We start from the raw sequence: 230,686 nt of genomic DNA, 5'->3' as shown, positions 1-230,686 counted from the left end.
TGCCGGTGCCGAACAACCCGACGGTGCTAGCGTCCGCGCGGGCGAGCTTCTTGGTCGCGACTCCGGTCGCGGCCCCGGTGCGAAACTGACCTAACAAATCCGCTTCGATGACCGCACTGATTCCGCCGTGCTTGGGGTCGAATAGCGTGACTTGGAACTTCGCTTCACCGCTCTTCGCAACCGTGTACGCTTTGAACCCGAGTGCGCCGAGCGTTTTTGCGGCTGCCGGTAGCACGTGCAGCATCACGTGATCGGTCTGGCACCGCTGCCGCGGGTTGTTCACCGCCTCTTCGAGCGCGAGCTTGCGGAACGCCGCGCCCACGGCGTCGAGCGCCAGCTCCATCGTGAGCACGCGGCCGACGTCCGCTTCGGTCAGATAAAGGATGGGCATGACACACTTCGTGTGAGATTCTCACCGCAACGGCAGGAAGGCGGGCGCGAAAGGGCACAAAGAAAGAGATGGGACGCCCCCGCTCAGGTGCACTCCCTTGGTCTTCTCTCATGTCTGCCTTCGTGCCGTTGCAGTAAGCGGCGTTACTTCGCGGTTGCGAGCCACTGCTTCAGCTTGCTGAGGCCGGCCTCAATCGTCTCGCGATTCGTCGCGAACGACATCCGCACGAACCCCTCGGCGCCGAACGCGCTGCCGGGCACCAAGTTCACGTGTGCCTGCTCCAACAGGGTTGCGCAGAACGAGAGCGAGTCAGCAACGGCCGTGCCGCTAAACGTTTTCTTGAAATACGCCGACACGTCGAAGAAGGCGTAGAACGCGCCCTCCGGGGCGGGGAGTTTCACGTCGGGAATCTGCTTCAGCAGCCCGAGGGTAAGTTCGCGTCGGGCTGCGAACTCCGTCCGCATCTCCGTCACGCAGTCCTGCGGCCCCGTGAGCGCCGCGACCAGTGCCGCCTGCGACACGCTCGACGGGCAACTCGTCTCCTGGCTCTGGATCGTGTCCATTGCCTTTACCACCGCAACCGGGGCAACGGCCCAGCCCATGCGCCACCCCGTCATGGCGTAGCTCTTGCTCGCGCCGCTGATGGTGATGGTGCGGTCCTTCAGCCACGGCCGCAGGGTCGCCACGCAAGTCGGCTTGGCGTCGCCGTAAGTCAGTTGCTCGTAGATCTCGTCGCTGAGGATGGCGGCGTCGGTGTTGCTCAGCGCGTCCACCAGCGCTTCGAGTTCCGCACGGGAGTACACAGTGCCGGTCGGGTTGCACGGCGAGTTCAGCATGAGCATCCGGGTGCGCGGGGTGGTGTGCGCCCGCAACTGCTCCGGCGACATCTTGAACCCGCTCTCAGGGGTGCTGTTGACCAGCACCGGGGTCGCGCCGGTCATGCTCACGAGGTCCGAATAGCTCACCCAGTACGGCGTCGGGATGATGACCTCGTCGCCCGGACCCACGGTCGCGGCGAGGGCGTTGTGGATCGAGTGCTTGGCCCCGTTCGAGACGATCACGTTCTCTGGCGCACACTCCAGGCCGTGGAACGACTTGTACCACTTGCAGATGGCGGCTTTCACCTCGGCGGTGCCGGCGGTGGGGGTGTAGTGGGTGTTCCCACCGGCGGCGGCCTTCTCCGCGGCGGCGCAGATGTGTTCGGGGGTGTTGAAGTCCGGCTCCCCGAGGCTGAAGTCGAGCACTTTGATGCCGGCGGCCTTCAGTTGACGGGCCTTCGTGCCCGCGGCTATCGTGGCGGACGGCTTGACAGAGTTGGCCAGTTGCGAAATGCGGATCATTGGTCGCGCCATCATGAAACGGGGAGGAACGGCCGTTGACGGGCCGTACAAGAGCATCGTACCGGATTCGCCATTCACTGGAATCCCCAATCGCTCGACCAAGCAGGCGCTGCACGTCGCGCAGTTCGTGCAACGGTTTCCACCTGCATTAGGTGGATCAGAGACGTACACGGCCCGGTTGTGCGCGTACCTCGCCGCACAGGGCGATCGCGTGGACGTGTGGACCAGCACCGCCATCGAGCTGAGAGAGATGTGGGGAAGATCTACCTCCCCCGGCCCCAGCTTCCTTTCAGGCAGGGGGGAGCCTTCGCCGTTGACGTTCAACGTGCCCAATGTGCCATCTGATTCCGAAGCGTCTCTCTCCCCCCTTGCCGTCCGGGAGGGGGGACTGGGAGGGGTAGGGCTTCACCGCTATACGCCCCTCCACTTCCCTGCTCGCCGGTACTTACTTAAAGCCCTCTCACTGCTTCCTCACCGTCGCTGGCAGTGCCTGACTGTACCGTGCAACCCGGTGTGCCCGCAAATGTGGCGCGACGCCTGGACCTACAACGGCCCCCTCGACGCGGTTCACGCCACGGCGTTCCCGTATGGGTTCCCGATCGCGTGTGGGTTGCGGCTCGCGCGACGACGCGGGGTGCCGTTCCTGCTCACACCATTCCTTCACCTTGGCGACCCGCACGACCCGTACGACCGGACCCGTCGCCAGTACACGAAACCGTACCTCCGCTGGCTTCTGAATCAGGCGGACCGTGTGTTCGTGCAGACCCACACCGAATGCGACGCCGCCGTGGCGCTCGGCGTCGCGCATGAACGACTGGTTCTTCAGGGGTTGGGTGTTAATCCGGCCGAGTGTACCGGCGGGAACCGTGAAACCGTCCGGTACGAGTGGGGTGTAGATCCGACGGAAGTAGTCGTCGGTCACCTGGCGAACAATAGCGCCGAGAAGGGAACGGTTGACCTGCTCCGCGCAGCCGAACGGCTCTGGGCGCGAGGGGAGCGGTTCCGAGTGGTACTCGCCGGACCCGAGATGCCGAACTTTAGGTCGTTCTGGGACACGTTCGGACCGAAGGCACACGTAACTCGACTGGGGCGGCTGAGCGAAACTCAAAAGCTCGACTTCTTCGCCGGCATCGACTGTTTCGCGCTGCCGTCTCGCTCGGATTCGTTCGGCCTGGTGCTGCTCGAAGCCTGGGCCAACGCGAAGCCCAACCTTGTTTACCGCGCCGGCGGTCCGGCGGAACTTATCCGCGACGGCACCGACGGGCTTCATGCCGCGTGCGGCGACGTGAACGAGCTTGCGGCGCAACTCGGCCGGCTCGTGGCCGATGTCGAGTTGCGTCGCCGACTCGGTGAGAGCGGGCGCTCACGGGTTACGCGTGAATTCCGCTGGGACGACAAACTGGAGCTGGTACGAAACACAATTCGCTCCGCAATTGCGGAGCGAACCGATACCGGATAGCAGCCGCTACGCGGAATCAGAAATCGTTACCGAGCACTTCGCCGTTGGATCGGGTCGAGAGCGCGGCGAAGGTCGCGACGGAGACCGACGAGCGAACGAACCGAACCGAACCGTCGCCGAACAGCGCCTGCACCCCACCGGTGTGGAACGAGTACGGCTGGCCCGTGCCCTCGGTCCCGTAGGGCGCCCCGTTGTACGTCGGGTAATCGAACCCGTTCGTCGCACCCACCGCGACCGTGCCGGCGGTGTACGTGGTGCCGTCGGCGGTCGCCGGAGCGAACTCGATGTCCGACGCCGGCCGGCACCAGCCACCGCCGTTCACCTTCTGAGTCGGTACTGTCCCCACCGCTTTACCGAGGCGGAAGATCTGCGGGCGCCCCGCCGACTCCACTACCGTGATGGTATTCGAGAGCCCGTCCGTCACCCCGTTGATCTTCACCGTGAAGTTCTTCTGGAGGATGCCCGGCTGCCCCGCGCCCGGGGCGTTCGCGTACGCCGCCACACCGGTCACTGCGGCGTAATCCGTCACCGCCACGATGTTCCACACGCTCGTCTGGGGGTCCCCGTCCAGGCGTTCGGCGTTGGCAGCCGACGGGCACTGGAAAACCTTGATCTTCTGCGCCGTAACCGCCAGATTCGTGGTCGTGCTCCACGTCTGGTTGGTGTCGTAGTTCTTTCGAAGGTTGTCCTGCTCGATGTACGCCAGCGCCGGAATGGTCCAGCTTACCCGCGGCAAAGTCGTGCTGCCGGCTGGGCGGACGCTGGAGGGAAACGTACCCAGTGCGCTTTCGTGGTTGTGCAGCGCCAGCCCCACTTGCTTGAGGTTGTTCGAGCAGCTCATGCGTGCGGCGGCCTCGCGCACCTTCTGGACGGCGGGCAGCAAGAGGCCGATCAGGATCGCAATAATCGCGATCACCACCAGCAACTCGATCAGAGTGAAACCGCGGCGGGAGAGGCTCTCGGTCTCGGTCCGGTTCACAGGCAAACTCCTTGTCGGCAGGTTGGAGACGGTCGGCAGTGATGAAATTCGGGAGGAAGGCGCAAGCGGAAGGTCAACAAAGACACTCCGGCATTTCGGAGACGACGGCTCCGACCGCATCGTCGGTTTGGTCTGCGATCACGCCATATTCCGCGGCAGGCAACTGGCCTGCGAGGAGGCGGAAGTAGCGATCGAATAAGCCCTCAATCATGGCCCGTCTCCGAATCACGACATCAAACATCATTGTTGTCGTGTGGAGTAATGTAGCCGCCAATTCATTACTTAACAAGTGCGAAATATCATGTTTCCGGGATCTAAGCATATAAATGCAGAAACGGCTTGCAGTTAACTCTGCAAGCCGCGCGGAAATCTGCGAATGATCACTGACTAGATCGAGTAATCCCCTTCGAAAATGCGAGCTGACTTGGGAGTCACGTAAACGAGTTCGTTCTGTTTCAGAGCCAGAGTCCTGTGTCGCTCCGGGGTAATGTCAACGTTAATCATCAGCCCGAAATCTTCAGCGAGCAGCCGCACTTTAACAACCGACCCCGCGGGGTTGACGTGAACAACTTTGCCGAGCATACAGTTGCCACCGTCTGCGGTCCGCGAAATGTCGAGTTCGTGCGGACGAATGTAAGCATCGGTCCGGCCGTTCTCGTTGGACCCGAACAGTTTGGCCGGTAGCTCGACGGAACCGGTCTCGCCCAGCAGCGCCCGCCCGCCCTCCACGCGAACCGGCAGCTTGTTCACGTTTCCGAGGAAGTCCATCACGAACTCGTTCTTCGGGTGCTCGAACACCTCGATCGGCGTACCCTCTTGCTCGATGCGCCCCTGGTTGAGCACGACCACGCGGTCGGACACATCGAACGCCTCTTCTTGGTCGTGCGTCACGAATATGCTGGTCACGCCGACCTCGTCGTGAAACCGCCGGAGCCAGTCGCGGAGCTCGGCGCGCACCTTCGCGTCGAGCGCCCCGAACGGCTCGTCGAGTAGGAGCACCTTCGGCTCCGGGGCCAGCGCGCGGATTAGAGCGATCCGCTGCTTCTGCCCGCCGGATAGGTTCGCGGGGTACTGTTGGGCTTTCTCCTCGAGGCGCACCAACTGGAGCAGTTCGCGCACCCGCTCGCGAACCTGTTGCTCCGGCCACTTCCGCACTCGTAGCCCGAACGCGACGTTTTCGAACACCGTCATATGCCGGAACAGCGCGTAATGCTGGAACACGAACCCGACGTTGCGGTCGCCGGCCGAGCGCCGGGTAATGTCGTCGTCGCGAAACAGAACCGTGCCGGCGTCGGGCACCTCCAACCCCGCGATGACGCGCAACAGGGTCGTCTTCCCGGACCCAGACGGCCCGAGCAGGGCGACCAGTTCCCCGGCGGGACATTCGACACTGACGTTGTCGAGCGCGACGAAATCCCCGAACCGTTTGGTCACGTTCTGAGCGGAAATGGACATAGCAACCAGAGGTCAGAGGACAGAGTTCAGATGACAGGTACCTGCTGCAACCGGTCCTCAGGATGGAGGCTTCTCCTCGTTCGGCTCTCTCTCTTCTGTCTTCTGACCTCGGACCCGTCCCTCAACCCATACTTTGAGCAAGAGGGTGACAACGGCGAGGAGCGTCAGGACGGACGCGAGCGCGAACGCAGCGGGGCTGTTAAAGTCCTGGAACAGAACCTCTACCTGAAGCGGCATCGTGCAGGTCTCGCCGGCGATGCGCCCCGACACCACGTACACGGCGCCGAACTCGCCCATCGCGCGGGCGTTGCACAGGATCACGCCGTACAGCAGGCCCCACTTGATGTTGGGAAGCGTGATGCGCCAGAAGATTTGCCGCCCGCTCGCGCCGAGGCTGAGGGCCGCCAGTTCCTCGTCCGGGCCGATAGCCTCCATCACCGGAATCAACTCGCGGGCTACAAAGGGTAGCGTCACGAATGTGGTCGCGATCACGAGCCCCGGAACCGTGAACAGCACCTGAAGCCCGTTCGTACGGAGCCAAGGACCAAGCAGCCCTTGGAGACCGAAGAGCAGCACAAACATCAAGCCCGCGACCACCGGCGAGACGCTGAACGGTACATCAATGAGCGTAACCAGGAGCGTGCGCCCACGGAACCGGAACCGCGTGATCGCCCACGCCGCGGCTACCCCGAAGACGAGGTTCAGCAGCACCGCGATCGGGGCAACCGTCAGGGTGAGCAGTACTGAGTGCCGCGTGTCGGCGTCGGCGGTCAGGTTCCGCCAGTAGGCGCCGACGCCGTCCGCCAGTGCTTCAACGAACACGCTGATCACGGGGACCACAACCAGAACGGTCATCGCCAGCAGCGCCAGGACGGTGAGCGTAACGCGCAGCCACACCGGCTCGGTACGCCGGTGCGCTCGTGTGGGGGGGGGAAGAGCCATACGTCACCCGCTCCATTTCCGCGACCGGGCTTCGAGCCGGTTGATGAACACCAGCATCAGGAACGACGCGCACAACAACACGGTCGCGATCGCGGTCGCCTCGCGGTAAGAGTTCGGGCCACCCTCTTCGAGCCGGCTCACGATGAGGAACGCCGCGATCTCCGTTTTGAACGGCATGTTCCCGGAGACGAACACGACGCTCCCGTACTCACCCAGGCCACGGGCGAACGCCAGTGCGAAGCCCGTGAGCAACCCGGGAAGCAGCGTAGGGAATGTGACCCGCCGGAACGTCTGCCAGCGCGACGCGCCGAGCAGCGCAGCCGCTTCCTCGGCCTCGCCGTCCAGGGCCGCCAGTACCGGCTGAAGGGTTCGCACGACGAACGGGAACCCGATGAACACCAACACCAGCACCACCGCGAGCCGCGAGTACGCTCCCTCAACGCCTAGGGGCACGAGGAACCGTCCGAGCCAACCGTTCGCCACATACAGGTTCGAGAACACCAGTCCTGCAACGGCCGTCGGTAGCGCGAAGGGTAGATCCACCAGCGCGTCCACGATCCGCCGTCCGGGGAACTCGTAACGCACTAGTACCCACGCGATGAGCAATCCCAGTACCGCACTGATACACGCCGCTGCGAGCGACGCGCCGAACGTGAGCGCGTAAGCCGCTCTGGCCCGTTCGGTCCACACCGCGGCTCGAAACTGATCCCAACTGAGTTGCGTCGCGGTCACCACGCACACGCCTAGCGGTATAATCACCAGCACGCTCAAATAGAGGAGCGTGAAGCTGATACTCAGCCGGTAGCCGGGGAGGACTCGCGGGTTAGCCTGTGACATTCCTTCTCGTTTTCGCCGGATCAGCATCTGTTGGCAAGTTCAGCGATGAACTTTGTCACGTTAATGCTACTGCGCGAGCTGTTTTATGGGAAAGCCCGATCCGCGACCGGCCGTCTCAGCGCTTCGAACACGTCGCGGCAACGTGATCTGGCTTGTGCCACTACTCTTGGTTGCTGGCTTGATTATCGTCGTTCTGGCGATCGGTTGGGGCGGTGAGTTCGACCCTGCATCCGACTCGGACGCCACGCCGGCTGAGACAGTTCGCATTCCCGGGGGCACGTTTTGGATGGGGCGCGCGAGCGGCGCAGAGGACGAACAACCGCTTCACGAAGTCGTGATCGCTGCCTTCGAGATGGACGCGACCGAAGTAACCGTCGGGCAGTTCGCCGCGTTCGTAAAGGCAACTGGCTACGTGACCACGGCCGAGCAAGCGCCGGACCCACGCCGCTACCCCTCCTCAGACCCCGCATACCTCAAACCAGGATCAGCGGTGTTCGTCCCGATGGACGTGCCCCTCGATATACCGGTGTGGTGGCGGTACGTCGGCGGTGCGAACTGGCGCTATCCTGAGGGGCCGCAGAGTTCCGTTAAGGGCAAAAAGAACTATCCGGTCGTGCAGATCACCTGGGACGACGCAACTGCCTATGCCAAGTGGGCCGGGAAACGGCTACCGACTGAGGCTGAATGGGAATTCGCGGCGCGGGGCGGCCTGGACCGCAAGACTTATGTGTGGGGCGATCATAAAAACGGGGCCGATGGGAAGTGGTACGCGAACGTCTACCAGGGTCAGTTTCCGGCTCGCGACGCCGGCTCCGATGGCTTCGCAGGATTATCGCCGGTGAAGAGCTTCCAGCCCAACGGGTACGGGCTCTACGACATGAGCGGCAACGCGTGGGAGTGGTGCGCCGACTGGTACGACCCGGGGTACTACGCGCGTTCGCCGAAAGAGAACCCGCGGGGGCCGGACACCGGGCCGCTCGTGGGCGGCGAACGGCAGCCCCAAAAAGTGCGGCGTGGCGGCTCGTTCCTGTGCGACGATTCTTACTGCTCGCGGTACGTGCCCGGTGCGCGCGACAAGAACCCGACCGACAGCAGCGCCAACCACACCGGGTTCCGCTGCGTGCGAGATGTAAAGTAACAGGCGCTCGCCGCCATCAGAGAGCCTCCAGGTCCGGATTCGTTTCGGCGGCGTGCATCTGTGCAGGCCTCGGTTCAGCCCGGTAGCTTGTGGAGCAGGTTGACCATTTCGATCGCGCACACGGCCGCCTCGAAACCCTTGTTCCCGGCCTTCGCCCCGGCGCGGTGGATCGCCTGCTCCAGCGTGTCGCACGTCAGCACACCGAAGATCACCGGCACGCCGCTGTTGAGCCCGGCTTGGGCGATACCACTCGTGGTGGCACCGGCGACGTGGTCGTAGTGGTCGGTGTCGCCGCGGATCACGCAGCCGAGGCAGATCACGGCCGCGTACTCACCGCTCCGGCCGAGTTTCTGTGCGACGAGCGGGATCTCGTAAGAACCCGGAACGCGCACGAGGTCGATGCGATCGGGGCCGACGCCGTGACGGTGCAGCGCGTCACTCGCGCCGGAAACGAGTTGATCGACAATGAAGCCGTTAAACCGGGCCGCGACCAGCACGAACCGTCCGGGAGGGGAAGAGAAGTCGCCTTCGTACAGCATGAGTGTTGCGCGTGAGTTTAGGGTGTTCTCTCACAGTAGCCGCTCGCCATGCGAACGTCACCGCGAGGCATTGGGCAGTGGCGTGAAACCGAGTTACTCGTCATTGTGGCTGGATGCAGAGGCTCCACTTCGGGAGGCTTTGGGACCGACTCAACCGCTGTGCGAACGGGCGGAACGCTGCCTTCGTCAAGCGCATGCCGCGTTCGTACGTCGCGGTGATCTCGCGGATCAACGGGTGGAACTTCCGCCGGGTCATGCTCCCCGCCCACTGCGAAGGGTTCCGTTCCAGTGTTGTTCCAAGACGCCCCAGCACCGCTCGACCGGGTTGTACTTGCTGTGGTGCGGTGGCAGGTACACCCGTTCGACCTCCACACGGTGGCGGTCCACGGATTCCACCAACCGACTCATGAACTGCGTCCGCGAGCTGGCGACCTCCGGACCGTTGTCCAACTCGATCTGGAATCTTGCGGCCCACGAAGCCCCACTTCTCGTCGAACAGGACCTCACGGCCCTCGGGGGAAAAGGCCACGCGCTCGTCGTGGAGGTCGCGGGTGTGCGACCCGGCCCGGCGGATGTATCGGGTCACGGTATTCGCGTGCCCCCGGTGAGCCGCGCCGTCTTGCGGGGGCCGACGCCTTTGGCCTCATGGACCAGAACCGCAACCACTTGGTTGGCCGGGAGCCGGGCGTCAGACAGGGGCGTGCCCTTACGTTCGGAAAACCGGACCTTGCACATGCGGTCGCGCAGTACCCGCGTCCGGTTCGGCCCGTGATGGGCCGGCACGGTCCGGTTACCATAGTTCCACTTCCCGTGGTCCGGGCAATCCGTGTTGAGCCAACAGAACCAAATCAGGTCGTCCATGACCGATCCAATTCGACCGCGGAAGGGAAATCACAACCGGAGATAGAATCTCTTGCCATGCCTCCAGAAATCCGTTAGTGACAATGATATTTTGTCTGAATTGTTTATCGATTGAATTTGTATCTTTTCGTTGTGCCGCTGCTTGTCGTGTAAGGTTTAGTAGCTGTGAATTGCCCATACGATCCAGAGTGTAAGGCCGAACAGTAACCGCAGGCCGATCTGCACCGCGACCCACCACAGTGAGGCGTTGAGCGTGGTGCGGTAGCCCTCAAGGCTCTTTTTCACCTCTTCGTCGACCATCTTGTACGGGTCGACGAAGCCCAGGGTGACCGCCCGGACTAGCGGACCTTTCCAGCCGAGCCACGTTTCGGCCTGGTCCAGGTACTTGACCGTCTCATCGTGATCAAATTTGCTCACCCGCACTACGAAGTAGATGTCCACCGCCAGCATCGGCAGGAGCGGGACGAGGACGACCGGCACCCACCACCACTCCCGTTGGAGCTGCGGGCCGGTGAGCACCGCCAAGGGGAAAATGAGCCGCGAGAAGAGGAGCTGAACGAGGGTTAGCACCAGGGCCAAGAGGGCGGGCCGGAAGAAGGACCAGTTCAAGATGAGGCTGCTGTGCTCGGACAGCCGCGCGATGAGTTTGGGCCACCGGCCCTGCACGCCGATCAGGATGCGGACCGCGTTGAGGTACACGTCCCAGCGGCGCACGAGGCTGATGACGAACATCAGCGTGACGTAGAAGTCGAACACGCGAATCAGGTTGATCGGCGGCTGCTCGGGCGGCACGGTTTCGGTTCTCGCGGTGGCGCTAACGCAGGTCTATCGACTCCACGGCGATAGCAACTTGACCCGGCCTCACCGGGCGTTTACGCTCTTCGCAGGGCCTTTCCTTATTTCACCTTGCTTACACGAGGGAACGTGGCTATGTGGGGCGCCTTCTCGCAGCCAGGAAGGTACCCATGTCTCCTTGCACCCTGGTCGATGCCCTGGCGGCGGTTCCCGATCCCCGCAGCAAGCACGGCCTTATCCACCCACTCGCCCCCTTCCTCGGACTCGTCGCCCTCGCCATGCTCATGGGGCGCACCAGCCTCAATGGCATCGCTCGCTTCGGGCGACAGCACGGACCCGCCCTCGCCCATGCCCTCGGCTTCCGACGCGGCAAGACCCCGGCCGTTTCCACGCTCTCCCGCACCCTGCGACGCTTCGACGCCGACCAACTGGAGCACGTCCTCTCGTACTGGATCGCCAGCCGCGTCGACCCGGCCGCCTTCACACACATCTCCATCGACGGCAAGACCCTTCGAGGCTCTCGCAACGGCGCGATCCCCGGTCAGCACCTGCTGGCCGCATACGCCCCCACCGTCGGTGCCGTACTCGCCCAGGTCAAGGTCGATGCGAGCACCAACGGGCACAAGGCCGCCTTGACGCTCCTCGGCATTCTGCCGCTGCGAGGGAAGGTCGTGGTCGGCGACGCCATGTTCTGCCAGCGAGACCTGGCCGAGGAGGTGGTCGGGGCCGGCGGCGACTACGTGCTCACGGTGAAGGACAACCAACCCGGATTGGGGATCGACATCCGAGCCGGGTTCGCCTTCGAGACCGCCGCCCGATCGATCGCGGCGGCCACTTCCCCCTGGGGATCGGCCTCCGCCCGCCCCGAGCCGCATCGCCACGACCGTCGATAAGGGTCACGGCCGCATCGAGAAGCGGACGCTGCAAACGACCTCGATTCTGACGTGCTCGCCGACGTGGGCGGGGGTGAAGCAGGGCTTCCAGTTGACGCGTGAGCGGACGGTCCGAGGCCAAACGACGGTCGAAGTGCATTTCGGCATCACGAGCCTGTCGGCCGAGAAGGCGGATGCGGCCACACTCCTGAACCATGTGCGGACGCACTGGCGCATCGAGAACGAACTGCATTACGTGCGTGACGTGACACTGGGCGAGGACGTGTGTCGTGTGCGCATGGGGCACGCACCACAGGTGCTGGCGGCGTTGCGGAACGCCGTGGTGCACCTGTGGCGTGAGGTCAAGGCGGTGAGTTGCCCGGAGGCGATCGAGCGGCTCCAGATGGACCCGGCAATGGCCAAGGGACTTATCGGAGTTACGTAGAGTGAATCAAGGAAAGGCCCTGACGCTCTTCGCACCCTCTCCCTGGAAACCCGATGGCGCGTGTTCACCTCTATCTCCTGCTGGCGGCCGTGCTTCCGATCGCGTCCGGCTGCGCCCGGCGGGGGGAGGAGTACACGATCGTCGTGATCCCGAAGGGCCTGTCGCACGAACACTGGCAGTCGGTGCGACGGGGCGCCGAACGCTGCGCCGCCGACCTGGAAGCCGAGGACGGCACGCGGGTCCGCGTGATCTTCGACGGCCCGCTGCGCGAGCGCGACGCCCTCGAACAGATCCGGATCGTGGACCGCCGCGTGGCGACGGGGGCGAGCGCGCTGGTGCTCGCCCCGCAGCACAGCGCGACCATGACCGCGTGTGTGAAGCGGGCGGCGGACGCCGGCGTCCCGGTGGTCATCATCGATTCGGGGCTGGACGACCCGAACCACTTTGTCAAGTACGTCGCCACCGACAACTACAACGGCGGCCGACTGGCGGGCCGGCACCTGATCCGCGAGCTCCAGCGGCGCCGTAAGGATAAGCCGAAACTCATCCTCTTCCGGTACGCGGTCGGATCACAGGCCACGGAAGACCGTGAGCGGGGCTTCGAGGACGAGGTGAAGGAGCGTTGCCCCGGGGCGGAGTGGCTCTCCACCGACAAGTACGCCGGTGCCACTCGCGACTCCGCGATGCGCGAGGCCGGGCCATTGATCCTCCAGTTCGGGAACCAAGTGGACGGCATCTTCGCGCCGAACGAATCGTCGGCGTCGGGCACCGCCGATGTTCTACGGGCACAGGGGCTGAACCAGAAGGTGGCACTGATGGCGTTCGACGGGAGCAAACCGCTGCTCCAGTCGATCCAGCAGGGCGACGTTATCGGCAGCATTCTTCAAGACCCGTACCGAATGGGGTATCTGTCGGCGTGGTACTGTGTGCGGCACTTGCGCGGCGAGGACATGAACAACGGGCGCCGGGAAATGAGCGAGGGGACCGGAGAGTATCTGATCACGGCGGAGAACGTGACCTCAGCGTTCACGCTCGGGCTGTACGACCCGGAGGCCCAGGCACGCCGGACGACGGAAGAACTGCGGAAGGGGCCGAAGAAATAAGGGGGGGGAAGAACTGTTCCTCGTACCCGCTCCGGTTAGTCGTGTTTGTTATCTTGTGGCACAGACATTCCTGTCTGTGCGGTGCTGGTGGCGGCACAGACAGGGCTGCTGTGCCAAAAACAACAGCCATGGTTGCTGTGCTGTCGCGTTCCCAGAGATCGCGCCGGACTCGCCCTTGGTTTCAAGTTCCTCCCCGCCAGGGGGCGGGGAAGAGGGGTTCTTCGCATGGCGCCGCGCTTCCGGCTCACCGGCATCCGCAAGAGCTATGGCCCCACCGCCGCGCTCCGCGGGGTGGACCTCGAACTGCTGCCGGGTGAGGTTCACGCGCTCGTCGGTGAGAACGGGGCCGGTAAGTCGACCCTCATGAAGGTGCTCAGCGGGGCCGAACGGCCCGACGCCGGCACGATGGAACTGGACGGCACGGCATACCTTCCCACCGGGCCGCACGCCGCGCGCCAGCGCGGCGTCGTGATGATCTACCAGGAACTCGCGATCTGCCCGGACCTGACAGTCGAGGCCAACGTCACGCTCGGGCAGGAGCGAAACGTTTTCGGCTTCCTGACGGGCGAGGCGAACCGCACGCGGGTCGTCGCCGCCCTCGCGCAACTCGGTCACCCCGAGATCAGCCCGGACACGCCCGTCGCAACGCTTTCACCCGCCGGACGCCAGGTGGTCGAGATAGCCCGTGCCCTGTTGTCGGATGTCAAGGTTCTCGTCCTCGACGAACCGACCAGCGCTCTCAGTCAGGAAGACGCCAAACACCTGTTCGAACTGATCCGGGCGCTGAAGGCGAAGGGGGTAACGGTCGTTTACATCAGCCACTTCCTCGAAGAGGTCGAGGCGGTTGCGGACCGGTTCACGGTGCTTCGCGACGGCGAGGCCGTCGGCAGCGGCCGGGTGGGCGAAGTCACGCGCGAGCGGATCGTGGAACTGATGGTCGGGCGAGCGGTTGCGGAGCAGTACCCGCGCACCGCGCACGACATCGGTGGCCCCGTGCTGGCGCTCACCGATCTGGCGGGCGAGCAACTGCCCGCCGGCGTTTCGCTCCACCTGCGTCGCGGTGAGATTCTTGGTGTGGCCGGGATCATCGGATCGGGCCGCACGGAACTCCTTCGGGCGGTGTACGGGCTCGATCCGGTTCGCTCCGGGCGCGTCAGAATTGGTGCCTTCGGCGGAGGGCAGGCGACGCCGCGCGATCGTATTCGGCAGGGGCTCGGGTTCGTCAGCGAGGACCGCAAGACGGAGGGCCTGGCGCTGGAGCTACCGATCGCGGACAACGTCGCTCTCAGTCGGCTCGACGAAGGCGCCCGCGCCGGCTTCCTGTCGCGGTCGCGTCTGAGTGCGGCGGTCGGTGAGGTACTGAACCGGTTCGGGGTGAAGTTCCGCGATGCGGGGCAGCCGGTCGGTGAATTGAGCGGCGGGAACCAGCAGAAGGTCGCGCTGGCTCGGCTGTTCCACCAGCGTGCCGACGTACTGCTGCTCGACGAGCCAACGAAGGGCGTGGATGTCGGCAGCAAGTCCGACATTTACCGCCTCATCGGCGAGGCCGCGGCGAGTGGCAAGGCGGTTCTGGTGGTGAGCAGCTACCTGCCGGAACTGTTCGGCGTGTGTGACACCCTCGCGGTGATGACCCGCGGCCGGCTCTCGGCCGTGCGCCCCGTTTCCGAATGGACACCGGAAGCGGTCATCGCGACCGCGACCGGGAACCCGTAACGCGTTCTCTCAAACGAAGTACAGTAGTTTCAAGTTGGGCGATTTATGAGTAGCGGGCCGCATGGGTTTACCGGTCAATGGTGGTTACCACGCCTCCACTGTCGGAGCCCCCATGCGACCCAAACGTCAGTCTATCCGAGCCACCCCGGCCCACGCCACCCGGCACCTCCGTCCGGTCCTGACCGACTGGCTCGGCCGTGCGGTCCAACTGCCCAAGCGTCGCCGCACCTGTACACCCGAGGTGGTGTGGCGGGTGGTGCTGTTCGCCGCGGCGTTCGCCCGCTCGGTGGCCGCGGCCTGTGCCGCGATCGCCGACGCCCCGTCCGGGCAGGCCATCTGGGATTGCTTGTACCTCACGCTGCCCAAGCGGCGCCGCACCCTCGAGCGGCGGTTGCGGCCGGCCCTCCACGCCCCGCTCGGCAAGCGGAAGCGGGCGGCTCGGGTCGCGATCGACTACCACCGGATCGGGTACTTCGGGACGCCGAACCGGGACACCACCCGGTCCAAGGGGGCCGGCGGCACCCACACGTTCCACACGTACGCCACCGCGTGCCTCGTCGGGGGACCGGACCGGTACACGCTCGGGTTGACGGCCGTGGGCGAGAAGGAGCCGATGACCGCGGTGCTCACCCGGCTGTTGGATCAGGTGACGGCGGCACGGGTTACGGTCCGGGTCGCGCTGCTGGACAAGGCGTTCTTCTCGATCGCGGTGATGCGGTTGCTCCAGGCGCGGGGTGTGCCGTTCGTGATCCCGGCCGTGGTCCGGGGCCGCAAGCCCCGGCCCGGGGTGAAGGGGGTCGGGTTGCGGGCCGTGCGGCGGCGGGGCGCGGGTCGATATGCGTACACCCACGCGGATCGGGGCACCTCGGTGCGGGTGCACGTGGTGATCGCTCACAAGAGCTACCGGTACCGGCGGACCGGGGGCCGGCGGAGCAAGAAGTTACTGTACGCGGCGTGGCGGGTGAGCGGGAGCCCGGTGGCGATTCGGGACCTGTACCGGACCCGATTCGGGATCGAGAGCAGCTACCGCCAGTTGGGGCAGGTTCGGCCCCGGACCTCGACCACCGATGGGGTCGTGCGACTCCTGTGGGTCGCCGTCGGGCTGATCCTGCGTAACGCCTGGTTGTGGTCCCGCTCAGCCCGCGGCCTCGGGTGGACACTGGCGGCGGTATGCCTGATACTGTTGGCCGATGGGCTGGCACCTACAGATGGCGAAAATAAGTCCATTACTACTGCACGATCGGCCAACAAAACCAAGCCGCCAACTTGAAACTACTGAAGTACCGATGGCAACCTCTCCTGCGCCTGCTTCCACCGCGTTCAAGCTCCCGGCGGGACCGTGGATCGGCTTCGCCGCTGTGCTGGCGCTGTTCACCGCGCTCATCGGCATCAAGGGCGACCTGGGCACGTTCCTGAGCCTCGGGAACCTGCGCGTGCTGCTGCATGAGGGGACGATACCGGCGGTTGTCGCGCTGGGGATGCTGCTCGTACTCATCAGCGGCGGCATCGACCTGTCCGTCGGTGCTACCGTCGCCCTTGTGACGGTTGTTACGATGCGCGTCTACACTGCGATGTACACCGCGTCCGACCCGTCACCCACGAGTTCGGTTGTGGCGTGCGTGTGCGGGGTGCTCGCCGGCGGGCTCGTGGGTTTCGTAAACGGGTTGCTCGTGACGAAACTCCAGCTACCGCCGTTCGTCGCCACGCTGGGGATGCTCGGAATCGCACGTGGGGCCGCCGTGTGGCTCGCCGGACGCGCTACCCTCCCGTTCCCGCTCAACGGCACTCCCGAATGGGTGAACACCGTCGGCCGTGTGTCGCTCACCAACCCGGGGCTGTGGTCACTTGTTGCACTCGCACTCCTGACGGTCGTGCTGTTGCGGCTCACGGTATTCGGGCGCCACCTGTACGCCGTCGGGTCGAACGAGGCGACGGCACGGCTGTGCGGGGTGAACGTCACCCGTACCAAGGTGCTCGTATACACCCTCGCAGGGCTGCTCACCGGCTGGGCCGGGGTGATCATGTTCGCCCACAGCAACAGCGGCAACCCGACGCTCGGCGAGCAACTCGAACTCGACGTGATTACCGCGGTTGTGATCGGCGGGGCGAGCCTGTCGGGCGGGAAGGGCGGGGTGGTCGGGGCGATGCTCGGGGTCGCGATCCTCATCCTTATCAAGAACGGCGTGAGCCTGTTCAACGTTCCGGTCGAAATGCAGTATGTGCTCATCGGGGCGCTGCTGGTCGCGAACGTGAGCCTGAACCGGTGGCGTGAGCGCAAGAACCGGGCGTGAGAGCCGCGGTCAGGGCACTTTGAGTACCACACGGAAGCCCGTGAACGGGCTCGGACGGTTCGCGGGCGCTGTCAGGGGCTGGATGTTTCGTTCCGCTTCCAGCATTTTGAACGTGAGCGGCCGATCCAGTGCGAAGTTGCGGCCGCGTAGTACCACCTTTTCGGTGCCCGTTGGGGATGCCACGTCGCGCACGTCGTTTCCGCTTCCGTCGTTGAGAATTGTGCGCGTCCATTCACGTCCGTTACCCGACATATCTAGCAACTCGAAGTAGCTGATGTCCGCTCCGCCCGGGCGTCGGACGGGACCGGCCGCCGCCCGGTTGACCCACGGGGTCCCCGACCGTCGGCTCGGTCCTTCCTGCCCCTGCTGGTCGTGGAAGCCGGCCGCGTGGTCCCACTCCTCGGCGGTCGGTAGCGAGCCGTTGTAGGCGGACCGCGCGAACGCCTGCGCGTCGGTCGCGGTGACGTTCACGACTGGAGCATCGTCGCCACCGGCCCGGTACTCGGCGTTCGTCACCTTCGTTTCGGAGATGTAAAACGCGACCGACGGCCCTGGCGGTCCGCTGATGAGTCGGAACCGTACCGCTTTGCCGTTGTGCTGGGCGGTGACCCACTCCGGGACCATTTTCCCGACGAGCGCAATTTCTTTCGCTCCGGCCTCTGGCGTTGTGCCCACCGGGAACACCCATTTCGGACCTGGCGGTTCTGGCGGGCGCGGATCGACCCGCCGGGGGGGCGGTGCGAGGGTGTCATCCTTGGGTGTGTGTGGGGGGGGGGCGGTGGGGCTTCTGTGACGGATGTTGGCACACCACCGGGGCGGTTGAACAGTGCCCAGGCACCGACCGCTACCAGCGTGACCAGCGCCAGAGTGGCGGCCACGACCAGCGGTCCGAACCGGCGGGTAGCGGCATCCGGTTCCGGCTCTCCGAAGAGTTCGGGCTCCGGAGGCTCCGGTTCCACGGGATCGGGAACGGCCTTGGGGCGCGGCTTCTTTGGCAGCGAATCGATGACGACCGTACCGCCCGCTGTGGCCGTGTCGATGGCGGGCCGGCTGCCGCTGGCGAACGCGGCTACCGAACCGCCGTTGAGCGGCGGGGGCGGGAGCGGCGGTGTGGTGGCGGAGTGCCGCCCCGTAGCGGCGAACGGTATTCCGAGTGCGACCGACAGCGCCGCGACGAAGTCCGTGCAGCACCGGTAGCGCTCGTGCGGTTTTGCCGCCAGCGCTTGACGCAACACCGCGCGCTCGGGTTCGGTCACAACCTCGCTGAACTCGTACCGGCCCTCGTAGTGCGCGAGCATCAACTCGCCGAACGGACACGGCTTGAGCGGCGAGTGCCCCTGTCGCAGTTCGACGTAGGCAAAGGCGAGGCTGTAAAGGTCGCTGGCCGCGCCGCCCTCGCCGCCCCAGATTTCCGGGGCCATGTACGCGGGCGTCCCCGCGAGGCTCATGGACTCGACCCCTTGCGCCTGCGCGCGGGCTAAACCGAAGTCCGCGACCTTCGCGTGGCCGTGCAGAATGAGGATGTTGTCCGGCTTGACGTCGCGGTGAACGATGTGTTGCTCGTGCAGGAAGTCCAGCCCCTCGGCGGCCTCAGCGATGTACCGGAACAGTTCCCCAGCGGGCACCCCGGGGTGGCCCTCGGTGAGGCACTGCTTCAGCCGCCCGCGGAGCGTGCCCTCGGCCAGCTCCATGACGATGTGGAGCCGGTTCTCCGTCACCCAGAAGTCTTCGGTCGCCAGGATGTACGGGTGCCGCAGGTTCTTGATCAGTTCGAGCGACACCAGCTCGCGCTGCCCGGCCTCGCGGTCCGCGGCCTGGTGGAGGATCTTGATCGCGCGCTCGATGCCGCTCGGCTTCTTCCGCGCGAGCCACACCTCGCCGAACATCCCGCGGCCCAGCTCGCGGATCAGTTCGTACTGCTGCGCCACCTCCACCATCCCGCGGGCGGTCGGGGGCAGGTGCGGCGCCGACGCCGCTTTCACCGTGCCCGACGCCGTCACCGCGTCGAAGTCCGCCTGGACGGCGGCGAACTGGTCCGGGAACCGGTCACGGAACTGGAGCGGGTCGGGGGGCTCGCCGGCCTGAATTCGACAGCGGTACTCTTCAATGATCAGCGCAGGCGGCGCCGCCCCGCCGGGCGCGAGTTCGGGAAACCGGGCGAGGTACTCCTCGATCCGCGGCCGTTCTCCGCCGGCCCAGCGGTGCCGTAGCTCGCGCGCGACCAGTTCGGTCAGCAACTTCAACCGCTCCCCGCCGACCAATCCGTCCAGAAATTCCGCGAAGTCGGTCACACCGCCGTTTACAAGCGCGTGCTGGAACCGGTCGGCGCGGGCCGTGAGTCGGTTCCGGTCGTCGTTGGGTAGCGTGTCGGACATCGGCCCGGTCCCGGTCAGGAATGGTTCCGCCAGTGTACACGAATCTCACCCCGCCCGTCCGTGTATGGTATCCTGGTCCCGCCTGTGGCTCCGGGGGCTCTATGGCCAACCTTCTTACCACACTGGTCGGTTTCGCTCTCGTCCTGACGGCGCCCGATGCGGGCGGGCAGCAGTTCGACCGCCGGTCCCGCGAAGAGCCCGAGATCGTGGTCGAGGCGGGCGGGCGGTTCGGCGCCTGTGACGTTCTGCGGTTCTCGGGCGACGGGCGGTTACTGTTCGCCGCGGGTGACGACAAGGTGGTGCGGGTCTGGCCGTACACCAGCAGCGGCCTGGAAACGGAGCGCGCGAAGGCGCAGGTCTTGCGCTGGCGGGCGTGGCGCGAGCAGCGCGGCGGCATCCAGGCCCTCGACATTTCCTCCGACGGCAAGAACGTCGTGGTGGGCGGGTACGGAATGAAACCCAGCACGGTCGCGGTGCTCGACCGGGCGACCGGCGAAACGGTCGCACTCACGTGGCCGCTCGTGCGCAAAGGGGACGCGAACTTTAACATCGTCACGGCGGTCGCGTTTCACGCGGACGGTCGGGTCGGGTTCGGCACCGCGGACGGCAGCCTCTGGCTCTGGAACCCGAAGCCGCTTCCCGAGCCGGACCAGGACGGGCGCACCGCGGCGCCGCCGGTTCGCGTCGGCAAGCACGACTTACCGAAACGAACGGTCGGGTCGGAGCCGTTCAACCGGCCGCGGCTGATCTGGTTCTCCGAGAACGGCACCCTGGTTTCAGTCGCTCAAAGCGGTCAGGTGTATGCCTGCGCGTTCGACGACACCGCTGCCGATACCCCGGAACGGCCGCCGCCGGGGAAAGAACTGTTCAACGTGAACGCCGCCGAACCCGTGGACGCGCGGGTGTATCGCGTCGAGCGGATCGACGGCGGGCGGTGGATCGCGGTCGCCAGTGCGGACTCCAAGGTGCTGCTGTGCCGCGCCGACGGCAAACAGACGGTGCGCCTCGAACTCGGCAAGGACCGGTTCCCGCGCAGCCTCGCCTGGCACCCGAAGACGCGCGCGCTGGCGGTGGGGGTCGGTCGCGCCCTCGCGCCGGAGGGGGAGGGGCCGCGCTTCTTCGCCGAGGGGAACGACGAGGTTCGGATCTACGCCGACCCGCTCGCGAAGCCCGGTGCGGAACCGGACGTCATCACCCACACCGGGCGGGCCGAGGCGCTCGCTTTTCACCCGACAGACGCGCGCCTCGCGATTGCAGGTGGCGATGCCGATGAGATCACGGTGCGAAAACTCGACAAACCCGACGAGAAGCCGCAGGTGGTGCGCGGCGGCGGGCGGCGCCCGTGGGCGGTTAATCTGTCCGAAAACGGAAAGATGGTCGGCATTCAAACCGCGCGGGACGCCCGCTCGCTCGACCCCAATAAGCGGGGCAGCGGCCCGTGGAGCCGGTTCGATCTGTCGCGCCTGAAGGAGAGTTCCGACGAGGGCCAAAAGTGGGTCGGACCGGTCCGGAGTGCCGACGGGTGGGAAGTGGTGCCGAACTCGGATAACCGGTACGAGTGGTTCGTCGAACGCACCCAGATGGGCGAGAGGCAGAGGTTCCGACTCGAACTCGACCGGTTCCGCGATCTGGCCCCGACTTGCTACACGTTCCTCCCCGCGTCCGAGAAGCGGCCCACCCGCGTGATCGTGGGGCACTATTACGGCTGCACGCTGTTCGAACTGGTTCCCGAGCGCGCGGTCCGTGGCGGGTTCGTCGGAACGAAGGTGTACACCGGCCACGCGGGCGAGGTGACATCGGTCGTGGCGGCGAGGAGTCAGACCTGGTTCGTCACCGGGGGGACCGACCAGACGGTCGCGGCGTGGTCCCTGGAAGATTGGAAGGACGCGCCGAACCTCGGCGCGACGTTCGAGGAGCACAACGGGGCGGTGCGGGTTGTGACCCTCGAAACCGGCTCGCCCGCGTGGGAGGCCGGCCTGCGGAAGGGTGACGTGCTCGACCTCCTGGCCGTGGACCGGGTCACAGTGTTCGACCGGACGGTGAAGCTGAAGGCGGTCGGCACCCCGCAAGACGCCCTCGCGGCGCTCAAGGCCCCGAAACCCAGAATCGAGCTGTATTTCGGAATTGCGGCCGGAGAGAAGACGCCGCGCCGCGAGACGCTCACCACCGTCCGGCAGCGCCCGACCTGGAAGTGGTTTCCGGCGTTCGACAGCGCCGGCCGCATGAACGACTGGGTCGTATGGATGTGGCACGGGTCGTACTACCACACCAAAACGGTCAACGGGGACCGGCTCGTAGGGTGGCACGTCAACGCCCCGGACCCGGGCGGGCGCCCGGAGTTCTACCAACTCCAGCAGTTTGAACGGCTGTTCCATCGGCCCGACGTGATGGAGACCCTGGTGGACGCCGGTGTGGCGGCGGCGCTCCTAACCGCCCGCAATGAGCACCCGACCCGCGACCTGTTCAACAAGTCCGAGCCCGCGCCGGTGCGATTGGGCCTGGGGCACCACGAGGTCACGAACGCCGGGCTGCCCGTCACGATCACCGTCCGGGCGCGCGGCACCAACCCCGACCTATTGCCCGAGCGCGTCGAGCTGTGGCTCAACGACTTCCTCATCGAAGAATGGCCCCGTGCGGGGCGGCAACTGGACCCGCGGAAGCCATTCGAGGAGCGATACCCGATTCCGGCGAACCGGTTCCGTGCCGGCCCGAATCGTTTGACGGTGGTTGCGGTCAACTCGGCAGGCGGCCGGGTCGAAGAGGTGCAGTGGGTGCCCAACCCCCGGTCTTCGCCGGCGGCGCGACTGTTCGCGGTGCTCGTCGGTGTGAACGACTACTCCGGCACCCGCCAGATGAACGCGGGCGCGCGGAACTTCGGCGACCTTCTTCACGCCCGCAACGACGCGACCGAACTCGGCAAGCTGCTGAAGCAATGCGCCGGCGGTAACCTCCTTTACGAAACGGCCAGCGCCGACACGCACCTGGACCCCAAACGGGGCAAACTCCTCGACGCCCTGCGCGCGGTCGCCGATCAGGTTCAGCCGGACGACACGCTGGTGGTGTTCTTCGCGGGCCACGGTGACGTACTTATGCCGAACGACGGGCCGGTTCCCACAGTGGGACCGGGGTTGCCGGGCGACAAGGGCGCGTTCGTGTTGTGCACGCCGAACTACTCGCCCGCGAAACCGACAGAAACGGCGGTCGCGGCGGACGAGTTGTTCGCGGCGCTGGCCAAGGTTAACTGTCGGAAGGTGGTGCTTCTTGACGCCTGCCACTCGGGCCGACTCGCGACCACAAACATGCTCCGCCGGTGCGTGCCCAACGGGCAGGGGCCGCTCATTATCGCCGCGTGCGACGAGGGTCAGCGGTCCTACGAACACGCGAAGTACCAGCACGGGCTGTTCACGCGGGCTGTACTCAACGCGCTCGACAAGGACAGGGACTACCGCAAAGCGGACTTCGACAACAACGGGGTCGTGTCGGCCGACGAACTGTTCGATTACGTCTCCGCGGAACTCCCCGCGCTGCTCCGGGGCGCGGGACTGAGCGGGCCGCAAACGCCCGCGTCGTTCCCGCGCGACCTGCCGAAAGACCCGCTCATCAAGCGCTGAACCTGGCGAGGTGATCCGATGCGCTCGATTGCTGGTGCCGTCGCGTTAGTGCTTCTCGCTTCCGCGGGCGCGCGCGGGGCCGAACCGCTTGACCACCGGGGGCGCGGCGATCTCGCGATCAAAGCGCGGGACATCCTCAAGCGGCATTGCGCCGAGTGCCACACCGGCAGCGCAGCCCCCGGGAAGAGCCGCACGAATCTGCTCGACCACGCGCAGGTGGTCGGCGAGAAGAAGAAGCCGATCCCGCTCGCTGCTGCGGGGGAACGCTCGCTCCTCCTCGAGTTACTCGCGGACGGCTCGATGCCGCCCGGCAACCGGGCGGCGCCCACCCCGGCTGAGGTTGCGGTCCTCAAGAAATGGATCGACGCGAGCGCGCCGGGGTACCCGCTCGCGTTCGACGAGGATTACGTCCTCGGCACCATCGCCGACCAGTTCAAAAACAACCCCGACCTGTCGAAGACGAAGCAGTACGTCTCGTTCGCGCACCTCGTGCGGGACGGAGAGCCCCACCCGGACCTCGGCGCGGCGGAGCGCGATCTCCGTATCGCGCTGGCGCTCAGTTCGTCTGCACGAACCGGCGCCGCGCTCGAACCGGTTGACGAGGCGGGCACCGTGTTCCGGTTCGATCTCGTCGAACAGCAATGGCGGGGCGGTTACGTGTTCGAGTTGATGGAAGGGCGCAGGCCGACCCGGAACGCCGCCCCGACCCATCTCGACGTGTTGATCGAACGAGAGAACCCACACGCCACCGCGCTTCGGCCGGACGAACTGCCGGCGGCGCGGTTAAAGGAACTCCCAGGCCTTCGGGGGGCGGTGGTCCCGGTCCCGTACCTGCGGGGCGACTGGCTCTCGTCGTCGCTGCTGGCGCCGGCTTGGGCGCCGAAAGCCGTGTTCGGGTGGGGGCCGCGCTCGCCGCTCGCCGCAGATCTGTTTGCGTTGAGCGCGTTGCAGCGCTTAGAACCCACTGACATGGCACCGGACGGGCCAGTGGCACGGCCGTTTGCCGGGTTGAAGCCGGTTTCTGTTCCGAGTGCGGGCCCGGGGCGCATGCCGATCCCGCCTCTGTCGGCTTGGTACGCGGGTGACGTGGTGCCCCGAGAATCGCCGCTCAAGCTCAAGGTCGATCTCATCGTCGGCGCGAAGCCGGTCACGCAGGTCAAGGTCGACGAGCCGTTTACGCTGGAGGTGCGGTGCGAGCAGAAGGTGTATTTCACGCTGCTCATGGTACAGGCCGACGGCGAAGTGCGCGTTCAGGAGGTGCTGGGCGGGAATGTCCTTAAACCCGGACAGGCGCAGAGGCTGTTGCCACCCAATGGAAAGTCCTTCGTCATTGGGGGGATCAACGGTGGCGGTAAGACGGCGGTTGAACACTTCGTTCTTTTCGTTTCGGAAACGGAACTCCCTGCTCCGACGATCGTACGCAGTAAGCACGGGTCTCGCTACGTCTGGCGTTTCAGTATGGAGCCGACCGAGCGGTTCCCGTTCGAGCCGAACAAGGTCGTTCGAAAGGTGGTCCCGATCCACGTCGCGCGGGAATAGGAAGGGACCGGCGTATTCGCAGACGCGAGAAGGAACGATTGAACCGGGAATATGTGTCGTGCCGATAAAGCAGGCGCGTCGCGTTCTCGGGGTTCCATCGTCCCTCGGTCACGGAGCGTTCCCATGCGCCGGGTGCTTCTCTCCGCTCTTGCCGGGATCGGGGTTGCGACCGCATCGTCGCTCGCCCAGGAGCGCGTCGTCCCTTCGGTGATCGCGGCCGGCGGTCCGTTCAAACACTCGCGCCCGGCGACGGTGCCGTGCCCGCCTCTGGGCGTCGGGCCGCTGACGCCCGGGGCCCCGAGTATCCCGACCGCACCGTCCGAGCCGGTGCCGCAGATGGACCCGCCGGTCGCACCGCCCGGGGGGATGCCGAGCCTGCCACCAGACCGCCCTCCGGTGATGCCGTACCCGTCGCCGCCGAACCCGCTGGAACGGCGGCTCGTGGACCCGTTCGCGCAGGCGACCGAGGCGGGGGGGCTCGCGCCGCGCACGTTTAACGAGAACTTCGACGGCGACTTCGGCGGTGTGTACTACTCGCGCCGTATCACTACCGGGTTCACCACCGTTCCCCGGGTCGTTGGGTTCACCCAGCGGGTCACCGGGTTCACGCCGACGACAACAAGCACCACCACCACGGGAACCACAACCGACCCCCAGGGCGGGCGCACGACAACGACCACCATCACGAACACCACGACACTCACCCCGGTGATCGTGAACGACCCGGTGATCGTCAGTGATCGTGTGGCGCAGACACGCCTCGTGCGGCTGACGCTGGCCTCACGCTACAGCGGCGTCCTGATCACGGACAATGACAACCCGCGTCCGCAGGACCGGTTCTACGGCGGGTTCAACTTCTACGACGACATCGGCGGAAAGCTGAACCCCGGGCTGGGGCAGGTCGACCTGCAGCGCCAACTCGTGGGGTTCGAAAAGGTGTTCCTGGGAGGGGACGCTTCGTTCGGTATGCGGCTCCCGTTCCAGCAGCAGTACGGCCCGTCTGAGTTAGGCAGTTCACACACCATTGGGGACCTGACGCTCCTCTTCAAGTACGCGTTCGTGAACGACGCGCAGACCGGGAACGTGGTGTCGGCCGGGCTGGCGCTGACGGTTCCGACCGGGAGCGGCGACGTGATCCTGGCAGACGGATCGCAGGCCCCGCACTCGGTGCTGTTCCAACCCTGGCTCGGGTTCGTGCGGGTGATGGACCGCGCGTTCTTCCAGGGGATCACGAGCCTCGTTGTGCCGACGGACGGACGCGACCCGACGCTTTTCAACAACAGCGTCGGTATGGGGTACTACCTCTACCGCGCGCCGGACGCGTGGCTGACGAGCATCGCGCCGATGGTCGAGTTCCACGTCCGAACGCCGCTGTCGGGCCGCAACCCGGCCGGCCTGGTGTACCTCCAGGACCAGGTGAACATTACCAGCGGGCTGCACTTCCGCTTCAACCGGGCGACGCTCAGCGCGTCCATGTGCATCCCGGTGGCTGGCCCGCGCCCATGGGCGTTTGAAGCGATGACGTTCTTCAACTACAACTTCTGATCGGGGAACCGAGGCCAATTTACCTCGTCGAGAACGCCACGCGACTGGTTATGGGGATCGGCATCCATGTTAATAAGCCGAACCCCTACAGTCGCGTAGTTCCACACAATCCGTCACTTCCGAAAATTCATCACGCGATTGCGTGGAACATTGCAGCCACTTTCTGCAGAACAGGCGGGTATTCGGCACGGAACTTGTTACGAATTGCGATCGGCTACTGGAGTCAAGGCGGGCGCATAAATCGCCTCGTTTCGCGCCGCGTGCTAATCCTCAAAAGCTGCCGCAGTAAATGTTGCCCGATTTTGGTTGGTATGTGAATTCCGGTTGACACATCCCATCCGTCGGGTAGGTTTAGAAACACCCGTTCATCCCCGAGGATCGCGATAAACGCGATTGGCCAGGACGGCCGCGGATGCTTGGCTCCAGCCGCCCCCCACTATTGGCTGTGAGGCACCGCAGATGTCGAACCCAGTAAACGCCCCGCAACCCGCGGCCGTTGAACCTACAAACGGTTCCAAGTCCGGAACTACGCCCTTTCCCGCCGACCGCCGCAAGCGCAACATTCCCGTTGCGACGGACCGTCGTCGCGCGGAGAACGCCGCTGCCAAGCGGAAGAGTAGTGAGCGGCGCAGGCTGATCGACCCGACCACCTGTGAGCGCGACTACTCCGACGACGAGACCGAGTTCATGAAGGCAATGGACCGGTACAAGCGCGAGAACCGGCGCCCGTTCCCGACGTGGAGCGAAGTGCTTGAAGTTCTTCGCTCGCTCGGGTACCGTCGTGTCGCCGAGACGACCGAACTGCCTGGTCGCGGGGCCGGGAATGGCGTTGCAGGCGTGGACGCTTCCGCGCTGACTCCGCCTCCCGCCAAGGGGTGAGGTCGCGCCCCTCGGGTCAACTGCTTGCTGGCAAGGATGCCGCATCATGAAGGTTTTCGTCAGCGCCGGTGAGCCGAGCGGGGATCTGCACGGCGCGAATCTCGTTCGCGCTCTTCGCGCTCATTCTCCTGACACGCACGTCACCGCCTTCGGCGGCGATGGGATGCGAGCCGCCGGCGCGGACATTCTGTTCCCGCTCCCCAAGTTCGCCGTGATGGGGCTGCGCGGTGTTGTCCAGGCGCTGCCCGCACTATTTCGCATCGGCAACCTTGCGATTCATCACATCCGCACGCAGCGGCCCGATGCGGTGGTCATGATCGACTACCCGGGCTTCCACCTCGAACTCGCCAAACGCATCCGCGACTTCGGCGTACCCACATACTTCTTCGTTCCCCCGCAGATTTGGGCGTGGCGATCCGGGCGCGTCCGCACCGTGCGGAAGTGCTTCACGGGCGTACTCACGGCGCTGCCGTTCGAGGACGAATGGTATCGGAAGCGCGGGGTGCAGACGCACTACATCGGCCACCCGTATTTCGACGAACTCGCGCGGCAGCGCCTCGACCCCGATTTCTTGGTGCAAGAGCGGGCGAAGCCGGGCGTGCGGGTGACACTGCTGCCGGGTTCGCGCAACAGCGAGATTGCCGCCAACGCGCGCACAATGCTCGCAACCGCGCAGAAGATCCATGTGGCCCGACCGGACGTGCGGTTCTTAATCGGGGCGTTCAACGCGACCCAAGCCGAAGCGGTCCGCGCGCTCCTGCCCACTGGGTTGCCGGTCGAGATCCACGTCGGGCGCACGCCAGAAGTGATTGAACTCGCCGACGCGTGCCTCTCCGTATCTGGTTCGGTCAGCTTGGAGTTGATGTACCGGGCGAAGCCGACCGTTGTGATGTACTGCGTCGGACGGGTCGAGGGATGGGTGCTGAAACAGCTCATCAACGTTAAGTACATGTCCCTCGTCAACTTGCTGCTCAACGAGCCGCTGTACCCTGAGTACCCCACCTGGCACGACCGCTCGGCCGAAATGGCGGGCGAAATCGTGGGCTGGCTCAATGACCCCGCTCGGCGTCAGGCAGTTGTCGATCGCCTGATCGCACTACGGTCCCGGGCCGCGGTTCCGGGCGCGTGCGACCGCGCTGCCGCGTTCCTCATCGGGAAAACGGCACCGGCCGCGGTTCGCGCTGCGTGAACCGGCCCGATTCACGAACTCATCACCGCCTTTCCTTGTCCGTTCGTTATGATAAGTGGTGGCACACCTCACGGATTCGGAGTCCCCGGCATGGCCGAACAATTGTCGCCAGCCGTTCAAGACTATCTGAAAGCTATTCACATGCTCGGTGGCGCCGATGAGGGCGTGCCGTCCGGGAAGATTGCCAGCGCGCTGGGGGTGAAGGCACCCTCCGTCACCGGAATGTTGAAGCGGCTCGCGGACGCCGGCTGGATCGAATATTCCGCCGGCGAGGGCGCGAAACTGTCGCCGGGCGGGCGGACCGAGGCGCTCCGGGTGATCCGGCGGCACCGGCTCGTGGAGCTGTTTCTCACCAAGGCCCTGAAGCTCGACTGGAGCGAGGTGGACGCCGAAGCGGAAGCGCTGGAGCACGCCATCTCGCCGCGGCTCGAGCAGGCGATCGCCGATTACCTTGGCGAGCCGCACGAGGACCCGCACGGGCACCTGATTCCGTCCAGCTCCGGGGTGCTCCAGGCGCGGAACTTGAAGCGACTGTCCGAGTTCCGGGCGGGAGACATGGTAGTCGTGCGCGAGGCCCAGGACGACAACCCCGACCGGCTCCGCCGCTGGCAGCAGCAGGGGCTCACGCCCGGGGCCAGCGTTCACGTGCTCTCGTACCAGGAACTCGACGACCTGTTCGAGGTCGAAGTGGGCGGACGCCTCATCCGCCTCGGGAGCGAGGGGTTGGACGGGCTGCGAGGCGAGGTAATTGCGGCCCCGTCTGAAGCTCCCTAGCACGCCGTCAACTTCCCTGAACACCCGACCGATCCGGCGATGCCGGTTTCAGCGGTCGCGTTAACAGTGCAGAAAAACCCTTCACTTCCGGGCTTTTCACGCATCGGTTTTTCCCCCCGCGCCGGTTGCCCCGGTCGGCAAGTGACCTACGGTTCTGGCACCTCCGGGCCGCTCGCCCGCGAACGCCCCGAACCTTAAAGTCGCTTTCCGTTCGATTGGGGAGACCACCCGTGTTCCAGTTACTCGCGTGCAACATCGCCTGCCTGACCATCGCCTGTCTGTATTACGGGTACCGCGACGTTTACCTCCAGCACCGCAAGCGCCAGCAGCTCAACGACCGCGTCGCCTACATGCTCTGGGTCGCCGCCAACCGGATCGACTGACCGGCCCCGCCGCGGGCCGCCCGCCCCGGTTCGTGTTGCGGTGTGCGCGGGGGCCGATTGACCGCACGGGCGCCGCCCGGTACGATCACATCAGACTCTTCTCAACCCGCCCACGCGACGAAACCAAAGGTTCGATGTTCACCAAGCGCATCATTCCGTGCCTCGATGTGGATCGCGGGCGCGTGGTGAAGGGTACGAATTTCGTCGGACTCCGCGACGCCGGCGACCCGGTCGAGGTGGCCCGGCGGTACGACGAACAGGGCGCCGACGAACTCGTGTTCCTCGACATCTCGGCCAGCCACGAGGGTCGGGCGATCATGCTGGAGATGGTGCGCCGCGTCGCGGAGCAGATCTTCATGCCCTTCACCGTCGGCGGCGGCATCCGCACCATCGGCGACGCGACCCAACTCATCCAGGCCGGCGCGGAAAAGGTGAGCCTGAACTCCGCGGCCGTGCGCACCCCCGAACTGATCGAGCAGGTGAGCCGAAAGTTCGGCAACTGCGCCACGGTGGTGAACATCGATCCGAAGCGCGTCCCGCGCGGGGAGTTCCTCGCGCGGAATGAGAAGCTCGGAGCGGCGTTTACTCCGGTGGCCGCGGACGCGTCCGAAGAATCGGTCTGGGAGGTTCACGTCAACGGCGGTCGGGTCCCCACGGGCTTAGAGGCCGTGTGGTGGGCGCGGCGGGTGGTCGAACTGGGGGCCGGCGAAATCGTCCTCACGTCGATGGACGCCGACGGCACCAAGAGCGGGTACGACCTCCCGATGCTGGCGGCGGTGAGCCGTGCTGTGAACGTGCCGGTGGTCGCGAGCGGCGGGGCCGGGAGCCCCGAGCACCTGCGCCTCGCGTTCGAGGCCGGTGCGGACGCGGCGCTGGCCGCCAGCATCTTCCACTACAACGAGTACTCGATTCCGGACACCAAAGCGTACCTCGCCTCGAAGGGCGTGCCCGTGCGCGTGTAGCCCGCCGCGCGGCCGCGGAACTGATCGCGTCATCTCATTCTCGTTCGCCGAGGAGCCACCGATGCCCCCCGCTTCGCCGCCCCCGCCCCCCGCGCCCTACGTACCGATCCCGATCAACTCCCCGGAGCCGGGGCTGAAAGTCGCCACCAGCGTGCCCGGCGAGCCGCAGATCAACCAACTGTTCCGCACGGTGATGCTGCACAAAGGCTCGGACCTGCACCTGAAGGCTGGGCTGCCCGGGATGATGCGGCTCCGCGGCGTCATCCAGAAGATGAACACGCCGGTGCTGACGCAGGAAACGCTGGAAAAGCTGATCTACCCGATCCTGCGCGAGAAAGACAAGAAGATCCTCGACGAGACCGGCGGCGCGGACTTCGCGCACGTCATCGGGAACGACGAGGCCCGTTACCGCGTGAACCTGCTCAAGCAGCGCGGCAAGTTCGCGATGGTGGCGCGGCTGGTGAACCAGTCGATCCCGTCGTTCGAGAAGCTCGGCCTTCCGGCGACCATCGAGAAGTTGTGCCACTTCGAGCAGGGGATGGTGCTGCTGGCGGGTGTGACCGGGTCCGGCAAGTCGACGACGATCGCGTCGATGCTGGACTACATGAACATGAACGAGGCGCTGCACATCCTCACCATTGAGGACCCGATCGAGTTCGTGTTCACGGACAAGATGAGCGTGGTGAACCAGCGCGAGGTGTACCTGGACGTGTGCGACTGGCACACGGCGCTGAAGCACGCGGTGCGCGAAGACCCGGACGTGATCCTCGTGGGCGAAATGCGCGACTCGGAGACGTTTGAGGCCGCGGTTCACGCCGCAGAAACCGGGCACGTCGTGTTCGGGACGATCCACGCCTCGAACGCGTACAGCACCGTCGACCGCATCCTGGGGCTGTTCCCGCCCAGCCAGCACGGGGCGGTCCGTCAGTCGCTGGTGTTCAACCTCCGCGCCGTGGTGGCGCAGAAACTGGTGCCGTCGTGCATCCCGGGCGTGCAGCGGGTGCCGACGAACGAGATCATGATCGTCAACCCGACGATCCGGGACATCATCCTGAAGGGCCAGGACGCGAAGCTGCTGGACGCGATCCGGGCATTTTACAACGAAGGGATGATGGACTTCAACAAGAACCTGGAAGACTTGTGCCTCGGCGGGCGTATCGATAAGGCGACCGCGCTGGAGTTCTCGCCGAACCCCGAACAACTCCGGATGGCCCTGAAGGGCATCAAGGTCGCGGCCAGCGGTCTCGTGTGATGTCGTTCGCATGTGGCGGCGGGATCGCCGATCGGCCCGCCGCCACGCGGCTCACTTCGCAAACGGGTCCTTCATTTCCCCTGCACGCGGCCGCGGCAGCCGGTTTGAAGGCGGACCAGCCGCCGTTGTATCGGTCCAGTAAAAGGTAACCACTTCGTTTGGTGCAGTCCTCACAGTGTCGGTCCTCACGCCCAGTTCATAATGGAGACGCACACTGTGCGTGCCGTTGTTGTTGGATTCGGACTCAAATCGTTTCTGAAGTTGTGGGGCGGCGCGGGGTGGTGAGGCACCACTTGCCGCAGCGGTAACCTTTTGCACCGAGCCGGGAAACGCGCTCTAGGGTTCGGCTGAACCCCCGGAGGCGCGCGCATGACAGACAGACAGGTTACCATGGCTGCCGTCTTCATGGCGTGTCTGCTTGTCGGCGGGGCGTTCCTTGTCACTCGGTTTGAAGCCGAGTTTCAAGCGCTGCTGGGCGGGGGCGGGCAGAGCCGCGGCGGCGAACGTGACTACCCGGACGCGCCGGAGAAACCGGGCGGAGGGGGGAAGTCGGACGGTGAAGCCGGCTCGGGCAAAGGAGGCAGCGCTGGCGGTGTAAGCAGTAGTGGTGGCAGTGGTGCGGCCGCGGCCGCCACTCCTGCTCCGGCCGCGGTTTCCGGTGAAACTCGCAAAGACGCGAAATCCGATCCGAGTGTGAAGGCGAAGGCCGACAAGCCGCGCGACGCGAAAGTCGATGCGCCCGCCGTGCGCAAAGGCCCTCTGCTCGCCCTGTGGGGGGTGCGCGTGTCAGCCGACGCGAGCGCAGAGCGGACCGGAGATTTGCCCGAGAGCGTTGCGGTCGACAACGCGGGCTTCCGGGTTCTGGTGCAGACCGCGGGTGCGGTTAATGTGTGGACACTGGGGGACCCGGCGGTCGTGCGGGTTCGGCCGAAGGACTCGCGCGCAGCGTTGGTCGCTCCGAACGGAGCGCGGATGTACTTTGTTCACGAGGGGAAGCCCGGGTGGAGCCTGGAGACCTGTGACGCAACCGGCAAGCGCGTCGGCGTGTGGGAGCCGGGCGCCGAACGGGCGCGGGGGTTTGGCCCCGTCGGGTTTCACTCCACAACACACGAGCTGACGGTTGGCATCGGGGCGGAGGGCGGCTGCTCGTTCGACACCATTTCACCCACGACCGGCCAGCCCGAACCGACCCGGCGCCTCGTCCAGGGGGCGGACGTACTCCGTGCAGATCTCCTGTTCCCGCGCAAGAATAAAATGTTGCTCCACTTCCCGACCACGGCAGGGAGCGACCGTCCGCCGGGGCTGTACTCGCTGCTCACGGACGGCACCCTGAAACCAGTCGCGGCGGCTCCGGTGGACTCGGTCACGCCCCCGGCACCGTCGCGACCGGTCGTTTCCAACGACGGTCACCGGGCGGCGGTGCTGGACGGGGCTTCCGTAAAAGTCTGGGACATCGAGAGCGGTCGGCAGTTGTTCTCCTGGGAACTGCATTCTCACCGACCGAAGGCATGCTGGCTCGTCGGCGGGCGGCTCGTGGTCGCGGCTACCGGTGGGCTCGACGGTGCTGCGCCGCCGAGGACGATACTCCAGATGTACGACCTCAGCTCGTTCAAACTGGTGGGGCAGTTCCAGCCCAGCGACTACGCTCTGCCCGAAGCGGTCTTCGCGTTCAGCCCGGACGGCAGCAAGCTCGCACTCGCCGGCCGGGACGAGGCGGCCCTGGTGGACGCAGGCGTTGCGTTCGGTCCGTCGCGGTGACGGGCCGAACTGCCGCGGGCTCACCGTATGCTACTCTTTCGCGAGCGAGTAGCAGATCAGCTCCTTGTCGTTGCGCACGAACACGCACTTGTTGGCGAACGCAGGGTGCATCCACACCACCAGCCGGCCGCGGCCTGCCATCGTGTTGGTCGGGTCGATGAGGTGCGCCCGGTCCAACTCTTCGTACCCCTTCGGAGTGAGTTTCGCAATGATGAGGTCGCCCTGCTCGTTGAACAGGAAGTAGCGGTCCCCCTGCGGGATCAGGAACGCGAGCCCCCAGCGCTCCTTGTCGCTCGGTTCGTCGTTTTCGGCGATCGCTTTCGGGGTGCGGGCGCCGCGCGTGGCCCGCATGGACTCCCACACCCGCTTGCCGGTGCCAGTCTCGATGCACCGGAGCTGCCCGTAGCTGCACACGCCGTAAATGTGCTCGCCCACCACGACGGGCGTCGCCATGATCGAACTCAGGTCGGTGGTGAGGTCCGGGGTTTCGCCGCGGGCCTTGCTCTTCCACACCACGCTGGCCTTGTCCGCACCGACCTTGAGAAGCAGCGAGCCGTTGTAGAACGAGGTTACGAACAGCTTGTCCTCGCCCACCTTGCGCGGCGTCGGGGCGGTCAGCGCGTACTTCACCTCGAACGGCACGCGCCACAGGAGCTTACCGGTGTCGGGCTCCAACCCGACCACCGCCCGGGTGTGCCAGACGATGAGCTGGCGCTTGCCGCCGAACTCGTAAATCATCGGCGGGCTGTAGCCGAAATCGCCCTGGCAGTTCTGTGAGGTCCAGAGTTCCTTTCCGGTCTTCTTGTCGAACGCGATCACCAGGCGGTCATTCGTCCCGCCGACGAGGCAGATCAGCTTGTCCCCATCGACGAGCGGGTGCGACGAGAAGCCCCACACCGGGAGGCCGGCGTCGTAGTCCTTCATGAAGTTCTTCGACCAGGCCACTTTGCCGTCGGCGACCGTGACGGCTTTCAGGTCCCCCATCGCGCCGAGCGTGTACACCATGTCCCCGTCAACGGTGGGGGTGCAGCGCGGCCCGGCGGCGTAGCTGATCGTGTAATCGACCGGGTAATCCGTGGACCACACCGGCTTGCCGGTGGCGGCATCAAGGCACTGCACGCGCTCCTTGCCCGGCACCCGGGCACCCTTCGCGAACCCGTCGCTGGGCACTTTCGCCTTTTCGGCCGGCACGAGGTCGATGACGAACACCTTGCCGCTCGCGACCGCCGGCCCGGCGTACCCGACGCCGATGTCGGCTTTCCACGCGATCTTGGGACCGCTGGCCGGGAACTTCTCGACCAGCCCGTCCTCGCGCCAGGTGCCGTCGCGCTTCGGCCCGAGCCACTGCGGCCAGTCCTCGGCGCCCACCGCCCCGGCACACACACCGAACGCGACAACGGTCAGCAACACACGCATAACGTCTCCGGTGCGAAAGCGGGATACCGGCGGCCACGGGCGAACGTGGAAGGCACGGACCAGTGACCGCTCACGTTCGACCGGAGCGGTCCCGTGTCGGTCCTGGTCCGGACGCGAACCGTTTCGGTTCTGATCTGCGTTTTCTGTAACAACCTGTGGCCGCGTTCGAGTCTTTATACCCGCGAGAACGGCCCGGCTTTCGGTCCCGTTGAAGCCGACTCGGCGTTGTCTTAAAGTAAGCTGTCGGCCCCGCGGCCGCCAGCACACTTACGAGCCCCGTCAGGCAGAACCACATGTTCGAAGGCATCACCAAATCGCTCGGCGACGCGCTCAAGAAGCTCCGCGGGCGCGGGCGGTTGACCGCCGAGAACGTGAAGGACGGCCTCCGCGAGGTCCGCCGCGCGTTCCTCGAGGCGGACGTCAACTTTACCGTCGCGACCGACTTCATCGCGCGCGTGGAGGCGAAGTCGCTGGGGCAGGACGTGCTGGCCCGGGTGGACCCGTCCGAGCAGATCGTCAAGAACGTTTACGAAGAACTCGTCGCCCTCATGGGGCCGGTGGACCACAAGATCCCCCAGCGCGCCGACCGGCCCGTCGTGCTGATGCTCTGCGGGCTCCAGGGGGCCGGTAAGACCACCACCGCGGCCAAATTGGCGCTCACACTCAAGGGCCAGAACCGCAAGCCGATGCTGGCGGCGGCCGACCTCCAGCGGCCCGGGGCGGTCGAGCAGCTCCGCACCCTGGGCGAGCAGATCGGCGTGCCCGTTTACAGCGAGGCGACCAACCCGGTCGACGTGTGCCGCAACGCCGTGGCCCAGGCGAAGAAGACGCTGTGCGACTGCGTCATCCTCGACACCGCGGGGCGGCTGCAGATCGACGACGCTCTGATGGACGAGCTGAAGCGCATCGACAAGCTCGTGAAGCCCGACGAGTGCTACCTCGTCGTGGACGCGATGATCGGGCAGGAAGCGGCCAACGTCGCCAAGACGTTCAACGACGCCCTGGAGCTGAACGCCTGCATCCTGACCAAGCTCGACGGCGACGCCCGCGGCGGCGCGGCGCTGTCGATCAAGGGCGTCACCGGGGTGCCGATCAAGTTCGTCGGGATGGGGGAAAAGGTCGACAAACTCGAGGACTTCGTCCCCGAACGCATGGCGGGGCGCATCCTCGGCCAGGGCGACATGATGGGCGTGGTCGAAAAGATCGCGAGCATCCAGCAGCAGATGTCGCAGGAGGAGCTCGCCGCCCAGCAGGAGAAGATCAAAAAGGGCGAGTTCACGATCGACGACTTCCGCAAGCAGTTCGAGCAGATCGCCAAGATGGGCATGAAGGACATGATCTCCCGGATGCCGGGGATGTCCGAGATGATCCCCGAGGGCGAGGACCCCGAGGTCGCGCTGAAACGCGTCCAGGGGATGATCGACTCGATGACCAAGAAGGAGCGCGCCGACCCCGACATCATCGACACCCCGCGGCGGCGCCGCATCGCGAAGGGGGCCGGCGTCGAGCCGCACGAGGTGAACCAGTTCCTCAAGCAGTTCGGACAGGTCCGGGTACTGATGAAGCAGATGGCGTCGATGTCGCTCTGGCAGCGGCTGAAGATGGTCACCGGGATGGGTAAAATGGGGGCCTTCCTGCCCGGCGGGATGGACCAGATCAAGACCAAGGGCGACACCGGGCATCGCAAGAGCGCCAAGGAGCGGGCCGAAGACCGGAAGAAGAAAAAGAAGCGAAAATAGCTCACAGCACCGAAAGCCGTCCGTCCCAAGTCGTAAAGTCGATCCCAGGGGCCGCTCCGGCCTTCGACTTTACGACTTGGGACTTTACGACTTTCGACGACTTACTAAGATTCCTGTTCTGGGCAGAATGACGGCATCGTAGGGGATATCGACAGTGGCAGTTCGCATCCGGATGAAACAGATGGGCCGTACCCACCGGCACTACTACCGCATCGTGGCCATCGACCACCGCCAGCCGCGCGACGGCAAGGTGATCGAGGAGCTGGGCACCTACGACCCGCACGTCAAGGAGAAGGGCGACCGCGTGACGCTGAAGCCCGCCCGCATCAAGTACTGGCAGAGCGTGGGCGCGCAGGCGTCCGAGCACTGCGCCGCGATCTTCAAGAACTTCATGAAGAAGTGGGAAGAGATCGAGGCATCGGCTGCCGCCAAGGCGGCGGAAGACGCCGCCAAGAAGGCCGCGGAAGCCAGCACGCCGACCGGCTGAGCTGAGTCCCGATGAACCGCACCATCAGGTTTGACGTTCTGACGTTGTTTCCCGGCATATTTGACGGGTACGTGCGTCAGAGCCTCCTTGAGGATGCGATTCAGGCCGGGATCGTTCAGGTCCATGCCTGGAACATCCGCGACTGGACCCAGAACAAGCACCAGCGTGTGGACGACCGGCCGTTCGGCGGCGGCCCCGGGATGGTGCTGAGCGTGCAACCGGTCGTGGACTGTGTGGCGGCCGTGCGGGCCAAGGCGGAGCCGCCCGGCAAAGTGGTGATGCTCACCCCCGCGGGCGAACGCCTCACGCAGCGGGTGGTCGAGCGGTTGGCCGGAGAGCCGCGGTTGCTGTTGCTGTGCGGGCGCTACGAAGGGTTCGACGACCGCATCCGACAGTTGTTGAACCCGACCGAAATTTCGGTCGGCGACTTCGTGTGCAACGGCGGCGAAGTCCCCGCGATGGTCCTGATCGACACCGTCATCAGGCTGATGCCCGGGGTGCTGGGCGATGAACAGAGCGCCGCGGATGAGTCGCACAGCGAAGACGGAAGGTTGGAGTACCCGCAATACACGCGACCGCGGGTGTACGAAGGATTGGCCGTTCCCGACATCCTACTGAGCGGGAACCATCAAGCGGTCGCAAAGTGGCGGCGCGAGCAGAGCGAACTGCGGAGCCGCGAGCGAAACAAACCGGGCGACGCCATTGCGCCGCCCGGGTCCGACAGCTAAGTTCAATGTGACGCGCGGCCGGCACGCGCCGCGGAAAGGGAAAGGTGGGGTATGATCTCGCCCCTCATGCAACTGATCGAAACCGGGACCGTTAAAAACGACATCCCGACGTTCCAGGTCGGCGACCGCATCGAAGTTCACCAGAAGATCCTGGATGGCGCCAAAGAACGCGTCCAGGTGTTCGAGGGGGACGTGATCGGTCTGAACCACGGCGGCGCGCGGGAGAGCGTGACCGTTCGCCGGTTGGTCCAGGGCGAGGGCGTGGAGCGTATCTTCCCGATCCACTCGCCGCGCATCGCCAAGATCGTGGTCATCAAGGCCGGCTTGGTCCGTCGCGCCAAGCTGTACTACCTCCGCGACCGCGTGGGCAAGGCGACCAAGATCCGCGACGACGTCAAGCGGCAGGCGAAGATCGACCAGGATCTGAAGGTCGCGGCGGAAGTTGCGGCGAAGGCGGCCCGCGAGGCGGCCGAGGCCCAGAAGGCCACCGGCGGCGAGAGCAAGTCGGCCGCGAAGAAGCGCGCCCGCAAGGAAGCCGAGGCCGCCAAGAAGAAGTAAGCCGTGCCCGGCACCGCATCTGCACCTGCCGACGACGAAAAGCCGCCCCCGGGCGGCTTTTCCCGCTGGCGGTGGTGGAAACGGTGGTTCGGCCGCCGCAGCGAGCGTGCCGCCGCGAACTACCTCCGCGGGCTCCGTTACCGCTTGCTGGCGGCGAACGTGAACGATCGGGACGGTGAACTCGACTTACTGGCGATTGATGGCGAAACGCTCGTCATCGTTGAGGTCCGCTCAACTTCCAGTGCCCGCCCCGACGCGATCGAACAAACCGCCGCCTCGGTGGACCTCCGCAAGCAGCGGAAGATCACCGAGGCGACGTCGCGTTTCCTGGGCCGCCGACGCCTGCTGGGTCGGATCGCCGTTCGGTACGACGTGCTTGTGATCGCTTGGCCGGAGCACGCCCGCGAACCCGCCGTCCGGCACATCCGTCATGCTTTCGAGTCCACCGGCCGCTTCCAATTCTTTACTTAAACAAACCGATTTCACCGCAGAGGGCACGAGAGAACGCAGAGAAGAAGAGAAGAGAGAGTATTGCTCATTCTTTCTCTCTGTGCCATCTCGTGCCCTCGGTGGTGAAATCGGTTTTGCGGAGCCAGTGATGTCGTTCCCCCCGGTTGACGAGCAACTCGCAGTTCTGACGCGCGGCGCGGCGCAGTTCGATGGGTCGATGCGCGAGGAACTGAAGAAGAAGCTCGAAAAGAGCTTCACCAGCGGCAAGCCGCTCCGGGTGAAGTACGGCATCGACCCGACCGGGTTCGACGTTCACCTCGGGCACACGGTGCCGCTCCGCAAGTTGCGCCAATTTCAGGAGTTCGGTCACACCGCCGTTCTCATCATCGGCACCGCGACCGCGGCGGTGGGCGACCCATCCGGGCGCGACGCGAGCCGGCAGGGCTTAACAACCGAGCAGATCGACAAAAACGCTCAGACGTACCTTACGCAGATCGCGAAGGTGGTCGATGTCAGCAAGGCCGAGGTGCGGCCCAACGGCGAATGGTTCTCGAAGTTCACCTTCGCCGACATGCTGAAACTGCTCGGGCACACGACGATGCAGCGGATGATCGAGCGCGACGACTTCACGAAGCGCATCAAGGCCGGGGCCGCGATCTACCTGCACGAGTGCCTGTACCCGCTGATGCAGGGGCACGACTCCGTCGAGATCCGCGCGGACGTGGAACTCGGCGGCACCGAACAGCTTTACAACCTGATGGTGGGCCGCGACCTTCAGCGGGCCGCCGGCCAAGAGCCGCAGATTTGCCTCACGATGCCGATCCTTCGCGGCACGGACGGCGAGAAGAAGATGGGCAAGAGCGTCGGGAACTACATCGGGCTGAACGAACCTGCCAAGGACATGTTCGGCAAGACGATGCGGATTCACGATGAACTGCTCACCGAGTGGTACGCCTTACTTACGGACCGGTCGCACGAGGACGTAACCCGACTCCTCACGACACCGCTGGAAGCCAAGAAAACGCTGGCGGCAGACATCGTGCGCTTCTACCACGGTGAAGAGGTTGCGTCCGCGACGCGCGCCGACTGGGATAACGCGGCGAAGAACATTGACCCCGTTAACATTGACGACATCAGCATACCTGCCGACAAGATTAAAGACGGCGCGATGCTGGCCGTCGACCTGATCGCCGAAACGAAGCTGACAGCAAGTAAAAGTGAGGCGCGGCGGAAGATCGAGGAGGGGGCGTTCAACTACGGTCCCGGCCGCACCAAGCCCGCCGACGTGAAGGCGACGGTCCCGGTCACTGACGGACTAGTCATACGCCTCGGGCGGAAGATCCTGCGGGTGCGGCTCGGCTGAGTCGCACGCGGGCAGTTCGACCGTATCCCGTTACTTCTCTTTCGGCAGCAACTTCATGGCAGCGAGGCTCATCGTCCGTACACCCGTGCGGATGCTGGGCTCCGGGACCGGAGCGTAAGCATCGGTGTGCATTCCCGGTAGGCGCGGCGCTTCGGGCTTTTGGGCCGCGTCGTACTTCTCCTTTGAAATAGTGCCGATGAAGTAAATGAAGATCGGCGTTTTGCCCTCCGAATAACGGCTGAAGTCTTCCGCCCCCATCACCGGCTTGCGGTTGCCGCGAACGCTCTCTGCGCCCAGAATCTCGCGGAACAGACCGCCGCACTTCTTCGCCAAATCGATGTCGTTGTAAGTCGCGGGCGTGAACTCATCGAGGCTCACCTTCACTTCCGGGGCGGGCGCGTTCGCGCCGAGAGCGGCGGCTTTGGCGATGCGGTCGATGGCCTTCAACACGCGGTCCCGCGTGGCGGTGGTCGTGGTCCGCACGGTAAGCTGGAGCTTCACCTCGTTGGGGATGATGTTGTGCTTGGTGCCGCCGTGGATCGAACCCACGGTCACTACAACGGGGTCGAGCGGATCCGTCTCACGACTTACAATCGTCTGTAAATCCAAAACAATCCGCGCGGCAAGAACAATTGGATCAATCGTCACGTGCGGGGACGCACCGTGCCCTCCCTTCCCTTTCACCAAAATGTCGACGGTATCGGAGTTGGCCATTGCGAGTCCCTCGGAGTAACCAAGGGTGCCCACCGGATAAAGCGGGTCGGAGTGTAGCGCGAGGGCATAATCGGGTTTCGGAAACTTGGTGTAGAGCCCGGCGTCGAGCATCTGCTTCGCGCCGGCGACGATCTCCTCAGCCGGTTGGCCGATGAACACCACGGTGCCGCTCCACTGGTCTTTCAACGCCGCAAGGACGCGAGCCGTTCCGATCCAGCTCGCCATGTGAATGTCGTGCCCGCAAGCGTGCATCACCCCCACCTCGACGCCGTCGCGGTTTTTCACGCGAACCTTGCTGGCGTAGGGCAGTCCCGTTTGTTCTGTGATCGGTAACGCGTCCATGTCCGTGCGAATCAGTACGACCGGCCCGGGGCCATTCTTCAGCACCGCGACCACGCCGTTTCCTCCTACCTTTTCGGTAACATCACAGCCGGTTTTCCGCATCTCGTCTGCGAGACGCTTTGCGGTATTCACTTCCATGAGCGATAGTTCGGGATGCGTGTGAATGTGCTGGTAAAGGGCCACGAGCTGCCTGATCTCGCCGTCCAGTTTCTTGTCCACGGCGGCGAGCCGGGCTTGGACCCACTCCGGTGCTGCGGGGGGTGATTTCGGAACCGGTTGCGCCGGTTGTGGGGTGGAGGTCGGTTGTGGTTCGAGGCCGGAAACGGTCAGCACCGAGAGGAGTGCGGCGAGCGTGGCGAGCGGACGGTGGGGCATGGTGGGGCCTTTCGGGTCGGGAGTGAGTCGCACGGTCGCTGGCGCGCGAAACGGGTGGATTTCGGGGTTCAAGGCCACTTGGCGAACGTAAAGTGGATGAGACACTCTGTGTTTCGGGTCACAAGGAGAGGAGCGCCATGATGTCCGCCAAAACTCTAACAGTCCAGCAGCGCAAATCGATTTTCCACGCCCTCGTCGAGGTACAGGACTCCAAGACCTTGACGATCGCGGAGTCCAAAAAGCAGGTGGCGTCGCAGTACCACATCACGAAGGAACAACTGGAACTGATCGAGCGGGAAGGGGTTGCGAAGGATTGGCCGCCGCTGGCATGAGTTCGCCTGCGTATGGAATCCAGAGGGCCGAGGGCCGCGGAAGCACCAGTCGCTTCCGCGGCCCTCGGCCCTCTGGATTCCATACGCAGGCCGCGTGCGTCAGCTACTGAAGCGGTGCGGGAACAGGCTCATTTCGGCGCCGAACACGAGTGACATGTTGATCGGCGTAAGAACTTCTCCCGGCGGTCCCTGGCACTGAATCGCGCCGCCCCGCAAGCACAGCACGTCGTGCGCATGTGCTTGAACCATGTTCAGGTCGTGCGACACGAGCAGCACAGTAACGCCGGTCTCGCGGTTAATGGTCGCGATCAGGTCGTAGAACTTTTTCAGCCCGCCGAAGTCGATGCCCGCCGCCGGTTCGTCCAGGAGCAGCAACTCGGGTTGCGGTTCCAGCGCCAGCGCCAGAAGGACGCGCTGGAGTTGCCCGCCCGACAGCCCCTCGACCGGTCGGTTCAGGCAGTTGTCCACATCGACGCGTTTCAGCATCTCCAGGCTTTTGGCCGCGGTCCGCTTCGAGATGCCGAAGAACAGCGGGCGCCGCGACAGCGTCAGCGCCAGGAAGTCCCCGACGGTTAGCGGGAGCCGGGCGTCGAGTGTGAGGCGCTGGGGCACGTACCCGATCGCCTCCGGGTACGGCTTGGAGTGGTCGTGCCCGCAGTGGAACTTGATCTCGCCCTTGTGCGGGTACTCGTTGACCAGCGCACGCAGGAGAGTCGTCTTGCCGGACCCGTTCAGTCCGATCAGTGCCGTGATCGTGCCGCGCTTGATGTCCGCGGTCACGTTCCGGAGGATCGGCCGCCCGCCCAACTCGACGCTCAGGTTGCGGAGCGACACCAGCGGCGGCGCCGGCGCTTCGGGCTTGATCATTTCATCTTCTCGGCGAGCCGGTCGATGTTGTCGCGCATCTTCTTTTCGTACCAGTCCGGGGTCAGTTCGTCGGGGCGAACCGTTTCGAGCGTGTCGAACTCGACGAGCACCGGGTCCGTGACTCCGCTGTTTACGAGTTCTTTTCGCAGAATCTCACCCTGAGAACTGGTCGAATACTGCGGTTCGGTCAGGATCACCCGAACCGGAGAGGTTTTCTTGGTGCAGATCCGGATCAGCTCCGTCATTTCCTTGTTGCTCACGTCCTGGCCGGGCTTCTTCGTCAGCACCCCGCGGACGTTGAGCTGGAAGCACTCCTCGAAGTAGGCCAGCGAGTCGTGGAACGAAACCAGCTTCTTGTCCTGCTTGTCTTTGAACTTCTCGGTGCCGTACGCCTTCACCGCGTTGAGCTTCTCAATGTACGCCGCCGCGCGGGCGTCGTAACCGGCGGCGTGCGCCGGGTCCTTGGATTTCAGCTCGTCGCGGATGAACCCGACCAGCTTCGCCGCGTGCGTCGGGCTGAGCCAGACGTGCGGGTCCGTGTCGTGCTTGTGGTCCGCGCCGTGATCGGCGTGCGTGCAAAACCCTTCGCACAGGTCCTTCTTGTCGAGCTGCTCGCCCAGCTCGATGATCTTCATGTTCTTGTTGCCGGACCTGGTTCGCATCACCTCCGCCTTCTTCTCGTCGAGCCCCAGGCCCACGACGAAGAAGAGGTCGGCCTGGGTCACGAGCGCGATGTCGTCGGCCGTCGGGTCGAAATCGTGCGGCCCTTTCGAGGTCATCACGTTCTTGACGATCGCGTCGTCCCCCGCGACGCTCGCCGCGAAGCTGTACAGGGGCGCGAACGACACCACCACCTTCGGCCCGGCGTGGTCGGCGGGCCAGTCGTTTTGCCGCTTTCCGTCCGGCGTGCCCGAGCACCCGGGCACGAGCAGCGTGATCGCTGCGATCGCCGTCACCAGGCCGGTCGCCTTCAGCAGGAGCACGCGGTTCATTGCGAGCCTCCGTCGAGAGGGATAACGTCGTAATACCGAGATGATTTTACCGCGGACGAGGTTTGAAGACAAGGTACACGAGATCAGGAAAGGCCAGCGGACCGGCTGCGACGGGGCAGGGCGGATGATGCGGGATGTATGGGTTGTCCCGGTACGAGACGGGGCTTCGCGCTCGCTGCGCAAATTTGGTTTGAGTTCGGCTGCGGCTACGGCCGATGTTGCTCCGGTGCGAAGTACCGCGCGGAGGACGGTCGCGTGACGCAGGAGCTCAACGTGCTGGCCTTGATCAAAGGGACCGAGCGGTTCATATTCGTTTACGACGATTACAGCAAAGACGAGCTGATCGACGACATCCGCGACAAGGCGGCCGACCCGGCCGTGGCGCTGAACTGGTTCGACGCTTCGGTGCTCACCGAGCGCGTGCGCAACCCCGCCGCCGAACCCGACCCCGCGGACCTGCTGGACGAATGATATTGGCGTTTGCTGTTGGAGCACGGCGGCCCCGACCGGACAATCGCGCTGCGGCTCGCGTTGGAATCACACGCGCCGCGGCACCCCGGAGGCCCGACCGATGACGCTCGAACAGGGGCTCGCAGACTTTCTCACACACCTCGGGCTGGAAAAGAACTCCTCCGACAAAACGGTCAAGTCTTACCGCGAGGACCTCACCCAGGCGCTGGGGTTCGTGCGCGACCGGACCAAGAAGGGGCACGTCGCGGTGGGCGACTGGACCACGCGGACCGTGCGCTCGTTCGTTTCCTGGCTGCACGAGCAGGGGTACGCCAAGAGTACGATCGCCCGGCGCCTCGCCGCGGTGCGGTCGTTCAGCAAGTACCTGTGCCGCGCGGGCGTGCTTGATGTGAACCCGGCGCTGGCCCTCCGCGGCCCGAAGCAGGACAAGAAGCTCCCCCACTTTTTGACGCTGGCGGATGTGCAGAAACTGCTGACGGCGCCCCCGGCGACCGATTGGGCGGGGCGGCGCGATCGCGCCGTTCTGGAGACGCTCTACGCGTCCGGCATTCGGGTTTCTGAGCTGGTCGGGCTGGACCTTCTGGCCGTTGACTTGAACGATGGTGTTATCACGGTTCGCGGCAAGGGAAAGAAGGAGCGGCTCGCGTTGCTCGGTCCGGACGCGGTGAAGGCGATCACCCTCTGGTACGAGGACCGCTCCGCGCTGCTGGCGCGAACCGGCCAAGAAACTGAGGCTGTGTTTTTGAACAACAAGGGCGGCCGGCTGACGACTCGCAGCGTCGGCCGCCTGTTGTCGCACCACCTGAAGGTCGCGGGCCTCGACCCGCGGACCAGCCCGCACACGTTGAGGCACAGCTTCGCAACACATATGCTCGATGCCGGGGCCGACATCCGCGGGGTGCAAGAACTCCTCGGCCATAAGAGTTTGGCGACGACACAAGTTTACACGCACGTGACCACTCAGCGCCTCCAGCAGAGTTACCAGAAGGCCCACCCGCGCGCATGAACGCGGGTGGGAGGACGCCCTTCCGGTTGAATGAGCCGCGCCCGCACCAGCCCGGCGGTCGGCGGTGGAGCGTTTGTGCAGTGCCGTTACGCACCAGGGGTTCGCTTCATGTATTGTCCCGACACGCGCATGCGCGTCCTGTTCCCGCTCGTGACCGCCGCGGCGCTGTGGCCCGCACTTCCGGCGGTCGCGCAGCCGGCCAGGCCCGCCGCGCAGCCTCAAATTACGTGGTGGACGGATTACAACACCGCCCGCAAGGAGGCGCAGGACAAGGGACTGCCGCTGCTCATCGTCTTCGGAACGGAGAACTGTTTCTACTGCCGCAAGCTCGAGTCCGGGCCGCTCAAGGACCCGGCCCTCGCGCCGCTGCTCGCGTCCGGCTTCGTTCCGCTGAAACTCGACGCCGCCAAATCGCCCGAACTCGCGAAAGCCCTGAAAGTTCAGCTTTACCCCACGACCGTGTTGGCCGCACCCGACGGCAAAATCCACGCCTTTATTGAAGGTTACATTGAGACCGCGCGGCTCGCCGAGCAGATGAAACGCACGCTGACCGCGGTGAGTACGACGGACTGGGCGGCGCGGGACTTCAACGAGGCGTCGAAGGCGCTTGCGGCCAGCGACTACCCCCGGGCGGTGACGCTCCTGAAGGGCATCACAAAGGACGCTGGCGATAAGCCGGTGGGGGTGAAGGCGAAGCAACTGCTGACCGAGGTGGAGCGGGTCGCCGCCGGTAAGTTGGCGGGCGCGAAGCAACTCGAACAACTCGGGCAGACCGCCGAGGCGATGGACGCCCTGGCCGAGGCCGTTCGCACCTACGCCGGCACGCAGACCGCTGCGGACGCGGCGGTGGCACTGGCGGACCTCGCCGATAAGCCCGGTGTCGTTCAACAGCGTCGGCTCCGGATCGCGCGGGACATACTCGCTGTGGCCCGGGACGACTTCCGCGCCGGGCGCCTCTACGACTGTATGCAGAAGTGCGAGCAGCTTGCGCTGGCGTACCCAGAGTTGCCGGAGGCGAAGGACGCGGACCGTCTGCTGGGCGAGGTCAAGAGTAACCCCGAGCGGTTGGCGCGGGCGTGCGAGCAAATGAACGACCGCACCGCGGCGATGTACTTCGCGCTGGCCGAGTCGTGGTCCCAGAAGGGGCAGAGCGCCGAGGCCGCGACGTGCTTGAAGAAGGTGATGGCGCTGTGCCCGAACACACGCCACGCCGATCTCGCACAGACCGAACTGACGAAACTCCAAGGGCGAACTGCCCCCGCGGTTCCGGCGGGCTTGGTGAGACCGTAAAGATCGTAAACAGTACGGCAATCGCATTGTTAACGATCCGGTTGGTCGCGATTGTTTCTTGTTGCACAGGCACTCCTGTCTGCGCGGCGTGAGAAGGTCGCACAGACAGGAATGTCTGTGCCGCAAAGACGGAGGCCAAAAAGATATCCGCAATCGGATAGATAATCGATTGGTAGCCTAATCTATCCAGGCTCAAATTTTGCGAGGCGCCATTGCGGCTAGAAACGTAGCGGAAACAAAAAGCGGGCGGGATGTGGTCTTCCGCAAACTGTCGCCCATTCAGTTCGCGTTAGTCATCCCGCCCGCACACTTAAAATGCACTCGGCGTGCCAGTCGAAACCAATCACGCGGTTCCAGATCGCTTCGCTTCGAGTTCCTGCCAACGGGTGTACAACTTCTCCACCGCAGCTTGTGCCTCTTCCAGCGCCTTGCACGCGGCGGTCAGAGCGACGTGGCTATTGCCCGCCGCGCTCACTTCCGCCTCACGCCCCGCAACACGCTCTTCGGCCGCCAGAATCGCCGCTTCGATTCCGTCAAACTCTTGCTGCTCCTTAAAGCTCAACTTCTTCGGTTTCGACGGAGCGGGAGTGCTGGCCTTCTTCGTTGTGGCAGCCGCGGGCGCTTTTGCGGCCCCGGTCGCGCGCTCGTAATCCGAGAGCCACTGCCCGACACTCCCGTAACTCTTGGCCCTGCCGAACCCATCGAGTCCGATCACCTCGGTACACAAACGGTCCATCAGGTCTCGGTCGTGGGTGACCAGCACCACCGCGCCGGGGAACTCGTCGAGGCTGTCCTCAAGCGCTTCGAGCGAGGGGATGTCGAGGTCGTTGGTCGGTTCGTCCAGCAGCAGCAGGTCCGCGGGCTTGAGCATCAGTTGCGCGATGCGCACGCGTGCCCGCTCGCCGCCGGACAGCGCGCTGATTTCGACATCGAGTTGCTCGGGGCGGAACAGGAACCGTTGCGCCCACCCGCCGACGTGTAGTTGTCGCCCGTTGAACGTCACCTGGTCGCTGTTGGGACTGAGTGCGACGCGCAGCGGTTGCGAAAGGTCGAGCGTCGAGCGCCCCTGCTCGAACATCACCGCGCGGAGCCCTTCGGCGCGTGTCACGCTGCCGGCGTCCGGCGCGAGTTCGCCGGCGAGCACCTTCATCAGGGTGCTTTTCCCGCTACCGTTCGGGCCGAGCAACCCGAGCCGGGTTCCGGGGCTGAGGATCAGGTCGATGCCGCCGAACAGCGACCGCCCGCCGAGCGCTTTGCCGATGCCTGTCGCGGTGATGAGCTTCTTGGTTTGCCGGCCGGTGCCGGCGAAATCGATCGCGGCCTGACCGGCCGCGGCGGTGCGGTAGTTCAGTTCCGCGAGTTCGTCGCGCCGGGCCGCCGCCTCGCCGATGCGCGACCGCGACTTCCGCCGCTGTGCCGACTCCTTACGCCCGAGCCATTCGGTCTCGCGGCGCACCTGGTTCGCAACCGCGTCGCGCAGTTTCGCCTGGGCTTCTAGGAAGGCGTCGCGCTTGTCGGCGAAGTCGTCAAAGCTCCCGGCGGTCCGGAACGACCCACCCGGGTACACGCGGCTCACCTCCAAAATCTCGTCGCTGACGGCGCGGAGGAACGCCCGGTCGTGGGTGGCGACGAGGTACCCAAATGGAGCGGCCCGCAGCAGCTTTTCCAGCCACACGACACCGGGCAAATCGAGGTGGTTGGTCGGCTCGTCCATCAGAAGCAGGTCCGGCTCGCGAACCAACTCCCGAGCGAGCGCGAGCCGCTTCCGCCACCCGCCGGAGAGCGTGTCGGCGCGAACCTCGAAGTCCTCGAACCCAACCTGCGTGAGTGTGATCGCGGTACGAGTTTCTCGCTCGTGGTCTTCGAGGTTTTCCTTCGCGAGAGCCTTCATCAGAACTGAATGTACGGTGTCGCCGGGCTCGAACGTGTCATCTTGTGCCAGGTAACCGACCCGCACGCCGCGCCGGAGGGTGCGGGTGCCGCCGTCAGGTGTTTCGATGCCCGCAAGGATCTTCAGAAGGGTCGATTTGCCGGCCCCGTTCGGCCCGATGAGCCCGACCCGCTCGCCGGCGCGCAACTCGACACTGAGGCCGTCGAACAGCGGGCGCGGGCCGTAACTCTTGCTCAGTTCCTGGGCGGACAGCAGCAACGACATGATCCGTTCCGTAAAGTCGGGGCGCGGGTTTCGGCCCCGCGGACATGCGTTATCATACAAGTCCGAACCCGTTCCCGGGGGCGCCGGCGTGGCCGAAGACGAACCGTTTATTCGCGCCCTGTTGGCCGCGCCGGACGACCGAACCGCCCGGCTCGTTTACGCCGACTGGCTCGACGACCGTAGCGACCCGCGGGCCGAATACCTGCGTCTCAGCGCGCGACTCACGGAGTTGCCGCTTGGGTCCGACGAGCGGCAAACTGCACGGGAACGAATGTTGACGCTCCAGCACGAGTTCCCGTCGTGGTGGCTGGCGGTTGTCGGCTATCGAGCGGTGCCCCAAGCTTCAGACCGGGAACGGATCGCGAAGGCGGCGAGCGTGCTCGGACGTTTGGTCGAGCGCACGGTGAACGGACGCACGGTGATGACCGAGGCAGCCGCGGTCAGTGGACTGACGGGCGCGGGGGCGGTTCTTGAATCCTGGTCGTCGTGGAATAACGACGACATCGAATACTGCTTCCAACTGAATGACCGGGATGGACGGGAGGCGTCTTGCGAATTACAGATTTACGACCCGGACTTTCCCTGCGGCCCAGAGTTTCTTGAGTGGTATGGTGATACGGCGTTATTAATTTACAGAGGAGTGCGGCACGGCCTGTATGCATGCCGGCTCGGGTTCGACGGGGCGGCGGCTCACCGCGAGCTGGCACTCGGTTACTCTCCGTGGGTGATCAACGGCCGCGAACTCGGCATCCGACGCAGTCACGGCGACCACATCTACCGGCTGTCGGTTCCGGACCTCGCCGAATTACACCCGCTGTCGCTCGTGCAAGCCGTCGCGCGGGGCCTACTCCCACCATCTTAGCGCGTCAGCCATGCAATGTGATCTCCCGGCAGACGTTGTGGGCACCGCTCGGCTGTGCGGCGCCCACAACGTCTTTAGCGGTGGCACATCACCGCCGGGACTCAACCGTTACGGAGCCGCGACGTAGACGCCGGCGTTGTACCGGAACGCCGAATTGCTCGTGTCGCGGTAGTAGAACTGACCGGCGATCGACCAGATGTCGATTACGCCGCTCGCGACCGACACCGCGAAACTACCGGTGAAGCCGTTGTACCGGTGCAGCGCCCCAGCCGTGCTCCGGTAGAAGACCTGATCCTGCCCGACCGCGAGATCGGCCGTCCCGCTCGCGACGACATCGAACGCGCCGGTAAAGGCGTTGTACCGCAGCACATCCCCATTACTGCGGCGGATGAAAGCGATGCCCTGCCCCATTACGAGATGGGTGGCGCTGCTCGTGACGACGTCGAACCCGCCGGTGAAACCGTTGTACCGCAGCACGTTCCCGTTACGCGACAGGATGAAGCCTTGCACGCCCGCGAGTTGCGCAATGCCCGTGGCAACGTTGTCATAACCGCCAGTAGAACCGTTGTACCGTAATACCGCTCCGTCGTTGCGCAGGATGAAGAACTGGCCCGCGCCCGAAGCGATCTGAGAGACCCCGGTCAAGGTTACTAGGCTGAACGCACTCGTTCCGTTGTACCGCAGCAGTGCCCCGTCGTTACGACGAGCGTGGAGTTGCCCCCCACCCGACGCGATCTGGGTGATGCCGGTGGCGAGGGCCGACCCGAACCCGCTCCCGTCGTACCGGAACACCGCACCGTCGTTGCGCAGGATGAACAGCTGACCCGAGCCCGACGCGATCTGCGTGATGCCGGTGGTGAGGGTCAGCCCGAACCCGCTCCCGTCGTACCGGAACACCGCACCGTCGTTGCGCAGGATGAACAGCTGACCCGAGCCCGACGCGATCTGCGTGATGCCGGTGGTGAGGGTCAGCCCGAACCCGCTCCCGTCGTACCGGAACACCGCACCGTCGTTGCGCAGGATGAACAGCTGGCCCGAGCCCGACGCGATCTGGGTGATGCCGGTGGTGAGGGTCAGCCCGAACCCGCCCGCGTCGTACCGGAACACCGCACCGTCGTTGCGCAGGATGAACAACTGACCCGAGCCCGACGCGATCTGGGTGATGCCGGTGGTGAGGGTCAGCCCGAACCCGCCCGCGTCGTACCGGAACACCGCACCGTCGTTGCGCAGGATGAACAACTGACCCGAGCCCGACGCGATCTGCATGACCTGCGACGTCAAGAAGGTGCGCGACCCGTTGGCTTCCTGGCGGTACACGTCCCCCTGTACGTCGAGCACGAGTGTCACGGATCCATTGGAAACCGTATCCGCGGTCCCGGGCGACACAGGTGCCGGGGGCGGAACCAATCCCCACCCAAGGTCGAGCAAGCCCGCGGCGTCCAGCAAGGACCAGCCCACCCGGCTGCCCGCGTCGAACGTCGGGTCCAGGTTCGCCCCCAGACCGCCAACCTTGATCCCATCCGCCCAGTGCCCGCCGTCCGGGGCCAGCGGGACGGGGGCACCATAGACCGCAACGGCATAGGCTCCGGTGAACGTGCCACTACTAACCAGACCGCTCCACTGAGATGTAGTCCCGATCCCGAGCACGTGCCCCAGTTCGTGCAGCGCGACCGAGTAGAAGTCGACTTCGTTCGCGTCCAGCCCGACCGTGGTTTGACCGAAGTGCCAGGCCTCCGAGCTGTCGAACGTGATGCTCCCGCCCCACGGCGCGAACCCGCTGTGGCCGCGTGTGGTCACGGCGTTGTCCCACCCGGGAAGGAACGGACCCACAAGGAGCGGGATGGTGCTCTGGCCCGGCCCGGCGAGCGCGAGGGTGTCCGCGGGACCATCCAGCGCGCGGCCCCCGACGTACACCCGGATCGTGTTCGCGTCGACGACCAAGTTTGACACGCTCGCGGTGTAGCCGGTCGCCGGGTCCAGGAACGACGCCACCCACGACTGCCCGGGGTAGTTGGCGGCGTTGATGGCGCCGAGGCTCGCGTTCAGGCTGTTACCCAACTCGGTCGCCACCTCGCTCATCACCGCCCGGGCTTCCGGGTTGTTGAACAGCCCACCCGCGTCGCGCGAGTAGTCCAACACGACCGCCACCGCCGGCACCTCGCGGGCCTCAAGGGCCTCCATGTTCAGGCGCAGGAACTTTTCGCGCGGGTTCGCGGGCGGGCGCTTCGAGACGGCGCGCGCGCGGCGCGCCGGGTGAGACCGCAAACCAAAGAGCGACAGCATGCAACACCTCATGTCTGACCAACGTGCCACCGGCCATGCACATGCCGGGGTCGGTAAGGATGATATCGCGGCGCACACTGTTCTCAGAGCTGAGTTGCGAGAATTTTCGAATTGTGGTTGCACAAAAAAACCGGCACGCAGAAGTTATATCAAAATAAAAATACACGTTAATAATATTAAACTGAATTTATTATTAAATTAACAATAATATAATAATCAAACTTATTGAGAATTTATACCCTATTCGATCTCGTAAGGAAAATGGTAGTTCGGGAGGCTCCATTGCCCGCGCAGTGCGTGGTTTTAAAGTGGAGCGCGAAGGCGCGCTCATTTCGAACGGTAGGGAGTGTTCCGCCACGCCTTCGTTGTAACAGCTCAGACACCGGCGGGCGTGCCGAGGCGCCCGCCGCGAGCCCTTCAACTGATATTGATTCGACCGGGCGAGTAGCAGTCGGTTTCGCTTGGCCTTTTCGGGCCATGGGTACTGCTCGGCGCGGCGCCCCGTCGGTCGGGGCGCCGCGCCGAGCGCAGCAGTTCCGATCGACGGGTATGACTCGGTCCGGGTCTCGTAGGCATCAGGTGCAACGGCTCAACTTGTACCGCAAGTTGGTCTGGATTTTATGTCGTACGCGATCATGGGCCGGAGCTTCCGAAGGCCGCGCCAGAGGGTCTGCGACCCCGGCACGCCGTCGCTGGGGCGGTTCATGTGCCCGCCCAGTCGCCCCAACGCCCACACGAACCCCCGAACCCGCCAGTGCGGTTGCGGCCCCCCGGACCGCTAGGTGCTCAGCACCCGCACCGCGCGCCCCCCGACCGCGCCCGCGGCCGGGTCGTCCTGACGCCCCGGGTCCCGGGCCAGGTCCCGTAGTTCCAACAGGGCCACGGCCAGCACCGACGTGATTCCCACGGCTGTCGCCAGGACGGCCCGGGTGCGGTGTGGAAGGTTCTCGACCCCGCACCCGGTCTTGAGCGCCTTATGGTACTCCTCGATGATCGGGCGCCGTTGGTAAATGCTCACCACCTGCCGCATGCTGGCGATGTCCCCCACCGCCCGGTCCGTCCGCAGGAACCACTCGACGCCGGTATCCCCGGCCGGGATCTCGACCTCCCACACGCGGACCACCGGCACGGTCACCGTGCCCCGGCCCCGCGGGGCCGGGACCGTGCCGGTAGCCCAACACCCCTGCAACTTCACGGGCCGGGACCGCCCCGCCCCCTCGCGTGCCTGGCCCCACCAGCCGGCCCGGGCCGGGAACGTCCGCAGGTGGTCATGCAACTTCGCGCCTGCCCCCTCGCCCCCCACGCGTCGGCGGTTCGACTTGGACCGGATCACGAACGACCGGCCCGCACCCACGAGTTGCTCCAGGAACTCGAACGTGTCGGCGCCCCGGTCGCACACGTGCACCCAGGTGCGGCCCGCCGGCGCGTCCCCCCGTGCCCCCCCGTGCCCCCCCGTGCCCCCCCGTGCCCCCCCGTGCCCCCCCCGTGCTGGCTCTCTCGGTCTCGCCTCCCGGCCATGCCCTCGGCGGCCGTCACCGCGGGCTCGACGCGCCGGTGCCGGATCTGGTTCGCCAGACCGAGGATGGCACCGGTCCGCGCCACCGCGGCCCGCGCGTTGTGGCACTCCCACCCGCGCCCGTGACTGTTACCGATGGGACCCAGACCCCGGATCGCGCGCCCGGAGTAGTCCAACTCGGTGGTGTCGTGGAGCACCAAGACCACGTCCTCGGTCCGAGCCATGCGGTCGAGCGTCACGCGGGTGTGCGTGGCCCGAACGGATGCGTGCGTGGCCTGGGGCCGGTTCACGATCCTCTGGAGCGCGCGGGCGTCGGCCGGGTCGGCGAACGCGGCGGACCACGACTCGGCCTCGCGGGCGACGAGGATGTCGGCCAAGTCGATGATCCGCCGGTTCACCCGCGCGTCACCCAAATCGAGGCCCGAGAAGTGGGTCTGGCCGAAGCTCGGCGCGGCGGTGGGAGTCAGGACCGGACCCTCCGAAGGAATGAGAGGGACCGCACAACCGCGCATCTACCTCGTGTCAACCCCAAAATGTGGTACAAGTTGAGGGGTTACAGTCCGATCCCGTGCCGGGGGGGGAGCCGACGGGGCGAGGACTGGACACTCGCTACCGCCCAACTGGCAATTCGCTGCTACTTTGCTGGGGCATCGCTACCCATGAATCACGTCCTCGAAACCGGTGTGCAGTCCTTGCGCAAAAGCAAAAACGGTTCCAACGGTGTTCGATCGCCATGCGGTAATGTGCGTTGGTGGTAGTACTACTCCGTTACCTCGCCACAACTGCTTATTTTACAACGTGTTATGCACACGCCTCCGGAATGAACCTTGACGGAACATCTTGTAGGATCTGGACTTGAGTCAAATGGAATGCTCACTGCCAAGGCGGAATGTTTGCTGCTCTCGTGAACGGACTAGCCAGAATTGCTGGGATTTGAACCCGTTGCGGGGGCACGGACCTGTAGGTGTAGCTCGCCATAAATCGCGACAATTTAATTAGTTGTGGCGAAGTAACGGAGTAGTAGTAGAACTTGTAACAAATTCGGCTCGCACGTGCGGTTCGCTCCTGCGAACAAAAATCGGTGCCGAAGACGTTGTTGGGTAGTGGCTGCGATTCCCAGAAGTGCCCGGATGACGGAAATGCTTCGAAACAATACCTCCTGCGCCGACGGTTCGGCACGGTAGCGGTCCGCGAACGGGACGGGACGCCCCCGCCCGGGGCTGACTCGGGCGTCTCCCCTTGACCTTAAACGAAACCCGACCTGTGCAGTCCGAAAAAGCGCTTGCGGTCGTCACCCGTGGCACCGAATGGAGCGAGACATGCCGTGGCTGACCGCCGGATGGTGAACGTGGATACCTTGGCCAATCCGTCGGGAGCGGCCCGGAGCACCCGGCGCAAGGGCGCCAGGGACCACACCGCCGCGCCATCGGCCTCGGGGCTTGTGGTGCGGGTCACCTCACGCACGATCCGATCCCGAGTGGTCGCGCCGTACGTCGGCGTGCGGCCGCCCCCGTGCCGCGGGTCCAGAGTCGCCAACTTCCCGGTTGAACCGCGCCACCAGGTGGGACACCGCATCCCCACTTCGGCGGCCGACGGCCCGGACCGCATTCTGGTACTCGGAACCATTTGCGACTACCAGAATCATGACCGCGCGGGCCACTCGCACCGTCGGGGCCGTACGCGGGCCGCTCACCGCCGTCAGCTTCTGTCGCTCGGCATCGGTCGGCGCGCGGAGTGGGTCCTTCTTACGGCGTGAAATGATGACATCCGGATGCAGGTGCATCCGAGATGTGGCTCAGTGGGCAATTTATGGCTACGGGCGTGGCAAATGACCACCAGTCGCTACTCAGCGACTGACTACTTCGGATACCAGCCGCGCGGCGCTCGACGCCCGGCTCATGTGCGCCGACACCTGCTCACAGCAGTTGCCTCCGCACGGCTGAAGTGTGCCATCTTCGAAACCGGTGGCACACGGCGCGTAACGGCGCGGGTTGGGAGTAACTGAACAGATTTGTTTCGCAGCCGGAGAACGGAACGGGTTTGAGAGAACGGCGGCTCACGCCGACTGGCGGTCGAGGAATTCGAGCGTAACGGAGCGGGGAACGGTGACCACGAACCGGGTCGGACCGGTGCCCGACTCGTATCGCACATCGCCACCGTTCTGCTTCGCGAACTGCCAGGCGGTCGGCAACCCCAGCCCGCGCCCGCGCCCGGCGGAGCGCCCGCAGTAGAAAGGATCGAAGGCGTGTTCGAGGGCAGCCGCGCCCAGCCCGGGGCCGCTATCTTCAACGACGAAGGCAACGAACTCGTCGTCACGTTCCGTACACGAAAGACGGACCCAACCGCCGCTCCCGGCGGCCTCAATACCGTTGCGAGCGACGGCGGCGAGGGCGTGCTTGATCTGAGCGCGATCGGCCCGAACGAACGAGTCGCCGGACACGGCCGCGAGTTCCATGCGGACGTTCTTCTCGGTCGCGAGCGGGGCGAGTTCGTCCCGCACCAGCCCGAGCAGGTCACCGGCGGCGAGCCGGTGCGGATGGGGCTGGGGCGGCCGCGCGAACTGCATGAGATCGCGCACGATTCCCGTGATCCGTTGCGTCTGGCGTATGACGGACTGAAGGGCCTCGCCGCGGTCCGGATCGGGCTCGGTGCGGTACAGGCGCTGTGCGTGCCCCGAGATGACCGCGAGTGGGTTGTTGATCTCGTGCCCCGCGCCCGCGGCGAGTTCGGCCAGCGCCCGGAGCTTCGCGTCCCGGGCACGGGCGTCGGCCTCGCCCCCGACCTGGGCAACAGCGCGGTGCAGATCGTCGAGCCGCTCTTCGAGGCGGGCGACGAGCGCCGCCCCGTTCCGCCGGCGGCTCTCGCTGGCCATTTTGAGCAGGTTAACGACCAGCGGCACCTTGTGCGGGTTCGGGTCCAGCACAGGCGCGGGCGCCTCGGCCGGTGGGGCCGCCGGCCACAACTCTTCGACAACGGCGTCGGTGAGTTTGAGTTCCGCGAGAAGTTCCGCCCGCCCGGCGCCCTCGGTCAACCCGAGCGAACCGAGCCGGCGTTCCGTTTCGAGCGCCGCGAACTGCGCGAGCAGAAACAAGCCGAGATCGGGAACCAGCGCCCGGGCGGCGGCGATCGGCAGGTTGAAGTTCCCGAGTACGCTCGCGACCCAATCGGGGAGCCGCCAGCGGTTCGCGAGCCGCCGGGTGACGGCTCCTTGGTCGAGCCCCCAGATGGCGGCTTGTGTCGCTGACGCGGCCGGCGCATCGGGATCGTGCAGCGGTTCGCGGGCCGCCCCGGGATCAACGGCCGCAACGGCGACCCAGCCCAGCGGGGCCAGCGCCGCGAGCGCGGCTGCGCGCTCCGCACATGCGCGGCGGGTGTGTTCGGCAAGGCGACGCGCGAAAGCGGCGGCGGCGCGGGCGAAGGCCCGACACCGTTTGGCAACTTCGCACTCCGGATCGACCCACGCCCCGGGAACCGCTTGCAGGTGGGCGGACGCGGTTGACGGCAGCGACGCCGCAGACAGTGCGGATGGGCAGAACAGGCTCTCGGCCGGCGCGACCGATGGCGGCACGAACCGAAGGAGGAACAGCACCAAGGCCACGTCAGCGGCCACGGGATCAGCCGAAAACGGTCGCGCGAGGCCGGCGGGCGCCTCCGCGAGCCGGATCAGACCGTCCGTGTTCGGGCACAGCCACGGCAACGCTGCCGCGGCCCGGCCCACCGCCTTCCCTGGCACTGGAAGTCCTCCACACACAAAACGCAGAGTTCGGAAGTCGGAACGAACGGCAACAAACCGGAGGGGCGTGTTGCGTTTTGAATTCCGAACCCCCGCGCCGCTTTCCGAATTAAGCCAACACCCCGGTCTCGATGTCCAGTTGAGCGCACATCTTCTCGATCAGATGGTCCACGTCGAACGGCTTCGGCAGGAAGTCGTCGGCCCCGGCGAGTTTCAGCTCTTGCACCTTGTCCTCTTCGATCATGCCGGAGATGCAGATGATGCGCACGTCCTCCATTGAGGCGTCGGCGCGGACCCGGTGGCACACTTCTTTGCCGTTGATGTCGGGCAGCATCACGTCCAGGATGATGAGGTCCGGGCGGTAGTCCTTCACCATCATCCCGGCGTCGAACCCGTTGGACGCGATCCGCACCTCGAACCGGCCGTCGGCCTGGAGCGCGTCGTTGACGACCTGGACCAGTTCCGGCTCGTCGTCCACCAGCAGCACCTTGCGCTTGCCGCTCTCCAGGGCGTCCGTCGGGATGCCGTTGTCCTTCATGAACTTGTACAGCGCCTCGCGGGGGATGCGCCGGAACTTGCTACCCGGAACGCGGAACCCCTTGAGCTGGCCGTTGTCGAAGCAGCGGATGATGGTCTGCTGGGAGACCTTGCAAATCTTGGCCGCTTCGCCGGTCGTGAACACCGTCTTCATACGCGCATCCACCTGGCCGGCTCAGCCGGCTCGCATGGGGGAGATCCGCGCACGGCCGAAACGACCGAGCCGAGCGGCGGACCGAAACAATTCGTCCGTGACTCACGCAGGACACATCCGGCACCGCGCGGCGCCTCAACAAGAGGCGAGTGCTGCGGCGGAGAGGCAAAACAGCGGACCAGTCCGGGGTGAAGCGACAGTGGCGGTGGCATAGATCGGAGCGGCCTCAACTGCCTCACCCCATCATACCCCGGCCCCCTGTCCGATCAACGGTGCGAACTTCACGACGACCAGGCGATTTGCCCAGCCGGCCCGAATCCCGCCCGCGTCACCGACACAAGGCGCCCAGAGCGCGCCGCCCAAGCTCCACCCGCGCGAACCGCGCCGCAAACTTCTTCCAGCCCCGGGCTCCTGCCGACTCGGTCGCGGAACTCATCGTCTCCGTAGCTACCGTAGCCCGACCGCTTTACCCGCTTTCTCCCACAGGAGGGCGGGAACTCGTCCGGCTGTGACGGACGCCCAGAGCGTGCCTCCGCGACCGACCCCGCGGGTTTCACCGGTTACCCGGCTTCTCCCCAACGGGCAAGCGGCCCATAACGGCTCAATCCAGATAAAGCAACAGCATTGCGAGGTCGGCCGGGGTGATGCCGCTGATGCGGCTCGCCTGGCCCAAGCTGACGGGCCGAATGCGACTCAGCTTCTCACGGGCCTCGTGCCGGAGCTGTCCGACCCGGGCGTAGTCGAACGCGTCCGGAATGCGCCGGTTCTCCAGCCGCTGGAACCGCTCCACCTCTGCGGCTTGCCGGTCGATGTACCCGCTGTACTTGGCTTCCAGAACCACCTGCTCGACCACGTCCGGGCGGGCGTCCCACTCTGCCAGGGCCGGGCACCGGGCGACCACCTCGCTCCACTCCACCTCGGTGCGGCGCACCCAGGTCGCCAGCGAGTCGCCGCCGCTCTTAGTGGACCTTAGCACGCCCTGCAGATCGGAAATGCCCTTCTCCTTCCGCTCGAACCGCGCCCAGTCGGCGACGCCCACGGACCCGACCTTCCGGCCGAGCGGGGTGAGGCGCCGGTCGGCGTTGTCGTGCCGCAACAGCAGCCGGTACTCGGCCCGGGAGGTGAACATCCGGTACGGCTCGTCCACCCCTTTCGTCACGAGGTCGTCGATGAGCACGCCGATGTACGCGGCGCTGCGGTCCAGGACCAGCGCCGGCTCGCCCTTGAGCTTGAGGGCGGCGTTCAGACCCGCCACGAGCCCCTGCGCCGCCGCCTCCTCGTAACCGGTGGTGCCGTTGATCTGGCCGGCGAAGTACAGCCCCGCGACCGGCTTCGTTTCGAGCGTCGGGTGGAGCTGCGTGGGCGGGGCGTAATCGTACTCGACCGCGTACCCCCAACGCATCACTTCTGCGTTCTCCAAGCCGGGGATCAGTTTCAGCATCGCGGCCTGCACGTCCTTGGGCAGGCTGGTGCTGATCCCGTTGCAGTAGTACTCGCGGGTGTTCAGGCCCTCGGGCTCCAGAAAGAGGAGGTGTGAGTCCTTGTCCGCGAACCGCACCACCTTGTCCTCTATCGAGGGGCAGTAGCGCGGCCCGCGGCCACAAATCTGCCCACTATACATGGGGGCGCGGTGGAGGTTCGCGCGGATCAGGTCGTGAACCGCCGCCGTGGTTTCCGTCGAATGGCAAACCACCTGCGGAACCGTGATCTTCTCCGTACTGAAGCTGAACGGGCGCGGGACCGGGTCGCCGGGCTGCTCCTGGCACTTCGAGAAATCGATGGTGCGGCCGTTAAGCCGGCAGGGCGTGCCGGTCTTGAAGCGGGCGAGTTCGAACCCGGCGTCCGCGAGGCTAGCACTCATCCCTTCGGCCGAGGCGTCGCCGGCGCGCCCGCCGACGGTCTTCGCCTCCCCGGTGTGCATGATCGCTTTGAGGAACGTGCCGGTCGTGAGGATGACCGCGGGGGCAAGGTACCGGGTGTCGCCGCGCGCCACCACCCCGACGACGCGGCGCGTGGCGGGCGAAGCGGAGTCCGCGTGCGGCTCGAGCAGCAGCCCTTCTACAAGTTCCTGTCGAAGGGTGAGGTTCTCCTGGTCCTCCACCCACCGCTTCATCGTGAACTGGTAGAGCTTCTTGTCGGCCTGGGCGCGGGGCGAGTGCATCGCCGGCCCTTTGGACGCGTTAAGCACCCGGAACTGGATGCCGCTGGCATCGATGCACTTCCCCATCACCCCGCCGAGCGCGTCGATCTCGCGGACGATCTGCCCCTTGGCGACCCCGCCGATCGCCGGGTTGCAGCTCATCTGCGCCACCGCGTCGGCGTTCATGCTCAGCAGGCACGTGCGGAGCCCGAGCCGGGCGGCGGCCATTGCCGCTTCCGTGCCCGCGTGCCCCGCGCCCACCACCACCACATCGAACCGGTACTCCAGGTCGCTCACAGCCCCCTCCCCCACGCGCGTCGGCCGACGGTACGCTGAAATCCATGATAGCCGTTCTCGACGGCGCGCACGGGACCGAATCCCTCCCGTGCGGGGCACTCGTGATTGAGGGCGCCCCACGCCAGCGGGAGGGGTCCGGGAACCCGATTTTTTCCGAATCGTCGTGTCGCGGCGAGCGGGCAGGGGCACTAATGGGCCGAAGCGGGAGGACAGCCATGCCGTTCGGGTCGTTCGTGCGACAACTGGGCGAAGGGGCCGATTCGGAGCTGCTGGATCGGTTCATCGTGGGTGAAGACCAGTCGGCATTCACCGCCCTGGTCGGCCGGTACACGCCGACCGTTCTGGGCACCTGCCGGAGGGTGCTCGGGCACACCCAAGACGCGGAAGACGCGGCCCAGGCGGTGTTCTTACTGCTCGCCCGCAACGCGGCCCGGGTTCGCCGCCCGTCCGCGCTGGGCGCGTGGCTGCACGGGGTGGCGGTGCGTGTGGCCCGCAAGGCCCGGCGCCGGCGCCGACGGGTGCAACCGCTCCCCGGCTCATCGCCCCCGGCCGCACCGCCAGCGCCGAGCTGGGAGGACGCGCGGCTGGTGATCGACGAGGCCCTTGCCGCGCTCCCCGAACCGCTCCGCGCGCCGCTGGTGCTGTGCTACCTCGAAGGGCTCACCCGGGACGAGGCGGCGGCCCGGCTCGGCTGGCCGCTCGCGACGCTCCGCGGCCGGCTCGAGCGGGGCCGCGAGAAGCTGCGCGCCCGGCTCGCGCGGCGCGGGTTCGCGCTCGCGGTCGGGCTCCTTCCGGTGCTGCTCGAAACGCCCGTGGCCGCGGCCCCGAATTGGAGCGCGCACACCGCCGCCGTCGCAACGGGTACCGCCCCGCCCACGCCGGCCGTCGCCGCACTTGCTACTGGAGGATTTCCCGTGTTCCGACCGCTCGTTTGTTTCGCCGCGCTCGCCCTCGCCGGGGCCGCAACTGCCGGTTGGTACCTGACCGCGCCGCCCGAACCGATCGCTCCGCCGGCGCCGAAGCCCGTCGCCCGCGCGTTGGCCCCGGACCCGCAAGCCGGCTTGCCAGAGAAGTTACTTGAAGGCGCGTGGCAATCCACCGCCGCAGGCGACGGAGCTGTGCGGACCGAAACCCTCCGGTTCGTGGACGGCAAGCATCTGGTGTGGCAGGTCCACCTCCGCAGCCCGGGTGTCGACACGAACGCCACGCTCCGGGGCCGGTACGAGTTGAAGAACGGCACCCTGACCTATCAGGTAACCGACCGGTGGGCCGGTGAAGAGAGCGTGCGCGTGCGCCCCGAGGACGCGCTGCGTAAGTACCAGCTCACCTGGGCCAAAGACCGCACCGAATTCGAGCTGAAGAACGCGGACACGGGGACCGTCCGCAAATTCCGCGCTCTCAAGGACAAGGAGACAGTCGCGCCGGTGCCCGATGCGCTCAAAGCGATCGAGCGAAAGATCCAGAAGGAACCGAAGTACGTCGGCGAACCGCGGTACCTGCTCCTGGCGTTCGGCCCCGAAGCCAAGTTTCTGGTTTGGGCGGTGTCAGACGGGACCACGCTCTACGTCGATCGCAACGGCAACGGCGACCTCACGGACGACGGCGAGAAGTTCGCCCGCCCCAAGCGGGACCACACGTCCGGAACGCGGCGCGCGCTCACGTTTACGGGAATCGAGTTGACCGAGCCCGGTGGGACGACGCACAAAATTGAGGTGCTCACCGTCTTGTACCTCGAAACCGGGAGCGTGGCCGCGGACGTGCTCGCGCAAGCCAAGGGACGCCCCCTCCAGAGGGCGCTGGGTGACCTCTGGTGGGGGGACGCGGCGAGGACCGCGCAGGTGCTCCTGTTCGGCGGCGCGGAGGTGGTCTGCCGCCCGTGGGTCTCGGGCCGATCGCTGCTGAACGCCGCCGCACCGGCCGAATTCACGGTCCAGGTCGGCACGCCGGGGATCGGCCTGGGCAGCTTCACCGCCTTCTCGAACGACCAAGTACCGAAGGGGGCCGGGCCGGTGGCGGAAATCGAGTTCGAACCGCTCGTGGCCGGAGCGAAACCAATCACCGTGACGGTCAACCTCACCGACCGCGACAGTGGAGACAAGTTCTTCGCTCGGGTGACCGTCCCGGACGGCGTCAAGGCCGGGGTGGAGGCGGCCAAGGTGAAGCTGAGCTTTCCCAACTGTCCGTGGGGACCGGTGGGCGCGTCCACCCACCGCGTCGATGTGAAACCGAAATAGGCCGGTTGCGGCGTTCGAGCGAAACGACCTGTTGGAGAACGGCGAACGCCGTAAGGCCCGAACTTCAGCGGCTCGCCCACCGCATTTGAAGAGGAGAGGCCCCAGGCACGGCGAACCGGGCCTGGAGCACCCGATCACATCGGCCGAGTCAGGTCAATATGCTCACGGCCGCGGATCGGGAAGCGTCCATGAGCACATCACCGTCGAACCCTCGGCACTGGCCGCGCGCCGCTTCCGTCACCGCCAAGCGGCGGTGATCCGCTGATAAAATCCGCAGCGCCCGGCCGCGCCCGGGAGTGCGGTGATGAACACGTTTGAGACCGTTCGTGGTGCGTGAGAGTCGTTTTTCACAATCGCACGCTTCCCATCGCGCACCCGTCGATTATGATTCGGGGAACTTGTATGCGCGGGTCGCAGGTAAACGACTTTAACGCACCCAATCCCGCTCTTTACGTCCAATCCTTTACCGAGTGAGGCCGCCCGTGCCGATCCCCCTCACCGCCGGAACCGAGACCGGTGCCCCGGAGCCACTCGCGTCGTTCCCGGTCCCCGACTCGCCACCTACTCCCGTCAACGCGAGCGAAGACACAACAGATACCGCTGCCCGAATCGTCATGAACCGCGGACCCGAGGATACGTTCCAACTGCCCCAGATCCCGGGCTACGTGGTGGAAAAGTTCGTTGCCTCGGGGGGCACCGGGGTCGTATTCCGCGCCCGCCACCTGGCCACCGACCGGCTCGTGGCGCTGAAGCTCATCAGCCCGCGCGGCGCCAGCGACGAGATCGCGCACGAGAGGTTCCTGCGCGAGATCCGCACCCTCGCCCAGATCAAGCACCCGAACGTGGTGCCGGTGTACGACGCCGGCAACTGGCATGGGTTCCCGTACTGCACCATGGAGTTCGTCGCGGACGGCACACTCAACGGCCACCTCGAGCGGTTTCGTAAGGATCACCGCGCGGCCGCGGCGCTACTGGCGAAGGTGGCCCGCGGGGTCCAGGCGCTGCACGACCAGGGGATCATCCACCGGGACCTGAAGCCGCTCAACATCCTGATCGGGCCGGACGACGAACCGCTGGTCGCGGACTTCGGGCTCGCGAAGTGTCTCGGCGACGAGTCGGACCTCACGCTCACCGCGCTGCCGCTGGGGACGCGCATGTACATGGCCCCCGAGCAGACCCTGGGGCGGCGGCAGGATTACAAGGCTCCGTGTGACGTGTGGGCGCTGGGCGTGACCCTGTACGAGGTGCTGACCGGGCACCGCCCGTTCGCCGACGACGGGCACCACGACGTGTATCACGTGATCCGCACGGCACAACCGGTGCCGCCCGCTGCACTGTATGCGGACGTGCCCGCGGCGCTTCAAGCGATCGTACTCAAGTGCCTCGCCAAGCGCCCGGGGGACCGATACCCGACCGCCGCCGAGTTGGCAGACGACCTCGACCGCTGGCGCCGCGACGAAGCGGTTCGCGCGCTGCTCGAGTCTCAAGCCGAAGCGGCCGCGCGTCAGGCAACCTTGCCCGAGAAACCGCTACACTGGTGGCGAAGCCGTCGCGTACTCATCGCCGCCGCGATTGCCCTCGTCGCAGTAATCACGACAGCCGCATTACTTCTGCAGAAGCCGCCCCAAGACGAGCCACCTCCGACCGAGCGACGGCCTCCAGAACCCTCATTCGGTGAGCGAATCGCAGCCGGCGGGCCGGTCGCGATTACCGACGACACCGGGCTCCCGTTGATCGAACCGGTTAACGAGCCGGACCACACGCTGATGCGCGACACGATCGACAACTACGTCAAGTTCTCACACACGGGCACCGGGATGGCGAACATCCTTGACCAAGAGCTTCCGCCCGACTACCGGGTCGAGGCCATGATCGGGACAACGTTCAACACCACAGTCAATGCGCGAGCCGGCATTTACGTCGGCCGGCGACTGTGGGAAGGCCTGCCGTTCAAACACGAATCGTTTTTCGCAGCAACCATTGGCCCCGAGTTCGTTAATGCGGAGCGCCGCCTCGCCGGCACCTTCGAGAGGTACTGGTGGGCGCGCCACGAGAACGGACTCACTGGCAACCACTTGCGGGCGTGGTCACGCTGGCACCCGGAAAACAAGAACGAAAAGCTGCGGTTCGCGAAAGTGCGGATCGATGTCCGCGGGGACGCCATCGAAGGGGAGGTCGACGGGCACCCGATTCGACCACTTTCCGCAGGCATTATTGGCGTGGACCTCAACAGCGCGCTGCCATTCAATGGGCTGGGCCCAGCGCTATCGGAATACACGTTCCGCCCCCCTTACCTCGGCAAGGGAATCGGCATCTACTGCCACTCGTGCGACTGTGTCGTCCGCAACCTGACGGTGACTAAGCTGGCCCCGAAACCGTAACATCACAACCCTTACCCTATGCTCATCAAGGGATTTTACCGTGCCCAAACAGCCCAAGGAACCTACTATTAATTCTGCGACGAAACGGCAGGCCGCCAAAAAAGTCGCCGCGCCGAAACCGGCCGCCAAGAAGACCGCGGCCACGCAACCAGCGGTCAAAAAGCCGGCCGCAAAGAAAGCCGCCAAAAAGAGTTCGGCACCGGCCCAGTTCACCGCGCTGCTCGTCGACGCGGCACCGGCCATCACGTCGCCGGCCGCCGGCCCGGTCACGGCGAACACAGCTCTGACGGTGACCATGACCACGAACCGCAACGACCTGCCCTACGAGATCACGCTGCTTGACACGACCGGCGCTCCGCCCTCGGTCGTATACACGGCCGTTGTCCCGGCCCCGGGTGTGAGCCCGTTCACGCACACGATCCCGGCCGCCAACCTCACACCGGGGCGCACGCTCAAGATCCGTGTGAAAGTGGACCCGGCGGCCGGCTCGACCCCGCCGAACGGCACCGACGAGGTCATCGTAAACACCCTGAATTCCTCTTCCGCATCGCGGGCGGCGCAGTAGTCTCTGGCGCCGGGCGCCGGTAGAAAACCCTCCCGGCGCGGGTCGCAAAGACCTCGCGCCGCCCGCGAGGACGCATACATGGATCTGCTTTCTGACGCCCGGGCCGGGTTCGCCGGTATCGACGCCGACGCCGCGCTCAAAGAGAAGGCGCTCGGCAACCTCGAGACCTGGCTCACACACCCGGACTTTGCGGCCTACCGCCCCCAAATCGAGCACCTGTGCGGCGCCGGCGCGTGGTCCGTTCTGCTCGACTCCTTCTACCAGGTGATGCCGTTCGGCACCGGCGGGCGCCGCGGCGCGGTCGGCATCGGCCCGAACCGCATGAACCTGTGGACCCTCGGCGCCAGCGTCCAAGGGCACTGCGAGTACCTGCGCCAGCGGTTCCCCGGCGTCGCGCCGCTGAAGGTGGTGCTCGCGTTCGACGTGCGCCAGTTCGAGGACAAGCGCAAGGTCTACAACCCCGCCCTGCCGAACCCGGTGCTGCACCTGTCCAGCCGCGAGTTCTGCCAGCACGCGGCCGGGGTGTACGCGGCCAACGGCATTCAGGCGCACATCCTCCCGCCGGACAGCAAGCGGTACGTCCCGACCCCCGAGCTGTCGTTCACCGTCCGGTTCCTGCGGGCGCACGGCGGGCTGAACATGACCGCCAGCCACAACCCGCCCGACGACAACGGGAGCAAGTTCTACGACGACCGCGGCAGCCAGTTGGTCCCGCCCGAGGACCAGCTCATGAGCGAGATGGTCGATCAGGTCACGGCGATCAAGCACGTCCCGTTCGCCGACGCGGTCCGCGCCGGCAAGGTGCAGTTCCTCGACGACGCGCCGCACCGGGCGTTCATCGACCTGTGCCGGCACGAGAGCGTGCTGGGCGTGCCGAAGGCGGACGAGCTGCGGGTGGTGTACACGCCGATGCACGGGTGCGGCGGGTTCTGCGCCGGCGAGGTGCTGGAAGCGCAAGGGTTCCGGCCGATCCCGGTGCCGGAGCAGGCGACCCCGGACGGCCAGTTCCCGAACGTCACGAAGACCCCGAACCCGGAGGTGCCCGAGTGCATGGACCGGGCCGAGCGGGTCGGGCTGGAGACGGGCGCCGACCTCATCATCTCCACCGACCCGGACGCCGACCGGCTCGGCGGCATGGCGAACCGCTCGCCGGACGGAAAGGGCACGTTCCGGTTCCTGACGGGCAACGAGATCGCGGCCCTGCTCACGCACTTCAAGCTGGCCCAGCTCGCGCGCTCGGGCTCCCTGCCCGCCGCACCCATCGTCATCACCACGGAGGTGACCACCGGACAGGTCGCCCGCATCGGCCGGCACTTCGGGGCGCAGACGATCGCGGACCTGCTGGTCGGGTTCAAGTACCACGCCGACGCCCTGTGGCAGATCGAATCGACCGGCCAGTTCGGCGACGTCCGCGGCACGCTCAAGGATTTCGTCATCGCGAGCGAAGAGAGCCACGGGATCATGGCGACCGCCGGGGTCCGCGACAAGGACTCCGCCTGCGCCGCGCTGCTGCTGGCCGAGGCGGCGCTCTACCAGAAGCGCCAGGGCAGCACGCTCGTCACGTACCTCGACGAGCTGAACCGCCAGTTCGGGTACTTCCGGAACGAGCTGCTGAACATCGTGCTCACGGGCCTCGAAGGCAAGGTGAACATGGGGCGCATGCTCGACGCGCTCCGGAGCAGCCCGCCGAAAACGATCGGCGGCCTGCCGGTCACGGGCTTCGAAGACCTTCAGGACGAGAGCGGGCGGATGGGGCCGTTCAAGGGTGACACGGATAAGGCGGCGCGCAACTTCCTCATCTTCCGGCTGACCGGGGACGGGATCGGGGCGAAGGTGTGCCTCCGCCCGAGCGGCACGGAGCCCAAGGCCAAGGCGTACATTGAGGTATCGTGCCAGCCGTGGAAGCCCGGAACGCCGCAAGCGGACTGGGACGCCGCGTGCGCCGAGATCGACAAGCGGGTGCAACTCCTCGCGACCGACTTCCTGACGCAGGCGCTGGCGACCATCGGCCAAGCGCCGACGCCCGGGGCCGACAAGCTCAGCCGCTAACCGCCCATAAAACGTCGGTCGCAGACACAACACCCGGGGGCGGTCCAGGTGTGGTCATTTCTGAACGCGGAACAGGAGTTCCGCTTCCGAAACCGCCCCCGGGGACGTGGGAGCGGCGCCAGCTTTCTTGACGACGACCCCGCGAACGGTGGAAACGAGCGCCGCGCGGTCCTGCGGGGTGGAGTACGTGGTGAACCGGCCGCTCTTGGCGCCGGGCGGGAACGCGGGTTGGTCCCCGGTCGTCGCGATCACCCGGAGCCGTTCGTGGCCCTGACCGTCCGTCGGAAGGCTTTCGAGAACGTAGCTGGCGTTCCCGGGAACCACCCGCTCCGTGCCGGCGGTCAGCCGGTCGTCGAGCTCGTTGTCGTTCGGGAACAGGCGGGTCACTTGCCCGCCCGGTTCGAGCACCCACACCGACACGCGACAGTCCGCTGCGGCCTTCAAATGCAACTTCATCGGCGTCCCGGGTACCAGTTGCAGCGAGCCGTCGGCCGCCTTCTTCGCCGCCGGGGCGGACAGGTCCACCTTGAGCTCGAAATCACTGCGTGCGATGCCGGGCCATGCGACCGCCTCGCCGACCGCCTGCTGGACCGCCTCGACCGGACGCGGCTCGGGGTCTGCCGCTTTCGGCTTGTCGCGGGTTAACAGGAACGCGGCCACGCACGCCAGCACCGCCGCCACACCCGCGAGGGCGAACGCCACCAGTTTACCGCTCTTGGTGCGCCGCCCGGGGCACTCCTGGGGCGCCGGTTCGACCGGCGCCGCGGGTGCGGCTGGGGGCGCCGGCCGAGCAGCGGCCGGTATCGGCTTCGCCAGCGCGGCCCCGAGCGACGGAACCGAGTCCGCCACGTTCGCGAGCGGCACGCGGCCCAGCGACGGCACGCTACGGGCCTTCGGGAACGGGATCTTTGCCGCCGACGGGGTCATGCTGGTCGAAGGCGTGAGGTACTGGTCGGCGATCGGGCCGAGCGCCACGAGCAGCTCTTGGGCGTCGGCGAACCGGTCCGCCGGCGCCTTCGCCAGGCACCGGAGGCACAGCTCCTCAACATCGGCCGGAATGTCGGCACGGCGCTCGCGGGGCGGCACCGGCGGCTCCATCACCACCTTGATGAGCAGGTCGGTGACGCTGTCCGCGTGGAACGGGGCCGTGCCCGTGAGCATGAAGTACAGGATCGCGCCGAGCGAGTACACGTCGGCCGCCGGGCCGACCTCCTTGCTGTCGCGGGCCTGCTCGGGGGCCATGTACGCGGGGGTGCCGACCACCTGCCCGGTGGTGGTCAGTTGGGCGTCGGCGGACGCCCGCTTGGCGAGCCCGAAGTCGGTGACCCGGGGCCGCTCGTCCTTGTCGATCAGCACGTTCGCGGGCTTCAGGTCGCGGTGGACGATGCCGTGCCGGTGCGCGTGAGCCACCCCGCTCACGGTTTGGAGGAACAGCGATACCAGCATCGGGATCGGGGCGGCCGGGTGCGCGTCGATGTACCCGCGGAGGTTCGGCCCCTCGATCAAGGCCATCGTGAAATACGGCTTGCCGCCGATCTCATCGATGTCGTAGATGGGAACCACGTTCGGGTGGTCCAGGGCGGCGGCGGCCCGGGCCTCCTGGAGGAACCGCTGGGCGGCCTCTTTGTCTGTTCCGGTGTCCAGTATCATCTTGAGCGCGACGAGCCGGTCGAGCCCCTTCTGCCGGGCCTTGTAAACGACCCCCATTCCGCCGCGCGCGAGTTCACCGTCGAGCTGGTACTTCCCGAAGTTGCTGCCTTCCCCCACGTCCATGATCTCGGTAACGGTCATGGCCGACGGTCGCACGCGCACCACGGTCACGTCCGCGGCGGTGGCCGCGGCGTCGCGCTCGGTGTCGTCGGCGGCCTGCCCGCGCGGCTGGCTCACGGCGGTCTGGTCGTGCGGCGTGTTCGGCAAGGGCGGGGTCATGCGTTCCCCTGTGTCGGTTGGCGGTGGGTGGGACTGAAGAGACGGCGGCCGGCGCGGAACAGTGCGGCAACGTACCCGCGTGCCCACCACCCCACAACCGTCCCGAGCACCCCGGCAGCGGCGTAGGCGTAGTGGTCGGGCGCCGACACCGAGGCGGAAACCGGTTCGACCGGAACGGTCGTTGCCGGTCCCCCATCGGGGGACCGCTCTCCCCCGGGCAGGGCGGTCGGCGTAACGGCATTCGGGTTAACGTTCGTCGACGGGAGCGTCTCCGGATTCAAACCGACCAGCGCGACGAGCACCTGCTGGTCGGCGCCGGTCGCCTCACGGTAGATCCGATCGACGAGCCCCAAGCTGTCGCCCGCGGACTCGCTGAACCCGGTAACCGCACGAGACTGGTCGAGCGGGAGCACCGGCGGGAGCGGGTGCCGCCCGTCCGCCCCAAGGTACACGGGCAGCGCATCGTTCTTCGAAAAGGGCTGGTTGTGCGCGGGTGGCACGGCACCGCCGCGCGGGCCCTGTGGGCCCTGCGGACCGTCTGGCCCGCGCGTGCCCCCCCCGGTCGCACCCAGGTACGCCAGGCGCTCGCCCTCGCGCGCGCTCCGCTGCTCGTCCTCGCGCCCGGCGTCACGCTGCCCTTCCTCGCGCGCGCTCGCGCGTTCGGCAGGACCCTGCGGGCCTTGTGGGCCTTGCGGGCCTTGTGGGCCCTGTGGACCCTGCGGGCCTTGTGGCCCCTGCGGACCCACCGGCCCCTGCGGACCCACCGGACCTGCCGGAGGTGCAAAAACGTTCGGCCCACGCGGGGCGCCGAGCGGGGGCGGAGCCCCGGGGCCGCCCGGGCCGATGGTCGGGGCCGGCGCGGCGGGGAGCCCGGGACCGGAGAGCGGGGTACCCGGGGTGCCCGGCGGCGGGGTTCCGGGACCGGGGGGCGGCGCGATAGTGAGCGCGACGAGCGCGACCGTCGGCGGGGGGTAATCGCTGATGAACTGGCTGCCCACAAATCCCGATCCGCCGACCACGCCCGGCAGGTTCTGGAGTTCGAAGACGAGGGGGAGCTGCCCGATAAACAGCGGATCGTTCGTCGAGTAGGTGATCCCGCCCGGCGTCGCCAGGAACGCGTTGATGTCCGCCAGCTCACCGGAGAGCACGAGCGCAGCGCCGCTCGCGGTCACGGACAAGCCGGCCGGAACAGTCGCGGGATCGAACGTGAGCGAGCCCACGCCGGGCGTGATGGTGAGTGTGTGTGTGTCTTCGGGCAACTCGGCCGGGTCGACTACCTTGTACAGCCCCGCCAGGCTGAACGGCTCCCCCCCGCCGGGGCCGAGCACCGCCGGGGCCAGTACCACTGCCGGGGCGAAGAACCGCAGGCCGGCCGTCACCGGGAACACCTGCTTGGAGTCGCTGGCGGTGCTGCCATCGGATAAGTAGGATTCGCTGTCAGTGACCGTGCCGGCAGCCTTCAGTGTGGCTCGCCCGCTGAACCCGGCCGGCGGGACCAGGACGAGGGAGTTGAGCAGCGCCCGGAACGCCAGCGGGTTGGTCCCGGAGAGGTTCCACTCTCCCGGCCCCGCGGGCGTGACGGCCGTGCCCCCCGCCCACAGAGCGAACCCACCGGAGAGCCGCGCGTCGTCGGCGATGAGAGTGATGGTGAGCGCGAGCGTCTCCGACCCGTCGGCGTCGAACCCCGTCGAAACCGCGAGGAAATCCGGCGGGAACGCGAACGGGCGGTCTGGGAGCCGGATCTCGGTTGTGGCATCCCAGAACGCGTAAAGGGTCGACGCGGATGGCAGCACCTGCACAGTCAGCAGGCCGGCGTCCGTCATCGAGTCCGCGCTGTCGATGACCGCCAACCCGATGGGCACATCGCCCCCCACCCCCGGAAAGGCCGTAAACGTGAACCCGGCCTGGAGAAGGCTACTGATGGCAGTGCTGCCGCCGACGAGTTGCACGATCGCGGTGCCGTCGCCGGTAACAGCAACATTCAGGGACGAAGCGAGGGCCTCGTCGACATCGAGCAGCCCCGCCGGCGTACTCAGGGTAGCGGTGAGGGTCGAAGTGACCGGGGTGAACACGTCGAACGAGTTGCCGCCGAGCGTCGGGTTACCGCTGATGACGAGGCTGCCGCCCTCGGTGACTTGGAGGTACGGGTCCGTCGGCGGCGCAAAGGTCGGCGAGGTGACGACGGGCGCGAGCAGCTCACGTTCCTGAAGCCGTTCGACGAACAGCCGCGCGCGGTATCGCGGCAGTTCGGATCTGGTACGGAATCGTAGCATGCTTCGCCAGCGGTGCATCGCGCCCTCGGTTGAACTCGGGGCCTGGGTGAACCTCCGCTGGCTACCGACCTCAGGTCCGATATGGGAGGTGGATCGGTAGCGTCGCAGCGCGAGCGAGGTTTTTCCGGAACTGGACGACTCTAGCATTTTTTCGACCCCGGCGCGCCGGCGGTACAACCGTTGTAATGGACCCAGTCGCCCCCCCCTGCAGCACACGCCGGCCCTGAGTAACGGACATTCCTGCACGGACGAAACTGTATCGCGGCAGTTAAATTGCGAGCCCCGGCACTAGATCATCCTGTCGGAATCCCCATGCCATGAGTGCGGCGAACTCCCCCAAGTTCACACGTAGAGTGGGTGACTATCATGCGTAAACTTGAAAGAATTTTCAACAATATAATTGTAATATTATTTAATTGTATTATAGATCATGATAGGTCAGATTGATCTGTGGCCGTCAGGTTCGATGGCCTAGTGTAACCCGACGGCCCCGGCGACGACGGCGGCGTGCTCGGTGAGCCTCTGGCACCGGGCGGTGAGTGTGGCGGTGAGGCCCTCGAGGGTGTCGAACACCCGGTTGGCCACGCCTTCACGGACGAGCGGCCATAGGTGCTCGGCCGGTTGCAGCTCCGGGGTGCGGGGCGGGGGCAGCCGGTGGAGCACTACGTTGGGCGGTATTACTAACGCCTTGGCCGTGTGCCCGCCCGACCCATCCACGATGAGCACCCGTACCTTACGTCGACCCGGGTCCGCCCACCCGGCAAAGTCTGCCGGGGCCTGAACCATGCACACGGCATTCGCTTTAGGCAGGACCAGGAACCGGCTGCGACCGCTGGTGGGGTGCCCGAACCCGTACACGAACACGGACTCGAACCGGTGCCGCCCGCTACTCGTGGGCCGTTTCCCGTGCAACGCCCACACCCGCCGGGCCACCGGCTTGAGCCCGAGCCGCAGCTCGTCCTCGCACCACAACTCCACGTCCTTGTCCGGGTTCTCACGCCGCAACGTCGTCAGCCGCTGGGCCAGCCCGTCAAAGCCACTCCTGTTGCTGCTCCCGTGTGGCCGCCTTGGGGTGCCGCGGGCGCGGCACCACCAGCCGGAACCCGAGTTCCTTGAGCCACTGCCATCCGGTCTGGTTCACCACCTCCACCCCGAACCGCTCGCGGACCCACACGGCCACCTTGGGGCCGGTCCCACCCCGTCCGGTGGGGATTTATGGAGCGCCGCCAACAGGGCCGCCTGCTGCGGCGGATCCAGCTTGTACCGGGTCCCATTGTCCCGCCGCCGGTCGGTCAGCCGGTCCGGGCCATGGGCGTTTTACCGCTTCAGGATGGCCGGCCCCCAAGCCGGGGTGAACCCGACCAGTTTGGCCGCCGCGGTCGCTGACATCGGGCGCTCCGGGCGGGACACCAGCCACACCACGTGCCAGCGGCTCTTCTCCGCGGCGTCCGAGCAGGTCCGATACCGCTCATCGATCTGTTCCACCGTCAGGTGCGAAGCTACCGGTAGTTGCGCCATGATTCACCCTCCACCCATTGGAGAGGGTTACGGATCAATCGGATTCGGTATCACACCCGAGCTGTTGGGCGATCTCTTCGTTCTTGAGACCATCGAACGCGAGCAGGATGATTTCCGCGCGGTGGGCCAACCCGCGCGCACACGACCGCGAAACGACCAGCGCTTGCAGCACCTGCTGCTGACGTTCGGTCATGACCGCCTTGGCTACCATCCCACGGCATGACATCTGCTCCGGCAGGACGATCTTGCGTCCGGTGGAGATGATGGCAAAGTAGGCCCTCGGTTGGAAGCCCGATTCAGCCGCGGTGATCTAGTTGCCACAAGTTGGGCGATCGCGGCTGTGTGCGCCGTGTAACAGCGCGGACCGGGGTTGTAGCACTCCCCGGCCCGCGGCCCGGTCGAGCAGATCGGGCGTCACATCGGAGGGACGGCTATACCATCGGTGCTGGTTCCGTGCAGTAGGGATGTCGCGAGGTGAACGTACGCTTAGGGAGATGCTGAACGTGTCCGAGAGCGGTCCGGTTGTGGGCGCCTGTGTTGGTTTGTGCCTTTGCGGCACAGGCATTCCTCAGTAGTTGCCACGGCTACGGCGTATTCGGTAGTTCGGTCGCTGCTGGGGTTTGCGCCATTGGTCCGGTGGTGGTGGTGGTGGTGGTGGTGGTGGTGGTGGTGGTGGTGGGTGTGAAGATGATGATCAGGTCCCAGCAGGTGGTGGCGAGTGTACCGGTGCTTTCGGTCATCCACCACGCGCGGATCAGCAGGCTCACCCCGACCAGGAGCAGCCGGTACATCGGGTCGTCGCTGGTGGTACGGGCCAGGCACTCGCCCAACTGGCGGTAGCTGGTCTCGATACCGAACCGGGTGCGGTAGTCTAAGTGACTGTCCCATATGTGGCGGTTGGGTGGGTAGAATGGTCCATGCGAACCCAATCCTACCCGAGCGACGTGACCGACGAGCAGTGGGGGCTCATCGAGCCACACATCCCCGTGTACCCCGGCGGCCGTCCCCGCACCACCGCCCTGCGGGACGTCACCGACGCGGTCTTCTACGTGCTGCGGACCGGTTGCCAGTGGCGGTACCGGCCCAAGGACTTCCCGCCCAAGTCCACGGTCGGGCGGTACTTCGACGAGTGGCGACACAACGGCACCCGCGACACGATCCATGACCTTCTCCGCAAAAAGGTCCGCACCGCCGAGAGGCCGTACTCGCCCCGGACGACCGCGAGCGTGGATAGCCAGTCGGTGGACACGACCTCCGGCGGCGAGGAGCGGGGCCGGGACAACGCCAAGAACGTGGACGGGCGGAAGCGGCACATCCTCGTGGATTCCATGGGGTTGCTGCTGGCCGTGCTGGTGACGGCCGCGAGCGTCGATGATGCCAAGGCGGCGGCCGAACTGTTCGGCCGGCTGGACGAGCAACCGATGGGGAAGGTGCGCCGGGTGTTCGCCGACCGCAAGTACCACAACTACGCCCTGTACGAGTGGGTCGAGACGAACGCCCGGTGGGAGCTGGTCATCGTCCGCCGCCCGGACGGGGCCAAGGGGTGGGTGAAGTTACCGCGGCGGTGGACGGTGGAGCGGACGTTCGCCTGGCTGGGGACGTGCCGGCGGTTGTCCAAGGACCGGGAGAAGACGGTGCGGTCGTCGGAGGCGTTCGTCAAGTTGGCCATGATCCACCTGATGCTCAACCGGCTTGAGCCGAAAGGGGGCGACGCCGAGTTTCAATACCACACGGTGGCATAAATCTCACATATGGGACAGTCACTTACACCACCCGGGGCAACCGGTCGAACCCGTCGGAGCACGCGAACACGAGCGGCCGCCGGCCGTCGGGTCCGGGCACCACCGCCACCCGCACGGTGGCCGAATCGGCCCGGCACTTGCGGCACCGGATGGTGTGCTCGAACCACCCCCGGGTGCCGCGCCGGAACAACGGCTGCACCGCCTTGCCGCGCCGCACCATCGGGATGATGAACCGGAGCGGGCGTCGGGCCAGCGCGTTGGCCACCCGGGCCGAGTAGAACCCGCGGTCCAGGAGCACGTACCGGACCTTCACCCCGGCCCACCCGAGCTGGGCCCGGAGCCGCTCTCCCCGGGCGTCAGGTGTGTCCCCGGGGCGCATCGCGGTGAGCCCCAGGGTGTGCCGGTGACCGGGCACCAGGGCCACCGCCGTGGCGTACCCCCAGAACCACTTGGCCCCGTCCTTGGGTTTGCCCCCGACCACTCCGGGTGTGTTCTCGTAGTCCCCGTAGAACGGCCGCGGGTGGGTGCCGATGGCGATCGGGATCGGGTGCTCCTGGAACGACCGCGGGAGGTGCCGACGGAACCCGGCCGCCAGGTACCGTTCCAGGGTGTCCCGGTCCCGCGGCAGATCCCCGGCCAGGGCCTTGCGGACCGTCTCCCGGCCCACGGCGGCGACCCGCCGGGCGACCGCCGAGAGGGCCACCCGCAGGGCCGACGCGACCAGCAGGCACCGGGCCACCGCCACCCGGGTCACCGACGGACCGTCGGTCAAGTGCAGCACGTCGGCCAACGCGCCCGCCCAGGCGTGTTGGCTCCGCACCGCGACGGCGGTACATCGGGAACGGCGCATGGCGAACTCCGCTCAATGGGTTGGCAGCACAAACCATTGTCAAGGAAACTCATGCGCCGCTCAACCACCGTGGCAACTACTGATTCCTGCCTGTCCGATCTTGGGGCGCCGTACAGACAGGCATGCCTGTGCCACAAGAAACAGACACAACCAGCCGGATCGTGAATAAAACCGGTTGCGTGCCGAGGGTACGCGTCAGGCGGAAAATGTTTCGAGGGGAACGTCGACCCGCCCGTTACGAATCATGAGGTGCCGGACCGTCGGGGGGGCGGAGCCAAGGGCATCAATCCAAATGCGGACGTGCCCGCCTTCCGGAGAGCGGGACGGGGTCACCGCCCACGCGGCACCGCCGTGGAACCGCAACAGCCACGCCTCGACACGGATCGCAAGCAATCCCGGGCTGTTCCATGCCTCACCGCGGATGCTCTGCAGCCAGGCATCGATGTCAGCGAGCAACTGCTCGTGCGGGTTCATGGTACTGCCTCAACTCCCGTTGACAGGTTGTCAAGAGATGTAAAGAAGCTTACCGACAGGTGCCCCCAGATTGCCAAAGGGGAAACCCTAGTTCGATATGGATCTGGTAATCGTACGTTTTGTTTATTTTGTTAACATGAATTTGATTTTTGCACCGCCCGCTACTCGGTTTTGCTACGCGGCTGGCGTAGCCGCGGTGCTGGCCGCTGTGAGGAGATGTGCTGGTGCGTTACCGCCGGCCGGGCGACGTGAACATGGAGGCGGCTGCGCTGATCGGCCGGGTGAAGCTGGCGCAGTGGCGTGAACTGCTGTGCCGGAGGCGAACGGCGAACTTTTCCGTTTGATTTGCCCATTCAAACGGATACGGGCCGGGAGCACCCCGGCCCGCTTGGGCTCTGGCGATATCAACTTTCTCCACAGGCCGCTTCTTACTGCAGCGGCAGCGTTTCGCCCCCTTGCGAACTCCCGGCGGCGCGCCAGGTCGGCAGGTCGATGCTGTTGCTCACGAACCGCACGCTCCCGTCGCAGAGGGCCACGTTGATGCCGCCCGTGTGCCGCGACCGGGCGACGAGCTGCCGCGGCAGCGCGTTGACGTCGCTCGTCGTGGTGCAGGGGTACAGGGCGTTGCCCGGGCCGCACCCCGCGCCGGTGATCACGTCGGTCGAGCTGCTGCTGTTCGGCAGTTGGAACGTGGTGAAGCCGGCCGAGCCGCCCCACCAGAGGAAGCCCCGGTAGTCGCCCGACCCGCCCGGCGCTTGCAGGATCTCGGCGATGGCGAGGGTGTTACTGGTGCCGTCGGAAATGCTGGCGATGGTGTACTGCTTGCCGGTCTGGGCGTACCCCGCGTCGTTGTTGTTGGCCACGTTGGAGGGGTCGCCGTAGAAGCCGAACGGCGCGCCGCCGAACGTGGTGCAGCCGGTGCCGATGGTGGTCCCGCCGGTGCAGCCGTTCGGGATGTTCTGCTGGTACAAGCTCGTGTTGCCCGCGTTGAGGACGTAGCTGTGCAGGGTGTTGCTGCCGACGAGGCCCGGGGTGTCGCTCGGGCAGGTCAGCGTTTTCAGGCGGGTCTGAACCACGGTGGCGTTGCTCCCGTAGTTGGCGACGCCGAAGTTCGGCTGCGCGAGGGCGTACAGGCTCTGCTGCTCGATGAACGGCATGGCCGGGACGATCCACGTGCCGGCGCAGCAGCCGCCCGGCTGGCTCACCCCCGGGAGGAACTTCTGGTACGTGCTTTCGTAGTTCATGTTCGCGAGCGAGAGCTGCTTCATGTTGTTCTGGCAGCTCATCCGGGCGGCGGCCTCGCGGACCTTCTGCACGGCCGGCAGAAGGAGCCCGATGAGAATGGCGATGATGGCGATGACGACGAGCAGTTCGATTAGCGTGAACGCACTTCGGTGAGCACGCATCGAGCACCTCCTGGAAAAAAGGACGCAACGGATAGAGGGAGGGCATGGGCGAAGTTGGCCCCGCGCTCCCCGGCCGAGGGCCGTGGGCGCGGCGGCCGGGCGGATCACTTGATGTCGAAGTCGAATTTGTTCGGCCCGTCGGCCTTGATTTCCACTTGCTGCTTCGACTTCCCGCCCCATTCCGGGGGAATGGTCGGCTTCTTCGTTTCCGATTTGTTGCTGCCGGGCAGGTTGCTGCCGCTCGGGGTCAGCGGGGCGTTGGGGTCCACCGGCTTGTTCTCCTCGCCGCTCGTCGAGACGCGCACCAGGTACATCCCCGGCTGGAGGCCGTTCGCCGCGCTGATCGAGAAGTTGCTGCCGACCAGAACAGCGGACGCGGACGTGTTCTGCTTCTCCAGCGGTTCGAACAGGACCACCCCGTCCGCGAGCGGAACGCCCTTGACCGAGACGCTACCAGAAACCGAGACTTTGCCGGCGGTCTTGCTGTTACCAGAGCACCCGACGAGCGCGGGCAGACCGAGAAGGAGCAGCCCGACGGCACAACAGCGCAGCATGGGACCCTCTAGAAGGGCGAGTGACGTTAAAAAGTAATAGATCAAGTGTTTGGAACTTTGTCTTAACTGCGGCCGAATGTCAGAAGGGCGAGCTTGTTGAAGCGGTCATCTGCGAGAGAGGGCGAGGGCGGGTCAAAACTTATCTATAGGAATGAAATGTGAAGAAGCAGTGAGGAGGGCAACCCTGATTCGGGTGGACCGGCCCGTCCTCGTTGGCTTCGACACGCCTTTTGCAACGGCTGGGACGGTTGGTGCGGTTTCGTGCTTTTGCGCCCCCGCTAATCTCATCTGTTTCCACCGGCACAACCCCGCAAACCGGCCGCGCAAGTTGCTCCGGCAAGACGCCGACAAATCTGGCGTGCGAACACGGGCGGCGTGTGGCCCGCGTGGGACCAGTTATCGGCGGGGCGTTGGTGAGGGTGCGGACGGCGGTGGGTGAAGCGTGAAGGGGCACCCTGGGACGGGCCAAGAGGCGCGGGTCACTTCCCGCGAAAACAGTTCGCGGGGCGGCACAGATCCGGTATCGTTAGCTTGTCCGTTGTCTCGGTTTCGCTTCCCATTCCCATTCTGTTCGGAGGGCGTCTTAATGGCGATCCGTGTTCTGTTCTTAACCGGCTGGCTACTGCTCGGCGTCGGCGCCGCAGTCGCTCACTGGTTCGGGCCGGGGGTGGACGGGCGGAAGCTCGACCTCGCCGCCCGACACCTCCGCACCGCTGAGAAGGCGGTCGCGGCCGAAGACTACTCTTCGGCGGTCGAAGAGTTCGGCCTGGCGCTGAAGGCCCTCCCGGAAGGGCGGGGGGCCGAGGCGCGCAAAATTCGGTTGGAGAAGGCGAAGGCCCAGATGCTCGCGAGGCAGCTCCCGGAGGCCCACAGCGAACTCCGTACCCTGGTGGACGAGATGGCTGCGGACGGGGGCGCAGATCCGAAGGTACTGGCCGACGCCCGGTCCGCTCAGGCCAACAGCCAGTACTACATGACCTGGCTGATGCGGCTCGAGGGGCAGAACCGCGACGTGTGGGAGCCGGAAATCGAGTCCTCCCGGCAGACCTACAGGCTGTTAGCCGAGCAGGCGGACAAGCGGGGCGACGCGACCGCGGCGGCCAAGCACCGCGAGGACCTGGAGTCGTCCATCCGGCTCGCCCGGCTCGAACTGTCCGAACTGCAGGGCTTACCGCTTCCCTCGCAGTGACAGGGCTGTGGCAGCGGCCGGTCCGGTCGCAATCCTGGTAAGAAGAGTGGCCCTCCTAAACAGAACGACATCCGCAGCGCCGGCGGCGCTCCGCCGATCGATGACAGTGGGCACTGAGCCGAGACACCGGAGCCCCGGCGGGCCGGTGCAGTACCGACCCGCCTTTCGGACTTGCCAACACGTCCATCACCGCAGACGACCCGCATCTCTTGATCTTTCGGTCCTCCCAGGTCCGCTCATCACCTCGGTCTAAAGTCGCCGATCACCTAGCATATTCGGTAACAACGTTCCGTTCGCCACGTTTTGCCTTGTTTCGGTTTTACACACCGTCTGCCACTGCGTCGGGTACTGCTTCCCGTCCCGCCTGGTTACCTTTGGCGGTTCTGTGGGCGGAACAGGCGCCGCTAGGAAGGAGCGAAGAAGCCGGCGGGTGCATCGGGGGCCTGTGCAGAACGCCGGGTTGGTGCCAGTTAGAACGGATGCTCCACCTGCTCGAATATCGCTGCGAACTTGGGTGTGGGGCGTCCCCACCGCAGTCGCACTCTCCGGGGGCTCGTCACGTTAGCCCTGAACTGCGCGACTCAGGCGGTACGAATTTCTTTGCCCGATGGCGGCGCCCTCAATCGAGCAATCGCGCCCGCTCACAGCTTGGCGCCTCGGTGGCGTGCTGATCTAATCACATTCGAGCTGTCGGAGCGGGACATCGAGTTCAGCCCCGATCGCGTGCAGCGCGCGGGCGAGATGGTCCCGTGTTTAGTGTGCGATGTCTCACGAGCTAGCAGTAGTTTTGGCGTAAGAGGCGTTGGGCCTTTCGTAGCAGGAGCGAACGTGCGCATTTTCATTGCCGTCGCGGCACTCACCATCTCGTGCGTCACGCGCGGCGTGTACGCGGATGTTCCCCGAGAGTTCTCCGCCGAAGCCCTTCTCCTCCCCACGCCCCCTCAGGAGGTGGCGGCCGGGACGTTCGAGCAGTGTCAACGGGAGGTCGCGGAGAAGCCCGGAACAATCACGTACTCTCGCGTGGAGTACGACAAGAAGGTGTTCTGGGTGATCGATACCCACACCGGCATTGGGAACTCCTACAAGAAAGTCGCCGTCTACTCACCCAAAAAAGATGGGACGTTCCGGCGGTGCCTGTTGGCGGACCTGGAAGGAGTCGTCCATCTCGCCGTGGCGGTGGACCCAAGGACCGGAATGTTGGAGTTGCGGGAACAGGCCAACAGCCCCCTCAAAGGGGCGGTGATACTGTCCTTCAACCTGAATGTCGCCGGTACTGGCATGTCACCGTGAGGCCGAACCCGGCCCTGTACCGGACCGCTGTGGAGTGCGGAGTTTTTAACCCGTGTCGCAACGTGTGTAGCCGGTGATCTGATTGTTCGGCACAGAGAGGTTTCCTGAATGTCGGATCGGAGCCGGAGTCGAACGGGCGGGTTGTCGCCCGCCGCGCAATCGGTGGTCTGCGCCTTGGTCGTGATGCCCCTGGCCGAGGCCGCCGTCTGGGCCGTTTTGCGAGCGGTTGGCGGCGAGGCTGGGGCAATGGTCCTGGCGGGCGTCGGGGGCGGCACGTTCTGCGGGGTATACGCTTTTGGCCCGACCCGCTGGTTGGCCGATCCGGACATCGCGGGCTGGTTCGGACGGGATTATCCGCTGGCCGCGCGGGCTATCTGCGGCTGCGGTGCCGCTCTTGGCTTTGGAGGGGCCGCAATCGGTCTGTTCGGTGGCTGAGGGCGGCGAACTCAAACCGGCGCCGCGCCTGACACCGATCGCGGTATTGGGACGCATTGCCGCTCGGGATGTTGCGGTACAGGGGTGCTGTTTGTTCGTAGGATAATATGTCTGTCATCGCGGACATCGGCGCCGTCCTGCGGCTGACGCCACAGGACGATTTGGTGATCGCTTCAAGCGACGGTGTTTACAACGTTTGCAAGGACGAAACGCCGTTCTACTTCCAGGTGAAAGGCCATCTCTTCGACGGGCAACTCTTCTACGGGCTGTTCGGTCCAGTCTTGAGCGGACCGTCTCGGTACCGAGGATTGATTTGCAACATTCTGGTTCGGACGGACGCAACAAATTGGAACAACGAGGTCCGGAGTCAGGTCAATTTCAAAGTCGGTCGCGGTGCCGTGACGAGAAACCATCGCGAACATTTTGGCCATCCGGATGGCACGCGCCTGGAAGGGCCTTCCATCTCACGATTCGGACTCGTTGAAGTGGTTAACCCGGCGGAGGCGAAAGACGCACCGCAACTGGCCGTTACAGTTCGTCCTACGGCCGGCCCCGACACGTTCTCTGAGGTCGAGTTGGTTGGCACGTGCCCTGGGTTGGTGTGGCTGGCGGAACAGATCCTGCGGGTGGCCCGCGCCGAGCCGGCGCAGCACACGCACCTGGACGCCGAGACGTGCGGACCGGTGTACGTCTCGCCCGATGGGTGGCGGCTCACCGTCTCGCGGCTGGAGCGGCTACGGTGAGCGCGGCATGCCGAACCCCCCCGCTACACCTGACACCGCCGTTGGGCTTGTGACGCACCGCTCATCCGGTGATGGCGGTGCGGTTGAGTTGTTTATGCGGCGTTGAAGCCGCGGACCGAGGAGAGCTTTACGTGAGCCAGGGTCTGACGGCGTACCTGGTGCCTCGTGATGAGGTTCTGGCCGCTCCCGGGAGCGGGGATCGCGAGCTTGTCACGGATATCCTGGAGTCGTTCGCCGAGGACATCGAGCAACTCGACAGCGACTTCGAGACCGGCGACCCCGATTGCTGGGAGGGGCCGACCGCTGCCGGGGCGGTGGCCGAGCTGATCGGCAGCCGCCCGAGCATGGACGAGGATGACGCCGGGCTGTACGCCACCGCGTTCGAGCTGGTGTGCCGGTACTACGGTGCGTGGGCCAGCAACAACTACTTCAGTCCCTGCCGGGTGGAGTGGTTCAATCGCCTGGACGGTATTCTTACGGCCGGTGGTGTGCCGCTGTCGCTCGTCAATCTGTGGTGCATCGCGCCACCTCTCCGACCGCCGTGGGACCGGCTGCTGGAGTTCGGCCATTGGTCGGCGGGTGCCATGCTCGCGGCATCAGCCCCGCTCGGCCGGCTGCTGCCGACGGTGGCCGACGCCGAGGAGCGGGCGGCACTCGTTACCGTGGCCGGCTGGTTACGGGCGGCGGAGGCGGCGCCCGGTTCGATCTTGGTCGGCTTCTTCCGGTGAGGCGGTCGCGCCGAACCCGGCTCTGCTTCGGACCGCGATTGAATACGTTGTTTCTAGCACCGAGCGCGTGGCCCCGCGGCCGGTGACCTGTTTGTCGGCCCCGGAGTCTTCGTCGAGTGAATGTCTTCGATAAGGTCTGTGCCTCGCTGGCGTTCGTGCTCGGTGCCTTCTTCCTCGTGACGGGAGTGGTCGGGGCCGTCCTTGGGTGTCGCGCGCACTTCACCCTGCCGCCGGTCGTCGGGGCCTTGCCCGCGTTTGTCGGGTGGGGAATCGTGCGAGCGGTATACCTGGCGTGGCGCCGGCGTCCCGTCCGGCCACCGGATCAGTGGCCGGACGGGTTCCGCCCGCTTCCCGACCGGCTGGGGACTACGGGCCAAGGGGCAGGCGGCTCAGCCGAACCCGGCGCTACACCCGATACCGCCAGGTAGTGTGGATGGACTCGCTCCATTTTAAGTGCAGTGCCGGTGAGCTTACTGGTTGTTAGGTCATCAGAGGGCGTGCCGTGGCGAATGCGTTGACGAAGCCGATTGCGCCTCCTCGGCCGAGTGGCGCGCCCATGCCACTCGCCGCCGGTGCGGCGATCATTGGTGGTGGATGGCTGCTGACGGTGGTGTTCGTGAGTGCGGTCTTGCCTCGATTCGTTCGCGTGTTCGACAAACTCGCGGCCACCGGCGTCGAAATGCCTGTGCTGACTCGTATGCTCATGCCACTCGGGCGGTTCGGCGCCGGACCGGCCGCGATGATCGGCACCGGGGCCGTTGCGCTGTTGGTCGTCGTGTACGCCGGCTGGGTCCGGGCGCGGCTGCCCGGCGGGCGGATCATCCCGGCGTTGGCCGTTGCAGCCGTTGGGGTGATGACGTTCATCGTGTGCGTCGCGGCGGTTCTCTTGCCCGCAATTATTCCGTCAGATTGAATCTCCGGTGCGAACCGGGCGCCGCACCAGACCGCGGGAGAGTACGTACTTCGTGACCGGGTCGCGTTGTGCGTGGCCGGTGAGACTGATGCTCGATAAATGGAGGGTTGAATGGATGGTGATGAAGCGAAGCCGTGGAAGCGGTCGCGGGATGACACCGACGAGCGTCCGCTGGTCGATCGCGCCGCCGCACTCCGCCGGGTCAAACCGCCGGCCATCGCGCTGATGCTGGTCGGGCTCATCAACAGCGGGTTGGGCGTGTTCATCGCCGTCATGGCGTTCGTGGTGGGTGGGATGAACTTGGGCGGAGCGGAAGGTGTCATCGGTCTGTTCCACGCGCTGGCCGGGCTCGTCACCTTCGCCGGCGGTCTCAACCTGCTCCGCTTGGATGCCTACGGGCTCGCGCGCACCGGGAGCATCACTGCGATGGTGCCGTGCGTCTCCCCGCGCCTGATCCTCGGGCTGCCCATCGGCGTCTGGGCGTTGGTCACCGCCGGCAGCCCGGACGTTCGCGGCGCGTTCCGTGACCGGAAGGCGTAGAGTCCGAACCCGCCGCGGCACCGCACCGCTGCACAGAGCTTGCTTCTCGCACCGATTGCGATGCGCGGCCGCTGTGCTGTTTGTTCATCCAAGAAGAGGGCGCGGATGGTGGAAGCGTACCTGTCGTACCTCGGCGATCATGCCGTGATGACCGCGATGGTCTTCTTCGTCGGCCGAGCCCTGCGGCGGGGCATCGGGGCCGAGTCCGAGGCCCGCCGCATCCACGGCCGGTACGTGTTCTGGTGGGCGGTTGGTGCGGTCGCCGTCGGCGGGCCGCTTGGGCCGCTGGTGGCGGGCGCCGACCTGCCCAACGGGGCGATCGGGTTCGACCTGTTTTGCTTGCTTGGCGGGTTGCTGGCGGGCACACTGCACGGGGCGATCGTGCTGGCCGTCCGTCCTCCGCAGCCCTCGGTTGCGGGAGACTCGGACGCCGAACGAGTCGCAGCACCAAACCGGCGGGGCTTGTAGGCTTTCTGGAACGTGTTGCTCGCTCGTGCCCAGCCGGCAGGTCAGCTTTATTTTCGTCGGCGGAGGGCAAAGAGGTGGAGCCGCTGCAAGAACTGCAACAGCGTATCTGCCGCACCTACGGAGCAGGGTTCGAGCCGCCCGCGCCGGGATCGAAGGTCGGGCTCGCCATCCCGACGCTCGATCGCATCCCGATCCACGGCGTCCGGCTGGCCCCGACCGACACAACGTGCGGATGGTACATCTACGCCGGCGGCGAGTGGTCGGACGCCGCCGACTTCTACCAGCCGTTGTGCGTCGAGCACATGGCAGATTACTGCCGCCTCGCCGTCCCGTTCCTCGGCCTGCCGCCGGGCTGGCGGTTTATGATAGACGGCCAAGGCTTCATCGACGTTTGGCAAGACGCCGAACCCGGCGCGCCTGCTGACACCGCCGTCTGATTTGGGATGCACCGCTGTTCGGGTTGTGGCGTTGCAAGCGAGATATACTTTACTCGGTCAGGAGTGAGACATCTTCGAACTCCTGGAATTGGAGTGTCATGAGCGCGGCCAACGGTTCGGCGTGGGCGGTGGTCAGTTGGCTCAGCGTGTCCTCGATGGCGGCCCTGAAGGTGGCGAAGTTGGGACGGTACTTGCCGTAAACGCTCCTGCGTTTGAGGAGCCGTCGGAGGCGTTCGATGAGGTTCAGGTTGTGCGAATAGCTGGGCAGGTACAACAGGGTGATTGACAACTCGGCCGCCCGCGCCTGCACCACCTTGTTCCGCTCTTAGCGCGCGTTGTCCAGCACGACCGTGACCGGGCCGACCGACCCGAGGGCCGCAATCTTGCGGAGTAGCTCGCACATGGTATCGGTGTTCACTACCGTCGTGTTGGTGACCGACACGCATGTCCGGGTGACCGCGTTCCACGCGCCCCGCACGTTGAACCGCTGACGCCCACTCGCGGCCCGAACGAACACCCGCAGGATCGACCACCGGCAACACAGGTACGTCCCGTACACGCAGTGGTCGCGTCCACGAACTACACGTGCCCACGCCCGGCGACGGCCGCATCCAAGCCGGCCTCAGTTGCGTGCCGAGGAACCCGCGCTGGGTCGCGAAGTGCTCGGCGAGCGCTTTTTGGGGGGATCGGGATCGCCCGAACGCGCATCGCTGAACCCCAGTCCGGCCAAGAACACGCGGGATTGAGTCGGCTGGCGACGGATCCCGGTCAGCTGCTCGATCCGGTCGGCCGTCTGGGCGGTGGTTCGAACCGGGTTGGCCGTGAGGGACGCTCGGACCACGTCGGAATGGGTGGCTAAGGCGCTGACCGGGCCGGTGACGCCCCATCGGCGGAGCCCGTCGAGTCTGCCGTCCTTGTACGTCCGGACGTACCGCTGGACGGTCGCTCGCCCGAGTCCGGTAACGGTTGCGGCTCGCTCGCGGGTATCGCCGTGGTGGAGCACCCACAACACCATCATCTTGCAGCGGACGTCCGTGTCACGCTCGGCGTTGACGGTCCGTTGCTCATCCTCGGTCCGCGCGATGTGGAACCAAGCCAACGGGACGGCTCCGGCGGGCGGGTTCACCTGATCGACCGACCCAGACCAACGACGACGGAAATGGATCATTCACCGCCGGCCGGCGCTTATCTGGTCCAGCCCTTCGGGGCTCAGCCCGTGGGTGACGTGTACTCCGTAACACAACTCGAGGAGTTCCTCGATTGCCACCCACCGACCTCCTATTTCGAACCGCTTCGTAAGGAAACACATCCGCACGAGATCGCCCGGCGCAGCCGGCTTAACCGTGTCACGCAGGCGCGCGTTTTCACCCTCCAAGAAGCTCGCAACCCCTAGCGCTTTGTTCACTTCGGCCTGCGATTCGAGGTATTCAAGAGCCAAGGCGGTCGAGTCCGCGAGCGACTGAAGCCACCGCACTTCGGTGGCCGTCGGGCGGGCCGTGTCAGCCCAGTACACGGCCAGTGCCCCAACCGGGCCGAGCGAGCGAATCGGGACCACTGCCAAACTCTTCACGAACGTCGGTCGGTACGCGTCGTGCGGGATCCGGTCGTCGGCATAAATGTCAGGGATCAGAGCCGGCTGGCGGTTGAGCATCACCCACCCGCTGATACAGGCCTCGAGCGGGAACCGCTTGCCCTTCCACAGCGGGGCGATGGCGTCTTCGTCGACGTAGTAGCACTTGTCCCCGTCGCGCAGAACGAAGCACGCCCCGTCGGCGCCGGTGAGGCGCCGGGCCGCGACCTTCGCGATGTCTGTGATCTCGGCCAGCGAGCGGACCGATGAGAGGCGCTGGACCACCTCGAGCAAGCAGTCCGTTTGGTCGAGCCGGGGGAGAGCGTTCACGGTTGGTCCTCCGACCGAGACATCCGATTACTTTAGCTCATAGTACCACCGCCGGACGGCCCGAATCCGATCGGAATTGCGAACGCGAAGGGGCATCCGCAACGTTGGCGCCTGAACGCAGCAGAGCGAACTACGACACCGGTTGTGGTTTGTGACGGTTGGTTGATCGATTAGGTTTTGTCATGTTCGTTTATGAGGCGCTCACGAGAGGTGAGGGCTCCGGAACGGGCAAAGACGCGATTGCCGTCCGGCGCTTGTAACCGCACCCGGCCCCGGTTCCGCGGCGCGATCCGGGGGCCGCTTTGGCCGAATATTGGGACGCTCGGTATAGTTGTCGGTGGCGACACAAACGCGGACCGATCGCCGTCCCCACTGAAACCGTCAACGGTGTCCTCACGTCATGGACTGGTGGTTCCACTTCCCGGCCGTGTTCTGGTGCGTGACGGTCTTCACCCTCGGGCTGATGATCGGGTCGTTCCTGAACGTTGTGATCGCCCGGCTGCCGTACGAAAAGAGCCTCGTGTGGCCGTCGTCCCGGTGCTTCGCGTGTTACCAACCGATCCGGCTCACCGACAACATTCCGGTCCTGGGGTTCTTGCGCCTCCGCGGCCGGTGTCGAGCGTGCGGTGCCACCTTTTCCGCCCGCTACCTGTGGGTGGAGGTCGGAACCGGGGTCGCGTTCCTGGCCCTGTTTCTCGCCGAAGTGCTGTTCAACTGGTCCGGCATTCCGGGCATGAAGTACAACTACCTTGGTGCCGACGGAGCGTTCCCCCCGGCCCGGTTCTGGGCGCTGTTCCTGTACCATGCCACCCTCATGTCGGGGCTGATCGCCGCTGCGGCCATTGACGCGGAACACCGTATCATTCCGGCGCAAGTGACCTATACGGTCATGACGGTCGGCGTGATCGGGGGAGTGCTGATGCCGTGGCCGTGGCCGCAACCGGCTGCGGCCGTCGATGCCATCCCGCCCCATTTTACTTCGTGGATCCTCGACGACGTGGCGGGGAAGATTCCGGTCGGCGTTCAGCCGTGGCCGTTTTGGGGGCCGACGTTCGATGCCGCCCCCCCGGGCAGTTGGAAGATGGGGCTACTCAACAGCGTGATCGGTGCGTTCGTTGGGTCCCTGGTCGTTCGGGCGACCAAGTGGTTTTTCGAAACCGGGTTCGGGCGTGAGGCGCTGGGGTTGGGGGATGCGGACCTGCTGATGATGGCCGGCGCGTTCCTCGGCTGGCAGATCCCGATGCTGTCGCTGTTCACTGGCGCGGTCGCCGCACTGGTGCTGAAAGTGTTCGAATCGGTGTGTTGGAACTCGGCTCCGGCCGCGCGCCAAGGTTCGTCCGCCGGCACCCCGGTGAGCGGGCCGGTGCAACCCCGCGAGTTGCCGTTCGGCCCGGGGCTGGCGATCGGCGTCGTGGTGACGTGGTTCGCGTGGCCGTGGCTCGGCCCGAAACTGCAGTTCCCGTTCTTCGACGGGACTACGATGCTCATGTTGTGCGGGTTCATGGGTGTCGGGTTGCTGGCCGCCGCGCTGTTCATGCGCCGGCCGGCGGAGACGCCTTTGACCGCGGTAAAATAACACCGTGTTGCGTTTTTCTCCCAATTGAGGTGCGTTCGATGGCAACAGTGATCGTGGATTACGGGATGGCGAATCTGCGGAGCGTCCAGAAGGCGTTCGAGCAGGTCGGCCATAACGCCACGATCAGCGGCGACCCGAAGCATGTGGCGACGGCGTCGCGCGTGGTCCTACCGGGGGTCGGTGCGTTTCGAGACGCCATCGCGCGGCTGCGCGAGACGGGACTCGACGAGGCCGTGCGGCGCCACATTGACGCGGGCCGCCCGTTCCTCGGCATTTGCCTCGGAATGCAGTTGCTCTTCTCGCGCAGCCACGAAGACGGTGTTCACGCCGGGTTGAATGTGTTCCAGGGGGACGTTGTTAAGTTTCCCCCGTCGCCGGCGCTGAAGGTGCCGCACATGGGCTGGAACACGTTGAAGCTGGTCAGGCCCGATTGCCCACTGTTCCAGGGACTGCCCGCGGACCCGGCGGTGTACTTCGTCCACTCGTATTTCGCAGCCCCAGCCGCAGGTGAGATCGTTGTGGCGACCGCCGATTACCCCGCACCGTTTTGCTCGGTGGTGTGGAAGGGCAACGTCTACGCGACACAGTTCCACCCTGAGAAAAGTCAGCGGATCGGTGTTCAGATGCTCCGCAACTTTTCCTCTCTGTAATTCGTAACGCCGGACGTGCCGGGGCCGAAGAACCACATAATGGATCTTCGGCCCCGGCACGTCCGGCGTTACGGGCAGTTGACTACTTCTTCGGTTGATTGAATCCGGCCGGGTCGAATTCGTCGCCGCCCACCGGCCCGGTCGGCTTGGGCGGAGTTGCCTCACCGAACCCGCTGGCCGGCGGGATCGGCGGTGCCGCGGGCAAAGCGGGCGGCTTCGGCAGCGCCGGCGCGGTAGCCGGAATCGCCGGGAGCGGCGGGGCTGCGGACGGGACCGACGGAGCACTCGGAACCCCTGGTGTGGCCGGCACCGACGGAACCGCGGGCACCGAAGGTAGAGCGGGGGCCGGTGGAGCCGCCAACGGAACCGACGGAATCGCGGGCGACATACCCGGATCGACGCTCGGGGCGGGTGCCGCCGGAACTGCCGGCGCGGGGACGGAAGGAACGGCCGGGGTGGTCGGAACTGGAACCACCGCCGGACCGGCCGGCGGAAGGGACGGCTCGATCGCAGGTACTCCGACCGGCGGAAACGCGGGCGCAGGTGCTACCGGAACCGGAGCGGCTGGCGTGGACACTTCCGAAGCGGCAGGAATCATCGGAGCCGTTTTTGCAGCCGTGATTGCGACCCAGGCTTCGAGTGTTCGGTAAGCAACCGCCTGACGCGTGGCGAACGACGGCGCCCGCTGCCCGCCGTGCGCCTGGAGCGATTTTAGGAGCAGCGGGCTGGCCGCCGGGTCGTCCTTGCGCAGTTGCCCGGCGACGGTCCACAGGTTCGCCCGTGTCGCCTTCGGTGTCGCGTTGGCCGGATCGACTCGGGCCATCTTGAACGCCCCAGCAATGTCCGGTTTCGCGTGGCACTCGGCGCATTGATTCGCCAGAATCGGCTGCACTTTCGTCGCGAAGAGCTTGATCGCTTCGGGCGGCAGGTCCGGGTCGCAGTCGTTCGGACCCGCTGGCGCGGTCGGGCGTGCGGACAGTTGCGTTGGGAAGTTCGGCGGCGCGGGCGTGTTCATTTTGACAGCAGCGCCGGACGGGAACTGTTGCAGCATGAGCTCCAGGGAGCGCACGAGCGACGCCGCGTCGGCGTTCGCCGGTTGCAGCTTTTGCACCTCACGCGCCTCGGCGAGGGCCTGCTCGCGGAGGCCACTGAACATGCACCACCGCGCGACCTTCAACCGAGCCGTGGCGTCGGTCGCCGGCACCTTCGCGAGCTGGAACTTGTACACCTCATCCTTGTTGTTCGCGACGAACTGTACTTGCCCCTTCCCAAATTGTAGGTCCAACGCCCCCTGACGAACGACGACGATATCGCCGCGAAGCGTCACCCCTCCCTCAATGATCTTGTCATCTTTCAGAACGACATATTTTGTCCCGGGAAGTGCTTCTTCGTGCGCCGGCGTGCTGCCACCGACGACTGCGAGCGCGAGGGCGGCTGGAGCCGTCTGGACCGGCGGTTGCAGCACCGGTGTCGGGACCGGGAGGGGCTGCGCGGGAGCTGCGGGCGGCGTGGGAACCGGTTGCGGCGCGGGGCTCGGCAGTACGACCGGATCAACCGGCGCGTCGGGCTTGGCCGACGGGACGGCCGGGCGCTCGGCCGTTCCCGGTGCCGCAGGCGCGGGGGCCGGAGCCGGCAGCGGTGGGACCGCCGGGGGAGGGGGCACGGCCTCCACTTTGGAGCCCGGGATCGGATCCGGAGTCGGGAGCGGCAGAACCGGTGCCGCAGAGGGCGCAGGTTCTGAAGCCGGAGGCGGGGGCGGGACCGAGGGAGTCGGGATTACAAGTTCCGGCGCCGGAACTGGGGGCACGCTCACCGGAGGGGCGGGCGGCGGCACCGGCACGGCACCCGCAACCGTTGGGATCGGCAGCTCGGGCAAGCTCGGTGGAACTGCCGCCGCGGCCGGAATCACCGGCAGAGGGGGGAGTGCTGTGCCAACCGGGTCGCTGTGTGCGACCGGTGTCACGTGTGGCGGTGCCGCGAGTTCGGCCGATGATGCGCCGCTCGGGATCGGGAGGGACGGCCGTTCGTCCGGTTTGGCCTGGGCTGTGGGCATACCCAGCGGTTCATCCGGCGGGGCCGGGACGGCGGGCAGCGGCAGACGCGGTACATCGGCCGGTGGCGCGGCGTTCACGGCCGCTTCGACCGGCGGCAGTGGGCCGTTCAGATTCGGGAGCTGGGCGTACACGACCAGCGCGGCCACGGCCACAGCCGCGCCCGTGACGAGGTAATAGGTTGTTTTCATAGTTCCGCCCGCCATAGCGACGGGCACTCAGCTAGACAAGATCACTTCGCGGACAGGGCCGTTCCTTGTTCCACACGGCGTGTGCCGAAGCAGGGAAGAACAACAACGTATGTTCACTTCGGACCTCAACAGCGCGGCGTGAAACAAGGAACGGCCCTGCTGCGACGCAAACCGTGTCGGGACCCCCCGCAGTCTGAAAAAGTGAAGTTCGCTCTGCGCGCCTCCGGCGGTAGCCGGTTGTATGGTTGGGTGAGAACCACCAACGCCCGGAGCGGCGATGTCGCGAATCATCAGACGCTGGCCACAACAGGCCCACGCGTGTCCCGTACCCGCCGAACCCGTTTCCACCCTGCCCCCGCCGGACGAAACCGCGGAACGGACACTCTTCAGCGTGCCGACCGGCGCGGGCACGCGGGCACGCGCGCCGGTCACGTTCCCGGGTTACGAGATCCTCGACGAACTCGGGCGCGGCGGCATGGGCGTCGTGTACAAAGCGCGGCACCTCGGCCTGAATCGGCTCGTGGCGCTGAAGGTGATCCTGGGCGGGCCGCTCGCGCGCGACGAAGACAAGGCCCGGTTCCGCATTGAGGCCGAAGCCGGGGCACGGCTGCACCACCCGAACATCGTGCAGGTGTACGACGTCGGCGAGTGTGCCGGGTTCGCATACATGGCACTGGAGTTGGTCGAAGGCGGCACGCTCCGGCAGTGGCAGAACGGGCACCCGGTCGCGGCGCGGGACGCGGCCCGGCTGGCATCGGCCGTGGCCCGCGCGATCCACCACGCGCACGAGCGGGGGATCATTCACCGCGACCTCAAGCCCGCCAACATCCTGCTCGCGCAGGTGGCGGGTTCGGGGGCGGGGCCCGGCAACAGCGACGGGACCGACGGGCTGCAGCTTCCGAACGTGCGCCCCAAGGTGACCGACTTCGGGCTCGCGAAGGCGCTCGCCGGGGGCACCGACCTGACCGGCACCGGGGTGCTGTGCGGGACCCCGAATTACATGGCACCGGAGCAGGTCAGCGGGGCGCCGCCGGGCCCCAGTGTGGACGTGTACGGGCTCGGCGCGCTGCTGTTCGAAATGCTCGCGGGGCGCCCCCCGTTCGCCGGCTCGGACGCCGCGGACGTCCTGAACCAGATCCTCCGCACCGAAGCCCCGGACGTGCGCCGCCTCGCACCGCGGGCGCCCCGCGACCTGGCGGTGATCGTGGCGAAGTGCCTGGAGAAAGTCCCGGCGCGGCGGTACGCGACGGCGCGCGACTTGGCGGACGACCTGGACCGCTATCTGGGCGCCAAGCCGATCGCCGCGCGCCCGGTGGGGCCGGCGGGGCGGGCGTGGCGGTGGAGTCGGCGCCACCCCGTCGCGGCCGGCTTCCTTCTCATTTCCAGCGCCGGCTGCTTGCTCACCGGCGGGATGGCTCTGGAGCTGCTGCACTCGCGCAACGGCGAGCGCGCGGCCCGCGACACCGCCGACGCGGCGCGGCGCGAGGCGGAGGAGCAGCGCGCCGCCGCCGAGCGGACCCGGGACGAACTGGCCCGCGCGCTGGCCGCTGCCGAGCGGGAACAAGCCACCGCGCTGGCGGAGCACGCCGCCGCGGTGAAGCAACAGGGCCACGCGGACGCGGCCCGGAACCAGTCCGAAGCCGACCTGCGCGTCGCGGGGCGGGTGATCTGCGACGCGGTCCGCGAGCTGGCCCGCGAGCCGCGGTTCGCGGACGACGAGCTGCGCGGCACCCGGCTCCTGCTGCTGGAGTCCGGTCGCGCGTTCTGCACCTCCGTGCTGGCCGGCAAGTCCGACACGCCCGAGTGGCTCCAGATGCTCGCCGACGTGTCGCACTGGCTGGGCTACCTGGAGGCCCGTAACGACAACCATGCGGGGGCGGCGGCGGAATACGGGGCGGCGGCCGACGCGGCCGGGCGGTGGGCGCGGAAGGAACCGGCGAACCCGGACGCGCGGGGGCGGCGGTGCGAATCGCTCATGTGCGCGGCGGGGGCGCTGGCGAGCCTCGGGCGCCTCGACGAGGCCGAGCGGGCGTACCGCGAGGCCGCCGGGCTGATCGAAGGTGTGGTGGCGGAGCGGGCGAAGCTCCGGCACCCGCTCGAAGGGGCGGAGCGGCGCCGCGCGCGCGAACTGTACGACCGTTGGGCGCGGCTGCTGCACCGCCGCGGGAACCGCGCCGACTGTGAGCGGGCCGCGCGGAAGGCACTGGACCACGCGCGCGAGCTGCCCACAACCGGCCCGGCCGGCGGGGAGCACCTGCGGCTCGTCCAGTTGGCCCACCAGGGGTACGCGCACGCGCTCGGCGCTCTCGGGCGCTGGGACGAGGGCGAGAGGCAGTTCGCTGCCGCCCTCGAGGTCGCGGACCGGCACCCGGTGCTGGGGCCACGGGACGCGCCGTACTCCGCGGCCCGAGTGGGGGGGCTGCTCGAGCTGGCGGACTACCGGCACGCCCGGAACCACCCCGCCCGCGCCGACGAGGCGTTCCGCGAGGCGGTCGGCACGATGGAGCGGTCGTTCGCGGCCCAGCCCGCGGACGCGCCCGACTCCTGGCTGAGCGTCGAACTGGCCCGGGCCTGTATCCGCCACGCGAACAGCCTCCGCGCGCGCGAGCTGACCGCGGACGCGGAGAAGCGGTACAACCAAGCGCTGGGGGCGCTCGCGCCGGTGCTCCGCCGCGCGCCGGGGTTCCGTCCGGCGGTCGACGCGGCCTCCGACGCCCGGGCGGGGCGCGCGGAGCTGTATGATCGCACCGGCCGGCACCGCGCGTCGGCGAACGAGTGGGCGGCACTCGCCGACGAGGACCCGCGGGTGCGGAACCGTTCCCGGTGGGAGCTGAACGGGTTGCACGCGCGGTTGCGCGCGGGCGACTGGCGGGGCGCGTACGACGCCGGGCTGTGTGCGCTGGGGAAGCGGCAGCCGGGCTGGGCGTCGGCCGAACAGGGGCTCGTCTGGTGCCTGGTCGCCAAGCAGATCGGGGCCGATCCGGCTCTTTCGCCTGAGGACCGTGCGGTCGCGGCCCGGGAAGCGGCGGACAACGCGGTCCGGTGCCTGGAAGCGGCCCGTTCGGCGGGGGAGTTTGAGAACCCGGGCCGGCTGGAGTGGTACGCGGCGCGGGCCGCGGACTTCGCCCCCGTGCGCGACCGGTTCGACCCGAAGCGGAGGTGACGCGGGGGCCATCCGGTTTTGCGCGTGGTGCCGCGAAAACGGACTGGCGGCTCGGGCGGGCGGGGTTACAATCTCGCCACCTCCCACCCCGCGCCGGAGCCGCTCCGCATGATCCGCTCGCTTGCCGCCCTCGCCGCCCTTGCCTTCTCCGGTTCGCCCGCGTTCGCACAAAAAGACCCGCCCGTTCCGGACGCGGTGACGTTCGAGAAGGGCGTCGAGTACACGAACCCGGACGACCAGCACCTGCAACTCAATATCGCCCGGCCGAAGGGCGACGGGCCGTTCCCGTGCGTGCTGTGCATTCACGGCGGCGGGTTCCGCGCCGGCTCGCGTGAGGGGTACAACGGCCAGATCGTCCGGCTCGCCGAGCGCGGCTACGTGGCTGTCACGGTGAGCTACCGGCTGGCGCCGAAGTACCCGTTCCCGGCCGCGATCCACGACACCAAGGCCGCCATCCGCTGGCTCCGCGCGAACGCCAAGAAGTACGGCATCGATCCCGACCGCATCGGCGTCACCGGCGGGTCCGCGGGCGGGCACCTCGCACAGTTCCTTGGCGTCACCGCCGGCGTCAAGGAGTTTGAAGGGGCGGGCGGTAACTCGACGTTCTCCAGCGCCGTGAAGTGCGTTGTGAACGTGTACGGCCCCAGCGACTTCACCAAGTCCTACGGCAAGAGCGTCGACGCCGCCGAGGTGCTGCCGCTGTTCCTTGGCGGGAACCTGGAGAAGGCGCGGCCGCTGCACATCAAGGCGAGCCCGTTGTACTGGGTGACCCCGAACGCGGCCCCGACGCTGTGCGTCCACGGCACCGAGGACAAGTACGTCCACGTCGAACAGGCCGAGTGGCTCGTGGACAAGCTGAAGGCCGCAGGGGTGGAGGCCGAACTGCTCAAGCTCGAAGGCGCCGGTCACGGGTTCAAAGGTAAGGACGCCGAGACCGCCGAGCGGGCGACGATCGCCTTCTTCGACAAACACCTCAAGCAGAAATAAGGGGGGCGTCATGTCCCATACGGGGAAAGTGGCCCTGGTGACCGGGGCCGGGTCGGGGATCGGCCGCGCGGTGGCGCTCGCGCTCGTGCGCGAGGGCTACCGCGTGGTCCTCGCCGGGCGCCGGGCGGACGCGCTCGCCGCTACCGCCGCGTTGGCGCCGGCCGGTGCCGGTGTGCTGCCGGTCGCCGCAGACGTGACCGATCCGGCCGCCGTTCGTGCGCTCTTCGGGCGCACACAGGAGGCGTTCGGCCGGCTCGACGTGCTGTTCAACAACGCCGGGGTGAGCGCGCCCGCGGTGCCGCTGGAGGACCTCACCTTCGACCAGTGGCGGACGGTCGTTGACGTGAACCTGACCGGCGTGTTCCTTTGCACGCAGGAGGCGTTCCGGCTGATGAAGGGGCAGGCCCCGCGCGGCGGCCGGATCATCAACAACGGGTCCATTTCGGCAACCGCCCCGCGCCCCAATTCCGCGCCCTACACGGCCACCAAGCACGCGATCACGGGTCTGACGAAGTCCGCGGCGCTGGACGGCCGCAAGTACGACATCGCGTGCGGGCAGATCGACATCGGGAACGCCGCCACCGAGATGACCGAGCGCATGACCGGCGGGGTGCTTCAAGCGAACGGCACCGTCGCCCCGGAACCGCGGATGGACGTGGAACACGTCGCGCGGGCGGTCGTGTACATGGCGGGCCTGCCGCTCGACGCGAACGTGCTGTTCATGACCGTCATGGCCACGCAGATGCCGCTCGTCGGCCGCGGGTAGCAAATGCCCGTCGGCGTGATTCGTGGTGGCTGAACGGGAAGGGCAGCGAGTGAGTTTAACTTGGGGGGGCCGGTTCTCTGCGATTCTTGGGGGCGTCTGGTCGCTCCGGGCCTTACAGCAGGGGCGTTTCGCGTTTGTGTCTGGGTTGTCGGAGCAAGACCCCACCGCTCGCCAACCCGGCGCGCGGGACCGTCTGATACCAAATCCGCTTGAAGAGTAACTACTCGGCAGTGCGTCGGTTGCACCCGCCGGCTGACACCGGCGGTTCGACGAGCCGCGGTCGAACCGCCGGTGTCAGCCGGCGGGTGGCGCTCCCAATCACCGATACTCTTCAATCGGATTTGGTATGACGCACGCGGCACGTGCGCGGCCGTCCGCACCCCACGCCGTCGCGCCTGTGCCGTTTCTGATACACGTAGCCGGTAGTATTGCCGCGTTCTTGACGAGCCGCGACCGCCAGGGAGCGGGAGACGTGGCACCACTCCCTGGCGGTCGCGGCTCGTCAAGAACGCGACACCGCAGGTGGGTTCATGGGTGAGTTCAGCGCAGGTCGCGCAGTTCGAGCAGCAGCGCGTTCAGTTCGTGTGCGGGCGCGTCGGTCGGCAGCGTGCTCGCTTCGTGCGCGGCGGCGAGCCGGTGCTCCCATTCGGTAAGCTGGCGGGTGTGGAACTCGACATCGACGGCGCTCAGGGCACCGAACTCGGCGCCCGCCTTGCGCTCGATCAGTTCGGGGACGAAGGGGAGTTTGAACCGCTCGTTGAGCGTGGGCAGGTGCGTTTCCACCTCGCCCGTTTCGAGCAGGTGAACCCCGGTGAGGGCCACCCGGTACGCGTACAGGAGCGTTTTGGCGCGCTTGGGGCTTTCCTTCTCGAACTGCTGCCGCTGGGTGTGCAGGAACCCCCGGTAGTGGTTGTAGCAGTGCTTCGTCACGCATTTCGCGGCCACGGGGCGCAGCCGCGCGAGGAAATCCGCCCCGTGCGCCACGAGCGGCGAGAACACCTGTTCCAGAACGTAGCCGTTGTGCTTGCACAGCATCCGCAGGTACTTGCCGGCCTCGTGCGCCACCGCCTCGACCTCGCGCCCGTCGAGCGTCCCCTTCGGCTCCAGGGTTTCGGCCGGCGGGCGCAGCCCCGCGAGGGCGCGGAGCGGCGCGCGGAAGCACCCGCGCAGGTCGATGTCGCTGTCCGCGGACGGGAACCCGTAACTGTGCGACCCGCTGACGGTCCAGAACAGCGCGTCGGGGACGCGCTCGTTGGCCCAGCGGGCGAGGGCGGTCAGGTCGAGGTCGTGTGACGTGGGCACGTCGTTCTCTGTGGAGCGCGGGCGTCCCGCCCGCTTTCGGGTTTGCGTGTCAATCTGCTGAGGAGTTTTCTCGTGTGCGGGGCCAAGAGCGGGCGCCCGCGTTGCACCGAGAACAACGTCAGCTCGTGAGCCGGTCGAGCGCTTCGCGGTACTTGTCGAGGGTGCTGTTCACCACCCCTTCCGGCAGCACCGGCGGCGGGCTGGCCTTGTCCCAGTCGCTCGCTTCGAGCCAGTCGCGCACGAACTGCTTGTCGAACGACGACGGCGATTCCCCCTCGCGGTACCGGTCCTTGGGCCAGAACCGCGAGCTGTCCGGGGTCAGCACCTCGTCAATCAGGATCAACTCGCCGCTCGGGAGCCGGCCCCATTCGAGCTTCGTGTCGGCGAGGATGATGCCGCGGCTCTCGGCGTGCGCCGCCGCGCGGCGGTACACGTCGAGGGTTTTCGCTTTCAGCTCGGCCGCGGTGTCGGCCCCGGCCGCTTTCGCCATCACCTCGAACGTGATGTTCTCGTCGTGCGCGCCGTCCTCGGCCTTGGTCGCGGGGGTGAACAGCGGTTCGGGCAGTTTGCTCGCGAGCCGCAGCCCCTTCGGGAGCGCGAGCCCGCAGACGGTGCTGTGGCGCTGGTACTCCTTCCAGACGGACCCCAGCAGGTAGCCGCGCGCAACGCACTCCACCGGCACGACGGTGGCCTTTTTCACGAGCATGACGCGCCCCTCGAGTTCCTCGCGCTGGAACGCCGGCGGCAAATCAGAGAGGTTCGCGCTGATGAGGTGGTTCGGGATGTTGAGCCACTTGAACCAGAACAGCGTCATCTGGGTGAGGATCTGGCCCTTACCCGGGATCGGCGTGGGGAGCACCCAGTCGAACGCGCTGATGCGGTCGGTCGCGACGATGACGAGGGTGTCGCCGAGGTCGTACACGTCGCGCACTTTGCCGCGCCGCGGGGTGTGTCCGGGCACCTGACTTTGCAACAAGGGGTCGGCAGACATGACGATACACGCGTGGAGTTAGAATGAACATCGGGCACGCGGTCATTCTAGGGGCCGCGGCGCTTCGGCCGGGCGGCGGTGCGTTCGGCGTTTATTCCGGGCGATTCTGAAAGGGCGCGAGCGGGCCAGTGGCCCACGCTCCGGTAACCCATGCTCAAGCACGAAGTGCGACTCATCGACCCGGACGAAGAGGCCGTCGTTGAAACCATCACGCGGGCCACGGAGGCGGCGAACAAGCGGTGCCGGTCGCGGCTGCTCGACGACAACCCGGCGCGGTGGAAGAAGTGCGCCCGGGCGATCGCCGGCGCGCCGGAGGGGCACCAGATGTTCCGCGGCGGGCGCGGGGGCGTCCCGGCGACGCAGGTGCTCGCGGCGTGGTGGACCGACGCCATCGGGCGCAAGCACGTGGTGGTGCGTGGCCGGCGGGTCGAGCACGACGAGGCGAAGCGGCTGCTCTACAAGGAGGATCTTGAGAAACGGCCGCCGCTGTTCCACGCGTACCCCGAGTACGTGTGCCGCCGCACACTGAACGGCGCCGAACAGGTCGTGTGCGCGTGCGGCTGCGGGGCGGTAGGGACCCCGGAGTCGCTGAGCTGGATGGGGCCGATGTGCGGCCCGTGCTTCGACCGCAAGGAGGAACTCGGCCCCGACGGGCTGCGGGCGAACTTCCCGGGCGTGCTGTACGGGGACCGCGAACCGCTGCGGGCGGTGGCCTGCGCCCCGGACGGGAGCCGGGTGGCGGCGCGCGAGGGCGACACCCGCGTTTCCTACTGGGACATCGTGGACCGGACCCGCACGACGATGACGTTCGACCAGCGGGTGCTGTCCGTCGGGTTCACGTCCGACGCCCGGCACCTGATCGTCGGCGGGGCCTGGGCCGCTGACGGGTACGAGGTGACGGTGTTCGACCTCTCCGGCGATCAGCCCGTGCGCGTCGAGACGGAGCACCCGTTCGGGGCGGCGGTGCTGGCGGTCCACACGCTTCCGGAGCCCGACCTCGTACTGGCTCACGCCTACCGCTCGACGACCGGTACGGGACACGCCGAACTGGTGCGGGTGCCGTCGGGCGAGCGGGTGCGGGGGTTCGTCGCGGACGTGGGCACCGCACAGAGCGCGGTGTCGCCCGACGGATCGCAATTCTTGCAGTGTGGGAGCCCCGGACGGGTCTACGACATCAACTCCGGGCGCCGGCTGATGGACCTCGGTGAGGCGCCGCTCGGCACCTTTTCGCACGACGGCCGGCGGGTGTTCGTGTGGAACCAGGGGCTTCGGGCGCTGGACATCGCCACCGGGGCGCTGCTCGCGAACAGCAGCCGGTCCGTCCCGCCCAGTCGCTTGGGACTCGTCACGGCGGTTGCGGCCGATCCGGGCGGCGAATTCGTTTACGCCGGAACTTACGAGGGCCAGTTGTACGTCTTCGAGGCGGGCTCGCTCCGGCCGCACGCCCGGTTCGACTGGCACCTCGGCCCGATTGCGGGGCTGGCGGTTTCGGCGGACGGGGAGAAACTGTTCAGCGCCGGCGGTGACGGGTGCGTGAAAGTGTGGCCTATCCGCGATCTGCTTCGCGGGTGATCGGAGGACGAGCCGAAACGCTCTCCTGCCATCAGCACTGCAGCGGACCTGCGCGCGGCGCTGGAGCCTCGTAGGCCGTGCCGCGTCACACGGGTCGGCTCGGGGGCGCGGGTGATACCGAATCCGGTTGATGAGTATGCACGCCGTATTCTGTAGCCGGCCTCACAGAGGCCGGTGCGACATCGGTCGTATCGCACCGGCCTCTGTGAGGCCGGCTACAGAAAGTAGTTACTCTTGAATCGGATAGGGCGAAGTGTCGCACTTGCGTACCTCATCACCTACCAATCGCGCGGTGTTGCTGACGCGCTGGCGGTACTCGATCCCACCCGACACCGCCCGAACCGGCTTGTGGTGAGCTTGGGTGAATCAGTGCTTGACAAGCCGGGCGCGCTCGGTCCGTTTGACGACTGGTGTGCCCGGCACGCTCACATTCAGTTATCCGATTACTACGACGAGATGGAGACGGAATTCGAGGCTCTGGAGGCGCAGGGGGCCACGAACCGCATTTGTCCGTGAGGGGCGCTACACAACGCCCTTTGCCTTCGCGTCGTCGAGGATGGCTTTCGTCGCGGTGGCGCCGACCCGGGTCACCCCGATCGCCCGCACCTCCATTAACTTCTCGAACGTGCGAACGCCGCCTGCGGCCTTTACTTGTACCCACGCCGGGCTGTGCTCGCGCATCAGTTTCAAGTCTTCGATCGTGGCACCGGTTTCGGCGTAGCCGGTGCTCGTCTTCACCCAGTCGGCACGCACCTCGCCGCAAATCCGGCACAACTCGCGCTTGTGTTCGTCCTTCAGGTAAGCGTTCTCGAAGATCACCTTCACCTTTGCGACCCGGTCGTGAGCCGCACGCACCACCGCCGCGATGTCGTCGGCGACGTAGTTCCACTCGCCGCTCAGCACCTTGCCGATGTTGACGACCATATCGAGTTCGGTGGCCCCGTCGTCCATCGCGCGTTCGGCCTCGAACACCTTGACCGCCGTAAGGTGCGCGCCGTGCGGGAACCCGATGACGGTGCTCGCCTGAACGGTGCTCCCCGCGAGCAGTTTGGCCGCGAGGCGAACGGCGTAGGGCTTGATGCACACCGACGCGGCTCCCAACTCGCGCGCCAGCAGGCAACCGCGCTCCAGGTCCGCGTCGGTCAAGTTCGGCTGGAGCAGTGAGTGATCGAACATGCGCGCAAGTTCGGCGAGCGTGGGGTTCGACATCGGGCACCGAGGAGGTAAGGAGAATCCGGGTTAGGAGCGTCCCCGTCAGGATAGGACCCTTGCGCCGCCGCCGACCGACCTTGATCGGTTCCGGGGTCATGGTATGCGTGGAGTAACGCTCGAATCCATGAGCACTGACCCGGAGAATCCCCCATGCTCCGAATCCCGCTCGTCGGGTTGCTCGCGCTGTCTTTTGCGGTCACCGCGTCGGCGGAATCGCAACCTTATAAAGCAGTTGTGATCGATGAAGAGGTCAAACTGCGCGCCGGCCCTACTGACAGCTTCCCCGATACCGGTACGCTCCGCAAAGGCGCCACGGTCCTCGTGGAAAAGGACGAGGGGAACGGTTGGCTCGCCGTAACCAGTTACGGTACTTCCGTGAGCTGGGTACAAACCCACTTCATTCGAGACCCTGCCCGCGAAAGCGCCGAACTTGGCGGAGAACCGACGCGCGAACTGGCCGTTCCACGAAACGTGATCGTCCACAGCGATGGGGACGACGTTACTCTGGCAGCCGGTAAAGTCGGCGTCAACCAACCGCTCGACATTCGCCGCGTCAAGATCCCGCACGGCACGGAACTCGTCTTGCTCGGGCCGAAAGCGACCTATCAGGGCAAAACGTGGTACATGGTCCAGTCGCCCGCGGGAGACTTTCGCTACCTGCCCAAGACCGCATTGCAGCTCGAAAAGGCCGCAAGTAGCAGCTACACCGTTCGCGTCAACGAAACGATAACCCCCTTGCCCCCTGGTGCGGATGCCGGGGCGAAACCGTTGTCCGCGACGCCCGCGGGTGGAGCGATTGCGTCCGTCCCAGGCCCCGCGGTTACACCTGCGGCCGCCGACAGCGCAACCGCAAGCAAGCCCATCGTGAACCACCCGCTTTGGGCACAGGCGGAAGCGGCCGAGCGCGAGAACCGGCTCAGTGATGCGGAAAAGCTCTACTACCAGTACGCCGCGGAAATACGCCGGACGAACGGCGACTACGACATTGCGACCCTGTGCTTCACCCGCGTCCACGCCATCCACGAGAAGCAGCGCGGCACGACCCGCACGGCCACGGCGACGCCAGTGCCGAACGCTGTGCGGCCGGCGGGACGGGACGAACTTGTGGCGCGTCCCAGCAGCAGCGGCGAGCGCCGGGTGACGGTCGGGGTTCCCGAGCCGTTGCCCCCCGCCGCCGATCCGCAAGAGCGGGGCGGGTGGCACGCGGGTACGCTCCGGCGGTCGAACATGACGCCGGACGGCCCGAACCGTCAACTCTACATGCTCGAAACCCCGCAAGGCGTGGTAGAACTGTACGTCGCCGCCGGTGCGGGCGTTGATCTGAACCGTTACCTTGGGCGGCGTGTGAACGTGTATGGTTCGCCGACATCCCGAACCGGGCTTCAGAAACCGTACCTCGTTGCAACGGACGCTGAACCGCTGCGGTAAGCCGCACGCTTACGAACCGCTGCTCGCTGGGGCCGCGGTCGCGTCCGGAGTTCACGCCGAAGATCACCCATCTCGAAACACCCGCACGGATCATTTGGCGATTGCGCATCGGTCGTGCGGGTGCTGAACGTTGTTGCTGACATGTCAGGGAAGTAAAGCGGCTTCTGCGTGAACGGCGGGGGCTGGTGATCGCGGCTACAAGCCGTGGCCGCGGATTATGGGCTACGGATGAGCCGTTCACCGAACCGACTCGCCCACCTCCGACCTGGGTGAGCGGTATCGGATGCGGTTTCATCCGATCGCGGCCGGTGCGAAGCACCCCGCGGCTGGGGCGAACCATTCTGGTTGCGATCACTTCTCGCGCCGAAACTCCAACACGAGGCGACCGCTGCCGGCCGGAGCTTTGAAGTCGTCGGGCATCCCCTTGGCGGCCGTTGCCAAATCCAAGCACAGGCACACCGTGAGCCGGCCATCAACGACCTTCAAAATGCCGACCGCTTGGTAGTCCAACTCCTTGGCCAACTCCTTTTCGGGATCGAAGAGCCACATCGCGTGGCCGTTTTTGACCGGTAGGACGTGAACGCCAAAGCGATACTGCTTCTTCCCGTCGGTCAATTGGAGAGTGCGGTTCTTGAACTCCAGTCTGGGAGGGGCCGCGGCGTCGATCGGACGCGCCCGGCCGTCCTCCTGTCCTTCGGTCGCCACCCACCGCCCCTCGACCGCCGGCCACAGCCCGGCCAGGGGCGTCCGCAGGTACAGAGCGGGGGCCGCGTAGTCGATGACCGCGGCGTAAGATCGCAGGTGCGCCTGGCCCAAGAGCCCGTTGATCGGCCGCGCCTTGCGGCGTTGGACTAATGCGTTATTCATGGCGGAAAAGTCGAACGCGGCCAACGTGATCGTGTCGGTCGTGGTTCTCGTGTCGAAGTCACCGAGCGACAGACCCCGGAGGGAGACTTCTGCGCCGTCTAGCTCGCCCCCGGTGCCCACTCCGGTGACCTCCCGCCCGGGCTTCAGTCCCAACTTCTTGACCACGCTCGCGTCCAGGGCGGAAACTTCGGCGCCCGTATCGAGGAGCAGGCGGGCGGCTTCGGTTCCGCACTTGCACCCGACGATGAAACCCCACCCGCCTTCCTCCTCGGTGAGCGGGACTGCGACGTAGCCCCGCTTTTCCAGCACGGTCCGCAGCGGATCGGGTGCCGCAAGGGGCCGACCGGCCGCGTTCTCGCGCTGGAATTCCAATAGAAGGTGACCGCTACCGGTCGCCGTCTTGAAATCCTCTGGGAACTCTTCGCCCTTTTTCGCCTTGAGCGGGTCGAGACAGAGGCAAACCGTTAGCTTGCCGCCCGACACCTTCAACAACCCGCCGGCCTCGTACTTCAGCTCCTTGGCGAGTTCCTTCTCGGGGTCGAAGAAAACCAACGTGTAGTGATCCGCCTCCGGTCTGACGTGAAGGCCGAAGGTGTGCCGTTTGGTCCCGTCGGTGAGGTAGAGCCGTCGGTCCTTGAACTCCAGTCGGGGAGGGGCTTTTGGGTCGATCGGCCGCACGCGCCCGTCCTCCTGACCGCCGGTCGCGACCCACCGCCCCTCGATTTCGGGCCACAGGCCGGCGAGCGGCGTGCGCAAATAGAGTGTTCGGTTGGGGTAGTCGATGACTGCGGCGGTCAGCTTCAAACCCCCGTCGCCCAAGACTCCTTCGATCCGTTCGTGCTTGCGACGGTCCCGGGCGGGGTTGCGGGCCGAAAGATCGACAGATCGGAGGGGCAGGGTGTGGGCCATGGTCCTCGTATCGAAGTCGCCGATCAACAGTCCCCGAACGGAAACCTCATGGCCCTTCTCGATACCTCCGATGCCGACGGACGGGAGTTCGCCCCCGGGCTTCAGGCCGAGGTTCTTGACAAAGGCCGCGTCGAGCGTGGATGTCTCCGCCCCCGTGTCGAGGAGCAACCGACACGGCTTGTTGCCGACCCGGCATGCGACCGTGAACCGTGGCCCCTCGTCTTCGCTGAGCGGGACGGCGACGTAGCCCCGCTTCTCCAGCGCGGTCCGCAGCGGGTCGGCCACCGCCGGCACGGCCGCGGGCGGCTTCGGCTGGCCGCTGGCCTGTGCGGTGAGAAGGGCGGCCGCCACGGTGACGAAAGCGGCCAGCGTCCATGCGCGGTTCATGCTGAGCCCTGTCGTTTCAAGTTCGCGCGGCCTCGGCGATCGGCTGAGCGTCCGCAGTACGCCGAGCATACTCCCACCTGCTGACGGAGGCGGTTCGACGAGCCATGGTCGAACCGCTTCGGTCAGCAGATGAGTGTCGCATACACGTGGCGAAATTGAAACTACTAGAGTCAGTCCTTCAAGAAAGGTCACCGGGGACTGGTGCATCGTGACCCGGTGGCAGAACAGGAAGTGGCCGGAACAATTGGGCCAATCGGGTATCGTGGCGGTGACGGTTGCCGACCACGCTTCCGTCTCACCCTGCGTGCCGATCCACCGCAGCATGTCGTGCGTCGGGGTGCCCGCGTCCGCTCCGACGAACTCCGTGACGGAGAGCGTTTGCGTGTCCAGGCCCGGGACGCGCAACTCCGACGAGTCGGCCCGGCCTGCAACCCAGGGCCTTTCCTTATTTCACCTTGCTTACACGAGGGAACGTGGCTATGTGGGGCGCCTTCTCGCAGCCAGGAAGGTACCCATGTCTCCTTGCACCCTGGTCGATGCCCTGGCGGCGGTTCCCGATCCCCGCAGCAAGCACGGCCTTATCCACCCACTCGCCCCCTTCCTCGGACTCGTCGCCCTCGCCATGCTCATGGGGCGCACCAGCCTCAATGGCATCGCTCGCTTCGGGCGACAGCACGGACCCGCCCTCGCCCATGCCCTCGGCTTCCGACGCGGCAAGACCCCGGCCGTTTCCACGCTCTCCCGCACCCTGCGACGCTTCGACGCCGACCAACTGGAGCACGTCCTCTCGTACTGGATCGCCAGCCGCGTCGACCCGGCCGCCTTCACACACATCTCCATCGACGGCAAGACCCTTCGAGGCTCTCGCAACGGCGCGATCCCCGGTCAGCACCTGCTGGCCGCATACGCCCCCACCGTCGGTGCCGTACTCGCCCAGGTCAAGGTCGATGCGAGCACCAACGAGCACAAGGCCGCCTTGACGCTCCTCGGCATTCTGCCGCTGCGAGGGAAGGTCGTGGTCGGCGACGCCATGTTCTGCCAGCGAGACCTGGCCGAGGAGGTGGTCGGGGCCGGCGGCGACTACGTGCTCACGGTGAAGGACAACCAACCCGGATTGGGGATCGACATCCGAGCCGGGTTCGCCTTCGAGACCGCCGCCCGATCGATCGCGGCGGCCACTTCCCCCTGGGGATCGGCCTCCGCCCGCCCCGAGCCGCATCGCCACGACCGTCGATAAGGGTCACGGCCGCATCGAGAAGCGGACGCTGCAAACGACCTCGATTCTGACGTGCTCGCCGACGTGGGCGGGGGTGAAGCAGGGCTTCCAGTTGACGCGTGAGCGGACGGTCCGAGGCCAAACGACGGTCGAAGTGCATTTCGGCATCACGAGCCTGTCGGCCGAGAAGGCGGATGCGGCCACACTCCTGAACCATGTGCGGACGCACTGGCGCATCGAGAACGAACTGCATTACGTGCGTGACGTGACACTGGGCGAGGACGCGTGTCGTGTGCGCATGGGGCACGCACCACAGGTGCTGGCGGCGCTGCGGAACGCCGTGGTGCACCTGTGGCGTGAGGTCAAGGCGGTGAGTTGCCCGGAGGCGATCGAGCGGCTCCAGATGGACCCGGCAATGGCCAAGGGACTTATCGGAGTTACGTAGAGTGAATCAAGGAAAGGCCCTGGCCTGCAACCCGGTCCCGGTTCGGTTTGGTCTTTACCTCTCACCCGGTTCGCCTGTATTGACACGTCAGCCGCTTTCCCGCCGGGGAGAGGGCGGTTTCGTTCGGCCTCCCGGGACGCGCAATGACACGGACGGTTCTCGCGCTCGCCGCGCTCCTGGCCTCCACCGCCCACGCGCTCGCGGGGGATGGCTTCGACTACGCGCCGCCGGTCGCGCCCGCGCCGCCGGACCTCGGTGGGCTCGTGACACGGCTCCTCCTGTTGACGCTCGCACTGGTCGGGCTGTGCGCGGGAACGGTGTGGTGGGCCCGACGCGCGAATCGGCCCGCGGGTGGGGCCGGCGACGGGGGCGGGCACCTGAAGCTCGAAGGGAGTTTGCCGCTCGACCGGACGTGCGCGGTTCACCTGATTGCGGTGGACGGCCAAACCGTGGCTCTGACCACCGACGGCACCGGGCTGCGGTCGCTGGTTGTTTTGTCCGAGACGTTCGAGACCGCACTCGAAGCGGTCGGCCGAAGGGAAGTGATTGCGGAAGCGGAACCGGAACCGGCGGCCCCGGCCCCGAAGGAGCCGGAGCCGCCGAAGTGGTCAGCGGATGATGTTAGCCAGCTCTTGCAGCGTATCATTCGTCGAGCTGATGGTCCGGGCGTTCACCTGGAACCCGCGTTGCGCCACGATCAGCCGTGAGAACTCGATCGCGATGTCCACGTTCGAGCTTTCCAGCGCCCCGCCCATGAGCGAGCCGCGGCCGCCCTGACCGGCCAACCCGATCAGCGCCTCGCCGGAGGCCACCGACGACCGGAAGTAGTTATTCCCGCTCCGCAGCAAGCCGTCCTCGTTGTTGAAGCCGGCGACCGCGAGCTGCGCCAGGTTGATCGTGCGCCCGTTGGTGAACTTACCCTGGACGATGCCGTCCGCGTCGATGCTCACGTCGGTCAGGGTACCGAACCCGGACCCGTCCTGGCCGATCGCGCTTGCGGTGGTGGCGCCACCGAACTGGGTGAGCCCGTTCGTGAGGCCCGCGGTGCCGAGGTTCAGGGTAATGGTTTGGGCCGTGTTGATCCCGGGGAGCGCGTTGGCCCCGAGGGTCAGCGTCAGCGTCACCGGCGTGTTGGCGGTGCCGACGATTTGCCCGGTCGAGTTGAACGAGATCGGGCCGCCGGTCAGGGTGACCTGGGCGGCGTCTGCGCCGCTCACGAGCACGCTGGGGGTGTACGTGTTGGCCGCGGTTTTGGTGAACGTGACCGTCACCGCGCGGGCGGTGCTCTGCGCGTCGTAGACCTGGATCGCGGTGGTGGCAACCTCGCCCACCTGCATCGCGCTGCTCAGGTTACCCTGGTAGTCGATGTTGGTCGTCGCGATGCCCGCGGCGCCGGTGCCGAACGGGATCTGGATGTCGAGGTTGCCGGGGATCTGGAACTGCGGGTCGCCGGCGTTCGAGGCCCCGCCCTCGCCGACCGGCCCGAACCGCTGCACCCGGAACCCGGTGCCGGGGTCGACCAGGTAGCCGGCCGAGTCCACGCCGAACGCCCCGGCCCGTGTGTAGGCCACGTCCTCCACGTTCCGCATCACGAAGAACCCCCGGCCCTGGAGGCCGACGTCGAGCGACCGGCCGGTGGGGTTCAGGTTGCCTTGCGTGAACTGGGTGCCGATCGATCCGACGCCGACCCCGAACCCGACCTGCGTCGGGTTGACCCCGCCGGTCCCGGCGTCCGCGCTGGTGCCCGAGCTGAGCGTCTGGTACACCACGTCGCGGAACACCATCCGCTGGTCCTTGTAACCGGTGGTGTTGATGTTCGCGAGGTTGTTGCCGATCACGTCGAGGGCCGACGAGTTGGTGGTCAGACCGCTGGAACCGACGAAGAGAGCGTTCAGAGACATCGTGCGAACTCCTGGTGTGCGGACGCGTGGTTGAGGAACGAACGAATACGTTAAGGTTACGGGTCGGTACGTGGACCACCTGACCGCCCGGGCCGAGGCCCGGGCGCGGGGAGTAATGGTTGTTTCGGGGCAGCCCGGGGCGGGCGGCTTACTATTTCACGCTGTTGATCTGGTCGAGGAGCACTTGGTCGGAACCCACCTGCAGGACGAATTTCCCGTCCTGGGACTGCACCGAGGTGACTTTCCCGGTTTTGGCCGGTTCGCCGGTGAGCGTGTACTCGATCGTCTTGCCGACCAGGTCGGCCCCCTGGGTGATCTGCTGGAGCTTGAGCATCTCGCTGAAGTTCGCGTTCAGGCTCTGGATGCCCGACACGGTGTTCAGGGTCGCGAGCTGCTGGATGAAGTCCTGGTTGCTCACCGGGTCGAGCGGGTCCTGGTTCTGCAACTGGGCGATGAGCAGTTGAAGGAACTGGTCCTGGCCGACGCCGGCCAGGGCACTCGTGCCGCTTGCCATAACGGGTCTCCTGCGAACGTGGTTGAGGGGGTCAGGCCATCACGTCGATCGCGCCGCTGGCGCGGGCCGGCACCGGGCGGGCGCCGGTTGGGACCGCGCTCTGGCGTGGCAGTTCGGCGGGGAACTCGGAGCGGTACCCGCCCCACTCGCCCCCGCCGGTCCCCGCCTGAGCGTTCGCGTCGGTCGCGACGCTGAAGTTCTGCACCGACACGCCGGCGTCCTCGAGGCGCTGCCGGAGTTCGGGCAACTGGCTCTCAATCATTCGGCGAACCGCGTCGCTCGACACCACCACTTGTCCGTGAATCGAGTCGCCGTCGGAGACCAACCGGATCTTCAGGGCCCCGAGTTCCGGCGGGTCGAGCCGCATCTGGAACTCGGTCTCGCCGCCGCGGGCGACGACGTGGGCGTGTGTGACGATGTGGTCTGCGACCTGTACCACCGGGTCGGGGGTCTTGACCGCCGTGGGGGTCTGCGCGGCAGTGACCGCGTTCGGAGACTGGGGGACCGGGGCCGGCGCGCCGAAGGTCGGGACCGCGTCGTCCGCCGCACGGGTGCCGGCCCACCGGTCGGTCGGCTCGGCGAGCGGGCTCGGTGCGAGTTTCACCGCCGTGTTGCTCGCGGTCAGGGCGTTTGCGGCGTCGGTCCCCGCGAGCACCTGAGTGAACGCGGTCGGGACGGTTGGCACGGCCGGTGCGGCTGATAGCAGCGGTGTCGTCGGCGCCGCAGCGTCACTCGGGAGCAGCGTGGTCGCGGTGGACGCGATCGCGGCGAACCGGTCGCCCGCGGTGTTCGGGCGGTCGCCGACGGACGCCGACGGAACCGCCGGGGCCTCGACCGGTGCCGTCGGTGCGGTCACCGGAGCGGGCAGCGCGGCTTCGGTCACAGGGGCGGCGGGCTGCGCCGGCAGAAGGCCGGAAACGATCGGTGCCTGGGCCGGTACCACCTGCCGCTGCCCGGACTCGACCGCGGCGGTCGCGGCCGCGAGGCCGGCGGCCTGAGCCGGTTGCGGTGTGCTGGCTGTGGGAAGCGGGACAGTAGTCGGGCTCGGCGCGGTAGCTGCGGGTTGGGCCGCGGGCACCGCGTCAGCGGGCGGGGTGGTTTGGGGGACCGCGCCCGGGGCCGGGGCGCGGTTCTGCCGGCTGGCGTCGGCGATCGCTTGGCGGAGCAGCGGGTTGGTTTGGGTCGGCTGCCCGGGTTGCTGGGCGGCGCTGAACTCGGGGGCCGTGAGCCGTTGCGCGTCGGTCGCAGTTTGGCTGGTCGCGAGCGGGGTGCCGTCGGTGCTGATCGGTGTGTTGGCCGCGGCGAGTTGGGTCAATCCGAGTTGGGCGGCGAGGATCGCGGCGGCCGCATCGCTGGCGGCCTCGGCGCTCTCCCGCTGGTCTTCTTCGACCTGATCAGCGGCCGCCTGATTGGCCGCCTGGGTGTTGGCCGCCGTCTGGTTCGTTTCGCGCACCTGTTGCGGGTCGCGGGTGGCGGTCGTGGTTTGCGTCAGGATCGTCTGAAACGGGTCCGTCGGTGTACTGCTCGTGGTCTCCCGCGGACCCGAGGAGCCGGTCGCTTGTGTCGCGACTCCGGCGGAGGTCACACTCGACACGGCTGTTGCCATCGGTGCTGCTCGTCTTAGGGGGGGGATTCGTCTCGGATGAGCAACCCGTACACCTTCTGTACACGGGCCCGCATCCAGTAGCTCGCAAGTTCCGGACCGTCGGCGACTGCATCGAGCCAACGCCCGCCGGTCGCTGTCGTCTTCTGAAGCAGCTGTTGCAGCTCGGCAACGGCCGCGCAGAGGTCGTCCGGGAGGTTCTCGGTCCGGGTCAGTTGCAGTTCCAACGTGGCGACCAGCGCCGTGAGTCGGGTGACCAACTCGGGTGCTGCGTCGCCGACTTTGAACCGCTCGCCGAGTTCGGCCGTCAGTTCAGTCGCGGCTCTCACGGTTGCTCGCAATTCCTGTAGCACGAGAGCCGCGGGGAAATGAGTTGTGAAAGCAAAAAAATGCGCGAGGCCCGCTAATCGTTAGCGGTTTTTTGGCCGCTCGCGCAGTTTTGTAAGCTGGGCCTGAAGTTCTTCACTGGTGCGCAGCAGCGCGACCTGTGAAACGGCCGAAGAGGCGACGAACGGGTCCTCGTTGGCGTCCCCGACCTCGCGGTAAATGGGCAGGGCCTCTTTGGCGTGCCCCAGGCGCCGCAGGCACGACGCTTCCATGAACCGGGCGAACGCCCGATCCTCCGCCGAGAGTTCTTGTAAGTTCAATTGCCGGAAGGCGTTGAGAGCGGAATAAATCTCGTTCGCGCGGACCAGATCCATTGCGGATCGGAGCTTGTCCGTGGCGAGCGGGGAGAAGGCGGCGCCGGGGGGTTTAGGTTTGACTGCGGGCGGGGCCGGTGGCTGCACGACGGGCGGTGGCGCCTTCTCGATCCGCTCGAGGAGTTTTTTGAGGTCGTTCGTGAGCCGGGCGCGTTCGGCGCCGGACGATTCTGCGGTGGCACGCTCACTGGCCAACGCCGCGGTGTCGGCCTTCAATTTGTCCAGGTACGCCGGCGGCTGGGCGGTCGCCCCGGCGACAACGGCCCCGAGCAGCAGGGCGACGGCGGAGCCGCGGTACAGTGTGAGCCTCATGAGTCGGACCTCACCGGGTGTTTGTGGGTTCGGCGGCTATACCCGGGGTGCCCGTGGGACGCAAGTTCGTCCCGGACTCAATCCTTGAGTAGCGTCCCCGCCACCTGTTCCCAGTTTACCTCTTTGAACGCGCTAAACAACAGATCCTTGTACACTTCCGGCATGTCCTTGGGGACCGTGCCCGCCAGGTCGGACGCCAGGAGCTGGGACAGTTGGGCGATCTCGACCTCTTCCGGGGTTCGGCTCTCGTTGACGGCCTTCTGAGCCGCGGCCGCCTCGCGGACCCGCTGGGCCTCGCCCTTCCAGTGCCGCGAGCGGGCGGCGTCGGCGTTGATCCAGTTCAGGATGGCGGCCGTGCTGGGGCTCGGCACCCCGCCGGACGGCACCCGGGTGCCGCGCCCGCCCGCCACCTGGAGCTGGCCGGCGACCGGACCGGATGAGGGCGTTTCGAGCACCGCCCCGTCGGAGACCGGCTTCTTGCTCACGCCCGCCGGGTCGATGAAATAGTTCGCCACCGACTGGCGCACCTTCACGTCCTGGGCGCCGATCCACATCACGAGGAAGAACGCCATCATCGCGGTCACGAAGTCCGCGTACGCCACCTTCCACGAGCCGCCGCCTTTTGCCATGTTGCCCTCGCCCCGGAAGCCGGATCAGGTCGGAAAAGAAGCAGGAAGTCGAAACCCCGTGCCGCCGCGGGGGCCGAACACGGGGCACGGTCGGTCCGCACGTCGCGCCCTGGGCGCGGGGGCGCTTCCACGCCCGTCTCCCCGGTTAGCTGAACATGGTCTTGAGTTCGGCCTGGTTCGGCCGGCAGTCGGTGCTGATCACCCGGCGGGCGCGGGCCACCACGTCCTTCGGGCTGGCCCCGTCGTTCATCGCGACCACCCCCACGGCCATCGCCTTGAGGAACAGGATCTCCTGGTCGCCGAGCGCGTGCATACGGGCCGCCATCGGGGCCACGAACCCGTAGGCCGCGAGGATCCCGAGGAACGTCCCGACGAGCGCGGCACCGACCTTGTACCCGATCTCCTCCACCGGGCCGCCGATCGCCTGCATCGTCACCACGATCCCGAGCACCGCGGCCACGATCCCGAACCCGGGCAGCGAGTCGGCCGTCTTGGAGAGCGTGTCCACCGCCGCGTTGTGCTCGCGCTCGACCACCTGGATCTCCTCCTCGAGCCACTCGGTGAGCTGGCTGCTCTCCACGGTGCCGTCGAGGATGAGCGCCAGCGAGTCGCACAGGAACTCGCGGGCGTGGTGGTTGCCGTTCAGCTTCGGGTACTCCCGGAGCAGCGCGCTGCCGTCCGGGTTGGTGATGTGCGAGTCGAGGGCCAGCAGCCCCTCCTGGCGCACCAGCCGGGCGAGCGCGTACTGCAGTTTCAGCAGCTCGACGCAAGCGGCTTTGCCGTACGGCGACCCCTTGACCGTTTGGAGCGCGCCGCGGATCAGGTCCTTGATCACCTTGACCGGCGACATCATGATGAGCGAGCCGAGCGTGGCGCCGCCGATCGTGACGAACTCGGACAGGTGAATCAGGGCGCCGATTTTGCCCCCGGCCATCGAGAACCCGACGAGCACGGAGACGAGCACAATCACGCCGCCGACGATTACGACCACCGGTGCACCCCCGTGTGCGGTTGGTTGGAGACAAAGCGAGATGAGGGAAGAATCGAAGGCGGCGCGGGATTTTTGCCTGGGCAGAACGGGGCGGTTGCGCCGGTCCCGCGGCCCCGCCCGCGGCGCACGGGCCGCGGGACCGGGAGCCGGCCCACAGTTGCCCCCGCCGCCTGGCCGATGGGTCTTGGGTTCCGGTCGCCATGGAGGGCCAGAAATGCGCGGCTTGTTCGTACTCGCGGCACTGTGTGCGGTCGCGCCGGCGGTCCGGGCCGACGAGGCCGACGACGCGCTCGCCAAGAAGCTCGGGGCGGTGGTGCGGGACCCGCGGCACCTGCTGCAGGCCCGGGTCGAGGCGGCCAACACGCTCGGCAAACTCGGCCCGCTGGCGAGCGCCGCGACCGGCGACCTGGCGGCCGTTCTGGAGCGGCTGCGCGGCCGCGAGCAGGAGCCGCTTCAGGAGGCGGTGATCGACGCCCTCGGGCAGATCGGCGGGCGCGCCCGCGTTACGCTCCCGGCCCTGGCCCGGGCCGCGAACCGGAGCACGGACATTGATGCGGCGCTGCGGCGGGCGCGCGAGTCGATCCTCGCGGCCCAGGAGGTGCCGCGGGACGTCGAGCTGCTGGCCCAGCAGCTCCTGAGCCGGGACGCGAGCACCCGGGTCCGGGCGACGAAGGCGCTGGCCGACCTCGGGGTTTTGGCGCGCGGTGCGGCCCCGGCCCTGACCCTGACCCTCCGCGACCCGGACGACGACGTTCGCCGCGGCGCGATCGCGGCCCTGCGTGTGGTTCAGCCGAACGAGGTGTCTGAGGCCCTGGTGCGGGCGATCGCGAGCGATTTGAGGAGCCCGGACGCCAACGCGCGGCTGATCGCGGCGCGGACGCTCGGCACGCTCGGCGCACCGGCGGCCGCGGCGGTGCTGGATTTGGACGCGCTCCGCAACGACCCGGACCCGGACGTGCGTCGGGCCGCCGTGGTCGCGCTCAACCGGATTCCGCCGCCGCCGCCGCCCGCAGCGGTCACCAATCCGTGATGCCGACTGCGGTGTGTCACGTTCTCCGTTGCCGCCGTGAGCGCGGCCCGGGCGGGTCCGACTTCTCCTTGTGGGAAGCCGGACCCGCCCGGGCCGTTGCCGTGTTGCCGGGAACGTGCGTTAGCCGTGGCTCAGTACACCGTTGCGGTGGACTTTCAGCCGCTCGCCCAGCTCGAACGTGGCCTTGCTCAGGAGCCGCGACACCCGCGACACCGACAGCTTCATCACCTCGGCGATTTCCTTCAGCCGCAGGTCTTCCTTGTAATACAGGGTGACCGCGATCCGCTCCTTCGGCTCCAGCTCCTGGATCGCGTCCCCGAGCTGCTGGACCGACTCCCAGCGCTCCATTTCGGCGCCGGGCTCCTCGCCGCCGCCGGCCGGCTCCAGGCCGGTCGATTCGGACGCCTGCTCCCACGACATGGTCTTCGCCATGCGCTCGGCCGAGAGCGTGTCGGTCACTTCGTCCTCGGACAGCCCGGTGGCGGCGGCGATGGCCTCCACCGTGATCGGGTGGGGCAGGGTGCGGCACGCGCGGCGGACCAGCGCGAGCCGGGCGTGAACGTGCTGCGGCAGCGGGCTGTTGCGCCGCATCTCGTCCACGATCGCGCCGCGGATGCGGAGGTACGCGAACGTCTTGAACTGGGCGTTCCGCGCGGGGTCGAACTTGGCCGCCGCCTCGACCAACCCGAGCACCCCGGCCGACTCCAGGTTCTCCACGTCCACGCCCGGGGGCACGTCGCCGATGAGGCGCCCGATGACGTGCTTCACCAGGGGCAGGTGCGACACGATCAGCTCGTCGCGCCGCTGCTGCTCCGCCTGCCGCTGGTACGCCTGGATGTTGCCGGTGTTCAGGTTGCCGCTCATGGTGTTGGGACTCTGGGCGCGGGGACGGCGCTAAGGCCGGGGTTGCTCAAACATCGCGGCGACGGACGAGCCCTCGCCGGTCAGCTCTTCGGGGCGGATCACCGCCACCGGTTCCATCAGAAGGTCGGTCGGGATCTCCTGGTAGGAGACCACGCTCAGGTCGTGCAGCGCCCGGGCCAGCGAGTGCCGCAGCGCCCGCCGGAGGCCGGCGTCGCACAACAGGGCCGCCTCGTACCCGCGGGCGCCGGCCTTGCGCAGCTCGGCCGCGACCCGCATCGTGAGCTGTTCCAGCCGGGACGGGTCGATGATGAGCTGGTTGTTCTGCACGGCCCGCTTCAGGTCCAGCTCGAGCCGCGGGTCCAGCACGATCGCGCGGATCCGCCCCGTGGGGTCGCGGAACCGGTCCACGACCGCGCGCCCGAGGTCGACGCGCACCCGCTCCGCGAGTTCGGCGGGGTCCTTCACGGTCGGCGCGTGGGCCGCCAGGCTTTCCAGGATGCGGGGCAGGTTCGAGATCGGCACCCGCTCGTCCAGGAGCTGCGTCAGCACGCGGTGCAGCAGCCCCATGCTCACGACGTTCGGGATCAGGTCGTCGACCACCGCCGGCGTGGTCTCGCGGACCCGGTCCACCATCGACTTCAGGTCGTCGCGGCCGAGCAGCTCGCCGGCGTGCCGCCGCACCACCTCGCCCAGGTGCGTGATGATCACATTGGGCGAGTCGACCACGGTGAACCCGGCGGCCTCGGCTCGGTTCCGGTCGGCCTCGCTGATCCACTTCGCGGGCAGCCCGAACGCCGGCTCGCGGGCGTCCTCGCCGGTCAGCGGGACGCGGGCCGCGCCGCCCGGATCGATCGCCAGCCACAGGTCGGGGCGCACGTCCCCGCGGGCCACCTCGCGGCCGCCCAGCAGGATGCGGTACGTGGGCGGGTCGAGCTGGAGGTTGTCGCGGACCCGCACCGCGGGCACCCACAGCCCGCTCTGCTTCGCCAGGTCGCGCCGCAGCCCGCCGATGCGGTCGATCAGACCGGGGCCGCGCCGCGCCGACACCATCGGGATCAGGGCGGCACCGATTTCGAGGCTCACGCGGTCGCTCTGCAGGAAGTCGTCCAGGTACCCTTCGACCGGCGACTTCGACGGCGCGGCCGCGGCGGCGGCCGCCGCCGCCGCTTCGGCCTTCGCCGCGGGCGGCAGCTCCGGCACCCGTGACATCCGCCGCGACAGGAGCAGCAGCGCGACGCCCAGCGCCAGGAACGGCAGCATCGGCATCCCGGGCACCAGCGCCAGGGCGATCAGGATGAACGCCGCCAGCCGGAACGGCCCGGAGGCGGCCGAGAACTGTCCGCCCAGCTCCTCGCCCAGGCTCGTGCCCGAGGTCGCCTTCGTCACCAGCATCGCCGAGGCGGTCGCGGTGATCAGGGCCGGGATCTGCGTCACCAGCCCGTCGCCGATGGTCAGGATCGAGTACCGCCGGACCGCCTCGGCCAGCGGCATCCCCTTCGTCAGGCCGATGATGAACCCGCCGAACAGGTTGATCGCCGTAATAATGATGGCCGCGACCGCGTCGCCCCGGACGAACCGGCTCGCACCGTCCATCGTGCCGTAGAACTCGCTCTCGCGCATCAGCGACGTGCGCCGCCGCTTCGCCTCGGCCTCGTCGATCATCCCGGCGTTCATCTCGGCGTCGATCGCCATCTGCTTCCCGGGCAGCGAGTCGAGCGTGAACCGGGCGGCCACCTCGGACACCCGCCCGGCCCCCTTCGTGATGACCACGAACTGGATCACGATGAGGATCAGGAAGATCACCAGCCCCACGATCAGGCTGCCGCCCACGACGAACTTGCCGAACGCCTCGACGATGGTCCCGGCGTCCCCGTTCAGCAGCACCAGCCGCGTGGTCGCCACGTTCAGGGCGAGCCGGAACAGCGTCAGGAGCAAAAGTAGCGACGGGAACGTCGAGAACTCCAGTGGCTGCTTCACGGTCAGCGTGACCAGCAGCAGCAACAAGGTGGCGCTGATGTTGAACGCCAGGAGCATGTCCAGGACGATCGTCGGTAGCGGCACCAGGAAGATTACGAGCAGCCCGAGCAGCGCCACCGACAGGAGCAGTTCGCTCCGCAGGAGAGGCGAGCCGGACGCGGGTGTTGTTTCGTTCGCCATTGTGGGGTCCGTTGGAGACTTCTCGCTGAACGCGACAACTTCATGATGCCGGCTTTCTGGTCTCCACACCCTTCGACTGTGTATCCGGCGTGACCGCGGTTTGTTTTTGGGTCAAGCGTTGTTGGTGCCAGCGATCCAGGGCCAGGACGATGAACCGGACGATGGTCCTTCGCCGACGCCATTTGTACCGCACCTTTTCCAAGTATCGGAGGCGCCGATTGGTGCGCTCCACGTGGTTATTGGTCCGAACCCGTCGAGCGTGGGGGCTGTGCAGGAACGCCATCATCTTGTCGAACTTCTCGGCGCTCAGCAGTTCCAACGCCGAGGACAGGTCGGGATCGGATTGGTACTGTGCGTCTCGGACCAGAGCCGCCCGACGGCACCGCGCTTGATGAGGGCTTTGCTCGGGGTCGAACAGCCGATAGATCCGAAGCGCGAACGCGCGGAGCGCCCGCAGCGCGGGCAGGTAACCGAACATCTGGCTGAGCCAGCGGCGTTGTCGCCCATCCAGATGTTCGGGTCGGGTCACGATCAGGTGCCGATGCTTCCACACGAAGTGCCCTTGCTCCGTCTTGGTCTTCCCGCGGCGTGCCCGGGCCTGTTTCTGGGCCTTGCTCGGCCGGCCCCGACGTCGCTTCCGTCCCCCTTTTCGGGCGAGCGCGCGTCGGAGCCGTCGCAGGGCATCGAAGACATGGGTATTGATGTCCTTGAGGACATGGAACACGCACAGCTGGTGACGGGCGTGGGGCCACAGGTCCGCCAACACGGTGGGGTACAGGTTCGAGCCATCGGTGACGACCACTTGGGGCAAGAACCCGTGGTTCCGCAGGTTGTTCAGGAACCCACGCATATGGGCCTGATCGTTGGCCGAGACCACGGCGAAGGCCACCGGGAAATCGCCGATCGGGTCGGTGGCCAACAGGAGCGTGCGGTGGCCCAAGTGCAGCTCGTCGATGCACAGGGTGCCCGAGAAGTTGTCAAGCGTCCACTGGCGGTACCCGGGCATGTCGGTCTGGCGCACCTTCCAGTCCAGGCAGTCCGAGAGGAACCCGTCGGACAGATCCAGGAGGAAGTCCCGACGCAACGCCTGTTGGAGCCGATGGGCGCTCATGCCGTCCTCGAGGAGTCGGTCGATGACGGCCTCGCGAACGCGGTTGGTGTACTCGGCTCGAGGTTCGATCCCTTCGATCTGAGAGCGGAAGGTCTTGCAACAGGCACAGGTGGCGCGGTATTCTCCAACGGTCAACTCGAGGAACACGATTTCCCCGTAGGCGATGTCCCGAACGCGGCGGGTGTGGGTACCTTTCCGCCGTCCCCGTTCTCCGCACCGGGGGCACGGGAAGGTCTCCGGGGCACAACTCTTCGACACAACGCGCACATGAGCGCGGTCCATGCCGGTGTCCTTGATGGGTTGGTGTGGTAACCCCCAAAAAGGCACCGGCTGGACTCTTTCACAAGATCAATCACCGCAACGCAGTACCCGCTGTCGCGTCCAGCGAGAAGTGTCGTCCGTTGCCGCCGTTTCCGGCGACAGCATGATTTAGAACGTGCCCCATTTCGTGGGGCGCGGAAGTTCGCCAAGACGCAGCAAATCGCAAAACAGTTTACAGCCCGGCTCGGACGTTTCGGCTCCGGCGCGACATCCGGTTTCGGTTATTCCGACACTCATTCGCGCCGGGCCACAATACTGTGGCCCGGCTCACAACTACAGTGTCCCGCCGCGCATCTTCATCACGAACGCCAGCACCTCGGCCACCGCCCGGAACAGCGCGCTGGGGATCTGTTGCCCCTCACGCACCGAGTGCAGCGCGCGGGCGAGCGGGGGGCGCTCGAGTACCGGCACACCGGACTCGCGGGCGCGCTTCGCAATGCGGAGGGCGAATGCCCCTTTGCCCTTCGCAACCACCACCGGGGCGCTGTCGCGGTTCGAGTCGTAGCGCAGGGCGACGGCGTAGTGCGTCGGGTTGGTGACCACCACCGTCGCCTTCGGCACCTCGCTGAGCATCTTGCGCTTGGTCCGCTCGCGGGCGATCTGTCGGACCCGGGCCTTCACGTGCGGGTCGCCCTCCTCCTGCTTCAGTTCCTGCTTCAGCTCCTCTTTGGTCATCATCAGCGACTGCTCGAACTTGTACCGCTGGTACGCGTAATCGAACACCGCGACCAGCGCGACCGCCCCGGCCAGGTAAAGGGCGAGCCGCATCACGAGCGCCCAGGCGACCGGGGCGGCCTCGCCGATGCGGCCCATGCCGATCGACGCGATGAGGCCGCCGCGGCCGTTCAGGACGTAGTAGGCGACCCCCGCGAGGGCCAGCACCTTCGCGACCGTCAGCAGCCCGCGGACCACCGACCCGAGCGAGAACAGCCGCCCGAGCCCGCCGACGGGGTTCAACTTGTCGAGGTTGGGCTCCAGCTTCTCGGTGTTGAGCTGGAACCCGACCTGGGCGACCGACGCCCCGACACCCACGGCGAGCAGAAGCCCGAAAAAGGGGAGCATCGCGCCGATCATCCGAAGGGCCGTGCGGCCCAGCAGTTCCGCCGCCTCCGCGGTGCCGAACTCCTCGCGGCCCACCCGCGGCAGGTCGGCACGGAACACCGTGATCATGGTGGCCCACAGGTCCGGGCCGAGGTACCGCAGCCCGAGCACCCCGGCGACCAGCACGAGGCTCCCGACCAGTTCGGCGCTGAACGGCACCTGGCCCTGGCGCCGCGCCTCCTCGCGCCGGCGCGGTGTCGGGTCTTCTGTTTTCGACTCCTGGTCGACGTCCTCGGCCACCGGTCAGCCCCCCAGCAGTTTGGGAAGGGCGTCGCCGGTGCGGCCGACGATCGCGGTCAGGGTCGTGACGAACTCCGGGACCAGCACCAGCCCCGCGATCAGGGCCACCAGCACCTGGAGCGAGAAGCCCACCGAGTAGATGTTCAGTTGCGGGGCGGCCCGAGCCATCACCGCCAGCGTGATGGAGAGCAGGAACAGGCACAGCGCGAGCGGGGCCGCGAGCAGCAGCCCCATCTCGTAGGCGCTCGCCAGCCCGGTCACCATCGGCCCCGCTTCGGGGACGACGCTCCCGCCGATGGGGAGCGCGGCGAAGGACGCGTGGAACGCCATGAGTACGATGTGGTGCCCGTCCACGAGGAGGAACACCAGCGCGCCGGCGGTCTCGAACACGTTGGTCAGCGGGCCGCCCGACTCGCCCCCGGCCGGGCCGAGTTGCGGGGAGATGTTCAGGCCGATCTGCTGCGTCACGAACTCCCCGGCGATGCGCCCGGGGAGCAGGAACAGCCCGAACGCGAAGCCCATCGCGACGCCGATCAGCGCCTCGCGCGCCAGCACCAGCCCGTACCGGAGCGGGTCCACCTCGCGCACGCTCCCGGGCGGCGCGGCCGCCAGTTCGGCGCCGGCGGGGCCGACGTAGAACGCCGCGAGCACGACCACCATGCCGGCGCGCACCGTGCGCGGGGTGCGCGCGGCGAACAGCGGCATGACTGCGACGAACGCGCCGATCCGCGCCAGTAACAGCCCGAGGGCCACGCTGGAGAGCGTCACGTGCCGATCCCCGCGGCGTAGGCGAACATGCGGTGGGTGAACGCCACCGCCTGTTGGAACGAGAACCCGAGCGTCACCACCAGGGCGAGGCCCACGAGGATGATGCGCGGGACGTAACTGAGCGTCTGGTCCTGGATGCTGGTGACCGTCTGGAAGATGCTCACCAGGAGGCCCACCGCGAGGCTGATCACTAGCGCGGGCAGGGCCACCACGAGGGCCACCAGGAACAGCTCCTGGGTCATGCGGATCACGTGTTCGGCGGTCATCGCTTCCCCCGGGGCAAGTGGTCAGAGGCCAGAGGCGTTGGGCCGGTCCTTTTGGCGCCCTCCGGTTGCGGCCCCTCTCAACCGCGTCAGCCGTAGCTGAGCGCGATGGCGTAGGTCACGAGGTGCCAGCCGTCGGCGAGGACGAACAGCAGGATCTTGAACGGCGCCGAGATGGTGACGGGCGGCATCATGACCATACCCATTGAGGTGAGCACGCTCGACACCACGAGGTCCACCATGAGGAACGGCAGGTAGATGCAGAACCCCATGATGAAGGCGGTCTTCAACTCGCTGATCAGGAACGCGGGCACCACCGTCAGGAACGGGGCGTCCTCGGCCTTCTCCACGGTGTGCTTCGAGAGGTGCAGGAACAGCGCGAGGTCCTGCTTGCGGGTCTGGCGCAGCATGAACTGCTTGTAGATGTCCGTGCCGGTCTTGAACGCCTGCGGGCCGGTGATCTGCTTTTGGAGGTAGGGCTGGTACGCCTTCTGGTCGATCTCGGCGAAGGTGGGCTGCATCACGAACAGGGTGATGAACAGCGCCAGCCCGGTGAGGACCAGGTTGGGGGGCACGTTCTGCGCGCCCAACCCCTGGCGCACGAACGACAGAACGATCACGACGCGCGTGAAGCACGTCATGGTCATCAGGGCCGCCGGGAGCAGGGCGGACAGCCCCAGCATGAGGGCGGTCTGGACCGGCGGCGACAGGTTCTGGAAGTTCAGCCCGTTGGGGCCGTTGACGAAGTCGGCCAGGTCGCCCATTGCTGCTCTCCCTGCGGCTCGGGGCGGGCTTTACCGCGAAGGGGGCGACGAGTCAACCCGGAGAGGAAGCGGGCGGCGGGCGGTGTGTAGAAGCCGACCGCTCGCCCGTCCCCGCGCGGGGGTGGCTGACGCACGCGGCACGCGGTGCCGTCCGCACCCCACACCGCCGTGCCTGTATCGCTTCTGCGCTCAGCGCAGGTCGCGCAGTTCGAACAGCCGCGCGTTCAGTCCGTTTGCGGGCGCGTCGGTCGCCCGCGTGCTCGCTTCGTGCGCGGCGCCGAGCCGGTGCTCCCATTCGGTGGTTCAGCTTCGGGACCGGTTTTCGCGATCTCAAACAGGTTTCCCTTCGCGCCTGCTTTGTGGCTTCGGTTTTGCCGCTTTCGGCTCGGGCGCTGAAGTCGGTGTGATAGACACCACCAGCGACTCGGAACCGCCAAGTTGGGCATTCCGGGCCAGGATCAACTTTTTAGGGGCGATCGCCCGGTAGCTTTCCTCGATCCATTCTTCCAGCAGGTCTGTTGGCACCTCGTCGCCGGGCCGAAACGTGCATGTTACCCATCCGTGCCGGCCGAGCCCGTAGCCGGCCGGTGTCGCGTAGCGCTGGGTCAGCGCGTAGATGCCGGAATCGGGCAGCTTCATGCTGGTTCTGAACTGGTCACCGAGTGCTGCCATCGTGACGAATATTTTGCCCCGCACTTTGATCCCCCGGTGCCCCCACGGGAACTCTTCGGTGGCCCCGGGAAAGCCGAGCGCGTGCGTCCGAAGTGCGGCCTCGGCTTCGGCGAAGGGGGCTTGGTCCGGCATGGCTCGGCGCGCTCGTCTGTGGTAGATTGGCCCGTACCGGTGTTGTAACGTTGATGGTCGTCCGAATCGACCGGCGGCCGTTACTCCGATACAATTCCGAGTCTACCGGTTCGCGCACCGACCCGCACGCGCCGACCCGGTCGGTCCCGCCTCTCGCTGCCGAGGGACGCCATGCGCTTCGCTTTTGCACTCGCCCCACTGTTGGCCTGCGCCGCAACACTGGCCGCGGCCCCGCCGTCGCCGAACCCGTCTCAGTCTCCGAACCCGAAAGACCTCGTGGTCCCGGATACGGATCTGTCGAAGGCTCGCGATCTGGTGCGGAAGCTCGGCAGCGAGCTGTTTACCGAGCGGGAGGAGGCCGAGCACGACTTGAACGCGATGGGGCGGCTCGCCCGGAACGCCCTGCACGAGGGCGCGCACAGCGACCCGGACCCCGAAATCCGCGCCCGGTGCCGGCAACTCCTTCCCCGGGCCACCGCCATTGAGATGAAAGCCCGGCTCGACACGTTTCTGGCCGACGCCGACGGCCGGTACGAGCACGACCTGCCCGGTTGGACCCGGCTCCGCTCGACCGTCCGCGGCGAGTGGGCGGCGTTCGGGTGGACCTTCAGCACGCGGCCCCAGGCCGACAAGGCGGCCCGCGAGATGTTCGTCGAGTTCCTCAAGACCCCCGGCGGGCGCCGGCTGCTCACCGCGATCGGCACCGGAGAAAACCTCGGGCCGCTGGTGGCGGGCATGAAGAACGAACTGTACTACGCTCGCTTCCCACGCGGCGGCGGCGCGAGCCGCATCCCGAGTCAGATGGAAGTCGCGGCGGTCCTGTTCGCGGACTCGCTCACCCGGCCGAGCGCGAACGTGCGGAACACGCTGTTCACCAGCGTGCTGACCGCCTCCGGTATCGCACAAGCCGCGCAGGGGACGGACGATAAGGCGGCCGCGCTGCGGGCCGTGCTGGAGGCCTGGATCGACACGCGCACCGACGCGTACGAGATGTACGCGGCCATGACCCTGGCGAACAGCAGCCATAACCAGCCGGCGGCGTTACGGCTGGCGGTGCGGCTCTTGAGCGCGCCCGGCGCCCCCGGCTCGTACCGCGGACAGGCGATGTTGACGCTCGGCCGGTATCAGTCGAAGGAGCACCTGCCGACGCTCGAGCGGCTGATCGGCGACGACGGGATCGTCACCACAATGACGACCAGCGTCAATGGTGTGGTGACGCGGTACACCATCACGGTGGGGGATCTGGCCCTTGTGGCGGCGGTTCAACTCACCGGCCAGAAGGTCGAAGCGTACCACATTCAGGACCGGCTCAAGGGGAGCGCGGCCGCGTCGACCAGCTACACCCGGTTCCACATTCCCGAGGAGAGCCGCAAAGAGGCCGCGACGAAGTACGGGTGGTGGCGCCTCAAGCAAGCGTTGAAGGCCGCGAAGTAGTTAGCGGCGCCGCGGCCCGATCGTCTTTGTAACGGGGCGCCACAAGGCGGCCGCTTTTCTGATTGGCGCGGCCCCCCGGATAGGCCATCTTTAATGAGGTCACGCGCGGCGCGCCACCGGGGCGCCCCCTGGTGCGGCGAGGGCAACTCATGATTCGGCTTCGTGCGGCTCTGTTCGCGTGTGCGGCGCTGGTCGCGGCTCCGGTCCTCGGCGCGTCCCCGGACCCGAAGGACCTGGCTGTCGGCCCGGAACAACTGTCCAAAGCGCGCGAACTGGTCCGCCGGTTGGGGAGCGAGAACTACCGGGACCGCGAGGAGGCCCAGAACGCGCTCGCGAAAATGGGGCGCCTTGCGCGGCAGGTGCTGGTCGAGGCCGCGGGCACCGAGACCGACCCCGAGATCCGAACCCGGGCGCTGCGACTGTTGCCCAAATCCGAGGCGGACGACCTCCAGGCGCGGATCGACACCTTCCTCGCGGATACAAACAGCAAGTTCGAGCACAACCTGCCGGGGCTGAAAACGTTCCGCGCCACGCTGGGGGCCTCCGCGGGGGCACGCGCGCTGTACGTCGAGATCCTGAAGTCGCCGTACAACCTGGACATGCTGGCGGCGATGGACCGCGGCCCCGTGGAGGGCGGGCGGGCGGTATCGGACCGTCGGAACACGCTCTACAGTGACATGATCCAGCGAAACGTCGGGCGCGTCAGCACCCGCACGACCCCGCCGAAGCAGCCCACGCTCGCGGACATCGCCGCGGTGCTGCTCGCCGAGACCGTGATCCCCTACGAAGCCATTCCCAAGACGACGATCCAGTGGCAGCAGGTGAGCGGTGTGCTGCTGTTCAACCAGAACGCCTCGATAACGGCGATCAACGGGACCGGGGCGCACGCAGACGTGTACAAGGTGCTCGCCGGCCGCTGGCTCGCCACCCGTAACGACCCGCTGGACCTGTCACAGCTCGTGTACCAACTCGGCAACGGGAACCTGAGGAACTTCCCCGAAACGCTTCCGCTGCTCCGCCGCATCGTCGTTCAGGACAACGTGCAGGGGTACGCGAAGGGGCAGGCGCTGAACTTCCTGGTGCAGCAACGGGGAAAAGAGGAGGCCGCGTTCCTGAAAGCGGTCATGCGGAACGAGGTGCGGGTCGGCGACTACCCGGAGGCGTTCAAGAAGGGCGAGAACCCGGACAAGCTGGTGTCCGTAGGTGCCGAAACCATGGTGACGCAAGTTTGGTTCCAGCGGAACCAGAACGGCGGGGCCGCTGACATTCACACGGTGACGGTGCGGGACGTGGCGTTCGCGTTCACGATCACCCAGGCCGGGTTGAATATGAAGGACTTCGGGTTCGAGACCGCCCCGCACCAGAGCTTCACACCGACACCGGCCGGGTTCGGGCAGTACGCTTTCACGTCGGAGGAGAAGCGCCAGAGCGCGTTCGTGAAGTTTGGCTGGTGGCAGATGAAAGAGGGGATCAAGAAGCGAGGGATTATCCTGCCGAGCCTCCGCGACCGTTAACGGCCGGTCGTTGGACACGCGGGCCGCGCGCTCGAGTTCGAGCGCGCGGCCCGCTTTTTGGAGCCGTTGGGGCGGTCACTCGCTGCCGCCGTAGGCGCCGGTGGGGTTCGGCCGGTCCGGTGACGCCGCCGGTAGCGCCGCGGGGGGAATTCGGTCCTCGCGGGGCAAACTCGGCGGCAGCGGCGGTTGCCGCGACCCACAGGGCTCGCAGGGCACACAGCAGCGGAAACATCGGCAGCACCCGGTTCCCAGAACCAGCACCACGGCCACGACTAGCAGTACCAACGCGCGGGGGCGCATCTCCGTTTCCTCCTGCGAGAGCCGCAGGTTGCATACCCCGCCACCTCGCTCCCCACAAGGCAGACTCCGGGCGCGGTCGGCGATTGCCTCTTGCCGCGTTCGGGTGGATAATGGAAGAACAAGTCTGCCGTTCTCGACCCCGCTGCGGGACCAACGAACATGGCGATCGAGTTCAACTGCCCGCACTGCCAGCACGCTTACCGGCTCAAGGACGAACTGGCCGGTAAGACCGCGACCTGCAAGACCTGTCGCAACAAGATCACCATCCCGCAGCCGGTGACCGTTCCGGCGGGGCCGCCCCGGATGTCGGCCGAGGAGGCCGCAGAGGCCGAGGCGAAGGCCCTCGCGGCCCTCGCCGACGAGCAGGCACAGGCCGAGAGCGATCCGGCCGAGCAAGTGATCCCGGTCGAGTGCCAGCACTGTAACCACAAGTGGACCGAGCCGCTCGCCCGGGCCGGCAAGAACGCGCTGTGCCCCGAGTGCCGCCACCGGATCAAGATTCCCGAGCCCACGCAGGACCAGCTCACGGACTGGCGGCAGCAGCACACTAAACGCCCGAGCCTCGCGAAGCCCGCGTTCGAGAAGCCCGCGGACGCGATGGACATGGGCGATGTCCAGATCGTGACCGGCGTTTCGCTGAAACAGGCCGGGGCGGACGGCATCGAGTACGAGCCGCGGTCGGTCAAGCGGATGGCGGTGTTCGGGTTCGTGATCCTCGCGCTCGTCGGCGGGAGCATGTACGGCGTTGTGTCGCTGTTCCGCAGCCGGGGCGTAGCGCAGGAAGATAAGCTGATGCAGAAGAGCCTGGAGGAGTTCGGCCAGACGGTCGGCTCGCTCCCGGCGAACGAGGCACCGGCCGAAGTTCAACTGCTCGGCGCGGTGCTCTCGATCGCGGCCGGCGAGCACGCCGTGCGGCACAACGACCCGAAAAAGCTGCAAGAGGCGATCGAACACTTCGCGAAGGCGCGCGACGCGGTCCGCAAAGCCCCGCCATCCCCCGTTCGGTACGCGGTGGCCGCGGAACTCGCCGCTGCAACGCTGCTACTCGCCGGCGAAGAACAGCAGATCCGCGACCAGCTCCGCATCCGGTGGACGCCGGAATCCACCATCCGGCCGCGGCTCAACGAACGGGTCTACACGGTTCATGAGGAGCTGCGCCTCACGCTCGCGCTGTTGCAGGGAGCCGAGTTCGATTTCAAGAACCACCTCGCCCGACGGCTCGCCCGCGGCCTCGCGCAACGGGGACAGGCCGCGCTGGCGGTGGACCTCATCCCGCTGACGCTGTTCGCCCCCTTCGAACAGGATGAAGGGCGGGCGCTCATCGCGCTTGAATTGTACCGGCTCGACAAGGGCTCGCCGCTCGTGCGGAAGGTGATGGACGAACTGAAGGGCCGCGGACCGGCTCTGATGCAGGGGACACCGACGCCGTCGAGCGCCCAGACGCTGTTCCTGGCGCTCGACGGCGACAAGCCCCGGCAGTTCATCCAGCCGCCGGCGACCGACCCGGTGTCCGACGCCTCCCGACTCGCCTACGCCGGCAAGTACCTGCTCGACGGCCAGCCCGACGAGGCGCTGAAACTGGCCCAGCGCCGCGGCACCCCCGAAGGCCAGGTGCGGGCGCTGGTGCTCTGTGCGGACTGGTCCGCCGATCCCGCTCCGGCCCTCGACGCCGCGCTCGGGTTGATCGCCGCGAACCGGTCCAACAAGGCGTTTGGCTACTCGGTCCTCCGTTTGACGCAGATTGCGGCTGAGAAGGGGCGGCACGATCAGGCCAAGGAGCTGGCGAAGCTGATCGGCGACGACGGGCTCCAGGCGTGGGCGCAAGGGTCTGCGGCGGCGTTCCGGTCCGGCGCGTCGAAGGAGCGGGCCGACGACAGTTGGGCCGAACTGCCCGCCGCCGAGAAGATGCCGAAGGACCTCCGGGCCGGTCACGTTTGGGGGCGGCTGTGGGCGGCCCGGCACAACACCCGGCTCTCGCACAACCAGGGCGCCGAGGTGAAGGCGGTGAGCGCGTGGCCCACGGCGGTCGGCCCGTTCGGCCGCGCCGGGGTCGCACTCGGGCTCCAGGACCAGTAGCGTGTGGCCGTTCGCCTCGGTCGGCACGTTGGCCGTGTGGGAGTTGCGCCGGCTGGCCCGGCGCGGCCAGGCCATGCGCGTCCGGTTGGTGCTCCTCTACGCCCTGTTCCTCACGTTCCTCGGGCTGACGGCTTACTCGTTCTCCCCGTTGCCCCTGCGCCTCATTTTCCTGTCCCGCTTGCCCCCGCTCTCGTTGCGCGAGTGCGCGGAGTTCGCGAGCACGTTCGCACTGCTCACCCTCGAAGCGCAACTGATCGCCGTGGTCGCGGTGACGCCGGCGCTGGCCGCTTCGGCGGTCGCCGAGGAGAAGGACCGGCAAACGCTCCCCCTGTTGCTCATCACGCTGATGAGCGACCGGGAGATCGTGTTCGGCAAGGCGGCCGGGCGCATCGCGTTCGTGCTGGCGGCGGTGCTGGCGGGGGTGCCGGTGCTCATGATCACGGTCCTGTTCGGTGGCATTGATGTGCGGCTGCTGGGCGCGGGCTACGCTCTGACCGTTGGGACCGTGGTGCTGTGCGGTGCGATCGGCGTCGGGGCCGCGTGCCGCGCGCCCGACTTGCGGTCCGCGGTCGTCGGCGCTTACGGGCGGGCCGTGGTACTGGTGTGCGGCGCCTTCGTGCCGCCGTGTCTGTTAGCGACGCCGTTCGGCGTACTGGTGCTGGCTTCCCGGTTCCGACTTTCCGACACCGATTTCTTGGTACTCGCGGTGGGTTACCCGCTGCTTCAGGTGCTGATCGGGTTCGCGCTGCTGGCCCGGGCGGCGGGGGCGCTGCGGCTCCGCGAGGCGACGGCCGGCCCGCCACCGGTGACCACGTACCCGCCGCCGCCACGGCCGGCGGAACCGCCCCTCATCCGGCCCGAAGACGAGGTGCCGCCGGACCTCCCGCCGCTCGATCCGGCCGATCCGGTGCTGTGGAAAGAGCGGTGCGTGGGCTGGCGCCCGGCGTGGACCTTGCCGCTGGCGTCAAAGGTGCTGAGGGGGCTCGCGGCCGTGCTCGCGCTGCTGTGCCTGTTGTGGGGCACCTGGGCCCAGGTCGATCGGTTGGTGCGTGGTCTCAACGCGGGCGACGCGTCCCGGTCTCGGACTCTGTCGGCCGTTGAGGGCGGGTGGCTGCTGATGGCCGCCGGAGTTCTGGCGGCCGGGCGCTACCTCCTCCCGGTGGCGGTCGGGGTGAGCGGGGCGGTGGCGGGGGAGCGGTTCCGTGCCACACTCGATTCGCTCCTCGCCGCCCCGCTCGACCGGCGGGCCGTGCTGCGGTCGAAGGTTCAGGCGCACGCGGAACGCGGGAGCGGGTTCGTGGCGGTCGCGGTGACCGCCGTGGGGATGGCGTTCATCGCCGAACAGGGCGTGCGGGTGGGGGTAGCGGCGGCGGTACTGTCCGCATCCGGGATCGCGTTCGTTATCGCACTCGGAGCGTGGCTGACGGTTCGCTGTGTGGCGGACGTGCGGGCGTTCCGGCTGCTGCTGCCGGTGGCCCTGTTGGCGGCGGGCTGGCCGGCGGCGGTGTGGAACGCCGCGCGGAGCGAACTGGCGATCTCTCAGGAGGATTTGTTTCGCTGGCTGTTGGCCGCCGCGGCCGTCTGTGTTTTAGCCGCCGCCGGGTTGTGGTGGCGCGCGGGCCGCGATCTTGTTCGCGGTGTGTGATCGGGTTTCGGGGCTCGCGCCTCTGGCTCCGCGGCCGGGAACGTTTGTAACGTTTGGCAATGAGCCGCGGCCGCGCGGGAGCGGATGGTGTGCCGCTCCCGCGCGATCACGACTGCCTGCTTCGGGCTCACGTTTCCATGAGGAGCCGCAGTGGGTCGCTGAAGAGTTGCGCGAGCCGCACCGTGAACCGGCACCCGTCGGCGCCGTCGATGACCCGGTGGTCGTAGGTCAGGCTCAGCGGCATCATCAGCCGGGCGACGATCTGGCCGTCCTTTACGATCGGCTGCATCGCCGACTTCGACAGCCCGAGAATGGCCACCTCCGGGTAGTTTACGATCGGGGTGAACGCGGTCCCGCCGATCCCGCCGAGGTTGGTGATGGTGAACGTGCCGCCGCGCATCTCGTCGATGCTCAGCTTGTTGTCACGCGCCTTGACCGCGAGGGCAGAGACCTCCGCGGCGAGGTCGCGGATGCTCTTCTTGTCGGCGTCGCGGATCACTGGCACCACCAGCCCGCGCTCGGTATCGACCGCGATGCCGATGTGGAAGTACTTCTTGAGGATCAGCTTCCCGGCGTTCATGTCGTAGGAGCTGTTGAACCGCGGGAACTCCTTGAGCGCCGCGACGCACGCCTTGATGGCGAGCACCGTCATCGTGATCTTGGAGGCGCCCTTCGGGAGCTGGTCCACGAACCGCTTGCGGCCCGCTTCGAGGTCCGTGATGTCGGCCAGCTCGTGCTGGGTCACCATCGGCATGGTGCGCCAGCCGGCGGTGAGGTTCTTCGCGATCGTCTGGCGGATGGTCGCAACGTCGGCGACCTCGACCGCGCCGTACTTCGAGAAGTCGGGCAGCGGCGGGAGCGCGTACTTGTTAACGACGACCGCGTCGGCCGCGAGCGCCCCGCCCGCGCTGCCGCTCTCCTTGGCGCGGGTGCGCTCGCCCTTCACGAAGCCCTTGAGGTCGTCCAGGGTGACGCGGCCGCCGCGGGCCGTGCCCTTGACCTCGGCGAGCGCGACGCCCAGCTCGCGGGCCAGTTTACGCGTAGCCGGGCCGGCTGGAATAATCGCCTTTGTGGCGCCGTTGCTCCCGTTGGCGGACGCCGCATGCGTCGGCTGCGGTTGGGGCTTTGCCTGTTCAGTGGCGGGTTGTTTCGTCGCGGGCGGCTGGGGAGTTGGGGCGGACGCCTTCGGCTGCGGTTGAGGTGCAGCCCCGCCGTTGAGCGTTAGCAGCGGGCCGCCGATGCTCACCTTGTCGCCGGGCTTGACGTGGACCGCCTCGACGGTGCCGTCGGCTTCGGCGGCCACTTCCATCGCGGCCTTGTCGGTTTCGATCGCGACAACGTTCTGGCCGGCTTTCACAGCGTCGCCGGCTTTGACGAACACCGCGGTGATGGTCCCGCCCTCAATGCCCTCGCCGAGCGCGGGGAGCGCGAACGCGGTCGCCGCGCCGCTCGACGGAGCGGGCGCCGGAGCGGCCTTTGGGGGCGGCTCGGGTTTCGCCTCGGCCGCGGCTTTCGCGGCCGGTTTCGCTTCCGCCTTCGGTTCGGCCTTTTGGCCGCCGCCGAGTTTCAGGAGTGGGGCGCCGATGCTCACCTTGTCGCCGGGCTTCACCAGCACAGCGTCCACGGTGCCGTCGGACTCGGCATTGACTTCCATCGACGCCTTATCGGTCTCGACGGACATCACCGGCTGACCGGTGGTGACCGTGTCGCCGGGCTTCACCAGCACGGAGGTGATGGTTCCGCCCTCAATGCCCTCGCCCAGGTTCGGCAGATGAAAGTCCATGTGTGGCTCTTTATGCTTGCTTCGCGTGCTGTCGAAGGTTCGAAAGTCGAAGGTCGTAAAGCCGGAGATTGTTGTGCGGCTTTACGACCTTCGGGTTGGCAACGTGTGAGCCGGTCCTCATACATGAACCCGCAACGGGTGCCGCTTTCTTGACGAGCCGCGACCGCCAGGGAGCGGGATACGTGGCACCGCTCCCTGGCGGTCGCGGCTCGTCAAGAAAGCGGCAATATTACCGGGTATGTGTATCAGACCGTCCACGGGTGCGGTGCGCCCGGGTTCAGGCCCAGTTCCGCGACCGCCTTTTTGACGGTGCCGGGGTCGAGTTGCCCTTGTTGGAACAGCGAGTAGAGCGCCGCGACCGCCACGTTCTCGGCGTCCACTTCAAAGAACCGACGGAGCGCCTTGCGGGTTTCCGAGCGGCCGAAGCCGTCGGTGCCCAGCGCGAGCAGCCGGCCGTTGAGGTACGGTGCCACGGTCTCGGGCAGCGCCCGCATGTAGTCGCTGGTGGCGACGATCGGCCCCTTGGTGTTGCCCAGCACCTGGGAGACGTAGGGCGTTTTCTTCGGCGCGTCCGGGTGCAGCCGGTTGTGGCGCTCGCACTCGATCGCGTCCTTGCGGAGCATCTGGTAGCTGGTCGCGCTGTACACGGTACTGGCGACGCCGTACTTCTCGGCGAGGATGCCTTGCGCCCGCAGCGCCTCGTTCAGGATCACACCGCTGCCGAGCAGTTGCACCTCGAGCTTTGCGCCCTCGGGCCGCACCGTCTTCACCGGGTACAGGCCTTTGATGATGCCCGCGCGAACGTCTTCGTTCGGCATCGCGGGCATGTCGTAGCTTTCGTTGTAAATGGTGAGGTAGTAGAAGCACTCCTCGCCCCGCACGTACATCGCGTTGATGCCCTCCTCGACGATCACCGCGAGCTCGTAGGCGAACGCGGGGTCGTAGGTGCGGCACGTGGGGATGGTCATGGCGACGAGGTGGCTGTGGCCGTCCTCGTGCTGGAGCCCCTCGCCGTTGATGGTGGTGCGGCCGGCGGTGGCGCCCATCAGGAACCCGCGGCAGCGGGCGTCGGCGGCGGCCCAGGCGAGGTCGCCGATCCGCTGGAACCCGAACATCGAGTAGTAGATGTAGAACGGGATCGTGTTGACGCCGTGCGTGCTGTACGCGGTGCCGGCCGCGATCCAACTCGCCATGCTGCCCGCCTCGTTGATCCCCTCCTGGAGGATCTGGCCGGTCTTCGACTCCCGGTACTCCGACAGCGAGCCCTTGTCGACCGGCGTGTAGAGCTGCCCGACGCTGGAGTACATGCCGAACGCCTTGTACATCGGCGGCATGCCGAACGTCTGGCCCTCGTCGGGCACGATCGGCACGAGGAGCTGGCCGACGTTCGGGTCGCGGCAGAGCTGGGTCATGAGGTTGACCCACGCGAGCGTCGTGGACTGGCCCTTGCCCGCGATCGTGGCCGCGTACAGCCGCTCGAACCCCTTGCGCTCCGGGGGGCGGCACGGCACGAACTGGTTGTTGCGGAACGGCTGCGGCCCGCCGAGCGCGGCGCGGCGCGCCCGGACGTACTTGGCCTCGGGGCTGTCGGCCGACGGCCGGTAGAACGGGATGTGTTCCAGCTCCTCGTCGGAAATGGCCGGCAGCTCGAACCGCTCGCGGAACTGGCGGAGCGCGGCGAGCATCTGGCGCTTCGCCTTCTCCTCCGGCTTCATGTCGGGCACGGCCTCGATCTGCACCGCCAGCTTCTTGAGCTGGTGCGTGGTGAACTTGCCCTGGCCGCCGTCGCCGGGGATGCCGTAGCCCTTCACCGTCTTCACGAGGATGACGGTCGGCTGCCCCTTGTGTTCGGTCGCGGTCTTGTACGCCGCGTACACCTTCAGCGGGTCGTGCCCGCCGCGCTTGAGGGCCGCGACCTGCTTGTTCGAGAGGTGCTCGACCAGCGCCTTCAGCTCCGGCGTGTTGAAGAACGTGTCGCGGATGTACTGGCCGCGGCGCTCGGCGTCCTCCTCCTCGCTGATCAGCTTCCCGGCCTTCACCTCGTCGGCCGTCCGCATGTCGCGGCCGACGTAATTGCAGTACTCGCCGTCCACCACCTCCATCATGCGGCGCGACAGCGCCCCGGTGTGGTCGTTTCTGAGTAGCTCGTCCCAGTCGGTCCCCCAGACCACCTTGATGACGTTCCACCCGGCGCCGCGGAAGATCCCTTCGAGCTCCTGGATGATCTTCGAGTTGCCGCGCACCGGGCCGTCGAGCCGCTGCAAGTTGCAGTTGATGACCCAGGTGAGGTTGTCGAGCTTCTCGCGGCCCGCGAGGCTGATCGCGCCGAGCGATTCCGGCTCGTCGCACTCGCCGTCGCCGAGGAACGCCCAGACGCGGGCCTTGTCCGTTTGGGCCAGGCTCCGGTCGTGCAGGTACCGGTTGTACCGCGCGTGGTAAATGCTCATGATCGGGCCGAGGCCCATCGACACCGTCGGGTACTGCCAGAAGTCCGGCATCAGCCACGGGTGCGGGTAACTCGAGATCCCGCCGCCCGGCTGGAGCTCCTGGCGGAAGTTCGTGAGCTTGATCTCGTCGAGTCGGCCCTCGACGAAGGCCCGCGAGTACATGCCCGGGCTGGCGTGGCCCTGGAAGAACACCACATCGCCGGGGTGGTCCGCGGACTTCCCGTGGAAGAAGTGATTGAAGCCGATTTCGTACAGGGTGGCCGCCGACGCGAAGGTGGAGATGTGGCCGCCGACGTTCGTGTTCTTGTTCGCCTTGAGCACCATCGCCATCGCGTTCCAGCGGACGATGCTCTTGATCTTCCGCTCGACCGCGCGGTCACCGGGGAAGGGGGCTTGCAACTCGACCGGAATGGTGTTGACGTACGGCGTCGTGATCCCGCCGGGCATTTTTGCCCCGCCGCGCTCGGTCGCGGCGATCAGCGTCTCGAGCAGGAACTTCGCCCGCTCCGGACCGCCGTGCTTGAGTACGGCCTCCATCGCGTCGAGCCATTCGGTCGTTTCCTGCGGGTCCACGTCGTCGGGGAGTCGAGCGCTGGTGTGTGCCAACACGTCGGGGGTGACGAGCATCGACAACGTCCTCGTGAGCGGGCGGATGGCAGGGCAGGAACCGCGAGTGGCTCGGCTCTTCTAGCAAGGTTAGGATAGGTGGGTCCTTCCGCGTCGTCTATACGACCGGACGCCGCCCGAGACCGGGAGCCACGCATGCGCTTGCTGCCCATTATACCCCTCACTCTCGGCACCCTCATGGCGCTGGCCGCGGCGGAACCGTCGAAGCCGCCGGTTCCGGCCCCGACCGCCGTGACGTTCGCCAAGGCCGGCGCGCCGCTGGGAGAGGTCGTCGCGGAGTTGTCGAAGCAGTCCGGGGTGCCGATCGCGGTACCGCCGTTGCTTGTCAACGCCAAGTGCGGGGCCGCGTTCGACAAGGCGCCGTTCTGGTCCGCGTTGCAGCAGAGCGCCGACACGTCGGGCGCACGGATCGTGGTGCGCGAGAGCGGGGCGCGGGTGGAACTGCTCCCGCGCGGCGACTCGAAAGAGATCGCCGCTACGAGCGGTCCGTTCCGGGTGGTCGCGAAGGGGGTCACCGGCCGCGCGCTGCTCGACGCGGGCGCCACGTTCCACGAGGTCGCCTTGCTGGCCCATTGGGAGCCGCGACTGAAGGTGTACCGGATCGACACCACGCCGCGGGTCAGCAAGGTGACCGACGACCGGGGGTCGAAACTCCGGGACACGGGCGGGTCGGCCCAGGTGCTTCCGTCCGGCGCGACCGCCGAGATGAAAGTGCAGATCGAGGGCGTCCCGCGGACGGCCCAGCGTCTGACCGCGCTCGCGGGGGCGTTTCACGCGACCGTCGCCGACCGGCTGCTGGAGTTTAAGTTCGAGGCGCCCGGTGGAGCGCTGCCGCCGCCGCAAACGTTGGGAGGCGTGACGGGCGCGCTAAAAAAGCTTCAAAAGAAAGGCAACACATGGGAGGTCGTGCTGGAACTCGGTTACCCGTCCGGGCAGCCGGTGTTTCAGAGCTTCGAGGGGCAACCGTGGCTCCGCGACAACCGGCTGCGGCTCCGCTCGCCGGACGGGAACTTCGTAACGATCGACGAGTACGAGATTCCGCAGCCGGAACAGACGAGCCCGCTGCGCGTCATCCATCGGTTCGACGAGAACGCGAAGGCGGGGTTCGCTAACCCGACCGGGAAAGGGTGGGCGCTCGTGTACGAAACGCCCGCGCCACTCGCCGATGTGACCGTACCGTTCGAGTTCAAAGACGTACCCCTGCCGTAGTGAAGAGGTGGTGCGCGGAAGTTCCGATTGCTCACCGGTTGTGGACCCTACCGGCCAGTGGCGATACGACTCAAATGTCTGGAGCTGAAGAGCTTCGGGTCAAAAGTCCGATCGTCGAAAGTCGTACAGTCACAAATCCAGTGATAATGATGGTTTGTGACTGTACGACTTGCTGACTTGACGACTTTTGACTCGCAGTCCTGAAGGTTCACGAGGCGCCCGCTTGTCGGCGTGGGTGATCGGGATGTCGGCGAGGGGCGGTCCGATGGCAGCCGGAAACGAGTTGAAGTCGATTCCGCAACCCCAATGATGTGAGCAACTGGAAGGGCTGATATCGGCGGTTCGACCACGACCCGCCCGGCGTCTTGAAGGCAGCAGCGGTTGCCGCTTGTATTCACGTCGCTGGGCTCGGTGCGGGGCGGGTGAACGTCATTTGTGTTGCACCGGCCTCGCTGTGGCGGCGATCAAGACGGTCGCCCATTTACCCGGACGTGTTCCGAACTGTTGCCGCTTGGCCGTGCTGCCGTGAGACGGTTGCCAGGAGTGCTGTCAGCTCCTGATGGTTCACCGGCTTCGTGAGGTGGTGGTCGAAGCCGGCCCCGCGCGTCTGCCGGCGGTCGTCCTCCGTTCCCCACCCGGTGACGGCCACGAGCAGCGCCCCGACCCCCTCCGGCAGTTCCCGGATCGCCTGCGCCACCCCGCAGCCGTTCGTCCCCGGTAGCCCGAGGTCGAGGAGCACCGCGTCGGGGCGGAACTCGCGCACCAACGCGAGCGCGCGCGGGCCGTCGTGCGCCACCGCAACGGTGTGCCCGCACCCCGACAGGACCCACGAGAAGCTCTGCGCGACGGCCTCGTTGTCGTCCACGACGAGCACCCGGAGCGGTCCGGCGGGCGCCGGCTGCGGGCCGGGCGGGGGCGGCTCGTTCGTCGCGGCGAGCGGGAGCCGGATCACGAACTCGGCCCCCCGGCCCGGCCCCGCGCTGCGCGCGTCGATCGCCCCCCCGTGCAGCTCGACGATTTGTTGCGCCAGGGTCAGCCCGACGCCCAGGCCGCCGGGGGCCTGTTCCTGGAGGCGCCGCTCCTGGACGAACATGTCGAACACGCGGGGCAGCAGTGCCGGGTCGATGCCGGCGCCGTCGTCGCGCACCCGGACCACCGCCTCCGTTCCGTCCCGGTCCAGCGCGAGCCAGACGTTTCCGCCGGGCGGGGTGTACTTGGCGGCGTTCGTCAGGAGGTTCGAGACGACCTGCGCCAGCCTGACCGCGTCCCCGCGCACGATCACCGGCTCCGAGCGGCGCTCGAGCGACAGTCGGTGCCCCGCGGCGCGGATGTGCGGGGCGCTGGTCTCGACCGCCGTTCGGATCACGTCCGCGAGCGCGACCGGCTCGCACCGCAGTTCGACCGCGCCGCGCCGCACGCGGCTCAGGTCCGTCAGGTCGTCGACCAGCCGGGTGAGCAACCGGACCTGCCCCGCGAGCAGCGCACCGGCCTCCCGCAGCCGCCCGTCGTCGAGCCCGCCGGAGCCCAGGAGGTGGGCCACGTCGGCGATCGGGGCCAGCGGGTTCCGCAGCTCGTGCGCCAGGGTCGCCAGGAACGCGTCCTTTTGGACGTCGGCCCGGAGCAGCGAGGCCTCGCGCTGCTTCTGCTCTTCGATGTCGGTGGCGGCGCCGAACCAGCGGCGGGTTCCGCCCGGCCCGCCCACGGGCTTGGCGCGCGCGAGGAACCAGCGGTACACCCCGTCGGCCCGTTTCAGCCGCACCTGCGCCTCGTGCTCCCCCCCCCGCGCCCGCGCCTCGCGCCAGGACCGCCGGTAGTGTTCTCGGTCGTCCGGGTGGACGGCCCCCGCCCAGCCCTGCTCGCGCGCCTGGTCGGCCGTGCGGCCGGAGTACTCCCGCCACCGGGCGTTGGTGTACTCGGGGCGCCCGTCGCGGTCGCTCACCCAGATGATGTGCGGGGACTCGTCGGCGAGGAGCCGGAACAGCTCCTCGCGGGCGCGCAGGTCGTCCTCGGCGCGCCGCCGGGCGGTGATGTCGATCGCGACCCCGCCGAGGGCGATGACGCGCCCGTCGGGGCCGGAGACGGGGAACCGGACGGTCGAGAAATGGGTCGGCCCGTCGGGGGTGCGTACCGTTTCTTCCGAGACCTGGGGCACACCGGTGCTGAGGGCGTGGCCGTCCCGCTCGGCGATTTTGCGCGCGAGCGGGGCCGGGAACGCTTCGGCCGGCGTCCGCCCGAGCACGTCCGCGGCCCGCACCCCGAGCGCCGCCTCGCACCGCGGGTTGAACAGCAGGTACCGCCCGTCCGCCCCGGTCATGAAGATCAGCGCCGGGCTGTGATCGACCAGCTTCTGGAGGACCGCCCGCGTCCGCTGCAGCTCCAGCTCGGCGGTCTTGCGCGCGGTCACGTCGGTGATGGTGCCGAGCATCCGCACCGGCCGCCCGTCGTCGGCGTACGCGGCGCGGCCCCGGGCCGCGACCCAGCGCCCGCCCCCGTTCGGGAACACCACCCGGAACTCGCACTCGAACAGGTCGCGGGCCGCGACCGCCCGGCGGGCCGCCGCCCACACCCGCTCGCGGTCCTCGGGGTGGAGCACCCGGTCCACCCCGTGTGCGGTGCCGTCGAACGCCCCGCCCGGGTGGAACGACGCGGGGACCTGGTCCGATTGCCACGCGATCGTGCCGCCGGTCAGGTCCCAGCTCCAGAGCCCCGTCGCCGATGCTTCCAGCGTGCGCCGCAGTTGCTCCTCGCTCTCCCGCAGCGCGTGCTCCGCCGCGAGCTGCGCGGTCACGTCCTGCGCCATGACCAGGCGCGCGGGCCGGCCGCGGAACTCGAGCGGGTGGGAGTAGATGCGGGCCTGGATCAGGTCCCCGCTCTTGAGTCGGTGGCGCCACACGCCCGAGTCGGACAGCTTCCCGCCCGCCGCGGCGACCGCGCCCGGCAGCCGCGCCGCGTCCTCGGCGGGGCGGATGTCCCGAAGGGTCATCGCCAGGAACTCGTCCGCCGTGTACCCGTACTTCGCCACCGCCGCCGGGTTGACCGCCAGGAACGCCAGCGTTTCCGTGTGGTACACCCACATCGGTAGCGGGTTGCACTCGAACAGCAGCCGGTAACTCTCCTCGCTCGCCCGCAGCGCCGCCCGGGCCGCGACCTGCGCGGTGACGTCCCGGGCGAGGGTGACGGCGAGGCGCCGCCCGCCGGCGGTGAACGGGCGGATCCGCAGCTCGACGGGGAAGACCCGGCCGGACGTGTGCCGGTGCCGGGTCTCGCACGCGATCGTCTCCCCGGCGTTTAACCGCTCGGAGTTGTTCGCGAGCTGCTGCGGCGTGAGGTCCGGGTCGAACGCGAGCGGGGAGAGGCCGACCAGCTCGGCCCGCTCGCACCCGAGGGACGCGAGCGCCTGGCGGTTGACGTCCAGCACCGTGCCGCGGTCGTCGTGGAGGAAGAACGCGTCGGCGGCGTGGTCGGCGAACGCCCGGAACCGCTGCTCGCTGGCCCGCAACTCGTCCTCGGCGCGGCGCCGGTCGGTCACGTCGTGGCTCGTGACCACCACCAGCTCCGTGCCGCCCGCGGGGCCGGGCACGCGGGTCCCGCTGTACTGTACCACCCGCTCGACCGGCACGTCCGTGCGCCGCACCGTCAGTTCGCACACGCCCACGTCCTCGCCGCGCAGCAGCCGGGAGAGGGGCCATTCGTCGAACCGCAGCGGCGGGCCGCCGACCGGCGCCAGGACGAACGTGTCCCGGAGCGCGGCGAGGTTCCGCCGTGCCTGTTCGACCCGCTCGTACCCGTGCATCCGCACCGCGGCCGGGTTCAGGTCCAGCAGGTTCCCGGCGGCGTCCGACACCACGACTCCGTCGGCGAGGCGGTCCAGCGCGGCGCGCAGGTACGCCGTGGTCCGGTCGGCCGCTTGTTGCGCGCGCTTCTGGTCGGTGAGGTCCCGCACGACCACGACCGCCCCCGGCGGCCCGGAAGCGGCGGACCAGGTGACCCGGCGCGCGGCGTAAACCCGCCCCTCGCTCCCCGGCACCTCGACCGACTGGCCCGCGGGGCCGCGCCGACGGAGCCAGTCCGCGAGCCCGGCGGGCAGGCACGCGTTCGCCTCACGACCGACCAGTTCGGCCGCGGGCGGCCCCGCGAGCGCGGCCGCCTCTGCGTTCGCGAAGAGCACCCGCTCCCGGTGGTCCAGGACGAACACCGCGTCTGCCACCGCGTCCATCGCCCGTCGGAGGTACGCCGTCGCGCGGGCCTCGGGTTCGTGCCGCCGGAGCCGCACGAACCCGAGGCCCGCGGCCGCGCCGATGGCGAGCCCCCCGGCGGCCCACACCCCCGGGGGGAGCCGGCCCGAGTCGTCCGCGGCGCACAGCGCCCCCAACAGGATCAGCACCGGCCACGGTCCGAAGGGGGCGTGTGCGACCGGTCCGTTTGCGGTGCCGTGCGATGCTACCGGAGCGGCCCCGCTTGGGCCGCGCGTTCGCTGTTTGGTCATCAGAGAGGTTGTCAACCGGGTCGGCGGGCGCGGGGCGCAAGTTGCCCGTGGCCCATTGTTGAGACTACGCAACCGCCCCGGTCGGTCTCAAGAGCCAAACGGGGCACGGCTCGCGGGGGTGTGATGTCAGGGATGAAGTGTGGGAATTGGGCGGCGGTACCGCTTTCGGTCCGTCGGTTCGCCGGGCGGGGGGCACTTCGGGTGCGGACCGCCTCCGTGCCAGCGGCGGGCCGGGCGCGCACCGTTTTAAGGTGCGCGCCCGGCCCGCCGCTGGCGCGCGTGACTACTTCTTTGGCGCCGCTTCCTTGCGTGCCGGCAGTGCCAGGCGCAACGTGTCCCCGTCCGTCGCCCACGTGACGCTGGTCCCGTCCATGAGGACGTTGAGGAACTCGGGCAGCGTGAGGTGGTCGATCTCGATCGGGCCGACCGCCCACTTCAGTTGCGCGGCCGCGTCGCTGTTCACCTGCACCTTCCAGCCGGCGGTGGCGGCGAGCGCGTTGAGCACCTCAAGCGCCGGGCGGCGGGAGAGGCTACCGCTCACCTGGAGCATTTTCGGCGCGCCGAGGATGCGGTGCACCTCGAACGTGTCACCGGTCGGGGTGGGGGGGGGCGCGCTCGTCGGCAGCCATTCGAGCCCGTTGGTCGGGCTGGCGGAGAGCAGGGGGCGTGCGCTCGCGTCCCGGGGCAGCGGCTTCGCGCCGGCCGCCTGCAGCGCGATCCGCGCCTGGAGGTGTTGAATGTCCTTGCGCACCGCCGTGCCGCGGAAGCCGGGGGCGCCGGACCGCAGCAGCGCGCGGTTCGTCAGCGCGCGGGCGATCACGTACGACCCGTCCTGCGTGGCGCACCGGGCCTGGCCGAGTAGCGCGACCACCGACGTGACCGTGTCCGGGTCCGCCTCGGCGCGCTGGTACGCCCCGGCGGCCTCGCCCCAGCGGCCCTGGCCCTCGAGGCACAGGGCCTCGCGGAGCGTCAGCGCGGTTTCGCTCGGTCGGGGGTCCTTCTTCGCGGCCTTGAAACACGCCTTGAGGGCGTCGTCGAACTGGTCGCTCCGGATCAGCTCGTCGATCTCTGCGGTCGGGGCCTTCGGCGCGGCCGCGCCCTCGGCGTGCTCCGCGGCCGCGGGTTCGGGCGGCGGCCCGTGCGGGCCGCCGGCCGCAATGAGGCTGACCAACCCGCCCCACCCGGCGCAGGCCAGCACCAGCACCAGCGGCATCAACCGGGAGCCCCCCTGGACGACGACGGTTTGCACCGCCGGGCCGGCCGTCAGACCGGCGGCGCGTGCGGCGGCGTCGAGGGCGTCCTGCTCGGCCATCTGCCGCTCGGCCTCGGCCATCGCCGCGGCCCAGGCGTCCTGTGACGGGTCCGGCGCGGCGTGAGGTGCCGGGGCGGCGGCGGGCGCCGGGGCGGGAGCCAGGGTGCCCACCGGCGCGGGCGTCACGGGCGGCGCGGGCGGGTCCGAACCGCCCCACCGGGTGGCCGCCTCCGGGCTCTCCTCTTGGCCCGGCGCCGCCAGGGGCTTGGGCGTCGCGACCAGGTCGAACCAGCACGTGCCCGCCGGGCCGGAGAACACGAACCGCGTGGCGGGCGCGTCCGTGGGCATCATCATGGACACGTTGCTCCCACGCACCGTCGTGGGGAGCGACATCCGGGCCTCGATCTTCTGCTTCGCCAGCCGGCCGACGACGTCCCCGGCGATCACGTTCACGATCTCACCGATCACGTCGCCCATATCCACGCTGTCGAACGGGATGTCGAACCCGGCGAACGTGCGGGCGAGTCCGACCGCGGCCTCCTCGGGGAACGCCAGCGCGAACGCCCACTGGATGTCGCCCACGAACGAGATGGTGCTCATGATGCCCGCCTGGTCGACGGCGTCATCAATCTGCGCGTCCGGGACGTGCGTCAGCCCGCACGAACCGCTGAAGAAGGTGGCCGCCGCGCCCTCGACGGCCTCGCTCACGGCGGGCGGGAACGTGTTGGCGGTGGGTAGTGTTGCGACCATCGGTCTGTACTCGGTCGATGTCTGGGGCGGTGCGTCAGAGGGGCGCTTCGGTTACGCGCGGCGAGCTGCGCTCGTTCGCTTGTGCCCCGTCGGCGCGTGCAGGTGTTAAGAGCATAAAACGCGAATCGCGGGTTAACAAATTGCTGCGGTTTGCGGTGCGGGCTCATAATCTCCGCTCGCACAACAAGCTGTCGCCACTCACCGGTCTCCTCGCATCCGGCGCGACATTTTCGGTCCCGGGTGCAGGCGGGGCGTGAGGTGCGAGCGAACCCTCGTGCGCCGGCGCGAATTCGGCCCTCGGGTTCCAGAGTCTTGCCGATCCGGAGAGAACAAAATTCTGCGGCGGCGGAGCGCCGGGCGGACCGCGGCTGCGTGTGAAGGTGATTCCAGTAGTTTCAATTAGAGTTGCGAGTGGCACGAATCGTTGGAGCGTTTTGGCGGCCACTGGGCCAAATTAGAACCTGGAACTCGAAGCTATTGTGTTTTCCTTGGCTGTCGCTAGTAAATTAACACGTTAAAGCAACCGGTGAGCCCAGCAGCGTTTTCTGGCTAAGGCCGCGCACACAGGATTTGATCGCCGGCCCGGCTGCGGCGTTTGGCGCGCCGGTGCAGGGAGAGTGTGGCGCATCCAAACGGTCAACACGACGCGAGAGAACGTATGACCCCTCTGGACGACTCGACCCTCGCAGAACTGATTCGTCGCGCCCGGGCCGTCGCGGCGCGTGCCTACGCCCCGTACAGCCGGTTCCGGGTGGGGGCTGCGGTTCTCACCGGCGACGGGACCGTCTTCGACGGGTGCAACGTCGAGAACGCGTCCTACGGGCTCACGATCTGCGCAGAGCGAAACGCCGTCTTTCAGATGGTCGGGAGCGGGCGCACCGACGTTGCGGCGGTCGTGATCTACACGCCCACGCCCGAGCCCACGGCCCCTTGCGGGGGGTGCCGGCAAGTGATCAACGAGTTCGGACCGAACGCGCTCGTCGTGAGCGTGTGCGACGGCCCCGGCGTCATCACCCAGCGGCTGGCCGAACTGCTTCCCGGCGCCTTCGGTCCGAGTAATCTCGGCTCGTAGTCGCGCACGTTTACCCGATCAGGTTGTCCAGTTCGCTCATGCGCGGTGCGTGCGCGGTGCTTTCGCACATCGATTACACGGCACCCGATTTGCTCCCCGGTCAGTTCTCGACACGGGGAGAATCGCGCGCGCATGGAACGGTCATTATCGAGCAAACGACACGACCCCTCTCCTCAAGTACCGACTCCTGAACCGTTTCGCGGCGACCTGTTCGGCCCGGACCGCCTCGCGGACCTGGCCCGCTCGCTCGCCGCGGGGCCGGCGCATGTGAACCCGGGTTCACATGCGCTGCTGGCCCGGCTTCGCGACAACGCCGCGGTGCTCCGCGCCGCGCGGGACGCCGCGGCCGAGGCCGCCCGCGCCGAGCCGCTCATGCCGGACGCGGAGTGGCTGCTCGACAACTTCTTTGTCATTGAGGACGTGCTCCGCGAGGTGCGCACCGACCTCCCGCGCGGGTACGCCGACGAACTGCCCGTGGCCGCGGACGGGCCGCACCGCGGGCACCCACGGGTCTACGCGCTCGCGGTCGAACTGGTCACCCACACCGACAGCCACCTCGACGACGGCCAGCTCCTCCGGTTCGTTCGCGCGTACCAGGAGGTCGCTCCGCTCACCACCGGCGAACTGTGGGCGGTGCCGATCATGCTCCGGCTCGCGCTGATCGAGAACCTGCGCCGGCTCGCCGACCAGATGCTCCGCACCCGCACCGAGCGGGCGCGGGCGCTCGAATGGGTCGGCCGGACCGAGACCGGGGCCAACCGGCCGCTCCCGGAAGGCAGTTCCGATGCGTTCCTGGTCGGCTGGCACCAGGCCGTGCGCGACCTCAGCGAAACGAACCCGGGAATCTCGGACGTGCCCGGCGACCTGAGCGAGGTGCTGCGCCGCGAGCACCGGCGGCAGGCGGCGAACCAGGTCTCGGTCGGGAACTGTGTCACCAGCCTGCGCCTGCTGAACGCGATCGACTGGGGGCAGTTCTTCGAGCACGCGAGTCTGGTCGAGGAGGCGCTCCGCGCCGAGCCGACGGGCGTGTACCGGCACCAGGACGCGGCCACCCGCGACCGCTACCGCCAGGCCGTGGAGCAACTCGCCAAGGCGGCCCGGCGCGACGAGGCGGACGTCGCCCGGCACGCGCTCGCCCGGGCCGCGCAGGGCGCCTCCCCGCGCGAGCGGCACCTCGGATACCACCTCGTTGCGGAGGGGCGGGGCGCGTTCGCCCGCGCGCTGGGGTGCCGGTTCAAGTTCCGCGACCGGTGGCGCGCGCTCCTGACGGACCGCCCGAATCTGACGTATTTCGGCGGGCTGACGCTGATAACGGTGTCGCTGGTCGCTCTCGCCGTCGGGCTCACGGCTCTCGTCACGTCGTCGGTGTGGCTGCTCGTGCTGGTCGGGCTCGCGGTCCTGCTTCCCGCGAGCGAGGTCGCGGTTGCGGTGGTGAACGCGGCGGTGTGCCGGGTGCTCCCGCCGCGGGTGCTGCCGAAGCTCGATTTCAATTCCGGCGTGCCGGCCGAGTGGCGCACCATCGTCGTCATCCCGGGGATGCTGACGAAACCGGAAAGCGCGGCGGCGCTCTGCGAGCGGCTGGAGCTTCACTACCTGGCGAACCCGGACCCGCAGTTCCGGTTCGCGCTGCTCACCGACTGGGCCGACGCCCCCACGGAAACGACGCCGAACGACGCCGCGCTGGTCAAAGTCGCGGCCGACGGGATTCGGAAGCTGAACGAGCGGCACGCCCGCGGCAAGGCCGACGTCTTCTTCCTCTTTCACCGCAAGCGCCAGCTCAACGTGTCCGAAGGCGCGTGGATGGGGTGGGAGCGCAAGCGCGGGAAGCTCGACGAGTTCAACCGCCTGTTGAAGGGGGACACGAGCACCAGTTACACGGTTCAGACCGGCGACGCGGCGGCGATTGAGGCCCGGTTCGTCCTCACACTGGACGCGGACACGGTGCTGCCGCGCGACGCCGCCCGGCGGCTCGTTGCGACGCTGGCGCACCCGCTCAACCGCCCCGTGCTGTCCGCCGACGGGCGCCGGGTGGTCGCGGGGTACGGGATCTTGCAACCGCGGGTCAGCTTCCTCTACAAGACCGGCCTGCGGTCGCTGTTCGCCCGCATCTTTGCGGGCTCGGCGGGCATCGACCCGTACTCGAGCGCGTCGTCGGATGTGTACCAGGACCTGTTCGGGTGGGGCACGTTCACCGGGAAGGGGCTGTACGACCTGGAAGCGTTCCACGCGACCGCCGGACACGCGTTCCCGGAGAACAGCATCCTGAGCCACGACCTGATCGAGTCGAACTTCGCCCGGTGCGGGCTGGTCACGGACGTGGAGGTGTTCGACGACTTCCCCGCGAAGTACCACGCCTACGCGAAGCGCGAGCACCGGTGGGTGCGCGGCGACTGGCAACTGCTCCCGTGGCTCGGGCTCACCGTTCCGACCGCCGACGGGCGCAAACCAAACGTGCTTACGCTGCTGGGCCGCTGGAAGGTGCTCGACAACCTCCGGCGCAGCTTGATGCCGGCCGCGCTGGTGGCGCTCCTCGCGTTGGGTTGGACCGTGCTTCCCGGGGCGGCGTGGGCGTGGTCGCTCGTGGCGCTCGCGGTGCTCGCGGTGCCGCTGCTGCTCCAACTGGTTCTCCAGGGGCTCGATTTCGTATCGAGCCGGACGCCCGGGGCGGTGCTCCGCGGGGCGCGACAGAGCCTGCCCGCGACGTTCTGGCAAGTGGTGCTGGCCGCGGTGTTCCTGCCGAACCAAGCGGCGCTCGCGCTCGACGCCGTGGGGCGGACGCTGCGCCGGCTGCTCGTCACCCGGCGGCAGATGCTCGAGTGGGAAACGGCGGCGGCCGCCGAGGCGCGGCTCGGGAGCGGGCTGCGACAGTTCGTTCGGTCGATGTGGCAGGCGGTGGCGCTCGCGGTGGGACTTGCCGCGCTGGTCGCGTGGACGAGTCCCGGGGCGCTGTGGGCCGCGGGGCCGTGGCTGGTGGCGTGGGCGCTGTCGCCGGTGGTCGCGTGGCTGGTGAGTCGGCCGCTGAAGGACGCCGAGGCCCCGCTGGCGGCGGCGGATGAAGCGGAGTTGCGCCGCACCGGGCGTAAGACGTGGCGGTTCTTCGAGACGTTCGTCACCGCCGAGGACAACTGGCTCCCGCCCGACAATTACCAGGAGGACCCGCGCGGGGTGGTGGCGCACCGCACGTCCCCCACCAACAAGGGGTTGTTGCTCCTGTCGACGCTGTCCGCGCACGATCTCGGGTACGTAACGCTGACCGAACTCGCGACACGCGTGTCCAACACCTTCGACACGCTCGACCGGATGGACCGGTTCCGCGGCCACTTCCTGAACTGGTACGAAACCACCACGCTCCGCCCGCTCCCGCCGGACTACGTGTCCACTGTGGATAGCGGGAACCTGCTCGGCTGTTTGCTGGCGGTGAAGAACGGGCTGCGGGCAAAGGCCGATGAGGTGGTTCCGTCGCCGGCGGCCCCGCGCGGGCTGCTCGACACGCTGAACCTGGCGGCGGAAAACCTGCCCGCCGGCGCGGCCGACGCGTTGCGCACGCACCTGGCGACGGCGCCCGCTTCCTTGCTCGCGTGGGCCGACTGGCTGGAAGGGGCCGACAAGCTCGCCCGCTCGCTCTCGAACCTGCAAGGCGCGGGCGCGTGGGGGCCGGCACTGGTCGCGCAGATTCAGGCGCTCCGGGCCGAACTGGAGACGGTCTGCCCGTGGCTGCCGGTGCTCCGGGCACTGTCGCCCGGCGAACGGGGCGCGGCTCCACTCGGCGAACTCGACACCCCGCACAGCCCGCGGCACTGGGCGAAACGGCTACCCGCTTTGCGGGCCGAACTGGAGTCCCGTTCCGTTGCGGAGCCGCTGTCTGAATCTTTGGGGCGGTCACGCGCGGCCGATCTGGTCGCGCGGCTGGAGGAGGCCGCGGGGCGGGCCGAGCGGTTCGCGGACGCGATGGACTTCGGGTTCCTGTACAACGAGTCCCGGCACCTCTTCAGCATCGGTTACAACGTCCCGCTCGAGCGGCTCGATTCGGCGCACTACGACCTGCTCGCGTCGGAGGCCGCGCTCACGAGCTTCCTCGCGGTCGCGCGGGGTGTGGTGCCGCGGAAGCACTGGTTCCAGCTCGGCCGCCTGGTCACGACCGCCGGCGGCGCGCCGGGGCTGATCTCGTGGGGCGGGACCATGTTCGAGTACCTGATGCCGCGGCTGCTCCTCGCGCCGCCGCGGGGAACGATGCTCGACGTGGCGCACCACGCGACCGTCGCGCGCCACATCGAGTACGGGGTGGAGACCGGCACCCCGTGGGGGGTGTCGGAGTCCGGGTTCGCGGTCGTCAGCGCGGAGGGTGACTACCAGTACCAGTCGTTCGGCGTGCCCGGGATGGGGCTCAAGCGCGGGCTGGGGAAGGACCTGGTCGTCGCGCCCTACGCGACCCTTCTGGCGACGATGGTCGACGCCACCGCCGCGATCGGCAACTTCACGATGCTCCGCGGGGCGGGCGGGGAAGGGGAGTACGGGTTTTACGAGGCGATCGACTTCACCCGCGACCGGCTCAAGAAGGGCGAGCGGTGGCGGGTGGTGAAGTCGTACATGGCGCACCACCAGGGGATGGGCCTGTGCGCGATCACCAACCGCCTGCTGGGCGACGTTCACTGCCGCCGGCTCCACGCCGAACCGGCGGTGCGGGCGGTCGAACTGCTGCTCCAGGAGCGGGTGCCGCTCGACGCCCCCGAGGTGCGCGCCCCGGACACCGAGACGGAGGGAGCGACCCCGGCCACGGCCGCGTCCGAGGTGAGCCGCCGGCTCACGACGGCCGCCACCCCGGCGCCGCGGTGCCAGTTGCTCTCGAACGGGCAGTACACGGTTCTCGTGACGAACGCCGGGGGCGGGTTCAGCTCCCGGCGCGGGCTGGCGGTGAACAAGTGGCGCGCGGACCCGACCCGTGACCCGCACGGCTCGTTCGTGTACGTGCGCGACCCGGCGACGGGCGTGGAGTGGTCCGCCGGGCACCAGCCGCTGTGTACCCCGGCCGATTATTACGAGGTCATTTTCTCGGCGGACAAGGCCGAGCTGCGGCGCCGCGACGGGTTCATCGAAACGCAGACGGAAGTGGTCGTGGCCCCCGACCACGACGCCGAGGTGCGCCGGGTGACGCTCGTCAACCACGACACCCGGCCCCGCGCGCTCGAGGTCACCAGCCTTGTGGAGGTGGTGCTGAACGACCAGCGCGCCGACCTCGCGCACCCGGCGTTCGGGAAGCTGTTCCTCGAAACGGAATGGGTGCCGCAGTACGACGCCCTCATTTGTCGCCGGCGCCCGCGGGCGCCGAGCCAAAAGCCGGTATTTGCGGTTCATCTGGTGGCCGCCGACGAGCACGCGGGCCGCGCCACCGAGCACGAAACGGACCGCGCGAAGTTCCTCGGCCGGCGCCGCGGGCCGGGCGAGCCCGAGGCGCTGACGAAGCGGCTGTCGGGCACCGTGGGGTCAGTGCTCGACCCGGTGTTCGCGCTCCGCAAAACCGTTCGCATCCCCGCGGGCGGGCGGGCGACGCTGGCGTTCGTCACCGCGGTGGCCGACACCCGCGAGGCGGCCCTGGCGCTGGCGGACCACTACCACGCGCTGCCCGCCGCCGACCGCGCGTTCGATCTCGCCTGGGCGCACAGCCGGGTCGAACTGCGGCACCTGGGCATCACGGCCGCCGAGTCGCACGTGTTCCAGCGGCTCGCCGGGCACGTCCTGTTCCCGCCCGCCGCGCTGCGTTCGGCCGCGTCGCTGCGCGAGAACCGGCTCGGCCAGCCGGGGCTGTGGCGGTCCGGGATCTCGGGCGATGTGCCGATCGTCGCCGTGTGCGTGTCCGATGGGGACGGCATGCCCCTGGCGCGGCAGGCGCTCAAGGCGCACGCGTTCTGGCGCGGGCGCGGGTTCGTGGTGGATTTGGTGCTGCTCGCCGACCGCCCGGCGAGCTACCGCGAGGAGCTGTACCAGGACCTCGCCGCGCTGGCCCGCGCGAGCGACAGCCGCGACGTCATCGACCGCCCGGGCGGGGTGTTCGTTCGTAAGGTCCAGCCCGGCAGCGAGGACCGCACGCTGATCCTGGCCGCCGCGCGGGTGGTGCTGTACGGCGACCACGGCACCCTCGCGGACCAGATCGACGCCGTCGCGCGGGGCAGCAAGTTGCCCCCGGACCTGGTGCCCACACGCGCGGGCGAACCGAACGTGACCGAGTGCAACGCCGGAGAGGGCCTTCGCTTCTTCAACGGCACGGGCGGGTTCAGCCCCGACGGGCGCGAGTACGTCGTCACCGGCACGCCCCCGGCGCCGTGGATCAACGTGATCGCGAATTCGGTGGTGGGGTGCCTTGCGACCGACGCCGGGCCGGGAGCGACGTGGGCCGGTAACAGCCAGTCGAACCGCCTCACGCCGTGGGCGAACGACCCCGTCACCGATCCGCCGGTCGAGGTGGTTTACCTGCGCGACGAGGAGACCGGGCACTTCTGGAGCGTCACCCCGCGCCCGTGCGGCGGCCCGACCGAGACGCGCCACGGGCACGGGTACACGACCTACGCCGCCGACCGCGACGGGCTCTGTACCGAACTCACGCTGTTCGTGCCGGTCGCGGACCCGGTGAAGGTGTTGCGCCTCAAAGTCACCAACCGCGCCGGCCGCGCGCGCCGGCTGTCGGCCGCGCTGTTCGCGGACTGGGTGCTCGGGACCAACCGCGAACACACCGCGACGCACGTCGTTACCGAGGTCGATCCGAACTCCGGCACCCTCCTGGCTCGGTGCGCTTTTAACGAGGATTTCGGTTCGGCGGTCGCGTTCGCGGACGTGAGCCTGCGGCCCCGCACGCTGACCGGCGACCGGACCGAGTTCCTGGGCCGGAACCGCTCACCTGGGCACCCCGCGGCGCTGCGGCGCGTCGGCCTGAGCGACCTCGCCGGGCCGGCGCTCGACCCGTGCGCCGCCCTCCTGGGGCGGTTCGAGTTGGCCGCCGACGGCACGGCCGAAATCGTGTTCGTACTCGGTCAAGCCGTGGACGCGGCGACCGCGGCGAAATTTGCGACCGAGTACCGCGATCCGGTGCGGGCGGAGCAGGCGCTGCGCGAGGTGGTTGCCGCGTGGGAGCGCCGGCTTTCAACGGTGCGGGTGCGCACGCCCGAACCCGGGCTCGACGTGCTGGTGAACGGGTGGCTGCCGTATCAAGTGTTGGCGTGCCGGTTCTGGGGGCGAACCGCGCTGTACCAGTCCGGCGGCGCGTACGGGTTCCGCGACCAACTTCAGGACGCGATGGCACTGCTGTACGCCGAACCCGCCCAGGCGCGGGAGCAGATCCTGAGGGCCGCCGCGCACCAGTTCCCGGAAGGCGACGTGTTGCACTGGTGGCACCCGCCGACCGGGCGCGGCGTCCGCACCCGCTTCTCCGACGACTTCTTGTGGCTCCCGTACGCTGTGGCCCAGTACGTCGCGGTGACGAACGACACGACCGTCCTGAACGAGGAGGTGCCGTTCCTGCGCGGCCCCGCGCTCAAGGCCGAGGAGCAAGAAGAGTACTTCCAGCCGTCCGTGTCCGAGCAGACCGCGCCGATTTACGAGCACTGCCTGCGGGCGCTGGCGCACGGCTGGAAGCTCGGCCCGCACGGGCTCCCGCTTATGGGGTGCGGCGACTGGAACGACGGCATGAACCTGGTCGGCGCCGGCGGGACGGGCGAGAGCGTGTGGGTGGCGTGGTTCCAGATCCTCGTGCGGAAGCAGTTCGGCGAACTGGCCGCAGGGCACGGCGACCCCGACACGGCCCGGCGCCTCGCGGCGGAGGCCGAGCAGCTCCGGGGCGCGGTGGAGGAGCACGCCTGGGACGGCGACTGGTACTTGCGCGCCTGGTTCGACGACGGCACCCCGCTCGGGGCGCGCGCGAACGACGAGTGCCGCATCGACTCGCTCGGGCAGTCCTGGGCCGTGCTGTCCGGCGCGGGCGCCCCCGACCGCGCCCGGCGCGGGGTGAACGCCGCCCTGGGGCATCTGGTAGACCGTGACGCGCGGCTGGTGAAGCTGTTCGCGCCGCCGTTCGACCGCGGGACGCTCGAGCCCGGGTACATCAAGGGGTACGTTCCGGGCATCCGCGAGAACGGCGGGCAGTACACGCACGCGGCCATCTGGCTCGTTCAGGCGCTGGCCGGCCTCGGGCGGGGGACCGAAGCGGTTGCGCTGTGGAACATGCTGAACCCGCTCGCGCACGCCGCAACCCCTGAGGGTGTGGAGCTGTACAAGGTGGAGCCGTATGTGGTCGCGGCGGACGTGTACGGCGTGGCACCGCACGTCGGGCGCGGCGGGTGGACGTGGTACACCGGCTCTGCGTCTTGGCTCTACCGCGCCGCGCTGGAAACGATCCTCGGGTTCACCAAACGCGGCGACCGGCTCTCGTTCGATCCGCGCGTTCCGTCGGAGTGGGGTGAGTTTGAGATCGAGTACCGACACGGCGGGACGGTGTACCGGTGTCGTGTCGAAAACCCTGATCGGGTCGAATCCGGAGTTCGCGAAGTGTGGCTGAACGGCACGCAACTTCCCGAACTCGCGATCCTGCTGCGCGACGACGGCCGGGAACATGCCGTTCGTGTTGTCCTTGGGGCAAAAAGTGCCAATTGACTAGGCAATTGTGAATAGTTTGAAGGATCGTGCGTTCCTGGACTTGTTTGGCGCGCCATCTGCTTTATGCAGTGCGACCTCTCCGGTCACCTTAGTGAGGAACGCTGTGAACAACGCCAAACCGACTTCCGACCGTCAATCCCAAGCCGAGGTCGCCCGCGCAGAAGAGGAAACGCTGATCCTTGACTACCGGGCCGAACTGTCACCGTCGCAGATGGTCGAGCAGAAGTTGATGAACCGGCTCAAGGCGTCGCCGCTCATGGTGAGTCAGATCCAGCGCCGGCTCAAACCCGGCCCGCGCTAGGGCCGGGGCTCCGTTCCCCGTTCGACACCTCTCCGAACGTTGCTCTGATCACCGCTTCCGCACGGGGCGGTGATTTTTCTCGCGCCTCCGGGTACTGCCGCTCGGGGCGCGCACATCGAGGATCGCAATGGCTGGCAAACCGAACCCTGCCGTCGCCCGGTTCAGTACCGAGGTCCGGGAGCTGTTCGAGACCGCCCGCAAGACGTGGCGGATGTTATCGAAGTCACACCGGGCGGCGCTGCTCGGGGCGGTCGCGGTGATGGCCGTCGGGGGGATCGCCGCCACGGCGCTGCCGCTCCTCTCGGGGCGCCTTGTCGATCGGGTGGCACAGGGCGTCACGGGCGACGAGCCGAAGGCCGCGGTGCTCGAAGCGGTCGCCCTCCTTCTGGGCGCGATCGCGATCCTCGTGTTCCTGCGCGAACTGCTTCAGGTGCTGCGGCGCTTTCTGGTGGAAAACACCTGCACCCGGATCGAGCGGCACACGAGCGTGAAGGTGATTTCGCACCTGATGCAGGCGGACCTGTCGGGGCTGACGCACGAAAAGGTCGGCGCCCTGCACGGTAAAATCTTCCGGTCGGTCGGCGGGTTCATGCGCCTCTTGCGGCTCTCGTTCCTGGATTTCTTCCCGGCGGTCGTGGTGGGCGTGTTTGCGATCGGTACGGCGATCTGGAAGCAACCGTGGCTCGGGCTGGCGATGCTCGGCGTGATCCCGGTTTCGATGAGCCTCACCGTGTGGCAACTGATGTCGCAGAAGCGGGTCCGCCTGAAGCTGCTGCGGGTCAACGAGGAGATGGACGGCACGGTGGTGGAACTGCTCGGGGGCCTGGATTACGTGCGGGTGGCGAACGCGCACGCGCACGAGCTGCGGCGGGTCGCGAAGGCCGCCGAGCAGAAGCGGTCCAAGGAGCTGAGGCACCACGTAGCGATGTCGTTTTTCGGCGCGGGTAAGGCGATGGTGGAAGGGCTGTTCCACGTTGGGGTGCTGGCGCTCGCCGCGTACCTCGCGATCAACAAGCACATCAGCTTCGGCGACATCCTCACGTTCTCGATGCTCTACCTGAGCGCGATGGCCCCGCTGAACGAGATCCACCGCGTGCTGGACGAGGGGCACGAGGCGAGCCTGCGCGTGCTCGACTTGCAGGAGCTGATGTCGCTGCCGGTGGACGCCTCGTTCCGGACGCCGACGCACACCGAGCCGCGGCTGGACGACACGGTCGCGGTGGTGCGGGTCGAAAACCTGCGCGTCGATTACACGCTCTCGGACGGCCGCCCGGCGCCGGCGCTGCGCGGCATCGACCTCACTATTAGCCCCGGCGAGACGATCGGCGTGGCGGGCAAATCGGGGTGCGGGAAGTCGACGTGGCTGAAGGTGCTGATGCGGCTCCTTCACCCGCGCGAGGGGCGCGTGTCCCTGATGGGCGTCCCGCTCGAAGAGGTGTCGCGCGAGACCATCAGCCACCTGATCGGGTACGTCGGCCAGAACCCGTTCATCTTCAGCGGCACGATCGAGGAGAACATCACCTACGGGTGCCAGCGGTGCCTGCCGGAAGACATCGTGCGGGCCGCGAAGATGGCCTGCATCCACGACGAGATCGCGGCGATGCCCGACGGGTACAAGTCGGCCGTGGCGGAGCGCGGGGCGAACCTCTCGGGCGGGCAGCGGCAGCGGATCGCGCTGGCCCGCGTGTTCCTCCAGAACCCGCCGATCCTCGTCCTCGACGAGGCGACCAGCGCCCTGGACACGATTTCCGAGCGCCGGGTCCAACAGGCGATCGGCACCGCGACCCGCGACCGGACGGTGATTATGGTCGCACACCGGCTCAGCACGTTCGCGGACGCAGACCGCATCTTCGTGTTCGACGACGGCCAGCTCGTCGAAACCGGGGCCTACAACGAGCTGATCGCGCGGGACGGCATGTTCGCCGAACTGGTCCGCGCGGCGCAGTCGGGGAAGACGGAGATGCACTCACCGGTGCCCGCAGGGGCGTGATACCGCCGCGCCACCGACGGTTCATGCGGTCGGCGGCGCGCATCACAAAATCATCCACCGCGGCGGCGGAGGTGTAACGATCGTTATACCTCCGCCGCCGCGGTCGCCGGTTCCGGGTCGAACCAGCGGTACACCGCCGGGATCACGAACAGCGTCAGGAGCGTCGAAGTCACGAGTCCGCCGATCACCACCGTGGCGAGCGGCTTCTGCACCTCCGCCCCGGACCCGCTCGACAGTGCCATCGGGATGAACCCGAGCGTCGCGACCAGCGCGGTCATCAGCACCGGGCGCACGCGCATCATCGCCCCTTCAAAGGCTGCGCCCAGCGGGTCGGCGCCCGATTTGCGCAGCTCGACGACGTAGGTGACCAGCACCACCCCGTTCAGCACCGCGACGCCGAACAGCGCGATGAACCCGACCCCCGCCGAGATGGACAGGTCCATCCCGCGGAGCCACAGCGCGAACACCCCGCCCGACGCCGCCAGCGGCACGTTCAGGAAGATCAGCGCCGCGAGCTTCGTCGAGTTGAACGTGGAGTGGAGCAGCACGAAGATCATCAGCAGCGCGACGGGCACCGCCACCGACAGCCGCTTGGTGGCCTCTTGCAGGTTCTTGAACTGCCCGCCCCACGCGACCGAGTAGCCGGTCGGCAGCTTCACCTTCTCGTCCACGGTCTTTTGCGCGTCGGCGACGAACCCGGCGAGGTCGCGCCCGCGGACGTTGCACGACACGACCGCCCGGCGCCGGATGGCGTCGCGGCTGATCTGGCCCGGGCCGTCCTCGAACCGCAGCTCCGCGAGCTGTTCGAGCGGGATGGGGCGCCCCTTCGCGTCGGGCACGGTCACCTTCTTCAGGCGCCCCAGGTCCTCGCGCACGGCTTCCGGGAACCGCACCTGGAGGGGGAACCGGCGCTGGCCCTCGTACACCTCGCCCACGTCCTTGCCGCCGACCACGGCGACGGCGTCGAGGGCGGCCCGGGCGTTGATCCCGTGCCGCGCCAGCGCGTCGCGCTTGAGGATGACCCGCAGGTACGGCAGCCCGCCGGTTTGTTCCACCGCCACGTCGGCCGCCCCGGGCACCTTCCCGACCGCCGCCGCCACCTCTTCCGCGGTCGCGCGGAGCTGGTCGAGGTCGTCCCCGTACACGCTGATCCCCACATCGGCCTTAACCCCCGCGACCAGCTCCGCCACGCGCAGCTCGATGGGCTGCGAGAAGGCGTACACCTGACCCGGCACCTCGGCCTCGAGCTTCTCCTCCATCGCCTTAACCAGTTCCTCCTTGCTCGCGAACCGCCAGGTGCTGTTGGGCTTCAGCGTGACGATGACGTCCGTGAGGTTGATGGTCATCGGGTCGTTGGCGATCTCCGGGCGGCCGCTCTTGCTGACCACGGAATCGACCTCGGGCATCTCGCGCAGGCACTGCTCGAGGCGGGTGGTCATCTGCACCGACGTTTCGAGCGACGCGCTGGGGAGCCGGGTGGCCTGGATCGCGACGGACCCCTCGTCGAGCTTCGGGATGAACACCGCGCCCATGTGCTGAACGGTCCAGGCGCTCAGGAGGAACGTCGCGGCCGACGCCAGCACCACCGCCCGCGGGGCGCCGACGGCCAGGCCCAGGAGCGGGCGGTACACCGCCTTCGCGAGCCGCACCAGCAGCGGCTCGTGCTCGGACACGCTGCGGAGGAAGATCGCCGCCAGCACCGGCATGAGGAACAGCGCCAGCGCCAGCGAACTCAGCAGGGCGAAGATCACCGTCAGCGCCATGGGCTTGAACATCTTCCCCTCCACCCCGCGGAGCGAGAGGATCGGGAGGTACACCAGCAGGATGATGCCCACCCCGAACACGACCGGGCGGGCCACCTCGCGGCACGCGTCGCGGACCACCTCGAGCGGCGCGCGGTCGTCCCGGTGGTGGTGCCGGTGTTCCGCCACCCGGCGCACCACGTTCTCGATCAGCACCACGCTGCCGTCCACGATCAGCCCGAAGTCGATGGCGCCGAGGCTCATCAGGTTGCCCGACAGCCCGGCGTACCACATCCCCACGAACGCGCCGGCCATTGCCAGCGGCACCGCCAGCGCGACGATCAGCCCGGCCCGCAGGCTCCCGAGCAGCACCAGGAGCACCACGACGACCAGGACGCCGCCCTCGACCAGGTTGGTTTTGAGCGTGTGAACGGTGCGCTCGACCAGCTCCGTGCGGTCGTACACCACATCGATCTCGACGCCCTCCGGGAGCGTCTTCTTGATCTCCTCCATCTTTTCTTTGCTGCCGCGCACGACGGCCCGCGAGTTCTCGCCGGCGAGCAGCATCACGACGCCGACTACCGCCTCGCCGCGGCCGTCGCGGGTGGTCGCGCCCTGGCGCAGCACCGGGCCGAACTGCACGTCCGCCACCTGATGGACGTACACCGGGGTGCCGTCCCCGCGGGCATCAAGGACCACGTTCCGCACGTCGTCGAGCGAGCTGATGCGCCCCTCGGCGCGCACGATGCGCTGCTCCTGCGACTTGAGCAGCAGGTACCCGCCGCCCTCGTTGGCGTTGTTCTCATGAAGGGCGGTGAACAGCTTTTCGAGCGGGATGTTGAACGCGCGCAGCTTCTCGGGGTCGGGCCGCACCTCGTAGGCGCGGAGCTGCCCGCCGTTGGTGTTCACCTCGATCACCCCCGGCACGCCGCGGAGCTGTGGCGCGATCTGCCAGTCGAGTATTTCGCGGAGCTTCATGAGCGGGTGGCTGTAGCCCGGCTTGTTGCGCACCTCGAACTGGTAGATCTCGCCCAGCCCGGTGGCGATCGGGCCGGGCTTCGGCGCGGGCACCCCGGGCGGGATGCGCTCGCGGGCCTCCGCCAGCCGCTCGTTGACCTGCTGGCGCGCCCAGAAGATGTCGGTCCCCTCCTCGAACACCACCGTCACGACCGACAGCCCGAACTGCGACACCGAGCGGATCTCCTCCACCCGCGGGAGCCCGCTCATCGCGGCCTCCACCGGGATCGTGACGCCCTGCTCGACCTCCAGCGGCCCGAGCGCCGGGGCCGTGGTCATCACCTGCACCTGCACGTTGGTCACGTCCGGCACGGCGTCCACGGCCAGCCGGTCCGCGGCGTACAGGCCGGCGGCGAGCAGAAGGAGCGAGCCGAGGATGACCAGGAAACGGTTGCCGATGGCGAAGTCGATCACGCGCGCGAGCATCCGGTTACTCCCCCACCATCTGGTCTTTGAGCAACTCGGACTTGAGCACGAACCCGCCGCGCACGACGACCGCTTCCGCCGGCCGCAGCCCGTCGAGGATCTCGACCGCGTCGCCGGACTGCCGGCCGAGCGTCACCTCGCGCTTGACGAAGGTGTCCTCGGCCGTGGACACGAACACGAACGGCTTGTTCTCGTGCCGCAACACCGCCCCGACGGGCACCTGAACGACGGGCGCCGACGAGCCGCTCTCGAACCCGATTTCGGCCAACATTCCGGGCTTCAGGGCGCGGTCGTTCGATCCCGGTTTGAGCGGCCGGTTGGCGGCCTCGGCGGTCAGGGTGAGCGTGCGCGACGCCTTATCGACCAGGTCCCCGGTGTGGACCACCTTCGCGGGGCGCTCGGCGAGCCCGGCCACCTCGGACCGGAACGTCACCTCCCGCCCGTCGAGGTCGCGCACGAGCGGCAGGTCGGGCTCGAACACATCGGCCTGCACCCAAACCGTGTCGAGGTCGGCGAGGACGAACATCTGGAACTGCGGTCCGACCCGTTCGGACGTGACCGCGTGCTTCTCCACGACCGTCCCGGCGAACGGCGCGCGCACGCAAAGCAGCGCCGCCTTCGCGCCTTCGGCGATCGGGTCGAGCGCGTTCACGGCCTCGGGCGTCATGCCGAAGGTGAGCAGCTTCGCCTTGGCCACGTCGAGCGTGGTTTCGGCCTCGCGGAGCTTCAACTCGGCCTGGCGCACCTGGAACCGCACCTGGTACCGCAAGTCTTCGACGAGGCTCGCGTAGGCCGCGTCGGCCGCGTCGGCTTCCGCCTGGGCCTTCAGCACGACCGATTCCGCGACCGCGCCGCTGGACGACTTGAGCGACGCGAGTTGCGCGCGGAACTGGAGCCGCCGGGCGGAAGCGCCGAGCAGGTCCGCGCGCCAGGTGCCGATGGGCTTGTCGGCGAGCTTCGCTTCGATCTCCGCGGCGGGGGTGCTGGCTACAAGGAGCTTGAGCAACTCGGCGGCGTTGGTCATCGTGGTGCGGGTGCGCTCGGTCGCCTCGCGCTCCGTAGCGGCGGCGATCCGGGCCTTCACCAGTTCGAGCTTCAAGAACCCGAACTCGCGGCACTCGATGACCGCTAGCACGTCGCCGGCGGTCACCGTCTGGCCGACCCGAACGGGAACCTCGCGGACGATCCCCTCGGCCGGCGGGCTGATGTGCGCGACGCGGTCCTCGTTCAGGGCCACGCGCCCGGTGCGCCAGGTGACTGTTCGCAACGGCCCCGCTGTGGCGGGAGCCGTCTCCACGCCCGCGGCGGTCTGCTTCGCTTTCGGCATGGTCACCGCGTTCTTATCTTCTTCGGCCTTTTTCTCCTCGGCCGCGCGCTCGTCCGGCTTCCCCTTCGCGCCGACCGACAGTGCGACAGCGGTCGCGCTTCCGCCGGCGATCCCGACAAAGGCGAGCCAAAGGACGACTTTCAGCCAGCGCGGCGTCGGGCGCGCCGGCAGAGCAGGGGACGGGGCCGCGACCGGGGGGGGCGGCGTGGGTGTGTGAACGCTCATGAGTTCGCTCGCTGTGCTTAGGCGTGTCCAGTTCGGCTCGAAGCCGTGACCGGGGAACGAGCGCGCGGCGCCGGGAGTTATCGGGCGGCGCAAGCGCGGACGGGTGCGAACGGGAACGCGCGGCGTGGCCGCCGGCGCGAGGGACGGACGGGTGAGGAGGGGGCTAAATTGTGAGCGCGAGGAACCGGACGTACAGCGGGCAGCGGACCGGGAGGTGAATGCGGTCGTCGAGTCGCGGGGCTACAGGTGCGTCGGTGTCACGGAGGAGCGGCACCAGCGCCGGTGCCAGTTCTGCAATAAACTCCGGGGCGAGGTGCTTCTCGCGTTCTGGTGAGGCCGTGGTCGATTCGACGTACACGGCGTCGGCGTCGTGATCCCACGGCGGCGCGGATCGGGCACTGGCGGTGTCCGCACATTCGGCATCGAAACACGCGCGGAGCCCGTCGGTCGCGGGGTCCGACCCGAACAGGTGGAAGTGGAAGTGCGGGTGCCCCTCGTGTGAAGTTCCGGTTGAACCGCCGGCGTGCGCGTGCGGCACCGCGGCGAACTGCGTTAGCAGCAGGCACGGGATCAGCACGAGATTAACGAACAGCCGGACCATGCGAGGGCGGGCGAGGCGTTGGGGCGAGAAGCAATATGGCACTATCAGGCTAACGTACCGCGGCGGTGTGTCAACTGCTTTCACGGATCACGGAACTTCGGGGGGGCGCGTCAGGATTGGGTGGCTCTTGGCGAGCGGTCCCCTTGGCGTTTAATCCACCACGCGCCGCGGGTTCGCATACACGTTCATCCCGGACGGCCGGAGGAACCCGATGAGCGTGATTCCGAACCGCGTAGCCAGTTCGACCGCGAGCGACGACGGCGCCCCGACGGCAGCGAGTACCGGTATGCCCGCCGCGACCGCTTTTTGAACGAGTTCATAACTCACCCGGCCCGACACCAGCAGCACGCGACCGGACAGCGGCACCTGTCCCTCGTTGAGCGCCCGGCCCACGAGCTTGTCGAGCGCGTTGTGCCGGCCCACGTCTTCGCGCACCGCCACCAACTCACCCGCGGCGGTAAACAGTCCCGAAGCGTGAACCCCTCCGGTGCGCGCGAACACCGGCTGGGCCGCCCGCAGACGCTCCGGTAACTCCGTCAGAACCGTTCGCGAAATCGTGAGCGACGATTGAACTGCCGGCGCGTGTAGTTCCACCGACTCCAGCGAGCGCTTGCCGCAAATCCCGCAACTCGAGTTGCTGTAAAAAGGCCGGTCCAGGTTGAACGCCCGGCGGGCCACCATCAACCGCACGTTCAACACGTTCGCGCGCTCGGCGTCCGGGCGCTCGAAGGCGATGATGTCGTCGGCGTCCGCGATGACCCCTTCGCCGAACAGGAAGCCTGTGACGAGTTCCTCGTCGTGGCCGGGGGTCCGCATCAGCACGGTTACGGGCCGTCCGCCGATGCGCAGTTCCAGTGGCGCTTCGACCGCGATCGTGTCTTCCCGTTCGGAGCCGGCGGCGCTTGAGGTGAGCGTGAACACGACCGCGCGGGCCGTTGCCGGGTCGGTGTCGGACGGTTGCGGATCGGTCGTCTCAGCCGGGTACATGGAATAACCCTCCCGGCAGATTCTACCGCCCTGTTGACCGCGCCCGACGAATATGAGGTCACCCGGGTATCGGAGACGGCTCAACTCCCGGCCTGTTGTCAGCTCTTGTACGAAACGACCGCCTGCTGCGCGGTCGGCGGGAGCGGCCGAAACTCGCTCCGGGCGAAGCCCGCACGGGCGAAAATACCCTCATACTCGGCGAACGTGTACGCGTCGCCGTGGGCCGTGCTCGCGAGCATCGTCAGCGCGAAGCTCGCGGTGGGCGGCGGACTGACGCGGTCCGGGTTCGGGATGAACTCCAGCGTCAGCGCGCGCCCGCCCGGGGCCAGCGCCGCCAGCGCCCGGGCGGCGATCCGCTCGCACGTCGGAACGTCGAAGTGGTGCAGGAAGTTCGTCAGGAGCACGACATCGTAAGGGCCGCCCCAGTCGGCCTCGAACGCGCTGCCGGGGATCAGCGCGTGCCGCGCCGAAACGCCCTCGCGCTTCGCGTTCTCCGACGCGACCGCCAGCACGTTCGCCCAGTCCAGCGCGGTCACGTGGGCGTTCGGGTAGTCCTTGGCGATCTGGATGCCGAACAGCCCGTGCCCGGCCGCCACATCGAGCACGCGGAGCGGCCGGTCGCGGTCCCCGCCCACCAGCTCCGAGAGCAGTTGCGCGGGCATCATCATCATCGGCCCCATCGCGCGGGCGAACGCCACCCACACCGGGTTGTCGTGCGAGACGGTCCCCTCGTCCGAGAACGCCGTGCCGCCCTTCCGGACGGCGGCGGTCAGCTTACCGAAGCTGTCGCGGATTTGTGGTGTGAGCAGGAACTCGAACGCCCCGCCGAGGTACGCAGGCGAGCCGCGGGTGAGAAACACCGCGGAGTCGGGTGTCAGCTCGTACCGCTCGCCGGTTTTGGTGATGAAGCCGAGGATCGTGAGATAGTCCGCCAGGATGCGTACCCCGCGGACGGAGGCGCCGCTCGCGGCCGCGAGTTCGGGCGCCGTGCCCGCGCCCTTCGAGATGTGGGTGAACAGCTCCAACTCGACGGCCGCGCGGAGCGCCTCCGTGCGCTGGAACGCGTTGATCGTTTCGAGGAACAGGGCGGGGGACGCCATCACGTACTCCGTATCGGTATGGGCCGGTCGCAGTAATGGTACGCACCGACACCACGCCCGACCGGCGTCACTCGCTCCCGGGGAGCGGTGCGAATTGCGCCGCGTGCGCCAGGTGCGCCGCGCGTTCCGCCGGTCTTTCAACGGTCTGGTTGGAACGCGATGTGCATTCGAGTTGCAGGATCGATTACGGTGAAGTATCCGCGACACTCGGGGCCGCGCCATGATTCAGCCGCGTCAGGGATTACGGTGGGCACTCATCGGGGTCGGCGGTCTGCTCGCCATCGTCGTCGTACTCCGCGTCGGCCTCGGCGTGTACCTCGCGACTGGCGCGGGTAAGGGGCTCGTGGCGCGCAAGATCAGCGCCCAGATCGGGATGCCGGTCGAGGTGACCAGCGTCCGGCTCGGGCTGGTCACCTCCTCCATCGGGTTGAAGTTGTTCGACCCCGCGGCGCCGGCGGGCGGCAAGTCCGAGGTGTTCGCCGTCGAGGACGCCTCCGCGGACATCTCGCTTTTCGGACTGGCGACCAGCCGCATCTCGCCCCAGCAGGTGACGTTGCGCGGCGTGAACCTCACGCTCCACGTCAGCTCCGACGGCAAGGTGGTGACGACACTGCCGAAAATGCCGGAGAGTGGCGGCAGCGGCGGGGGTACCCTTCCGAACATCGTGCTGGCCGACGGCCGGTTGACGATCCGCCAGGACGGTCGGCCGGAGTTCGCGCTGCACAACCTCAACGCCACCGTGACGCCGGCGGGCGACCGGGTGGTGATCGACGGCACGATGGACGACCCCGCGTGGTCGCAGTGGACACTGAAGGGCGAGATCGCGAAAAACGGCTCGGCGGGCGAGGTGCGGTTCGAGACGCCCGACGGGCCGCTCACGATGGATCGGTTGGAGTCGGTGCCGTTCGTGCCCGCGAGCGTGTGGAAGAGCATCCGGGCCGACGGCCGCGGCGCGGTGGCGGTGCGGCTCTGGACCGACTCCAGTGCCGATGTCCACTACGCGGTTGACATCAAGCCGAACGAAGCGTCCCTCACCCTCCCTGATGCGAGCGTGACGCTCGCGAAGGTGACCGGACTGATTAACCTGACCGGCGCGAAGATCAAGCTGGTTGGTGCGAAGGCCCAACTCGCGGGCGGGACACTGGCCGTGGACGGCGTCGCCGACTTCGCCCCCGAGCCGACGCTCGTGACGCTGAAAGCCACCGCCGCGAACCTGGACCTGAAGCAACTGCCCCCGGAGTGGAAGCTCCCACGCGACATGGACGGCAAGCTCCAGGGCAGTGCGGACGTGTCGCTCCAGGTCTTTGCCGACGGGCGCCTGGTTCCCAGCGGCAGCGGTGAGGGGGCGATTACAGGTGTCGAGATCCGGCTCCCCAAGGGGAGCATCAAATCCGACGATATTCCGATTCACCTGCGAACGGCCGGCAACCAGCTCGAGTTCCAGCGGATGCCGAAGGGCACGGGCGCGCGGCCCAAGAACGCGCCGGTTCGCACGGCGGCCCGTCAGGATAAGAAGCCCGCGGACCCGCCCCCGCCGAAGAAAGAAGCCGCAACGGGCGGATCGGTGCTCGACGCGACCGTGCGGTTCCGCGACATCAACATCGCAGAGCTGCTCGAAAAGCTCGACGTGAAGCTGAGCTACAAGATCAGCGGGAAGGTGACGGCGGAAGCAACTATCGCGGTCCCGGTGACCTCGGCCGCGAGTCAAACCGCGTACAAGTTCACCGGCAGCATCACGTCGCCGGCGCTCACCCTCGAAGGGCTCACCGTTCGCAACCTGTCGGCCAAGATGAGCTACCAGAACGGCAAGTTCGCACTCACCGAGTTGGTAGGGGCGATCGATCAGCCGGCAAAGGGTGGCGCCGCGCCCGGTACGTTCCGCGGCACCGTGAACGCCGCGATCGACCCGCCCGGCGAGGTTCACGCCGCGCTGACCATTGATCGCATCCCCGTCGGCGAGGTGCTGAAGGCGCTGCCCGGTTTCCAACTCGGCGTCCAGGGCACGGCGTCGGGCGCGGTCACGCTGACGGCCCCTTACGACAAAATCTCGGAGCCGGCCTTGTGGGGCGGTTCGGGGGAGATCTCGTCGAGCGAACTCGTAGTTGAGGGGCGCACCGCGAAGGACATCAAGCTGTCCGCGACGGTCGAGAAGGGCACCCTGACCCTCAAAGAAGCGAAGGTGGCGCTGGAGGGCATCCCGATCGTGGCGGACGGGACGCTCGGGCTGTCCGGCCAGTACCCGTTCCGCGCGACCGTGAAGACCACCGGGACGAGCGTCACCGACCTCCGCAAGCTGGTGCCGGAGGTGAAGCTCCCGGCGCCGGTGGAGGGTGTGCTCGAAACAGACACTGCTCTCACCGGGACGATCTCGCCGCTCACGTACAACGCGACCGGGACCGTGACCGCTTCCAAACTGACGCTGGCGAAGTCGAGCGCGAACCACATCGGGCTCAAGTGGGCGCTCACTCCGGAACGGTTGGTCGTGTCCGATCTGAAGGCCGACGCCTTCGGCGGCTCGCTGACCGGCTCGGCCGACGTGCCTTTCGCGGCCGACAAGAGTGGCTCGTTCGGGGTGGAATTCAAGGAACTCGACGCCGCCGCGGCGACGGACCTGGTGCCCGATTTCCCGGTGAAGATCGCGGGCAAAGTGTCCGGGAAGGTGGGCGGCACGATCCCGCCCGCGAAGGAGGGGCAGGCGCGCGTCGGGAACCTGGACGTGGACCTCAGCGCGCCGAAACTGACGGTGCAGGGCATCCCGGCAGAGCGCCTGGCCGGGAAAGCGGCGTTGAAGGGCGGGGCGGTAGAGTACGAGCTGGAGGGCAAGACGCTCGGCGGCTCGTTCGAGATCAAGGGGCGCTACCCCGGGCTGAAGAAGGATGACGAAAAGGCGCCCATCGGAAAGCGTGACCGCGGATCGTTTCGCTTGATGGGTGCGGACCTGTCGCGGGTCGCCGGCGGGCTGGGCTTCGATGCACTTCGGCCGCTTCGCGGCCGGCTGGATGTCACGTTCGATTTCGACAACGACCTCTCGGCCGGGAACGGGCGCATCACGCTCACGCGCCTGGAGTGGGGCAGCAACATCGTTTCGCAAGAGCTGATCGGTTTGCTGGTACTCCGGGACAACATCCTACAGCTTTCGGAGGTGAGGGGCCGTATTGCCGGCGGCGAGCTTCGTGCCCGCGGCCTCGTGCGGCTCGAACAAACCCAGCGGAACTACTTCACCGTGACGCTCACCGGTGCGGACGCGAAGAAGCTCCTCGCACCGCTCGGCGCCGACTCGCGGGACCTGATCGACGGGCCGGTGTCCCTCATGCTCAACGCGCGCCTCGGGAGCGAGGTGCGCGGGTCGGGTACGATCTCGCTGCCACGCGGTAGCGTTTCGGGCGTTCCGGTCACCGACCTGCGGGTGCCGTTCACCTTCGCCAGTGCGGCCGGGGGTTACGGGCGGCTCGCGATCCGCGAGGGGACGGTGAACGCCGGCTCCGGACGGGCGACGGCACACCTCACGCTCGATTGGGGGCGCGAGGCGCGGCTCGACGGGGAGGTGCGCTTCGTGGACGTACCCATCCGCACGATCGCCCCTTCGCTGGGCGAAAACGCCCTCCTCGGTAATGGTCGGATCACCGGTCGGTTCGACCTCCAGGGGAGCCGGGTGCGCTCGATCGACGATGTGAACGGCACGCTGCTGGCGACCCTCACGAACACGTCGGTGCGCGAAATTCCGATTCTTCAGCAGGTTACGCCGTTCTTGAACACCACTGGGCTGGTGAAGCCGTTCCAGTCCGGCGACGTTCGGGGTAGCCTCCGCGGCGGCGTGTTCCGCGTGCAGCGGCTCGCGCTGGCGAACCCGTCCGCGCAACTGTTCGCGGAGGGGACTATTACGACCGGCGGGCGGATCGATATGAACGTCGTGGCGCACACCGGGACGATCGGCCCGGACGTGCCCGGGTTGCGCCTCTTCGGGTTGCGGTTGCCCACATTCGGCCCGATCCCGGTCACGCTGATCCGGGATGTGAGCGACTTCCTTTCGAACCGCACGGTGCGGCTCTCAATCACCGGTCAGACCAGCAACCCGGTGGTCAAGGTTAACGTGGGCGCACTATTGACCGATCAGGCCGTGCGGTTCTTCCTGTCAAGGTATGTGCTTCCGGCGGAGGCCGCCGGGGTGCTGGGGCTCGGCGCCGGCATCGGGTCCATGAACAGCAAATAGGACGGTTGTAGGGAACGTGCGAAGTTGGGTGAAGTGAGGAACAGGCGATTGAAGCGGTACGTTCGCGCGAGCCGATAACACTGGCACTTCCGGTATTCCGGACAGGAGATCCGTGTTATGAAACCGCGCGTCCACGCCGCGATCGCCCTGAGTTTGGGGCTGTTGGTTGCCACGGGGTGTTCGACGATTGGCGAATCGCTGGGATTCAGCACGCCGACCAACCCGCTGAACAAGAACGCGAAAGCCATTCGCGACACCGCGCCGGTTCCGGCCCCGGTGCCGCGCGAACTGGCGATGGGGCTGTTGCCCGCGCACGTCGTCGAGCCCGGTGACACCTTACTGGTTCAGCCGGTGGAGCTTGATTCGCCGGTTCGCCTGCCGCCGGACCAACCGGTTCAGCCCGACGGGACGATCGACCTGGGCCAGTACGGTCGGCCCGTCGTCGCGGGTAAGACCCTTCCGGACGTGGAGGTGGCGGTCCGCGAAGCGATCCGGGCGAAATCGAAGGGGAAGGAAGGGGAGCCGGTGGCGATTACCGTGCGCCTGCTCGCGAAACCTGGAAAGGTGTTTTACGTGCTGGGCGAGGTGAACGCGCCGGGCGCGTTCCCGATCACCGGGCACGACACCGTGCTGTCGGCGATCACCCAGGCCGGCGGCCCGACGCGCCGGGCGTCGCCGCAGAACATCATTGTGTCGCGGCCCACGGCCCCGGAGGGCTGCCGGATCGTGTTGCCGGTGTGCTACACGAACATCGTCCAGCTCGGCGACACCTCGACGAACTACCAGCTCATGCCGGGCGACCGCGTGTTCATCCCGAGTAAGGGCACGTTCGAGGACATCCTCGGCGGCCGGCACCGTCGGCCCGGCCCGTGCGACGGCCCGCAGGTGTCGTGCTTCAGTGGCGGGTGCGGCCCGACCGCTGGCGGGTACGCTCCCGCGACCGGGGCAACGGTGCCGGTGCCCGCGCTGCCCTCGGCCAACCAGTGATGCGAAGCCGGTTAAACCTCTCGGCGGCGTCGGTTGCACCCGCCGGCTGACACCGGCGGTTCGACTGTGGTTTGTCGAACCGCCGGTGTCAGCCGGCGGGTGGCGCTTCACCCCACGCTACCACGCTACCACTCATCCGTTGTCGAGTGCAGAGCCCGTCACGCCTTCCAGTTGGAGCAGCAGCGCCTTCGCGGCGAGTCCGCCCGCATACCCCGTCAACTTGCCGGACGATCCGATCACCCGGTGGCACGGACCGATGATCGAGATGGGGTTCTTCCCGTTGGCCGCGCCGACCGCGCGCACGGCCTTGGGGCGCCCGATCTGCCGGGCGAGGTCGCTGTAACTGCGGGTCTCACCGAACGGGATGCCGAGCAGCGCCCGCCACACCTGCTGCTGGAACGGGGTGCCGGTGACGAAATCGAGCGGCACCGAGAACTCCTTGCGCATCCCCGCGAAGTACTCGTTGAGCTGCCGCTCCGTTTCGACCAGCACCGGGTGACGAGCCTCTTTGGGGCCGATGTCGATCCGCACGCGGAGCGGACTGTCATCCTCCCACAGAATCGCGACCAAGCCTTTTTTGCTCCCCACGAGCGTGAGTTCGCCGATCGGGGATTTCATTGTCTTGTGCGCGTAACTCATACCGAAGTCTTCTTGGGTGTCGTGGCGTTAAGGACAGAGCCTAACCGAGTGTGCGGCTGAGCGGACATCGTGCCTGGCGAAATTGTGGTGTGTGACCGTCCGAGTGATGATGATTTTCGCTCACCGCACGGAGCCCACAATGCGAATCACGAACCGGGAGGGGTACACCTACGAGCCGGTGCCGGTTGTCGCGGACCAATCGCATCCGCCGGAGCAGATCGCCCGGTCGAAGGCGCTGTTCCGGGCAACACTTGAACTCTGTAACCAGTTAGGGCCGGTCGGCCGGGTGGCGCAAAGCGTGTTCGCGAAATATCCGACCCACGCGGAACGTGCCCGCATCGCCGCCGCGATCGTGGGCGTCGAACCGCTTGAGTTGCTGACCACAAACATCTGCTACGACCTCTTACTCGGCGCCAGCGCGATGGGGTGTTCGACACTCGCGCTGGCCGGTCCGAGTGGCCCGGTGCTGGCCCGGAACATGGACTGGTTCCCGCCGGTCCAGGTTGCGCAAGCCAGTTGTCTCGTGAACGAAGAGTTCGGCGTGAACGCCGGCTTTCTGGGGATGCTCGGCGCGGTGACAGGGCTTTCGCGGCGTGGGTTCTGTTTGTGCCTGAACGCCGCGTTCGGCGGGTTCGATCCGAGCGGATATCCGGTGCTGCTGTTCTTGCGGCACGTTCTCGACACCGCGCGGGACTACGGTCAGGCCGTCGAGATGGTGGAGCGTGAACCGCTCATGTCCGGTGGGATCATTACCGTTGTCGGGTCGCGCAACGACGAGCGCGTTGTGATCGAGCGTACCACCAAAGATGCGGTCGCGCGCAGACCGATCGGCTCGGCTCCGCTGGTGGCGACGAACCACTTCCGCAAGTTGTCACGGCCGCAAGAGTGCCCGCGCTACGAACACCTGACGGCGCACGCCGCCGGCACACCGGCGCTGGAAGCACTCACGAGCCGGAGCGTACTCCAAGATATCACCGCGCAGCACGTCGTCATGTGCCCGACGGCGCAAACGGCAGAAATGTACGTCCCCAGTCACATGCTCGCGGTCGCGGCACCACCGGCAGTGACGCCGGCAGACCTGTATCGGTACTTCGTGAGTTGATCGTGGGTCGGTTCGTTCAGGCGATTTTGTGAAATTTGAAATGATTATTTAAACCAGAGGTGCGACTTGCGGGTGGCATTAAGAGTTGCGGCTTCGTTCCGGCACATGTATTCATAAAGGCAGATTTTGACAGGATCGACAGGATTCACCGGATGAAGGCAGACTAATTTGAAATCCTGTTTATCCTGTCGATCCTGTCAAAATCATCTTTGCCCATCCATTGAGCGTTGGTGCGACACGCCCTCGTCTCGGGCCGGCCGCGCTGCCCCAAGCGGATTTCATTCCGCTACGCGCTCTATGGCTTGAGTTCCTTCAGGCGGATGTTGCGGTACTCCATCTGCCCGCGGTCGGCCTCCAACCCGATCGGGCCGGTCGCGGGGACCTTCATCTTGTCGTTCAGCACCTCGCCGTTGCAGGTGCAGTGCGCCACCTCGCCCCGCACCACCACCACGATCTCGTTCCAGTCCTGGGGCTTGTACTTCTTGAGGTTCTTGTACGGCCCGGCGACGAGGTAGTCGCGCACCTGCAACTGCGGCCCGCGAACGAACAGCCCGCTGTCCGCGTTGACCCCCGCGCGGAACTCCAGGCGCAGCTCGAAGTCCGTCGGGAACTTGGCGGCTGTCCACAGTTGGTTGAGGCCTTTACCGGGGTTCACCACGAGTACGCCGTCCTTCGCAGAATACCGCTTGTCGGACGATTCCGTCTTTCCGTCGAACCCCTCAAACGTGGCACCCTTCATGTAACCCCAACCGGTCAGATCCTTGCCGTTGAACAGCTCTACGGTTCCGGTTTCCTTCGCGTGCAGCCGCGCCCACGCAAGGCCCGGACGGTCCACGCGGAACGTCACCACGCGGTTGAACTCGACTTCCGTGACGTAAGCGGTCCGGCCGTCGGGACCGCCGAAGCAGATGTTGCTCGGCTTCTTCCCGAGCACATCGATCTCCTTCAGGATCTTGCCGTCCGGCGACATCTTCACGACCGTGCCCGCGCCGTAGCGCGTGATGTACAGGTTCCCGTCCACGTCGCAGCGCATCCCGTCAAAGCCGTGGTCGTCGAACTTCTTGAGCAACTTCTTTTCGCCGAGCGTGCCATCAGCCTGGATAGGGAACGACCACACGTTGCGCTGAGCGCTCTCGTTCACGTAGAGCATCTTGCCGTCGGGCGAAACGTCGATCCCGTTGGTGGTGCCCATGTCGGCCGCCACCTTGGTGAACTTTCCGTCGGTCGCGACCTTCCAGAGCTGTCCGGTGCCCTTCGCCCAGTTTGGGTCGGAGGCGTACAAGGTTCCGTTCGGGGCGATCGCGAGGTCGTTGGGCTGGTTGGCGGTCGGCTCGTGCGCGAACACCGCGACTGCCTTGGTTTTGGGATCGATTTTGAGGACGTTGTGGCCGGTGTAATCGGCGACGTACATGAACCCCTTGGTGTCGAACACGATGCCGTTACCGACGCTCTTTTCGGGCAGGTCGATGTACACGCTCGGTTGGCCGCCGGGCGCGATCACCGCGATGTCGCCGTTCTTCCTGGTGCCGTCGCCGTTGAGCTTGAGGTTCACGACGTACAAGTTGCCCGCGGCGTCGCAGCACGGCCCCTCGATGCCGGGGGTGAAGCTGTTCTTCTCGGTGAGCGGTTTCGCGGTGAACAGTTCGTCTTTGTCGGCGGCGCTCAGTGTGGCGGTCAGACCGAGCAGCGTCAGCGCGAGGACGTGGCGCATGGTGGTAGGGCCTCGTGGGTGGGAGAGTGATTGTGTCGCGGTTACAGCACGCTCGCAAGCTGCAATTCGCACGCACCCGAGATTGCCGCCGCCGGGCGGGCGGGTATCTTCACTGCGTACCAACCGGGTTGCTTCAGCTCGTCGCTCTGCGACAGGACGATGTTGCGTCGTCCGAGCAACTGCCTTCACACCCCGCGCGGGGAGCGCTGTTCCAGCACCGCTATCCGGCCGGGTCACCCGGTCGGACAATCGGTCTGGTACAACCCCGCAATTCGTGGTTCCGATTGTCCGACCGGGTGACCCGGCCGGGCGGTGCCGTGAGCGCTCCGCACCACAGGTTGAGAAGTGGAGCAACCCGGGAACACGCCGCGAGCAAGCTCGCGGCGTGTTCGTTTTCGCAGTTTCGGTTGTTCTCCGTTCGGCGCTTGTAACCCACACCCGCCTGCTGACGCAGGCGGTTCGACCAAACCTCGACGAACCGCCTGCTGACGCAGGCGGGTGTGAAACGTCGACACCCGCGCACCAACCGCGACGAACTGGACGGCGACGGGTCACCGACTACCACTTCGCTAGCGTTCGGCTGGTCACGGGCTGGGTCATTTGCTCCCTCCGAATCACGCGATTGGACCTCGATTTTCGCTATCGGAATCAACTCGAAATCCGGTCCGTTTTCGTGGGGAAATGTGCTGTAACGTGTTGTGATGGAAATGGTTGTGGAAGTGTTTTGCTCGTGACGGTGGGACCGTTGCTCCCGTGTGAGTCGCGGCTCTGCTGCTCCGATTGGCTGGCCGGAAGTAGTTCGGACTTCCGGAACTACCAGGAGCGGTAGAAAGTTGTGGTAACGGACCCGCCTCCGGCGGCTGAGTGCGTGGACCTTGCGGCGTCTGGCTTCGACTTACGACCTCTCCATTGACGGGTGTGTCATGACGAACGACGAATTCCGCACCTACGGCCATGCGCTGATCGACTGGATCGCGGATTATCACGCGGGCATCGCTGCGCGGCCGGTGCGCGCGACTACCGAACCCGGTGCCATCAAGGGCCAACTTCCCACCGAACCGCCGAGCGACGCCGAGCCATTCAGCGCGGTCATGCGCGACCTGGACGCCGTGCTTCAACCGGGGCTCACGCACTGGCAGCACCCGCGGTTCTTCGGCTACTTCCCGTCCAACGACGCGCCCGCCAGCATCCTCGGCGACATGCTCGCCGCCGGACTCGGGCAACTCGGGCTGAACTGGCAGTCCAGCCCCGCGCTCACCGAACTCGAAGAGGTGTCCTGCGAGTGGGTGCGGCAGATGGTCGGGCTGTCGCCGGCGTGGAGCGGGGTGATTCAGGACACCGCGTCCACGGCCACCCTCCTGGCGCTGCTCTGCGCCCGCGAGCGCGCGACGAACTTCTCCCTCGGCCGCGGCGGGCTCCAGGCGGAACCGAAGCCGCTCACGGTGTACGTTTCGAGCCAGAGCCACAGCTCCGTCGAGAAGGCGGCGCTGCTGGCCGGGTTCGGTCGCGACAACCTCCGGGTGGTGCCTGTCGATGAGTCGTTCGCGATGCGCCCCGACGCGCTGGAATCGCTCGTCCGCGAGGATGTAGCCGCGGGGAAGGTGCCGTGCGCGGTGGTCGCCACGACGGGCACCACCGCATCGACGGCGCTCGATCCGGTGAAGGCCGTTTGCGCGGTCGCTTCGCGGTACAACCTCTGGGTCCACGTGGATGCGGCAATGGCCGGCTCGGCGATGATCCTGCCGGAGTGCCGGTGGATGTGGGACGGCGTCGAGGGCGCGGATTCGCTGGTGCTCAACCCGCACAAGTGGCTCGGGGCGGTGTTCGACTGCTCGCTGTACTACGTCCGCGACCCGCAGCACCTCATCCGGGTGATGTCCACGAGCCCGAGTTACTTGCGCACGGCGGCCGACGGCAAGGCGCCCAACTACCGCGACTGGGGCATCGCGCTGGGCCGCCGGTTCCGCGCGCTCAAGCTGTGGTGCCTGATCCGCGGCGAAGGGGTGTCGGGGCTCCAGACGCGGCTGCGGCGCGACATGGGGTACGCGCGGCGGTTCGCGGACGAGGTGGCACAAACCCCGAACTGGAAGGTGGTCGCACCGGCGCCGCTCCAGACCGTTTGTGTGCGCCACGAACCGCCGGGGTTGGAAGGCGATACACTCGACGCGCACACCCGCGCCTGGTGCGAGCGCGTGAACGCCTCCGGACTGGCGTACCTCACCCCGGCCGTCCTCGGCGGGCGGTGGATGGTGCGGGTGTCGATCGCCGGGCTGACGACCCAATGGGACGATGTTGCGACGACCTGGGGCGCGATGCGCCGCGCGGCCGAGGCGGCGATTTGAGGCGCGCCCGATTGCCTTTCGGCGCGCGGCGGTTTAATCTGTCGTGCGCCTACCTTCCGGCTTCCCTCTCGCACCACTGGAGCCTCGTCACATGCGCTCGTTCAAGGCCGCGCTGCTCACCGTTTCGGTGAGCGTGCTCGCGCTGGGCACCGCCCGCGCCGACGTTAAACCGCACCCGATCTTCTCCGACAACATGGTGCTCCAGCAGGGCACCGAGCTGACCGTCTGGGGCACCGCCGGGGCCGGCGAACAGGTCGAAGTCAAGCTCACCCGGCAGGCGCCCGGGCAGGCCTCCGCCGCCGCTTCGAGCGTCGCGGCCGACAAGGACGGCAAGTGGGTCGTCAAGCTGCCGAAGCAGACCGCCGGCACCGGCTTCACGCTGGCGATCAAGGGCACCAACACCGTTGAACTGAAGAACGTCGCGGTGGGCGAGGTGTGGGTGTGCTCCGGCCAGTCCAACATGGAATGGTCGGTCAACGCCGGCGAGTCGCCCGAGGACGTGAAGAAGGGCGCCGAAAACCCGAACCTGCGGTTGTTCACCGTGCAGAAGCGCACCGCGCCGCACCCGATCCAGGACCAGAACGACCTCAAGCACTTCACCAAGTGGTCGGTCAGCGGGCCGGACACCGTGGGCGGCTTCTCGGCCGTGGCGTACCACTTCGGCCAGAAGCTCCAGAAGGAACTCGGCGTGCCGGTCGGGCTGATCCACACCTCGTGGGGCGGGACCCCGGCGCAGGCGTGGGCCAGCCTCGAAGCGCTCGACGCCGACCCGAGCCTGAAGTACTACGCCGACTCCGCCCGCGCCGCGGTGAAGGGGTACGAGAACTACGACGCGAAGAAGGCCCAGGCCGATTACGATACGTCGCTCGCCAAGTGGAAGGAGAACGCGGACAAGCTGAAGGCGGCCGGTAAGCCGGTCCCGAAGGAGCCGACCAAGCCCGGCGCCACCCCGCCCGCGCTCGGGCCGGGCACCCCGGGTGTGCTCTACAACGCGATGATTTACCCGCTGCTGAACTTCAAGGTGAAGGGCGCGATCTGGTACCAGGGCGAGTCGAACGCGGGCAAGGCGTTCGAGTACCGCACGCTGTTCACGGCAATGATTAAGGACTGGCGCAAACAGTTCAACTGCGAGCTGCCGTTCATGCTGGTGCAACTGGCCCCGTTCCGGGGCGGCGCCAGTGGGGTCGATTACGCCGAACTCCGCGACGCGCAACTGTACGCCACCAAGGCGCTCCCGAAGACCGGCATCGCGGTCATCACCGACGTCGGTAACGAGACCGACATCCACCCGAAGCCGAAGCAGCCGGTGGGCGAGCGGCTCGCGCTGGCGGCGCTCGGGATCGAGTACGGCAAGAAGATCGTGTACTACGGGCCGACGCTCAAGGACGTGAAGTACGCGAGCGGCGCCGCCACCCTGACGTTTGACAACGTCGGCAGCGGGCTGGTCGCGAAGGACGGCGACCTCGTGGGCTTCCAGGTCGCCGGCAAGGACGGGAAGTTCGTTCCCGCCAAGGCCGCGATCAAGGACGACACGGTGGTGCTCAGCAGCGAGCTGGTGCCGGAACCGGTCGCGGTGCGCTACGGGTGGGTGAACTTCGCTAAGCCGACGCTCAACTTCTTCAACAAGGAAGGGCTGCCGGCGACCCCGTTCCGCACGGACGAGGCGCCGTACACCACCCAGCCGCGGCCGAAGAAGTGACCCGCCGAGCCCGGAAGATGTGAGCTTTCGACGGGCCACAGGATAGAAAGATCTGTGGAGACGGTCCGCGCGTTCGTCCCGTGAGCCCGTCGGAAACTCTTGGCGTGTTGTGGAGGGCGTATGCGGCGTGTGGTTGTTGTGGGCGGCGGGGTCGTCGGGGCGTGCAGTGCGTACGCGCTGGCGAAGGCCGGGAAACAGGTCGTGATCGTCGAGCAGAAGGGCTTCGGCTCGGGCAGCTCGCACGCGAACTGTGGGTACGTGTCCCCGAGTCACGTGCTGCCGTTCGCCGGGCCGGGGGCGATCGGGTCCACGCTGAAAACGCTGTTCCAGCGGAACTCGCCGCTCAAAGTGCGCCCGGGCGTGGCGCTCGCCAACCTCGGCTGGTTCCTCGGGTTCGCGCGGCGGTGCAATACGCGCGACATGATGGCCGCCGGCCGGGCCATCCAGGCGCTGCTGAACTCGTCGCGGTCCCTGTTCGAGCAACTGGTCGAAACGGAGCGGCTGGAGTGCGAGTGGGAAACGAAGGGGCTACTCTTCGTGTTCCGGACGCCGAAGCACTTCGAACACTACGCCCACACGAACGAAATGCTCGCGCGCGAGTTCAACATGCCCGCGCGCCCACTCGATTCCGCGGCTCTCGCCGCACTCGAACCGGCCCTCAACCCCGGTCAGGCCGGCGGTTACCTCTACGAATCCGACGCGCACCTGCGGCCCGACCGGCTGATGAGCGAGCTGAAGCGCGTGCTCACGGGCCTCGGCGTCGAGATCCGCGAGAACTGTGCCTTCACGGGATTCGTGAAGGGGAACGGCACGGTGGCGGCGGTCAAAACCGCTTCCGGTGAGGTTGCCGCGGACCAGTTCGTGATCGCGACCGGCGCGTGGACCCCGAAGCTCAACGCGGAACTCGGGTGCCGGGTGCCGATCCAGCCTGGGAAGGGGTACTCGATCACCATGCCGCGCCCGGCGGTGTGCCCGAAGTACCCGCTCATTTTCGAGGAACACCGGGTGGCGGTCACGCCGTTCGCGAGCGGCTACCGCCTGGGCTCCACGATGGAGTTCGGGGGCTACGACGAGTCGCTGAACCGGTCCCGCCTGTCACTGCTGACGGAGGGGGCGAAGCTGTACCTTCGCGACCCGCTGGCGGAACCGGTGCAAGAGGAGTGGTGGGGCTGGCGGCCGATGACTTACGACAGCGTTCCGGTGATCGACTTCGCACCGGCCATGAGCAACGTTCTGATCGCCGCCGGGCACAACATGCTCGGGCTCTCGATGGCGACCGCCACCGGGAAGCTGGTGGCCGAAATGCTGGGGGGCGGGAAGACGCACATCGACCCGGCCCCGTACTCGCTCCGACGGTTCTGATTCACGGCTGGTTTTGTCTGCTTCTTGTGGCACAGACATTCCTGTCTGTGCAGCGTGAGAAGGCTGCACAGACAGGAATGTCTGTGCCACGACAACAGCCAAAAGAGATATCAACAGACCGCAAATGAGTCGTGTCTTGCGTGCGGGCCGTTCGCGGCCCGCACGCAAGACACGATCGTGCTGTCGGTTACTTCTTCGGCGGGACGAATTCGACCAACCCGGCGTCGATGTACTGCCCGCCGCCGGTCTGCTTGCAGCGAACCGCGATCACGTTCGTCCCGGCCTTCAGCGCCTTGCGCCCTTCCGGTGTGAGGTCGTACTCGGTGTAGCCGGTCGTGAACCCGGACGCCCGGAGCGCCAGCACGCCGTTGATGTACACCTCCACATCTTCATCGTGGTGTACGCTGAGCTGCATTTCGCCGGCCGGCAGTTCCTTCAGGTCGAAGGCGCGGCGGAGCCAGATGTCGTTGGTCTTCCACTCGGTGCGGATCACGCCACCGGGCGTGCCCTTGGTGCCGAACCCCGCATTCGCCTCGGTCCACTTCGCGGCGTCGAAGTCGGGCTTCTCCCAGCCGGCGGCGGGCTTGTCGGTGGTGAACCGCCACTTCTGGGGCGTTCCCTCGGAGGTCGGGACGATGTCCCGCAATTCGGGCGCCGGGTCGTACAGGGCCTTGTGCCACTTGGCCGTCTCCGCGACATCGAACTTGATGACCTCGCGGTCGTAGGTGATGAAGCCGTTCACCTCGACTTCGACGTCGGTGGTTTGGGTGTAGACCGCCGCGGCGAGCCCCTTGCCGACGAGCGGGTGCAGCCGGCGCATGAGGACCCGGTAGTTGTCGCGCAGCTCCTGTTCGGTCTTGTAGGTGCGGTACCCCCAATTGTTGGTGTTCTTCCACAGGTGCCCCGGCACGGGCAGCCCCAGGCCACCGAACTCGCCGAGCACGCTGACGCGGTCCGGCATCACGGGGAACATCCCCGGCCCCGGGTAGATGTGCGCGTCCTTCATGTCGCCGAACCCGCGGTCCTCCCAGCCGCTCGGGCCGTTGACGAGCCGGGTCGGGTCGTACTGCTTCGTCCACTTCAGGATGTCGTTGGTGTCGTGCTGGCCCCAGCCCTCGTTGAACGGCACCCACACGACGATGGACGGGAAGAACCGGAGGTGGTCGATCATCGCCTTGAGTTCGTCGCGGAACACCTTCTTCTCGGCGTCGGCGAACTTCGCGTCCTCCTTCGCGCCCGGGGGGATGAGATGGCCGCGCGACGGCACGCCGCCGCTGGGCATGTCCTGCCACACGAGCAGCCCCATCTCGTCGCAGTACCGGTAGTAGCGGGCCGGCTCGACCTTGATGTGCTTACGGAGCATGTTGAAGCCGAGCTTCTTCAGCACCTCGAGGTCGTACTTCATGGCCTCGTCGGACGGCGGGGTGAGCAGCCCGTCCGGCCACCAGCCCTGGTCCAGCGGCCCGTACTGGAACAGCGGCTTGTTGTTGAGCATCAGCCGCAGCACGCCCTTGTCGTCCTTCGCCGCGCTGATCTTGCGCATCGCAAAGTAGGTGGTCACGGTGTCGGCGATTGTACTGTCACGTGCGTCCGAGTGGAGCAGGACCGTGACGTCGTAGAGGTGCGGCGAATCGGGCGTCCACAGTTTGGGGTTCTCCACCTTCAGCCGGATCGGCTCGCCGGGCTTGCCGGTCGCGCGCACCTTCACCCCGGTGTCCGTCTTGTCCCCGATGTCCACCGTACTACCCATCCCGACGGCGTCGACGACGAACTCCACTTCGCCCTTGTCGATGTCGGGCGTGACGCGGACGCCGCGGATGTGCGCGTCGCTCGCGACCGGCTCCATCCAGGCCGTCTGCCATATGCCGGTTACCGGCGTGTACCAGATGCCGTGCGGGTTGCGGATCTGCTTGCCGCGCGGCTGGGTCGCGGAGTCGGTCGGGTCGTAGACCTGAACGACCAGTTCACCACTACCGTCCTTGAGGGCGTCGGTGATGTCGAACGAGAAGGGGTCGTTTCCGCCGGTGTGGGTTCCGAGCGGTTTACCGTTCAGCCACACCGTCGCCTGCCAGTCCACCGCGCCGAAGTGGACCATCACCCGCCGGCCCTTCCAGGCGCTCGCGTCGATCTCGCGGCGGTACCAGAGCCGGTCGTCCGGCCCGACCGGTTTGCCCACCCCGCTGAGCGCGCTCTCGGCGCAGAACGGGACCAGGATTTTGCCGTCCCACGTCTCGGGTTTCGGGGCGTCCTTCTTGGTGATCGCGTAGTCCCAGAGCCCGTTGAGGTTCTGCCACTCCTTGCGGACCAGTTGCGGGCGCGGGTACTCCTTCCAGGTGTTTTCGGGGGTCACCTTCTTGCCCCACTTGGTCATCAGCGGGGCGGGCGCGGGCTTCCAGTCGGCGCCCACGACCGGGGAGCAGAGCAGCAGGGCGACTGCGGGGAGGAGCCGGTATCGCATGAATGAACCTCGCATCGGGAGAGTGAAGTCAGGTTCCGGGGCCGAGGCAGGCGCCTGTAACGCCTGCCCCCCTTTCCCTGCTGTGGAAATGGGAACGGCGGGGTCAGTCCGCGACGCGCTTGGTGATGTTGCTGTAAGCGTCGATGCGGCGGTCGCGGAAGAACGGCCAGTTGCGGCGCACGTCTTCCATCAGCTTTCGCTCGCACGTCACCACCAGGATCTCTTCCTTGTCGGAGCTGGCCTTTTTCAGCACTCGCCCGAACGGGTCGCTGACGAACGATCCGCCCCAGAACTCCAGCCCCTCGCCCACGATGACCTCGTGCCCGACGCGGTTGACCGCGCACACGTAGGTGCCGTTGGCGATCGCGTGGCCCCGCATGCTCGTCTCCCAGGCGGAGTGCTGCGCGGCCCCGAACTCCTCCTTCTCGCGCGGGTGCCAGCCGATCGCGGTCGGGTAGAAGATCACCTCCGCGCCCTGGAGCGCGGTGAGCCGCGCCGCCTCCGGATACCACTGGTCCCAGCACACGAGGGTGCCCACCTTCGCCGCGGGTGTGGGGAACACCTTGAACCCGAGGTCCCCGGGGGTGAAATAGAACTTCTCCAGGAACAGCGGGTCGTCCGGGATGTGCATCTTGCGGTAGATGCCCAGCAACTGGCCGCTCGCGTCGTGGACCGTCGCGGTGTTGTGGTACACCCCGGCCATCCGCTTCTCGAACAGCGACCCCACCACAACGACCTTGTTCGCCTTGGCCGCTTTCGCCAGCCGGTCCTCGCTCGGCCCGGGGATCGGTTCCGCGAGGTCGAACAGGGAGATGTCTTCCTTCTGGCAGAAGTAGTGGCCGGTGAACAGCTCCGGCAGGCACACCACCTGCGCGCCCTGCCGGGCGGCCTCGGCGATGGCGCGTTCCGCGTTGGCGAGGTTGGCGTCGCGGTCCGGGCTGATCCTCATCTGCACGGCGGCGATGGTAAAGGTGTCACTCGTCATCGGTGGATTCGTCCTCGGCGGGCCTCTTCATACTTGGTGCTCGGGGGCAGGTGTGTTATACCGAACCGGACCCGACACTCCCTCCCGCCGGACGAAAGACCAGGAACCCGGACATGTCGACCGACAAGAACATCACGAGTGTGCTGAAGGAAACGCGGCAGTTCCCCCCCCAGACAGAGTTTGTCGCCCAGGCGAATGTGAACGCGGCGGAGCGCGAGCGGCTCGCGGAGTGGGCCAAGTCGGACCCCGACGGGTTCTGGGCGGAGCAGGGCCGGTCGCTGCACTGGTTCAAGCCCTGGGACGCCGTTCTCGACTGGACGAACGTCCCCCACGCGAAGTGGTTCGTGGGCGGCACGATCAACGCCAGCTTCAACTGCCTCGACCGGCACCTCGCGGCCCGCGGCAACAAGGCCGCCATCGTGTGGGAGGGCGAGCCGGGCGACACGCGCACCCTGACGTACCAGCAGCTCCACCGCGAGGTGTGCAAGTTCGCCAACGCCCTGAAGGGGCTGGGGGTCGGGAAGGGCGACCGCGTCACGATCTACATGCCGATGGTGCCGGAGACCGCCGTCGCGATGCTGGCGTGTGCCCGCATCGGGGCCATGCACTCGGTGGTGTTCGGCGGGTTCTCGGCGGACGCCGTCGCCGACCGGAACAACGACGCGCAGTCGAAGCTGGTCATCACCGCGGACGGCGGCTGGCGCCGCGGGAAGGTGGTCCCGCTGAAGGCGAACGTCGATGCCGCGCTGGAGAAATCGCCGTCGGTCCAGAAGTGCGTGGTGCTGAACCGGTGCAACACCGCGGTGGAGATGAAGCCCGGGCGCGACGTCTGGTGGCACGACCTGGTCGCCGACGCCAGCGCGGACTGCCCGGCGGAGGAGCTGGACAGTGAGCACCCGCTGTTCATCCTCTACACGAGCGGTAGCACCGGCAAGCCGAAGGGCGTGCTGCACACCACCGGCGGGTACCTGCTCGGCACCTCGCTCACGCACAAGTGGGTGTTCGACATCAAGGAAGACGACGTTTACTGGTGTACCGCCGACGTGGGCTGGATCACCGGCCACAGCTACATCGTGTACGGTCCGCTGTGCAACGGCGCGACGGTGGTGATGTACGAAGGCGCCCCGAACCAGCCGCGCGAGGACCGGTTCTGGGAGATCGTCGCCAAGTACAAGGTGACCATCCTTTACACCGCCCCGACCGCGATCCGGGCGTTCATCAAGTGGGGCGACCAGCACCCGAAGGCCCACGACCTGTCGTCGCTGCGGCTCTTGGGCAGCGTGGGCGAGCCGATCAACCCCGAGGCGTGGATCTGGTATCACAACGTGATCGGCGGCGGTCGGTGCCCGATTGTGGACACGTGGTGGCAGACGGAAACCGGCGCGATCATGATTTCGCCGCTTCCGGGGGCGGTCGCCACGAAGCCCGGCAGCGCGACCAAACCGTTGCCCGGCATCCAGGCCGAGGTGGTGGACAAGCAGGGCCATCCCGTGCCCGCGGGCTCCGGCGGGTTCCTCGTGGTGAAGCGGCCGTGGCCGAGCATGATGCGGACGATCTACGGCGACGACGAGCGCTACAAGGCCACGTACTGGAGCAACTACCCGGGCGTGTACTTCACCGCGGACGGCGCCCGTCAGGACGAGGACGGGTACATCTGGGTGATGGGTCGCGTGGACGACGTGCTCAACGTGAGCGGGCACCGGCTCAGCACGATGGAGGTCGAAAGTGCCCTCGTGCAGCACCCGAAGGTCGCAGAGGCGGCCGTCGTCGGCCGGCCCGACGATCTGAAGGGCGAGGGCATCGTCTGCTTCGTAACGCTGAAGCAGGGGACCAACCCGTCGGACGAATTGAAGACCGAACTCAAAGCGCACGTGGTTCACAACATCGGCGCTCTGGCCCGCCCGGACGATGTCCGGTTCAGCGAAACGCTGCCGAAAACGCGCAGCGGGAAAATCATGCGCCGGTTCCTACGCGATATTGCCGCCGGCCGACAGACGACCGGTGACGCCACGACGCTCGAAGACTTCGCGGTGCTCGCCAAGCTCCGCGAAGACGACGAGTGATCTGATGAGTTGTTGCCGGGCTGTCAGAGCTTCTTGACAGCCCGCTCCTGCGCGTGGACCGACCGCGAAACGTGACAACGTTCAAGTGACGTGTGTCGAACTCGAACTCGCGGCGAAACGATTACTGCTCCCGGACCAGCAACTCGCCCGACGCCGCGAACCACCCGCGGCTGTCGGCCTGGTACACGCCGATAGTTGCGGACGCCAGGAACCGCGCGGCCTCTTCCAGCGTGCGGTCCACGACCGCTTCGTCCGATCCTTCCGTCGGTTTGCGGAGCGTGATGAGCTGCTGCGTCTGAATCACGCGTTCCATCAGTTGTGTCGCGTGTGGGTTACCCTCCATCGTTTCCAGCTCGGCCGCGTGGGCGTTCAGGTCGTCGCGCAAATCGTCCTCTTTCGTGAGATACCGCGACAATTGCACCACCGCGCCGCTGGGCAGGCGCAACGCACCTTCGGTCCAGCCGAGGTCGTCGCCCCGGAAGTGGGGCTCGACCGCCAGCCCGAGTGCGTGGAGGTGCTCGGCGAGACCCGCAGGCGCGGGCTCGGTCTGAGACGAACCGAATACGCGATACCACATGCGTTGAACCCCGGGGCGTGAGTCGAAAACCTGTGCCACGACGGCCTTCGACATTACGCCTTCCGACCTTTCTCTTTCTCGACGTACTTCTTGGGTTCGGGTTCGCTGACGATTTTCAGCAGCTCCGCAACGATGTCGTCGCTGTTGCGCCCCTCGGCCTGGGCCTGGAAGTTCGCGCTGACGCGGTGCCGGAGCACGGGGATCGCCGCCTTCTTGATGTCGTTGATGGCAACGCTCGGGCGGCCGTCCATCGCTGCGAAGGCCTGACCCGCCTGAGCGAGAAAGATGCCCGCGCGGGGGCCGGCACCCCAGTCCACCAGGCGCTTAATGAGGTCCGGGGCGCCGGGCTCCTTCGGGCGCGTCGCCCGGACCAGTTTCACGATGAAGTCGTGAACGAAGTTCGGAACCTCGACCTTCTTCACCAACTTCTGCCAGGCCAGGATGCGCTCGGCCGAGAGCACCTTCGTGAGTTCGGGCTTCTCCGGGCGGGTGCTCATCTCCACGATGAGCCGCTCGTCTTCCAGCGTGGGGTAGCCGACCTTCACGTTGAACATGAACCGGTCGAGTTGGGCTTCGGGAAGTGGGTAGGTGCCCTCTTGCTCGATCGGGTTCTGGGTCGCGATCACGAAGAACGGTTCCGGCAGCTTCATCGACTCCTGGCCGGCCGTCACCTGACGCTCCTGCATCGCTTCCAGCAGCGACGCTTGCGTTTTCGGCGGGGTCCGGTTGATTTCGTCGGCCAGAACGATGTTCGCAAAGATGGGGCCGCGGACGAACCGGAACTCGCGCTTCCCCTCGGCCGTTTCGTCGAGGATCGTGGTGCCGGTGATGTCCGAGGGCATCAGGTCGGGGGTGAACTGTACCCGTTTGAACTGGATGTTCAGGATCTGGGCGATCGAACTGACCATCAGGGTTTTGGCGAGGCCCGGAACGCCGACGAGGAGGCAGTGCCCGCGGGTGAAGATGGCGGCCAAAACCTGTTCGATGACTTCGCTCTGCCCGACGACGACGGTGCGGAGCTGGTCGAGCATGGCCGCGCGGTCGGCCGCAAACTGGTTAAGGTACTCTGTGAAGCGGTCCTGTGCCACCGGTGCGGCTCCTGAAGGCGGTTGAAGCACGAGACCGGCATTTTACCAACTCGCGCAAACCGTTGACACGCGGCTGCCATCGGTTGGGTAGTGATTGGTGATCTTCGCCGGCAGGGCCGGCCGTTCCACCCGAAGGGCGGACCGATGCGCAAGGGACTGCTGGTTGTGGGGGCGGTTCTGCCGGTCGTGACTGCGTGCGGCATCTGGTGGACGTGGACCCGCAAAACCGCAACGCCAGTCGAGTAATCGGGCGATATGCAAGCGGTTGCGGACTGCAACAATGCGTTCGGGTTCGACCTCTACGCGAAGTCGCGCGAGACCGAACCAGGGAACGTGATCTTTTTGCCGTACAGCGCTGCGGCCGTATCACCGGGTACGTGTCTGAGTGCCCAGAAGAAGCTCTTTAGGAACGAGTGTAACGGGGGTTACACCTTTGGCCTGATACACGTACCCGGTAATACTGCCGCTTTCTTGACGAGCCGCGACCGCCAGGGAGCGGTGCCACGTATCCCGCTCCCTGGCGGTCGCGGCTCGTCAAGAAAAGCGACACCGCAGGTGGGCTCATGTATGAGAGTGGACTGCTGGGGTACGGACGGGCGATTCGCTGGTGCGAGAACTACCGATTCGCTACCGGATGGCTGGCCGGCCGCTACCACCGAATCGCGCCGGCAAAACTCGAATTACTCCTCGGATGGATGAAGACCGAGGCGGGCGCGATCCAAAGAGCACGACGCAAATTGTTACTGTAACAGATTTTACTGATAAGCGGCTTCAGAACGGGAACCCGATGCTCTTGACGCGGCCGCGGGTAACCCAAGCTTCCAATACTGCCGCACGCATGGAAATGGGTGCGGAAATGATCGGAGTGCCGACAGTGGTAGCATTTGGGAAGGGCGCGCCGGAGGATCGCGCCGAACGCTCGTTCTCGTGTGCGTCGCGGCGATCGCTACGCCGCCTCGGGACGTGCGAGCTGAATCGGCGGGAACAGGAAGCCGGCGGGGGTCGGCAACCCGCCGGGGCCGTGCGGGCCGGCCGGGGTTCCTTCCCACGGGTGGACCCGCAGCGCGTCGAGCACGCGCTCGGCGAGTTCCAGCGCGTTACGCCCGTCGACCCCGGTCACCCGCGGGGTCGTGTTGGTGCGCACGCAGTCGATGAAGTGGCGCAGCTCGGCCGTGAGCTGGTCCTGCTTGCGGTCGCCGTCGAGGTTGAGGACCTGCAAGTAGCGCCCGAACACCTCGTCCTTGAGGCGCGCCCGGGACAGGGGGTCGAGCGATTCGACGCAGAGGCCGTGCTTGCGCACCTCTTCGCTCTGCTGCACCAGGGCGAGCTTGCGGGTCACGAAGTCGATGCCCGCGTAGCCCTCCGGCGCCCAGATGCGGAGCCGGCGCTTCGGGTGGCGGGTGATGCGGCTCGCGGTCACGTGCGCGATGCACCCGTTGTCGAACTCCAGCCGGGCGTTAACCATGTCCTCATGCCCGCCGAACACCACCGCACCCACCGCGGACACCCGCATCACCTTCCCGCCGACGAGGGCGAGGAGCAGGTCGAGGTCGTGGATCATCAGGTCGAGCACGGCGCCGATGTCAACCGAGCGGCCGGTGAACGGTCCGTGCCGTTCGGCTTCGACGAACTTGGCGCGGATGGGCCGCTTGACGAGTTCTTCGAACGCCGGGTTGAACCGCTCGATGTGGCCCACTTGGAGCGGCACACCGGCCTTGTCCGCCAGGTCGATCAGTTCGTCGGCTTCGGCAACGGTCCGGCAGATCGGCTTTTCCACCAGGACCGGCACCCCGGCCTTCAGGAACGTGGACGCGACCGCGTGGTGGTGAATCGTGGGGGTCACCACGCTCACCGCGTCGACCTTTCCGACCAGCGGTCGGATGTCGCCGAACGGGGTGGTGCCGAATTTGGTGGCGATTGCGCGGGCCTGCTCGACGTTGGCATCGACAACGCCGACCAGATCGACGTCCGCCATGTTCGCGAGGATGCGGGCGTGGTGCTGGCCCAAGTGTCCGACGCCGATCACCGCCATCCGCAAACGATCCATGTCGCACCCGTCAAAGTCGTAGAGTCGAAGGTCGTAAGGTCGAAGTCGGCAGCCTCACGCCGCGCGGTGGGCCGGCTTGCCGACTATGCGCCCGGAGGGCTTGCGGGCTTCGGGGCCGGCGGCCGCGCACGCCAGTGCGCGGGCCAGTTCCACGTTCAGCGAGTGCCCAGACCGGTACGCCACCACGTGCCCGGCGAGGTCGAACCCGCACAGCGCCAGGTCGCCGATCAGGTCCAGGATCTTGTGGCGGGCCGGTTCGTCGGCGTACCGCACGGTGTTGTCGATCGGGCCGCGCGGGCCGAACACCAACAGGTCCGCGCCCGTGAGGTGCTTTCCGACCCCTTGGGCGCGCAGCCCACCGGCCTCGGCCTCGGTGAGGAACGTGCGGCAGCGGCTGATCTCGCCGACGAAGCTGTCCGGCGTGACCGCGAGCGTGTGCGTCTGCGGCAGAATCGGCGCGCCCGGGCCGTAGTCCAGCCGGTAGCTGATCCGCAGCTCGGTGCCCGGCGCGGGGTGCAACCCGAGCGTCGCGCCCGGGGTGCGCACAATGATCGGGTGGGTCGGGCCGTAGATCGGCCGGCGGGCGTACTGCGTGACCGTGCCGGCCTCCGCGAGCGCCGACACGAACCCCGCGGCGGAGCCGTCCAGTCCCGGCGGCTCGGGGCCGTCGAGTTCGACCAAGCAGTTGTCGACGCGAAGCCCGGCGAGCGAGGCCAGCGCGTGCTCGACGAGCGTGATCGTGGTGTTATGTTGGCCGAGGGTGGTCCGGCGCTGGGTGCCGCTCACGCCGGCGGCGCGGGCGAGGACGGTCGGCGAGCCGGGCAGGTCGGTGCGACGGAACGCGACCCCGGTGTCCGTCGCGGCCGGCAGGAACCGCAACCGCACGCGCGAGCCGGTGATGAACCCGACGCCCTCGACGGTCGCCGGCGCGTTGATAGTTCGTTGGTGGCGATAGCCGATGACGCGCACGATGTCCGCCTTCCCTGGCGTAACCGTTCCGAATCGGGTGAGAGCCGCGTTGCGGTTCGGGACGGTCACGGTGCCCTCACTATCGGCACCGTGACCGCCGCTCAATGAGCCCCAAGTTCCGCATTCCGTGTCTCCGACCCGGAACCCGGTACCGGTCGGGCCGTTACGGTTTCTGTTGCGCGCCGGCCGGCGGTTGCGCGCTGCCGCCGGGCAGGCCGCTGCTGCCCGGGGCCGGGGCCGGGATGTCGAGTTTGCTCACGTCGATCACGTTGCCCTGGGCGTCCTTCGGCTGGTACCACGTGTTGAGCGTCTTGACCACGATGCCGGTGATGTCCGCGTGGCCGGCCACGTAGAACGGTTGGGCCGCCGGCGGCTTGAGCTTCAGCTCCTTGATGTACGGGCTCTTCAACTCTTCGGCGGTCACCGCGTCGGGGTAGGCGAACACGATGTGGTAGCCGTTCATCTCGGCGGTCTTGTCCACGACCATTTTGATCTTGTCGTAGAGGTCCGAAATGATCGCGCTGGCGTCGTCGTTGAGCTGCTTGTTGATCTTGCGGTCCTCGTCCTCAATGGCGCGGCTCAGCGCGAGCATGCGCTGGACCTTTTGCTCCTTGTCCGGCGGGTTCTGGTTTTTCTGAAGGTCCTGCTGGATCTGAATGTACTCGCCGCGCCAGCCGAGCAACTGCTTGGACATCTCGTTTTTGCGCGTGTTGAGCAGGTGAACCTGGTATTTCGCCTGCCCGAAGTCGCGCATGACTCCGGCCATGTTGAACACCGCGACCGTCGGCCGTGTGGCCGGAGCGCCAGCAGGGGCGCCGGCGGGCGGCGCGGCGGCGCCGGGGGCCGGGGGCTGGGCGCTGGCGAGGCCGACCGTGCCCGCGACCCCGAGCAACCCCGACAGGAGCATCCACGTCCTCTTCACTGTTCACTCCTCCTTGAATCCGCTCCGGGCGCCGCAGGGGTTCCGGTCCCCGCGGCCGCTCCTCCTCGGCTCGCTGCACAGGTAACACGGGCGTTAAAGCCGTGCGAATCATCGCTTTCGGCCGTGCCGTCCGCATTTCTCTCAGGTGCCGTGGCGAGCGTAGATACCCAATCATTTCGGGGGCGTCAATGCTAAGGGCAGGTGCCGCCTGCGCGAGTATTTGGCGTGAAATCAACGCGCTAAGGTTACGAGGCCGCGACACCTTAAACCGGCGTGGGCAATTCGGTCGATGTCAATTTGGGCAGGAGTCGGCCGTCGGCGGGACTTAAACCTTATGAAACTGACTTTTTACGTGCCCTTTTTCGCCTCTGCGCTCGTTGTGGGGTGTGACTCGTCGGCCCCGCAGGTGAGTCCTGCGACCGTGCGGGGCCGCGTCTTATTGAACGGGCAACCCGTAGCGGGCGGGTTGGTGGTGTTCACGCCGCACCCGGATCGCGGCGGGGCTGGCAAAGCTGCTTACGCAGAAACCGGACCCGACGGAGCCTACGCTTTGAGCTTCGATCAAGCGGCCGAGATTCCACCGGGCTGGTATCGGGTCGCGTTGACTCCAGCTCCAACTCCGACATCCGGGCCGGCGTCACTGTTTCCAACGAAACTGGCGCGCCCCGACATGTCCGGCATCGAGCGCGAAGTGAAACCCGGGAAGGAGCACATCTTCGAGTTCGTGGTGGAGGTGCCGAAGGAGTGAGTGGCTGACGAGTGAAACTCCGGACCCCCGGCATCTGGCAGTTTGAGCCCGAACCGCGCAGCCCGTTCCGCCCCGAGCAATAATTCTTCCGTAGGAGTTCACAGGTGATGCGGCCGCGTATCAACAGTTGGTGAGGAGCGGATTCATAACGTTATGTTTTAATCTATTTGTAAATAAGCGACATGTATTAGGGTGTCTAGTCTTTCAGAGTTATGAGGGATTTCAGGGCGTGGCGTGAGTGGTCGGGATGCCGGCGAGGGTCGCCTCGATGGCGGTCCGGAACGACGCGAAGTCGGGGTGGTACCAGCCGTACACGCTCCGCCGCTTGGCAAACCCCCACAGCCGCTCGATCAGGTTCAGGTTGGGCGAGTAGCTCGGCAGGAGCAGCAGTCGGATGCCGCAATTCTGCGGCCAGAGCCAGGACCACCTTGTTCCGCTGGTATCGGGCGTTGTCCAGGACCACTATCACCGAGCAAGCCAGGCCCTCGGCCGCGATCTTCTGGAGTAACTAATATTCTGTAAATTGTGTGTGGAAATTGTCATATTTTTGGTCCAGAATGAAGGTGGACGGCGATTGGGTATTTTGGTCTGATCCTTTCGGCATTCCAACCGGTAGGAGCGACACATGGGATCGCGATCCCAGTAGTTTCAAGTTGGCGGCGATTTAGGAATAGCGGGCCGCATGGGTTTGCCGGTTAATGGTGGTTACCACGCCTCCATTTCCGGAGCCCCCCATGCGGCCCACGAATCAGTCGATCCGAGGAACCCCGGGTCACGCCACGGTGCATCCGCGCCCGGTGCTCACGGACTGGCTCGGTCGTGCCGTTCCGTTACCCAAGCGGCGCCCCACGTGCACCCCGGAGGTGGTGTGGCGGGTGACCCTGTTCGCGGCCGCGTTCGCCCGGTCGGTCGCGGCCGCGTGCGCCGCCGTGGCCCAGGCCCCGTCCGGGCAAGCCGTTTGGGACGGCTTGTACCTGGCCCGGCCCAACCGGCGGCGGACCCTCGAGCGGTGGTTGCTCCCGGCCCTCCACGCCCCCCCTCGGGGCGCGCAAGCGGACGGCCCATGTGGCCATTGACTACCACCGGATCGGGTTACTTCGGGAAACCCAACCGGGACACGACCCGGTCCAAGGAGGCGGGCGGCCCCCACAACTTCCACACGTACGCCACCGCATGTCTCGTCGGGGGACCGGATCGGTATACGGTCGGGGTGACCACGGTGGGCGAGAAGGAGCCCATGACCGAGATCCCGACCCGGTTGCTCGATCGACTCGCCGCCGCAGGAGTTACGATCCGTGTGGCGCTCTTGGACGAGGCCTTCTTTACGATCGCGGTGATGCGATTGCTCCCGTCCCGGGACGTGCCGTTCGTGATCCCCGCGGTGGTCCGCGGGCGGAAGCCCCGACCCGGTGTCCCGGCCGTCGGGTTGCGGGCCATGCGGCGGTGCGGGGCGGGCCGGTCTCAAGACTCGCCCGCTCAAGCAGTGGCCGGTCAAGAGGGAGATGTTGCGCCGGATTAAGAACCGGTTCGACGAACTCGGCATCGAGATTCCGTCCCCACGCCGCACCGTGTATCACCGGTTCCCAGAAGGAGCGACTTAGACCCCGGCGTTGGTGCCGAAGGCCGAACGGGACGCGGCTTGAGACACCGCAACAGCGCCGAAGACGTGAGGTGTGCCGATAGCGCAAAACCGACCACGCGAAGTACGTCCGCCGGCCCACACTTTAACCTATCAGCGCCGGCGGCCGAGCGAGCGGCATTCACGGTGTGCCGATTGCCCGCGCCCCTTGACCTCATGAGTATCAGCAACCGATACACGATGACCGGCTGCGGTCGGTGTTGTTATCCGGTCGCGGTCGCGGAGAACGTGACGATCACCGCGGCACGACTGATCAATCCGCCCGAGCGGCGGCGACGACGCGCTTCCCGGCTACAAGGCGCGTGCCGACGTTGAGCATCAGCACCACCAACACCAGAACGAACGCCCCGGCCCAGGCGAGGTTCTTGCTGGCTTCGTCGGGACGCTTTGCGAACTCGTACACGTAGTACGGTAGCGACGGGGTCGCGTCCGAAAGCGATTTGGCCAGGTACTGTGACCCGCGCGCGGTCAGGATCAGGGGAGCGGTTTCCCCGGCGATCCGGCCCACGGCCAGCAGTACGCCCGTGGTGATCGCGGGAAGGGCGGCGGGGATAACGACCTTGAGTACGGTCTGGCGCCGGCTGGCGCCCAGCGCGAAGCTCGCCTCCCGCAGGCTGTTGGGGACGAGGCGCATCGCCTCCTCCGCGGAGCGGATCACCACGGGCAGCATCATCACCCCGAGCGCGAACGCCCCCGCCCACGCCGAGAACCCCCACGGCTTCTGACCGGGCGCCAGCCAGAACGGCGACACCAGCAGCGCGTACACAAACACCCCGATCACGATCGACGGCACCCCGCCCAGCAGTTCGGCCACGAACCGCACCGGGGCGACCAGCGGGCTCTTGCGGTACTCGCTCAGCAGCACCCCGGTCATCAGCCCGATCGGAACCGCGAACACGGACGCTAGCCCGACCAGCGTCACACTTCCGACGAGCGCGTGATACAGTCCCGGCGGCCGCTCATGGGGCAGGTTCGTGAAGAACGCCGCGGTGACCTTGTCGGCCCCCTTGTACGTGATGTACCCGAGGATCAGGAACAGCGGGACCACCGTCAGCACCTGACAGCCCCACAGCACCGCGGTCATGACCCGGTCCGTGAGGGCGGCGCGCGTCCTCGCGCGGGTCACCTGCGCGGCGGCCGCCGCAGGGTCGGGGGGCGGGGCGTCGCTGAGTTCGACCTCGCGCGTGCGCACGAGGTGCGGCTTGGACGCCCAGCGCACCAGCAGGCGGGCGGCGGCGTTCATCACGATGGTGATGACGAGCAGCAGCAGACCCAAGAGGATGAGCGTCGGACGTTTTGGGGTGCCGGGGGTGGTTTCGTGGAGCTGCTTGGCGATAATGCTCGGGATCGTGTCGCCGGTCGCCGTGGCCGAGAAATCGAGGTGCTGGGCGTTGCCGATCACCATCGTCACCGCCATCGTTTCGCCGACGGCGCGGCCGAGCGCCAGGAAGCACGCGGCGATGATTCCTGGCCGCGCGTAAGGCAGCACCACCTTCCAAATGGTGTGCCAGCGCGTGGCCCCCAGCGCCAGAGACCCCTCGCGCTGGGACCGGGGCACCGCCTGGCACACGTCAAAGCTGAGCGCCGTGACGTAAGGCAGAATCATGACTGCCAGCACGAGCCCGGCGGCGAGAATTCCCTCGCCGGATTGGTGGCGGAGCCCCAGTAGGTCGAAGGCCGGGGCCAGCCCGCGCCGGGCCAGAAACTCGAGCGCCCAGAAGCCGAAGATGACGCTCGGGATCGCCGCGAGCAGTTCCAGCAGAAACGAAGATATTTGCCGGACCCGCGCCGGCGCGAGTTCCGACAGGCACGCCGCCGCCCCGACCCCGAGCGGGACCGCGACGAGCATCGCGATCACCGACGTGGCGACCGTGCCGTAAACGAAGAGCAGCCCGCCGTACGCCCCGCCGTCGGGGTTCCAGTCCGCGCTGGTCAGCACCTTCAGTTCGCCGAGCTTCGAGAGGGCCGGCCATGCCTGATAGGCCAGCACCGCGAGCAGCGCGGCGGCGACGGACAGAACGAACACGCCTGCGGCCTGTCCCAGGCCGAGGAAGGTGCGGTCCCCCAGCGACGAGCGGGCCGAACGGCGCGGGGCGGGAGCGGTGGTGCTCATGCGGTGTGGTGTTCCGAAGAATTTTGCATCGGTCCCGTCAAAACTCTTCACTCCTTGGGTCTGCCGGCGTCACTCAAAGGTCACGGTGCCGAGCAACTCCTGGGCCTTCTTCGTCAGCTCGGCGGGTAGCGGCGCGTAGTCCAGGTCCTTCGCGTACTGTTGCCCGTCGGCCACCGCCCACTTCAGGAACTCGACGACCGCCGGCCCCTTGTCCTTCGGCAGCTTCTTGAACAGGATCGCGTAGCTCGCGCCCACAATCGGGTACGCCGCGTCGCCCTCGGCGTCCGTGAACGAGAAGGTGAGCGGGTGCAGCGTGTACGGCTCCCGATCCGCCTTCACCTTCATCGCGGCCTCGACGGCGGCGGTCACCGACGCGGCGTCGGGCGCGACCGGCTTGTTGGCCTTGTTCGTGAGCGCGGCGAACGTGATGTTGTTCTTCTTCGCGTAGGCCAGCTCGACGTAACCGATGGCGCCGGCGGTGTTCTTCACGTGCTCGGCCACCCCGTCGTTACCTTCCTTGCCAACGCCAACGGCCGGCCACTTCGGGCTCTTGCTCGTACCCGGCGCTTTCGCGAACTCCGCGCTGCGCTTGCTCAGGTACTCGGTGAAGATGTTGGTCGTCCCGCTCGATTCGGCGCGGTACACGAACACGACGTTCGTGCCCGGCAGGTTCGCGCCGGGGTTGAGGGCCTTGATCACCGGGGCGTCCCACTGCTTGATCTTGCCCAGGTAGATGTCCGCGATCACCTCGCCCGAGAGCTTCAGACCGGGTACCTCGGGCAGGTGGTAGATCACCGCCACCGCGCCGACCGTGACCGGCACGTGAACCACCTCGCCGCCGGCTTCGTTTGCCGCCTTCACTTCGGTGGCGTTCATCGGGGCGTCGGAGCAGCCGAAGTCGAGCATCCGCCCGGTCACGTTGGTGATCCCGTACCCGGACCCCTTGGCGACGTAATCGATCTCGACCTTCTTGACCCCCTTGTACTCGGCGGCCCACTTCTGCATGATCGGGTCGACGAACGTGGCGCCGCCGGCGGACACCCGGGGGTCCGATTTGCCACAGCCGCTAACCAGCACGACCCCACCGATCGCGGCCACGAGGGCGAGCGGAACGAGCGTGAACGAGCGCATAGATGCCCCGGAGAACGGTTGGCGGGTTACCCACACTCTACCTACAAAGAGCCGCTGTCGCTGGTGTGAAGGTTGTGTTAACGCGGACAACTTCGCCGGAACGGTGACACCAATTATGCTCTCACACGCCTTCGCAAATTCGACACGACATCGACACGTCATCTACTCCGTTTCTTAACCGTGACAGGTTAAAACACCGGGTGTTCCTTCGTTCGTCATCCTACACCCGTGTGCATCATGCCACTGACGTCGATTGCGCCGGCCGCCGCCGAAACGGTCGGGGCCGCCTTCACCACGGCCGAGCGCAACAAGCTGACCGTCCGCGGGGTCAACTTCTGGTACGGCGCCAAGCAGGCCCTGTTCGACATCAACTTGTCGGTCGCGGAGCGCTCGGTGACGGCGTTCATCGGCCCGAGCGGCTGCGGCAAGAGCACGCTGTTGCGGCTGCTGAACCGGATGAACGATCTGGTCGACGGCACGCGGCTGACCGGCGAGGTGCTGCTGGACGGCGCGGACGTGTACGGGCCGGACCTCGACGTGGTGGACCTGCGGCGCCGCGTGGGGATGGTGTTCCAGAAGTCGAACCCGTTCCCGAAAACGATTTACGAGAACGTGGCGTTCGGGCCGCGGCTCGCGGGCGAGCGGAACCGCGCGCGGCTGGACGCGCTGGTGGAGCGGTGCCTGAAGCAGGCGGCGCTGTGGAACGAGGTGAAGGACCGGCTCGGGACCAGCGCGCTGGAGCTCTCCGGCGGGCAGCAGCAGCGGCTGTGCATCGCGCGGGCGCTGGCGACCGACCCGCAGGTGCTCCTGATGGACGAGCCGGCCAGCGCGCTGGACCCTAAGAGCACGCAGGCGATCGAGGACCTGATCGCCGAACTGCGCCGCCACTTCACGATCGTGATCGTGACCCACAACATGCAGCAGGCGGCCCGGGTGTCGGACCAAACGGCGTTCTTCTTCGAAGGGCGGTTGGTCGAAGCCGGACCGACGGACGACGTGTTCCGCCGCCCGCGCGAGAAGCAGACCGAGGACTACATCACCGGCCGTTTCGGGTGAGCCCGGCTCGCACCTCACACCCGCCGCCCGTCGCACCGCGCGCACCAAACTTGAGCCCCGTTTCCCCTCATCCCCGAGTACGATGTCCGGCTGGCGCGGTCGCACCAACTCTCGCGGCCCGGTTGTGCGGCTTGCGCGTGTGGCGCCGCGCGGCTCGGCATCATGAAGCGCAAGCAGCACTTGTGTCCGCTCACACACGGTTTACAATCATGGTTAATGCCCGCGGTTCGCGCGGGCGCACCGCACCCACGCACCCTCACCGTCGCCGCGAGTCCCACTTATGGCGCAGACGTACACCCTCGAAGAAGCCGCCGGTCGGCTCGGTCTGACGACGGCGGAGATGAAGAAGAAGCTCCAGACGGACCCGGACTTCAAGAAGCTTAGCCAGATCCGGGACGGCTCCACCGTCCGCTTCAAGGTGACCGCGATCGAAGAGCTGTCCCGCCAGCTCGGGATGGCCAGCGAGGACGCGCTCCCGATGGCCCCGCTCGACGACTCGGAGCCGGGCTCCGAAGACTTCAAGGTGACCGGGCTCGAAGACAAGAAGAAGCCGGCCAAGAAGCCCGTTGCGGACGAAATCGCCCTCGACTTCGGGGCCGGCGACGACGAAGTGTTCTCGCTCACCGACGAGCCCGCACCCACGAAGCCGAAATCCAGTAGCAAGCTGACCCCGGGGAAGGCGCCACGGTCGATGTCCGACAGCTCGTCGGGGTCCGATAGCGATGTCCGGCTCGACGGCGGCAAGCCCAAGAAGCCGAAGGGGACCGACGAGGCCGCCGTGCCCACGGAAGAACTCGCGCTGGACTTCAGCGGCCCCGGAAGCGCGGTCATCAAGGGTGGCAGCTCGGCCAAACTGTCCGCACCGAAGAGCGGCGGATCGTCCAGCCGGCTAGACGCCAGCAAGGGTGGCAAGGCCGACGACTCCAACGACAGCAGCGAGTTCGAGCTGAGCCTGGACGCCGACAGTGACGATTTCGACCTCCCGATCGCCCCCGAAGCCGGCGACGAGGTGGATCTAGGGAGCATGCCGAAAGCCGGCGGACCGGCCCGGAGCAGCCCCAGCGGGATCAACCTGAGCAGCCCGGCCGACAGCGGCATCTCGCTCGAAAAGGGCAAGCCGGGCGAGAAGTCGAAGGCCCGAAAAGCCAGCGAAAGCGACGAATCGGATTTGGACTTTGAACTGTCCCTCGATTCCTCCGCGGTCTCGTCGAGCACGAAACTGGGTGCCCCGCAGTCGGGGAAACTGGTTCTCGATTCGGACTCGGACAGCGAGTTCGAGCTGACACTGGACGACTCCGGCGGGTCCCTCGAACAGGCCGCTCTGGACGGCGCGACTCAAGGCGAGGACAAGGGCGACATTTTCGAGACCGACTTCGAGATCCCGGCTATGCCGGACGAGTCCGGGTCAGAGGCGGTCGCGCTGGAGTCGGACACGGACCTGGAGAAGTCCGATTTCGAGCTGGCGATGGACGACAGCGACGTGGCCGCCGAGGAAGATTCGGGCAGCGAGGTCGTGCTGCTGGACGAGGAAGAGGCCGAGGCGAAGCCCCGCCCCAAAGCGAAGCCTGCTCCTGCCGCGAAAGGTAAGAAGCGACCGGTCGCGGACGACGCCGATGTGGACCTGTCCGACGAGATCGCCGTCGACGAGGACGACGCGTCGGCGTCGAAAGCGCTGAAGGGGGCGAAGGGCCGCCGCGGAGACGACGAGGACGAAGAAGACGAGGTCGTGCCCGCCGGGGCTGGGGCGCCGACGGCGCAGTGGGGTATCGTGCCGGTGCTGTTCCTGGCCCCGGCGCTCCTGTTCACCCTCGTCGGCGCACTGATGGGGTACGAACTGCTTCAGACGATGTGGGGGTATCAGCAGCCGCGTAAGCCCACCGCGCCGATCGTTCGCGGTATCGCCAGCAGTCTCGATATGGAACTCAAAGACCAGTAAGCGAGTGATTAGCGGCATCGGTCACAGTGGGAGGGCAAGAGCTTGCCCTCGAGGTCACGCCACGGTTTGTGCTGTGGCACCCTCTGATTTGTGGCAGAGTGTATCTCGTTTGCGGAACGAGGAGCCCGGCCGTTCGGCGAAGAACCGTGGGAGCCGGTCGTCTTGGCTCAGCACGGCGGCCCGCAGTTGCAGGATCGATTCGGCACCGTCGGGCCGGGTCCAATGCTTCTGTGTGCTCTTCACCCGGGCGTTGATCTCGCCCACCAGTGACTCGACCAAGCTACTCGTCGTCGGTAGCCCGTTGCGCCGGTATCGCGGGTACGCCATGCGATCCCGATTGTTCCCCAAGTAGGTCCGCGCGTGCGCCACCACCCGGCGCGGGTCCCGGCGCTCCTCGGCCGTCGCCGCCTCACCCGGTGGGGGCTCACCCAGCCGCGCCTGCCACTGATCCAGTTCGGTGAGCACTTCTCCAACGCGACCCTGCCAGCACGCGCGCATCCAGGCCACGTATTGGGACCAACCCGACGCCTCATCGGGGCTCACGGCCGCGGCCGACGAGAACACGTAACACACCGCGTGCAGGAAATCCACGATCGGCTCGAACGCACCAAAGTACCCGCGCCAGATGGTCCAGTTGTACGCCTGACCGTCGGCTACGAACGCCCGACGCGGGGCCTCATAGAAGCGCCGCTCCTGGGCCTCGGCGGCCATCATCGGGCCGAACGCGGTACTCCCCTCCAGGCTCGCCACGCACGTCCGCACCAACCGCGTCGGGGACCACCGCTCGGCCCCTTCGGGTTCCCCGGCCGGCACCGGGGGCGTCGATTCGTCCACGGTTTCCGGGGGCGCGACCTCGCCCGCCGGGCCCTTCATCTGCTGCACCAGGCGCCGCACCCGGCGCGGGCAGCGGAACGACTCGGGCGGCTCGGGGCACGGGTCCGTGGCGAACGTGGGGCCACTCAGGGTGGCCAGGCACGCCACCTTGTCCTCCTTGTTCTGGGCCTCGTGAACACCCGGGCCGGCGCCCGCGGCGCGGGTGCGGATGCGCCCCCCATCGACCTCGACCACCACGGCCACGGGCACCACCGCGGTCCGCGGCTCTAACTGGCGGCGCCGGTGCTCGACCGCCTTCCGATCGCGCCGCGCGATCAACTCGTGCCCGACCTCGTGAGCCAGTCGGCGCACCTGGTTGTCGCTGATCGTGACCCCGGTCATCCGCACCGCCTCGGCGGCATCCCGGAACGAGGAGAACCGGGCGGCGGCCGTGACGATGCGTTGAACGACCGAGGAACTGTACCCGTGCTCATCCAGCCCGAGGGCCAGCCGCAGGGGGGAAAAAGTCCCGCCGGCAGGCGGGACAATGGGCGATCCGTTCGGCCTGTTGAACCGTGGCCCCTTGGGCCGCCAGGGTGCGGGTGTGTGGTCGGGTCGGGCACGGCTCGCCACACACCGGACACGGAACCTGTTCGGGCACCTTCCGGGCCTGCTGGTGGAGCATCTGCTGGAGGGCACCTTCGGTGAGCCCTTGTGCCGCCGCGGTGGCGATCTGCTCCATCGTCCGGAAGTCCACGTCCAATCCCGGCCCGTCGTCCCCGAACGCCCGCTTGGAAACGATTTTGCCCCACTCCGCCGCCAGTGCTCGAAGGCGGTCGAGTTCCTCGGCCGTGAAACGCGGTGTGCTCATGACTCGCCCCGCACGAGAGTTGCGGCGAAATCGCCCCGCGCTTTTCCTATCCCGTGCCCCGAGGACCGCAAGGCCTACTGCAAACCGTGGCGTGACCTCCTTGCCCTCCCACTGTGACCGATGCCGTTGACGTGTCCGCCTTTTCACGCATTCAGTCGTCCCCGCCGGCGCGGCGGGCCTGTTTCTTCTCGGAGTTCCGGCGCTTGTCGGCCACCCGGCGCTTTTTGGCCCCTTTCGACACCTTCGTTTTCTTCCGCACGACGGGTTCGACGAGCGCGGCACGCACCATCTCGGCCAGCTTCAACAGGCAATCCTCCTTGTTCCGCTCTTGATCGCGTGTGGCCTGCGATTGGATGACCACGTCCCCCTCGGTCGTGAACCGGCTCGGGAAGAGTACCGGCATGCGTGCTTTTGCGCCGGGCGGAATCGCGGCCGCCGTCGCGGCCGCCTTCCAGCGGAGCACCGCCTTTGACGCCACCTTGTTCACGTTCTGCCCGCCCGGGCCGCCGGACCGCGCGAAGCTCCACTCGAACTCGTCGTCCGCGATGCTGATGGTGTCGGTGATCGGGAGCATGGGGTCCTCGGGGGCCGCTCCGGCTTGACGGGCCGGCGCCGTTTGTCTTATTGTCCGCGGGCGCGCGGATTGCGCACATTACCAGGAGCGAAACGGTATGAGTGCCTCAGTCGGCGCGCGGCTCGAATCTGTCGCCCCCAAGCGCACGCTGTTCGGGCCGGACTACCTGCGGTTGGCCGTGCTCGCAGCGGTCGCCTTGTCCGTCCACGTGTGGCTGATGTCACACACGGCTCTGACCGCCCGGGACAGCCTCGGGTTCGCGCGTCAAACGCTCTGCTACGAGACCCCGTCGGCGGTGCCGGTGGGGCCGGGCGAGCGCGCGAAGACCGCGATCGATCTCGTCCGCGAGTCCGAGCACCCGCCGGGTTACCCGCTCGTCATCTGGGGGACATTTAAGGCGGTCAGCCTCGTCTCAACCGCCCCGGTGGCGGACCGCGCCCTGTTTTCCGCCCAGCTCGCGAACGCACTGGCCGCGGTGCTGCTCGTGGTTCCAACTTATCTCATCGGCCGGCTGCTGTTCAGTCGTAACGTCGGGTTCGCGGCGGCGCTGCTGTTCCAGGTGCTCCCGGTGCCGGCCCGGATCACCAGCGACGGCCTCACCGAGGGCGTGTACCTGCTCGCGACCGCGACCGCGCTCTTTTTCGCGGTGCGAGCGGTCACGACGCCGCGGATCAGCAGCTTCCTACTGTGCGGGCTCGCCATCGGCGCGAGCTACCTCGTGCGGCCCGAAGGGCTGATGCTGTTCACCGGCCCGGCGGCCGTGGTGTTTTGGCTCGGGTTGATTCGCCGGTGGCCGCGCGACATTGCGCTGGGGCGACTGGCCGCGCTGTTTGTCGGGGTCTGCCTCGTCGCAGTGCCGTACATGGCCCTGATCGGCAAACTCACCAACAAGCCGTCACCGGGCCAGATGTTGAACCTGCTCGCGCCGCCGCAACCGGTCTATCGCGGCGCGAACGCGGTGCCGGCCGCGCCGTCCGGGCCGCTGTTCGCCGAGTGGTGGAACGACGCCCGCGACTCGGGGCAGTCCCAGAACGTGTGGGCCGTCAACGCCGTGTTCAAGGAAGTGAGCAAGGGCGCCAACTACGTCGTGTGGCCACTGGCGGTGTTCGCGGTTCTCGCCCTGCGTCGGAAGTTGGTGGCCGAGCCCGGGCCGTGGGTTCTGCTCGTGCTCGCGGCGTGCAACCTGACTGTGCTGCTGTACCTTGCGGCCCGGGTGGGGTACGTGTCGGAGCGGCACACCGTTCTGCTGACGCTGCTCGCGTGCCAGTTGGCTGCCGCCGGGTTGCCGCTACTCGCGGCGTCGATCGGGCAGGTGTTCCCGCGCGTCGAGCGGTTCGGGGTGCGGGTCACCGCCGCCACGCTGCTGGTCGCTTTGGTAATCGGGGCGCTGCCGTTTGCACTGAAGCCGATGCACCCGAACCGCGAGGGCCACAAGCACGCGGGGCGGTGGCTCGCGGCCAACCTGAGGTCGGACGAGGCACTCGTTGATCCGTTCTGCTGGGCGGCGTGGTACTCCGGCCGCGCCCTGTACCGCCCGTCGGGGTACAACCCCGAGTTCTCGAGCGCGACGTACATCGTGAAAGAGAACAACGCGCGCACGCCGCACTCGCGGTTGCCCGTACTCTCCGAGGCCAATCAACTGGCCGCGCAGCCGAACAGCTCGGTGGTGTACCACTGGCCCGAAAACGTGTCGGAGGACGAGGCGGTCATTCACGTCGTTCGGATACGGTCCGTCGGGCAACTGGTTTACGGTACCGCCAGCGCCGTCGCGGGTGGGGCGCGCGGGACCGAATAAAAGGCGGAATGGTAAACGGAGCGCGTAACGCCCGGCCGCAACCACAAGCATCGTTCCTGTGGTTGCGGCCGGGCGTTACGCGCTCCGCACTCCGCTTTACTCGGGGTCGTCAGTGAGCCGCTTCGGGAGCTTCACGGTGAACGTGGAGCCCTTACCGGCGACGCTCTCGACGCGGATGCGGCCGTGGTGCTGTTCGATGATCTGGCGGCACACACTTAACCCCAGCCCGGTGCCGCCGCGCCCGTACTCGTCGGGCTGCTTCGTGGTGAAGAACGGCTCGAAGATCAGGCGCAACTGGTCCGGGGCGATGCCCACGCCGGTGTCGGCCACTTTGATCTCGACCGTGTCGGCGTCGAGGCTGTCGCGCACCTCGATCTTGAGCCGGCCGCCGTTCGGCATCGCCTGCCGCGCGTTCAGAACCAAGTTCACGAGGATCTGCTCGATCTGACCGGGCACCACCCACGCCACCGGGCGGGCGTGGAACTTCGTTTCCACGTGAACGCGGTTCTTCGACAGGTCCTTTTCGGTCAGGATCAGGACCTCTTCGACGAGCCGCGCCACGTCGCAGTTCTGGCGGTGGGTGCCGCTCTTGCGGGCGAACCCGAGCATCCCGCCGGCGATGGCGGCGGCCCGCTGGCCGGCCTTCACGATGCGCTCGAACGCGATCTGCTTTTCGGCCACGTCCGGGCTGCGGCTGCCCAGCTTGGCCGAGTTGATGATGGTGGTGAGGATGTTGTTGAATTCGTGGGCGATGCTCGACGCCAGTTCCCCGACGCTGCTGAGCCGCTGGGCCTGCAACAACTGCTGCCGCAGGGCCTCGGTCTCGCTCACCGGGGCCAGCACGTCTTCACTCGTCATCGGTTCGCCTCCCATCACCCGCACCCACCGCTCGGTCGCGCGGCCGCCTCGATTTGCCGGAGCGCCCCTCGTGAACCGAGGCGTCGGCGTGGCGTGGCACCGCTCAGCACAGGTATCGTCCGTGCCGGTGAGAGCACTTCATACGAAGCGCATAATCGGAACTGTTCCGCGCGCCTGAATCGCTTCCGGGGCAGTTTCGTTTCAGTTTTCTTCCTGTCGCTCAGGTGTTTGGAGAGCTTGTGGTGCCAGGATGCGCTGTGAGGCTCTTCACAAGGAGATGTGGCGGAGTGCCGTTCTCCCTGCATGGGCAAGCTGGGGAAAGGCTCTTGGTTCGTAATTAAGATTATGTAACGTTCGATATTTAATTTGCCGCTATCTCTCGGTGGCTTCCGCCGCACCGAGGGCAATGCTCACGGCGCCGTCGGTAACGACCGGCGCGACTGGTTGCGGCGCCCCGGGTGGTGCGGCTTCGCCCGTCGAGCACTTGGGCGCTCCCACCATGTCGCAGCCCGTGAAGAACAGCAGCGCGAACAGGGCTGCGGCCCACTGGGAGCGGCGGTCGAGCCACTTCCAGATCCGCTCCCGGGGCGTGGAACAGTCGGCGGTGAGGACGCGTCCGTCGGGGCGTCGGTAGACCCGCAGGCACGGCGACCGGTCGCTTGCGGACAGCAGGTCAAGGGCCTCGGCGCGGGTCAGTTCGCTCACGTCGTGGACGTTTTTCCGGCACTGGTCGCAGAATCGCGTGCGGGAGTCCCCGCTCATCTGGTCCCAGGGCACCGTGCATGGTGTCGGGATCGTGACCAGATCGAGTGCGTCGAGTGTCGGAAGTGGGACCATCGGGCGCTCCGGGCGAACGGTGAGGCGCGAGCTATTTCAACTTCAAGACGAGGAAGTCCACGTCGCCGTTTTGCTTCAGTACGTGGAGCAGTGCCCCTTTCTCGATGCTGGCGGCGCGGAGCGCGGCGTCGAACGTTGCGGCCGTGGTGACGGGCGTCTTGTCCACTTTGAGCACGATCGCGCCGCGCCCGAGCCCGGCCATTTCAGCCAAGCTGTTGCGCTTCACGTCCGTGACGATGGCGCCCTTCAACCCCTGGGGCCAGCCGTTCCGCTTGACCGCTTCGGCGGTCAGCTCGGTTACCGTCACGCCCACCGTTTCGGCGGTCGCGCCGCTCACCGCGGGCGCCGCCGGCGCTTCGGGCTTCAGGGCCGCCCGCTCCTCCTCGATTGTGACCTTTCCGATGTAAAACTTCCCCTCGCGCCACAGCAGCACATCCACCACCTGACCCGCCGGAAGCGCGGTGGTGATCCGCTGGAGGTCGCGCGGGTCTTTGACCGGCGCGCCGTTGATTTTTGTGATCACGTCCCCCGCTACCACACCGGCCTTGGCCGCCGGCGATTCGTCGAGCACCGAGGTTACTGCCACGCCGTTCGTGGACGGCGCCCCGGCCCTCTTCGCGGTTTCGGCGTCGAGGTCGCGGACGGTAACGCCGAAGAAGGACCGCTTCACCACGCCGGTTTTCAGCAGGTCGGCGGCGATCTTCTTCGCCAGGTTGCTCGAAACCGCGAGCCCGACGCCCTGGAACCCGCCGGTGCGGGTCTTGATCGCGGAGGTGAGGCCGATCACCTTTCCGTCCAGGTTGACGAGCGGGCCGCCGCTGTTACCCGGGTTCATCGCGGCGTCCGTCTGGAGGAAATCCTCGAACTGGTTCAGCTTCAGGTTGTTGCGGCTTTTCGCGCTGACGATTCCGCTTGTCACCGAACCGGTCAGCCCGAACGGGGCACCGACCGCCAGCACGCGGTCACCGACTTCCATCTCGTCGCTGTCGGCCAGCTCGAGGAAGGGCAGGGGGGCTTTCGATTCGATCTTCACGAGCGCGAGGTCCGTTTTCGGGTCGCGTCGGATGTCGCTGGTGGTGAACTTGCGGCCGTCGTGAAGCGTCACGTCCACCGATTCCAGGTCGCTGACGACGTGGTTGTTGGTGAGAACGCTTCCGGACGCATTGATGAGTACGCCGGAGCCGAACCCGGGATCCGTGTCTTCGCCCACGGCGCGCTTCGGCCGGCCTTTGCCTTCAATGCACACCACGCCCGGCAGCACGCGCTTCACAACAGGGGCGAACGACTGCCACTCGCGCCCGGGGAGTGGCGGGTCGAGTTTCGGAACCGGCGGCGGCTGACCCACGAGTTGCTGGGCGGCGAAGAGCCCACCGAACAGCCCCAATACGAGGCACCCGAGGGCGAGCGGCGCGCGTCCGGTTCTCATGGCCCAACTCCGCGGTGCAAGGTCGTGCCCCATTCTACCAAATGCAGGAACGCCGGGTTCATCTGAACCCGGCGTTCCCGTTGGAGTCGTCGAAGTGCGATTTCAGGCGGCCCGGGCTGGGCGGGCGGTGTTTCGCGGCTTGCGCCGCGTCGGCTGGGGGCGGGGATCGGAGCAACTCAGGGTGTACGCCCCGCACCCCGGACAGGGGCGCGATTCCAGCGCCTGGCGCTCGTAATCCGATACGTCGCAGGCCCGCGCCCACGCGAAGGCGCACGACCCACACGACACCACACACCCTTGCGCCGTCGTGACTGTGCCCACAAAGTTCACCGGGTTAGCGTGATCCGCGTCAGCGGCTCAGTACCGCGGGCGGCCGGAGAGAGCTTGCGGCTCGGGGAAGCCGCGGAACCCGTGTCCGACCCACACCCACCAGACCGACACCGGAACGCCTTCTTCGCGGTAGGTCACGATTTTCGCGAGCTCTAATCGCTCGAAGACCGTGGTGTCGGCGGGGAGTCCGTCCCCCACGAACACGAACGTGCGCCCTCTGAACTCTTGCGCGTCGGCGATCGGATTCGGGCGCCACACATCGTACTGCGAGTGCCGGTCGGCCATCGCCAGCCCGAAGGAGTACGTCTCCGGGTGCCCCTTGCAGTACACCCCGAGCGCGCCGGGAAGGTTCCACACGGTCCCTGCTACCAGCGGGTCCTGACCCGTTTCGTCGCGCACACGGTCGCGGATCGCGTCCACCTCCGCGCCGAGCGTTCGCCAGCCGCGGAGCCGGGCGGTCGGATCGAATTTGCGGATAGGGGTGGCGTTGCCGGTCAGGGCGGTCGGGTCCGCGGCCGGGCCGGCGACGGACGCGAGTGCCCCGCGCATCAGGCCCGGGAAGTGAACGAGTGTCGAGAGGGCCAACCCCACCGCGACGCCGGCGCTCACGAGGCGCGAAACGGGTTTGTGGTACGCGCCGGCGAGTTGCTCGCGCGTCCACGCCACGCACAGCACGAACCCGCTGACGTAGGCCGCGGCGGGCCAGTTCACCTGTCCGCTCGCTTTCAGGCTCGCGACCGCGAACACGCCCCACACGGACACGGACGTCCACCAGAGGAAGCCGAGCGCCGGGTCGGCCGTTCGGCGGTACTTCCACGCGGCCAGCGCCCACACCGCGAACCACACGCCGATCAGGAACCCGGCCTGCCCGACGAGGAACGTGAGCGGCCCGAACCAGCGGACCCCGCTGCCGCTCGAACCGGCGGCCTGCGTCCCGACGTGCCGGAACGTCACCCACTCGTTCGCGGCGTTCCACGCAAAGACCGGGACCAGACCCGCCGCCGAGCCGGCGACGAACACCCAGAACCCGGGGCGCTTCAGTTCCGTGCGGCGGGTGAACAAGAGGTAGCCGAACACCGCGCACGGGAGCAGCACCATCGGGTACTTTGCCAGCACCCCGAGGGCCGAACACACCGCCGCGAGCAACCACCAGCGGAGCGCGAAGAACCGCCCCCCCGGCTGGCTCGCTGAAGGGAGGGGGCCGGCGGGGAGGTCGCTTTGTCCCGTTTGTAGCGCCTTCCACACGCCGACCAGAGCCCAGCACCAGCACGCCAGGAACGGCGGGTCGATGGTCATCAGCACCGCGCCCGCGACCACTGGCGGGAGCGTCAGCGCCAGGGCGACCGTGGCGAGCGCCGCCCGGTGGCTTTTCAGGGTGCTGAGCGTGAGGACGTACCAGCCCCAGAGCAGGAGCGCGTGGCACGCGAGCGCCGGCAGACGTACCGCCGGCATCAGCGACCCGGTGAGCTGTTCGCTCAGCGGGCCGAATAGCTCGCAGGACGCCCTGATCAGCCACGCGACCAGCGGCCCCTTGCTGTAGTAGCTCCAGGCGAGGTGCCGGGACCACTGCCAGTAATGCGCCTCGTCCGGGGAGAGGTCCAGCGGGCAGTTGGTCGCGAGGTAGCCCAGGTGGAACAGCACCGACAGGACGATCAGCCCGCCGGCGAGCCGCCGGCACGTGCGGTCCGAAAGGCGGGCCACGGCCGGCCCGGAACCCCCGGCACCGGCGGGCACCCGCACGCCGACCGCGTTCAACCCTGGTACCATCGCGACTCCCACCCGCAAAGGCGCAACTCGAACGAGAGTCGATAAACCCTCGGGTCGAACCCGTCAACCCGAATCGCCACGCACCCCGAGCTTCCCGGCTCCCCCTCCGAGCTTCCCACGGGCCGGGAAACCACTTATGATTCCCCTAACCGAAACGCCGGTCACTCAACAGGGAACCGCCGACACATGCCCCCTGCCGCCAAAGCCCCGACCGTGAACCCCGAAGAGCTGTCGCTCAACGACCTCCAGGCCGAGGCCGAAACGATCCGCAAGCGTATTAACCGCTTCCGGGAGTCGCTCGGCCGGTTCTTCGTGAACAAGCAGGAGATCATCGACCTGATGTGTGTCGCCGCCATCGCGCAGGAGCCGCTCCTGCTCGTCGGGCCGCCCGGCACCGCCAAGTCCGACATCGTGGTGAAGTTCAAGGACGCGCTCGGCATCGAGCAGGGCGACTACTTCGAGTACATGCTCACCCGGTTCACCGAGCCGAGCGAGATCATCGGGGCGATCGACATCAAGGAGCTGCGCGACGGGAGGTACATCCGCCGCAAGGAGGGCAAACTCCCCTCGGCGAAGCTCGTGTTCCTCGACGAGATCTTCAAGTCCAACTCCGCGATCCTGAACATCCTGCTGACCATCATCAACGAGAAGAAGTTTTACCAGGAGGGCAAGCCCGAACCGGTCCCGCTGCGGATCATGTTCGCCGCCACCAACGAGATCCCCGAGCAGGGCGAACTTGCGGCGCTCAAAGACCGGTTCGTGCTGAAGATTCAGAGCCGCAGCGTGCAGGAGGAGTACTTCGCCGAACTCATCGACGCCGGGCTCCAGGGCGAGGCGCACAAGGGCCTCAACCAGAAGCCGTGGATCGAAGGGCACGCCACGCTCGACGACTTCCTGAAGGCCAACCGGTACATGACGCACCTGTTCTCCCGGAAAACCGGCGACGGGCGCGGCGAGGACGAGAACGACCGCAAGAAGTTCTTCCCGGCGGACGTGTTCAAAGAGTTCCAGCGGTTGGTGAAAACCCTTGTGCGCGAGGACAAGATCTTCATCAGCGACCGCAAGCTGGTGAAACTGTACAAACTGTTCCGGGTGCGGTCGTGGCTGTTCAGCGGCGGGGCCGTTACCAAAGACGACCTGCGGTTGCTCGCGTACCTGGGTGAAACGCACCAGGAGATCGAACACCTGCGGACCAAGGTGCCCGAATATCTTGGTGACGCTTAATCCACGCGGGTGTCGCGTGTGCTGGCCGGCACCAGCACGCCAAAAACGGTGTGACGTCGGCGTTTGAAATCCGGCGGTTCCGCCGTGCATGGCGGGAAGGTCACTGAAACGTTCGGTTCTCACGCCCTTGTGAACTGATTGGCAGCGGAAACGGCTTCTTCCGTGTTGTGGGAGTCGAAGGGATCTGTGACGAAGCCGGATAAATTTCTCCGATTTGGGACGAGAACGATTCATCGCCCCGTCCCTGTTACCAGCGTTGCGTCAGGAGCATGTGACAGCCCCCCGCAAAGTTGAGCAGAAATCGGTGTGTCGGTAACAAGATTCTGGGAAATGTCGCGCAACCGGCGTCGCGGACTGATAGAGTCTACCACAACCAACGGGGGTGTCCCGTTGGTCGACGCCGAACGCTGCTTCTCCCGATCGAAGAGTCCGCGGTCGCAGTGACCGGGATCGCCCGACAGGTGTTGCCGGTGGTAGGTCAGACCACCAGTTCGTTCGTCACCGCCGCGGTCCCGCGCGGGTAGCAGAGACAGTAGCGGCCGGACCGGGCCGCGGGAGAGAGTTCGTCGTGGGTAAGAAACTGTACGTCGGCAACCTGAGCTGGGGTGTCACTGACGCCATGCTCCAGGAGATGTTCACCCCGTACGGGGCCGTCGTTTCGGCGCAGGTCATCATGGACCGCGACACCGGCCGCTCGAAGGGCTTCGGGTTCGTCGAGATGGGGAGCGACCAAGAGGCCCAGGCCGCGATCAGCGGCATGCACGGGCAGGTCATTGAGGGCCGTCCGCTGACGGTCAACGAGGCCCGGCCGAAGGAGGGCGGTGGTGGTGGCGGCGGCGGTCGTCGCGGTGGCGGCGGCGGCGGCTACGGTGGTGGCGGCGGCGGCTACGGTGGTGGCGGCGGCGGCTACGGTGGTGGCGGCGGCGGCTACGGTGGTGGCGGCGGCGGCTACGGTGGTGGCGGCGGCGGTCGACGGTACTAAGCCCGCGGCAAAAGCAATACAATTTCGACTTCGGGGCGGTGCCAGTCGCCGCCCTCTCTTCGCCCGCGATCCGGGGCGCTGCACGTCGGGAGTACTCGCCCCGGCGTCCCGCGCCCTTCACTTTTCAACGCAGGAACCTGAAGCTTGCCTACTCCGTCAAGCAGCACGCGACTGGCCCAGCCGGACCAAACCGCGCCGGTCGACGTGGCACCCGAGGCTATTCTCCCCCCGCCGCAGCAGACGTTCAGCCGGCTCCGGATCGTGTACTCTTGGCTCACCACGTTCGTGGGCGTAACCGTTCCCCTCGCGGGCCTCATTACGGGTATCGTCCTGGCCTGGGGCTGGGGCTACTTCACGTGGGTCGACTTTGGTCTGCTCGTCGGCATGTACCTCGCCTCCATGCTCGGCATCAGTGTCGGTTTCCACCGGCTGTTCACGCACCGCTCGTTCCAGACCTTTGGGCCGATTCAGGCGGTGTTCGGGGTGCTCGGTTCGATGGCCCTTCAAGGGCCGCTGCTCGACTGGGTCGGCCGGCACCGGCTCCACCACCAGCACAGCGATAAAGACGGCGACCCGCACTCTCCTTACCCCCACGACCGCGGCGTGCTGGGCTGGATGAAAGGGTTTTGGCACTCGCACATCGGGTGGGCGTTCGCGCCGATGCCCGACAACCTGGCCCGTTACGCCGGCGACTGGCGCAAGAGCCGACTGATCCGCACGGTGAGCAACCTGTTCCCGCTGTGGGCGGTCCTCGGCCTCTTGGTGCCGACCGCGATCGGCTACGCGTTCGGCGGCGAGCACGGCGCGCTGACCGGCTTCATCTGGGGCGGCCTGGTCCGCATCCTCCTCGGGCACCACGCCACGTGGAGCGTCAACTCGATCTGCCACCTGTGGGGCACCAAGCCATACGCTTCGGGCGACGAGAGCCGGAACAACCCGCTCGTGGGCATCGCCGCCCTCGGCGAGGGCTGGCACAACAACCACCACGCGTTCCCGCTGTCGGCCCGCCACGGGCTGAAGTGGTGGCAGTTCGACATTAGCTGGATCATCATCTGGACGATGTCCCGACTCGGGCTGGCGTGGAAGGTGCGGCTGCCGTCGCGCGGCGAACTGCTCGCCCGCGCCGAAACGCCGCTCCGGGCCACCGGCGCCGCGTCCTGACATCGCCTTCGGGATCGTAAACAACGGGTGCGGGGGAGGACGGGCACTGGCCCGTCCTCCCCCGCACCCGTTTCGTGAAGCTGTGCGGACTCTGTAAGACCCTTCAGACTGTGGCACTATCTCCCGGACCAACTTGTGCCGCCCGTTGTTTTGTCAGGAAGGTGCCGATCGTGCCCGCAAAGCGTTCCGGTTTGTTCGTGATCTCGCTGCTCGGCGCGCTCAGCGTCGTGAGTCCGTTCGCCATTGATATGTACCTGCCGGCGTTCCCCGAACTGGCAACCGGTTTCGGCGTGCCGAGCACGACGATCGCGCTCACGCTGTCGAGCTATTTCATCGGGCTCGCGCTCGGGCAGGTTGTGTACGGGCCGCTGCTGGACCGGTTCGGCCGGAAGCCGCCGCTCGTGGTCGGGCTGGTGCTGTTCATCGTCACCTCAGTCGGGTGCGCATTTGCCCCGGACGTGTATACGCTGATCGGTCTCCGGTTCGTGCAGGCGCTGGGCGGGTGCGTGGCGCAGGTGGCGTCGGTCGCGATGGTTCGGGACTTCTTCCCGCGTAAGGAAGCGGCTCGGGTGCTGTCCCGGCTGTTCTTGTTCATCGCGGTTTCCCCGCTGCTGGCCCCGACCGTGGGAACCTTGGTGATTGAAGCGGGCGGGTGGCCGGCCGCGTTTCTGGCGCTAGCAGTTGTGGTGGCGGGAATCCTGGCGTTGGTGGTCACGCTGCTGCCCGAAGGGCACAAGCCGGACCGCGACATTTCGCTGAGGCCGGGGCCGATCCTGTCCGAGTACGGGTCCATTCTGCGGCACCCGCGGTTCCACACGTTCGCCGGTGCCGGGGCGTTTTCGTTCGCCGGGCTGTTCACGTTCGTGGCCGGGTCTCCGATTCTGTTCAGGGACGGGTTCGGCGTGGACGGGAAGACGTACAGCCTGATCTTCGCCCTGCTGGCGGGCGGGTTCATTGGGGCGAGCCAACTCAATGTCGCGCTGCTCCGCTACTGGCCGAGTGAGGTCCTGTTCCGCCGATTTTTGACTGCTCAGGTCGTTTTCGGGTGGCTGTTCCTGGCCGGCACGGTGGCGGGCTGGCTGGACCTGTACGGCACGCTGGCAGTGCTGTTCGCCTTCCTGTGTTGTGTCGGGGTCACGAACCCGAACGCCTCCGCGCTGGCGATCGCGCCGTTCTCCAAGAACGCCGGCAGTGCGTCGGCCTTGCTGGGATTTTTCCAACTCGGGACCGGTGCGGTGATCTCGATGGCGATCGGTGCCGTCGAGCCAAACAATCAGGTCCCAATCGTCGCCATTTTCGGCACCACGGCGTCGATCGGGCTAGCGATCTTGGTGGTGGGACGAAAGCGGGCCGAAGCGACTCCGGTGATCGAACACCCGGAGCCGGTCGCGCCGGCCGCGCACGACGCGTCGGCAGAGGAGAACGAACTGGCCGAAGCGCGGTGCTGCCCGTCGAGCGCACCGTGAGCGGGTGAGTGGAGGACTGTAGGATCAACGGGCCGGCTCTGTTTGCCCCGGCCCGTTCGTCATTTCTTTGGGCCGGCGGACGAGAGCTTGAACTCGACGCTGTTCTCGCCCGCAACGATGTCCGCCGTCAGACCGGACGTGGTCGGGTCGTTGTAGCCGGACGGGATCAGCGACTTGCCGCTCATGTAGTCGGCTTTCGGGGCCTTCCCTTCGCCCGGGTTGGCGACGACCGCCGGTCCGGGTTCGGCGTTCGCGGTTACGGCGACCCGGTGCGAGGCGACCGGCGCGCCGTCACCCGCGTCGTAGGTGGTCACGTTGGTGATCTCGCCGTTAACGATTTTGCCGGTCGCGGACCGGTACCCTTTCGCCTCGAAGGTGACGGTGCCATACGGCAGCGGCTTGCCGTCGAGGGTGACGGTGCCTTTCACCTTCGCCAACTTGGGCCGGTCGGAGCACCCGGCCGCGAGAGCCGAACACAGAACGAGGGCCGTCAGCGCGCAGCGAACCATGCGGATGAATCCGGAATGTGGGATGAGGTAGGGAAGGGGGCGGGGCCGAACCCGCCGCGGTGCAGGGTGGGACTCAGTTCGAGAGCGCTTCACCGCCCGCGCGCGAGGCGTACGCGCGGTACGTCGCCCCGTCGATCCCCTCGGTGACGAACCGAACGCTGCCATCACACAGGAGGAAGTTGGCGCCGCCGCTGTGGAAGCTGCGGAACCCGATGGACTCGTCCCACCGGGGCGTGCTCTGGGTGGGCAGGTTGTCGGCCAGCGACTTGTTCTGGTAGTTGATCGGGTACGCCGTGGTGGCCCAGGACTGGGCGGCGAAGTTCTGGGTGATGCAGAACGCGCCGACGCACTCGCCGACCGCGTAGGTGTTCGACAGGCCGTCGCTGATGTCGCCGAACCGGGCCGACCAGCCCCACCGCGCCATGACCCCCCGCGCCATCGGGTTCGAGTAGCTCAGGTTCCCGTAGTCCGGGGACTGGCCCACCCCGCCGCTGTTCTTGTAGTCGCCGGCGCACGCGGCGTAGTCGGACTGCGACAGCACCCACGTCGGCCCGGCGAAGCTCTCCTCCTCGCGCGTCGCGTCCGAAAACGGGTCCGACGGGCACACGAACATTCCGAACTTCTTGCTGAGCAGCGCGTAGTTGTTGCCCTGCCAGGCGTGAACCTTGAAGTCCAGTTGCGCGTACACCGCGTTCTGTTCGACGTCCGCGAGGATCTTGGGCTGCCAGTTCCACCGCACCGGGTTGGAGCCGTTGTCGTGGAACTCGGAGGTGGGCAGCCGGCCGTTGCGGTCGTGGAAGTTGTGGAGCGCGAGGCCGATCTGCTTGAGGTTGTTGGAGCACTTCATGCGCGCGGCGGCCTCGCGCACCTTCTGCACGGCGGGCAGAAGCAGACCGATCAGGATGGCAATGATCGCGATGACGACGAGCAACTCGATGAGCGTGAAACCGCGGCGGGAGCGAGACATTGATACACCCTTGCGAGGAGACGATCACGGGGATCAAAGGCGGTGTGCGGCAGCAGTCTACACCGACGGGCGGGCGCGTGTCGAACACAATTTTCTTCGATCGTTCACCGCTTCCACAATTCGGACACGGACCGCAGCGGGAACTGCCTTCGCGCGGCGGCCCGGGAGGGAAACGTAAGCGGCCCGGCGCCGCGCGTGCTCGTTAAGCACACGCGGCGCCGAGCCGCGAGGAAGGGACGTGGGCGTCGTCGGGTGGGTGATGCTTCAGGCGCTCACTTCACGTCGAGCGGAGCTAGCTCGTTCGAGGGCTTCGCTTGGATGGTCACCCGAAGCGGCGATGCCTTCGGGTCGCTGTACTTCTTGTCGAAGGTCGGCGGTTTGCCCTTGTTCGCCCGCATCAGCGGCGACTCGAGGGGTTCGTAAAGGAGTGTGACCACGTACTCGCCCGCCGGGGCGCCGTCGTCCGCGGCGGTCGTGGTGAGGCTGAACGTGCCGTCCGGTTTGGTGGTCGCGAACGGGCGCGTCGGCTCCGTTTCCGTCGCATCGAGCGAGTGTAGAAACACGGTCACGCCCGCGGCCGGCTGCCCGTTGATGAGCAACTTCCCTTGTGTCGGGTAGGTAGGCTTGCGCGACGGCCCGCCACAGGACGCGATGAGCAGAGTGGCGACCGCGACCAGGATGATCGCGGGGCGGCATGGGAACGACCGAATAGGCACCGAAGTCACTCCAACCGAGACAGGAGATACGGGACGCTGTGCGTGCGGCGCTCAGAAGTCGCTCGGGAGCACTTCGCCGTTGGACTTCGTCACCAAGTAGACAACGGTTTTCGCGGACGCACTGGAGGTCAGGAACCGGACGCTACCGTCGCACAGCAGCACGTTCACGCCGCCCGAGTGGAAGCTGTAAAGCCCGCGGGCGGTGGACCCTGCGGGCTGGCTGTTGGTGCATCCCACGACGCAGGAACCCGGGGAGGTGGCGCCGGTCGAGTCCGAGCCGCTCAGCCAGTTCTCTCCGCTGAACGGGTCGCCCCAGCCGCCGCCCTGCTCGGTTGCGGTCGAGGTCTTCTGCCCACGCACCCACTTGTCATTCTTCCCAACGATCTCGCCCAGCAGCAGCGTGTTGGAAGTGCCGTCGGTGATGCCCAGAATGGATGTCTGGGCGTTGGCCGACAGGACCCCGCCGCGGCTGCCCCCCGTGTTCGGATCCGCCACGACGCTCCACAGCGACCCCATCACGCCGGTGATGACGTGGTAATCGCTGACCGCCGCCTGAAACGACGGTAGGCCGTAAGCGGACGCGAGCGCCGGCACGCATGTGTAGACCCGGTTCTCGCCCGGTGCGGACGGGCACTGGAAGGTTTTGAGCGGGGTGGCGACGACGGTGGCATTAGCGCCGGTGGCGAAGATGGTGTTCAGGTTGTACTGCTTGAACAGGTTGTCCTGCTCGATGTACGGGAGCAGGTACACGCCCCAGGCGTGCGCGTTCGGGGTGGGGGTGGTAACGAACTGGTACGCGTTCGGGAACTTGTCGTTGTTCACCAGGGCGTAGTTGTGGAACGCGAGCCCCAACTGCTTCAGGTTGTTCTGGCACTTCATTCGGGCCGCCGCCTCGCGCACTTTCTGCACCGCCGGCAGCAGCAGACCGATCAGAATCGCAATGATCGCGATGACAACGAGTAACTCAATGAGCGTGAAAGCCCGTCGACGTGTGTCGTGACGCACGCGCGTCTCCCGAAGGCTGCGGCCAGAGAGGGTCAGATATGTGGGGCCGCGTGTGGTTAGTAGACAACAACGGCGGCCCGAAGTGAAGAGCACTTTACAGATTCAGACAAACTTCTCATTTTAGAGTTGCGTATTTCCCGACAATCGCCCGTGCGGTTCGTAATCCGTCCACTGCGGCGCTAACAATTCCGCCCGCGTACCCAGCCCCTTCGCCCACCGGGAACAGGCCCGGCACGCCCGGCGACTCGCGCGAGTCGTTGTCGCGGTCGATCCGGACCGGCGAGCTGCCCCGCGCTTCAGGTCCCACAAGAACGGCGTCGGCGAGGAACCGCCCGTGCCAGCGGCGATCCATTTGCGGCAGCCCGTGTTTTACCGCCTCGGCGACGAGCGGCGGGAGCACCTGCCGCAGGTCCGTGGGGGTGACCCCGCGGGGGTAGCTGCACTCCGGCCGGGCGGTCGTGGCGACGCCGCGCACGAAGTCCCGCGCCCGCTGCACTGGTGCGCGGTACTCGCGCCCGCCCCCCAACTCGAAGGCCTTCGCCTCGTACTTCTCCTGGAGCCGCACCCCGGCGAGCACGTCCGTGCCCTCGAACGCCTCCACCGGCACGGTCACCACGAGCCCGCTGTTCGCGAACGGCGAGTCCCGCTTGGAGAGGCTCATCCCGTTGCTACAGAAGTACCCGTCCTGTGAGACGCTGGGGATGATGTGCCCGCCGGCGCACATGCAGAACGTGAACAGGTCGTGCCCCCCGCTCGCGACCAGCGAGTAGTCGGCGTTGCCCAGCAGCTCCTCGTACTTCGAGTGCCGCGGGCCGAACTGGACCTCGTTCACCACCTCCTGGCGGTGCTCGATCCGCACCCCGAACTGGAACGGCTTGGCCGTCATGGGCACGCCGCGGCGGGCCAGCATACGGTACGTGTCCCGGGCGCTGTGGCCGATCGCCAGCACCGCGACCGACGCCGGGATGAACCCCGACGAGGTGTTTACCCCCTTCAGCCCCGCCGCGTCGAACTCCAGGTCCTCGGCCCGGGTGTGGAACCGGACCTCGCCACCGAAGTGCTCGATCTTCTGGCGGATCGCCTTCACCACCGCCGGGAGCCGGTTGCTCCCCAGGTGCGGGCGGTGGTAGTAGAGGATGCTCGGTTTGCCCGGCTGCTGCCCCTTGCACTCCGCGAACAGTTCCAGCACCCGGATCACGTCCGGTCCGGTGCCGCGGCACGTCAGTTTGCCGTCGGAGAACGTGCCCGCGCCGCCCTCCCCGAACAGGTAGTTGCTCTCGGGCTCGAACCCCCCGCCGCCGTCGAACGTTTTCACGTCGCGGATGCGGTCGTTCACCTTCGTGCCGCGTTCCAGCACGATGGGCCGGTACCCGTGGAGCGCGAGGAAGTACGCGCACACCAGCCCGCCCGGGCCGGAGCCGATCACCACGGGCCGGTGGGGCAGGGGGGCCGGCCCCGGGGCCGGCATCGCGAATGGCGGCTCGTGGTGCAGCTCGACTTGTACGCCGCCCCGCGCCCGGGCGACGACCGCGGGCTCGTCGCCCGGCAGATTCAGCTCGAAATTGTAGACGAACCGGAGCTGGCGTTTGTCTCGCAAGTCCAGCGCCTTGCGGACGATGCGCCATTGTCCCAGCTCGCTCGGGCCGATGCCGAGCGTGCGGGCGAGGTGGACCGGTAGTTCGGCCTCCGGTTCATCGACCGGGAGGCGCAAGTTGGAAACGCGAATCGACATGAGGGGATTGTACGCAACGGCCCCGGTTCCCGCACCGCGCCCAGGAACCATACGAGAGGGATTCTACAGAATCGGGTTGTCGTGCCGTTATGCCCCGGGTAAACTGCATTCACTCTCAGTCGAACTCCTGCCTTCGTAAGCCCGTTATACCCGGCGCCGACCTGCCATGCCGGAACTGACAACGACCTCCGAACCGGCCTTTGACCACGGCTTGCGCCGTCAGGCGCTGGTTCGCGCCATCCTGACCGACATCTTCCACGGCAAGTACCGAGCGGGGCAACGGCTCGTTACCGAAGCACTGGCCCAGCGCTTCGGGGTGAGCCACACCCCGATCCGCGAGGCCCTGATCGAACTGGGCACGTCCGGGATCGTGAACCTGCTCCCGAACCGCGGGGCGGTGGTGCGGCAGGTGACGGCCCGCGATGTGCGCGAGGTGCTCCAGGTGCGGAAGGTGCTCGAGTGCGAGGCCGTCCGCGGGGCCGCACGCCGTGCCGATCCCGTGCGGGTGGCAGCCATCGCCGATGACATCCGAGCTCTCGCGGCCCGCCCACCCGGGCCGGAGGCGGTGGCGGTGGCCCGCGACCTCGACAACACCCTCCACGACTACATCTGTGCCGCCTGCGGGAATGGGTTCCTGCAGTCCGAACTGGCCCGGCTGCGCACCCTGTACCAAGCGTTCCGCGACGTGACCTGGGACCTGGAAGAGGCGCGCAGCGACTTCCACCGCCTCGGGGTGGAGGCCGGTGAGCACCTCGCGATCATCGAGGCGCTCCGCGCCCGCGACCCCCGGGCTGCGGTTCGCGCGATGACTGCGCACATTCGTAGTGGCGTAAAATACTGGCTGCAGGTCAGCACCAACCTTGATCCGTCTTGACGCGTTCGTCCCTCCGAACGAGGTAGCGCTAATGCCACGACCTTTCTCCTACCTGCTGCCGCCCGCGTGCGCCGTGCTCTGTGCGGCGCTCGTCGCGCCGCTCCCCCCCGCGAGTGCCGATCCGCAGCCGCCGAAACCACAACCGGCCGTCGCGGCGGCGGCTCCGGTCGCGGCGGCGGCTCCGGTCGCGGCGGCCCCGGCGCCGGCGAAACCGGGGAACATCGAATACAACCGCGACATCCGCCCGATCCTCGCCGAGACGTGTTTCGCCTGCCACGGCCCCGACAGCGGGTCGCGGAAGGCCGGGCTGCGGCTCGACCTGCGCGAGGCGGCCATCGAGGCCGGCGCGATCGTGCCCGGCAAGCCGGACAAGAGTTCGCTCATCGAGCGCATTCACGCGGACGGCGAGAAGGAACTCATGCCGCCGCTCAAGAGCAACAAGACGCTCTCGCCGGAGCAGCGGAAGCTGCTCGCGAAGTGGATCGAGGCCGGGGCCGAGTACCAACCGCACTGGTCGTTCATCACCCCCGCCCGGCCCGCCACCCCGGCGGTGAAAGACACGAGCTGGGTGCGGACGCCGGTTGACTCGTTCGTGCTGGCGAAGCTCGAAGCGGCCGGGCTGAAGCCGGCTCCGGAGGCCGACCGGCGCACCCTCGCCCGGCGGCTCGCGTTCGACCTCACCGGGCTCCCGCCGGTGCCGGCGGACGTCGAGGCGTTCGTGAGCGACACGGACGCGAACTACTACGAGAAGTACGTCGATAAGCTGATGGCCTCGCCGCACTGGGGCGAGCACCGCGGCCGCTACTGGCTCGACTACGCCCGGTACGCCGACACCCACGGCATCCACTTCGACAACTTCCGCGAGGTCTGGGCGTACCGCGACTGGGTGATTAACGCGCTCAACGCGAACCAGAAGTTCGACCAGTTCACCATCGACCAGCTCGCGGGCGACCTGCTCCCGAACCCGACCCTCGATCAGAAGGTCGCGACCGGGTTCAACCGGTGCAACATCACCACCAACGAGGGGGGCGTGATCGCCGAGGAGTACGTCGTCCTGTACGCCCGCGACCGCACGGAAACCACGTCGCAGGTCTGGATGGGGCTGACGACCGGTTGCGCGGTGTGCCACGACCACAAGTACGACCCGATCTCGATGCGGGACTTCTACTCGCTGTCGGCGTTCTTCAACAACACCACGCAGGCCGTGATGGACGGGAACATCCCGAACACGCCGCCGGTGATCCCCGTGCCCCGGTCGGAAGACCGCCCGCGGTTCGACGCGCTGGCGAAGGAACTGGCGGCGGCGCGGGCCAAGGTGGACGCCCGCAAGGTCGCGGCGAAGGTCCCGTTCGCCGAGTGGCTCCGGTCGGCGAAGGCCGCGGACTTCGAAGGCAAGCCCCCGACCCAGGGGCTCGTGTTCCACGCCCCGCTGAAGGAAGGCAAGGGGAAGGAGATCGCGGTCACCGTCGGCGAGAAGCCGCGGACGGTGCCGTTCGACGCCGGGTACGCGTGGGCCAACGGGAAGGACAAGAAGAGCGCCTTCACCATCCAGCCTGGTAAGGCGATCGAGTTCAAGGACGTCGGCGACTTCGACCGTTCACAGCCCTTCGCGGTGTCGATGTGGGTGTCGATCAACGGCCGCGGGAAGAACGGCGCGATCGTGGCCCGGATGGACGAGGGCAACGGGTACCGCGGCTGGGACGTGTGGATCCAGAACGACCGGATCGCCATGCACGTCATCAACACCTACCCACAGGACGCGGTGAAGGTGGTCGCGAAGGGGCCGCTCCAGCCCAACAAGTGGACCCACGTCACCGTCGCCTACGACGGCACTGGGAAGCCGGGCGGGATCAAGATCTACTACGACGGCGAGCCGCAACCGCAGGACGTGGAGACCGACACGCTGAAGTCCACCACCCGCACGACGGTCCCGTTCATGATCGGGCAGCGCAGCGGCGGCTCCCGTGTGTCCGGCGTCGCGCTGGAGGACCTGCGCATCTACGACCGGCCGTTCACCGGCATCGACGCCCAGCAGCTCGCGGGCTCGCGCCGCACGGCGGACATCCTCGCGAAGCCGGCCGACAAGCGGACCCCGCAGGAGACCGAGGAGCTGTTCACGTGGTGGGTGGTGTCGCAGGACGAGGAGTACCGCGCCCTCTCCGCCGCTTACCGGAAGCTGCAAGACGAAGAGGTGGCGATCCGCTCGCGCGGCACCATCGCCCACGTGATGAACGAGCGCCCGAACACCCAGCCCGCCGCGTTCATCCTGACCCGCGGCGACTACGACAAGCGCGCGGACCCGGTGAAGGCCGACACGCCCAAATCGATGCCGGCGATGGCGAAGGACCTGCCCCGCAACCGGCTCGGGCTCGCGCAGTGGCTGGTGTCGAAGGAGCACCCGCTCACCGCCCGCGTGACGGTGAACCGGTTCTGGCAGGAGCTGTACGGCACCGGCCTCGTGCGCACCAGCGGCGACTTTGGTATCGCGGGCGAGTTGCCGAGCCATCCCGAGCTGCTCGACTGGATGGCCCTGGAGTTCCAGTCGCACTGGGACGTGAAGCGGTTCTTCAAGCTGCTCGTGACCAGCGCTACCTACCGTCAGGCCGCGGTGACGACCCCGGAGAAGCTCGACAAGGACCGCGACAACCGGCTCCTGTCGCGCGGCCCGCGGTTCCGCATGGACGCCGAGATGATCCGCGACAACGCGTTGGCGGTCAGCGGGCTCCTGGTGCGGAAGATCGGCGGCGCGTCGGTGAAGCCGTACCAGCCGGACGGGGTGTGGGAGGCGGTGGCGATGATCGGCTCCAACACCCGCGACTACCGCCGCGACGCCGGCGAGAGCCTGTACCGCCGGAGCATGTACACGTTCTGGAAGCGGGCCGCGCCGCCGGCCGCGATGGAGGTGCTCAACGCCCCCAACCGCGAGACCTGCACCGTGCGCCGCGACCGCACGAACACCCCGCTCGCCGCGCTGCTCACGCTCAACGACGTGCAGTTCGTCGAGGCCGCCCGGGTGTTCGCCGAGAAGACGCTTGCCGTGGACCCGGCGGACGACGCCCGCATCGACTTCGTCGCGCGGCGGCTCCTGGCGCGGCCGTTCCGGGCCGAGGAACTGGCGATCGTAACGGACACGCTGAAGAACCTGCGCGCGCACTACAAGGCGAAGCCCGAGGACGCGAAGAAGCTGATCGCGTTCGGGGAGTCGAAGCCGAACGCGGCGCTCGACCCCAGCGAGTTGGCGGCGTGGACGATGCTCGCGAACCAACTCATGAACCTGGACGAAGTGCTGAACAAGTGATGCCGGCCGCACAGGGCTTCCGCCCTGTGCTACGTCCGGCGACCCCTCCGGGGTGCTAAAGACCAAGGCAAAAGAGCAAAGTCAAAAGGCAAAAAGGATGCAGAGCTGTTGCCTTTACACTTTCGCCTTTTCCCTTGTTTTCCGCCCCGGAGGGGCCGGCGGGCGTAGCACAGGGCTTCCGCCCTGTGCGGCCCTGCCGGAACACGAAACAACTTGCTCGTAGTGCGGTGCCGGATTCCGGGCGCCGTTGCGTGAACCCGAACACCAACCGACGAGATCGCAATGAACCTCTTCAATCACCCGCACGCCCTCGACCTCACCCGCCGGCACTTCTTCGCGTCCGCCGGGCTGTCGGTCGGCTCGATGGCGCTCGCCAGCCTCGCCGGTGCCGCCGAAGTCGCCCCGACGCCGCGCAAGGGCGCGGACACCGCCACGGGGGCGGGCGCGGCGCTGCCGCACACGCACTTCCCGACCAAGTGCAAGAACGTCATCTACTTCCACATGGTCGGCGGCCCGTCGCAGATGGACCTCTACGACTACAAGCCCAAGATGCAGGAGTACTACGACAAGGACCTGCCCGAGAGCATCCGCAAGGGCCAGCGGCTCACCACCATGACCAGCGGGCAGGCCCGCTTCCCCATCGCGCCCAGCCGCTACCGGTTCAAGCAAAAGGGCCAGTGCGGAATGTGGATGAACGACGAGTTGCTCCCGTACACCGCGAAGATGGCCGACGACCTCGTGTTCGTCCGCTCCATGCACACGGAGGCGATCAACCACGAACCCGCCATCACCCACATGCAGACGGGCAACATGGTGACGGGCCGGCCGTGCCTCGGCGCGTGGGCCAGCTACGGCCTCGGCTCGCTCAACCAGAACCTCCCCACGTTCGTGGTCATGGTGGCCAAGCCCACCAACCAGGACCAGGTGCAGGCGATCTCGGCCCGGCTGTGGCAGTCCGGGTACCTTCCGGGCGAGCACGCGGCGGTGAGCTTCCGCGCCGCCAACGACCCGATCCTGTTCATCAACAACCCGCCGGGCGTCACCGCGGACGTGCGGCGCACCACCCTCGACGGCCTGAGCAAGCTCAACGAACTCAACCACGGGCTGCTCAACGACCCGGAGACGAAGACCCGCATCGCGCAGTACGAGATGGCGTACCGGATGCAGTCCAGCGTGCCGGAACTGGCCGACCTGTCGAAGGAGTCGGAGAAGGTGCTGGGGCTGTACGGTCCCGAGGTGAAGAAGCAGGGCAGCTTCGCCCACACCGCGCTCACCGCGCGGCGGCTGGTGGAGCGCGGGGTGCGGTTCGTGCAGGTGTACCACAACAACTGGGACCACCACGGCAACCTGGCCGGGCGGATGAAGGACCAGTGCGCGGACGTGGACCAGCCGTGCTGGGGGCTCGTTCAGGACCTCAAGCGGCTGGGGCTGTTCGACAACACGCTCATCATCTGGGGCGGCGAGTTCGGCCGCACCATCTACAGCCAGGGCGGGATCACCAAGGACAAGGAAGGGAAGACGAACTACGGCCGGGACCACCACCCGCGGTGCTTCACAATGTGGATGGCCGGCGGCGGGACGAAGGGCGGCACCATCTACGGGGAGACGGACGACTTCAGCTACAACATCGTCAAGGACCCGGTCCACGTGCGCGACCTGCACGCCACGATCCTGCGCCTGCTGGGCCTCGACTGCGACAAGTTCAGCTACCGTTTCCAAGGGCTGGATCAGAAGCTCATCGGTGTGGAGAAGGCGCACGTCATCAAGGAACTGATCGCGTAACCGGCACCGCGCCGAGTGATCGGGGCACCAACCCGGTCACCCGGCCGTCGGGGCCGATCGGCGTCCGAACGCAGCGCAACCACGGTCACCTACTGAGGTGCAGACAATTTCACATCGTTGAAGGCCGACCCCATAGGGGGAAGCGGTTCTGCGGTGGGACATGACGGGACGAGGTATTCACGCCGCCGTGATGAAGGCGCTCGGCCTTGAGAGGGAGATTTGTGGTGTTGGGATTCGTGGGATCTGGAAAATGATGTGGGATAACGTGCAAGCAGCGGGGCACTTGTTCAATGCCCCGCCGGGGAGAGATTGATCGTGCATTAACCCGCCGCGAGTGTCGCTGTTCTGACGAGGCGGGAGGACAAGAAAGCGGGGTCGGTATCCCGCCCCTCGTTGTCCCGCCTTATCACGGAACGGACCGCCTCGCCGGGTTCATGTCTCACACGGCGCCGGTCTTGCGGCTCCCAGCGAACACCAAGGCGATGCCGGCGACGGCGGCCACCACCCCAACGATCGGGTTCAGCACGATCGTGTGCGGCTTCTTGGTGTCGATGGTCAGGAAGCTGGTATCGACGGCACGCTCGGTGGTGAAGAACGTGAAGCTCGGAACGGCCAGAGCGAGAATGCCGACGACGATGAGCACGATGCCGAATGCGCGCATGGCTTTCTTCCGTGTTGGAGTGATGTTGGGCCACCGGAACGAGTGGCCCTGAACTGAACGATGTGAAAGCAAACTCGGTGCCAACGCGCCGGACGCTACTCGGTCCAGTCGCTCTCGTCGATCGAGTCGTGTGGCACCCCGCCCATGCGCAGGTAGGCGGACAGAATACCACGGTGGTGAGCCGTGTGGCTGAGCACCCACTTCCGCAGACAGTCGCCCTTCGTCATGCTGAAGAGCACGTGTCCGCCCGCCTTCATCGTCCACGTCTCGGCCATCACCGTATCCGTCACTCCTTTCAGCGCGGCCAGCGACGTGGCAACGTTCTGATCGAAGTGCTTCAGGAGTTCGGTCACGTCCTTCTTATCTGGCTGCGGAACCGCCTCGCCCCCGAACGGGGCGATGTCCAATTTGGGTTGCTGGAGGACGAACGGTATCCACCCGGCGATCTCGGCGAGGTGGCTCGCGTTCCACCCAATGCTTCGGAGCCCAATCCCCGGCGACCAGTCCACCTTGTCGTCCGGCACTCGGGCGAGCAGCTTCCGTGTGACGGCCGTCTCGCGGGTGAATTCCGGCACCATCTGTTCTGAGATCAGCATGTTCGCTCCTTCGAGTTCTGGGCCAAAAGCGCTTGTATCGGCTCGTGGTCCTTCCTCCCGTCGCAGTCATTGCGCGAGCGGAGGAGGACGGGCGCGCCACCGCATACGCAACCGGATCGCGCTAACTACAAGAAGCGCGCAGCAGAAAGCGGTCCGAGACCGTCACTTTCCTCAGTAGATTTTGGGCGTCGTGAGCGAACTAAATGACACCACAACCCTGGAGGCGGCCGTGAGTTCGCTGCGAGAGCTGAAATCTCAGATCCTGTCCGAAGGCCACGACCTGCACATCTGCGATGTCGACGTGGCCCTCATCCGCGAGCACCTGGCCGACGGCCGGCTTGATTCGGACGACCTGCTGGCCCTCACCGAGTTACGGAGCGAGGCCCGCTCGTCGTGCGCCGCGTTCGACGAACTCTTCTTCCCGGCGTTCAAGAAGTATCTGCTGGCCGACGGGACGATCTCCCACCACGAGCAGTTCCTGCTGCTGCGGATGCTCTACAGCGGCGGAGGGGTCGACGACGCGGAGAGGCGGTTCTTGGTGGAACTGCGGAACGAGGTGCCCGTGCTGACCCCGGAGTTCGACGACCTGTGTCAGCTCGCGCTGTCCACGGGGTGAGTACCTTGCCGTGCTTTACAATTGGCGACCGCGGGAAATCTGTGACTCTTCCGGTACTGCCCCTGCGACTTCCATCATTGAGTGGGCTTCAGGTCTCGCGGTCTTTCTGGAGCGTCCCTTAAAAGACCGGTCTAACCAACAGGTAAAGAGGGACCCCACGGATCATTTCTGGTGGCATTTCAGCGTCTCTGCGCGCACAATAACACTCCTGCCCCACACGACCCCGTCACGAGGCTGCAAATGTCCGATACGACCCGTCGCACCTTCCTCCAGGCGACCGCCGCAACCGCGGCGAGCGCGTCCCTGCTGCCGGGGGCGTTCGCGGCTGGCAACGACACGCTCAAGATCGGGCTCGTCGGGTGCGGCGAGCGCGGCACCGGGGCGGCGAAGGAGGCCCTCCGCGCCGACCCTAACGTGAAGCTCGTCGCCATGTGCGACGCGTTCCCGGACCGGCTCGAGAAGAGCCTCGGCAACATGTCGAAGATCGCCGACATCGCCAAGAAGATTGATGTGACCCCCGACCGGAAATTCGACGGCTTCGACGGGTACAAGAAGCTGATCGATTGTGTGGACGTGGTGCTGCTCTGCACCCCCCCCGGGTTCCGGCCGCTGCACCTGCGGGCCGCGATCGAGGCCGGCAAGCACGTGTTCTGCGAGAAGCCGGTGGCGGTGGACGTGACCGGGGCCAAATCGGTGATCGAGACCGCCCGGCTCGCGAAGCAGAAGAACCTGAGCCTGTGCTCCGGGTACTGCTGGCGGTACTACCAGCCGATGCGCGAGACGGTGAAGCGGGTCCACGACGGCGTCATCGGCGACGTGTCGTCGATCCACATCACGTACCTCGCCGGCTCGCTGTGGCACCGCGGCAACGACCCGAAGTGGAGCCCGATGGAGTACCAGATGCGCAACTGGTACTACTACACCTGGCTGTCGGGCGACTTCATCGTCGAGCAGCACTGCCACAACTTCGACAAGGTGAACTGGGTGCTGAACGGCAAGGCGCCGGTGGCGGCGGTCGGGGTGGGCGGGCGGCAGCAGCGCCGCGACCCGAAGTTCGGCCACATCTACGACCACTTCGCCACCACCCTGGAGTTCGCCGGCGGGCTGAAGGTCCACTCGTTCTGCCGCCAGATGGACGGGACCGCGTGGGACGTGAACGACCACGTCGTCGGCACCAAGGGCGCCGCGCAGTTGATGAAGTGGTCGGTGCAGCCGTTCGGGGGCCAGGCGCAGACCTTCGAGGACCCCGCCGCGAAGAGCATGTACCAGGTGGAGCACGACGAACTGTTCGCGGGCATCCGTTCGGGTAAGTACATCAACGACGGCGAGAGCGCCGCCCACAGCACGCTGCTGGCGATCCTGGCGCGGGAGGCCGCGTACACCGGCAAGCGACTCACCTGGGAGGAGCTGCTCGCCTCCAAGCAGAACCTCGCGCCGAAGGAGTATGTGTGGGGCGATATCGCGACTCCGGCGGTGCCGATGCCGGGCGTGTACAAGCTCGCCTAATAGATGAACCTACCTGCGGTGTCGCTGTCTTGACGAGCCGCTCCCGACGGTTGCGGCTCGTCAAGGAAGTGACAGTATTACCGGATACGGCGTATAAGCGGGTTTTGAGGTGAAATAACAGATGGCCCGCGGGCGGCGCACCTTGCGCCGCCCGCGGGCCATCTGTTAGGTAGTGGGCGAAGATCGCGTACCGAGAACGGTGTGGTGTATTGAGTGTGGCCCGCTCGCTCCGCGAGCGGTGCTTCGGGCATCAGATCGCGGTTACGAATCGCAGCACTGGCCGCTTCGCAACCCCGCGAGCGGGCCACACTCAATACACCACGGCAGTCGGTGCCGGTAGCGCGGCGGTGTAACGGGGGTTACAGTCCCGAACCGGTTGCACCCGACTGGTGACTGACAGGACACTTGCTGGTACCGGAACTGGTCAAGGACTGGTGAATCGCTGGTACGGAGCTACCCACGAATCCCACGCTCCGAACCCCGGACGCCGCTCACGCGGCTGGCCTCGATCAGCCGCGGTGGTATTCGCGAATTATGCTATAAGGTGTTTTTGTGAAGTCACTTGTGCCTTGGCGGCCGCCGGCGCTGGAGCGAGATTTAGGGAGCGATTCTCGCTCCGGCGTACCTCTGCGGTGTCGTGAAGGTTGCGTTTACGCGGGCAGCGGTACTTTGAGTTCCGCTGCCGATTTGGCGATCAGCTCCCACGTGCCATCGGGAACCGGAATGCCGTCTTTAGTGCGCTTGCCCTTCGCGGTGCGTTCGGGGTCGCCCGGCAGTGTGATCGTGCCGGCGCCGGCCGCCGTCGGGCACGAGCGAACGTATGCCGTCAGTCCGTCGGTTTCCTTCAAGAAGTGCTCGACGCCGCCGAACAGTGCCGGGTTGAACAGCACGAACACCGCCGCGTTGCCTTGGCCCGCCAGCGGGAACGTCGGGTTGCTGCACGCCCCGCCGGATAGCCCGCCGCACAGGAGGTCGAGCAGCAGTCCGAGCCCGAAGCCCTTGTACGCCTGCGTGCCGCCGAACGGGAGCAGCGCGCCGCGCGGCTCGTTGTATAGCACGCTTGGGTCGGTGGTCGGCTGGCCGGTGTGGTCGATCAGCCAGCCCTCGCCGGCGGGCTCCTTCTTTTGGAACTGCGCCCGCACTTTTCCTTCCGCAACGGAACTGGTGCCGAAGTCGATTACGACGGGATCGGTGCTAGTCGGGGTGCCCATGCAAATGGGGTTGGTGCTGATGCGTCCTTCGGTGCCCCCGGGCGGGGCGACGCGGCGCCCCGAGCCGTGCGAGTTAACGGCCGCGAAGAGAGCAAAGTTCTCCTTCGCGACAAACTCCGCGTACTCGCCGAGTCGCCCCGTGTGTCCGCAGTTGCGGAGCGTGCCGGCCGCGATCCCGAGTGCCTTTGCCTTCGGCACCAACTTGTCGAGGAGCCGGTACGTTTGAACCTGTCCGAGCCCCCAACCCGCATCGGCCGCGACCACCGCGGGCGTTTCGGAGAGTACGGTCAGCGGCGCGCCGGCCTTGTAGGTGCCTTTGCGGATGAAGTCGAGGTACTGCGGGACGCGCATGACTCCATGCGAGTCGTGCCCGCACAGGTTGGCGTCCACGAGGCTGCGAGCCACGGTCGCGGCGTCGGTAGTCGGAACGCCGACCGCCTCGAACAGCGTTTGCGAGAGTTGGGTGAGTGCCGCCGGGGAGAAGGTGGGCATCGGATGTTCCGTGAAATCGGTCGCGGGTTCGAGGTACAATCACCCGCGCGAATTACCCCTTATTATCAGAAAAGGTGTCCGTCATGGCTTTTGAAGTGCGCGCGTCCGAGGGCAAGGCGGGCGACCGCAGCGGCACGATTTACGAACTCACCGACGCCGCGAGCACCGTTCGCGCCGAGGTGTGGCCGCAGTGGGGGTTCAACTGCCTGAAGTGGCAGGTGCGGCAGCCCGACGGACACTGGGCCGACATCCTGTTTCACATGCCGGATTGGGAGAGCAACCCGGTGCCGACTCGGAGCGGGCAGCCGATCCTGTTCCCGTTCCCCGGGCGCCTGCGGGACGGCCGGTTCACCTTCGAGGGGAAGACGTACCAGCTCCCGCTGAACGAATCGAGCAAACTGCACGCGATCCACGGGTTCACCCCGCGCAACCGGTGGCGAGTCGTTAGTCACGACAGCGGCGACACATGCGCCGCGCTGACCGGCGCGTTCAACCTCGCCAAGGATTTCCCGGAGGCGCTCCCGTGGTGGCCGTCGGACTTCGAGTTCCAGGTCACCTATCGGCTGTACGCGGATCGGCTCCGCGTGGACGCGCGGGTTGAGAACGTCGGGGCCGCGCCGCTCCCGTTCGGGTTGGGGTATCACGGGTACTTCGTGCTTCCCGGTGCCAACGCCGCCGACGTTTCCGATTACGTGCTTCAGGCTGGCACGGGCGCACTTTGGGAAGCGGAGAACAACCTGCCGACCGGGCGGAAGGTCGGGTTGCCGCCCGAACTCGATTTCCGCACACCCCGACCCGTCGGCTCGACGGCGCTGGACAACGTGTTCGCCGACGCGCACGGGCCGGTGGACCCGCAGAGCGGGTTGACCGAGGTGGCGACCCTCTCGCACCCGAACGCGATGGGCCGGCTGCGGGTGCTGGCGGACGCATCGTTCAGCGACCTGGTGCTGTTCACGCCGGCTCACCGGCACGCGGTCGCGATCGAGCCGTATTCGTGCTCCGCGGACGCCTCGAACCTTCAGGCGAAGGGGGCCGACAGCGGGTGGCGGGTGCTGCCCGTGGGCGGGGTCTGGGAGAGCGCGGTGGAGTACCGGTACGAGCCGGTCGCCGTGTGAAATTCGGCCCCGGGCGTAACGGTTTGCTCCCGGTACTGAAGCATCCTAGATTTGCGCCGGGCGGGACGGGACCGGCGGGGGCACGCGGATGGTCGGCAAGACGGCGCTCGGAAAGTACCGGCTCCTGCGCTCACTCGGAGCCGGTAGCAACGCCGAAGTGTTCCTGGCGCAGCCGCTCAACAGCCCCGATCACCGAGCCGTCGTGAAGCGGGTCCACGACCACGTCGTGACGCACCCGAAGTTCCGCCAGCTCTTCGAGGCCGAAGTGCGCTCGATGGCGAACTTCCACCACCCCTACGCGGTGCAACTGATCGAGGCGTCCCTCGACGACCCGATCGGGCCGTGCCTCGTGATGGAGTACGTGCCCGGCATCACACTCGAGGAACTGGTTCAGCGGGAACGCGTTCTGTCGCCGGAACGCGTCGGGCGTTTGCTCGGCGGCTTCTGCCACGCGCTCCAGGCGGCGCACGACGCGGGCATCGTTCACCGCGACCTCAAGCCCTCTAACCTGATGGTGCTCAACGCCGGCCGGCCGGACGAGTCGCTCAAAGTGATGGACTTCGGGTTCGCGGGGTTCTCGGCCAAGCCGCACATTCAGCTTGCCGAGCTGACCGGCCACGGGGCGATTTACGCGATCGGGACCCCCGCTTATGTCAGCCCGGAGATGATCCGCGGGGACCGTGTGGACGGTCGCAGCGACCTGTACTCGGTGGGCATCATTCTGTACGAGTTGCTCACCGGCCGGCTGCCGTTCAACCACCACACGCAGGACAAGCTCCTTACCGCGCACATCAAGGACGCGCCGCCGCGGTTCCACAAGATCGGGTGCAGCCACCTGCCGCCCCCGCTCGAAGCGGTGGTGCAACTGGCGCTGAGCAAGTACCCCAACGAGCGGCAGCAGTCGGCGCAGGAACTGGCATCAATGTTCGGGCAGGCGACCGGTGAGGACATCTGGGCGGCCACGCTGCCGGAGGGCTGGGAGCCGCTCGCTGCCGAAGAAGAGGCGGACGTGGTCGCCGCGCCGCCCGCGCGGGTGCGGCCGTCGCCGGCCGACCCGTTTCACGTGCTGCACGAGTTCGAGGCGATGATGCCCGAGCGGATGGCCGCGGCGAAGCTGCGCGGGTTCGTAGAAGATTTCGGCGGGCAGGTGCTGGCGAGCGAGCCGGGCGTCATCAAACTGCGCCTGGGCGTACCCGAGGGGTACAAGGAAGCGAAGGAAGGGAGCGGCATCTTCGGGTGGTTCGCAGGTCGCCGGCCGACGGTGCCGCGCGGGCAAGAGCCGATCGAGCTGGAACTTCAGATGGACAAGCCCGACCCCGGGCTACCGCGGCTGTGTGTGGTCGCCGCGTTCCGACCGATGAAGGATTACCCGCCCCAGGACCAACGCAACTGGCACGATCGCTGTGATAAACTGCACCACGCCTTGCGTCAGTATTTGGGAATGTAAAATACCGGTAATCGCTCACGAGTGATGCGGTTGCGCATCAACAGTTTGCGAGGAGCGGATTCATAACCTGTAACCGTTCACGGGGAGTCCGCCCCGCGTTTTTCAGGGCGATTTTGCTCCGTTGAGCGGGCGGTTGCCACAAGTAAGGGTGTTCCGTAATCGAGCTAACGCGATGACACCTGTTCCTCAACCACCGGACCTCCCCGATAACCTGCCCGCGCCGGTGGTGGCGTATATTCGCGTCCTCGAAGCCAAGATCGCGGAACTCGAGGCCCGTCTCAACCAGAACTCGACCAACTCGTCCCAGCCGCCGTCGTCTGACGCCCCGTACGTAAAACTGGCCCCGTCCCCAGGCACCTTCGGGCAAGAGTCGGGGCGGCCAACCCGGACACCCCAAGGCCGAACGCACACTCCTGCCCCCCCGATGAGGTCCGGACCCTCCAACCGGCCACGTGCCGGGACTGCGCGCATCCGCTGACCTGGGACGACCCAGACCCGGCGGTTCATCAGGTCCACGAGATCCCCGTGGTCACGCCTCACGTGACCGAGTACCGGTGCCACCGGCTCCGGTGTTCCCGCTGTGGCACGACGTTCGAGGACCTGCGGGCGGGTTCGCCCCAGGTGCACACGACCGACCGATACCCGGTGTACACGCACCTGCCGAAGCACAAGCCGCAGGTGTGTTGGGCACACCTGCGGCGGGACTTCCAGGCCATGATCGACCGGGCCAACGGGGGCGCGGGGATCGGAGCCGACCTGCTCGGGTGTTCCGACACCCTGTTCGAGCATTGGTTCCGTGTTCGGGACAGCACCGTGTCCCGGGCCACGTTCCGATGCGTGTACGTCCGCGGGTTTCGGACCCGGGTCCGCACGCACCTGGAGAAGGGCGTCCGGTGCGGGTGCCCGAAGACGGCCGGGAATGCCGCGAGCGGTTGGCCATCGAGGCGTCCCTGTGGACGTTCGCCGGGTCCTCGGTGTGGACCCGACCAACAACGCGGCCGAGCGCGAGGTGCGTCACGCGGTGTGCTGGCGGAAAGCGAGCTTCGGGACCGACAGCGAGCAGGGGAGCTGGTTCGTGGAACGGATCCTCACGGTCATCGCCTCGTGCCGCCGACAGGAGCGTAATGTCCTGGCGTTCCTCACCGATGCCGTCAACGCCTATTGGACCGGAGCCAAAGCACCGAGGTCACGCCACGGTTTGCAGTGGCCCTTGCGTCCCTCGGGCCTTGGGATAGGAAAAGCGCGGGTCGATTTCGCCGCAACTGTTGTGTGGGGCGAGTCATGAGCACACCGCGTTTCACGGCCGAGGAACTGGACCAACTCCGGGAACTGGCGGCGGCGTGGGGCAAAATCGTTTCCAAGCGGGCGTTCGGGGAGGACGGGCCGGGGTTGGATGTGGACTTCCGAACGATGGAGCAGATCGCCACCGCGGCGGCACAAGGGCTCACCGAAGGGGCGCTCCAGCAGATGCTCCGCCAGCAAGCCCAGAAGGTGCCCGAACAGGTTCCGTGTCCGGTGTGTGGCGAGCCGTGCCCGACCCGACCACACACCCGCACCCTGGCGGCCCAAGGGGCCACGGTCCAGCAACCCGAACGGATCGCCCATTGTCCCGCCTGCCGACGGGACTTTTTCCCCCCTGCGGGTGACACTGGGGCTGGATGAGCACGGGTACAGTTCCTCGGTCGTTCAACGCATCGTCACCGCCGCCGCCCGGTTCTCGTCGTTCCGTGACGCCGCGGATGCGGTGCGGATGACCGGGGGCACGATCAGCGACAACCAGGTGCGGCGATTGGCTCACGGGGGTGGGCCGCGAGTTGATCGCCCGGCGCGACCGGAAGGTGGTCGAGCACCGGCGGCGCCAGTTGGAGCCGCGGACCGAAGTGATCCCCGTGGCCGTGGTGGTGGAGGTCGATGGGGGGCGCATCCGCACCCGCGCCGCGGGTTCCGGGCCGGGTGTTCACGGCGCCCAGAACAAGGAGGATAAGGTGGCGTGCCTGGCCACGTTGAGCGGCCCCACGTTTGCCGCCGACCCGTGTCCCGAACCGCCCGAATCGTTCCACTGCCCGCGCCGGGTACGTCGCCTGGTCCAGCAGATGAAGGGCGCGGCGGGCGAGGCCGCGGTCCTGGAAAGCCCGGACGAATCGGCGTCCCCGAGGTCGCAGGTCGGGGAACCCGAAGGGGCCGAGCGGTGGTCCCCGACGCGGTTGGTACGGACGTGCGTGGCGAGCCTGGAGACGAGCGCCTCGTTCGGCCTGATGATGGCCGCGGAGGCCCAGGAGCGGCGCTTCTATGCGGCCCCGCGGCGCGCGTTCGTGGCCGACGGTCAAGCGTACAACTGGACCATCTGGCGCGGGTACTTCGGGTACTTCGAGCCGATCGAGGATTTCCTGCACGCGGTCTGTTACGTGTTCTCCGCGGCCGCGGCGGTGAGCGCCGATGAGGGCGCCGGTTGGTCCCAATACCGGGTGTGGATGCGGGCGTGCTGGCAAGGCCGAGCCGGGGAGGTACTGGTGGAACTGGACCAGTGGCAGGCGCGTCTGTGCGAAACCCCACCGAGCGAGGCGTTGACGGCCGAGGAGCAAAGGGACCCGCGCCGGGTGGTGGCCCAGGCGCGGAGCTACCTGGGGAATAATCGTAATCGCATGGACTATCCGCGGTACCGACGCCACGGGCTCCCGACG

At 67.2% G+C, this 230,686-nt stretch carries 183 protein-coding genes and 2 pseudogenes (2 of these 185 cut by a window edge); 90 read left to right on the top strand and 95 right to left on the bottom strand.

Features of this window, described 5'->3' with window-relative positions; all coding sequences use genetic code 11:
- Both GobsT_RS24065 and GobsT_RS24060 read right to left on the bottom strand, forming a co-directional pair.
- Nucleotides 1-391, bottom strand: partial view of an ornithine cyclodeaminase family protein gene (locus GobsT_RS24065; protein ID WP_010039440.1) — the 5' end (the start) only. Its footprint begins 566 nt before the window's first position; only the first 391 of its 957 coding nucleotides appear in the window; the start codon lies at nt 389-391; its stop codon lies off the left edge, out of view.
- A gap of 143 nt (nt 392-534) precedes the next feature.
- The gene (locus tag GobsT_RS24060; protein ID WP_010039442.1) at nt 535-1,731 is read right to left on the bottom strand and encodes a pyridoxal phosphate-dependent aminotransferase; all 1,197 of its coding nucleotides are present in this window, start codon (nt 1,729-1,731) and stop codon (nt 535-537) included.
- Here GobsT_RS24060 and GobsT_RS24055 point away from each other — a divergent pair.
- On the top strand, nt 1,721-3,190 hold the full coding sequence (locus tag GobsT_RS24055) for a glycosyltransferase family 4 protein (RefSeq protein WP_081471614.1): 1,470 nt from the start codon (nt 1,721-1,723) through the stop codon (nt 3,188-3,190). The genes GobsT_RS24060 and GobsT_RS24055 overlap by 11 nt on opposite strands.
- A gap of 16 nt (nt 3,191-3,206) precedes the next feature.
- On the opposite strand, the gene GobsT_RS24050 is transcribed toward GobsT_RS24055, so the two are convergent.
- From GobsT_RS24050 to cysT, 5 genes are all read right to left on the bottom strand, one after another.
- On the bottom strand, nt 3,207-4,169 hold the full coding sequence (locus tag GobsT_RS24050) for a DUF1559 domain-containing protein (protein ID WP_010039445.1): 963 nt from the start codon (nt 4,167-4,169) through the stop codon (nt 3,207-3,209).
- A gap of 73 nt (nt 4,170-4,242) precedes the next feature.
- Complete coding sequence (locus GobsT_RS38095) at nt 4,243-4,380, bottom strand: hypothetical protein (RefSeq protein ID WP_010039447.1); 138 nt, start codon at nt 4,378-4,380, stop codon at nt 4,243-4,245.
- Between the two features lie 176 nt (nt 4,381-4,556).
- Nucleotides 4,557-5,624 (bottom strand): sulfate/molybdate ABC transporter ATP-binding protein, encoded by a 1,068-nt coding sequence (locus GobsT_RS24045; RefSeq protein ID WP_010039449.1) that lies wholly within the window; start codon nt 5,622-5,624, stop codon nt 4,557-4,559.
- Between the two features lie 57 nt (nt 5,625-5,681).
- Complete coding sequence (gene cysW, locus GobsT_RS24040) at nt 5,682-6,566, bottom strand: sulfate ABC transporter permease subunit CysW (protein ID WP_029600866.1); 885 nt, start codon at nt 6,564-6,566, stop codon at nt 5,682-5,684.
- 3 nt (nt 6,567-6,569) lie between these two features.
- Nucleotides 6,570-7,403: a sulfate ABC transporter permease subunit CysT gene (gene cysT / locus GobsT_RS24035; RefSeq protein WP_010039455.1), complete on the bottom strand. Its 834-nt coding sequence runs from the start codon at nt 7,401-7,403 to the stop codon at nt 6,570-6,572.
- 154 nt (nt 7,404-7,557) lie between these two features.
- Here cysT and GobsT_RS24030 point away from each other — a divergent pair, with 154 nt between their 5' ends.
- A complete protein-coding gene (locus GobsT_RS24030; RefSeq protein ID WP_202903393.1) occupies nt 7,558-8,541 on the top strand; it encodes a formylglycine-generating enzyme family protein in 984 nt (327 codons plus the stop codon).
- A gap of 74 nt (nt 8,542-8,615) precedes the next feature.
- Here the strand turns inward: GobsT_RS24030 and ribH are convergent, their stop codons facing one another.
- The 4 genes from ribH to GobsT_RS24010 all read right to left on the bottom strand — a co-directional run bounded on the left by ribH (nt 8,616) and on the right by GobsT_RS24010 (nt 10,733).
- Nucleotides 8,616-9,080, bottom strand: coding sequence for a 6,7-dimethyl-8-ribityllumazine synthase (gene ribH, locus GobsT_RS24025; protein ID WP_010039459.1), 465 nt, complete (start codon nt 9,078-9,080; stop codon nt 8,616-8,618).
- 252 nt (nt 9,081-9,332) lie between these two features.
- The gene (locus GobsT_RS41195) at nt 9,333-9,587 is read right to left on the bottom strand and encodes an ISAzo13-like element transposase-related protein (RefSeq protein WP_081471615.1); all 255 of its coding nucleotides are present in this window, start codon (nt 9,585-9,587) and stop codon (nt 9,333-9,335) included.
- Nucleotides 9,588-9,662: 75 nt separating this feature from the next.
- Nucleotides 9,663-9,941, bottom strand: coding sequence for a hypothetical protein (locus GobsT_RS24015; RefSeq protein WP_010039465.1), 279 nt, complete (start codon nt 9,939-9,941; stop codon nt 9,663-9,665).
- Nucleotides 9,942-10,097: 156 nt separating this feature from the next.
- Nucleotides 10,098-10,733, bottom strand: coding sequence for a hypothetical protein (locus GobsT_RS24010; RefSeq protein ID WP_010039467.1), 636 nt, complete (start codon nt 10,731-10,733; stop codon nt 10,098-10,100).
- 173 nt (nt 10,734-10,906) lie between these two features.
- On the opposite strand from GobsT_RS24010, the gene GobsT_RS24005 reads away from it, so the two are divergent.
- From GobsT_RS24005 to GobsT_RS23980, 6 genes are all read left to right on the top strand, one after another.
- Nucleotides 10,907-11,629, top strand: coding sequence for an ISAs1 family transposase (locus tag GobsT_RS24005; protein WP_010033685.1), 723 nt, complete (start codon nt 10,907-10,909; stop codon nt 11,627-11,629).
- On the top strand, nt 11,610-12,053 hold the full coding sequence (locus GobsT_RS24000; protein ID WP_109570897.1) for an ISAs1 family transposase: 444 nt from the start codon (nt 11,610-11,612) through the stop codon (nt 12,051-12,053). Before GobsT_RS24005 ends, GobsT_RS24000 begins: the two co-directional genes overlap by 20 nt.
- 53 nt (nt 12,054-12,106) lie before the next feature.
- Nucleotides 12,107-13,156: an ABC transporter substrate-binding protein gene (locus GobsT_RS23995; RefSeq protein WP_010039472.1), complete on the top strand. Its 1,050-nt coding sequence runs from the start codon at nt 12,107-12,109 to the stop codon at nt 13,154-13,156.
- Nucleotides 13,157-13,381: 225 nt separating this feature from the next.
- Entirely contained in the window at nt 13,382-14,869 is a 1,488-nt protein-coding gene (locus GobsT_RS23990; RefSeq protein WP_010039474.1) for a sugar ABC transporter ATP-binding protein, read from the top strand.
- Between the two features lie 112 nt (nt 14,870-14,981).
- Complete coding sequence (locus GobsT_RS23985) at nt 14,982-16,139, top strand: transposase (RefSeq protein WP_010033207.1); 1,158 nt, start codon at nt 14,982-14,984, stop codon at nt 16,137-16,139.
- Nucleotides 16,140-16,155: 16 nt separating this feature from the next.
- Complete coding sequence (locus tag GobsT_RS23980) at nt 16,156-17,160, top strand: ABC transporter permease (RefSeq protein WP_162542136.1); 1,005 nt, start codon at nt 16,156-16,158, stop codon at nt 17,158-17,160.
- Between the two features lie 9 nt (nt 17,161-17,169).
- On the opposite strand, the gene GobsT_RS23975 is transcribed toward GobsT_RS23980, so the two are convergent.
- A complete protein-coding gene (locus tag GobsT_RS23975; protein WP_162683610.1) occupies nt 17,170-17,676 on the bottom strand; it encodes a formylglycine-generating enzyme family protein in 507 nt (168 codons plus the stop codon).
- The gene (locus GobsT_RS23970; RefSeq protein ID WP_148087850.1) at nt 17,673-19,535 is read right to left on the bottom strand and encodes a serine/threonine-protein kinase; all 1,863 of its coding nucleotides are present in this window, start codon (nt 19,533-19,535) and stop codon (nt 17,673-17,675) included. Before GobsT_RS23970 ends, GobsT_RS23975 begins: the two co-directional genes overlap by 4 nt.
- Before the next feature lie 101 nt (nt 19,536-19,636).
- On the opposite strand from GobsT_RS23970, the gene GobsT_RS23965 reads away from it, so the two are divergent.
- From GobsT_RS23965 to GobsT_RS23925, 10 genes are all read left to right on the top strand, one after another.
- Nucleotides 19,637-23,146: a caspase family protein gene (locus GobsT_RS23965; RefSeq protein WP_010041390.1), complete on the top strand. Its 3,510-nt coding sequence runs from the start codon at nt 19,637-19,639 to the stop codon at nt 23,144-23,146.
- An 18-nt stretch (nt 23,147-23,164) separates the two neighbouring features.
- Entirely contained in the window at nt 23,165-24,685 is a 1,521-nt protein-coding gene (locus tag GobsT_RS23960) for a hypothetical protein (RefSeq protein ID WP_010041389.1), read from the top strand.
- 123 nt (nt 24,686-24,808) lie between these two features.
- Entirely contained in the window at nt 24,809-26,230 is a 1,422-nt protein-coding gene (locus GobsT_RS23955; RefSeq protein ID WP_029600955.1) for a hypothetical protein, read from the top strand.
- A 459-nt stretch (nt 26,231-26,689) separates the two neighbouring features.
- Nucleotides 26,690-27,109, top strand: coding sequence for a hypothetical protein (locus GobsT_RS38940; protein ID WP_010041387.1), 420 nt, complete (start codon nt 26,690-26,692; stop codon nt 27,107-27,109).
- A 46-nt stretch (nt 27,110-27,155) separates the two neighbouring features.
- A complete protein-coding gene (gene lpxB, locus GobsT_RS23945; protein WP_010041385.1) occupies nt 27,156-28,298 on the top strand; it encodes a lipid-A-disaccharide synthase in 1,143 nt (380 codons plus the stop codon).
- A gap of 90 nt (nt 28,299-28,388) precedes the next feature.
- Entirely contained in the window at nt 28,389-29,072 is a 684-nt protein-coding gene (locus GobsT_RS23940) for a metal-dependent transcriptional regulator (RefSeq protein ID WP_033198482.1), read from the top strand.
- 230 nt (nt 29,073-29,302) lie between these two features.
- On the top strand, nt 29,303-29,455 hold the full coding sequence (locus GobsT_RS38090) for a hypothetical protein (protein ID WP_010041382.1): 153 nt from the start codon (nt 29,303-29,305) through the stop codon (nt 29,453-29,455).
- A 134-nt stretch (nt 29,456-29,589) separates the two neighbouring features.
- A complete protein-coding gene (gene hisF / locus GobsT_RS23935; RefSeq protein ID WP_010041381.1) occupies nt 29,590-30,417 on the top strand; it encodes an imidazole glycerol phosphate synthase subunit HisF in 828 nt (275 codons plus the stop codon).
- Between the two features lie 61 nt (nt 30,418-30,478).
- Nucleotides 30,479-31,669, top strand: a complete 1,191-nt coding sequence (locus GobsT_RS23930) for a type IV pilus twitching motility protein PilT (RefSeq protein WP_010041379.1) — start codon at nt 30,479-30,481, stop codon at nt 31,667-31,669.
- Between the two features lie 390 nt (nt 31,670-32,059).
- Nucleotides 32,060-33,427, top strand: coding sequence for a WD40 repeat domain-containing protein (locus tag GobsT_RS23925; protein ID WP_029600953.1), 1,368 nt, complete (start codon nt 32,060-32,062; stop codon nt 33,425-33,427).
- Between the two features lie 30 nt (nt 33,428-33,457).
- Here GobsT_RS23925 and GobsT_RS23920 read toward each other — a convergent pair whose 3' ends face one another.
- The gene (locus tag GobsT_RS23920) at nt 33,458-34,843 is read right to left on the bottom strand and encodes a PQQ-binding-like beta-propeller repeat protein (RefSeq protein WP_010041377.1); all 1,386 of its coding nucleotides are present in this window, start codon (nt 34,841-34,843) and stop codon (nt 33,458-33,460) included.
- 293 nt (nt 34,844-35,136) lie between these two features.
- Here GobsT_RS23920 and ffh point away from each other — a divergent pair, with 293 nt between their 5' ends.
- The 6 genes from ffh (at nt 35,137) to tyrS (ending at nt 40,168) form a co-directional block, all read left to right on the top strand.
- A complete protein-coding gene (gene ffh / locus GobsT_RS23915; RefSeq protein WP_010041376.1) occupies nt 35,137-36,582 on the top strand; it encodes a signal recognition particle protein in 1,446 nt (481 codons plus the stop codon).
- 181 nt (nt 36,583-36,763) lie between these two features.
- Nucleotides 36,764-37,069 carry a 30S ribosomal protein S16 gene (gene rpsP, locus GobsT_RS23910; RefSeq protein WP_010041375.1) on the top strand — a complete coding sequence of 102 codons (306 nt, stop codon included), beginning with the start codon at nt 36,764-36,766 and terminating at the stop codon, nt 37,067-37,069.
- Between the two features lie 23 nt (nt 37,070-37,092).
- A complete protein-coding gene (gene trmD / locus GobsT_RS23905; protein ID WP_029600952.1) occupies nt 37,093-37,797 on the top strand; it encodes a tRNA (guanosine(37)-N1)-methyltransferase TrmD in 705 nt (234 codons plus the stop codon).
- Nucleotides 37,798-37,848: 51 nt separating this feature from the next.
- Nucleotides 37,849-38,355, top strand: a complete 507-nt coding sequence (rplS, locus tag GobsT_RS23900) for a 50S ribosomal protein L19 (RefSeq protein WP_010041370.1) — start codon at nt 37,849-37,851, stop codon at nt 38,353-38,355.
- Between the two features lie 3 nt (nt 38,356-38,358).
- Nucleotides 38,359-38,826, top strand: coding sequence for a YraN family protein (locus tag GobsT_RS23895; RefSeq protein ID WP_010041369.1), 468 nt, complete (start codon nt 38,359-38,361; stop codon nt 38,824-38,826).
- A gap of 127 nt (nt 38,827-38,953) precedes the next feature.
- Nucleotides 38,954-40,168: a tyrosine--tRNA ligase gene (tyrS, locus tag GobsT_RS23890; protein WP_010041367.1), complete on the top strand. Its 1,215-nt coding sequence runs from the start codon at nt 38,954-38,956 to the stop codon at nt 40,166-40,168.
- 30 nt (nt 40,169-40,198) lie between these two features.
- Here tyrS and GobsT_RS23885 read toward each other — a convergent pair whose 3' ends face one another.
- The gene (locus GobsT_RS23885; protein WP_010041365.1) at nt 40,199-41,599 is read right to left on the bottom strand and encodes an amidohydrolase; all 1,401 of its coding nucleotides are present in this window, start codon (nt 41,597-41,599) and stop codon (nt 40,199-40,201) included.
- A gap of 137 nt (nt 41,600-41,736) precedes the next feature.
- On the opposite strand from GobsT_RS23885, the gene GobsT_RS23880 reads away from it, so the two are divergent.
- A complete protein-coding gene (locus tag GobsT_RS23880; RefSeq protein WP_109570900.1) occupies nt 41,737-41,931 on the top strand; it encodes a hypothetical protein in 195 nt (64 codons plus the stop codon).
- Nucleotides 41,932-42,030: 99 nt separating this feature from the next.
- Here GobsT_RS23880 and GobsT_RS23875 read toward each other — a convergent pair whose 3' ends face one another.
- Both GobsT_RS23875 and GobsT_RS23870 read right to left on the bottom strand, forming a co-directional pair.
- Nucleotides 42,031-42,798 (bottom strand): metal ABC transporter ATP-binding protein, encoded by a 768-nt coding sequence (locus GobsT_RS23875; protein WP_109570901.1) that lies wholly within the window; start codon nt 42,796-42,798, stop codon nt 42,031-42,033.
- A complete protein-coding gene (locus GobsT_RS23870) occupies nt 42,795-43,790 on the bottom strand; it encodes a metal ABC transporter substrate-binding protein (protein ID WP_010047694.1) in 996 nt (331 codons plus the stop codon). The genes GobsT_RS23875 and GobsT_RS23870 overlap by 4 nt, the downstream gene beginning before the upstream one ends.
- Nucleotides 43,791-44,045: 255 nt before the next feature.
- On the opposite strand from GobsT_RS23870, the gene GobsT_RS23865 reads away from it, so the two are divergent.
- From GobsT_RS23865 to GobsT_RS23855, 3 genes are all read left to right on the top strand, one after another.
- Entirely contained in the window at nt 44,046-44,261 is a 216-nt protein-coding gene (locus GobsT_RS23865; RefSeq protein WP_010047696.1) for a hypothetical protein, read from the top strand.
- 100 nt (nt 44,262-44,361) lie between these two features.
- Nucleotides 44,362-45,267, top strand: coding sequence for a tyrosine recombinase XerC (xerC, locus tag GobsT_RS23860; protein ID WP_010047698.1), 906 nt, complete (start codon nt 44,362-44,364; stop codon nt 45,265-45,267).
- Nucleotides 45,268-45,396: 129 nt separating this feature from the next.
- Nucleotides 45,397-46,557, top strand: a complete 1,161-nt coding sequence (locus tag GobsT_RS23855) for a thioredoxin family protein (protein ID WP_010047700.1) — start codon at nt 45,397-45,399, stop codon at nt 46,555-46,557.
- A gap of 343 nt (nt 46,558-46,900) precedes the next feature.
- Here GobsT_RS23855 and GobsT_RS23850 read toward each other — a convergent pair whose 3' ends face one another.
- Complete coding sequence (locus GobsT_RS23850) at nt 46,901-48,712, bottom strand: ABC-F family ATP-binding cassette domain-containing protein (protein WP_010047702.1); 1,812 nt, start codon at nt 48,710-48,712, stop codon at nt 46,901-46,903.
- Nucleotides 48,713-48,800: 88 nt separating this feature from the next.
- Between GobsT_RS23850 and GobsT_RS23845 the strand changes: the two genes are divergently transcribed.
- A complete protein-coding gene (locus tag GobsT_RS23845) occupies nt 48,801-49,574 on the top strand; it encodes a TIGR02996 domain-containing protein (protein ID WP_010047703.1) in 774 nt (257 codons plus the stop codon).
- A 108-nt stretch (nt 49,575-49,682) separates the two neighbouring features.
- Here GobsT_RS23845 and GobsT_RS23840 read toward each other — a convergent pair whose 3' ends face one another.
- From GobsT_RS23840 to mnmG, 6 genes are all read right to left on the bottom strand, one after another.
- On the bottom strand, nt 49,683-51,857 hold the full coding sequence (locus GobsT_RS23840) for a matrixin family metalloprotease (RefSeq protein WP_010047705.1): 2,175 nt from the start codon (nt 51,855-51,857) through the stop codon (nt 49,683-49,685).
- A gap of 778 nt (nt 51,858-52,635) precedes the next feature.
- Nucleotides 52,636-53,256, bottom strand: a complete 621-nt coding sequence (locus GobsT_RS23835) for a transposase (protein WP_071529272.1) — start codon at nt 53,254-53,256, stop codon at nt 52,636-52,638.
- Nucleotides 53,187-53,885 (bottom strand): transposase DNA-binding-containing protein, encoded by a 699-nt coding sequence (locus GobsT_RS23830; RefSeq protein ID WP_010038797.1) that lies wholly within the window; start codon nt 53,883-53,885, stop codon nt 53,187-53,189. Before GobsT_RS23830 ends, GobsT_RS23835 begins: the two co-directional genes overlap by 70 nt.
- A gap of 1,544 nt (nt 53,886-55,429) precedes the next feature.
- Nucleotides 55,430-57,106: a sensor histidine kinase gene (locus tag GobsT_RS23825; protein ID WP_010038805.1), complete on the bottom strand. Its 1,677-nt coding sequence runs from the start codon at nt 57,104-57,106 to the stop codon at nt 55,430-55,432.
- A 109-nt stretch (nt 57,107-57,215) separates the two neighbouring features.
- Entirely contained in the window at nt 57,216-57,797 is a 582-nt protein-coding gene (locus GobsT_RS23820; protein ID WP_010038808.1) for a response regulator, read from the bottom strand.
- Between the two features lie 601 nt (nt 57,798-58,398).
- Nucleotides 58,399-60,234: a tRNA uridine-5-carboxymethylaminomethyl(34) synthesis enzyme MnmG gene (gene mnmG / locus GobsT_RS23815; protein ID WP_010038811.1), complete on the bottom strand. Its 1,836-nt coding sequence runs from the start codon at nt 60,232-60,234 to the stop codon at nt 58,399-58,401.
- Nucleotides 60,235-60,449: 215 nt separating this feature from the next.
- On the opposite strand from mnmG, the gene GobsT_RS23810 reads away from it, so the two are divergent.
- The 4 genes from GobsT_RS23810 to GobsT_RS23795 all read left to right on the top strand — a co-directional run bounded on the left by GobsT_RS23810 (nt 60,450) and on the right by GobsT_RS23795 (nt 67,463).
- A complete protein-coding gene (locus GobsT_RS23810; protein WP_010038813.1) occupies nt 60,450-62,468 on the top strand; it encodes an RNA polymerase sigma factor in 2,019 nt (672 codons plus the stop codon).
- 614 nt (nt 62,469-63,082) lie between these two features.
- On the top strand, nt 63,083-64,849 hold the full coding sequence (locus GobsT_RS23805; RefSeq protein WP_109570902.1) for a serine/threonine protein kinase: 1,767 nt from the start codon (nt 63,083-63,085) through the stop codon (nt 64,847-64,849).
- 40 nt (nt 64,850-64,889) lie between these two features.
- Nucleotides 64,890-65,414 carry a hypothetical protein gene (locus GobsT_RS38935; RefSeq protein ID WP_010038816.1) on the top strand — a complete coding sequence of 175 codons (525 nt, stop codon included), beginning with the start codon at nt 64,890-64,892 and terminating at the stop codon, nt 65,412-65,414.
- 78 nt (nt 65,415-65,492) lie between these two features.
- Nucleotides 65,493-67,463, top strand: a complete 1,971-nt coding sequence (locus GobsT_RS23795; protein ID WP_010038818.1) for a phospho-sugar mutase — start codon at nt 65,493-65,495, stop codon at nt 67,461-67,463.
- A gap of 54 nt (nt 67,464-67,517) precedes the next feature.
- Here the strand turns inward: GobsT_RS23795 and GobsT_RS23790 are convergent, their stop codons facing one another.
- The 7 genes from GobsT_RS23790 to GobsT_RS38085 form a co-directional block, all read right to left on the bottom strand.
- Nucleotides 67,518-69,392 (bottom strand): serine/threonine-protein kinase, encoded by a 1,875-nt coding sequence (locus tag GobsT_RS23790; protein WP_010038820.1) that lies wholly within the window; start codon nt 69,390-69,392, stop codon nt 67,518-67,520.
- On the bottom strand, nt 69,389-71,665 hold the full coding sequence (locus tag GobsT_RS23785) for a hypothetical protein (protein ID WP_029600843.1): 2,277 nt from the start codon (nt 71,663-71,665) through the stop codon (nt 69,389-69,391). The genes GobsT_RS23790 and GobsT_RS23785 overlap by 4 nt, the downstream gene beginning before the upstream one ends.
- Nucleotides 71,666-72,136: 471 nt before the next feature.
- The gene (locus tag GobsT_RS23780) at nt 72,137-72,670 is read right to left on the bottom strand and encodes a transposase (protein WP_010038826.1); all 534 of its coding nucleotides are present in this window, start codon (nt 72,668-72,670) and stop codon (nt 72,137-72,139) included.
- A 25-nt stretch (nt 72,671-72,695) separates the two neighbouring features.
- The gene (locus tag GobsT_RS23775) at nt 72,696-72,845 is read right to left on the bottom strand and encodes a winged helix-turn-helix domain-containing protein (RefSeq protein WP_010038827.1); all 150 of its coding nucleotides are present in this window, start codon (nt 72,843-72,845) and stop codon (nt 72,696-72,698) included.
- A gap of 137 nt (nt 72,846-72,982) precedes the next feature.
- Entirely contained in the window at nt 72,983-73,183 is a 201-nt protein-coding gene (locus tag GobsT_RS23770) for a hypothetical protein (RefSeq protein WP_010038828.1), read from the bottom strand.
- A 34-nt stretch (nt 73,184-73,217) separates the two neighbouring features.
- Nucleotides 73,218-73,376 (bottom strand): hypothetical protein, encoded by a 159-nt coding sequence (locus GobsT_RS23765; RefSeq protein ID WP_174263817.1) that lies wholly within the window; start codon nt 73,374-73,376, stop codon nt 73,218-73,220.
- 391 nt (nt 73,377-73,767) lie between these two features.
- A complete protein-coding gene (locus GobsT_RS38085; RefSeq protein WP_010038831.1) occupies nt 73,768-74,013 on the bottom strand; it encodes a hypothetical protein in 246 nt (81 codons plus the stop codon).
- A gap of 87 nt (nt 74,014-74,100) precedes the next feature.
- Here GobsT_RS38085 and GobsT_RS23755 point away from each other — a divergent pair, with 87 nt between their 5' ends.
- A complete protein-coding gene (locus GobsT_RS23755; protein ID WP_010038832.1) occupies nt 74,101-74,925 on the top strand; it encodes an IS5 family transposase in 825 nt (274 codons plus the stop codon).
- A 22-nt stretch (nt 74,926-74,947) separates the two neighbouring features.
- On the opposite strand, the gene GobsT_RS23750 is transcribed toward GobsT_RS23755, so the two are convergent.
- The 4 genes from GobsT_RS23750 to GobsT_RS23735 all read right to left on the bottom strand — a co-directional run bounded on the left by GobsT_RS23750 (nt 74,948) and on the right by GobsT_RS23735 (nt 78,209).
- The gene (locus GobsT_RS23750) at nt 74,948-75,775 is read right to left on the bottom strand and encodes a hypothetical protein (protein ID WP_010038836.1); all 828 of its coding nucleotides are present in this window, start codon (nt 75,773-75,775) and stop codon (nt 74,948-74,950) included.
- Nucleotides 75,776-75,970: 195 nt separating this feature from the next.
- On the bottom strand, nt 75,971-76,249 hold the full coding sequence (locus GobsT_RS23745) for a hypothetical protein (protein ID WP_010038837.1): 279 nt from the start codon (nt 76,247-76,249) through the stop codon (nt 75,971-75,973).
- 428 nt (nt 76,250-76,677) lie between these two features.
- A complete protein-coding gene (locus tag GobsT_RS23740) occupies nt 76,678-77,655 on the bottom strand; it encodes a DUF1559 domain-containing protein (protein WP_010038845.1) in 978 nt (325 codons plus the stop codon).
- 104 nt (nt 77,656-77,759) lie between these two features.
- A complete protein-coding gene (locus GobsT_RS23735) occupies nt 77,760-78,209 on the bottom strand; it encodes a hypothetical protein (RefSeq protein ID WP_010038846.1) in 450 nt (149 codons plus the stop codon).
- A gap of 586 nt (nt 78,210-78,795) precedes the next feature.
- On the opposite strand from GobsT_RS23735, the gene GobsT_RS23730 reads away from it, so the two are divergent.
- The 8 genes from GobsT_RS23730 to GobsT_RS23695 all read left to right on the top strand — a co-directional run bounded on the left by GobsT_RS23730 (nt 78,796) and on the right by GobsT_RS23695 (nt 84,952).
- A complete protein-coding gene (locus tag GobsT_RS23730) occupies nt 78,796-79,398 on the top strand; it encodes a hypothetical protein (protein WP_010038847.1) in 603 nt (200 codons plus the stop codon).
- Between the two features lie 828 nt (nt 79,399-80,226).
- On the top strand, nt 80,227-80,688 hold the full coding sequence (locus GobsT_RS23725; RefSeq protein ID WP_010038849.1) for a hypothetical protein: 462 nt from the start codon (nt 80,227-80,229) through the stop codon (nt 80,686-80,688).
- A gap of 542 nt (nt 80,689-81,230) precedes the next feature.
- Nucleotides 81,231-81,866: a hypothetical protein gene (locus GobsT_RS23720; RefSeq protein ID WP_010038854.1), complete on the top strand. Its 636-nt coding sequence runs from the start codon at nt 81,231-81,233 to the stop codon at nt 81,864-81,866.
- Between the two features lie 131 nt (nt 81,867-81,997).
- On the top strand, nt 81,998-82,594 hold the full coding sequence (locus tag GobsT_RS23715; RefSeq protein ID WP_010038855.1) for a DUF7691 family protein: 597 nt from the start codon (nt 81,998-82,000) through the stop codon (nt 82,592-82,594).
- 556 nt (nt 82,595-83,150) lie between these two features.
- Nucleotides 83,151-83,507 (top strand): hypothetical protein, encoded by a 357-nt coding sequence (locus GobsT_RS23710; protein WP_010038860.1) that lies wholly within the window; start codon nt 83,151-83,153, stop codon nt 83,505-83,507.
- 111 nt (nt 83,508-83,618) lie between these two features.
- The gene (locus GobsT_RS23705) at nt 83,619-84,047 is read left to right on the top strand and encodes a hypothetical protein (protein ID WP_010038863.1); all 429 of its coding nucleotides are present in this window, start codon (nt 83,619-83,621) and stop codon (nt 84,045-84,047) included.
- A 105-nt stretch (nt 84,048-84,152) separates the two neighbouring features.
- Nucleotides 84,153-84,515: a hypothetical protein gene (locus GobsT_RS23700; protein WP_010038865.1), complete on the top strand. Its 363-nt coding sequence runs from the start codon at nt 84,153-84,155 to the stop codon at nt 84,513-84,515.
- Between the two features lie 74 nt (nt 84,516-84,589).
- A complete protein-coding gene (locus tag GobsT_RS23695; protein WP_010038868.1) occupies nt 84,590-84,952 on the top strand; it encodes an immunity protein Imm33 domain-containing protein in 363 nt (120 codons plus the stop codon).
- Between the two features lie 49 nt (nt 84,953-85,001).
- On the opposite strand, the gene GobsT_RS23690 is transcribed toward GobsT_RS23695, so the two are convergent.
- The 4 genes from GobsT_RS23690 to GobsT_RS23675 all read right to left on the bottom strand — a co-directional run bounded on the left by GobsT_RS23690 (nt 85,002) and on the right by GobsT_RS23675 (nt 86,852).
- Nucleotides 85,002-85,265 carry a transposase gene (locus GobsT_RS23690; protein WP_010038871.1) on the bottom strand — a complete coding sequence of 88 codons (264 nt, stop codon included), beginning with the start codon at nt 85,263-85,265 and terminating at the stop codon, nt 85,002-85,004.
- Nucleotides 85,266-85,277: 12 nt separating this feature from the next.
- A complete protein-coding gene (locus GobsT_RS23685; protein WP_010038874.1) occupies nt 85,278-85,511 on the bottom strand; it encodes a hypothetical protein in 234 nt (77 codons plus the stop codon).
- 63 nt (nt 85,512-85,574) lie between these two features.
- Nucleotides 85,575-86,078 (bottom strand): helix-turn-helix domain-containing protein, encoded by a 504-nt coding sequence (locus tag GobsT_RS23680; protein ID WP_162542137.1) that lies wholly within the window; start codon nt 86,076-86,078, stop codon nt 85,575-85,577.
- Nucleotides 86,079-86,120: 42 nt separating this feature from the next.
- Complete coding sequence (locus GobsT_RS23675; RefSeq protein WP_010038877.1) at nt 86,121-86,852, bottom strand: GAF domain-containing protein; 732 nt, start codon at nt 86,850-86,852, stop codon at nt 86,121-86,123.
- A gap of 400 nt (nt 86,853-87,252) precedes the next feature.
- On the opposite strand from GobsT_RS23675, the gene GobsT_RS23670 reads away from it, so the two are divergent.
- Together GobsT_RS23670 and hisH are read left to right on the top strand one after the other, a co-directional pair.
- On the top strand, nt 87,253-88,428 hold the full coding sequence (locus GobsT_RS23670) for a prepilin peptidase (RefSeq protein WP_010038878.1): 1,176 nt from the start codon (nt 87,253-87,255) through the stop codon (nt 88,426-88,428).
- A gap of 38 nt (nt 88,429-88,466) precedes the next feature.
- Nucleotides 88,467-89,078, top strand: coding sequence for an imidazole glycerol phosphate synthase subunit HisH (hisH, locus tag GobsT_RS23665; protein WP_010038879.1), 612 nt, complete (start codon nt 88,467-88,469; stop codon nt 89,076-89,078).
- Between the two features lie 82 nt (nt 89,079-89,160).
- Here the strand turns inward: hisH and GobsT_RS23660 are convergent, their stop codons facing one another.
- Entirely contained in the window at nt 89,161-91,320 is a 2,160-nt protein-coding gene (locus tag GobsT_RS23660) for a hypothetical protein (RefSeq protein ID WP_109570904.1), read from the bottom strand.
- A gap of 277 nt (nt 91,321-91,597) precedes the next feature.
- Between GobsT_RS23660 and GobsT_RS23655 the strand changes: the two genes are divergently transcribed.
- From GobsT_RS23655 to GobsT_RS23645, 3 genes are all read left to right on the top strand, one after another.
- Nucleotides 91,598-94,483 carry a serine/threonine-protein kinase gene (locus GobsT_RS23655; protein WP_010049699.1) on the top strand — a complete coding sequence of 962 codons (2,886 nt, stop codon included), beginning with the start codon at nt 91,598-91,600 and terminating at the stop codon, nt 94,481-94,483.
- A 108-nt stretch (nt 94,484-94,591) separates the two neighbouring features.
- Nucleotides 94,592-95,470, top strand: a complete 879-nt coding sequence (locus tag GobsT_RS23650) for an alpha/beta hydrolase (RefSeq protein WP_010049698.1) — start codon at nt 94,592-94,594, stop codon at nt 95,468-95,470.
- Between the two features lie 10 nt (nt 95,471-95,480).
- Nucleotides 95,481-96,236 (top strand): SDR family oxidoreductase, encoded by a 756-nt coding sequence (locus GobsT_RS23645; protein WP_029601278.1) that lies wholly within the window; start codon nt 95,481-95,483, stop codon nt 96,234-96,236.
- A 540-nt stretch (nt 96,237-96,776) separates the two neighbouring features.
- Here the strand turns inward: GobsT_RS23645 and GobsT_RS23640 are convergent.
- Entirely contained in the window at nt 96,777-97,538 is a 762-nt protein-coding gene (locus GobsT_RS23640; protein ID WP_010051666.1) for a nucleotidyltransferase domain-containing protein, read from the bottom strand.
- A gap of 118 nt (nt 97,539-97,656) precedes the next feature.
- Nucleotides 97,657-98,529 carry a phosphoribosylaminoimidazolesuccinocarboxamide synthase gene (locus GobsT_RS23635; protein ID WP_010051663.1) on the bottom strand — a complete coding sequence of 291 codons (873 nt, stop codon included), beginning with the start codon at nt 98,527-98,529 and terminating at the stop codon, nt 97,657-97,659.
- A 150-nt stretch (nt 98,530-98,679) separates the two neighbouring features.
- Here GobsT_RS23635 and GobsT_RS23630 point away from each other — a divergent pair, with 150 nt between their 5' ends.
- Nucleotides 98,680-100,101 carry a WD40 repeat domain-containing protein gene (locus GobsT_RS23630; RefSeq protein ID WP_010051660.1) on the top strand — a complete coding sequence of 474 codons (1,422 nt, stop codon included), beginning with the start codon at nt 98,680-98,682 and terminating at the stop codon, nt 100,099-100,101.
- A gap of 522 nt (nt 100,102-100,623) precedes the next feature.
- Here GobsT_RS23630 and deoC read toward each other — a convergent pair.
- Nucleotides 100,624-101,277 carry a deoxyribose-phosphate aldolase gene (gene deoC / locus GobsT_RS23625; protein WP_010046504.1) on the bottom strand — a complete coding sequence of 218 codons (654 nt, stop codon included), beginning with the start codon at nt 101,275-101,277 and terminating at the stop codon, nt 100,624-100,626.
- Between the two features lie 186 nt (nt 101,278-101,463).
- Between deoC and GobsT_RS23620 the strand changes: the two genes are divergently transcribed.
- Nucleotides 101,464-102,741, top strand: coding sequence for an SH3 domain-containing protein (locus GobsT_RS23620; RefSeq protein WP_010046506.1), 1,278 nt, complete (start codon nt 101,464-101,466; stop codon nt 102,739-102,741).
- A gap of 351 nt (nt 102,742-103,092) precedes the next feature.
- Here the strand turns inward: GobsT_RS23620 and GobsT_RS23615 are convergent, their stop codons facing one another.
- Nucleotides 103,093-104,904, bottom strand: a complete 1,812-nt coding sequence (locus GobsT_RS23615; protein ID WP_010046509.1) for an aspartyl protease family protein — start codon at nt 104,902-104,904, stop codon at nt 103,093-103,095.
- Between the two features lie 514 nt (nt 104,905-105,418).
- Between GobsT_RS23615 and GobsT_RS23610 the strand changes: the two genes are divergently transcribed.
- The 3 genes from GobsT_RS23610 to GobsT_RS23600 all read left to right on the top strand — a co-directional run bounded on the left by GobsT_RS23610 (nt 105,419) and on the right by GobsT_RS23600 (nt 107,272).
- Nucleotides 105,419-106,141 (top strand): ISAs1 family transposase, encoded by a 723-nt coding sequence (locus GobsT_RS23610; RefSeq protein ID WP_010035860.1) that lies wholly within the window; start codon nt 105,419-105,421, stop codon nt 106,139-106,141.
- Nucleotides 106,122-106,565: an ISAs1 family transposase gene (locus GobsT_RS23605; RefSeq protein WP_109570720.1), complete on the top strand. Its 444-nt coding sequence runs from the start codon at nt 106,122-106,124 to the stop codon at nt 106,563-106,565. Before GobsT_RS23610 ends, GobsT_RS23605 begins: the two co-directional genes overlap by 20 nt.
- 143 nt (nt 106,566-106,708) lie before the next feature.
- Nucleotides 106,709-107,272 carry a hypothetical protein gene (locus GobsT_RS23600; protein ID WP_010046511.1) on the top strand — a complete coding sequence of 188 codons (564 nt, stop codon included), beginning with the start codon at nt 106,709-106,711 and terminating at the stop codon, nt 107,270-107,272.
- On the opposite strand, the gene GobsT_RS23595 is transcribed toward GobsT_RS23600, so the two are convergent.
- The 7 genes from GobsT_RS23595 to motA form a co-directional block, all read right to left on the bottom strand.
- Nucleotides 107,174-108,466, bottom strand: coding sequence for a flagellar hook protein FlgE (locus GobsT_RS23595; RefSeq protein ID WP_010046513.1), 1,293 nt, complete (start codon nt 108,464-108,466; stop codon nt 107,174-107,176). The genes GobsT_RS23600 and GobsT_RS23595 overlap by 99 nt on opposite strands.
- 151 nt (nt 108,467-108,617) lie before the next feature.
- Nucleotides 108,618-108,980: a flagellar hook assembly protein FlgD gene (locus GobsT_RS23590; protein ID WP_010046515.1), complete on the bottom strand. Its 363-nt coding sequence runs from the start codon at nt 108,978-108,980 to the stop codon at nt 108,618-108,620.
- Between the two features lie 31 nt (nt 108,981-109,011).
- On the bottom strand, nt 109,012-110,586 hold the full coding sequence (locus tag GobsT_RS23585) for a flagellar hook-length control protein FliK (RefSeq protein ID WP_010046517.1): 1,575 nt from the start codon (nt 110,584-110,586) through the stop codon (nt 109,012-109,014).
- 14 nt (nt 110,587-110,600) lie between these two features.
- Nucleotides 110,601-110,912 carry a hypothetical protein gene (locus GobsT_RS23580; protein WP_010046520.1) on the bottom strand — a complete coding sequence of 104 codons (312 nt, stop codon included), beginning with the start codon at nt 110,910-110,912 and terminating at the stop codon, nt 110,601-110,603.
- 81 nt (nt 110,913-110,993) lie between these two features.
- Complete coding sequence (locus GobsT_RS23575; RefSeq protein WP_010046524.1) at nt 110,994-111,596, bottom strand: hypothetical protein; 603 nt, start codon at nt 111,594-111,596, stop codon at nt 110,994-110,996.
- Between the two features lie 77 nt (nt 111,597-111,673).
- Nucleotides 111,674-112,225 (bottom strand): flagellar motor protein MotB, encoded by a 552-nt coding sequence (locus GobsT_RS40585; protein WP_010046525.1) that lies wholly within the window; start codon nt 112,223-112,225, stop codon nt 111,674-111,676.
- Between the two features lie 145 nt (nt 112,226-112,370).
- Entirely contained in the window at nt 112,371-113,216 is an 846-nt protein-coding gene (gene motA / locus GobsT_RS23565) for a flagellar motor stator protein MotA (RefSeq protein ID WP_010046528.1), read from the bottom strand.
- A gap of 214 nt (nt 113,217-113,430) precedes the next feature.
- Here motA and GobsT_RS23560 point away from each other — a divergent pair, with 214 nt between their 5' ends.
- Nucleotides 113,431-114,246: a HEAT repeat domain-containing protein gene (locus GobsT_RS23560; RefSeq protein ID WP_010046530.1), complete on the top strand. Its 816-nt coding sequence runs from the start codon at nt 113,431-113,433 to the stop codon at nt 114,244-114,246.
- 120 nt (nt 114,247-114,366) lie between these two features.
- Here the strand turns inward: GobsT_RS23560 and GobsT_RS23555 are convergent, their stop codons facing one another.
- The 8 genes from GobsT_RS23555 to GobsT_RS23520 form a co-directional block, all read right to left on the bottom strand.
- Nucleotides 114,367-115,110 carry a sigma-70 family RNA polymerase sigma factor gene (locus GobsT_RS23555; RefSeq protein ID WP_010048121.1) on the bottom strand — a complete coding sequence of 248 codons (744 nt, stop codon included), beginning with the start codon at nt 115,108-115,110 and terminating at the stop codon, nt 114,367-114,369.
- A 30-nt stretch (nt 115,111-115,140) separates the two neighbouring features.
- Nucleotides 115,141-117,267, bottom strand: a complete 2,127-nt coding sequence (flhA, locus tag GobsT_RS23550; RefSeq protein WP_033199646.1) for a flagellar biosynthesis protein FlhA — start codon at nt 117,265-117,267, stop codon at nt 115,141-115,143.
- A 40-nt stretch (nt 117,268-117,307) separates the two neighbouring features.
- Entirely contained in the window at nt 117,308-118,525 is a 1,218-nt protein-coding gene (locus GobsT_RS23545; protein WP_157506574.1) for a transposase, read from the bottom strand.
- A 447-nt stretch (nt 118,526-118,972) separates the two neighbouring features.
- Complete coding sequence (flhB, locus tag GobsT_RS23540) at nt 118,973-120,040, bottom strand: flagellar biosynthesis protein FlhB (RefSeq protein ID WP_010048123.1); 1,068 nt, start codon at nt 120,038-120,040, stop codon at nt 118,973-118,975.
- 3 nt (nt 120,041-120,043) lie between these two features.
- Nucleotides 120,044-120,808, bottom strand: a complete 765-nt coding sequence (locus GobsT_RS23535) for a flagellar biosynthetic protein FliR (RefSeq protein ID WP_010048124.1) — start codon at nt 120,806-120,808, stop codon at nt 120,044-120,046.
- Nucleotides 120,805-121,074, bottom strand: coding sequence for a flagellar biosynthetic protein FliQ (locus GobsT_RS23530; RefSeq protein WP_010048125.1), 270 nt, complete (start codon nt 121,072-121,074; stop codon nt 120,805-120,807). Before GobsT_RS23530 ends, GobsT_RS23535 begins: the two co-directional genes overlap by 4 nt.
- Nucleotides 121,075-121,160: 86 nt before the next feature.
- Complete coding sequence (fliP, locus tag GobsT_RS23525) at nt 121,161-121,835, bottom strand: flagellar type III secretion system pore protein FliP (protein WP_010048126.1); 675 nt, start codon at nt 121,833-121,835, stop codon at nt 121,161-121,163.
- A 330-nt stretch (nt 121,836-122,165) separates the two neighbouring features.
- Nucleotides 122,166-122,639 carry an MmcQ/YjbR family DNA-binding protein gene (locus tag GobsT_RS23520; RefSeq protein ID WP_010048127.1) on the bottom strand — a complete coding sequence of 158 codons (474 nt, stop codon included), beginning with the start codon at nt 122,637-122,639 and terminating at the stop codon, nt 122,166-122,168.
- A gap of 171 nt (nt 122,640-122,810) precedes the next feature.
- On the opposite strand from GobsT_RS23520, the gene GobsT_RS23515 reads away from it, so the two are divergent.
- The 4 genes from GobsT_RS23515 (at nt 122,811) to GobsT_RS23500 (ending at nt 129,608) form a co-directional block, all read left to right on the top strand.
- A complete protein-coding gene (locus GobsT_RS23515) occupies nt 122,811-124,073 on the top strand; it encodes a hypothetical protein (RefSeq protein WP_010048128.1) in 1,263 nt (420 codons plus the stop codon).
- Between the two features lie 149 nt (nt 124,074-124,222).
- Nucleotides 124,223-125,587 carry a hypothetical protein gene (locus tag GobsT_RS23510; protein WP_010048130.1) on the top strand — a complete coding sequence of 455 codons (1,365 nt, stop codon included), beginning with the start codon at nt 124,223-124,225 and terminating at the stop codon, nt 125,585-125,587.
- A 459-nt stretch (nt 125,588-126,046) separates the two neighbouring features.
- The gene (locus GobsT_RS23505; protein WP_010046351.1) at nt 126,047-127,963 is read left to right on the top strand and encodes a hypothetical protein; all 1,917 of its coding nucleotides are present in this window, start codon (nt 126,047-126,049) and stop codon (nt 127,961-127,963) included.
- A gap of 1 nt (nt 127,964) precedes the next feature.
- Nucleotides 127,965-129,608, top strand: a complete 1,644-nt coding sequence (locus GobsT_RS23500; protein ID WP_010046353.1) for an ABC transporter permease — start codon at nt 127,965-127,967, stop codon at nt 129,606-129,608.
- 127 nt (nt 129,609-129,735) lie between these two features.
- On the opposite strand, the gene GobsT_RS23495 is transcribed toward GobsT_RS23500, so the two are convergent.
- Both GobsT_RS23495 and aceE read right to left on the bottom strand, forming a co-directional pair.
- On the bottom strand, nt 129,736-131,391 hold the full coding sequence (locus tag GobsT_RS23495; RefSeq protein ID WP_010046355.1) for a 2-oxo acid dehydrogenase subunit E2: 1,656 nt from the start codon (nt 131,389-131,391) through the stop codon (nt 129,736-129,738).
- Between the two features lie 245 nt (nt 131,392-131,636).
- On the bottom strand, nt 131,637-134,465 hold the full coding sequence (aceE, locus tag GobsT_RS23490) for a pyruvate dehydrogenase (acetyl-transferring), homodimeric type (protein WP_010046358.1): 2,829 nt from the start codon (nt 134,463-134,465) through the stop codon (nt 131,637-131,639).
- Between the two features lie 135 nt (nt 134,466-134,600).
- On the opposite strand from aceE, the gene GobsT_RS23485 reads away from it, so the two are divergent.
- Nucleotides 134,601-135,674, top strand: coding sequence for a hypothetical protein (locus GobsT_RS23485; RefSeq protein WP_010046361.1), 1,074 nt, complete (start codon nt 134,601-134,603; stop codon nt 135,672-135,674).
- A gap of 481 nt (nt 135,675-136,155) precedes the next feature.
- Here the strand turns inward: GobsT_RS23485 and GobsT_RS23480 are convergent, their stop codons facing one another.
- Together GobsT_RS23480 and GobsT_RS23475 are read right to left on the bottom strand one after the other, a co-directional pair.
- Nucleotides 136,156-140,058 carry a hybrid sensor histidine kinase/response regulator gene (locus tag GobsT_RS23480; protein WP_162542139.1) on the bottom strand — a complete coding sequence of 1,301 codons (3,903 nt, stop codon included), beginning with the start codon at nt 140,056-140,058 and terminating at the stop codon, nt 136,156-136,158.
- Nucleotides 140,059-140,443: 385 nt separating this feature from the next.
- Nucleotides 140,444-142,162 carry a chemotaxis protein CheX gene (locus GobsT_RS23475; RefSeq protein WP_109570906.1) on the bottom strand — a complete coding sequence of 573 codons (1,719 nt, stop codon included), beginning with the start codon at nt 142,160-142,162 and terminating at the stop codon, nt 140,444-140,446.
- Nucleotides 142,163-142,820: 658 nt separating this feature from the next.
- Here GobsT_RS23475 and GobsT_RS23470 point away from each other — a divergent pair.
- The 4 genes from GobsT_RS23470 to GobsT_RS23455 all read left to right on the top strand — a co-directional run bounded on the left by GobsT_RS23470 (nt 142,821) and on the right by GobsT_RS23455 (nt 154,165).
- Nucleotides 142,821-143,234 (top strand): cytidine deaminase, encoded by a 414-nt coding sequence (locus GobsT_RS23470; RefSeq protein ID WP_010041287.1) that lies wholly within the window; start codon nt 142,821-142,823, stop codon nt 143,232-143,234.
- Between the two features lie 132 nt (nt 143,235-143,366).
- Complete coding sequence (locus tag GobsT_RS23465; protein ID WP_010041290.1) at nt 143,367-151,871, top strand: GH36-type glycosyl hydrolase domain-containing protein; 8,505 nt, start codon at nt 143,367-143,369, stop codon at nt 151,869-151,871.
- 106 nt (nt 151,872-151,977) lie between these two features.
- Nucleotides 151,978-152,175 (top strand): hypothetical protein, encoded by a 198-nt coding sequence (locus GobsT_RS23460; RefSeq protein WP_010041292.1) that lies wholly within the window; start codon nt 151,978-151,980, stop codon nt 152,173-152,175.
- A 127-nt stretch (nt 152,176-152,302) separates the two neighbouring features.
- A complete protein-coding gene (locus tag GobsT_RS23455; protein WP_010041294.1) occupies nt 152,303-154,165 on the top strand; it encodes an ABC transporter ATP-binding protein in 1,863 nt (620 codons plus the stop codon).
- An 83-nt stretch (nt 154,166-154,248) separates the two neighbouring features.
- Here the strand turns inward: GobsT_RS23455 and GobsT_RS23450 are convergent, their stop codons facing one another.
- The 5 genes from GobsT_RS23450 to GobsT_RS23430 form a co-directional block, all read right to left on the bottom strand.
- Nucleotides 154,249-157,350 carry an efflux RND transporter permease subunit gene (locus GobsT_RS23450; protein ID WP_010041296.1) on the bottom strand — a complete coding sequence of 1,034 codons (3,102 nt, stop codon included), beginning with the start codon at nt 157,348-157,350 and terminating at the stop codon, nt 154,249-154,251.
- A 4-nt stretch (nt 157,351-157,354) separates the two neighbouring features.
- Nucleotides 157,355-158,902 (bottom strand): efflux RND transporter periplasmic adaptor subunit, encoded by a 1,548-nt coding sequence (locus tag GobsT_RS23445; protein ID WP_010041298.1) that lies wholly within the window; start codon nt 158,900-158,902, stop codon nt 157,355-157,357.
- 163 nt (nt 158,903-159,065) lie between these two features.
- Nucleotides 159,066-159,503, bottom strand: a complete 438-nt coding sequence (locus GobsT_RS23440) for a hypothetical protein (RefSeq protein WP_010041300.1) — start codon at nt 159,501-159,503, stop codon at nt 159,066-159,068.
- A gap of 150 nt (nt 159,504-159,653) precedes the next feature.
- On the bottom strand, nt 159,654-160,490 hold the full coding sequence (gene fdhD / locus GobsT_RS23435; protein WP_010041302.1) for a formate dehydrogenase accessory sulfurtransferase FdhD: 837 nt from the start codon (nt 160,488-160,490) through the stop codon (nt 159,654-159,656).
- A gap of 98 nt (nt 160,491-160,588) precedes the next feature.
- A complete protein-coding gene (locus GobsT_RS23430; protein WP_010041304.1) occupies nt 160,589-161,590 on the bottom strand; it encodes a class I SAM-dependent methyltransferase in 1,002 nt (333 codons plus the stop codon).
- 220 nt (nt 161,591-161,810) lie between these two features.
- Here GobsT_RS23430 and GobsT_RS23425 point away from each other — a divergent pair, with 220 nt between their 5' ends.
- Together GobsT_RS23425 and GobsT_RS23420 are read left to right on the top strand one after the other, a co-directional pair.
- Nucleotides 161,811-165,800, top strand: a complete 3,990-nt coding sequence (locus tag GobsT_RS23425; RefSeq protein ID WP_010041306.1) for an AsmA-like C-terminal region-containing protein — start codon at nt 161,811-161,813, stop codon at nt 165,798-165,800.
- 117 nt (nt 165,801-165,917) lie between these two features.
- Entirely contained in the window at nt 165,918-166,787 is an 870-nt protein-coding gene (locus tag GobsT_RS23420; protein WP_010041309.1) for a polysaccharide biosynthesis/export family protein, read from the top strand.
- 132 nt (nt 166,788-166,919) lie between these two features.
- Here the strand turns inward: GobsT_RS23420 and GobsT_RS23415 are convergent, their stop codons facing one another.
- Nucleotides 166,920-167,426, bottom strand: coding sequence for a methylated-DNA--[protein]-cysteine S-methyltransferase (locus GobsT_RS23415; RefSeq protein ID WP_010051330.1), 507 nt, complete (start codon nt 167,424-167,426; stop codon nt 166,920-166,922).
- Between the two features lie 139 nt (nt 167,427-167,565).
- Between GobsT_RS23415 and GobsT_RS23410 the strand changes: the two genes are divergently transcribed.
- A complete protein-coding gene (locus tag GobsT_RS23410) occupies nt 167,566-168,528 on the top strand; it encodes a C45 family autoproteolytic acyltransferase/hydrolase (RefSeq protein WP_010051326.1) in 963 nt (320 codons plus the stop codon).
- A 295-nt stretch (nt 168,529-168,823) separates the two neighbouring features.
- On the opposite strand, the gene GobsT_RS39895 is transcribed toward GobsT_RS23410, so the two are convergent.
- A complete protein-coding gene (locus GobsT_RS39895; RefSeq protein WP_010051324.1) occupies nt 168,824-170,239 on the bottom strand; it encodes an SMP-30/gluconolactonase/LRE family protein in 1,416 nt (471 codons plus the stop codon).
- A gap of 923 nt (nt 170,240-171,162) precedes the next feature.
- Here GobsT_RS39895 and GobsT_RS23395 point away from each other — a divergent pair.
- The 3 genes from GobsT_RS23395 (at nt 171,163) to GobsT_RS23385 (ending at nt 175,642) form a co-directional block, all read left to right on the top strand.
- The gene (locus tag GobsT_RS23395) at nt 171,163-172,581 is read left to right on the top strand and encodes a pyridoxal phosphate-dependent decarboxylase family protein (protein WP_010050110.1); all 1,419 of its coding nucleotides are present in this window, start codon (nt 171,163-171,165) and stop codon (nt 172,579-172,581) included.
- Between the two features lie 91 nt (nt 172,582-172,672).
- Nucleotides 172,673-174,280, top strand: a complete 1,608-nt coding sequence (locus GobsT_RS23390; protein WP_010050107.1) for a sialate O-acetylesterase — start codon at nt 172,673-172,675, stop codon at nt 174,278-174,280.
- A 120-nt stretch (nt 174,281-174,400) separates the two neighbouring features.
- Complete coding sequence (locus tag GobsT_RS23385; RefSeq protein WP_010050105.1) at nt 174,401-175,642, top strand: NAD(P)/FAD-dependent oxidoreductase; 1,242 nt, start codon at nt 174,401-174,403, stop codon at nt 175,640-175,642.
- A 187-nt stretch (nt 175,643-175,829) separates the two neighbouring features.
- On the opposite strand, the gene GobsT_RS23380 is transcribed toward GobsT_RS23385, so the two are convergent.
- A complete protein-coding gene (locus GobsT_RS23380; protein WP_010041893.1) occupies nt 175,830-178,100 on the bottom strand; it encodes a glycoside hydrolase family 2 protein in 2,271 nt (756 codons plus the stop codon).
- A gap of 103 nt (nt 178,101-178,203) precedes the next feature.
- On the bottom strand, nt 178,204-179,085 hold the full coding sequence (locus tag GobsT_RS23375; RefSeq protein WP_010041892.1) for a carbon-nitrogen hydrolase: 882 nt from the start codon (nt 179,083-179,085) through the stop codon (nt 178,204-178,206).
- 113 nt (nt 179,086-179,198) lie between these two features.
- Between GobsT_RS23375 and acs the strand changes: the two genes are divergently transcribed.
- Entirely contained in the window at nt 179,199-181,148 is a 1,950-nt protein-coding gene (acs, locus tag GobsT_RS23370) for an acetate--CoA ligase (protein ID WP_010041890.1), read from the top strand.
- A gap of 121 nt (nt 181,149-181,269) precedes the next feature.
- On the opposite strand, the gene GobsT_RS23365 is transcribed toward acs, so the two are convergent.
- From GobsT_RS23365 to GobsT_RS23345, 5 genes are all read right to left on the bottom strand, one after another.
- Nucleotides 181,270-181,725 (bottom strand): hypothetical protein, encoded by a 456-nt coding sequence (locus GobsT_RS23365; RefSeq protein WP_148087848.1) that lies wholly within the window; start codon nt 181,723-181,725, stop codon nt 181,270-181,272.
- A 53-nt stretch (nt 181,726-181,778) separates the two neighbouring features.
- Nucleotides 181,779-182,813: an AAA family ATPase gene (locus GobsT_RS23360; protein ID WP_010041884.1), complete on the bottom strand. Its 1,035-nt coding sequence runs from the start codon at nt 182,811-182,813 to the stop codon at nt 181,779-181,781.
- 946 nt (nt 182,814-183,759) lie between these two features.
- A complete protein-coding gene (locus GobsT_RS23355; protein WP_029600973.1) occupies nt 183,760-184,860 on the bottom strand; it encodes a Gfo/Idh/MocA family protein in 1,101 nt (366 codons plus the stop codon).
- Nucleotides 184,861-184,914: 54 nt separating this feature from the next.
- Entirely contained in the window at nt 184,915-185,898 is a 984-nt protein-coding gene (locus tag GobsT_RS23350; protein ID WP_109571477.1) for a UDP-3-O-acyl-N-acetylglucosamine deacetylase, read from the bottom strand.
- A 94-nt stretch (nt 185,899-185,992) separates the two neighbouring features.
- Complete coding sequence (locus GobsT_RS23345) at nt 185,993-186,751, bottom strand: OmpH family outer membrane protein (protein ID WP_148087847.1); 759 nt, start codon at nt 186,749-186,751, stop codon at nt 185,993-185,995.
- Nucleotides 186,752-187,301: 550 nt separating this feature from the next.
- On the opposite strand from GobsT_RS23345, the gene GobsT_RS38925 reads away from it, so the two are divergent.
- A complete protein-coding gene (locus GobsT_RS38925) occupies nt 187,302-187,499 on the top strand; it encodes a hypothetical protein (protein ID WP_029600972.1) in 198 nt (65 codons plus the stop codon).
- 303 nt (nt 187,500-187,802) lie between these two features.
- Here GobsT_RS38925 and GobsT_RS39890 read toward each other — a convergent pair.
- Nucleotides 187,803-187,922 (bottom strand): annotated as a pseudogene (locus GobsT_RS39890) (transposase); the annotation flags it as partial.
- A gap of 311 nt (nt 187,923-188,233) precedes the next feature.
- Between GobsT_RS39890 and GobsT_RS39885 the strand changes: the two are divergent.
- Genes GobsT_RS39885 through GobsT_RS41190 form a run of 3 tightly spaced genes read left to right on the top strand, consistent with a single transcriptional unit; the run spans nt 188,234 to nt 189,100 of the window.
- On the top strand, nt 188,234-188,575 hold the full coding sequence (locus GobsT_RS39885) for a hypothetical protein (RefSeq protein ID WP_010041869.1): 342 nt from the start codon (nt 188,234-188,236) through the stop codon (nt 188,573-188,575).
- A complete protein-coding gene (locus GobsT_RS39880) occupies nt 188,563-189,018 on the top strand; it encodes a hypothetical protein (protein ID WP_010041868.1) in 456 nt (151 codons plus the stop codon). The genes GobsT_RS39885 and GobsT_RS39880 overlap by 13 nt, the downstream gene beginning before the upstream one ends.
- Nucleotides 189,002-189,100 carry a hypothetical protein gene (locus tag GobsT_RS41190; RefSeq protein WP_417936344.1) on the top strand — a complete coding sequence of 33 codons (99 nt, stop codon included), beginning with the start codon at nt 189,002-189,004 and terminating at the stop codon, nt 189,098-189,100. Before GobsT_RS39880 ends, GobsT_RS41190 begins: the two co-directional genes overlap by 17 nt.
- Nucleotides 189,101-189,391: 291 nt before the next feature.
- Here the strand turns inward: GobsT_RS41190 and pstA are convergent, their stop codons facing one another.
- Complete coding sequence (gene pstA / locus GobsT_RS23320; RefSeq protein ID WP_010041867.1) at nt 189,392-191,251, bottom strand: phosphate ABC transporter permease PstA; 1,860 nt, start codon at nt 191,249-191,251, stop codon at nt 189,392-189,394.
- A 69-nt stretch (nt 191,252-191,320) separates the two neighbouring features.
- Nucleotides 191,321-192,382 (bottom strand): phosphate ABC transporter substrate-binding protein PstS, encoded by a 1,062-nt coding sequence (pstS, locus tag GobsT_RS23315; protein ID WP_010041866.1) that lies wholly within the window; start codon nt 192,380-192,382, stop codon nt 191,321-191,323.
- A 237-nt stretch (nt 192,383-192,619) separates the two neighbouring features.
- On the opposite strand from pstS, the gene pstB reads away from it, so the two are divergent.
- Together pstB and GobsT_RS23305 are read left to right on the top strand one after the other, a co-directional pair.
- Complete coding sequence (gene pstB / locus GobsT_RS23310; RefSeq protein ID WP_010041862.1) at nt 192,620-193,438, top strand: phosphate ABC transporter ATP-binding protein PstB; 819 nt, start codon at nt 192,620-192,622, stop codon at nt 193,436-193,438.
- A gap of 280 nt (nt 193,439-193,718) precedes the next feature.
- Nucleotides 193,719-195,374: a hypothetical protein gene (locus GobsT_RS23305; protein WP_010041857.1), complete on the top strand. Its 1,656-nt coding sequence runs from the start codon at nt 193,719-193,721 to the stop codon at nt 195,372-195,374.
- Nucleotides 195,375-195,428: 54 nt separating this feature from the next.
- Here the strand turns inward: GobsT_RS23305 and GobsT_RS23300 are convergent, their stop codons facing one another.
- The 3 genes from GobsT_RS23300 to arfB all read right to left on the bottom strand — a co-directional run bounded on the left by GobsT_RS23300 (nt 195,429) and on the right by arfB (nt 197,632).
- Nucleotides 195,429-196,589 (bottom strand): hypothetical protein, encoded by a 1,161-nt coding sequence (locus GobsT_RS23300; protein WP_010035719.1) that lies wholly within the window; start codon nt 196,587-196,589, stop codon nt 195,429-195,431.
- Nucleotides 196,590-196,677: 88 nt separating this feature from the next.
- On the bottom strand, nt 196,678-197,058 hold the full coding sequence (locus GobsT_RS23295) for a hypothetical protein (RefSeq protein WP_010035721.1): 381 nt from the start codon (nt 197,056-197,058) through the stop codon (nt 196,678-196,680).
- A 151-nt stretch (nt 197,059-197,209) separates the two neighbouring features.
- Nucleotides 197,210-197,632 (bottom strand): alternative ribosome rescue aminoacyl-tRNA hydrolase ArfB, encoded by a 423-nt coding sequence (arfB, locus tag GobsT_RS23290; RefSeq protein WP_010041855.1) that lies wholly within the window; start codon nt 197,630-197,632, stop codon nt 197,210-197,212.
- 97 nt (nt 197,633-197,729) lie between these two features.
- Here arfB and GobsT_RS23285 point away from each other — a divergent pair, with 97 nt between their 5' ends.
- Nucleotides 197,730-199,427, top strand: a complete 1,698-nt coding sequence (locus tag GobsT_RS23285) for a glycosyltransferase family 39 protein (protein WP_010041853.1) — start codon at nt 197,730-197,732, stop codon at nt 199,425-199,427.
- 96 nt (nt 199,428-199,523) lie between these two features.
- On the opposite strand, the gene GobsT_RS23280 is transcribed toward GobsT_RS23285, so the two are convergent.
- From GobsT_RS23280 to GobsT_RS23265, 4 genes are all read right to left on the bottom strand, one after another.
- A complete protein-coding gene (locus tag GobsT_RS23280) occupies nt 199,524-200,285 on the bottom strand; it encodes a sensor histidine kinase (RefSeq protein ID WP_010048713.1) in 762 nt (253 codons plus the stop codon).
- A 372-nt stretch (nt 200,286-200,657) separates the two neighbouring features.
- The gene (locus GobsT_RS23275) at nt 200,658-201,122 is read right to left on the bottom strand and encodes a hypothetical protein (protein WP_010048710.1); all 465 of its coding nucleotides are present in this window, start codon (nt 201,120-201,122) and stop codon (nt 200,658-200,660) included.
- A 31-nt stretch (nt 201,123-201,153) separates the two neighbouring features.
- Entirely contained in the window at nt 201,154-202,548 is a 1,395-nt protein-coding gene (locus GobsT_RS23270; RefSeq protein ID WP_010048708.1) for a trypsin-like peptidase domain-containing protein, read from the bottom strand.
- 357 nt (nt 202,549-202,905) lie between these two features.
- Nucleotides 202,906-204,645 (bottom strand): ArnT family glycosyltransferase, encoded by a 1,740-nt coding sequence (locus GobsT_RS23265; protein ID WP_010048706.1) that lies wholly within the window; start codon nt 204,643-204,645, stop codon nt 202,906-202,908.
- A 186-nt stretch (nt 204,646-204,831) separates the two neighbouring features.
- Here GobsT_RS23265 and GobsT_RS23260 point away from each other — a divergent pair, with 186 nt between their 5' ends.
- The 4 genes from GobsT_RS23260 to GobsT_RS23245 all read left to right on the top strand — a co-directional run bounded on the left by GobsT_RS23260 (nt 204,832) and on the right by GobsT_RS23245 (nt 209,478).
- On the top strand, nt 204,832-205,869 hold the full coding sequence (locus GobsT_RS23260) for an AAA family ATPase (protein WP_010048703.1): 1,038 nt from the start codon (nt 204,832-204,834) through the stop codon (nt 205,867-205,869).
- Between the two features lie 568 nt (nt 205,870-206,437).
- Nucleotides 206,438-206,851: an RNA recognition motif domain-containing protein gene (locus GobsT_RS23255; protein WP_010048701.1), complete on the top strand. Its 414-nt coding sequence runs from the start codon at nt 206,438-206,440 to the stop codon at nt 206,849-206,851.
- 144 nt (nt 206,852-206,995) lie between these two features.
- Nucleotides 206,996-208,012: an acyl-CoA desaturase gene (locus tag GobsT_RS23250; protein ID WP_010048698.1), complete on the top strand. Its 1,017-nt coding sequence runs from the start codon at nt 206,996-206,998 to the stop codon at nt 208,010-208,012.
- 170 nt (nt 208,013-208,182) lie between these two features.
- Nucleotides 208,183-209,478 (top strand): multidrug effflux MFS transporter, encoded by a 1,296-nt coding sequence (locus tag GobsT_RS23245; RefSeq protein ID WP_010047679.1) that lies wholly within the window; start codon nt 208,183-208,185, stop codon nt 209,476-209,478.
- Between the two features lie 59 nt (nt 209,479-209,537).
- Here the strand turns inward: GobsT_RS23245 and GobsT_RS23240 are convergent, their stop codons facing one another.
- The 5 genes from GobsT_RS23240 to GobsT_RS23220 all read right to left on the bottom strand — a co-directional run bounded on the left by GobsT_RS23240 (nt 209,538) and on the right by GobsT_RS23220 (nt 214,407).
- A complete protein-coding gene (locus tag GobsT_RS23240) occupies nt 209,538-209,987 on the bottom strand; it encodes a hypothetical protein (protein WP_010047677.1) in 450 nt (149 codons plus the stop codon).
- Nucleotides 209,988-210,060: 73 nt separating this feature from the next.
- Nucleotides 210,061-210,954 carry a DUF1559 domain-containing protein gene (locus tag GobsT_RS23235; RefSeq protein WP_010047675.1) on the bottom strand — a complete coding sequence of 298 codons (894 nt, stop codon included), beginning with the start codon at nt 210,952-210,954 and terminating at the stop codon, nt 210,061-210,063.
- 272 nt (nt 210,955-211,226) lie between these two features.
- The gene (locus tag GobsT_RS23230) at nt 211,227-211,670 is read right to left on the bottom strand and encodes a hypothetical protein (protein ID WP_010047673.1); all 444 of its coding nucleotides are present in this window, start codon (nt 211,668-211,670) and stop codon (nt 211,227-211,229) included.
- Nucleotides 211,671-211,721: 51 nt separating this feature from the next.
- Nucleotides 211,722-212,675 carry a DUF1559 domain-containing protein gene (locus GobsT_RS23225; protein WP_010047670.1) on the bottom strand — a complete coding sequence of 318 codons (954 nt, stop codon included), beginning with the start codon at nt 212,673-212,675 and terminating at the stop codon, nt 211,722-211,724.
- Nucleotides 212,676-212,790: 115 nt separating this feature from the next.
- Complete coding sequence (locus GobsT_RS23220) at nt 212,791-214,407, bottom strand: NAD(P)/FAD-dependent oxidoreductase (protein WP_010047668.1); 1,617 nt, start codon at nt 214,405-214,407, stop codon at nt 212,791-212,793.
- A gap of 166 nt (nt 214,408-214,573) precedes the next feature.
- Between GobsT_RS23220 and GobsT_RS23215 the strand changes: the two genes are divergently transcribed.
- The 3 genes from GobsT_RS23215 to GobsT_RS23205 all read left to right on the top strand — a co-directional run bounded on the left by GobsT_RS23215 (nt 214,574) and on the right by GobsT_RS23205 (nt 220,361).
- Nucleotides 214,574-215,281, top strand: a complete 708-nt coding sequence (locus GobsT_RS23215) for a GntR family transcriptional regulator (protein ID WP_010047667.1) — start codon at nt 214,574-214,576, stop codon at nt 215,279-215,281.
- Between the two features lie 31 nt (nt 215,282-215,312).
- Nucleotides 215,313-218,579: a DUF1553 domain-containing protein gene (locus GobsT_RS23210; RefSeq protein WP_010047665.1), complete on the top strand. Its 3,267-nt coding sequence runs from the start codon at nt 215,313-215,315 to the stop codon at nt 218,577-218,579.
- Nucleotides 218,580-218,861: 282 nt separating this feature from the next.
- Nucleotides 218,862-220,361: a DUF1501 domain-containing protein gene (locus GobsT_RS23205; protein WP_010052720.1), complete on the top strand. Its 1,500-nt coding sequence runs from the start codon at nt 218,862-218,864 to the stop codon at nt 220,359-220,361.
- A 439-nt stretch (nt 220,362-220,800) separates the two neighbouring features.
- Here GobsT_RS23205 and GobsT_RS23200 read toward each other — a convergent pair whose 3' ends face one another.
- The gene (locus tag GobsT_RS23200; RefSeq protein WP_010052718.1) at nt 220,801-221,022 is read right to left on the bottom strand and encodes a DUF3185 family protein; all 222 of its coding nucleotides are present in this window, start codon (nt 221,020-221,022) and stop codon (nt 220,801-220,803) included.
- Between the two features lie 95 nt (nt 221,023-221,117).
- Nucleotides 221,118-221,618, bottom strand: coding sequence for a DinB family protein (locus GobsT_RS23195; protein WP_109570908.1), 501 nt, complete (start codon nt 221,616-221,618; stop codon nt 221,118-221,120).
- 229 nt (nt 221,619-221,847) lie between these two features.
- Here GobsT_RS23195 and GobsT_RS23190 point away from each other — a divergent pair, with 229 nt between their 5' ends.
- Together GobsT_RS23190 and GobsT_RS23185 are read left to right on the top strand one after the other, a co-directional pair.
- Nucleotides 221,848-222,234, top strand: coding sequence for a hypothetical protein (locus tag GobsT_RS23190; protein WP_148087846.1), 387 nt, complete (start codon nt 221,848-221,850; stop codon nt 222,232-222,234).
- Between the two features lie 240 nt (nt 222,235-222,474).
- Nucleotides 222,475-223,740, top strand: a complete 1,266-nt coding sequence (locus GobsT_RS23185) for a Gfo/Idh/MocA family protein (RefSeq protein ID WP_010047225.1) — start codon at nt 222,475-222,477, stop codon at nt 223,738-223,740.
- Between the two features lie 650 nt (nt 223,741-224,390).
- Here the strand turns inward: GobsT_RS23185 and GobsT_RS23180 are convergent.
- Entirely contained in the window at nt 224,391-225,443 is a 1,053-nt protein-coding gene (locus GobsT_RS23180) for an Ldh family oxidoreductase (protein ID WP_010047223.1), read from the bottom strand.
- Nucleotides 225,444-225,526: 83 nt separating this feature from the next.
- On the opposite strand from GobsT_RS23180, the gene GobsT_RS23175 reads away from it, so the two are divergent.
- The 5 genes and pseudogenes from GobsT_RS23175 to GobsT_RS23155 all read left to right on the top strand — a co-directional run.
- Complete coding sequence (locus GobsT_RS23175) at nt 225,527-226,558, top strand: aldose 1-epimerase (RefSeq protein WP_010047218.1); 1,032 nt, start codon at nt 225,527-225,529, stop codon at nt 226,556-226,558.
- Nucleotides 226,559-226,646: 88 nt separating this feature from the next.
- The gene (locus GobsT_RS23170) at nt 226,647-228,005 is read left to right on the top strand and encodes a serine/threonine protein kinase (protein WP_010047216.1); all 1,359 of its coding nucleotides are present in this window, start codon (nt 226,647-226,649) and stop codon (nt 228,003-228,005) included.
- Nucleotides 228,006-228,177: 172 nt separating this feature from the next.
- Nucleotides 228,178-229,290, top strand: a pseudogene (locus tag GobsT_RS23165) (IS66 family transposase).
- Entirely contained in the window at nt 229,287-229,667 is a 381-nt protein-coding gene (locus GobsT_RS23160; RefSeq protein ID WP_010047210.1) for a hypothetical protein, read from the top strand. Before GobsT_RS23165 ends, GobsT_RS23160 begins: the two are co-directional and overlap by 4 nt.
- Nucleotides 229,668-229,807: 140 nt before the next feature.
- Nucleotides 229,808-230,686: the 5' portion of a hypothetical protein gene (locus tag GobsT_RS23155; RefSeq protein WP_010047208.1), read on the top strand. The gene runs 234 nt beyond the window's last position; only the first 879 of its 1,113 coding nucleotides appear in the window; the start codon lies at nt 229,808-229,810; its stop codon lies off the right edge, out of view.

Source organism: Gemmata obscuriglobus (assembly GCF_008065095.1).
Taxonomy (GTDB): domain Bacteria; phylum Planctomycetota; class Planctomycetia; order Gemmatales; family Gemmataceae; genus Gemmata; species Gemmata obscuriglobus.
Note: the sequence above shows the minus strand (reverse complement) of the source record. Positions and strands in the feature narration are given on the sequence as shown.

Excerpts from the sequence above, each read along its gene's own strand:
- GobsT_RS24055 (WP_081471614.1), top strand. The coding sequence starts at position 1,721 with ATGCGGATCATTGGTCGCGCCATCATGAAACGGGGAGGAACGGCCGTT.
- GobsT_RS24060 (WP_010039442.1), bottom strand. The coding sequence starts at position 1,731 with ATGATCCGCATTTCGCAACTGGCCAACTCTGTCAAGCCGTCCGCCACG.
- GobsT_RS38095 (WP_010039447.1), bottom strand. The coding sequence starts at position 4,380 with ATGATTGAGGGCTTATTCGATCGCTACTTCCGCCTCCTCGCAGGCCAG.
- GobsT_RS24045 (WP_010039449.1), bottom strand. The coding sequence starts at position 5,624 with ATGTCCATTTCCGCTCAGAACGTGACCAAACGGTTCGGGGATTTCGTC.
- cysW (WP_029600866.1), bottom strand. The coding sequence starts at position 6,566 with ATGGCTCTTCCCCCCCCCACACGAGCGCACCGGCGTACCGAGCCGGTG.
- cysT (WP_010039455.1), bottom strand. The coding sequence starts at position 7,403 with ATGTCACAGGCTAACCCGCGAGTCCTCCCCGGCTACCGGCTGAGTATC.
- ribH (WP_010039459.1), bottom strand. The coding sequence starts at position 9,080 with ATGCTGTACGAAGGCGACTTCTCTTCCCCTCCCGGACGGTTCGTGCTG.
- GobsT_RS24015 (WP_010039465.1), bottom strand. The coding sequence starts at position 9,941 with ATGGACGACCTGATTTGGTTCTGTTGGCTCAACACGGATTGCCCGGAC.
- GobsT_RS24005 (WP_010033685.1), top strand. The coding sequence starts at position 10,907 with ATGTCTCCTTGCACCCTGGTCGATGCCCTGGCGGCGGTTCCCGATCCC.
- GobsT_RS23995 (WP_010039472.1), top strand. The coding sequence starts at position 12,107 with ATGGCGCGTGTTCACCTCTATCTCCTGCTGGCGGCCGTGCTTCCGATC.
- GobsT_RS23990 (WP_010039474.1), top strand. The coding sequence starts at position 13,382 with ATGGCGCCGCGCTTCCGGCTCACCGGCATCCGCAAGAGCTATGGCCCC.
- GobsT_RS23985 (WP_010033207.1), top strand. The coding sequence starts at position 14,982 with ATGCGACCCAAACGTCAGTCTATCCGAGCCACCCCGGCCCACGCCACC.
- GobsT_RS23980 (WP_162542136.1), top strand. The coding sequence starts at position 16,156 with ATGGCAACCTCTCCTGCGCCTGCTTCCACCGCGTTCAAGCTCCCGGCG.
- GobsT_RS23970 (WP_148087850.1), bottom strand. The coding sequence starts at position 19,535 with ATGTCCGACACGCTACCCAACGACGACCGGAACCGACTCACGGCCCGC.
- GobsT_RS23965 (WP_010041390.1), top strand. The coding sequence starts at position 19,637 with ATGGCCAACCTTCTTACCACACTGGTCGGTTTCGCTCTCGTCCTGACG.
- GobsT_RS23960 (WP_010041389.1), top strand. The coding sequence starts at position 23,165 with ATGCGCTCGATTGCTGGTGCCGTCGCGTTAGTGCTTCTCGCTTCCGCG.
- GobsT_RS23955 (WP_029600955.1), top strand. The coding sequence starts at position 24,809 with ATGCGCCGGGTGCTTCTCTCCGCTCTTGCCGGGATCGGGGTTGCGACC.
- GobsT_RS38940 (WP_010041387.1), top strand. The coding sequence starts at position 26,690 with ATGTCGAACCCAGTAAACGCCCCGCAACCCGCGGCCGTTGAACCTACA.
- lpxB (WP_010041385.1), top strand. The coding sequence starts at position 27,156 with ATGAAGGTTTTCGTCAGCGCCGGTGAGCCGAGCGGGGATCTGCACGGC.
- GobsT_RS23940 (WP_033198482.1), top strand. The coding sequence starts at position 28,389 with ATGGCCGAACAATTGTCGCCAGCCGTTCAAGACTATCTGAAAGCTATT.
- hisF (WP_010041381.1), top strand. The coding sequence starts at position 29,590 with ATGTTCACCAAGCGCATCATTCCGTGCCTCGATGTGGATCGCGGGCGC.
- GobsT_RS23930 (WP_010041379.1), top strand. The coding sequence starts at position 30,479 with ATGCCCCCCGCTTCGCCGCCCCCGCCCCCCGCGCCCTACGTACCGATC.
- GobsT_RS23925 (WP_029600953.1), top strand. The coding sequence starts at position 32,060 with ATGGCTGCCGTCTTCATGGCGTGTCTGCTTGTCGGCGGGGCGTTCCTT.
- GobsT_RS23920 (WP_010041377.1), bottom strand. The coding sequence starts at position 34,843 with ATGCGTGTGTTGCTGACCGTTGTCGCGTTCGGTGTGTGTGCCGGGGCG.
- ffh (WP_010041376.1), top strand. The coding sequence starts at position 35,137 with ATGTTCGAAGGCATCACCAAATCGCTCGGCGACGCGCTCAAGAAGCTC.
- rpsP (WP_010041375.1), top strand. The coding sequence starts at position 36,764 with ATGGGCCGTACCCACCGGCACTACTACCGCATCGTGGCCATCGACCAC.
- rplS (WP_010041370.1), top strand. The coding sequence starts at position 37,849 with ATGATCTCGCCCCTCATGCAACTGATCGAAACCGGGACCGTTAAAAAC.
- tyrS (WP_010041367.1), top strand. The coding sequence starts at position 38,954 with ATGTCGTTCCCCCCGGTTGACGAGCAACTCGCAGTTCTGACGCGCGGC.
- GobsT_RS23885 (WP_010041365.1), bottom strand. The coding sequence starts at position 41,599 with ATGCCCCACCGTCCGCTCGCCACGCTCGCCGCACTCCTCTCGGTGCTG.
- GobsT_RS23880 (WP_109570900.1), top strand. The coding sequence starts at position 41,737 with ATGATGTCCGCCAAAACTCTAACAGTCCAGCAGCGCAAATCGATTTTC.
- GobsT_RS23875 (WP_109570901.1), bottom strand. The coding sequence starts at position 42,798 with ATGATCAAGCCCGAAGCGCCGGCGCCGCCGCTGGTGTCGCTCCGCAAC.
- GobsT_RS23870 (WP_010047694.1), bottom strand. The coding sequence starts at position 43,790 with ATGAACCGCGTGCTCCTGCTGAAGGCGACCGGCCTGGTGACGGCGATC.
- xerC (WP_010047698.1), top strand. The coding sequence starts at position 44,362 with ATGACGCTCGAACAGGGGCTCGCAGACTTTCTCACACACCTCGGGCTG.
- GobsT_RS23855 (WP_010047700.1), top strand. The coding sequence starts at position 45,397 with ATGCGCGTCCTGTTCCCGCTCGTGACCGCCGCGGCGCTGTGGCCCGCA.
- GobsT_RS23850 (WP_010047702.1), bottom strand. The coding sequence starts at position 48,712 with ATGTCGTTGCTGCTGTCCGCCCAGGAACTGAGCAAGAGTTACGGCCCG.
- GobsT_RS23840 (WP_010047705.1), bottom strand. The coding sequence starts at position 51,857 with ATGCTGTCGCTCTTTGGTTTGCGGTCTCACCCGGCGCGCCGCGCGCGC.
- GobsT_RS23830 (WP_010038797.1), bottom strand. The coding sequence starts at position 53,885 with ATGCGCGGTTGTGCGGTCCCTCTCATTCCTTCGGAGGGTCCGGTCCTG.
- GobsT_RS23820 (WP_010038808.1), bottom strand. The coding sequence starts at position 57,797 with ATGAAGACGGTGTTCACGACCGGCGAAGCGGCCAAGATTTGCAAGGTC.
- GobsT_RS23810 (WP_010038813.1), top strand. The coding sequence starts at position 60,450 with ATGCCGTTCGGGTCGTTCGTGCGACAACTGGGCGAAGGGGCCGATTCG.
- GobsT_RS23805 (WP_109570902.1), top strand. The coding sequence starts at position 63,083 with ATGAACCGCGGACCCGAGGATACGTTCCAACTGCCCCAGATCCCGGGC.
- GobsT_RS23795 (WP_010038818.1), top strand. The coding sequence starts at position 65,493 with ATGGATCTGCTTTCTGACGCCCGGGCCGGGTTCGCCGGTATCGACGCC.
- GobsT_RS23790 (WP_010038820.1), bottom strand. The coding sequence starts at position 69,392 with ATGACCCCGCCCTTGCCGAACACGCCGCACGACCAGACCGCCGTGAGC.
- GobsT_RS23785 (WP_029600843.1), bottom strand. The coding sequence starts at position 71,665 with ATGCTACGATTCCGTACCAGATCCGAACTGCCGCGATACCGCGCGCGG.
- GobsT_RS23770 (WP_010038828.1), bottom strand. The coding sequence starts at position 73,183 with ATGGCGCAACTACCGGTAGCTTCGCACCTGACGGTGGAACAGATCGAT.
- GobsT_RS23765 (WP_174263817.1), bottom strand. The coding sequence starts at position 73,376 with ATGACCGAACGTCAGCAGCAGGTGCTGCAAGCGCTGGTCGTTTCGCGG.
- GobsT_RS23755 (WP_010038832.1), top strand. The coding sequence starts at position 74,101 with ATGCGAACCCAATCCTACCCGAGCGACGTGACCGACGAGCAGTGGGGG.
- GobsT_RS23750 (WP_010038836.1), bottom strand. The coding sequence starts at position 75,775 with ATGCGCCGTTCCCGATGTACCGCCGTCGCGGTGCGGAGCCAACACGCC.
- GobsT_RS23745 (WP_010038837.1), bottom strand. The coding sequence starts at position 76,249 with ATGAACCCGCACGAGCAGTTGCTCGCTGACATCGATGCCTGGCTGCAG.
- GobsT_RS23740 (WP_010038845.1), bottom strand. The coding sequence starts at position 77,655 with ATGCGTGCTCACCGAAGTGCGTTCACGCTAATCGAACTGCTCGTCGTC.
- GobsT_RS23735 (WP_010038846.1), bottom strand. The coding sequence starts at position 78,209 with ATGCTGCGCTGTTGTGCCGTCGGGCTGCTCCTTCTCGGTCTGCCCGCG.
- GobsT_RS23730 (WP_010038847.1), top strand. The coding sequence starts at position 78,796 with ATGGCGATCCGTGTTCTGTTCTTAACCGGCTGGCTACTGCTCGGCGTC.
- GobsT_RS23720 (WP_010038854.1), top strand. The coding sequence starts at position 81,231 with ATGTCTGTCATCGCGGACATCGGCGCCGTCCTGCGGCTGACGCCACAG.
- GobsT_RS23710 (WP_010038860.1), top strand. The coding sequence starts at position 83,151 with ATGCCACTCGCCGCCGGTGCGGCGATCATTGGTGGTGGATGGCTGCTG.
- GobsT_RS23705 (WP_010038863.1), top strand. The coding sequence starts at position 83,619 with ATGGATGGTGATGAAGCGAAGCCGTGGAAGCGGTCGCGGGATGACACC.
- GobsT_RS23700 (WP_010038865.1), top strand. The coding sequence starts at position 84,153 with ATGGTGGAAGCGTACCTGTCGTACCTCGGCGATCATGCCGTGATGACC.
- GobsT_RS23670 (WP_010038878.1), top strand. The coding sequence starts at position 87,253 with ATGGACTGGTGGTTCCACTTCCCGGCCGTGTTCTGGTGCGTGACGGTC.
- hisH (WP_010038879.1), top strand. The coding sequence starts at position 88,467 with ATGGCAACAGTGATCGTGGATTACGGGATGGCGAATCTGCGGAGCGTC.
- GobsT_RS23660 (WP_109570904.1), bottom strand. The coding sequence starts at position 91,320 with ATGAAAACAACCTATTACCTCGTCACGGGCGCGGCTGTGGCCGTGGCC.
- GobsT_RS23655 (WP_010049699.1), top strand. The coding sequence starts at position 91,598 with ATGTCGCGAATCATCAGACGCTGGCCACAACAGGCCCACGCGTGTCCC.
- GobsT_RS23650 (WP_010049698.1), top strand. The coding sequence starts at position 94,592 with ATGATCCGCTCGCTTGCCGCCCTCGCCGCCCTTGCCTTCTCCGGTTCG.
- GobsT_RS23645 (WP_029601278.1), top strand. The coding sequence starts at position 95,481 with ATGTCCCATACGGGGAAAGTGGCCCTGGTGACCGGGGCCGGGTCGGGG.
- GobsT_RS23635 (WP_010051663.1), bottom strand. The coding sequence starts at position 98,529 with ATGTCTGCCGACCCCTTGTTGCAAAGTCAGGTGCCCGGACACACCCCG.
- GobsT_RS23630 (WP_010051660.1), top strand. The coding sequence starts at position 98,680 with ATGCTCAAGCACGAAGTGCGACTCATCGACCCGGACGAAGAGGCCGTC.
- deoC (WP_010046504.1), bottom strand. The coding sequence starts at position 101,277 with ATGTTCGATCACTCACTGCTCCAGCCGAACTTGACCGACGCGGACCTG.
- GobsT_RS23620 (WP_010046506.1), top strand. The coding sequence starts at position 101,464 with ATGCTCCGAATCCCGCTCGTCGGGTTGCTCGCGCTGTCTTTTGCGGTC.
- GobsT_RS23615 (WP_010046509.1), bottom strand. The coding sequence starts at position 104,904 with ATGAACCGCGCATGGACGCTGGCCGCTTTCGTCACCGTGGCGGCCGCC.
- GobsT_RS23610 (WP_010035860.1), top strand. The coding sequence starts at position 105,419 with ATGTCTCCTTGCACCCTGGTCGATGCCCTGGCGGCGGTTCCCGATCCC.
- GobsT_RS23600 (WP_010046511.1), top strand. The coding sequence starts at position 106,709 with ATGACACGGACGGTTCTCGCGCTCGCCGCGCTCCTGGCCTCCACCGCC.
- GobsT_RS23595 (WP_010046513.1), bottom strand. The coding sequence starts at position 108,466 with ATGTCTCTGAACGCTCTCTTCGTCGGTTCCAGCGGTCTGACCACCAAC.
- GobsT_RS23590 (WP_010046515.1), bottom strand. The coding sequence starts at position 108,980 with ATGGCAAGCGGCACGAGTGCCCTGGCCGGCGTCGGCCAGGACCAGTTC.
- GobsT_RS23585 (WP_010046517.1), bottom strand. The coding sequence starts at position 110,586 with ATGGCAACAGCCGTGTCGAGTGTGACCTCCGCCGGAGTCGCGACACAA.
- GobsT_RS23575 (WP_010046524.1), bottom strand. The coding sequence starts at position 111,596 with ATGAGGCTCACACTGTACCGCGGCTCCGCCGTCGCCCTGCTGCTCGGG.
- GobsT_RS40585 (WP_010046525.1), bottom strand. The coding sequence starts at position 112,225 with ATGGCAAAAGGCGGCGGCTCGTGGAAGGTGGCGTACGCGGACTTCGTG.
- GobsT_RS23560 (WP_010046530.1), top strand. The coding sequence starts at position 113,431 with ATGCGCGGCTTGTTCGTACTCGCGGCACTGTGTGCGGTCGCGCCGGCG.
- GobsT_RS23555 (WP_010048121.1), bottom strand. The coding sequence starts at position 115,110 with ATGAGCGGCAACCTGAACACCGGCAACATCCAGGCGTACCAGCGGCAG.
- flhA (WP_033199646.1), bottom strand. The coding sequence starts at position 117,267 with ATGGCGAACGAAACAACACCCGCGTCCGGCTCGCCTCTCCTGCGGAGC.
- GobsT_RS23530 (WP_010048125.1), bottom strand. The coding sequence starts at position 121,074 with ATGACCGCCGAACACGTGATCCGCATGACCCAGGAGCTGTTCCTGGTG.
- fliP (WP_010048126.1), bottom strand. The coding sequence starts at position 121,835 with ATGGGCGACCTGGCCGACTTCGTCAACGGCCCCAACGGGCTGAACTTC.
- GobsT_RS23520 (WP_010048127.1), bottom strand. The coding sequence starts at position 122,639 with ATGCCGGACCAAGCCCCCTTCGCCGAAGCCGAGGCCGCACTTCGGACG.
- GobsT_RS23515 (WP_010048128.1), top strand. The coding sequence starts at position 122,811 with ATGCGCTTCGCTTTTGCACTCGCCCCACTGTTGGCCTGCGCCGCAACA.
- GobsT_RS23510 (WP_010048130.1), top strand. The coding sequence starts at position 124,223 with ATGATTCGGCTTCGTGCGGCTCTGTTCGCGTGTGCGGCGCTGGTCGCG.
- GobsT_RS23505 (WP_010046351.1), top strand. The coding sequence starts at position 126,047 with ATGGCGATCGAGTTCAACTGCCCGCACTGCCAGCACGCTTACCGGCTC.
- GobsT_RS23495 (WP_010046355.1), bottom strand. The coding sequence starts at position 131,391 with ATGGACTTTCATCTGCCGAACCTGGGCGAGGGCATTGAGGGCGGAACC.
- aceE (WP_010046358.1), bottom strand. The coding sequence starts at position 134,465 with ATGCTCGTCACCCCCGACGTGTTGGCACACACCAGCGCTCGACTCCCC.
- GobsT_RS23485 (WP_010046361.1), top strand. The coding sequence starts at position 134,601 with ATGCGCTTGCTGCCCATTATACCCCTCACTCTCGGCACCCTCATGGCG.
- GobsT_RS23475 (WP_109570906.1), bottom strand. The coding sequence starts at position 142,162 with ATGGTCGCAACACTACCCACCGCCAACACGTTCCCGCCCGCCGTGAGC.
- GobsT_RS23470 (WP_010041287.1), top strand. The coding sequence starts at position 142,821 with ATGACCCCTCTGGACGACTCGACCCTCGCAGAACTGATTCGTCGCGCC.
- GobsT_RS23465 (WP_010041290.1), top strand. The coding sequence starts at position 143,367 with ATGGAACGGTCATTATCGAGCAAACGACACGACCCCTCTCCTCAAGTA.
- GobsT_RS23455 (WP_010041294.1), top strand. The coding sequence starts at position 152,303 with ATGGCTGGCAAACCGAACCCTGCCGTCGCCCGGTTCAGTACCGAGGTC.
- GobsT_RS23450 (WP_010041296.1), bottom strand. The coding sequence starts at position 157,350 with ATGCTCGCGCGCGTGATCGACTTCGCCATCGGCAACCGTTTCCTGGTC.
- GobsT_RS23445 (WP_010041298.1), bottom strand. The coding sequence starts at position 158,902 with ATGAGCGTTCACACACCCACGCCGCCCCCCCCGGTCGCGGCCCCGTCC.
- GobsT_RS23440 (WP_010041300.1), bottom strand. The coding sequence starts at position 159,503 with ATGGTCCGGCTGTTCGTTAATCTCGTGCTGATCCCGTGCCTGCTGCTA.
- fdhD (WP_010041302.1), bottom strand. The coding sequence starts at position 160,490 with ATGTACCCGGCTGAGACGACCGATCCGCAACCGTCCGACACCGACCCG.
- GobsT_RS23430 (WP_010041304.1), bottom strand. The coding sequence starts at position 161,590 with ATGGCGTCCCCCGCCCTGTTCCTCGAAACGATCAACGCGTTCCAGCGC.
- GobsT_RS23425 (WP_010041306.1), top strand. The coding sequence starts at position 161,811 with ATGATTCAGCCGCGTCAGGGATTACGGTGGGCACTCATCGGGGTCGGC.
- GobsT_RS23420 (WP_010041309.1), top strand. The coding sequence starts at position 165,918 with ATGAAACCGCGCGTCCACGCCGCGATCGCCCTGAGTTTGGGGCTGTTG.
- GobsT_RS23415 (WP_010051330.1), bottom strand. The coding sequence starts at position 167,426 with ATGAGTTACGCGCACAAGACAATGAAATCCCCGATCGGCGAACTCACG.
- GobsT_RS23410 (WP_010051326.1), top strand. The coding sequence starts at position 167,566 with ATGCGAATCACGAACCGGGAGGGGTACACCTACGAGCCGGTGCCGGTT.
- GobsT_RS39895 (WP_010051324.1), bottom strand. The coding sequence starts at position 170,239 with ATGCGCCACGTCCTCGCGCTGACGCTGCTCGGTCTGACCGCCACACTG.
- GobsT_RS23395 (WP_010050110.1), top strand. The coding sequence starts at position 171,163 with ATGACGAACGACGAATTCCGCACCTACGGCCATGCGCTGATCGACTGG.
- GobsT_RS23390 (WP_010050107.1), top strand. The coding sequence starts at position 172,673 with ATGCGCTCGTTCAAGGCCGCGCTGCTCACCGTTTCGGTGAGCGTGCTC.
- GobsT_RS23385 (WP_010050105.1), top strand. The coding sequence starts at position 174,401 with ATGCGGCGTGTGGTTGTTGTGGGCGGCGGGGTCGTCGGGGCGTGCAGT.
- GobsT_RS23380 (WP_010041893.1), bottom strand. The coding sequence starts at position 178,100 with ATGCGATACCGGCTCCTCCCCGCAGTCGCCCTGCTGCTCTGCTCCCCG.
- GobsT_RS23375 (WP_010041892.1), bottom strand. The coding sequence starts at position 179,085 with ATGACGAGTGACACCTTTACCATCGCCGCCGTGCAGATGAGGATCAGC.
- acs (WP_010041890.1), top strand. The coding sequence starts at position 179,199 with ATGTCGACCGACAAGAACATCACGAGTGTGCTGAAGGAAACGCGGCAG.
- GobsT_RS23365 (WP_148087848.1), bottom strand. The coding sequence starts at position 181,725 with ATGTGGTATCGCGTATTCGGTTCGTCTCAGACCGAGCCCGCGCCTGCG.
- GobsT_RS23355 (WP_029600973.1), bottom strand. The coding sequence starts at position 184,860 with ATGGATCGTTTGCGGATGGCGGTGATCGGCGTCGGACACTTGGGCCAG.
- GobsT_RS39885 (WP_010041869.1), top strand. The coding sequence starts at position 188,234 with ATGCGGCCCACGAATCAGTCGATCCGAGGAACCCCGGGTCACGCCACG.
- GobsT_RS39880 (WP_010041868.1), top strand. The coding sequence starts at position 188,563 with ATGTGGCCATTGACTACCACCGGATCGGGTTACTTCGGGAAACCCAAC.
- GobsT_RS41190 (WP_417936344.1), top strand. The coding sequence starts at position 189,002 with ATGTTGCGCCGGATTAAGAACCGGTTCGACGAACTCGGCATCGAGATT.
- pstA (WP_010041867.1), bottom strand. The coding sequence starts at position 191,251 with ATGAGCACCACCGCTCCCGCCCCGCGCCGTTCGGCCCGCTCGTCGCTG.
- pstS (WP_010041866.1), bottom strand. The coding sequence starts at position 192,382 with ATGCGCTCGTTCACGCTCGTTCCGCTCGCCCTCGTGGCCGCGATCGGT.
- pstB (WP_010041862.1), top strand. The coding sequence starts at position 192,620 with ATGCCACTGACGTCGATTGCGCCGGCCGCCGCCGAAACGGTCGGGGCC.
- GobsT_RS23305 (WP_010041857.1), top strand. The coding sequence starts at position 193,719 with ATGGCGCAGACGTACACCCTCGAAGAAGCCGCCGGTCGGCTCGGTCTG.
- GobsT_RS23300 (WP_010035719.1), bottom strand. The coding sequence starts at position 196,589 with ATGACCGGGGTCACGATCAGCGACAACCAGGTGCGCCGACTGGCTCAC.
- GobsT_RS23295 (WP_010035721.1), bottom strand. The coding sequence starts at position 197,058 with ATGAGCACACCGCGTTTCACGGCCGAGGAACTCGACCGCCTTCGAGCA.
- arfB (WP_010041855.1), bottom strand. The coding sequence starts at position 197,632 with ATGCTCCCGATCACCGACACCATCAGCATCGCGGACGACGAGTTCGAG.
- GobsT_RS23285 (WP_010041853.1), top strand. The coding sequence starts at position 197,730 with ATGAGTGCCTCAGTCGGCGCGCGGCTCGAATCTGTCGCCCCCAAGCGC.
- GobsT_RS23280 (WP_010048713.1), bottom strand. The coding sequence starts at position 200,285 with ATGACGAGTGAAGACGTGCTGGCCCCGGTGAGCGAGACCGAGGCCCTG.
- GobsT_RS23275 (WP_010048710.1), bottom strand. The coding sequence starts at position 201,122 with ATGGTCCCACTTCCGACACTCGACGCACTCGATCTGGTCACGATCCCG.
- GobsT_RS23270 (WP_010048708.1), bottom strand. The coding sequence starts at position 202,548 with ATGAGAACCGGACGCGCGCCGCTCGCCCTCGGGTGCCTCGTATTGGGG.
- GobsT_RS23265 (WP_010048706.1), bottom strand. The coding sequence starts at position 204,645 with ATGGTACCAGGGTTGAACGCGGTCGGCGTGCGGGTGCCCGCCGGTGCC.
- GobsT_RS23260 (WP_010048703.1), top strand. The coding sequence starts at position 204,832 with ATGCCCCCTGCCGCCAAAGCCCCGACCGTGAACCCCGAAGAGCTGTCG.
- GobsT_RS23240 (WP_010047677.1), bottom strand. The coding sequence starts at position 209,987 with ATGGTTCGCTGCGCGCTGACGGCCCTCGTTCTGTGTTCGGCTCTCGCG.
- GobsT_RS23235 (WP_010047675.1), bottom strand. The coding sequence starts at position 210,954 with ATGTCTCGCTCCCGCCGCGGTTTCACGCTCATCGAGTTGCTCGTCGTC.
- GobsT_RS23220 (WP_010047668.1), bottom strand. The coding sequence starts at position 214,407 with ATGTCGATTCGCGTTTCCAACTTGCGCCTCCCGGTCGATGAACCGGAG.
- GobsT_RS23215 (WP_010047667.1), top strand. The coding sequence starts at position 214,574 with ATGCCGGAACTGACAACGACCTCCGAACCGGCCTTTGACCACGGCTTG.
- GobsT_RS23210 (WP_010047665.1), top strand. The coding sequence starts at position 215,313 with ATGCCACGACCTTTCTCCTACCTGCTGCCGCCCGCGTGCGCCGTGCTC.
- GobsT_RS23205 (WP_010052720.1), top strand. The coding sequence starts at position 218,862 with ATGAACCTCTTCAATCACCCGCACGCCCTCGACCTCACCCGCCGGCAC.
- GobsT_RS23200 (WP_010052718.1), bottom strand. The coding sequence starts at position 221,022 with ATGCGCGCATTCGGCATCGTGCTCATCGTCGTCGGCATTCTCGCTCTG.
- GobsT_RS23195 (WP_109570908.1), bottom strand. The coding sequence starts at position 221,618 with ATGCTGATCTCAGAACAGATGGTGCCGGAATTCACCCGCGAGACGGCC.
- GobsT_RS23185 (WP_010047225.1), top strand. The coding sequence starts at position 222,475 with ATGTCCGATACGACCCGTCGCACCTTCCTCCAGGCGACCGCCGCAACC.
- GobsT_RS23180 (WP_010047223.1), bottom strand. The coding sequence starts at position 225,443 with ATGCCCACCTTCTCCCCGGCGGCACTCACCCAACTCTCGCAAACGCTG.
- GobsT_RS23175 (WP_010047218.1), top strand. The coding sequence starts at position 225,527 with ATGGCTTTTGAAGTGCGCGCGTCCGAGGGCAAGGCGGGCGACCGCAGC.
- GobsT_RS23170 (WP_010047216.1), top strand. The coding sequence starts at position 226,647 with ATGGTCGGCAAGACGGCGCTCGGAAAGTACCGGCTCCTGCGCTCACTC.
- GobsT_RS23160 (WP_010047210.1), top strand. The coding sequence starts at position 229,287 with ATGAGCACACCGCGTTTCACGGCCGAGGAACTGGACCAACTCCGGGAA.